This window comes from Streptomyces sp. NPDC007189 (assembly GCF_040703635.1).
Taxonomy (GTDB): Bacteria; Actinomycetota; Actinomycetes; order Streptomycetales; family Streptomycetaceae; genus Streptomyces.
Map to the genome: position 1 here is coordinate 115,129 of NZ_JBEYEY010000007.1, position 227,568 is coordinate 342,696.

201 protein-coding genes, 14 tRNA genes, 1 other RNA gene, 2 pseudogenes and 1 riboswitch (2 of these 219 cut by a window edge) are annotated in these 227,568 nt (G+C 70.6%); of the genes and pseudogenes, 102 read left to right on the forward strand and 116 right to left on the reverse strand.

Annotated features, from left to right (window positions below; all coding sequences use genetic code 11):
- On the reverse strand, positions 1-479 hold the 5' portion of the coding sequence (locus AB0950_RS16645) for a rhomboid family intramembrane serine protease (protein ID WP_360153183.1). Its footprint begins 418 nt before the window's first position; only the first 479 of its 897 coding nucleotides appear in the window; its start codon is at positions 477-479; its stop codon lies beyond the left edge, outside the window.
- Positions 480-594: 115 nt separating this feature from the next.
- Entirely contained in the window at positions 595-1,125 is a 531-nt protein-coding gene (locus tag AB0950_RS16650; protein WP_360571642.1) for a peptidylprolyl isomerase, read from the reverse strand.
- 280 nt (positions 1,126-1,405) lie between these two features.
- Here AB0950_RS16650 and AB0950_RS16655 point away from each other — a divergent pair, with 280 nt between their 5' ends.
- Entirely contained in the window at positions 1,406-2,131 is a 726-nt protein-coding gene (locus tag AB0950_RS16655; RefSeq protein ID WP_360153189.1) for a DUF5324 family protein, read from the forward strand.
- A gap of 136 nt (positions 2,132-2,267) precedes the next feature.
- Here AB0950_RS16655 and AB0950_RS16660 read toward each other — a convergent pair.
- Positions 2,268-2,340 (reverse strand) — tRNA-Ala (locus AB0950_RS16660).
- Between the two features lie 182 nt (positions 2,341-2,522).
- Here AB0950_RS16660 and AB0950_RS16665 point away from each other — a divergent pair.
- Positions 2,523-3,071 (forward strand): DNA-binding protein, encoded by a 549-nt coding sequence (locus tag AB0950_RS16665; protein ID WP_142218689.1) that lies wholly within the window; start codon positions 2,523-2,525, stop codon positions 3,069-3,071.
- Positions 3,072-3,305: 234 nt separating this feature from the next.
- On the forward strand, positions 3,306-4,805 hold the full coding sequence (locus tag AB0950_RS16670) for a serine/threonine-protein kinase (protein WP_360153192.1): 1,500 nt from the start codon (positions 3,306-3,308) through the stop codon (positions 4,803-4,805).
- Here the strand turns inward: AB0950_RS16670 and AB0950_RS16675 are convergent.
- Both AB0950_RS16675 and AB0950_RS16680 read right to left on the reverse strand, forming a co-directional pair.
- The gene (locus AB0950_RS16675; RefSeq protein WP_366778777.1) at positions 4,769-6,136 is read right to left on the reverse strand and encodes a hypothetical protein; all 1,368 of its coding nucleotides are present in this window, start codon (positions 6,134-6,136) and stop codon (positions 4,769-4,771) included. The genes AB0950_RS16670 and AB0950_RS16675 overlap by 37 nt on opposite strands.
- A gap of 215 nt (positions 6,137-6,351) precedes the next feature.
- Positions 6,352-6,480 (reverse strand): DLW-39 family protein, encoded by a 129-nt coding sequence (locus AB0950_RS16680; RefSeq protein ID WP_003999697.1) that lies wholly within the window; start codon positions 6,478-6,480, stop codon positions 6,352-6,354.
- 348 nt (positions 6,481-6,828) lie between these two features.
- On the opposite strand from AB0950_RS16680, the gene AB0950_RS16685 reads away from it, so the two are divergent.
- Both AB0950_RS16685 and AB0950_RS16690 read left to right on the forward strand, forming a co-directional pair.
- Entirely contained in the window at positions 6,829-7,173 is a 345-nt protein-coding gene (locus AB0950_RS16685; RefSeq protein WP_360153198.1) for a DUF6344 domain-containing protein, read from the forward strand.
- A gap of 280 nt (positions 7,174-7,453) precedes the next feature.
- Entirely contained in the window at positions 7,454-8,233 is a 780-nt protein-coding gene (locus AB0950_RS16690; RefSeq protein ID WP_360153201.1) for a glycosyltransferase family 2 protein, read from the forward strand.
- Positions 8,234-8,263: 30 nt separating this feature from the next.
- On the opposite strand, the gene AB0950_RS16695 is transcribed toward AB0950_RS16690, so the two are convergent.
- Positions 8,264-8,452, reverse strand: a complete 189-nt coding sequence (locus AB0950_RS16695) for a ferredoxin (protein ID WP_360153204.1) — start codon at positions 8,450-8,452, stop codon at positions 8,264-8,266.
- Positions 8,453-9,119: 667 nt separating this feature from the next.
- Here AB0950_RS16695 and AB0950_RS16700 point away from each other — a divergent pair.
- Positions 9,120-13,193 carry a WD40 repeat domain-containing protein gene (locus AB0950_RS16700; RefSeq protein ID WP_366778778.1) on the forward strand — a complete coding sequence of 1,358 codons (4,074 nt, stop codon included), beginning with the start codon at positions 9,120-9,122 and terminating at the stop codon, positions 13,191-13,193.
- Positions 13,194-13,416: 223 nt separating this feature from the next.
- Here the strand turns inward: AB0950_RS16700 and AB0950_RS16705 are convergent.
- From AB0950_RS16705 to dnaA, 9 genes are all read right to left on the reverse strand, one after another.
- A tRNA-Ile gene (locus AB0950_RS16705) sits at positions 13,417-13,493 on the reverse strand.
- Between the two features lie 112 nt (positions 13,494-13,605).
- Positions 13,606-14,340, reverse strand: coding sequence for a DUF3566 domain-containing protein (locus AB0950_RS16710; protein ID WP_360153210.1), 735 nt, complete (start codon positions 14,338-14,340; stop codon positions 13,606-13,608).
- Between the two features lie 18 nt (positions 14,341-14,358).
- On the reverse strand, positions 14,359-16,953 hold the full coding sequence (gene gyrA, locus AB0950_RS16715; protein ID WP_360153213.1) for a DNA gyrase subunit A: 2,595 nt from the start codon (positions 16,951-16,953) through the stop codon (positions 14,359-14,361).
- Positions 16,954-16,995: 42 nt separating this feature from the next.
- Entirely contained in the window at positions 16,996-19,095 is a 2,100-nt protein-coding gene (gyrB, locus tag AB0950_RS16720; RefSeq protein ID WP_360153216.1) for a DNA topoisomerase (ATP-hydrolyzing) subunit B, read from the reverse strand.
- Positions 19,096-19,469: 374 nt separating this feature from the next.
- On the reverse strand, positions 19,470-20,027 hold the full coding sequence (locus tag AB0950_RS16725; RefSeq protein WP_366778779.1) for a DciA family protein: 558 nt from the start codon (positions 20,025-20,027) through the stop codon (positions 19,470-19,472).
- Positions 20,024-21,145: a DNA replication/repair protein RecF gene (gene recF, locus AB0950_RS16730; RefSeq protein WP_366778780.1), complete on the reverse strand. Its 1,122-nt coding sequence runs from the start codon at positions 21,143-21,145 to the stop codon at positions 20,024-20,026. Before recF ends, AB0950_RS16725 begins: the two co-directional genes overlap by 4 nt.
- 77 nt (positions 21,146-21,222) lie before the next feature.
- On the reverse strand, positions 21,223-22,098 hold the full coding sequence (gnd, locus tag AB0950_RS16735; protein ID WP_360153225.1) for a phosphogluconate dehydrogenase (NAD(+)-dependent, decarboxylating): 876 nt from the start codon (positions 22,096-22,098) through the stop codon (positions 21,223-21,225).
- Between the two features lie 183 nt (positions 22,099-22,281).
- Positions 22,282-23,412, reverse strand: a complete 1,131-nt coding sequence (dnaN, locus tag AB0950_RS16740) for a DNA polymerase III subunit beta (RefSeq protein WP_360153228.1) — start codon at positions 23,410-23,412, stop codon at positions 22,282-22,284.
- 1,164 nt (positions 23,413-24,576) lie between these two features.
- The gene (gene dnaA, locus AB0950_RS16745; protein WP_366778781.1) at positions 24,577-26,538 is read right to left on the reverse strand and encodes a chromosomal replication initiator protein DnaA; all 1,962 of its coding nucleotides are present in this window, start codon (positions 26,536-26,538) and stop codon (positions 24,577-24,579) included.
- A gap of 396 nt (positions 26,539-26,934) precedes the next feature.
- On the opposite strand from dnaA, the gene rpmH reads away from it, so the two are divergent.
- From rpmH to AB0950_RS16790, 9 genes are all read left to right on the forward strand, one after another.
- Positions 26,935-27,072, forward strand: a complete 138-nt coding sequence (rpmH, locus tag AB0950_RS16750) for a 50S ribosomal protein L34 (protein ID WP_003956500.1) — start codon at positions 26,935-26,937, stop codon at positions 27,070-27,072.
- Positions 27,073-27,093: 21 nt separating this feature from the next.
- Positions 27,094-27,465: a ribonuclease P protein component gene (rnpA, locus tag AB0950_RS16755; protein WP_330338901.1), complete on the forward strand. Its 372-nt coding sequence runs from the start codon at positions 27,094-27,096 to the stop codon at positions 27,463-27,465.
- On the forward strand, positions 27,462-27,836 hold the full coding sequence (gene yidD, locus AB0950_RS16760; protein ID WP_360153236.1) for a membrane protein insertion efficiency factor YidD: 375 nt from the start codon (positions 27,462-27,464) through the stop codon (positions 27,834-27,836). Before rnpA ends, yidD begins: the two co-directional genes overlap by 4 nt.
- A gap of 3 nt (positions 27,837-27,839) precedes the next feature.
- On the forward strand, positions 27,840-29,126 hold the full coding sequence (gene yidC, locus AB0950_RS16765) for a membrane protein insertase YidC (protein ID WP_360153239.1): 1,287 nt from the start codon (positions 27,840-27,842) through the stop codon (positions 29,124-29,126).
- Between the two features lie 15 nt (positions 29,127-29,141).
- Positions 29,142-29,654, forward strand: a complete 513-nt coding sequence (locus AB0950_RS16770; RefSeq protein WP_360153242.1) for a R3H domain-containing nucleic acid-binding protein — start codon at positions 29,142-29,144, stop codon at positions 29,652-29,654.
- A gap of 116 nt (positions 29,655-29,770) precedes the next feature.
- Positions 29,771-30,487, forward strand: coding sequence for a 16S rRNA (guanine(527)-N(7))-methyltransferase RsmG (rsmG, locus tag AB0950_RS16775; RefSeq protein ID WP_360153245.1), 717 nt, complete (start codon positions 29,771-29,773; stop codon positions 30,485-30,487).
- Positions 30,488-30,853: 366 nt separating this feature from the next.
- Positions 30,854-31,927: a ParA family protein gene (locus tag AB0950_RS16780; protein ID WP_079071013.1), complete on the forward strand. Its 1,074-nt coding sequence runs from the start codon at positions 30,854-30,856 to the stop codon at positions 31,925-31,927.
- The gene (locus AB0950_RS16785) at positions 31,924-33,021 is read left to right on the forward strand and encodes a ParB/RepB/Spo0J family partition protein (protein WP_360153248.1); all 1,098 of its coding nucleotides are present in this window, start codon (positions 31,924-31,926) and stop codon (positions 33,019-33,021) included. The genes AB0950_RS16780 and AB0950_RS16785 overlap by 4 nt, the downstream gene beginning before the upstream one ends.
- 319 nt (positions 33,022-33,340) lie before the next feature.
- Positions 33,341-33,958, forward strand: coding sequence for a GNAT family N-acetyltransferase (locus AB0950_RS16790; RefSeq protein WP_361977709.1), 618 nt, complete (start codon positions 33,341-33,343; stop codon positions 33,956-33,958).
- 70 nt (positions 33,959-34,028) lie between these two features.
- Here AB0950_RS16790 and trxA read toward each other — a convergent pair whose 3' ends face one another.
- From trxA to AB0950_RS16825, 7 genes are all read right to left on the reverse strand, one after another.
- A complete protein-coding gene (trxA, locus tag AB0950_RS16795) occupies positions 34,029-34,358 on the reverse strand; it encodes a thioredoxin (protein ID WP_360153254.1) in 330 nt (109 codons plus the stop codon).
- 45 nt (positions 34,359-34,403) lie between these two features.
- Positions 34,404-35,375: a thioredoxin-disulfide reductase gene (gene trxB, locus AB0950_RS16800; RefSeq protein ID WP_360153257.1), complete on the reverse strand. Its 972-nt coding sequence runs from the start codon at positions 35,373-35,375 to the stop codon at positions 34,404-34,406.
- 158 nt (positions 35,376-35,533) lie between these two features.
- A complete protein-coding gene (locus AB0950_RS16805) occupies positions 35,534-36,421 on the reverse strand; it encodes a hypothetical protein (protein ID WP_366778782.1) in 888 nt (295 codons plus the stop codon).
- A complete protein-coding gene (gene sigM, locus AB0950_RS16810) occupies positions 36,418-37,143 on the reverse strand; it encodes an RNA polymerase sigma factor SigM (protein WP_360153263.1) in 726 nt (241 codons plus the stop codon). The genes AB0950_RS16805 and sigM overlap by 4 nt, the downstream gene beginning before the upstream one ends.
- A 26-nt stretch (positions 37,144-37,169) precedes the next feature.
- On the reverse strand, positions 37,170-38,894 hold the full coding sequence (locus AB0950_RS16815) for a protein kinase family protein (RefSeq protein WP_366778783.1): 1,725 nt from the start codon (positions 38,892-38,894) through the stop codon (positions 37,170-37,172).
- A 118-nt stretch (positions 38,895-39,012) separates the two neighbouring features.
- On the reverse strand, positions 39,013-41,367 hold the full coding sequence (murJ, locus tag AB0950_RS16820; protein ID WP_366778784.1) for a murein biosynthesis integral membrane protein MurJ: 2,355 nt from the start codon (positions 41,365-41,367) through the stop codon (positions 39,013-39,015).
- A 45-nt stretch (positions 41,368-41,412) separates the two neighbouring features.
- A complete protein-coding gene (locus tag AB0950_RS16825) occupies positions 41,413-43,794 on the reverse strand; it encodes a DUF6049 family protein (RefSeq protein ID WP_360153272.1) in 2,382 nt (793 codons plus the stop codon).
- 301 nt (positions 43,795-44,095) lie between these two features.
- On the opposite strand from AB0950_RS16825, the gene AB0950_RS16830 reads away from it, so the two are divergent.
- On the forward strand, positions 44,096-45,562 hold the full coding sequence (locus AB0950_RS16830; protein WP_366778785.1) for a CCA tRNA nucleotidyltransferase: 1,467 nt from the start codon (positions 44,096-44,098) through the stop codon (positions 45,560-45,562).
- A 114-nt stretch (positions 45,563-45,676) separates the two neighbouring features.
- Here AB0950_RS16830 and AB0950_RS16835 read toward each other — a convergent pair whose 3' ends face one another.
- From AB0950_RS16835 to AB0950_RS16845, 3 genes are all read right to left on the reverse strand, one after another.
- Positions 45,677-46,966 (reverse strand): MFS transporter, encoded by a 1,290-nt coding sequence (locus AB0950_RS16835; protein WP_366778786.1) that lies wholly within the window; start codon positions 46,964-46,966, stop codon positions 45,677-45,679.
- A 127-nt stretch (positions 46,967-47,093) separates the two neighbouring features.
- On the reverse strand, positions 47,094-48,176 hold the full coding sequence (locus AB0950_RS16840) for an inositol-3-phosphate synthase (protein ID WP_360153281.1): 1,083 nt from the start codon (positions 48,174-48,176) through the stop codon (positions 47,094-47,096).
- A gap of 43 nt (positions 48,177-48,219) precedes the next feature.
- Complete coding sequence (locus AB0950_RS16845) at positions 48,220-48,897, reverse strand: helix-turn-helix transcriptional regulator (protein WP_360153284.1); 678 nt, start codon at positions 48,895-48,897, stop codon at positions 48,220-48,222.
- A 396-nt stretch (positions 48,898-49,293) separates the two neighbouring features.
- On the opposite strand from AB0950_RS16845, the gene AB0950_RS16850 reads away from it, so the two are divergent.
- A complete protein-coding gene (locus AB0950_RS16850) occupies positions 49,294-52,008 on the forward strand; it encodes a transglycosylase domain-containing protein (RefSeq protein WP_366778787.1) in 2,715 nt (904 codons plus the stop codon).
- Positions 52,009-52,138: 130 nt separating this feature from the next.
- Positions 52,139-53,683 (forward strand): glycosyltransferase 87 family protein, encoded by a 1,545-nt coding sequence (locus AB0950_RS16855; protein WP_360153290.1) that lies wholly within the window; start codon positions 52,139-52,141, stop codon positions 53,681-53,683.
- 124 nt (positions 53,684-53,807) lie between these two features.
- Here AB0950_RS16855 and AB0950_RS16860 read toward each other — a convergent pair whose 3' ends face one another.
- The 3 genes from AB0950_RS16860 to AB0950_RS16870 form a co-directional block, all read right to left on the reverse strand.
- Positions 53,808-54,839, reverse strand: coding sequence for an alanine racemase (locus tag AB0950_RS16860; protein WP_360153293.1), 1,032 nt, complete (start codon positions 54,837-54,839; stop codon positions 53,808-53,810).
- Between the two features lie 81 nt (positions 54,840-54,920).
- Positions 54,921-56,042 carry a peptidoglycan bridge formation glycyltransferase FemX gene (femX, locus tag AB0950_RS16865; protein WP_360153296.1) on the reverse strand — a complete coding sequence of 374 codons (1,122 nt, stop codon included), beginning with the start codon at positions 56,040-56,042 and terminating at the stop codon, positions 54,921-54,923.
- Between the two features lie 178 nt (positions 56,043-56,220).
- Positions 56,221-56,535: a hypothetical protein gene (locus AB0950_RS16870; protein ID WP_360153740.1), complete on the reverse strand. Its 315-nt coding sequence runs from the start codon at positions 56,533-56,535 to the stop codon at positions 56,221-56,223.
- A gap of 273 nt (positions 56,536-56,808) precedes the next feature.
- On the opposite strand from AB0950_RS16870, the gene rpsF reads away from it, so the two are divergent.
- The 4 genes from rpsF to rplI all read left to right on the forward strand — a co-directional run bounded on the left by rpsF (position 56,809) and on the right by rplI (position 58,540).
- Entirely contained in the window at positions 56,809-57,099 is a 291-nt protein-coding gene (rpsF, locus tag AB0950_RS16875) for a 30S ribosomal protein S6 (RefSeq protein WP_351601015.1), read from the forward strand.
- Between the two features lie 77 nt (positions 57,100-57,176).
- Entirely contained in the window at positions 57,177-57,764 is a 588-nt protein-coding gene (locus AB0950_RS16880) for a single-stranded DNA-binding protein (protein ID WP_360153300.1), read from the forward strand.
- Positions 57,765-57,838: 74 nt separating this feature from the next.
- Positions 57,839-58,075, forward strand: coding sequence for a 30S ribosomal protein S18 (rpsR, locus tag AB0950_RS16885; RefSeq protein ID WP_003949403.1), 237 nt, complete (start codon positions 57,839-57,841; stop codon positions 58,073-58,075).
- Positions 58,076-58,093: 18 nt separating this feature from the next.
- Complete coding sequence (gene rplI, locus AB0950_RS16890; RefSeq protein WP_360153303.1) at positions 58,094-58,540, forward strand: 50S ribosomal protein L9; 447 nt, start codon at positions 58,094-58,096, stop codon at positions 58,538-58,540.
- A gap of 221 nt (positions 58,541-58,761) precedes the next feature.
- On the opposite strand, the gene AB0950_RS16895 is transcribed toward rplI, so the two are convergent.
- Positions 58,762-60,099 (reverse strand): MATE family efflux transporter, encoded by a 1,338-nt coding sequence (locus AB0950_RS16895; RefSeq protein ID WP_366778788.1) that lies wholly within the window; start codon positions 60,097-60,099, stop codon positions 58,762-58,764.
- A gap of 494 nt (positions 60,100-60,593) precedes the next feature.
- On the opposite strand from AB0950_RS16895, the gene dnaB reads away from it, so the two are divergent.
- Both dnaB and AB0950_RS16905 read left to right on the forward strand, forming a co-directional pair.
- On the forward strand, positions 60,594-62,072 hold the full coding sequence (dnaB, locus tag AB0950_RS16900) for a replicative DNA helicase (protein WP_360153309.1): 1,479 nt from the start codon (positions 60,594-60,596) through the stop codon (positions 62,070-62,072).
- Positions 62,073-62,152: 80 nt separating this feature from the next.
- A complete protein-coding gene (locus AB0950_RS16905) occupies positions 62,153-63,538 on the forward strand; it encodes a serine hydrolase domain-containing protein (RefSeq protein ID WP_360153312.1) in 1,386 nt (461 codons plus the stop codon).
- Positions 63,539-63,607: 69 nt separating this feature from the next.
- Here the strand turns inward: AB0950_RS16905 and AB0950_RS16910 are convergent, their stop codons facing one another.
- Together AB0950_RS16910 and AB0950_RS16915 are read right to left on the reverse strand one after the other, a co-directional pair.
- Complete coding sequence (locus AB0950_RS16910) at positions 63,608-64,060, reverse strand: GNAT family N-acetyltransferase (RefSeq protein ID WP_360153315.1); 453 nt, start codon at positions 64,058-64,060, stop codon at positions 63,608-63,610.
- A 9-nt stretch (positions 64,061-64,069) separates the two neighbouring features.
- The gene (locus AB0950_RS16915) at positions 64,070-64,528 is read right to left on the reverse strand and encodes a MarR family transcriptional regulator (RefSeq protein WP_360153318.1); all 459 of its coding nucleotides are present in this window, start codon (positions 64,526-64,528) and stop codon (positions 64,070-64,072) included.
- Between the two features lie 143 nt (positions 64,529-64,671).
- Between AB0950_RS16915 and AB0950_RS16920 the strand changes: the two genes are divergently transcribed.
- Positions 64,672-65,880 carry an MFS transporter gene (locus AB0950_RS16920; RefSeq protein ID WP_366778789.1) on the forward strand — a complete coding sequence of 403 codons (1,209 nt, stop codon included), beginning with the start codon at positions 64,672-64,674 and terminating at the stop codon, positions 65,878-65,880.
- 110 nt (positions 65,881-65,990) lie between these two features.
- Positions 65,991-66,410 carry a heme-binding protein gene (locus AB0950_RS16925; protein ID WP_360153324.1) on the forward strand — a complete coding sequence of 140 codons (420 nt, stop codon included), beginning with the start codon at positions 65,991-65,993 and terminating at the stop codon, positions 66,408-66,410.
- A gap of 72 nt (positions 66,411-66,482) precedes the next feature.
- Here AB0950_RS16925 and AB0950_RS16930 read toward each other — a convergent pair whose 3' ends face one another.
- From AB0950_RS16930 to AB0950_RS16955, 6 genes are all read right to left on the reverse strand, one after another.
- Positions 66,483-67,349 carry a GNAT family N-acetyltransferase gene (locus AB0950_RS16930; RefSeq protein WP_360153327.1) on the reverse strand — a complete coding sequence of 289 codons (867 nt, stop codon included), beginning with the start codon at positions 67,347-67,349 and terminating at the stop codon, positions 66,483-66,485.
- Positions 67,350-67,497: 148 nt separating this feature from the next.
- A complete protein-coding gene (locus AB0950_RS16935) occupies positions 67,498-67,980 on the reverse strand; it encodes an NUDIX hydrolase (protein ID WP_360153330.1) in 483 nt (160 codons plus the stop codon).
- A gap of 87 nt (positions 67,981-68,067) precedes the next feature.
- Positions 68,068-68,973 (reverse strand): LysR family transcriptional regulator, encoded by a 906-nt coding sequence (locus AB0950_RS16940; RefSeq protein WP_360153333.1) that lies wholly within the window; start codon positions 68,971-68,973, stop codon positions 68,068-68,070.
- Between the two features lie 217 nt (positions 68,974-69,190).
- Positions 69,191-70,339, reverse strand: coding sequence for a cystathionine gamma-lyase (locus AB0950_RS16945; RefSeq protein WP_360153336.1), 1,149 nt, complete (start codon positions 70,337-70,339; stop codon positions 69,191-69,193).
- Positions 70,336-70,827, reverse strand: coding sequence for a low molecular weight protein-tyrosine-phosphatase (locus tag AB0950_RS16950; protein ID WP_360153339.1), 492 nt, complete (start codon positions 70,825-70,827; stop codon positions 70,336-70,338). Before AB0950_RS16950 ends, AB0950_RS16945 begins: the two co-directional genes overlap by 4 nt.
- Positions 70,828-70,834: 7 nt before the next feature.
- Entirely contained in the window at positions 70,835-71,212 is a 378-nt protein-coding gene (locus tag AB0950_RS16955) for a phage holin family protein (RefSeq protein WP_360153342.1), read from the reverse strand.
- Between the two features lie 59 nt (positions 71,213-71,271).
- Between AB0950_RS16955 and AB0950_RS16960 the strand changes: the two genes are divergently transcribed.
- The 4 genes from AB0950_RS16960 to AB0950_RS16975 all read left to right on the forward strand — a co-directional run bounded on the left by AB0950_RS16960 (position 71,272) and on the right by AB0950_RS16975 (position 73,640).
- Positions 71,272-71,589, forward strand: coding sequence for a cupin domain-containing protein (locus tag AB0950_RS16960; protein WP_360153345.1), 318 nt, complete (start codon positions 71,272-71,274; stop codon positions 71,587-71,589).
- A 165-nt stretch (positions 71,590-71,754) separates the two neighbouring features.
- Positions 71,755-71,967, forward strand: coding sequence for a DUF5326 family protein (locus tag AB0950_RS16965; protein WP_360153348.1), 213 nt, complete (start codon positions 71,755-71,757; stop codon positions 71,965-71,967).
- A gap of 220 nt (positions 71,968-72,187) precedes the next feature.
- The gene (locus AB0950_RS16970; RefSeq protein ID WP_366778790.1) at positions 72,188-73,102 is read left to right on the forward strand and encodes an IclR family transcriptional regulator C-terminal domain-containing protein; all 915 of its coding nucleotides are present in this window, start codon (positions 72,188-72,190) and stop codon (positions 73,100-73,102) included.
- Positions 73,103-73,202: 100 nt separating this feature from the next.
- Positions 73,203-73,640, forward strand: a complete 438-nt coding sequence (locus AB0950_RS16975) for an SsgA family sporulation/cell division regulator (RefSeq protein ID WP_360153351.1) — start codon at positions 73,203-73,205, stop codon at positions 73,638-73,640.
- A 124-nt stretch (positions 73,641-73,764) separates the two neighbouring features.
- Here the strand turns inward: AB0950_RS16975 and AB0950_RS16980 are convergent, their stop codons facing one another.
- Entirely contained in the window at positions 73,765-75,330 is a 1,566-nt protein-coding gene (locus AB0950_RS16980) for a YibE/F family protein (protein ID WP_366778791.1), read from the reverse strand.
- A 72-nt stretch (positions 75,331-75,402) separates the two neighbouring features.
- A riboswitch (TPP riboswitch) is annotated at positions 75,403-75,580 on the forward strand.
- Here AB0950_RS16980 and thiC point away from each other — a divergent pair.
- Positions 75,573-77,357, forward strand: coding sequence for a phosphomethylpyrimidine synthase ThiC (thiC, locus tag AB0950_RS16985; protein WP_366778792.1), 1,785 nt, complete (start codon positions 75,573-75,575; stop codon positions 77,355-77,357). (Overlaps the previous riboswitch by 8 nt.)
- Positions 77,358-77,517: 160 nt before the next feature.
- On the opposite strand, the gene AB0950_RS16990 is transcribed toward thiC, so the two are convergent.
- From AB0950_RS16990 to AB0950_RS17000, 3 genes are all read right to left on the reverse strand, one after another.
- Positions 77,518-78,375 (reverse strand): hypothetical protein, encoded by an 858-nt coding sequence (locus AB0950_RS16990; RefSeq protein ID WP_360153363.1) that lies wholly within the window; start codon positions 78,373-78,375, stop codon positions 77,518-77,520.
- A gap of 181 nt (positions 78,376-78,556) precedes the next feature.
- Positions 78,557-79,639 (reverse strand): metallophosphoesterase, encoded by a 1,083-nt coding sequence (locus tag AB0950_RS16995; protein WP_360153366.1) that lies wholly within the window; start codon positions 79,637-79,639, stop codon positions 78,557-78,559.
- A 280-nt stretch (positions 79,640-79,919) separates the two neighbouring features.
- Entirely contained in the window at positions 79,920-81,032 is a 1,113-nt protein-coding gene (locus tag AB0950_RS17000; RefSeq protein WP_366778793.1) for a LacI family DNA-binding transcriptional regulator, read from the reverse strand.
- A gap of 431 nt (positions 81,033-81,463) precedes the next feature.
- Between AB0950_RS17000 and hisC the strand changes: the two genes are divergently transcribed.
- Positions 81,464-82,543, forward strand: a complete 1,080-nt coding sequence (gene hisC / locus AB0950_RS17005) for a histidinol-phosphate transaminase (protein WP_360153370.1) — start codon at positions 81,464-81,466, stop codon at positions 82,541-82,543.
- A gap of 13 nt (positions 82,544-82,556) precedes the next feature.
- Here the strand turns inward: hisC and AB0950_RS17010 are convergent, their stop codons facing one another.
- Positions 82,557-82,961 (reverse strand): cyclophilin-like fold protein, encoded by a 405-nt coding sequence (locus AB0950_RS17010; RefSeq protein WP_360153373.1) that lies wholly within the window; start codon positions 82,959-82,961, stop codon positions 82,557-82,559.
- A 208-nt stretch (positions 82,962-83,169) separates the two neighbouring features.
- Between AB0950_RS17010 and AB0950_RS17015 the strand changes: the two genes are divergently transcribed.
- From AB0950_RS17015 to cydD, 3 genes are read left to right on the forward strand one after another with little or no spacing between them, the layout of a single operon-like run.
- Positions 83,170-84,678: a cytochrome ubiquinol oxidase subunit I gene (locus AB0950_RS17015; RefSeq protein ID WP_360153376.1), complete on the forward strand. Its 1,509-nt coding sequence runs from the start codon at positions 83,170-83,172 to the stop codon at positions 84,676-84,678.
- A 16-nt stretch (positions 84,679-84,694) separates the two neighbouring features.
- Positions 84,695-85,714, forward strand: a complete 1,020-nt coding sequence (gene cydB / locus AB0950_RS17020; protein ID WP_366778794.1) for a cytochrome d ubiquinol oxidase subunit II — start codon at positions 84,695-84,697, stop codon at positions 85,712-85,714.
- Between the two features lie 59 nt (positions 85,715-85,773).
- On the forward strand, positions 85,774-89,304 hold the full coding sequence (gene cydD / locus AB0950_RS17025; RefSeq protein WP_366778795.1) for a thiol reductant ABC exporter subunit CydD: 3,531 nt from the start codon (positions 85,774-85,776) through the stop codon (positions 89,302-89,304).
- 130 nt (positions 89,305-89,434) lie between these two features.
- Here the strand turns inward: cydD and AB0950_RS17030 are convergent, their stop codons facing one another.
- The 6 genes from AB0950_RS17030 to AB0950_RS17055 all read right to left on the reverse strand — a co-directional run bounded on the left by AB0950_RS17030 (position 89,435) and on the right by AB0950_RS17055 (position 95,340).
- Positions 89,435-90,322: a Cof-type HAD-IIB family hydrolase gene (locus tag AB0950_RS17030; protein ID WP_360153386.1), complete on the reverse strand. Its 888-nt coding sequence runs from the start codon at positions 90,320-90,322 to the stop codon at positions 89,435-89,437.
- 108 nt (positions 90,323-90,430) lie between these two features.
- A complete protein-coding gene (locus AB0950_RS17035; RefSeq protein WP_360153389.1) occupies positions 90,431-91,333 on the reverse strand; it encodes an LLM class flavin-dependent oxidoreductase in 903 nt (300 codons plus the stop codon).
- Between the two features lie 42 nt (positions 91,334-91,375).
- Positions 91,376-91,846 carry a hypothetical protein gene (locus tag AB0950_RS17040; protein WP_360153392.1) on the reverse strand — a complete coding sequence of 157 codons (471 nt, stop codon included), beginning with the start codon at positions 91,844-91,846 and terminating at the stop codon, positions 91,376-91,378.
- 53 nt (positions 91,847-91,899) lie between these two features.
- The gene (locus tag AB0950_RS17045) at positions 91,900-92,496 is read right to left on the reverse strand and encodes an RNA 2'-phosphotransferase (RefSeq protein ID WP_360153395.1); all 597 of its coding nucleotides are present in this window, start codon (positions 92,494-92,496) and stop codon (positions 91,900-91,902) included.
- Between the two features lie 214 nt (positions 92,497-92,710).
- Positions 92,711-94,465, reverse strand: a complete 1,755-nt coding sequence (locus AB0950_RS17050) for an SDR family oxidoreductase (RefSeq protein ID WP_366778877.1) — start codon at positions 94,463-94,465, stop codon at positions 92,711-92,713.
- Positions 94,466-94,497: 32 nt separating this feature from the next.
- The gene (locus AB0950_RS17055) at positions 94,498-95,340 is read right to left on the reverse strand and encodes a M24 family metallopeptidase (protein ID WP_360153398.1); all 843 of its coding nucleotides are present in this window, start codon (positions 95,338-95,340) and stop codon (positions 94,498-94,500) included.
- A 268-nt stretch (positions 95,341-95,608) separates the two neighbouring features.
- Between AB0950_RS17055 and AB0950_RS17060 the strand changes: the two genes are divergently transcribed.
- The 5 genes from AB0950_RS17060 (at position 95,609) to AB0950_RS17080 (ending at position 99,440) form a co-directional block, all read left to right on the forward strand.
- Positions 95,609-96,574 (forward strand): ABC transporter ATP-binding protein, encoded by a 966-nt coding sequence (locus AB0950_RS17060; protein WP_366778878.1) that lies wholly within the window; start codon positions 95,609-95,611, stop codon positions 96,572-96,574.
- Positions 96,564-97,481: an ABC transporter permease gene (locus tag AB0950_RS17065; protein WP_366778796.1), complete on the forward strand. Its 918-nt coding sequence runs from the start codon at positions 96,564-96,566 to the stop codon at positions 97,479-97,481. Before AB0950_RS17060 ends, AB0950_RS17065 begins: the two co-directional genes overlap by 11 nt.
- Positions 97,478-98,389, forward strand: coding sequence for an ABC transporter ATP-binding protein (locus AB0950_RS17070; RefSeq protein WP_360153404.1), 912 nt, complete (start codon positions 97,478-97,480; stop codon positions 98,387-98,389). The genes AB0950_RS17065 and AB0950_RS17070 overlap by 4 nt, the downstream gene beginning before the upstream one ends.
- Before the next feature lie 10 nt (positions 98,390-98,399).
- Positions 98,400-99,119 (forward strand): ABC transporter permease, encoded by a 720-nt coding sequence (locus AB0950_RS17075; RefSeq protein ID WP_360153407.1) that lies wholly within the window; start codon positions 98,400-98,402, stop codon positions 99,117-99,119.
- Between the two features lie 78 nt (positions 99,120-99,197).
- Positions 99,198-99,440, forward strand: coding sequence for a hypothetical protein (locus AB0950_RS17080; RefSeq protein ID WP_366778797.1), 243 nt, complete (start codon positions 99,198-99,200; stop codon positions 99,438-99,440).
- Positions 99,441-99,808: 368 nt separating this feature from the next.
- Here the strand turns inward: AB0950_RS17080 and AB0950_RS17085 are convergent, their stop codons facing one another.
- From AB0950_RS17085 to AB0950_RS17125, 9 genes are all read right to left on the reverse strand, one after another.
- Positions 99,809-100,612, reverse strand: coding sequence for an HAD family hydrolase (locus AB0950_RS17085; RefSeq protein WP_360571593.1), 804 nt, complete (start codon positions 100,610-100,612; stop codon positions 99,809-99,811).
- Complete coding sequence (gene serS / locus AB0950_RS17090; RefSeq protein ID WP_366778798.1) at positions 100,609-101,886, reverse strand: serine--tRNA ligase; 1,278 nt, start codon at positions 101,884-101,886, stop codon at positions 100,609-100,611. The genes AB0950_RS17085 and serS overlap by 4 nt, the downstream gene beginning before the upstream one ends.
- A gap of 593 nt (positions 101,887-102,479) precedes the next feature.
- Entirely contained in the window at positions 102,480-103,415 is a 936-nt protein-coding gene (pheA, locus tag AB0950_RS17095) for a prephenate dehydratase (protein ID WP_366778799.1), read from the reverse strand.
- A gap of 115 nt (positions 103,416-103,530) precedes the next feature.
- Complete coding sequence (gene efeB / locus AB0950_RS17100; protein ID WP_360571589.1) at positions 103,531-104,805, reverse strand: iron uptake transporter deferrochelatase/peroxidase subunit; 1,275 nt, start codon at positions 104,803-104,805, stop codon at positions 103,531-103,533.
- A gap of 8 nt (positions 104,806-104,813) precedes the next feature.
- On the reverse strand, positions 104,814-106,757 hold the full coding sequence (locus tag AB0950_RS17105) for a copper resistance protein CopC (protein ID WP_366778800.1): 1,944 nt from the start codon (positions 106,755-106,757) through the stop codon (positions 104,814-104,816).
- 13 nt (positions 106,758-106,770) lie between these two features.
- The gene (locus AB0950_RS17110) at positions 106,771-107,220 is read right to left on the reverse strand and encodes a copper chaperone PCu(A)C (protein ID WP_360571585.1); all 450 of its coding nucleotides are present in this window, start codon (positions 107,218-107,220) and stop codon (positions 106,771-106,773) included.
- Between the two features lie 41 nt (positions 107,221-107,261).
- On the reverse strand, positions 107,262-107,915 hold the full coding sequence (locus AB0950_RS17115) for an SCO family protein (protein ID WP_366778801.1): 654 nt from the start codon (positions 107,913-107,915) through the stop codon (positions 107,262-107,264).
- 107 nt (positions 107,916-108,022) lie between these two features.
- Positions 108,023-108,784: a YcnI family protein gene (locus AB0950_RS17120; RefSeq protein WP_360153434.1), complete on the reverse strand. Its 762-nt coding sequence runs from the start codon at positions 108,782-108,784 to the stop codon at positions 108,023-108,025.
- 192 nt (positions 108,785-108,976) lie between these two features.
- Positions 108,977-109,846, reverse strand: coding sequence for a hypothetical protein (locus tag AB0950_RS17125; RefSeq protein WP_366778802.1), 870 nt, complete (start codon positions 109,844-109,846; stop codon positions 108,977-108,979).
- Between the two features lie 211 nt (positions 109,847-110,057).
- Here AB0950_RS17125 and AB0950_RS17130 point away from each other — a divergent pair, with 211 nt between their 5' ends.
- Positions 110,058-110,507: an ATP-binding protein gene (locus AB0950_RS17130; protein WP_360153440.1), complete on the forward strand. Its 450-nt coding sequence runs from the start codon at positions 110,058-110,060 to the stop codon at positions 110,505-110,507.
- Between the two features lie 27 nt (positions 110,508-110,534).
- On the opposite strand, the gene AB0950_RS17135 is transcribed toward AB0950_RS17130, so the two are convergent.
- The 3 genes from AB0950_RS17135 to AB0950_RS17145 form a co-directional block, all read right to left on the reverse strand.
- The gene (locus AB0950_RS17135) at positions 110,535-111,899 is read right to left on the reverse strand and encodes a PLP-dependent aminotransferase family protein (RefSeq protein ID WP_360571581.1); all 1,365 of its coding nucleotides are present in this window, start codon (positions 111,897-111,899) and stop codon (positions 110,535-110,537) included.
- Between the two features lie 110 nt (positions 111,900-112,009).
- The gene (locus AB0950_RS17140) at positions 112,010-113,494 is read right to left on the reverse strand and encodes an aminopeptidase P family protein (RefSeq protein ID WP_366778803.1); all 1,485 of its coding nucleotides are present in this window, start codon (positions 113,492-113,494) and stop codon (positions 112,010-112,012) included.
- A 140-nt stretch (positions 113,495-113,634) separates the two neighbouring features.
- Entirely contained in the window at positions 113,635-115,035 is a 1,401-nt protein-coding gene (locus tag AB0950_RS17145; RefSeq protein WP_360571577.1) for a PP2C family protein-serine/threonine phosphatase, read from the reverse strand.
- A gap of 611 nt (positions 115,036-115,646) precedes the next feature.
- On the opposite strand from AB0950_RS17145, the gene AB0950_RS17150 reads away from it, so the two are divergent.
- Together AB0950_RS17150 and AB0950_RS17155 are read left to right on the forward strand one after the other, a co-directional pair.
- Positions 115,647-116,333 (forward strand): bifunctional DNA primase/polymerase, encoded by a 687-nt coding sequence (locus tag AB0950_RS17150; protein ID WP_360153452.1) that lies wholly within the window; start codon positions 115,647-115,649, stop codon positions 116,331-116,333.
- Between the two features lie 330 nt (positions 116,334-116,663).
- The gene (locus AB0950_RS17155; RefSeq protein WP_366778804.1) at positions 116,664-117,368 is read left to right on the forward strand and encodes a hypothetical protein; all 705 of its coding nucleotides are present in this window, start codon (positions 116,664-116,666) and stop codon (positions 117,366-117,368) included.
- Positions 117,369-117,607: 239 nt separating this feature from the next.
- On the opposite strand, the gene AB0950_RS17160 is transcribed toward AB0950_RS17155, so the two are convergent.
- From AB0950_RS17160 to AB0950_RS17170, 3 genes are all read right to left on the reverse strand, one after another.
- Positions 117,608-118,573, reverse strand: coding sequence for a DUF5926 family protein (locus tag AB0950_RS17160; protein ID WP_360571575.1), 966 nt, complete (start codon positions 118,571-118,573; stop codon positions 117,608-117,610).
- A gap of 212 nt (positions 118,574-118,785) precedes the next feature.
- Complete coding sequence (locus AB0950_RS17165; RefSeq protein WP_360153461.1) at positions 118,786-119,436, reverse strand: ATP-binding protein; 651 nt, start codon at positions 119,434-119,436, stop codon at positions 118,786-118,788.
- A 181-nt stretch (positions 119,437-119,617) separates the two neighbouring features.
- Positions 119,618-120,448, reverse strand: a complete 831-nt coding sequence (locus tag AB0950_RS17170; RefSeq protein ID WP_360153464.1) for a glycerophosphodiester phosphodiesterase — start codon at positions 120,446-120,448, stop codon at positions 119,618-119,620.
- Positions 120,449-120,698: 250 nt separating this feature from the next.
- Here AB0950_RS17170 and AB0950_RS17175 point away from each other — a divergent pair, with 250 nt between their 5' ends.
- The 3 genes from AB0950_RS17175 to AB0950_RS17185 all read left to right on the forward strand — a co-directional run bounded on the left by AB0950_RS17175 (position 120,699) and on the right by AB0950_RS17185 (position 125,078).
- Positions 120,699-122,186 carry a trypsin-like peptidase domain-containing protein gene (locus AB0950_RS17175; RefSeq protein ID WP_360153467.1) on the forward strand — a complete coding sequence of 496 codons (1,488 nt, stop codon included), beginning with the start codon at positions 120,699-120,701 and terminating at the stop codon, positions 122,184-122,186.
- A gap of 144 nt (positions 122,187-122,330) precedes the next feature.
- Positions 122,331-124,820: a SpoIIE family protein phosphatase gene (locus AB0950_RS17180; RefSeq protein ID WP_366778805.1), complete on the forward strand. Its 2,490-nt coding sequence runs from the start codon at positions 122,331-122,333 to the stop codon at positions 124,818-124,820.
- 173 nt (positions 124,821-124,993) lie between these two features.
- Positions 124,994-125,078: transfer RNA gene (locus AB0950_RS17185), tRNA-Ser, on the forward strand.
- Between the two features lie 67 nt (positions 125,079-125,145).
- On the opposite strand, the gene AB0950_RS17190 is transcribed toward AB0950_RS17185, so the two are convergent.
- A complete protein-coding gene (locus AB0950_RS17190; RefSeq protein WP_360153473.1) occupies positions 125,146-126,018 on the reverse strand; it encodes a bifunctional DNA primase/polymerase in 873 nt (290 codons plus the stop codon).
- A 365-nt stretch (positions 126,019-126,383) separates the two neighbouring features.
- Between AB0950_RS17190 and AB0950_RS17195 the strand changes: the two genes are divergently transcribed.
- The 3 genes from AB0950_RS17195 to AB0950_RS17205 all read left to right on the forward strand — a co-directional run bounded on the left by AB0950_RS17195 (position 126,384) and on the right by AB0950_RS17205 (position 129,473).
- On the forward strand, positions 126,384-126,701 hold the full coding sequence (locus AB0950_RS17195; RefSeq protein ID WP_360153476.1) for a hypothetical protein: 318 nt from the start codon (positions 126,384-126,386) through the stop codon (positions 126,699-126,701).
- 376 nt (positions 126,702-127,077) lie between these two features.
- Complete coding sequence (locus tag AB0950_RS17200; protein ID WP_366778806.1) at positions 127,078-127,671, forward strand: SigE family RNA polymerase sigma factor; 594 nt, start codon at positions 127,078-127,080, stop codon at positions 127,669-127,671.
- Positions 127,672-127,796: 125 nt separating this feature from the next.
- Complete coding sequence (locus AB0950_RS17205) at positions 127,797-129,473, forward strand: long-chain fatty acid--CoA ligase (RefSeq protein WP_360153482.1); 1,677 nt, start codon at positions 127,797-127,799, stop codon at positions 129,471-129,473.
- Positions 129,474-129,734: 261 nt separating this feature from the next.
- On the opposite strand, the gene AB0950_RS17210 is transcribed toward AB0950_RS17205, so the two are convergent.
- Both AB0950_RS17210 and AB0950_RS17215 read right to left on the reverse strand, forming a co-directional pair.
- The gene (locus AB0950_RS17210; RefSeq protein WP_366778807.1) at positions 129,735-134,408 is read right to left on the reverse strand and encodes a PAS domain-containing protein; all 4,674 of its coding nucleotides are present in this window, start codon (positions 134,406-134,408) and stop codon (positions 129,735-129,737) included.
- Between the two features lie 226 nt (positions 134,409-134,634).
- Entirely contained in the window at positions 134,635-135,099 is a 465-nt protein-coding gene (locus AB0950_RS17215; protein ID WP_366778808.1) for an SSI family serine proteinase inhibitor, read from the reverse strand.
- A 286-nt stretch (positions 135,100-135,385) separates the two neighbouring features.
- On the opposite strand from AB0950_RS17215, the gene AB0950_RS17220 reads away from it, so the two are divergent.
- A tRNA-Ser gene (locus tag AB0950_RS17220) sits at positions 135,386-135,476 on the forward strand.
- Between the two features lie 201 nt (positions 135,477-135,677).
- Positions 135,678-135,750 (forward strand) — tRNA-Arg (locus AB0950_RS17225).
- 80 nt (positions 135,751-135,830) lie between these two features.
- Here AB0950_RS17225 and AB0950_RS17230 read toward each other — a convergent pair.
- From AB0950_RS17230 to AB0950_RS17285, 12 genes and pseudogenes are all read right to left on the reverse strand, one after another.
- Positions 135,831-137,114, reverse strand: a complete 1,284-nt coding sequence (locus AB0950_RS17230; RefSeq protein ID WP_366778809.1) for a site-specific integrase — start codon at positions 137,112-137,114, stop codon at positions 135,831-135,833.
- Entirely contained in the window at positions 137,114-137,317 is a 204-nt protein-coding gene (locus AB0950_RS17235) for a helix-turn-helix domain-containing protein (RefSeq protein WP_366778810.1), read from the reverse strand. The genes AB0950_RS17230 and AB0950_RS17235 overlap by 1 nt, the downstream gene beginning before the upstream one ends.
- 478 nt (positions 137,318-137,795) lie before the next feature.
- Positions 137,796-139,274, reverse strand: a complete 1,479-nt coding sequence (locus AB0950_RS17240; protein WP_366778811.1) for an ATP-binding protein — start codon at positions 139,272-139,274, stop codon at positions 137,796-137,798.
- A 2-nt stretch (positions 139,275-139,276) separates the two neighbouring features.
- Positions 139,277-140,116, reverse strand: coding sequence for a bifunctional DNA primase/polymerase (locus AB0950_RS17245; protein ID WP_366778812.1), 840 nt, complete (start codon positions 140,114-140,116; stop codon positions 139,277-139,279).
- 136 nt (positions 140,117-140,252) lie between these two features.
- On the reverse strand, positions 140,253-140,504 hold the full coding sequence (locus AB0950_RS17250) for a hypothetical protein (RefSeq protein WP_366778813.1): 252 nt from the start codon (positions 140,502-140,504) through the stop codon (positions 140,253-140,255).
- A 17-nt stretch (positions 140,505-140,521) separates the two neighbouring features.
- Entirely contained in the window at positions 140,522-140,989 is a 468-nt protein-coding gene (locus tag AB0950_RS17255; RefSeq protein ID WP_366778814.1) for a hypothetical protein, read from the reverse strand.
- Between the two features lie 206 nt (positions 140,990-141,195).
- Entirely contained in the window at positions 141,196-143,313 is a 2,118-nt protein-coding gene (locus tag AB0950_RS17260) for an ATP-binding protein (protein WP_366778815.1), read from the reverse strand.
- Between the two features lie 57 nt (positions 143,314-143,370).
- Complete coding sequence (locus AB0950_RS17265; protein WP_366778816.1) at positions 143,371-143,688, reverse strand: hypothetical protein; 318 nt, start codon at positions 143,686-143,688, stop codon at positions 143,371-143,373.
- A gap of 11 nt (positions 143,689-143,699) precedes the next feature.
- Positions 143,700-144,038 (reverse strand): RRQRL motif-containing zinc-binding protein, encoded by a 339-nt coding sequence (locus tag AB0950_RS17270; protein WP_366778817.1) that lies wholly within the window; start codon positions 144,036-144,038, stop codon positions 143,700-143,702.
- 479 nt (positions 144,039-144,517) lie between these two features.
- Positions 144,518-145,210 (reverse strand): annotated as a pseudogene (locus AB0950_RS17275) (protein spdB); the annotation flags it as partial.
- Positions 145,207-145,395: a hypothetical protein gene (locus AB0950_RS17280; protein WP_366778818.1), complete on the reverse strand. Its 189-nt coding sequence runs from the start codon at positions 145,393-145,395 to the stop codon at positions 145,207-145,209. The pseudogene AB0950_RS17275 and the gene AB0950_RS17280, both read right to left, overlap by 4 nt.
- Positions 145,392-145,661, reverse strand: coding sequence for a DUF6284 family protein (locus AB0950_RS17285; protein ID WP_366778819.1), 270 nt, complete (start codon positions 145,659-145,661; stop codon positions 145,392-145,394). The genes AB0950_RS17280 and AB0950_RS17285 overlap by 4 nt, the downstream gene beginning before the upstream one ends.
- 495 nt (positions 145,662-146,156) lie before the next feature.
- Here AB0950_RS17285 and AB0950_RS17290 point away from each other — a divergent pair, with 495 nt between their 5' ends.
- Together AB0950_RS17290 and AB0950_RS17295 are read left to right on the forward strand one after the other, a co-directional pair.
- Positions 146,157-146,915 (forward strand): GntR family transcriptional regulator, encoded by a 759-nt coding sequence (locus AB0950_RS17290; protein WP_366778820.1) that lies wholly within the window; start codon positions 146,157-146,159, stop codon positions 146,913-146,915.
- Positions 146,896-147,546: a GNAT family N-acetyltransferase gene (locus AB0950_RS17295; RefSeq protein WP_366778822.1), complete on the forward strand. Its 651-nt coding sequence runs from the start codon at positions 146,896-146,898 to the stop codon at positions 147,544-147,546. Before AB0950_RS17290 ends, AB0950_RS17295 begins: the two co-directional genes overlap by 20 nt.
- Before the next feature lie 289 nt (positions 147,547-147,835).
- Here the strand turns inward: AB0950_RS17295 and AB0950_RS17300 are convergent, their stop codons facing one another.
- Positions 147,836-148,327 carry a MarR family transcriptional regulator gene (locus AB0950_RS17300; protein ID WP_360153491.1) on the reverse strand — a complete coding sequence of 164 codons (492 nt, stop codon included), beginning with the start codon at positions 148,325-148,327 and terminating at the stop codon, positions 147,836-147,838.
- Positions 148,328-148,421: 94 nt separating this feature from the next.
- On the opposite strand from AB0950_RS17300, the gene AB0950_RS17305 reads away from it, so the two are divergent.
- From AB0950_RS17305 to AB0950_RS17330, 6 genes are all read left to right on the forward strand, one after another.
- Complete coding sequence (locus AB0950_RS17305; protein WP_360153494.1) at positions 148,422-148,796, forward strand: HGxxPAAW family protein; 375 nt, start codon at positions 148,422-148,424, stop codon at positions 148,794-148,796.
- Between the two features lie 133 nt (positions 148,797-148,929).
- The gene (locus AB0950_RS17310) at positions 148,930-149,805 is read left to right on the forward strand and encodes a DUF2797 domain-containing protein (RefSeq protein WP_366778823.1); all 876 of its coding nucleotides are present in this window, start codon (positions 148,930-148,932) and stop codon (positions 149,803-149,805) included.
- Positions 149,806-149,948: 143 nt separating this feature from the next.
- The gene (locus tag AB0950_RS17315) at positions 149,949-150,689 is read left to right on the forward strand and encodes a response regulator transcription factor (RefSeq protein WP_360153500.1); all 741 of its coding nucleotides are present in this window, start codon (positions 149,949-149,951) and stop codon (positions 150,687-150,689) included.
- Positions 150,686-152,350: a HAMP domain-containing sensor histidine kinase gene (locus tag AB0950_RS17320; protein ID WP_360153504.1), complete on the forward strand. Its 1,665-nt coding sequence runs from the start codon at positions 150,686-150,688 to the stop codon at positions 152,348-152,350. The genes AB0950_RS17315 and AB0950_RS17320 overlap by 4 nt, the downstream gene beginning before the upstream one ends.
- Before the next feature lie 14 nt (positions 152,351-152,364).
- A complete protein-coding gene (locus AB0950_RS17325) occupies positions 152,365-153,897 on the forward strand; it encodes a bifunctional glycosyltransferase family 2/GtrA family protein (RefSeq protein WP_366778824.1) in 1,533 nt (510 codons plus the stop codon).
- On the forward strand, positions 153,894-156,080 hold the full coding sequence (locus AB0950_RS17330; protein WP_366778825.1) for a glycosyltransferase family 39 protein: 2,187 nt from the start codon (positions 153,894-153,896) through the stop codon (positions 156,078-156,080). Before AB0950_RS17325 ends, AB0950_RS17330 begins: the two co-directional genes overlap by 4 nt.
- A gap of 56 nt (positions 156,081-156,136) precedes the next feature.
- On the opposite strand, the gene AB0950_RS17335 is transcribed toward AB0950_RS17330, so the two are convergent.
- The 4 genes from AB0950_RS17335 to AB0950_RS17350 all read right to left on the reverse strand — a co-directional run bounded on the left by AB0950_RS17335 (position 156,137) and on the right by AB0950_RS17350 (position 160,681).
- On the reverse strand, positions 156,137-156,610 hold the full coding sequence (locus AB0950_RS17335; RefSeq protein ID WP_360153513.1) for a PPOX class F420-dependent oxidoreductase: 474 nt from the start codon (positions 156,608-156,610) through the stop codon (positions 156,137-156,139).
- Between the two features lie 51 nt (positions 156,611-156,661).
- Entirely contained in the window at positions 156,662-157,483 is an 822-nt protein-coding gene (locus AB0950_RS17340) for a YceI family protein (RefSeq protein WP_360153516.1), read from the reverse strand.
- Between the two features lie 122 nt (positions 157,484-157,605).
- A complete protein-coding gene (locus tag AB0950_RS17345) occupies positions 157,606-160,161 on the reverse strand; it encodes an MFS transporter (RefSeq protein WP_360575645.1) in 2,556 nt (851 codons plus the stop codon).
- Positions 160,162-160,174: 13 nt separating this feature from the next.
- The gene (locus tag AB0950_RS17350; RefSeq protein ID WP_360153522.1) at positions 160,175-160,681 is read right to left on the reverse strand and encodes a MarR family transcriptional regulator; all 507 of its coding nucleotides are present in this window, start codon (positions 160,679-160,681) and stop codon (positions 160,175-160,177) included.
- Positions 160,682-160,884: 203 nt separating this feature from the next.
- Between AB0950_RS17350 and AB0950_RS17355 the strand changes: the two genes are divergently transcribed.
- Positions 160,885-161,082: a hypothetical protein gene (locus AB0950_RS17355; protein ID WP_360153525.1), complete on the forward strand. Its 198-nt coding sequence runs from the start codon at positions 160,885-160,887 to the stop codon at positions 161,080-161,082.
- 512 nt (positions 161,083-161,594) lie between these two features.
- Here the strand turns inward: AB0950_RS17355 and AB0950_RS17360 are convergent.
- From AB0950_RS17360 to AB0950_RS17395, 8 genes are all read right to left on the reverse strand, one after another.
- Positions 161,595-162,533, reverse strand: coding sequence for an RNA polymerase sigma factor SigF (locus AB0950_RS17360; RefSeq protein WP_360153528.1), 939 nt, complete (start codon positions 162,531-162,533; stop codon positions 161,595-161,597).
- Between the two features lie 354 nt (positions 162,534-162,887).
- The gene (locus AB0950_RS17365; protein WP_366778879.1) at positions 162,888-163,730 is read right to left on the reverse strand and encodes an RNA polymerase sigma factor SigF; all 843 of its coding nucleotides are present in this window, start codon (positions 163,728-163,730) and stop codon (positions 162,888-162,890) included.
- Positions 163,731-163,917: 187 nt separating this feature from the next.
- Positions 163,918-164,211 carry a Dabb family protein gene (locus AB0950_RS17370; RefSeq protein WP_360153531.1) on the reverse strand — a complete coding sequence of 98 codons (294 nt, stop codon included), beginning with the start codon at positions 164,209-164,211 and terminating at the stop codon, positions 163,918-163,920.
- 10 nt (positions 164,212-164,221) lie between these two features.
- Positions 164,222-164,401, reverse strand: coding sequence for a hypothetical protein (locus tag AB0950_RS17375; RefSeq protein ID WP_360153755.1), 180 nt, complete (start codon positions 164,399-164,401; stop codon positions 164,222-164,224).
- A gap of 166 nt (positions 164,402-164,567) precedes the next feature.
- Positions 164,568-164,652 (reverse strand) — tRNA-Ser (locus tag AB0950_RS17380).
- 68 nt (positions 164,653-164,720) lie between these two features.
- Positions 164,721-165,152: a tRNA adenosine(34) deaminase TadA gene (gene tadA / locus AB0950_RS17385; protein WP_360153758.1), complete on the reverse strand. Its 432-nt coding sequence runs from the start codon at positions 165,150-165,152 to the stop codon at positions 164,721-164,723.
- Positions 165,153-165,208: 56 nt separating this feature from the next.
- A complete protein-coding gene (locus tag AB0950_RS17390; RefSeq protein WP_360153761.1) occupies positions 165,209-165,748 on the reverse strand; it encodes a hypothetical protein in 540 nt (179 codons plus the stop codon).
- Positions 165,749-166,052: 304 nt separating this feature from the next.
- Entirely contained in the window at positions 166,053-166,295 is a 243-nt protein-coding gene (locus AB0950_RS17395) for a hypothetical protein (protein WP_360153534.1), read from the reverse strand.
- Between the two features lie 95 nt (positions 166,296-166,390).
- Here AB0950_RS17395 and upp point away from each other — a divergent pair, with 95 nt between their 5' ends.
- Positions 166,391-167,026: a uracil phosphoribosyltransferase gene (gene upp, locus AB0950_RS17400; RefSeq protein ID WP_360153537.1), complete on the forward strand. Its 636-nt coding sequence runs from the start codon at positions 166,391-166,393 to the stop codon at positions 167,024-167,026.
- Between the two features lie 134 nt (positions 167,027-167,160).
- Here upp and AB0950_RS17405 read toward each other — a convergent pair whose 3' ends face one another.
- The 4 genes from AB0950_RS17405 to AB0950_RS17420 form a co-directional block, all read right to left on the reverse strand.
- On the reverse strand, positions 167,161-167,793 hold the full coding sequence (locus tag AB0950_RS17405) for a LytR C-terminal domain-containing protein (protein ID WP_360153540.1): 633 nt from the start codon (positions 167,791-167,793) through the stop codon (positions 167,161-167,163).
- Positions 167,794-167,904: 111 nt separating this feature from the next.
- Positions 167,905-168,201, reverse strand: coding sequence for a type II toxin-antitoxin system VapB family antitoxin (locus tag AB0950_RS17410; protein ID WP_004943146.1), 297 nt, complete (start codon positions 168,199-168,201; stop codon positions 167,905-167,907).
- A 204-nt stretch (positions 168,202-168,405) separates the two neighbouring features.
- A complete protein-coding gene (locus tag AB0950_RS17415; protein WP_360153543.1) occupies positions 168,406-169,077 on the reverse strand; it encodes an HdeD family acid-resistance protein in 672 nt (223 codons plus the stop codon).
- A gap of 739 nt (positions 169,078-169,816) precedes the next feature.
- On the reverse strand, positions 169,817-170,419 hold the full coding sequence (locus AB0950_RS17420) for an HhH-GPD-type base excision DNA repair protein (RefSeq protein ID WP_366778826.1): 603 nt from the start codon (positions 170,417-170,419) through the stop codon (positions 169,817-169,819).
- 229 nt (positions 170,420-170,648) lie between these two features.
- On the opposite strand from AB0950_RS17420, the gene AB0950_RS17425 reads away from it, so the two are divergent.
- Both AB0950_RS17425 and AB0950_RS17430 read left to right on the forward strand, forming a co-directional pair.
- Complete coding sequence (locus tag AB0950_RS17425; protein ID WP_366778827.1) at positions 170,649-171,227, forward strand: GNAT family N-acetyltransferase; 579 nt, start codon at positions 170,649-170,651, stop codon at positions 171,225-171,227.
- 57 nt (positions 171,228-171,284) lie between these two features.
- A complete protein-coding gene (locus AB0950_RS17430; RefSeq protein WP_366778828.1) occupies positions 171,285-173,057 on the forward strand; it encodes a copper resistance protein CopC in 1,773 nt (590 codons plus the stop codon).
- Positions 173,058-173,386: 329 nt separating this feature from the next.
- Here the strand turns inward: AB0950_RS17430 and AB0950_RS17435 are convergent, their stop codons facing one another.
- Both AB0950_RS17435 and AB0950_RS17440 read right to left on the reverse strand, forming a co-directional pair.
- Positions 173,387-173,812 (reverse strand): PIN domain-containing protein, encoded by a 426-nt coding sequence (locus tag AB0950_RS17435; RefSeq protein ID WP_360153558.1) that lies wholly within the window; start codon positions 173,810-173,812, stop codon positions 173,387-173,389.
- Positions 173,809-174,087, reverse strand: a complete 279-nt coding sequence (locus tag AB0950_RS17440) for a CopG family transcriptional regulator (RefSeq protein WP_360153561.1) — start codon at positions 174,085-174,087, stop codon at positions 173,809-173,811. Before AB0950_RS17440 ends, AB0950_RS17435 begins: the two co-directional genes overlap by 4 nt.
- A gap of 234 nt (positions 174,088-174,321) precedes the next feature.
- Here AB0950_RS17440 and AB0950_RS17445 point away from each other — a divergent pair, with 234 nt between their 5' ends.
- From AB0950_RS17445 to AB0950_RS17460, 4 genes are all read left to right on the forward strand, one after another.
- Positions 174,322-174,831 (forward strand): hypothetical protein, encoded by a 510-nt coding sequence (locus AB0950_RS17445; protein WP_366778829.1) that lies wholly within the window; start codon positions 174,322-174,324, stop codon positions 174,829-174,831.
- Positions 174,809-175,036, forward strand: a complete 228-nt coding sequence (locus AB0950_RS17450; protein WP_366778831.1) for a hypothetical protein — start codon at positions 174,809-174,811, stop codon at positions 175,034-175,036. Before AB0950_RS17445 ends, AB0950_RS17450 begins: the two co-directional genes overlap by 23 nt.
- The gene (locus tag AB0950_RS17455) at positions 175,033-175,293 is read left to right on the forward strand and encodes a DNA-binding protein (protein ID WP_366778832.1); all 261 of its coding nucleotides are present in this window, start codon (positions 175,033-175,035) and stop codon (positions 175,291-175,293) included. The genes AB0950_RS17450 and AB0950_RS17455 overlap by 4 nt, the downstream gene beginning before the upstream one ends.
- Before the next feature lie 850 nt (positions 175,294-176,143).
- Positions 176,144-177,487 carry a hypothetical protein gene (locus tag AB0950_RS17460; protein WP_366778833.1) on the forward strand — a complete coding sequence of 448 codons (1,344 nt, stop codon included), beginning with the start codon at positions 176,144-176,146 and terminating at the stop codon, positions 177,485-177,487.
- Positions 177,488-177,535: 48 nt separating this feature from the next.
- On the opposite strand, the gene AB0950_RS17465 is transcribed toward AB0950_RS17460, so the two are convergent.
- Positions 177,536-178,153 carry a hypothetical protein gene (locus tag AB0950_RS17465; protein ID WP_366778834.1) on the reverse strand — a complete coding sequence of 206 codons (618 nt, stop codon included), beginning with the start codon at positions 178,151-178,153 and terminating at the stop codon, positions 177,536-177,538.
- A 393-nt stretch (positions 178,154-178,546) separates the two neighbouring features.
- Here AB0950_RS17465 and AB0950_RS17470 point away from each other — a divergent pair, with 393 nt between their 5' ends.
- Both AB0950_RS17470 and AB0950_RS17475 read left to right on the forward strand, forming a co-directional pair.
- Positions 178,547-179,008 (forward strand): GntR family transcriptional regulator, encoded by a 462-nt coding sequence (locus AB0950_RS17470; protein WP_366778835.1) that lies wholly within the window; start codon positions 178,547-178,549, stop codon positions 179,006-179,008.
- A 1-nt stretch (position 179,009) separates the two neighbouring features.
- Positions 179,010-179,576, forward strand: coding sequence for an HD domain-containing protein (locus AB0950_RS17475; protein WP_366778836.1), 567 nt, complete (start codon positions 179,010-179,012; stop codon positions 179,574-179,576).
- Here AB0950_RS17475 and AB0950_RS17480 read toward each other — a convergent pair.
- Complete coding sequence (locus AB0950_RS17480) at positions 179,564-180,037, reverse strand: NUDIX domain-containing protein (protein ID WP_366778838.1); 474 nt, start codon at positions 180,035-180,037, stop codon at positions 179,564-179,566. The two genes, AB0950_RS17475 and AB0950_RS17480, sit on opposite strands and share 13 nt — an antisense overlap.
- Positions 180,038-180,039: 2 nt before the next feature.
- Complete coding sequence (locus tag AB0950_RS17485; protein ID WP_366778839.1) at positions 180,040-180,798, reverse strand: helix-turn-helix transcriptional regulator; 759 nt, start codon at positions 180,796-180,798, stop codon at positions 180,040-180,042.
- Between the two features lie 503 nt (positions 180,799-181,301).
- Between AB0950_RS17485 and AB0950_RS17490 the strand changes: the two genes are divergently transcribed.
- From AB0950_RS17490 to AB0950_RS17560, 15 genes are all read left to right on the forward strand, one after another.
- Positions 181,302-181,718, forward strand: a complete 417-nt coding sequence (locus tag AB0950_RS17490) for an RNase adapter RapZ (RefSeq protein ID WP_366778840.1) — start codon at positions 181,302-181,304, stop codon at positions 181,716-181,718.
- A gap of 121 nt (positions 181,719-181,839) precedes the next feature.
- On the forward strand, positions 181,840-182,130 hold the full coding sequence (locus tag AB0950_RS17495; protein ID WP_366778880.1) for a hypothetical protein: 291 nt from the start codon (positions 181,840-181,842) through the stop codon (positions 182,128-182,130).
- A complete protein-coding gene (locus AB0950_RS17500) occupies positions 182,127-182,807 on the forward strand; it encodes a GGDEF domain-containing protein (protein WP_366778841.1) in 681 nt (226 codons plus the stop codon). The genes AB0950_RS17495 and AB0950_RS17500 overlap by 4 nt, the downstream gene beginning before the upstream one ends.
- Positions 182,804-183,655 (forward strand): protein spdB, encoded by an 852-nt coding sequence (locus AB0950_RS17505; RefSeq protein ID WP_366778842.1) that lies wholly within the window; start codon positions 182,804-182,806, stop codon positions 183,653-183,655. The genes AB0950_RS17500 and AB0950_RS17505 overlap by 4 nt, the downstream gene beginning before the upstream one ends.
- A complete protein-coding gene (locus AB0950_RS17510; RefSeq protein ID WP_366778881.1) occupies positions 183,655-184,002 on the forward strand; it encodes an RRQRL motif-containing zinc-binding protein in 348 nt (115 codons plus the stop codon). Before AB0950_RS17505 ends, AB0950_RS17510 begins: the two co-directional genes overlap by 1 nt.
- Complete coding sequence (locus AB0950_RS17515; RefSeq protein ID WP_366778843.1) at positions 183,986-184,363, forward strand: DUF6251 family protein; 378 nt, start codon at positions 183,986-183,988, stop codon at positions 184,361-184,363. Before AB0950_RS17510 ends, AB0950_RS17515 begins: the two co-directional genes overlap by 17 nt.
- A 79-nt stretch (positions 184,364-184,442) precedes the next feature.
- Positions 184,443-184,649 carry a DUF6257 family protein gene (locus tag AB0950_RS17520; RefSeq protein ID WP_366778844.1) on the forward strand — a complete coding sequence of 69 codons (207 nt, stop codon included), beginning with the start codon at positions 184,443-184,445 and terminating at the stop codon, positions 184,647-184,649.
- 89 nt (positions 184,650-184,738) lie between these two features.
- Positions 184,739-186,820, forward strand: coding sequence for a cell division protein FtsK (locus AB0950_RS17525; RefSeq protein ID WP_366778845.1), 2,082 nt, complete (start codon positions 184,739-184,741; stop codon positions 186,818-186,820).
- A 150-nt stretch (positions 186,821-186,970) separates the two neighbouring features.
- On the forward strand, positions 186,971-187,243 hold the full coding sequence (locus AB0950_RS17530) for a hypothetical protein (protein ID WP_365577580.1): 273 nt from the start codon (positions 186,971-186,973) through the stop codon (positions 187,241-187,243).
- On the forward strand, positions 187,234-187,422 hold the full coding sequence (locus tag AB0950_RS17535) for a hypothetical protein (protein WP_366778846.1): 189 nt from the start codon (positions 187,234-187,236) through the stop codon (positions 187,420-187,422). The genes AB0950_RS17530 and AB0950_RS17535 overlap by 10 nt, the downstream gene beginning before the upstream one ends.
- Positions 187,419-187,976, forward strand: a complete 558-nt coding sequence (locus AB0950_RS17540) for a hypothetical protein (RefSeq protein WP_366778848.1) — start codon at positions 187,419-187,421, stop codon at positions 187,974-187,976. Before AB0950_RS17535 ends, AB0950_RS17540 begins: the two co-directional genes overlap by 4 nt.
- 91 nt (positions 187,977-188,067) lie before the next feature.
- Positions 188,068-188,985: a bifunctional DNA primase/polymerase gene (locus AB0950_RS17545; RefSeq protein ID WP_366778849.1), complete on the forward strand. Its 918-nt coding sequence runs from the start codon at positions 188,068-188,070 to the stop codon at positions 188,983-188,985.
- Between the two features lie 2 nt (positions 188,986-188,987).
- The gene (locus AB0950_RS17550) at positions 188,988-190,463 is read left to right on the forward strand and encodes an ATP-binding protein (RefSeq protein WP_366778882.1); all 1,476 of its coding nucleotides are present in this window, start codon (positions 188,988-188,990) and stop codon (positions 190,461-190,463) included.
- Between the two features lie 501 nt (positions 190,464-190,964).
- On the forward strand, positions 190,965-191,192 hold the full coding sequence (locus AB0950_RS17555; RefSeq protein WP_366778850.1) for a helix-turn-helix domain-containing protein: 228 nt from the start codon (positions 190,965-190,967) through the stop codon (positions 191,190-191,192).
- A gap of 85 nt (positions 191,193-191,277) precedes the next feature.
- Positions 191,278-192,561: a site-specific integrase gene (locus AB0950_RS17560; RefSeq protein WP_366778851.1), complete on the forward strand. Its 1,284-nt coding sequence runs from the start codon at positions 191,278-191,280 to the stop codon at positions 192,559-192,561.
- A 62-nt stretch (positions 192,562-192,623) separates the two neighbouring features.
- On the opposite strand, the gene AB0950_RS17565 is transcribed toward AB0950_RS17560, so the two are convergent.
- Positions 192,624-192,711: transfer RNA gene (locus AB0950_RS17565), tRNA-Ser, on the reverse strand.
- 96 nt (positions 192,712-192,807) lie between these two features.
- On the opposite strand from AB0950_RS17565, the gene ffs reads away from it, so the two are divergent.
- The 6 genes from ffs (at position 192,808) to AB0950_RS17595 (ending at position 202,668) form a co-directional block, all read left to right on the forward strand.
- Positions 192,808-192,906: signal recognition particle sRNA small type (gene ffs, locus AB0950_RS17570), an RNA gene on the forward strand.
- A gap of 54 nt (positions 192,907-192,960) precedes the next feature.
- Positions 192,961-195,480 carry a DNA polymerase III subunit gamma and tau gene (locus AB0950_RS17575; protein WP_366778852.1) on the forward strand — a complete coding sequence of 840 codons (2,520 nt, stop codon included), beginning with the start codon at positions 192,961-192,963 and terminating at the stop codon, positions 195,478-195,480.
- A 153-nt stretch (positions 195,481-195,633) separates the two neighbouring features.
- The gene (gene purD, locus AB0950_RS17580; protein ID WP_366778853.1) at positions 195,634-196,911 is read left to right on the forward strand and encodes a phosphoribosylamine--glycine ligase; all 1,278 of its coding nucleotides are present in this window, start codon (positions 195,634-195,636) and stop codon (positions 196,909-196,911) included.
- 357 nt (positions 196,912-197,268) lie between these two features.
- Positions 197,269-199,398 (forward strand): hypothetical protein, encoded by a 2,130-nt coding sequence (locus tag AB0950_RS17585; protein ID WP_366778854.1) that lies wholly within the window; start codon positions 197,269-197,271, stop codon positions 199,396-199,398.
- Between the two features lie 260 nt (positions 199,399-199,658).
- Complete coding sequence (locus AB0950_RS17590; RefSeq protein WP_360153579.1) at positions 199,659-201,149, forward strand: N,N-dimethylformamidase beta subunit family domain-containing protein; 1,491 nt, start codon at positions 199,659-199,661, stop codon at positions 201,147-201,149.
- A 619-nt stretch (positions 201,150-201,768) separates the two neighbouring features.
- A complete protein-coding gene (locus AB0950_RS17595; protein WP_360153582.1) occupies positions 201,769-202,668 on the forward strand; it encodes a phosphoribosylaminoimidazolesuccinocarboxamide synthase in 900 nt (299 codons plus the stop codon).
- A 45-nt stretch (positions 202,669-202,713) separates the two neighbouring features.
- On the opposite strand, the gene AB0950_RS17600 is transcribed toward AB0950_RS17595, so the two are convergent.
- The 4 genes from AB0950_RS17600 to AB0950_RS17615 form a co-directional block, all read right to left on the reverse strand.
- Positions 202,714-202,786, reverse strand: a tRNA-Gly gene (locus AB0950_RS17600).
- A gap of 515 nt (positions 202,787-203,301) precedes the next feature.
- Positions 203,302-203,374 (reverse strand) — tRNA-Gly (locus AB0950_RS17605).
- Positions 203,375-203,456: 82 nt separating this feature from the next.
- Positions 203,457-203,528, reverse strand: a tRNA-Gly gene (locus AB0950_RS17610).
- Between the two features lie 187 nt (positions 203,529-203,715).
- The gene (locus tag AB0950_RS17615) at positions 203,716-204,033 is read right to left on the reverse strand and encodes an Lsr2 family protein (protein ID WP_031164632.1); all 318 of its coding nucleotides are present in this window, start codon (positions 204,031-204,033) and stop codon (positions 203,716-203,718) included.
- Between the two features lie 310 nt (positions 204,034-204,343).
- Between AB0950_RS17615 and purS the strand changes: the two genes are divergently transcribed.
- The 3 genes from purS to purL are packed head-to-tail and all read left to right on the forward strand — an operon-like array spanning position 204,344 to position 207,557.
- Positions 204,344-204,607: a phosphoribosylformylglycinamidine synthase subunit PurS gene (gene purS / locus AB0950_RS17620; protein ID WP_015659417.1), complete on the forward strand. Its 264-nt coding sequence runs from the start codon at positions 204,344-204,346 to the stop codon at positions 204,605-204,607.
- Entirely contained in the window at positions 204,604-205,284 is a 681-nt protein-coding gene (gene purQ, locus AB0950_RS17625; protein WP_360153587.1) for a phosphoribosylformylglycinamidine synthase subunit PurQ, read from the forward strand. Before purS ends, purQ begins: the two co-directional genes overlap by 4 nt.
- Entirely contained in the window at positions 205,281-207,557 is a 2,277-nt protein-coding gene (gene purL, locus AB0950_RS17630; RefSeq protein WP_366778855.1) for a phosphoribosylformylglycinamidine synthase subunit PurL, read from the forward strand. The genes purQ and purL overlap by 4 nt, the downstream gene beginning before the upstream one ends.
- Positions 207,558-207,635: 78 nt before the next feature.
- On the opposite strand, the gene AB0950_RS17635 is transcribed toward purL, so the two are convergent.
- Entirely contained in the window at positions 207,636-210,314 is a 2,679-nt protein-coding gene (locus tag AB0950_RS17635; protein ID WP_366778856.1) for a SpoIIE family protein phosphatase, read from the reverse strand.
- A 159-nt stretch (positions 210,315-210,473) separates the two neighbouring features.
- Here AB0950_RS17635 and AB0950_RS17640 point away from each other — a divergent pair, with 159 nt between their 5' ends.
- From AB0950_RS17640 to purM, 4 genes are all read left to right on the forward strand, one after another.
- Positions 210,474-211,271, forward strand: coding sequence for a sterol carrier family protein (locus tag AB0950_RS17640; protein WP_366778857.1), 798 nt, complete (start codon positions 210,474-210,476; stop codon positions 211,269-211,271).
- Positions 211,272-211,356: 85 nt separating this feature from the next.
- On the forward strand, positions 211,357-211,794 hold the full coding sequence (locus AB0950_RS17645) for an META domain-containing protein (protein ID WP_366778858.1): 438 nt from the start codon (positions 211,357-211,359) through the stop codon (positions 211,792-211,794).
- 191 nt (positions 211,795-211,985) lie between these two features.
- Entirely contained in the window at positions 211,986-213,515 is a 1,530-nt protein-coding gene (gene purF / locus AB0950_RS17650) for an amidophosphoribosyltransferase (protein ID WP_360153602.1), read from the forward strand.
- Positions 213,516-213,550: 35 nt separating this feature from the next.
- Entirely contained in the window at positions 213,551-214,618 is a 1,068-nt protein-coding gene (gene purM, locus AB0950_RS17655; protein ID WP_360153605.1) for a phosphoribosylformylglycinamidine cyclo-ligase, read from the forward strand.
- Positions 214,619-214,696: 78 nt separating this feature from the next.
- Here purM and AB0950_RS17660 read toward each other — a convergent pair whose 3' ends face one another.
- On the reverse strand, positions 214,697-214,957 hold the full coding sequence (locus AB0950_RS17660; protein WP_360153608.1) for a DUF3073 domain-containing protein: 261 nt from the start codon (positions 214,955-214,957) through the stop codon (positions 214,697-214,699).
- A gap of 290 nt (positions 214,958-215,247) precedes the next feature.
- Positions 215,248-216,354 carry a Glu/Leu/Phe/Val dehydrogenase dimerization domain-containing protein gene (locus AB0950_RS17665; protein WP_360153611.1) on the reverse strand — a complete coding sequence of 369 codons (1,107 nt, stop codon included), beginning with the start codon at positions 216,352-216,354 and terminating at the stop codon, positions 215,248-215,250.
- A gap of 200 nt (positions 216,355-216,554) precedes the next feature.
- On the opposite strand from AB0950_RS17665, the gene AB0950_RS17670 reads away from it, so the two are divergent.
- Both AB0950_RS17670 and bldC read left to right on the forward strand, forming a co-directional pair.
- The gene (locus tag AB0950_RS17670) at positions 216,555-217,397 is read left to right on the forward strand and encodes a hypothetical protein (protein ID WP_360153614.1); all 843 of its coding nucleotides are present in this window, start codon (positions 216,555-216,557) and stop codon (positions 217,395-217,397) included.
- Between the two features lie 539 nt (positions 217,398-217,936).
- Entirely contained in the window at positions 217,937-218,143 is a 207-nt protein-coding gene (gene bldC, locus AB0950_RS17675) for a developmental transcriptional regulator BldC (protein ID WP_003949541.1), read from the forward strand.
- 463 nt (positions 218,144-218,606) lie between these two features.
- On the opposite strand, the gene AB0950_RS17680 is transcribed toward bldC, so the two are convergent.
- The 3 genes from AB0950_RS17680 to hrpA form a co-directional block, all read right to left on the reverse strand.
- Complete coding sequence (locus tag AB0950_RS17680; protein WP_360153617.1) at positions 218,607-218,798, reverse strand: DUF6274 family protein; 192 nt, start codon at positions 218,796-218,798, stop codon at positions 218,607-218,609.
- Positions 218,799-219,265: 467 nt separating this feature from the next.
- Positions 219,266-219,340: transfer RNA gene (locus tag AB0950_RS17685), tRNA-Asp, on the reverse strand.
- Between the two features lie 97 nt (positions 219,341-219,437).
- Positions 219,438-223,394 (reverse strand): ATP-dependent RNA helicase HrpA, encoded by a 3,957-nt coding sequence (gene hrpA / locus AB0950_RS17690; protein ID WP_366778859.1) that lies wholly within the window; start codon positions 223,392-223,394, stop codon positions 219,438-219,440.
- Between the two features lie 90 nt (positions 223,395-223,484).
- On the opposite strand from hrpA, the gene AB0950_RS17695 reads away from it, so the two are divergent.
- Positions 223,485-224,504, forward strand: coding sequence for an ABC transporter permease (locus AB0950_RS17695; RefSeq protein ID WP_366778860.1), 1,020 nt, complete (start codon positions 223,485-223,487; stop codon positions 224,502-224,504).
- On the opposite strand, the gene AB0950_RS17700 is transcribed toward AB0950_RS17695, so the two are convergent.
- Positions 224,501-224,839 (reverse strand): hypothetical protein, encoded by a 339-nt coding sequence (locus AB0950_RS17700; protein WP_360153626.1) that lies wholly within the window; start codon positions 224,837-224,839, stop codon positions 224,501-224,503. The genes AB0950_RS17695 and AB0950_RS17700 overlap by 4 nt on opposite strands.
- A gap of 226 nt (positions 224,840-225,065) precedes the next feature.
- Between AB0950_RS17700 and AB0950_RS17705 the strand changes: the two are divergent.
- Positions 225,066-225,170: pseudogene (locus AB0950_RS17705) on the forward strand (calcium-binding protein); the annotation flags it as partial.
- 73 nt (positions 225,171-225,243) lie between these two features.
- Here the strand turns inward: AB0950_RS17705 and AB0950_RS17710 are convergent.
- The 4 genes from AB0950_RS17710 to AB0950_RS17725 all read right to left on the reverse strand — a co-directional run bounded on the left by AB0950_RS17710 (position 225,244) and on the right by AB0950_RS17725 (position 227,259).
- Positions 225,244-225,317: transfer RNA gene (locus AB0950_RS17710), tRNA-Phe, on the reverse strand.
- Between the two features lie 24 nt (positions 225,318-225,341).
- Positions 225,342-225,416 (reverse strand) — tRNA-Asp (locus tag AB0950_RS17715).
- A gap of 36 nt (positions 225,417-225,452) precedes the next feature.
- A tRNA-Glu gene (locus AB0950_RS17720) sits at positions 225,453-225,525 on the reverse strand.
- An 81-nt stretch (positions 225,526-225,606) separates the two neighbouring features.
- A complete protein-coding gene (locus tag AB0950_RS17725; protein ID WP_366778861.1) occupies positions 225,607-227,259 on the reverse strand; it encodes a metallophosphoesterase in 1,653 nt (550 codons plus the stop codon).
- Between the two features lie 114 nt (positions 227,260-227,373).
- On the opposite strand from AB0950_RS17725, the gene AB0950_RS17730 reads away from it, so the two are divergent.
- On the forward strand, positions 227,374-227,568 hold the 5' portion of the coding sequence (locus tag AB0950_RS17730) for a metallopeptidase family protein (RefSeq protein WP_360153629.1). 156 nt of this gene lie beyond the right edge of the window; 195 of the gene's 351 nt are visible here — the first part of the coding sequence; it begins with the start codon at positions 227,374-227,376; its stop codon lies off the right edge, out of view.

Genomic DNA, 227,568 nt, shown 5'->3' on the forward strand with positions numbered 1-227,568 from the left:
ATCCACCACAGGCTGAGCATGTTGAACAGGATGTGGGTGTAGTTGGTCGGCGAGTGCAGGAACATCGCGGTCAGCAGGCGGTAGTACTGCCCCTCCGCGACGCCTTGGACGGGACCGAACAGGGAGAACTGGGCCTGGCCGATCAGTTCGAACCGGTCGGTGAGGCTGCTGCCCGCGGCGAGCTGGGCGAGGAACACGGCGAGGTTGACGCCGATGAGGATCTTGGTGAGCAGTCGTGGGTCGGCGCTGACCGTGCCGCCGGCGATGGTGCGGGGCCGGGAGGCGGTGGGTGCGGGTCCGGTGCCGCTGCCGCCGCGTACGCAGGCGGGGCACTGGAAGCCGACGGAGGCGCTGACCATGCATTCGGGGCAGATGGGGCGTTCGCAGCGGGTGCAGCGCACGCCGGTCTCCCGGTCCGGGTGCCGGTAGCACACGGGCGCGTGGTGGGCTCCCTGCATGCCTGCTGCGGCCTGGTCCATCTGTTCCCCTTGCTCGACGTGGGACTGGGGTGCCCCTGGCAGTACCTCGCCCCGCTCATCCTTGGTACGGACGAGCGGGGCGTTTGGTTCCCTGGGGGTGCGAGGAGCGGTGGGCTCAGCCCTCGCGCTTCTCGACGACGACCTCGTTGATCACGACGTCGTTGACCGGGCGGTCGTTGCGGCCGGTGGGGACCCCGGCGATGGCGTCGACGACCTTCTGGCTGGCGGAGTCGGTGACCTCGCCGAAGATGGTGTGCTTGCGGTTCAGCCACGTCGTCGGGGAGACGGTGATGAAGAACTGCGAGCCGTTGGTGCCCGGGCCGGCGTTGGCCATGGCCAGCAGGTACGGCTTGTTGAAGGACAGGTCGGGGTGGAACTCGTCCTTGAACTTGTAGCCGGGGCCGCCGATGCCGGTGCCGAGCGGGTCGCCGCCCTGGATCATGAAGCCGCTGATGACACGGTGGAAGATCGTGCCGTTGTAGAGCGGCTTCTTGCTCTTCTCACCCGTGCCGGGGTGCGTCCACTCGCGCTCGCCCTGTGCCAGCTCGACGAAGTTCTTGACCGTCTCCGGCGCGTGGTTCGGGAAAAGCTGGACCACGATGTCGCCGTGGTTGGTCTTCAGGGTGGCGTAAAGCTGCTCGGCCACGATCTGCCTTCCGTTGTCTTCCTGTGACTCCCCGATCCTCGCACGGCGGGGCCCGTGCGTCGCCCGGCAGCCACGAGTTCCGCCCGGAAGGCAGCGCTCGGCGGCGATTCGTGGCAGTGTCGACGGCAGGATCGGGTTGCCCGGGAATTACCGGAATGGAGCCGAAGGGAGCGATCGGCACCCATATGCCCGCCCTCGCATGCCGTGCGGACCGTTGGCAGGCATGATCCGTAAAAGGGTGGAAAGTCGAACACCGTACGCCACCGAGGAGGAGGAACCCGTGACCCGCATCGACAGCGTGCGCGCCGCGACCGGCTCGGCGAAGGACAGCGTGCTGCACGCCGCGGAAGTGGTGGCGCCCTACGCCGACACGGCCAAGGAGCGTGCCGCGCTCTACGCGCAGGAGGCACGCGTACGGCTGGCGCCCGTGGTGTCGCAGGCCGCCGAACAGGCCCGCGTGCAGTACGACGCCCGGCTCGCCCCGCGTCTGGAACAGGCTCGTACGCATGTGCCGCCGAAGGTCGACCTGGCGGCGCAGGAGGCCGCCGTGCGTGCCCGTAAGGCCGCCCGGCAGGCGGCCGGGTATTCGCGCCAGGCCGCCGAGTACTCGCGGCCGAGGATCGAGCAGGCCGTGGCCGCCGCGGCCCCGGTCCGCGAGGAGGCTGCCGCGCGTGGCGCGGCGGCGCTGGCCGCGTTGCGCGGTCAGGTCTCGGCGGAGGAGATCCAGAAGCTGGCCCGCCGGAATGCGCGCCGGTCCAGGACGGGCCGGACCGTGAAGGCGCTGGCGCTGCTGACCCTGCTGGCCGGTGGGGCTTTCGCCGCCTGGAAGTGGTGGGACAAGCAGGCCAACCCGGACTGGCTGGTCGAGCCGCCCGCCGCGACGGAGGTACCGGAGTCGGGCGGCCGGCTGAGTTCGGTGGACGGCAGCGGCACCTCGGTCCTGGACCCCGAGGTCCAGGCGAAGCAGGCCGAGGAGGAAGCCTCGAAGCACGACGACGAGCAGTAGCCCGGCCGAGCCGGCTCGCGCGTGAAGAGGGCCGTGGATCAGGCGAGTTGACGCTCGCCTGATCCACGGCCCGTTTCACGTGAAACGGAGAAAGCCTCCCGATCTGCGTTTTCGCAGGTCGGGAGGCTTTTCTGAGTGGAGCCTAGGGGAGTCGAACCCCTGACATCCGCCATGCAAAGACGGCGCTCTACCAACTGAGCTAAGGCCCCGGGATGCAGCGTCCGGCCGGAAAAGCCGCGTTCCGGTGGGCGCCGCAGACCAGAGTACCGGGTCACCCCGGGTATCCCGCAAAAAGATTGGGGGTCCCCGTGAATGACCACGCTCCGTAAGATGCTCGACGTGGTTCGCTACAGCGAACCGCGGTTTTCAGGGGAAGCGATGGGGAGACGCAATGGACGCCGCACAGCAGGAAGCCACCGCGAGAGCGCGGGAGCTGCAGCGGAACTGGTACGGGGAGCCGCTGGGGGCGCTCTTCCGTAAGCTCATCGACGATCTCGGGCTCAATCAGGCCCGTCTCGCGGCGGTCCTGGGTCTGTCCGCCCCGATGCTCTCGCAGCTGATGAGCGGCCAGCGGGCGAAGATCGGCAATCCTGCCGTGGTGCAGCGCGTGCAGTTGCTGCAGGAGCTGGCGGCGCAGGTCGCGGACGGCAGTGTGAGCGCGGCCGAGGCGACCGAGCGCATGGACGAGATCAAGAAGTCTCAGGGGGGCTCCGTGCTCAACAACACCACCCAGACCACGAGCGGTTCCGGGGCGCCCACGGTCAAGCGGGTGGTCCGCGAGATCCAGTCGCTGCTGCGCTCGGTGGCCGCCGCGGGCGACATCATCGACGCCGCGGACAGCCTCGCTCCGACCCACCCCGAACTGGCGGAGTTCCTGCGCGTCTATGGCGCCGGCCGCACCTCCGACGCCGTCGCGCACTACCAGTCCCACCAGAACTAGGACCCGCGGCCCGGTCCACGGAGGGGGTACGGGGGCCGGAATCGCCTTCCGGTGGGGGCGTCCGGGCGCGGGGAGCGGTCCATGGGGGTGGACCCGTCCTCCAGCGGGGAGCAGGCCGTACCGCTCATCACGGGGGAGTCCAACGGGGGAGTTCAGGGGGGAAGCGAGGGGAAGCGGGGAAACAAAGGGGCGGGGGAACCGGCGCGGGTTCCGGGGGAGGAGCGATGGGCTGCCATGGGTGAGGTGTTCGCCGGCCGGTATGAACTGGCCGATCCGATCGGGCGCGGGGGCGTGGGCGCCGTATGGCGTGCCTGGGACCATCGCCGGCGGCGCTATGTGGCCGCGAAGGTGCTCCAGCAGCGCGACGCGCACTCGCTGCTGCGGTTCGTGCGGGAGCAGGCCCTGCGGATCGACCATCCCCATGTCCTGGCCCCGGCGAGCTGGGCCGCCGACGACGACAAGGTGCTCTTCACCATGGACCTGGTCGGCGGCGGCTCCCTGGTCCACTTGGTCGGCGACTACGGCCCGCTGCCGCCGGGGTTCGTGTGCACCCTGCTGGACCAGCTCCTTTCCGGTCTCGCGGCCGTGCACGCCGAGGGGGTCATCCACCGGGACATCAAGCCCGCCAACGTCCTCCTCGAGGCGACCGGGACCGGACGGCCCCGGCTGCGGCTGTCCGACTTCGGCATCGCCATGCGGCTCGGCGAACCCCGTCTGACGGAGACCAACCTCGTGGTGGGGACGCCCGGTTATCTGGCACCCGAGCAATTGCTCGGCGCCGAGCCGGACTTCCCGGCCGACCTGTTCGCCGTGGGTCTGGTCGCGCTCTATCTGCTCGAGGGCGCCAAGCCTGACGCCAAGGCGCTCGTGCAGTACTTCCTGGACAACGGGACTCCCGGGCCGCCCAAGGGAGTTCCGGAACCGCTGTGGCAGGTCGTCTCCACCTTGCTCCAGCCCGACCCGGCCGCGCGTTTCCGCACCGCCACGGGTGCGCGCAAGGCGCTGGGCTCCGCCGCGGAACTCCTGCCGGAGCCCGCGCCCGACGACGAGCTGATCGAGGTCTTCGACCAACTCGGCCCGCTGCCACCTGGGTTCGGGCCGCACGGTCCGCTCAAGAGGGCGCCGGGGCTGGCGACGGACCTGACGGAGGGCACGGACACGGGGTCCTCTTCGAGTGTGGGCGCCGGGGCGGATACGACGGATACGGGGCCGCTTCCGGGCGCGGGTACGACGGATACGGGGCCGTCTTCGGGTGCCGGCGCGGATACGCGTGCCGGTGCCGATCCGGACTCCGGTGTGGACACGGGTACCGGTTCCCTCTCCGACACCGGCAGTTTCCGTCTGCCGCCACCCCAGGAGTTCCCGCCCCCGCTCCAGGAACCCCCCACCTACGCGCAGGCATCCCCCGCCGCCGCCCAGCAGCCGTCGGCCTCCGGTTCGTATCCCCCTCAACTCCCGCCCCATCAGCCGTACATCACACCTCAGACCCACACCCCCCAAGCACTCCACGCTCCCTGGAGCGTCGTACCGTCCCCCCATCCGGCGACGGACTCTCCTGTCGATGCCTCCACCGCTTCCTACACAGCCCAGAACGTGCCCGCGCAAGGCCGCGGGGCGCGCCGCCGGGCCGCCCGAAGTCGGCGGCCCGGGCCGCCGGCCGGGGTCGCGATCCCGATGCTGTTGCTGGCGCTGGCCTGCTACGCCGTGGGTTTCTGGGCGTTGACCCGCGTCTGAGCGCGCCGTGCCGTCACCGTCCAGCCGGCGAGCACCAGCAGGAGCACGGTCCCGAGGCCGATCCCGCCGATCGCGATCAGCCACATCGCGGAGCCGCCTCCCGCGGTGCCGGTGAGGGCCACCTCGCGGTCCTGCCGCGCAGGGGTGAACACGTCGTCCGGTACGGGATGCCCGGCGTACTCCGGTCCCGCGTGCGCCCGCCCGGTCACCCGGACCCGCAACGTCACCGCGAACGGGCCGTGTCCGAACGTGCCGGTCATCCGCTCGCTGAGGTGCAGGACGAGGTAGTAGTCGCCGGCGAAGCGGACGGAGGTGACGCCGACGGGTACGGCGTAGCGGTTGGCGTACTCCACCGACGGGAGCGGGGCGAGTACGGCGGGCTTCTGTGTGCCGGTGTAGCCGAGGGCGGCGTCCTCGACGTAGCCGCGGACGGGGTTGTACACGGAGAGGTTGAGGGCGCCGCCGACATAGCCGTGACCTGCAGCGTTTCCCAGTTCGGCGGAAGCGTGCAGTTGCCGTCCCCAGTCGACCGGCACCTTGTAGAACCGGGTCTCGCCGGGCACGAGGGACGTCCGCCAGACCCCTTGGCCCAGGGTGCTCGCGGAGGCGAATCCGGCGCCGCCGGGGCGGTCGCGGGGCTCGCCGGTGAGCGGTTCGGGCGTGGCGGAGTCCCAGGCCTGCGGCGCGGAGGTGGCCTCGGCCCGTGCGGTACGCGGTTCCGTGGCGGGCGCGATCTCCAGGTCCCAGCGCTGTGCCGGGGCGAACGCGCCGGATCCCTGCGTGTCGAGGCGCTGGACGACCACGTAGTACGTCCCGGCGCCCTGGCACAGCGCATTGCCGGGCTCCCGCCGGCCGAGCGCGGTGAGCGGGCGGGGGCTGAGCCCGGCGCCGAAGCGGGCGTTGGCGTAGGAGCAGCGGGTGCCGTGGGCGTCCTGGACCGACACGGCGATGCCGTCCGTGGCGGAGACGGTGGCGTCCGCGGGGGGTACGGCGGTGACGGGGACGTAGGCCGTGTCGGTGGCCGCGAGTTCGAGGCGGTAGTAGAGCTTGCCGTTGCTCGCCAGGGAGCTGCGGTAGATGCGGCCCGCCTCCAGCCGGGATGCCGTGGCGGTACCCGGTGTGCCCGCGACGGCAGCGGCGCCGGGCGCGAAGGCGTACGGCTCCGGCGAGCTGTCCTCGGCGGCGGCCGCGGTTGCGTGCGCGGACGCCGTACCGGCCGGCAGGACGAGCAGCGCGCACAGCCCCGTCAGCAGGGCCGCCCGTACGGCGCCGGAGACCGCCCGGCGTCCGGGGCGCCACCACCAGGCCCTGCCCCGTCCTCGTTCCCGCACGTGCCGCCCTCCCCCTGTCGCCGCTCCACGGCCGGCGCGTTCGCCGCGCCACCGCCGTACCGGACCGCGCTCCATCCTGCCGCGTGCGCCCACGCGCCATCCGGGCAATGCCTGCGGCCGTCCGAATCGCCCTGCAACGCCCGACGGGTCTGCGCAACACAAAGCCCCGACCGCGAGGGGCGGTCGGGGCCTGCTTCAGATTCTGGAATCGGCACTCAGGAACCCGTGGGCACGGAGTCAGTCGCCTCCGTCCACAGATCCTGCTCGGCGCGATCCGCCTGGATCTGGCGGTACACGAGGAGCCCGCCGATGGCGGCCAGTGCGACCAGGAGCAGCTTCTTCACCGCGCGACCTCGTCTTTCCTTGACGTAGGGGACCTCTGGCGCCCGACTATACACACCGGCCGATATCGATCGGTGACCTGCGTCGGGACCCAACTGCCGCCTCCGGCAGCGCAATAGGCCAGGTCGGGCGCCGTTCCGATCGGACGGTGATCAGACCCCCACGGACGGTCACTTTGCTCCCTCTTCGCTCAGCTGAGCACGTTTTGAGGCCTTTCCGACCCTCTTGCCGCCATCCGGGTGGTGTTCATCGGAACATCGACGCACCACGAGCGTCGGTCCACCACTTCGCGGCGCACATACACATCATGAGCAAAGTACGCAAATCGCCCAACCCGAAAGTGAGGGGCCATGACCAAGAACAAGGTCATGAAGCTGTGGACCGCCATCGTCACCGCCTTCTTCGCACTGTGCACCGCCCTCGGAATCGTCACCGCCACGACCGCCACGACCGCGGCGGCCGCACCCAGCACCGAGGGCCCCCGCACCGGCACCGCGTTGAAGACCGTCCCGGCGATCCCGGCCCAACGCCACTGGTCCTGGTCCCGCACCACGGCCCTGCCCCCCACGATGAAGCAGCGCATCCGGGCCGAGGCCCACGGTAAGTCCCCCAGCTGCCGGCACCGTCCCCTCGCCGAGACCGAAGCGGAGAGCGTGATCACCGAAGAGTCCTCGACGGCCAGGCTCGACTGCTGACCTCCCACCCCACGCAGTACCGCAACGTCTCGACCACACGGCGACTTGCGTACGCAACAGTCGACACGGAAAGACCCCCGGCCGGGTTCGGCCGGGGGTCTCGCGCTGTTCCGGGCCGGGACGATGGACTGTTCCCGCCTCGAACAACGGCCTGTTCCCCGCCTGGGACGATGGCCGACGGAACCATGGCCCATGGAACCGCGGCCGACACACCGACGGCCGACACACCCACGGCGCGTCCCGCGCGTCCGACGCTCTCCGGAAAGGGGTGAGTGCTGCCGTGACCCGGCGCGTCACCGTTGTCACCGCTGTCCACGGCCCGTCCGCGCGTTTCCTGCCGGACGCCTACGCGTCCCTGTGCGAGCAGCGGCTTCCCGGTGGCTGGGACTGGGAGTGGCTGATCCAGCAGGACGGTACGACGGACGAGATCCGCCCGTACGTCCCGGATGACGCGCGCATCAGCTTCGGCCAGGGCCGGCCGGGCGGTCCAGGGGTCGCCCGCACGATCGCGCTGGCCCGCGCACAGGGCGCGTACGTGAAGGTCCTGGACGCCGACGACCGGCTCACGCCGGGCGCGCTGGCCCGCGACGTGGCCGTGCTGGAGGCGGACCGGACCGTCGGCTGGACCACGTCCCAGGCCCTCGACCTGCTGCCGGACGGCTCGACAGCCGGTTTCCCCGGCAACCCGGACGACGGCCCGCTGGAACGCGGTGCCGTGCTCGACCACTGGAAGCGGAACGACTTCCGGGCCCCCGTCCACCCGGCGACCCTGTGCGTCCGGCACGAGCTGCTCATGGCGCTCGGCGGTTGGATGGCGCTGCCGGCGTCCGAGGACACCGGGCTGCTGCTGGCGCTGGACGCGGTCAGCCGCGGCTGGTTCTCCACGGAGGTCGGCCTGCTCTACCGCAAGTGGGAGGGTCAGGTCACCGGCCAGGCGTCCCACGTCGACCCGGTCGAACGGGCGGCCCGCATGGCGGTCGCCGAGACCCGGGCCCGCGCCCTGGCCGGCTTCGGGTGGACCTACCCGACCGCTCCGGCCGATTCGCCGTCCACCGCGTGAGCCACGCGGTGCCGGCCTTCTCCCGCCGCCCTACTCCGTGAGCACGATGGCCTGTGAGGGGCACTTCTCGGCTGCCTCCCGGACCTCCGGATCGTCAGCGGACTCCTCCCGCCCGGGCCGTACGACGCCGTAACCGTCCTCGAACGCGAACACGCCCGGCACCCGGTGCGCGCACTCGGCGGAGCCGTAGCACAGGGAGCGGTCGACGGAGACCTTCATATGTCCTCCAGCCTCGCGGGCCTCTCGACGGTGGCTTCCTGGACGTCACTGCCCGGGGAGCCGCCCGCTGAACCGGACTGGGCTGTGCTGGGAGGCTGTTGGAAAGTGGCCGCGTACTCGACGCCGTGTGGGTGTTTCACGTGAAACACCCACACGGCGGGTGTTTCACGTGAAACGTCACCCGCCCATCCCGGCGCCCCCGCCTGCCGGGGTCCGGCAAGGCCCCTGCCCGCCCGGTGCCGGTCCCTCCCCTCGTGGGGACCGGTACCGGGCGGTGCGGGGGTGTCGATCCGTGCCGCGTCGGCTTGGCACGGACGTCAGAAGGGAGCCGCTTGGAGGCTCTCGGCTCACGGCTCAGGGAACGGCCCGGTCGCCGCTCCCTGCCTTCGGTCGCATCCGCTCAATCGGTGTCTGCGGGGTCCGCTCGCATGTCTCCGGTGAAGTTGGCCGAGATCCTTCGACGCTCGGGGCTGCCTCTCCGGGCGCAGGGCCGTGGCCTGTCCGGACGGTGTGTGAGGGGTCCGCTACCGGGTCCGGATCCTGCCATTTGAGGTCCGCCAGGAGGAGGGCACAACCTCCGCTCCACTGCTTAACCGCAGGTCAGACATATAAGGTGGGTTTTCCGGTCCGGACGTCCAGATGCGGCGGCAAGTAAAGGGGTGGGACCTTGAGTTCCGACTCAGGGGCACGCACAGCTTTCGCCGAGCGCCTCGCGCTGCTGTACAAGGAGGCCGGAAACCCTCCCCTGAAGAGCGTCGCCGAGGCGGTCGTACGGCTGCAGCGGATCGACGAGCGGGGGCGGCCCGTGCGGGTCTCCGCCCAGCGGATCAGCGACTGGCGCCGGGCCAAGAACGCACCGGCGCAGTTCACCGCGCTCGCGGCGGTGCTGCACATCCTGATTCCGGAGGCACGCCGGCTGCGGCCCGCGCCGGTCTCCCCGGGTCTGTACGACCTCGCGCACTGGCAGCGGCTGTGGGAGCGGGCGCTGGCCGACCCGGTCGGTGACCGGCCCGCACCGCCCGCCGAGGAGAACCGGCGGCCACCCGCCCAGGCCCCGCCCGCCGGAGGCGTCTGCCCCTACCGAGGACTCGCGCCCTACCGGCAGGAGGACGCCCGATGGTTCTTCGGCCGGGAGCGGAGCACGAGCGCGCTCGTCGCCCAGCTGCGCGCCGCCGAGCGGACCGGCGGCCTGGTGATGCTGGTGGGCGCCTCGGGCGCCGGAAAGTCCTCCCTGCTGAACGCCGGCCTGGTCCCCGCCCTCCGCGGCGGCGCGCTGCGCGGCGGACACGGCGCCTCGAACCCGAGCGCCACAGCGTCCCCGGCGTCCCCGGAGAGCGCCGCCGGCTGCGTCCTGCACCTCGTCCCCGGCCCGGACCCCCTCGCCGAGCTGGTCCGCCGTGTCCCCGATCTCGCCACGGTCGCCGCCGACGCGCGCCAGGCCGAGCACGAGGCCACGGAGGATCCGGCCGTCCCCGGCTCCGACTCCCCCAAGATCGCCCGTGCGGCGCGCGAGGCCGTGTCGGCGTGGGCGCGGCGGGAGGCGCCCGACGAGAGCCGGCCGGTCGTCGTCGTGGACCAGTTCGAGGAGGCCTTCACCCTCTGCGCGGACGAAGCCGACCGGCGCACGTTCATCCAGCTGCTGCACGCCGCCTGCACCCCGTCCGCCGACTCGGACGAGCCCGCGCCGGTGCTCGTCGTCCTGGGCATCCGCGCCGACTTCTACGAGCAGTGCCTCGGCTATCCGGAACTGGCCGACGCGCTGCAGCACCGGCACATGGTGCTCGGGCCGCTGACCGGCGCCGAACTGCGCGAGGCGGTCACCGGCCCGGCCAAGGCGGTCGGTCTGGAGCTGGAGCCGGGGCTCGCCGAACTGATCGTCCGCGAGGTGAGCGCCGACGGACCGCGCGGAGCACACGACGCCGGGGTGCTCCCGCTGCTCTCGCACGCCCTGCTGGCGACTTGGCAGCGCCGCAAGGGCGGGCGGCTGACCCTGGCCGGCTACCGCGCGGCCGGCGGGATCCAGGGGGCCGTCGCGGCGACCGCCGAGCGCGCCTGGTCAGGGCTGGACCCCGCGGCCCGTACCGCGGCCCGGCTGCTCCTGCTGCGGCTGGTCCGGCTGGGCGAGGACACCCAGGCCACCCGCCGGAGGGGTACCCGGCGCCAGCTGGCGGAGGAGTCCGCGGACCCGGGCAAGACCGAGGAGTCCCTGGAGGCCCTGGTGCGGGCCCGGCTGGTGACGCTGGACGCGGACACCGTGGAGATCACCCACGAGGCACTGCTGCACGCCTGGCCCCGGCTGCGGCACTGGATCGACGACGACCGGAGCGGACAGCTGCTGCGCCAGCGGCTGGAGGAGGACGGCCGGGCCTGGGAGGACTCCGGCCGGGACAGCGCGCTGCTCTACCGGGGCTCCCGGCTGGAGCATGCCCGCAGCTGGGCGCGGTCGGCCGGTGACCCGTATCTGACCCGCAGCGCGGTGGAGTTCCTGGCCGCGGCGGTACGGCTGCGCAAGCGCACCGTGTGGATCAGCCGGGCCGCGGTGGCCATGCTGGTGGTGCTGGCGCTGGTCGCGGGCGGTTCGGCGGTGATCGCCTGGCAGCAGCGGGACGACGCCGTGTTCGCCCAGGTGGTCGCCGAGGCCGACCGGGTCCAGCACACGGACCCGTCCCTGGCCGCCCAGCTCGACCTGGTCGCCCACCATCTGCGTCCGGACGACGAGGGGACGTACAGCAGGCTGATCTCGATCGTGAACGCGCCGCTGGCCACCCCCCTCACCGGCCACACCGGCGCCGTCTACCTGACCTCCTTCAGCCCCGACGGCAAAACGCTGGCCACGGCCAGCTACGACCGGACCGTGCGGCTGTGGAACGTGGCCGACCCGCGCCGCCCCGAACCGCTCGGCAAGCCGCTGACCGGCCACACCAGCTGGGTGAGCAGCGCCGTCTTCAGCCCGGACGGGCACACCCTCGCCAGCGCCGGCGACGACGGGATGATCCGGCTGTGGAACGTGACCGACCCCGCCCACCCCGTGCCGCTGGGCAAGCCGCTCACCGGCCATCAGGGCACGATCTACCTGCTCGCCTTCAGCCCGGACGGGCGGATGCTGGCGAGCGCCGGCGAGGACCGCACGGTGCGGCTGTGGAACGTGGCCGACCCGCGCCGCCCGCGCGAGGCCGGGGCCCTGCGCGGCCACACCGCCGCGGTGCGCAGCGTCGCGTTCAGCCCCGACGGCCGTACCGTCGCGGCGGGCGGTGACGACGACACGATCCTGCTGTGGAACGTGGCCGACCCGCACCACACCCGGCGGTACGGCACCGCGCTCCAGGGCCACACCGACCTCGTGCACTCGGTGGCGTTCAGCCCCGACGGGCGCACCCTCGCCTCCGGCAGCGCGGACGACACGATCCGGCTGTGGGACGTCACCGACCCCGCCCGCCCGTCCGCGCTCGGCTCACCGCTGGCCGGCCACACCGGCCCGATCTGGTCGGTGGCCTTCAGCCGGGACGGCGGCCGGCTGGCGGCCGCCAGCGCCGACAGCACGGCGAGCCTGTGGAACGTACGCGACCCCTCGTCCCCCTCGCAGGTCGGGGAGCCGCTCGCGGGCGCCAGCGGGGAGATGTACGCCCTGCAGTTCAGCCCGGACGGGCGGACCCTCGCCACCGGCAGCGGCGACGGCAAGGCGCGCCTGTGGTCGCTGCCGGCCTCGGACATCATCGGCCGCACCGGCGCGTTCCGGCCGGACGGACGGGTGCTGGCCACGGCGGCCCGGGACGGCAGGATCCGGCTGTGGAACGTGACGCGGCCCGGGCGGCCCGTGCAGCTGGGCGAGCCGTTCATGCAGGCGGACGGCGGCCACCGGGCGCCGGTGTTCTCCCCCGACGGCCGGATCCTCGCCGTCCTCACCAACAACCAGGCGGTGCACCTGTGGAACGTGAGCGATCCGTCCCACCCGGTCGCCGCCGGTCCGCCCATCCGCCTGCGGACCCGGTTCGCGGGACCGGACACGCTCGCCTTCAGCCCGGACGGCCGCACCCTGGCCACCGCCTACGACGACCGCACCGTTCAGCTGTGGAACATCGCCGACCCCGGGCACCCCGCCGTGCTCGGCAGGCCGCTCTTCGGGCACCGGGGTTTTCTCAACGCCATCGCCTTCAGCCCCGACGGGCACACCCTGGCCAGCGGCAGCGCGGACAGCACCATCCGTCTCTGGAACGTCACCGACCCCGCGCATCCGACCGGGATCGCCCAGCTCACCGAGCACACCGGTCCGGTCAACGCGATCGCCTTCAGCCCCGACGGGCAGGTTCTGGCCAGCGGCAGCGACGACGACACGGTCCGGCTGTGGAACGTCGCCCATCCCGCCTCCGCCACCGCGCTCGGCTCACCGCTCATCGGCCACACGGAGGCGGTCAAGACACTGACGTTCAGCTCGGACGGTCACGTTCTGGCCAGCGGCGGCAACGACAACACGGTCCGGCTGTGGAACGTCGCCCACCCCTCCTCGGCGAGCCCCATCGGGCAGTCGATGAGCCCCAACGCCAAGTCCGGCACGTTCCTGTCCTTCAGCCCCACGAGCCGCGTCCTCGGGGTCTCCAGCGGCACCGACACGGTGCGCGTGTGGAGCCTGGACGCCGACGCGGCGATCGCGCACATCTGCTCGGTCACCCGGGGCGTGATGACCCCGCAGAGGTGGCACGAGTACCTCCCGCGGCTCTCCTACGACCCCCCGTGCGGTCATTGACCGGCCAAGCTGACTTATTAACGACCGACTGGGCCCCACAAGGCCCCGGGGCTTGTTACCCTTGGCCACAGCCCGATCGCTGGTGCATCCCCCGTCGCCAGCGATCGGGCCCTTTTCGTACGGCATCCTCCATGATCGCCGGTGCGTACACTGCCTCCGTCGCTCGCTATCGAGCGCCAATGACAAAAGACCCCCGGCCCATCCGGACCGGGGGTCTTTTTGCTGGTGGGGCTAACAGGATTTGAACCTGTGGCCTCATCCTTATCAGGGATGCGCTCTAACCAACTGAGCTATAGCCCCGCCGCGCTCTGCGGTGTGTGTCCCGCGCGCTGACTCCTGAAGATTAGCGCACGACCACGGCAGTCCCAAAATCGGTTGTCGGGGGACCGTCACCGGCGTGCTGGGCAGCCGGTCACTCGTCCTCCGCCAGGGTCAGCTCGATGCCGCCCACGAAGCCCGCGGACAGGTTGTAGATGAACGCGCCGAGCGTCGCGAGCGCCGTGGCCAGGACGACGTCGATGACCGCGATGACCGACGTGAACATCAGGACGTGGGGGAGGGACAGGAACGCCTGGAGGTCGAAGCCGTTGCCCTCGTTCGAGCCGGTCGCCTCCGAGATGGTGCCGCCCACCGTCGAGAACACGCCCATCGCGTCCATGACCATCCACAGCAGCGCCGACGCGACGATCGTGCAGACGCCGAGCGCGATGGAGAGCAGGAAGCTCACCTTCATCACCGACCACGGGTCGGCCTTGGCCACCCGCAGCCGCGCCTTACGGGTGCGCGGCGCCGTACGCGCACCCGTACGCGGACGTCGTACCGCGCCGGCGGGCGGCTGGGCCGGATAGGCCTGCGGCGGGTGATAGGGGCCGGCGGGCTGCTCCGGGCCCCGCTCCTGGGGGAGCGGAGACGGCGACTGCGCCTCCCCGGCCACGGCCGGGCCTCGGGTGTCCGTCACAGTTCCCCCCTGGGATCCAGACGTGCCGGCGGAGTCCTGCCCGGACGCCTTGACCGGCTTCAGGTTGGTCGTGTGCGGGTCGGTCGCGCTCGCCGGACCCGCCCTGTGCGCGGCGGAGCCACGGCCGCCGCCGTCCGTCTCCGTACCCGAGGGGGTACCGGCCGATCCGGCGCCCGTGGCTCCGCTCACGATGACTCTCTCCTCGTGCTACTCGGCCGAGGGCGCCTCACCCTCGTCCGTGCCGCCGGCCTGAACACCTTCGGCGGTGTCGGCGGCCTCCTCGCCGTCGACCTCCTCCGCCTCGCGCCCCGCCTCGGCGTTACGTGCGATGCCGACCACGGCATCGCGCTTGCCCAGGTTGATCAGTTGGACGCCCATGGTGTCACGGCCCGTCTCCCTGATCTCATTGACTCGCGTACGAATCACGCCGCCGGAGAGCGTGATCGCGAGGATCTCGTCGGTCTCCTCGACGACCAGCGCTCCGACGAGGGAACCGCGGTCCTCCACGATCTTGGCGGCCTTGATGCCGAGGCCGCCACGGCCCTGGACGCGGTACTCGTCGACGGCGGTCCGCTTCGCGTACCCGCCGTCGGTGGCAGTGAACACGAACGTACCCGGCCGAACAACATTCATCGACAGAAGTTCATCGCCTTCGCGGAAACTCATGCCCTTCACGCCGGAGGTGGCGCGGCCCATCGGGCGCAGGGACTCGTCGGAGGCGGTGAACCGGATCGACTGCGCCTTCTTGCTGATCAGCAGCAGATCGTCGTCCGCCGAGACCAGCTCCGCGCCGATCAGCTCGTCGCCCGTGCCGTCCTCGCGCTCGCGCAGATTGATCGCGATCACGCCGCCGGAGCGGGGCGAATCGTAATCCTTCAGAGGCGTCTTCTTGACCAGACCGGACTTGGTCGCGAGGACCAGGTACGGCGCCGCGTCGTAGTCCCGGATGGCGAGGATCTCGGCGATCGCCTCGTCCGGCTGGAAGGCGAGCAGGTTCGCCACGTGCTGGCCGCGCGCGTCCCGGCCTGCCTCGGGCAGCTCGTACGCCTTCGCCCGGTACACCCGGCCCTTGTTGGTGAAGAACAGCAGCCAGTGGTGCGTGGTGGAGACGAAGAAGTGGTCGACGATGTCGTCTTCCTTCAGCTTCGTGCCCCGCACGCCCTTGCCGCCGCGCTTCTGCGCCCGGTAGTCGTCTGTCTTGGTCCGCTTGACATAGCCGCCGCGGGTGACCGTGACGACGATGTCCTCCTCGGCGATCAGGTCCTCGATGGACATGTCGCCCTCGTACGGGATCAGCTTGGTCTGGCGGTCGTCGCCGTACTTCTCGACGATCGCGGCCAGTTCCTCACTGACGATGCCGCGCTGGCGGACCGGGGAGGCGAGGATCTCGTTGTACTCGTTGATCTTCGCCTGGAGTTCGTCGTGCTCCTGGACGATCTTCTGCCGCTCCAGGGCCGCCAGGCGCCGCAGCTGCATCTCGAGGATCGCGTTGGCCTGGATCTCGTCGATCTCCAGCAGGTCCATCAGGCCGCTGCGCGCGACGTCGACGGTGTCACTGCGCCGGATCAGCGCGATGACCTCGTCGATGGCGTCCAGGGCCTTCAGCAGGCCGCGCAGGATGTGCGCGCGCTCCTCGGCCTTGCGCAGCCGGAAGCGGGTACGGCGGACGATGACCTCGATCTGGTGCGTCACCCAGTGCCGGATGAACGCGTCCAGGGACAGCGTGCGCGGCACGCCGTCGACCAGCGCCAGCATGTTGGCGCCGAAGTTGGTCTGCAGGTCGGTGTGCTTGTACAGGTTGTTCAGGACCACCTTGGCGACCGCGTCGCGCTTCAGCACGATCACCAGGCGCTGGCCCGTACGGGACGACGTCTCGTCGCGGACGTCGGCGATGCCGCCGATCTTGCCGTCCTTGACCAGGTCGGCAATCTTCTGCGCCAGGTTGTCCGGGTTGACCTGGTACGGCAGTTCGGTCACCACCAGGCACTGCCGGCCCTGGATCTCCTCGACCTCGACCACCGCGCGCATCGTGATGGAGCCGCGCCCGGTGCGGTACGCCTCCTCGATGCCCTTGCGGCCCACCACCAGGGCGCCGGTCGGGAAGTCCGGGCCCTTGATGCGCTCCATGAGCGCGTCCAGCAGCTCCTCGTGCGAGACCTCGGGGTTCTCCAGGTACCACTGGGCGCCGGCCGCGACCTCGCGCAGGTTGTGCGGCGGAATGTTGGTGGCCATGCCGACTGCGATACCGGCCGAGCCGTTGATCAGCAGGTTCGGGAAGCGGGCCGGCAGGACGGTCGGCTCCTGGGAACGGCCGTCGTAGTTGTCCGTGAAGTCGACGGTCTCCTCGTCGATGTCGCGGACCATCTCCATCGACAGCGGCGCCATCTTGCACTCGGTGTACCGCATGGCGGCCGCGGGGTCGTTGCCCGGGGAGCCGAAGTTGCCGTTGGAGTCGACCAGCGGCATCCGCATCGACCACGGCTGGGCGAGCCGCACCAGCGCGTCGTAGATCGAACTGTCGCCGTGCGGGTGGTAGTTGCCCATGACGTCGCCGACGACACGGGCGCACTTGTAGAAGCCGCGGTCGGGGCGGTAGCCGCCGTCGTACATCGCGTACAGCACGCGCCGGTGGACGGGCTTGAGGCCGTCCCGGACGTCGGGCAGCGCACGGGACACGATGACGGACATCGCGTAGTCCAGGTACGAGCGCTGCATCTCCGTCTCGAGCCCGACGGGCTCGACGCGCATGGCGAGTTCGCCGCCCTCGGTCTCAGGAGTCTCTGGGGTGTTCTCGTCGGCCATTGCTGGTGAAGATCCTTCCTGGTGCGGTCAGCTGAGACCGACTCAGATGTCGAGGAAACGGACGTCCTTGGCGTTGCGCTGGATGAACTGGCGGCGGGCCTCGACGTCCTCGCCCATGAGGACCGAGAACAGGTCGTCGGCCTGGGCGGCGTCGTCCAGGGTGACCTGGCCGAGGACCCGGTGCTCCTGGTCCATCGTGGTCACGCGCAGCTCCTCGGCGTTCATCTCGCCGAGGCCCTTGAAGCGCTGGATCGAGTCCTCGCGGACGCGCTTGCCGCGCTGGCGGCCCATCTCGATCAGTGCGTCGCGCTCACGGTCCGAGTAGGCGTACTCCACGTCGTCCCGGCCCCACTTGATCTTGTAGAGCGGGGGACGGGACAGGTACACGTGCCCGGCCTCGACCAGCGGCCGCATGAAGCGGAACAGGAAGGTCAGCAGCAGGGTGCTGATGTGCTGGCCGTCGACGTCGGCGTCCGCCATCAGGATGATCTTGTGATAGCGGAGCCTGGCGATGTCGAAGTCCTCGTGCACACCGGTGCCGAAGGCGGAGATCAGCGCCTGGATCTCCTGGTTCTGCAGGATCTTGTCGATCCTGGCCTTCTCCACGTTGAGGATCTTGCCGCGGATCGGGAGGATCGCCTGGTACTGCGGGTTCCGGCCGGACTTGGCCGAGCCGCCGGCGGAGTCGCCCTCGACGATGAAGATCTCGCACTTGGTGGGGTCGTTGGACTGGCAGTCGGCCAGCTTGCCCGGCAGCGACGCCGACTCCAGCAGGCCCTTGCGCCGGGTCAGGTCGCGGGCCTTGCGGGCCGCCACGCGCGCGGTGGCCGCCTGGATGCCCTTGCGGACGATGTCCGCGGCCTCGACCGGGTTGCGGTCCAGCCAGTCGTTGAGGTGTTCGTAGACCGCCTTCTGCACGAAGGTCTTGGCCTCCGTGTTGCCCAGCTTGGTCTTCGTCTGGCCCTCGAACTGCGGCTCGCTCAGCTTGACCGAGATGATCGCGGTCAGACCCTCGCGGATGTCGTCACCCGTGAGGTTGTCGTCCTTCTCGCGCAGCAGCTTCTTGTCGCGCGCGTACTTGTTGATCAGCGAGGTCAACGCGGCGCGGAAGCCCTCTTCGTGCGTACCGCCCTCGTGGGTGTGGATGATGTTCGCGAACGAGTACACGCCCTCGCTGTAGCCGCTGTTCCACTGCATCGCGACCTCGAGGGACAGGCTCTTGTCCCTGTCCTCCGCCTCCAGGTCGATGACGGTGGGGTGCACGACCTCTCCCTTGCGGGAGTTGAGGTACTTCACGAAGTCGACGATGCCGCCCTCGTAGTAGTACGTGACGGTCTTGACCTCGGCCTTCTCGTCCGCACCCGCCTCGTCGGCGCCGCTGGTGGCCTTCGCCGACTCGCGCTCGTCGGTGAGCCTGATCGTCAGGCCCTTGTTGAGGAACGCCATCTCCTGGAAACGCCGCGACAGCGTCTCGAAGGAGTACTCGGTGGTCTCGAAGATCTCCGGGTCGGCCCAGAAGGTGACCGACGTGCCGGTCTCCTCGGTCGCCTCGTGCTTGACCAGCGGGGCGGTCGGCACGCCCATCTTGTAGTCCTGCGTCCACCGGTGGCCGTCCGTCTTCACCTCGACGGCGACCTTCGTGGACAGCGCGTTCACGACGGACACACCCACACCGTGCAGACCGCCGGAGACGGCGTAACCGCCGCCTCCGAACTTGCCGCCCGCGTGCAGCACGGTCAGCACGACCTCCAGGGCCGGTTTGCCCTCGGAGGGCACGATGCCCACCGGGATGCCACGGCCGTTGTCGACGACCCGGACGCCGCCGTCGGCGAGGATCGTGACGTCGATCGTGTCCGCGTATCCGGCCAGCGCCTCGTCGACCGAGTTGTCGACAACCTCGTACACCAGGTGGTGCAGACCGCGCTCGCCCGTGGAACCGATGTACATGCCGGGCCGCTTGCGGACCGCGTCCAGCCCTTCGAGCACGGTGATGGCGCTGGCGTCGTACGACGTCGAGGCGGTGGCCTCGCTGTTGGCGGAGGCCTCGGTGATGGCCTCGGCGTTCACGCCGGCGTCGGTGGACGGGATGTTCTCGTTGGGGTTGCCGGAATCGGCCACGAAGCGCCCTTTCTGGCACAGCACGAGCCGGGCTCGTCGGCAGGTTGCCGGAGCGGCTGCGGCATGTTGCGGTGGTAAGCCTTGATCAGCGTTGCTCAGCTTTTCCCGGGCGGTCCCCACGTTGGGGCGGGATTGTCTTCCAGTCTACCGGTAGGTCTGACATCGATGGGGGTTTGCCGGTACCTGAGTCCCCATGTGCCGCCCTGAACCGGCCTCGATCGGGTCCCGATATACGGATGGGGGCTCCAAGGGGCTCACAGCGGCACTCAGCGCTTCGAGCCGTCAACCCTTGGCTACTGGGGGGTCAGATGGCGATCCGGCCGTGCCGCGGGGCATGTCCGCACGCGCGAGACGGCGCCGCGACGGCGGCACGGTCGCCCGCTACGACGTGATGTACGTCACCCGTATGTATCGCCGGGTCCGGAGCTTCCCGGAGCCCGCAGCGGGCCGTAGCGGCGGGCCGGACCGCCCGGATTCAGCACCTTGATCATCCGTACCGTGCCGGGCCCCAGGTCCTCGTTGAGCCGGGCGACCAGCGCGGGCGCGAGATGGCGCAGCTGGGTCGCCCAGGCCGTCGAGTCGCACTGCACGACCAGCACGCGCTCGTCCTCGTCGTACCGCTGCGGCACACAGTGCTTGGCCAGGTCCTCGCCGACGATCTGCGGCCAGCGGCCCATCACACCGCCCACCGCCGCGGGCGTCTCCCAGCCGCGCTCGGTCAGCAGCCGGTTGATCGCGGCGCCCAGCGCCATCGGGTCGCGGCCGTCCGCGCGCGCCCCGGAACGCAGCCCGCCACCGCGTCGGGCCTGCTTCTTCTGCCGCGCCGCGTCCCCACGCGCGCGTGCCTGCTCCTTCGCCGCGCGCAGCGCCACGCGCGCGAGGTCGACACCGGAGGGCTCCGCCGCCTTGCCGGAAGTGGCTCCGTCGGCCTTCGGGGTGGGGTCGTCGGTACTCATACGCGCTCCACCGTCCCCCCGGACACGGTGTACCGCGCCCCGGCCAGCAGCTGCGGTACGTCGTCGTCGACGGCGGCGGTGACCAGCACCTGCTCGCCGGGCGCGACCAGCTCGGCCAGCCGGTCCCGGCGCCGCGCGTCCAGCTCGGCGAACACGTCGTCCAGGACCAGCACCGGCTCGTTGCCCTCGGCCCGCAGCAGGTCGTAGGAGGCCAGGCGCAGGGCGAGCGCGTAGGACCAGGACTCGCCGTGCGAGGCGTACCCCTTGGCGGGCAGCTGACCGAGTTTGAGAACCAGGTCGTCGCGGTGCGGGCCCACCAGGGTGACCCCGCGCTCGATCTCCTGCTTGCGCGCCTGGGCCAGCGCCGCCATCAGCTGGGCGTAGAGATCCTCGCGCGCGTGGGCCTCACCGGGCGCGGACGACTTGTACTCCAGCGCCAGCGGGCCGCCGCCGGGGGCCAGTTGCTCGTACGCCTTGTCGGCCAGCGGCTGCAGCGCGGCGATCAGGTCCAGCCGCTGGGCGAGCAACTCGGCGCCCGCGTGCGCGAGATGCTGGTCCCACACGTCGAGCGTGGACAGGTCCATGGATCGCCCGCCGTGCCGGCGCGCGAGAGCCGCGGTCTTCAGCAGGGTGTTGCGCTGCTTGAGGACGCGCTCGTAGTCGGAGCGCACCCCGGCCATGCGCGGCGACCGGGCGGTGATCAACTCGTCGAGGAACCGCCGCCGTTCGCCCGGATCGCCCTTGACCAGGGCGAGGTCCTCGGGCGCGAACAGCACGGTCCGTACGATCCCCAGCACGTCCCTCGGCCTGACCTGCGAGGACCGGTTGATGCGGGCGCGATTGGCCCTGCCCGGGTTCAGCTCCAGCTCGACCAGCTGCTGCCGGTCGCCCTGCCGGACCTGCGCCCGGATGACGGCGCGCTCGGCGCCCATGCGGACGAGCGGGGCGTCCGACGCGACCCGGTGACTGCCGAGCGTGGCGAGGTATCCGACCGCTTCGACCAGGTTGGTCTTGCCCTGCCCGTTGGGGCCGACGAACGCGGTGACGCCCGGGTCGAGCGGGACCTCGGCCCGGGCGTACGAGCGGAAGTCTGCCAGCGAAAGATGCGTGACGTGCATGGTCGTTTCGCCGGCCTTCCTCGGAGTGCTTCCTCTGCGTTCTGTGGATCCCTAGGGATTGTGTGGATCCCTGTGGATCACTTCTTCGCCACGGCGTGGCCGCCGAACTGGTTGCGCAGCGCGGCGATCATCTTCATCTGCGGCGAGTCCTCCTGCCGGGAGGAGAACCGCGCGAACAGCGACGCGGTGATCGCCGGCAGCGGCACCGCGTTGTCGATCGCGGCCTCCACAGTCCAGCGTCCCTCACCGGAGTCCTGTGCATAACCGCGCAGGCCCTCCAGGTGCTCGTCGTCGTCCAGCGCGTTGACCGCGAGGTCGAGCAGCCAGGAGCGGATGACGGTGCCCTCCTGCCAGGAGCGGAAGACCTCGCGGACGTTCTCCACGGAGTCGACCTTCTCCAGTAGCTCCCAGCCCTCGGCGTAGGCCTGCATCATCGCGTACTCGATGCCGTTGTGGACCATCTTCGCGAAGTGGCCCGCGCCGACCTTGCCGGCGTGCACCGAACCGAAGTCGCCCTCCGGCTTCAGCGCGTCGAAAACCGGCTGCACCTTGGCGACGTTCTCCGCGTCACCGCCGTACATGAGCGCGTAGCCGTTCTCCAGGCCCCAGACGCCGCCGGAGACGCCGCAGTCGACGAAGCCTATGCCCTGCGCCGCCAGCTCCTCGGCGTGCTTCTCGTCGTCCGTCCAGCGGGAGTTGCCGCCGTCCACGACCACGTCGCCGGGCTCCAGCAGCTCAGCGAGCTGGTCGATGGTCGACTGGGTGGGCTCGCCGGCCGGGACCATCACCCAGACCACGCGCGGGCCGCTGAGCTTGCCCACAAGCTCTTCCAGGCTGTGGACATCCGCGAGATCCGCGTTGCGGTCGTATCCGATGACGGTGTGGCCCGCGCGGCGGATCCGCTCGCGCATGTTGCCGCCCATCTTGCCGAGGCCGACGAGACCGAGCTCCATCAGTTGTGTTCCTTAGGTCGCTGTGTGGCGTGTGAGGCACCTTCGTGCCGTGCCGAGCCTAATCGCGACCCTTCGTGCACAGCTGTGGGCATACGCGCTCACCTGCGGAAACCAACACCGGCCGGCACCGGCGCCGGGCATCCACAGCAGGAGCCCGGCACTGTGCACAGCTGTGGAAGACGGTCAGCCGCTCAGCCGCACCGGCATGATCAGGTACTTGTAGGCGTCGTCGGCCTCGGCGTCCACCGCCGGCCTGCCGCTGAGCAGCGCCGGCTTGGTGGACGTCGTGAACGACAGCTGGGCCACCGGGGAGTCGATCGCGCTCAGGCCGTCCAGCAGGAACGTCGGGTTGAAGGCGATGGAGATGTCGTCGCCGTCCAGCTGGGCGTCGACCCTTTCCACAGCCTGTGCGTCGTCGCTGGACCCGGCCTCGAGGATCAGCACGCCCTGCTCGAAGCTCAGCCGCACCGGGGTGTTCCGCTCGGCCACCAGCGCCACACGCTTGACGGCCTCCACGAAGGGCGCGGTCTCGATCACGGCGACGGAGTTGAACTCGGTCGGGAACAGCGTGCGGTACTTCGGCAGGTCGCCCTCGAGCAGCCGCGTGGTCGTACGCCGCCCGGCGCCCTCGAAACCGATCAGGCCCTCACCGGCGCCCGAGCCGGACAGCGCCAGGGTGACGCTGTCCCCGGCGCCGAGCGACTTGGCGGTGTCCAGCAGCGTCTTGGCCGGGACCAGGGCGACCGCGGAGGCGTCCGGGTTCTCCGGCTTCCACAGGAACTCGCGGACGGCGAAGCGGTAGCGGTCGGTGGAGGCCAGCGTGACCGTGTCGCCCTCGATCTCGATGCGCACGCCGGTGAGGACGGGCAGTGTGTCGTCACGGCCGGCGGCGATGGCCACCTGGGAGACGGCGGCCGCGAAGACCTCGCCGGGGACGGTGCCCGTGGCGTTCGGCATCTGCGGCAGCGCCGGGTACTCCTCCACAGGCAGGGTGTGCAGGGTGAACCGGGAGGACCCGCAGACCACGGTCGCCCGTACACCGTCTGTGGAAATCTCCACCGGGCGGTTGGGGAGGGCGCGGGAGATGTCCGCGAGCAGCCGGCCGGAGACGAGGACGGTGCCCTCCTCCTCGACCTCGGCTTCCACGGACACGCGTGCGGAGACCTCGTAGTCGAAGCTCGACAGGCTCAGCTGGCCGTCCTCGGCCTTGAGGAGGAGGCCGGCGAGGACAGGCGCCGGCGGACGGGCCGGGAGGCTGCGTGCCGCCCACGCCACTGCCTCCGCGAGTACGTCGCGTTCCACCCGGATCTTCACCGTAAGCCGCCTCCTGCTGTTGCTACTGAGTCCTCCGACTCGGTGTCACCGCCCACTGCGAAGGGAAGGACACCGGGGACCAGTCTGACGCACCGCACTGACAGTAGGTGCCCGTCGGGGTCAAGTCGCTCCAAGAGGCAGCCGGGCACGAGACGGCGAGTTGTGCACAGCCCCCGCTTCGAAACGAATGCCGAGCTATCTCTAGTCGGGAGTAGTAGTAGGGGCTGTGGATACCGTGGATAACCACGTTTGCCCAGCTCAGAGCCGAGATTTTATCCACGGGCCCTGTGGGTGGCGCCGGTGGACAACCGGGGGTGTCTGTGGAGAACGGAAAGTTCTGCACACACCGCCCACAGCCCGAGGGCAGTTCTCCCCAGCTGCGTCCCCAGGTTTACCCAGGTTTCCCACACCCCAATCCGGCACCTTGGTGTGACGGCTTTCACTCGACGCGGTGAGAGAGGGCGTCGCGTTGCCGAACAGTGGACAGCCATGTGGAGAAGCCGGGGATCACTGGGGACAACCGGCCCCGGCCTGTGGGCCGCCGGTGGAAAACCTCGTGCACAGCCTGTGGATCTCCGCTCTGTCCACAGTCTGTGGAGATCGCTCGTCCACGATTCCACAGGGGTCTGACCTGGGCGAATCCCCTGTGAACAGACTCCCTGTGGACGCCGCTCGGGACAACTCGGCAGTCCCCAGCGTGTGGACGGAAGAAAGTCACCGAATCTGTGGAGGGTGGCCGTAACCCGCCAGAAATTCGAACACCTGGCAACGCCCGACCAACACTCCCCAGCCGCCGTGCAGGCCCTCATGCCCGCGAATCTGCGGGCAGTCGTGCCGCCGGCGCGGTGCCCGCCCGGCGTCGGGGGCGCTCACGCAGCTCCGGCGGTCAGCCGCGGTGGTCCGACCGCCGTGCCCGTCGCGGCTGCGGGCAGTCGCGCCTCCCCCAGTGCTTCAAGAGCCTGGGGGCACCCCCAGGCGGCACGGGTGGCGCAGCGGCACCCCGTCGGCGCGGGCAGGCGAAACCCACTCCCCGGGTCAGCCGCAGGACCGGGCGCCACATGGACACCGCCGCCCCTTGGACAGCCGTACACGCCAAAGGGCGCCCCCGGGACATTCGTCCTGAAGGCGCCCTCACACGTCGGCGAGGCCGGCGGCAGCCGCCCGTCAGCCGTTCTTGATCCGGTTCGTCAGCTCGGTCACCTGGTTGTAGATCGACCGCCGCTCGGCCATCAGCGCGCGGATCTTGCGATCGGCGTGCATCACGGTCGTATGGTCGCGCCCGCCGAACTGCGCCCCGATCTTCGGCAGCGACAGATCGGTCAGCTCCCGGCACAGATACATGGCGATCTGCCGCGCCGTGACCAGCGCGCGCCCGCGCGAGGTGCCGCACAGGTCTTCCACCGTCAGCCCGAAGTAGTCGGCGGTGGCCGCCATGATCGCGGTGGCCGTGATCTCGGGTGCCGAGTCCTCGCCGCCGGGGATCAGGTCCTTCAGGACGATCTCGGTCAGCCCGAGGTCCACCGGCTGCCGGTTGAGGGAGGCGAACGCCGTCACCCGGATCAGCGCGCCCTCCAGCTCACGGATGTTCCGCGAGATCCGCGAGGCGATGAACTCCAGCACCTCCGGCGGGGCGTTGAGCTGCTCCTGCACCGCCTTCTTGCGCAGGATCGCGATGCGCGTCTCCAGCTCGGGCGGCTGGACGTCGGTGATCAGTCCCCACTCGAAACGGTTCCGCAGCCGGTCCTCCAGCGTGACCAGCTGCTTGGGCGGCCGGTCGGAGGACAGCACGATCTGCTTGTTGGCGTTGTGGAGGGTGTTGAAGGTGTGGAAGAACTCCTCCTGCGTCGACTCCTTGTCCGCGAGGAACTGGATGTCGTCGACGAGCAGGATGTCCATCTCGCGGTAGCGCTTGCGGAAGCTGTCGCCCTTGCCGTCGCGGATGGAGTTGATGAACTCGTTGGTGAACTCCTCCGAGCTGACGTACCGCACGCGCGTGCCCGGGTACAGGCTGCGCGCGTAGTGCCCGATGGCGTGCAGCAGGTGCGTCTTGCCGAGCCCCGACTCCCCGTAGATGAACAGGGGGTTGTACGCCTTCGCCGGCGCCTCGGCGACGGCCACCGCGGCCGCGTGCGCGAACCGGTTGGAGGCGCCGATGACGAACGTGTCGAACAGGTACTTCGGGTTCAGCCGTGCCGTCGGCTCACCGGGTCCGCTCGCCGGCGCGGGCTGTGCGGCCAGCGGGCCGGGTGCGCCGGTGGCGGGCAGGTCCGGGCGGCCGGGGCCCCCGCGGTGGGCCGGGCCACCGCCGGCCGGCTGCTCGGGCAGCTCACGGCGGACGGGGTCGCGCTGGTCGTACTCGGTGCGTGGCGGCTCGTACTCGGGGCGCGCGGAGTCATAGTCCCCGCGCCCCGAGTCGTAGTCGGCGCGCGGGGCTTCGTACTCACCGCGCTGCTGCTCGTACGACGGCCGGTCCATGCCCGGTGAGCGGTAGTCCGGGGACGGCGGACCGTAGCCGTCGGAGCGGGAGCCGTAGGCGTCCTGGGACGACGGCGACGCGTACGGGTCGCGTTCGGGGAAGCCGAGCCGCGGCTGCTGCCAGCCGTACTCGTCCTGCGTGGGCCGCGGCCAGGCGCCCGGCTCGCGGCGCTGGTACTCGGAGGGGTACGCGGGGCGCACGACGGGGAGCTGGTCGCGGGACTGCTGCTCGGCCGGCGACGGCTCGGCGGCGCGGTGGCGGCCGTACCCGTCGTAGGACCGCTCCTCGTAGGACGGGCCGGACGGCAGCTCCGGCTCTTCGTAGCGCGGCTTGGGCGGCTGCTGCACCGGCGCCGCGGGAGCCGGCGGCTCGCCCGCGGAGTCGTCCACGGTGATCGCGATCCGGATGGGACGGCCGCACTCGCGGCTCAGCGTCTCGCTGACGACCGGCGCGAGACGGCCCTCCAGTACGCCCTTCGCGAATTCGTTCGGTACGGCGAGCAGGGCGGTGTCCGCGACCAGCGCGAGCGGCTGGCAGCGCCGGATCCAGTGCTCGTCCTTCGCCTCGACCCCCTGTCCGCGGCCTTCTCCGAGGAGCTGTTCCAGTACTCGCGGCCACACTGCGGCAAGATCGGCGGGTACGTCAGCCACAGGGCACGCTCTCTCACAGGTCCCACGAACGTGTGATCGCGGGACGGGTCGGGGGGTACTTCGGGTGGTCGGTGGGTCAAACCCGCCGGGGCGGGGGACAAAAGAACGAATCGGAGTTCAGCCACGGTAGTCAGCGCGGCGGCTACGGTTCAAGTTGTTGTCCCCAGCCTGTGGATAGTGTCTCTCCGTGACCCCCGGTTTGACCGGATGGCGCAGCCCCGCGTACCGTAACCAGGTCGAGTTGTCGATGGCTGCTGCCGCCTGCCTCCGATGGGCACAGGTCACGTCAGGTGATCGGGAAGCGGTGCACTCGGGCGTGACGCGAGCTACTCGTGGGCGCACGGTGACAGCCAAGACGGCACCCCGCAACTACCGATTTCTTTCTGGAGCCCCCGAGTGAGCAAGCGCACCTTCCAGCCGAACAACCGTCGTCGCGCGAAGACCCACGGCTTCCGGCTGCGTATGCGCACCCGTGCCGGCCGCGCGATTCTCGCGTCCCGCCGCAGCAAGGGTCGCGCCCGTCTGTCCGCCTGATCCCGATCAGGTCATGACGTCGTGCTGCCCACCGAGAACCGGCTGAGGCGGCGCGAGGACTTCGCGACCGCGGTGCGACGAGGACGCCGGGCAGGCCGCCCGACTCTCGTCGTCCACCTTCGTAGCGGTGCCACGGACCCGCACGCGCCTGGGGAGAGCGCTCCCCCGACGCGTGCGGGTTTCGTCGTGAGCAAGGCCGTGGGTGGCGCGGTCGTGCGCAACAAAGTGAAGCGCAGACTGCGTCATCTGATGCGTGACCGAGTAGCCCTGTTTCCCCCCGGTAGCCTGGTAGTCGTACGAGCGCTGCCCGAGGCGGGCGGCGCGGACCACGCACAGCTGGCCCGAGACCTGGATGCCGCCCTACAGCGGCTGCTGGGAGGGGGCGCGCGATGAAGTACCCGCTGCTGGCTCTGATCAAGCTGTACCAGTGGACGATCAGTCCACTGCTGGGGCCGGTGTGCAAGTACTACCCGTCGTGCTCCCACTACGGCTACACGGCCATCGACCGGCACGGTGCCATCAAGGGAACGGCACTCACCGCCTGGCGCATCCTCCGGTGCAATCCGTGGTCGCTGGGTGGTGTGGACCACGTCCCGCCGCGCAAGCGTCCGCGGTGGCACGAAATGCTGCGCAACGCTTGGCGCGCACGCAAGGCGGGGCCCTCCGCCGCCGAACCGGCCACCGGAACGGAGTCCGGAAGCCCTGCTTCCGAGCTTCCTCCGAGGCCGGCCGCAGAGACCTCGTCCCATGCCCAAGGAGCATGATTAGTGGACACGATTGCCAGCCTCTTCAGCTTCATCACGACACCCGTTTCATGGGTCATCGTCCAGTTCCACAAGATGTATGGCGCGATCTTCGGCGCCGACACCGGGTGGGCCTGGGGCCTGTCCATCGTGTCCCTGGTGATCCTGATCCGCATCTGCCTGATCCCGCTCTTCGTGAAGCAGATCAAGTCGACGCGCGCGATGCAGACGCTCCAGCCGGAGATGAAGAAGATCCAGGAGCGCTACAAGAACGACCGGCAGCGCCAGTCCGAAGAGATGATGAAGCTGTACAAGGAGACGGGCACCAACCCGCTCTCCTCGTGCCTTCCCATCCTGGCGCAGTCCCCGTTCTTCTTCGCGCTGTACCACGTGCTCAACGGCATTGCGTCGGGCAAGACGATCGGCGTCATCAACGACTCGCTGCTGGCCAGCGCCCGTAAGGCGCACATTTTCGGCGCCCCGCTCGCCGCGAAGTTCAAGGACGGCTCTGCGACCGTCCACGCGCTGGGTGCCACGGTCACCGACGTGCGGGTCGTCACCGCGCTCATGATCGTCCTGATGTCGTTCTCGCAGTTCTACACGCAGCGCCAGCTCATGACGAAGAACGTCGACACCACGGTGAAGACCCCGTTCATGCAGCAGCAGAAGATGCTGATGTACGTCTTCCCGGTCATGTTCGCCGTGTTCGGCATCAACTTCCCGGTCGGTGTCCTCGTCTACTGGCTGACCACCAACGTGTGGACCATGGGCCAGCAGATGTACGTCATCCACAACAACCCGACCCCGGGTTCCAAGGCCCAGGCCGCCTACCTGGAACGTCTGACCAAGCACGTCACGCACCACGGCAAGATCCGTCGCCGTAGCGAGAAGACCATCGTGAAGGCGATCGTCGCCAAGGGCCGCGACCGCAACGAGTTCGAGCGCAAGTTCATCAACGCCCTGAACAAGGCCGGCCTCGCTGCCCAGACCGACGGCAGCGTGGTGCCGAGTACGGCACAGGCCGCGGCACAGACCGCGGACGGTGCGGAGGCCACCCCGGCCGCCGGTACCGGAGCGGAAGCCGCTGCTGCCCGGCGCCAGCAGCCCAAGCGCCAGTCCAAGTCCCAGCGTCAGTCCGGGGCCAAGCAGGCGGGCGGGTCCACCTCGCTGGAGAAGTCCGACGAGCCGCAGGACAGCAAGCCCGCCGCGCCCCAGCAGGCCTCCAAGCCCGGCTCCGGCACCCGCAGCAAGGCCCAGTCCGGCCAGCGCAAGGGTGGCCCGCAGCGGCCCAAGTCCCCGTCCAAGAAGTAAGAAGGAGCCCATCCCGTGACGGAAGGCACCACCTCCGCCGCTGCCGACGGTGCAGACGCCCTGACCCGCCTGGAGCAGGAGGGTGAGATCGCGGCGGACTACCTGGAGGGTCTGCTGGACATCGCCGACCTCGACGGCGACATCGACATGGACGTCGAGGCCGACCGCGCCTCCGTGTCGATCATCAGCGACACCGGCAGCCGTGACCTGCAGAAGCTGGTCGGCCGGGACGGCGAGGTGCTGGAGGCGCTGCAGGAGCTGACGCGCCTGGCGGTGCACCGGGAGACCGGCGACCGCAGCCGGCTGATGCTGGACATCGCGGGTTACCGGGCCAGGAAGCGGGCCGAGCTGTCCGAGATCGGCGCCAAGGCCGCCGCCGAGGCGAAGAACACGGGCGAGCCCGTCAAGCTCCAGCCGATGACCCCGTTCGAACGCAAGGTCGTGCACGACGCGGTCAAGGCCGCCGGACTGCGCAGCGAGTCCGAGGGCGAGGAGCCGCAGCGCTTCGTCGTCGTGCTGCCGGCCTGATCGGCCCCCAGTTTCACCGGCCCCGTCTGTTCAGCAGACGGGGCCGAACTTTGTCAGCCTGGTAGTTCTGGTGGTCGGTGCGCGAAGCGCCGGCGCTGTACGGAAGGACGGTCCCCGTGACGGAGGCAGCGGAGCTTCCCCCCGCGCCCGAGCAGGCGCGGGAAGTGTTTGGTGATCGCTTCGCCGATGCGGTCCGCTACGCGGAGCTGCTCGCCGAGGCGGGCGTGCAGCGCGGTCTGATCGGCCCGCGGGAAGTGCCCCGCCTGTGGGAGCGGCATCTGCTGAACTGCGCGGTGCTCTCCGAGGCCGTCCCTGAGGGAGTGACGGTCTGCGATGTCGGCTCCGGTGCCGGACTGCCGGGCATCCCGCTGGCCCTGGTCCGGGACGACCTGAACATCACCCTGCTGGAGCCGCTGCTGCGGCGCACCAACTTCCTCACCGAGGTCGTCGAGCTGCTCGGCCTGGACCATGTCACCGTGGTGCGGGGCCGTGCCGAGGAGGTCCTGGGCAAGCTGCCGCCGGTTCACGTGGTGACCGCCCGGGCCGTGGCTCCGCTGGACCGGCTGGCCGCCTGGGGCATTCCGCTGCTGCGTCCTTACGGCGAGATGCTGGCACTGAAGGGAGACACCGCAGAGGAGGAGCTGAAGGCCGCGGCCACGGCGCTGAGCAAGCTCGGTGCGGTGGAGACGTCCATCCTGCATGTGGGTGAGGGCATCGTGGACCCGATGTCCACGGTGGTGCGGGTCGAGGTCGGGGAGAGCCCGGGCGGTGTGCGGTTCGCGGCCAAGCGCGCCAAGGCCGCCCGGACGGGTCGGACCCGCCGTCGCCGTTGATCAAAAGCGGAGGCGTTTCCGACCCCTTCTGGCGAGGAGACGTACTCCACACAAGGTGGCAAACCTACGCAGGCCGGAGTGTCGCGAAGGTCAGGTCGCCGACCGCTGTGCATCGTGTTTCACGTGAAACGTCGCTCACTGCTGCACGGGATCATCAGTCGCGGCCGCGCTGCGGCCGAACCTCGCGACCGCAAGCCCCTCGGTTCCCTGGGAGAGGAGCCTGTCTCCCAGGAACCTTCGTCTCTCTCCCGGGGTGCCCCGCCTCTCCCTCGGGGCAATGCGTCCCTCTCCGGGGTCACGGAGTTGTCCACAGAGGTGGATTTCTCCACAGAACACCAGGCCTCACTGGTTCACGACCCCGAAGGCATGGGAGGCTCTGTTCATTGCGAGCCTGAAGTCGAGGAGAGTGAATCCTTGCGGTCCGACGCCAACATCGCGGGACCGATGACCGATCCGGTCCCCGGTCCCCGTACCGAGTCGATGGGGGCGGATGTTTCACGTGAAACACCGCCTCCGATGGACGACACTCCGATCGGTCGTGCGGCCCAACTGGCGGTAGAGGCTCTGGGCCGCGCCGGCGAAGGTCTGCCACGGCCTGAGCAGACCAGAGTCATCGTGGTCGCCAACCAGAAGGGCGGCGTGGGCAAGACGACGACCACCGTCAACCTTGCTGCTTCGCTGGCTCTGCATGGCGGCCGCGTCCTGGTGATCGACCTCGACCCACAGGGCAACGCGTCCACCGCCCTCGGGATCGACCACCACGCCGAAGTTCCTTCCATCTACGACGTGTTGGTGGAGAGCAAGCCTCTCGCCGAGGTCGTCCAGCCGGTCCCGGATGTGGAAGGCCTCTTCTGCGCCCCCGCCACCATCGATCTCGCCGGTGCGGAGATCGAGCTGGTCTCGCTGGTGGCCCGTGAGAGCCGGCTGCAGCGGGCCATCCAGGCCTACGAGCAGCCGTTGGACTACATCCTCATCGACTGCCCGCCCTCGCTCGGCCTGTTGACGGTCAATGCGCTGGTGGCCGGCCAGGAGGTCCTCATCCCGATCCAGTGCGAGTACTACGCACTCGAAGGCCTGGGCCAACTGCTGCGCAACGTCGACCTGGTGCGGGGGCACCTCAACCCCACGCTGCATGTGTCGACCATCCTGCTCACCATGTACGACGGCCGGACCCGGCTCGCCTCCCAGGTCGCGGAAGAGGTGCGCACCCACTTCGGCGACGAGGTACTGCGGACGAGCATTCCCCGCTCGGTCCGTATCTCCGAGGCGCCGAGCTACGGACAGACGGTGCTGACTTACGATCCTGGTTCGAGCGGTGCCCTCTCGTACCTTGAGGCGGCCCGAGAAATCGCGCTGAAGGGCATCGGAATCAGCTATGACGCCAGCCAGGCCCACATCGGCGCCCAGAATGATCCAAGCATGGTGGAGGGGATCCAGTGAGTGAGCGACGGAGGGGGTTGGGCCGTGGACTCGGCGCACTGATCCCGGCTGCCCCGACCGAGAAGAACCCGGCCCCGGCCGGGCTGGGAGGCGGAGCCGCCGCCTCTCCCGCGGCCGTCCCGGTGCTGACGACCGATCGCGGGGTGGCCGCAGCGAAGGTGGCCACCCTGCCGCCTGTTTCACAGGGAACCGAGGAGCCCCCGGCAAGCCCCGCCGCGGAGATGCCGGCTCCTCCGATGGGCGCGCACTTCGCCGAGATCCCTCTCGACGCCATCTCGCCCAACCCGCGCCAGCCCCGTGATGTCTTCGACGAGGACGCGCTCCAGGAGCTGGTCACCTCCATCAAGGAGGTCGGTCTCCTGCAGCCCGTCGTCGTACGGCAGCTGGGGCCCGCCCGCTATGAGCTGATCATGGGCGAGCGCAGGTGGCGGGCCTGCCGTGAGGCCGGTCTGGAAGCCATCCCGGCGATCGTCCGGGCCACGGAGGACGAGAAGCTCCTCCTGGACGCGCTGCTGGAGAACCTGCACCGCGCGCAGCTGAACCCGCTGGAAGAGGCGGCCGCCTACGACCAGCTGCTGAAGGACTTCAACTGCACGCACGACCAGCTGGCCGACCGGATCGGGCGCTCCCGGCCCCAGGTCTCCAACACACTGCGTCTGCTGAAGCTCTCGCCGGCCGTCCAGAAGCGGGTGGCCGCCGGTGTCCTCTCCGCCGGGCATGCCCGGGCGCTGCTGTCCATCGAGGACTCGGAGGAGCAGGACCGGCTGGCTCACCGCATCGTGGCCGAAGGGCTGTCGGTGCGAGCCGTCGAGGAGATCGTGACCCTTATGGGCTCGCGGCCCCAGAAGCCCCAGCGCCCGAAGGGACCGCGCGCCGGCTCCCGGCTCTCCCCGGCCCTGAACGAGCTGGCGACCCGGCTGTCGGACCGCTTCGAGACCCGGGTGAAGGTCGACCTCGGACAGAAGAAGGGCAAGATCACCGTTGAGTTCGCCTCGGTGGACGATCTCCGGCGGATCCTGAGCACCCTGGCTCCGGACGAGGGACCGGTGCTGCAGCAGGAGCTGCAGAGCGCGACCGAGGAACAGGACGACTGATCTCGCCCGCCCTCTCGGGCATGCAGCACGCGGGCCGTGTCCGGTGTGTACCGGAACACGGCCCGCTCTTTGCTTTGATGCAGTATCGAGCGAATCGCATCGTGGATACGATGCGAACGGGTATGGCGCATCCACCGGACAGCATCTGCACCTCTGAGTGGGGAGTCGGGGCCATGCGATCGATGAGCCGCACAGGACTGGTGAGCGCGGCCCTGGGCCTTGGCGCGGTCGGCGGATTCGTCGGCAGCCTGCTCAGGGAACGCAGTGCTCTGACAGCCGCTCGAGATGCGGCGGGCGAAGGAAGCGAGGAACAGCCTTCATGGGGCGTCGGCTCGTGCCGCTCACGCTGGACAACCTTCAGGACCTCCCCCACCGCTGTCGCTCGTGTGTCTTCTGGGAGCTCGACCCCGTCAGCGGAGAAGCGGCGGTAAAGGCGGGCACCTCGGCACTGGAGAAGGAGGCCTGGATCTCCGCCGTCCTGCTGGACTGGGGGTCGTGCGGCCGGGTGGTGTACGTCGACGACGTGCCGGTGGGATTCGTTCTGTATGCCCCTCCGGCCTATGTCCCACGCTCTACGGCGTTCCCCACAAGCCCTGTCTCACCGGACGCCGTGCAGCTGATGACGGCGTTCGTCATGCCCGGCTATCAGGGCCAGGGTCTGGGCCGGGTACTGGTCCAGGCGGTCGCCAAGGATCTGCTGCGCCGGGGCTTCAAGGCGATCGAGGCCTTCGGTGACGCCCGCTGGAAGGAGCCGGCCTGTCTGCTTCCGGCGGACCATCTGCTGGCCGTGGGCTTCAAGACCGTCCGGCAGCATCCCACGCATCCCCGGCTGCGACTGGAGCTGCGTTCGACGCTCTCCTGGAAGGAAGACGTGGAGATGGCGCTCGACCGGCTCCTCGGAGCGGTCCAGAAGGAACCGGCGCTCAGGCCGCTGTAGCGTCAGCGCGCCGGCGCAAGCGAATGGGCCAACCCCTGGGGGTTGGCCCATTCGTGTTTCACGTGAAACGTCACTCGGCGATGAAGTCGGCGAGGTCCCGCTCGATCGCCGCCTTCGGCTTGGCGCCGACGATGGTCTTGACGACCTCGCCACCCTGGTAGACGTTCAGGGTCGGGATGGACATGACGCCGTACTTGGCGGCCGTACCCGGGTTCTCGTCGATGTTCAGCTTGACGACCTCGATCTTGTCGCCGTGCTCCTTGGCGATCGCCTCGAGAGACGGGGCGATCTGGCGGCAAGGACCGCACCAGGCAGCCCAGAAGTCCACCAGGACGGGCTTGTCGCTCTTGAGAACCTCCTCGTCGAAGGAAGCGTCGGTCACGTTCTTCAGGTCGGCCACAGCGGGCTCCTCAACTTGATCGTGCGGTGGGGCGGGAAGGGAAGGTCAGACGGCGGCGGTCTTCTCGGGCTCAGCCTTGTCCTCGTCCGCGAGCGCGGCGAGGAACCGCTCAGCGTCCAGAGCGGCGGAGCAGCCGGTGCCCGCGGCGGTGATCGCCTGGCGGTACGTGTGGTCGACCACGTCACCGGCAGCGAAGACACCGGTCACATTGGTGCGGGTGGACGGGGCAGCCACCTTCAGGTAGCCCTCCTCGTCCAGGTCCAGCTGACCCTTGAAGAGCTCGGTGCGCGGGTCGTGGCCGATCGCGATGAACAGACCGGTCACCGGCAGCTCGGAGAGCTCGCCCGTCTTGACGTTGCGCAGCTTCAGACCGGACAGCTTCTGCTCGCCCTGGATCTCGGCGACCTCGCTGTCCCAGACGAACTTGATCTTCGGGTCGCCGAAGGCGCGCTCCTGCATCGCCTTGGAGGCACGCAGGGTGTCCCGGCGGTGGACGATCGTCACGGACTTGGCGAACCGCGAGAGGAAGGTGGCCTCCTCCATCGCGGTGTCACCGCCGCCGATCACGGCGATGTCCTGGTCCTTGAAGAAGAACCCGTCGCAGGTCGCGCACCAGGAGACACCGCGGCCGGAGAGGGCGTCCTCGTTCGGCAGGCCCAGCTTGCGGTGCTGGGAGCCGGTGGTGACGATGACGGCCTTCGCCTGGTGGACCGTGCCGGCGGTGTCCGTGACACTCTTGATCTCGCCGGTGAGGTCGACGGAGACGATGTCGTCCGGAACGAGCTCGGCGCCGAAGCGCTCGGCCTGCGCCCGCATGTTGTCCATCAGGTCGGGGCCCATGATGCCGTCGCGGAAGCCCGGGAAATTCTCGACCTCGGTGGTGTTCATCAGCGCGCCACCGGCGGTGACGGCGCCCTCGAACACCAGGGGCTTCAGCGACGCACGGGCGGTGTAGAGCGCCGCCGTGTAGCCTGCGGGCCCGGAGCCGATGATGATCACGTTACGGACGTCGCTCACGGCTTGATTCCTCGTCTCTGGTCTGCGTCAGTCGACCGGCGCGGGAGCCCCTTTCGGGACTCTCACCCCACCCAACGGATCCTACGGGGCGCGCATTCCCGCTGTGTCAGGGCACACGCATGCCGGGGGGAGTGACACTGACGCATCCTCCAACTGACTCAGGGCCGGGCGAAGGAGTGCTTCAGAAGCACGGTGCCGGCGGTGCCGGTCTGGCGGCCTATGCATGCCGCATCGACGACGTAGACGGTGACGCGTGTGCTGTCGTCGCGGTCCGGCAGAACGACGAGGTAAGCGCTCTTCCCGGCGTAGGTGCCGGTCTTGGCTGCCAGGGCCTGATCACCCCGCGGAATCGCCCGGCGGATGCAGTCGGGGACGGGGATTTCCGTCTGGAGCAGCGTATTGGCGCTCTCGGTGCCCTGCGGGGTGTTCTCGCCGCCGGTGAGCCCGGACCGCGGATGCTGGCTGTCGTAGCCTCGCTGCGGTGCCTTCTTCGTGGAGAGCAGATTGCGGACCTGGTTCTCAACGCTGGTGCCGGAGAGCGCACTCAGGGACGGGCTGGGCGTGCTGTGCGCCGTCGTGGTCGACGTACCGCCGGAGAGTGACTGGAACACCAGGGAGCCGGCTCCCAGGACGGCAGCGGTGAGTACCGTGCCCAGGACGACGGCCCTGCGGCGCCGGCCGCGCCCGCTCTTCTTCCGTCCCGGTCCGGTCGTAGCGTGCGGGCGTCCGGCGGGGCGGTCGGCCGGGGTCGATGTTTCACGTGAAACATGGTCGTCGGCGGTTTCCCGCGAGCCGCTGGGCAAGGCCTCGGCGGCGAGAGCGGCATCGATCCGAGCGGCCACGTCGGCGGGCATGGGCTCCGCATCCGGCGCGGACCCCAGCAGCCCCCGGATCTCCTCCAGGGAAGCCTGGACGTCCGCGCACAGCTCGCACGTCTCCAGATGGCGCTGTATGTCCACGCCGCGGTCCGGAGGAAGCAGGCCTTCGGTGAGGTCGGAAATCTCCGCGACGTCCGGGTGCCCGGCCGCGTCTGTCGTGGAAGTCACGCTCGCCCACCTCCGCCCTTCACTACGGCTGAATCGCTCGGTCCCGTGTCCTCCGGGCTCTCCCCGGGAGACCCCGTTGCCGGTGGGACGGATGTCCCCTGCACCCGGTTCCGTCCCGAGCCGGGTTCTTTTCCGCTTCCGGAACCCTCGGGCCGTAGATGAGTGAGCAAAGGCAGCAGCCGGGCTCTGCCCCGGGCGCAGCGGCTCTTCACCGTTCCCGTCGGCACATCGAGGATCCGGGCGGCTTCGGCCACGGGATACCCCTGCATGTCGACGAGGACCAGGGCGGCCCGCTGGTCGTGCGGGAGCGTGCCGAGAGCTTCCAGGAGCTGGCGGTGGACATCGTTGCGTTCGGCAGGTGCCGACGCCGACTCGTGCGGCTCCAGGAGCTGCTCCAGCCGCTCGGTGTCGTCGACCGGCGAGGTCTTCCGCGAGGCCACCTTGCGGGCACGGTCCAGGCAGGCGTTCACCGTGATCCGGTGCAGCCATGTCGTGACGGCCGACTGGCCCCGGAAGGTATGGGCAGCCCGGTACGCCGACACCAGGGCGTCCTGCACCGCGTCGGCGGCCTCCTCACGGTCCCCCAGCGTTCGCAGCGCGACCGCCCAGAGCCGGTCGCGATGCCGCCGCACGATCTCACCGAAGGCACCGGAGTCGCCTTCCACGTGGCGAGCGAGCAGCTCCTTGTCGCTCACTCCGTCGTATCCGGCGCCCTCCGCCATCTGCCCCCTCCGGTCCGGGTGAGACGTCAGCCCGTGAACTTCACTTCGCCGATGGCCTGCTTGTAGCCTGCGCCGGCGTACGCGCTCGGGTCCGAACCCGAGTACGGCACGGCCGTCAGCCACACGAGGACATACTGCGTCTTCACCGGCTTGCTGAGCTTGACCGTGGCGGTGGTGCCGGTGCTCGTGACCTTGCCGATCTGGTGCATCGACTCCAGGGAGGGCGGTGTCAGCGAGTCGGCCGAGTAGAGCTCGACCGTCGTGTGGTCGCCGGGGTAGCGCAGGCTGACGGTCGCGGTGCTGAGGGACTTCGCCGAGCCGAGGTCGTAGACGATGCCGACGCCCGGCTTGTAGGGGGCGATGGTCGGACCTTCGTTGAAAGTCTTCGTGCGCCAATACGTCGAAGGGTTCCCGTCGTACGTCTTGGCCACGTCACCGGGATGCTGAGGGTCCCCCTTGGCGACGAATTCCTGACTGCCCTTGATGCTTATCGGCGTCGGCTTGCGCTGTGCGGCGCCCTTGCCGCCGTCGTCGGTCTGCTGGCTCTTGTTGGTGTCGTCGGACTTGCCGCCCTGGTCCATCAGTGCGTCCGCCAACTGCCAGCTGCCCAGACCGAGAGCGGCGATGAGAAGGGCGGAGACCGCCCACTTCAGCGCCTTGCCGGTGCGGCTCTGCAGCGGGGGCGGCGGAGTGGTGATGGGCTGAGGGGTGGCGCCGGGGTGCGGCGCCGGACGGCCGTACGCGCCCTGCTGGTAGGTCGTGCGCTGGTACTCCGGCGGGGCCGTGAACGCCGGCTCCGGCGGGCGGATGCGCGGCATCTCGCCGATCGCCTTCACCAGCTCCTCCGGCGTGGTGCACGGAGCCTCATGGCGGGAGGCGGTGGCGCCGTCGTTGACGAGGGCACGCATGGCCAGTTCCGACAGGCCCCGGTGAACACCGGCCCGCACCTGGTCCGGTGCGATGAGGCCGACGTCCTTGGGCAGCCCGGACAGACCGTATGCATCGCTCTCGTACGGCCAGCGCTGGGTCAGCGCGGCGTAGAGCAGGGCGCCGATCGCCTCGGTGTCGGTGCGCTGCGGGGTGTCGGAGCTGATGCCGCGCAGCGCGGCGTTCACGGCGAGGCCCCGGATGCGCCACTGACCGGTGGAGGTGCGCAGGACGGCGTTGGGGTTGAGCCGGAGATGGGCGAGGCCCTCGCGGTGTGCGGCGGCCATGGCAGAGGCGATCTGACTGACCATCTGGTAGGCGTCGTGCGGCTCCAGCGGGCCTGCCGTGAGCAGCGTGGTCAGCTCGGTGGCGTCGGGCAGCCACTCGTGCACGACGTAGACGAGGTCGTTCTCCTCGACGGCGTCGAGGACCTGGACGAAACGGGGGTCGCCGAGCAGTGCGGAGGCACGGGCGGCGGCGAGCACGGAACGGGCCCGCGCGTGATCCGCGGGAAGGAGGTGGACGCCGACGGCACGACGGAGTTTCTCGTCGACCGCACGCCAACTGCTGAATCCGTCCAGACGGGTGACGCACTCCTCCAGCCGGTAGCGTCTGGCGAGCTTGTGACCGCTGTGCAGTTCAGGAGGTGAGGCCTTCCGTCCGGAACCCTCGGTCCCGCCGCTCCCCTGTGCCTGGTCGCTGTCCGTGTCCCGCTCCGGGTTCTTGGGCACCCCGTCGGCCGTGGACTGGTCCGCCTTGGCGGTCAGCGGCTGCTCGCCGCTGTTGTCTGCCACGTCGACGGCAGCCGTGCTCCGTTCCGCCACCGTCGTCCCTGCCTCCCCATCCGTTGCGCGCTGTCCGACGCCGAAACCAATTGTGCCCACAGTCCGCCGCTATGCACGACACACGGCGGCGGACGATGGTTGTGCGCCTACCCCCGCCTCAGCGGCCCAGACGCCCGCGGACCATGCCCACGAGCGAGTTCAGTTCCTCGATGCGCATCCGTCGGGCGGCGACGAAGAAGACGCCGAGAAGAACGGCACCGCCGGCGAGCAGCGCGGCGAAGGAGCCGATGACGCCCTGGCCGAGGCTGTGCCCGATGCCGTAGCAGGCCGCGCCGCTGAGCAGGGCCGCCGGCACCGAGGCGATGCACAGGCGCGCGTACGTCCGCATGACGCGGGTGCCGTCCAGGTCGCCGCCGAGCCGCTTGCGCAGCCGCCGCCAGGCGACGCCCACACCGATCGCGTAGGCGAGACCGTAGGCGGCTGCCATGCCGGCCACCGCCCAGCGGGCGGGGAGCAGGAAGTAGCACAGTGCCGAGGCGCCCGCGTTGACGGCGGCGACGATGACGGTGTTGTAGAAGGGCGTGCGGGTGTCTTCGTAGGCGTAGAAGGCGCGCAGGACGACGTACTGCACCGAGTACGGGATCAGGCCGAGGCCGAAGGCCATCAGCATGTAGCCCATGTTGGTGGCCTCGCCGGTGCCCGAGGAGCCGAAGATCAGCGTGCACATCGGGATGCCGAGCGAGAGGAAGCCGAAGGCGATCGGGACGATGGCGACGGCCGTGGTCCGCAGGCCCTGGGAGATGTCGTCACGGACCGCGCCGCCGTCGCCCTCGGCGGCCGAGCGCGAGATGCGCGGCAGCAGGGCAGCCATGAGGGACACCGTGATGATGGCCTGGGGCAGGCCCCAGATCAGCTGGGCGTTGGCGTAGGCGGCGAAACCGGTGCCGGCGGTGCCGGAGTCCTTGCCGGCCGCCGTGGACAGCTGGGTGACGATCATGGCGCCGGCCTGGTTCGCGAGCACGAACAGGACCGTCCACTTGGCGAGCATCGCGGCCTTGCCCAGGCCGTGGCCCCGCCAGTCGAACCGCAGCCGGATCCGGAAGCCGGTCTCCCGCAGATACGGGATCATCGCCAGGGCCTGGACGACCAGGCCGAGCAGCACACCGACGCCGAGCAGGCGCTGGCCCTCCGGCGGGATGTTCGTGACCGTCATGTGGGAGTGGGCGGCGGTGCCGTAGACCCAGATGAACATGCCCAGCGTCACGATGATGACGATGTTGTTCAGCACCGGGGTCCACATCATCGCGCCGAACTTCCCGCGCGCGTTGAGGATCTGACCCATCACCACATGGATGCCCATGAAGAAGATCGAGGGCAGGAAGTAGCGGGTGAAGGTGACGGCCACGTCGTTGGCCGCCGGGTTGGAGGCGACCGGGTTGGACAGCATGCGCACCAGCAGCGGCGCCGCGAACATCGCGAGACCGGTCAGCGCGGCCAGCGCCACCATCACCAGGCTCAGCAGCCGGTTGGCGAAGGCCTCGCCGCCGTCCTCGTCCTCCTTCATCGCCCGCACCAGCTGCGGCACGAAGACGGAGTTCAGACCGCCGCCGACCGTGAGGATGTAGATCATCGTCGGCAGCTGGTAGGCCACCTGGAAGGAGTCGCCGAGGAAGCCGAGGCCGAGCGCCGAGACGATCAGCGCGGAGCGGATGAAGCCGGTGAGGCGGGAGACCATCGTGCCCGCCGCCATCACGGCGCTGGACTTCAGCAGCCCGGCGGCCTTGCCGCCCTTCTTCGCGGGCGCGTCCGCGAGGGCCGCCGCCTCGGGCTGCGCGGCGCCGTGCGGAGCGGCGGGGTCCGGGGCCGCGGCCGGGGCGGGCACCGGCGGCTGAGCCGCGGTTCCCGGGGCGGCCGGGTAGGCGGCCTCGGCGTACGGGTTGCCCTGCTGAGGGCCCTGTCCGTGCGCCGGCGGGTACTGGCCTGCCGGGCCGTAACCGCCGCCCGGAGCGGCGGCCGGCCGCGCGTAGGCCGGCGGATCCATGGGTGCCTGCCCGCCGCTGTGCTGCTGGTCCTTGAAGAGGTGCGCGAACGCGTCAGGCTCGTGGTACCCCTCGCCGGAATGCGTGACCAGGTCGTCCACGCCCACGAACTGGTGGGTGCGTGGATCGTCGCCGTACGGCCCGTACGCGGCCGGACCCTCCGGCTCCTGCGCCGGCGTCTGCGCCCAGCCACGCGGGTCGGGCGCGTACGGCTGGTCGGCGGGGCGGCCGTACGGCTGCTGCTGGTAGCCGCCCGGAGCGGGCGGCGGATGCGCGGCGCGGTCGTACCGCGCCGCGCCGGCCGGGTCCTGAGCGGTGAGGTCCTGCGCCTGGTAGGGGTCCTGGTGGTAGGCGTTCTGGGGGTACATGTCCGCCGCGTGCTGCGGCGGTACCTGGCCGGGCTCCGGCGGCGTCTCGGGGTAGCCCGAGCCGGCCGCGCCCTGGCCGCGGTCACCGTCGTACGGCGCGTTCATGCTTACCCCACCTCATCGTCCCTGGCCCACTGGCCATGACCTCGCTCAACGGTCCACTCTCTCACCCGTCCCGGACGGGTCGGTGCGTTCCGGTGCGGTGTCCGGCGCAGGGTCACTCGGGTGCTCCGGGTCGTCTGCCCCGGAGGAGGAGACGGAATCGTCCGGCTCCTGGGGGAGACGGTCGGCGGGTGCGTCGGGGTTCCCGGACTCCTCGCCGGCCTGCTCCGCCGCGTCGGGGCCGTCCTTCTCCGGCTGGCCGGCCGACGCGCGCTTGCGCTGGGTGTACATACGGAAACCGGCGAGGACGAGGAGAAGCACACCACCGCCGATGACCAGCATCACCGTCGGCGTGATCTCGGTGACCTTCACGTCGAAGCTGACGGGGGCACCGTACTTCTGGCCGTCCTCGGTGTACAGCTGGGCGATCACGGTCGCCCGGCCGTTGGCGTTGGCCGAGGTGGTGAACTTCACGGACTGGCTGTGGCCGCCGGAGACCTCGACGCGCTGCTCGAAGTACGCCTTGCCGCCGATCTTCAGGCGAGTCGGCATGGTGGAGGTGAGCCGCAGCACCAGATGGCCGACCGGCTGGACGAGGTTGTTCTGGACGGTCACCGGGATGGTCGCGCTGCGGCCGGAGAGCTTGGTCTCCGACTTGTCGATGAGCTTCACCTGATCGGCCAGCTCGTCCAGCCACTGCTCCACGCCGTCCCGGTAGCTCTCGGCCTCGCCGCTCCTGCCGCGCCAGGACGTGGACATCTCACGGTTTATGGCCCGCCCGAACGGCGTGACGACGCGGGACTGGTCGGAGAGGATCACCTGGAAGCTGTCGAGTTTGTCCTGGGTGCGCGCGATCTGCTCGAAGGCGGAGCGGGGCAGTTCGTGTGAACGCAGCGAGGAGGGGTAGGCCGACGCCGGCGGGATGCGCGTGGTGGCGTTCGGGTCCGGCTTGTCCTTGGCCGCCGCGGAGAGGTCCTGGGACTGGGACCAGTTCCCGTCCTGGAGCGCCTTCAGCGCCGCGGCCATCGCCTGTGCCTGGCTCGCGGTGGGCATGCGCTGGGGGGCGACCACGATGCTGCGCTGCTTGTCCGTCTGCGCGTTCACCTCGAGGCTCTGCGCCAGGAACTCCTGCACGGCGAGCGTGGCCGAGTCCGCCTTCGTCAGGTCGCCCGCAAAGGCCGTGGACAGCCGGGCGTCGGCGACCACCGCCGTAGTGCCCGAGCCGACCGGGCGGGCCGCGGAGGGCGTGTACGGCAGTCCGGCGTTCTCCTGGAGGCTGTCGCTGCGGGCGATCACGCGGTCGGCTCCGGCAGAGGTCGCGACCTTCATGATCGCCGGGTCCACGGCGCCCTCCACCGGCCAGGCGAAGTCGGTGCTCGGTGTGATGTGGAGCACGGTCTTGACAGTGGTGGCAGCGACGTCGGTGGCGTCCTTGAGGTGGCTGAGCGAGCCGGTGACGCTGGTGCCGTTGTGCGCGAGGGACGCCAGGTCCGGGTCGGCGAAGGGGAGCGCGACGACCTCCTTGCCCGCCACCGCGTCCTGCAGGTGCGCCAGCCACTGCTTGGCGAGCGCCTGGTGATCCTTGGGGCCGGGTGTGGTGGTGCCGCCGGCGCCGGGCAGCCGGTAGTTGCCGGTCGCCATCGCGTCCACCGAGGCCAGCAGGTCCGGGTCGATCACCCAGGTGACGTCGAGGTCCTTGCCCAGTTCCACCATCTGGGCCAGCCGGCCGCCCGGGGCGAGTTCCTTGGCCAGGTCATCGTTGCGGAACACCGGTGTCTGGAGCTCACCGGCTCCCGTCTTGGCCGTCATGTGGACCGTGGAGATCAGCGGCCACAGGTACGTCGTCTTTGTCTTGGTGTCTGCCTCGGACGGCTGCCACGGCAGGAACGTCCGCTGGATGCCGAGCATCTGGTCCCAGGGCTGGGCCGCGGTCTGGCCGGAGAGGGAGACACCGAACGCGTAGACGCCGTCGTCGCCGAGGTCGAGCTTGGACACGGGGACGGAGATGCTGAAGTGCTCCGCGACACCCGGGGACAGCTTGGCGAACTTCTCCATGTACTTGCCGCCGACCTCGGAGCCGGTTCCGCCCTGCAGGTCGTCCGCGTGCTGCGCGAGGGAGTCGATCTCCGAGCGGGTGTCCAGCAGGGGGCCGACCCGCAGGTCCACGTGAGCACCGGTGACGGTCTGCTTGCCGTGGTTGGTCACCGTGCCCGACACGGTCAGCGTGTCGCCGTCCGTGGGCGCGCTGGGGGTCAGCGAGTCCAGGTCGACGGCCACCGTGCCCGAGGAGGCTGCCTGGGCGGGTGCCGCGGCGGGCAGCTGGAGCAGCCCGGCCAGCAAAGGCGCACCGGCGAGCAGCGCGCCGGCGCGTCGTAGCCACCGGCGGGCAGGTGAGGCAGGGGTGCCCTGGATGTCAGCCGCCTCGGCCACGCGTTCGCCCGTCCCTCGTCGTCGTCAGTGGTCGTCGGAATGTGCGTCCACGCATGGTAACGATGCGCGCTGAGGGGAAGTGCCGCGGTCTCCGTCACAAGATCGGAGAACAGCGGCGACCTGTCCTCTATATCCAGTATCGAGGGAAGAGCTTTCGTACGCCGTAAGAGCAGCGCTTGCGCGGGTATGGCGGCAGGTGTCCACCGCCCCTTTCACCGGGCCGTCCCGTGATCTTCACCCGGCCGCCCGTGGAGGAAATGAAGGCAGCTCCTGGCCGCCGGGGCACGTACCCTTTTCTGTTGTGCCGAACCCGAACGAAGACACTCCCTCTGCCCTGAGCCAGGCGCAGCAGCGCGCGGTCGCCGAGCTGCTGCGGGTGGCCCCCGTCGCCGACGATCTTGCCCGCCGATTCCAGGAGGCGGGGTTCTCCCTCGCCCTGGTCGGCGGATCGGTACGCGATGCGCTGCTCGGCCGGCTCGGCAACGATCTGGACTTCACGACCGACGCCCGCCCCGAGGACGTACTGAAGATCGTCCGGCCGTGGGCGGACGCGGTCTGGGAGGTCGGCATCGCCTTCGGCACCGTCGGCGCGCAGAAGAGCGCCCGCGTCGCAGACACCGACTGGACCTTCCAGATCGAGATCACCACGTACCGATCGGAGGCCTACGACCGCACCTCCCGCAAGCCCGAGGTGTCGTACGGCGACTCCATCGAGGAGGATCTGGTCCGCCGGGACTTCACGGTCAACGCCATGGCCGTGGCCCTGCCGGAGAAGGAGTTCATCGACCCGCACGGCGGCTTGGAGGACCTCGCGGCACGCGTGCTGCGGACGCCGGGCACGCCCGAGGAGTCGTTCTCGGACGACCCGTTGCGGATGATGCGGGCCGCCCGGTTCGCCGCCCAGCTGGACTTCACCGTCGCCCCCGAGGTCGTCACCGCGATGACGGAGATGGCCGGACGCATCGAGATCGTCTCGGCCGAGCGGGTCAGGGATGAGCTGAACAAGCTGATCCTCTCCGCGCACCCGCGCAAGGGGCTGAGCCTGCTCGTGGACACCGGGCTCGCCGACCACGTGCTGCCGGAGCTGCCGGCGCTGCGCCTGGAGCGGGACGAGCACCACCGGCACAAGGATGTCTACGACCACACGCTGATCGTCCTGGAACAGGCGATCGCCCTGGAGGAGAAGGGCCCCGACCTCACCCTGCGGCTGGCCGCGCTGCTGCACGACATCGGCAAGCCGCGCACCCGCCGCTTCGAGAAGGACGGCCGCGTCTCGTTCCACCACCACGAGGTGGTCGGCGCCAAGATGACCAAGAAGCGCATGACCGCCCTGAAGTACTCCAACGAGCTGGTCAAGGACGTTTCACGGCTGGTCGAACTCCACCTGCGCTTCCACGGCTACGGCACCGGAGAGTGGACGGACTCGGCGGTGCGCCGCTACGTCCGTGACGCGGGCCCGCTGCTGGACCGTCTGCACAAGCTGACCCGCTCGGACTGCACCACCCGCAACAAGCGCAAGGCAGCCGCGCTGTCCCGGGCCTACGACGGCCTGGAGGAGCGCATCGCCCAGCTCAAGGAGCAGGAGGAGCTGGACGCGATCCGCCCGGACCTCGACGGCAACCAGATCATGGAAATTCTGGGTGTCGGCCCCGGCCCGGTCGTCGGCAAGGCGTACCAACACATGCTGGAGCTGCGCCTGGAGAACGGCCCGATGGAGCATGACGCGGCGGTAGCGGCTCTGAAGGACTGGTGGGCCGAGCAGAGCTGATCTCTGCCGAGCCCGAGCCCGGGTCGGCGATGTTTCACGTGAAACATGTCGCAGGGCTGGGAGTGAGGAAGAGGCGGTGTTTCACGTGAAACATCGCCCCTCTTCGTCTGGGTGTCACCCACTCCGCGCCGGGCTGCCGTCTCGGCGCCGCTCGAAATGGGCCATGGCCACGGTCACTCCGCCGTAGATCACGGCGACCAGGATCACGAGAAGTGCCGAGCGGCCGTCCGGCGGCAGCATCAGGGCCGCGACTCCGGCCGCCCCGACGAAGGCCACATTGAAGAGCACGTCGTACACGGAGAAGATCCGGCCGCGGAAGCCGTCGTCGACGGAGGACTGGACGATCGTGTCCGTGGCGATCTTCGCCCCCTGCGTGGTCAGGCCCAGGACGAAGGCCGCAGCCAAGAGGGGGCCGGTCGCGAATGGGAGGCCGAGGGCGGGCTCCAGGACTGTGGCGGCACCGGAGCACACCACGATCCAGCGGCCGGGGCCGAGGTGTCCCGCCGCCCACGGTGTCACCGCGGCCGCCGCGAAGAATCCCGCCCCCGACAGCGCCAGCGCGAGGCCGAGCAGCCGGAGTCCGCCCTCGGGAGTCGCCGACAGGGCGTACCGGCACAGCATCAGCAGAAGGACGAGAAGCGCGCCGTAGCAGAAGCGCATCAGCGTCATCGCGGCCAGCGCCCATGCGGCTGCCCTGCGCCGGGGAGCGGCCAGATGGCGGACGGCCGCAATGAGTTCCCGTGCCGTCTCGGCGAGGGCGGTGGCCATGCGCGGCCGTGCCGGACGCCGGTCGGGGCCGAGCAGCGCGGGAGGCACGGCCAGGGAGGCCAGGGCGGCGCACAGATAGAGGAAGGCGCCGAGGAGGACCACAGCGGCGTCGGAGCCGGATGCCACGAGCCGTACGGCGAAGGCGAGGCCGCCCCCCGCGGTCGCAGCGAGTGTTCCGGCCGTCGGGCTCAGGGAGTTGGCGAGCACCAGGCGCTCGGTGTCCACCACGCGTGGCAGCGAGGCGGACAGCCCGGCCAGGACGAAGCGGTTGACGGCCGTGATGCACAGCGCCGAGGCGTAGAAGAGCCAGTCCGGGACATGGCTGACCATCAGCACCGCGGTGGCCGCGGCCAGCAGGGCGCGGAGCAGGTTGCCGTACACGAAGACCTGCCGGCGCCGCCAGCGGTCCAGCAGGACGCCCGCGAACGGGCCGACCAGCGAGTAGGGGAGCAGCAGGACTGCCATCGCCGAGGCGATGGCGGTGGCCGAGGTCTGTTTCTCCGGGGAGAAGACCACGTACGCGGCGAGCGCGACCTGATAGACGCCGTCGGCACCCTGTGACAGCAGGCGAATGGAGAGCAGACGCCGGAAGTACCGCAGGCGCAACAGGACGCGCAGGTCACGGACGACGGGCATGGGGCACAGCCTCACATATGCGGAAGGTCCCCGGGTCAGGGAACCCGGGGACCTTCACAGCCCTGGCAGGAGCGTTCTCGGGCGAGCGGGCGCCGTCAGGCACCCTGGCGCGCCGTGCCGGGTCGAACTATCGCTCGACCTCGCCGCGGATGAACTTCTCGACGTTCTCGCGGGCCTCGTCGTCGAAGTACTGGACCGGCGGGGACTTCATGAAGTAGCTCGACGCCGACAGGATCGGGCCGCCGATGCCGCGGTCCTTGGCGATCTTCGCGGCGCGCAGGGCGTCGATGATGACACCCGCGGAGTTCGGGGAGTCCCAGACCTCGAGCTTGTACTCCAGGTTCAGCGGGACGTCACCGAAGGCGCGGCCCTCGAGGCGGACGTAGGCCCACTTGCGGTCGTCCAGCCAGGCCACGTAGTCGGACGGGCCGATGTGCACGTTCTTCTCGCCGAGGTCCCGGTCGGGGATCTGGGAGGTGACGGCCTGCGTCTTGGAGATCTTCTTGGACTCCAGGCGCTCGCGCTCGAGCATGTTCTTGAAGTCCATGTTGCCGCCGACGTTCAGCTGCATCGTGCGGTCGAGGATGACACCGCGGTCCTCGAACAGCTTCGCCATGACGCGGTGCGTGATGGTCGCGCCGACCTGGGACTTGATGTCGTCACCGACGATCGGCACACCGGCCTCGGTGAACTTGTCCGCCCACTCCTTGGTGCCGGCGATGAAGACCGGGAGGGCGTTGACGAAGGCCACCTTGGCGTCGATGGCGCACTGGGCGTAGAACTTCGCCGCGTCCTCCGAGCCGACCGGCAGGTAGCAGACCAGGACGTCGACCTGCTTGTCCTTCAGGATCTGGACGACGTCGACCGGCTCCTCGGCGGACTCCTCGATGGTGGCGCGGTAGTACTTGCCGAGGCCGTCGAGGGTGTGGCCGCGCTGGACGGTGACACCGGTGTTGGGCACGTCGCAGATCTTGATGGTGTTGTTCTCGGAGGCGCCGATCGCGTCCGCGAGGTCGAGGCCGACCTTCTTGGCGTCGACGTCGAACGCGGCGACGAACTCGACGTCGCGCACGTGGTAGTCACCGAACTGCACGTGCATCAGGCCGGGGACCTTGGACGCCGGGTCGGCGTCCTTGTAGTACTCGACTCCCTGCACCAGCGACGCCGCGCAGTTGCCCACGCCGACGATGGCTACGCGAACCGAACCCATTCCGGTTGCTCCCTGTGTGTACGAGTGAGGCCCTGAGTGGGTCTCACGTGGCGGTGTCGTCGGGCGTATCCGTCCGGGGGGTTTCCCCGGGACGGGGCAGGCCGCCCGTCGATCCATTGGTGGTGTCCTGCTGAGCGGGCCCCCCGGATGCGGCACCCTTCAGGTCCCGTCCGGCCCGCTCGCTCTCGATGAGCTCGTTCAGCCAGCGCACTTCGCGCTCCACGGACTCCATCCCGTGGCGCTGGAGCTCGAGTGTGTAGTCGTCGAGGCGCTCCCGGGTGCGCGCCAGGGAGGCACGCATCTTCTCCAGACGCTCCTCCAGGCGGCTGCGCCGGCCCTCCAGCACGCGCATGCGCACATCGCGCGACGTCTGCCCGAAGAAGGCGAAGCGTGCGGCGAAGTGCTCGTCCTCGTACGCGTCGGGGCCGGTCTGCGCGAGCAGCTGCTCGAAGTGCTCCTTACCTTCTGCCGTCAATCGGTACACGATCTTCGCCCGGCGTCCGGCGAGCGGAGCGGCGTCCTCGTGGGTGCTGCCCGGTTCCTCGATCAACCAGCCGTTGGCGACCAGCGTCTTGAGGCAGGGGTACAGCGTGCCGTAGCTGAAGGCCCGGAACACACCCAGGGACGTGTTGAGTCGTTTGCGCAGCTCATAGCCGTGCATCGGGGACTCGCGGAGCAGGCCGAGCACGGCGAACTCGAGGATGCCGGAACGTCGGCTCATCGTCGCCTCCTCTCGGTCCCGCTGATCGCTCACGCGGGTCTCGCCGTGCCTCTCAGCGTCTTTATCTCGCGCTGATGTATCGACTCGATACATCACGACGATAGAACGGCCTTCCGCAGGCGACAAGAGGGGCGGCGGTGAACGGGATCACATCACCGCTTCACCTGAGGCAAGTTGCCTGTTTTGGGGTGAACTTCAAGGCTCGATGGGTTTTGGCGGTGCGTAGTCTGTGCGGCATGCACAGCACCGGGAACCAAGTGACACCTGGGGAGCGTCGTCGTCCCCGGTGCAGTACGGGTGAATGCAGAACCGACCACATCCGTACTTCGGGGGGACCGGAAACCAGCCGCCGTTCCAGGCGCGCACGGGTGCGCCTGCCCGAGGAGTAATCGTTCGATGAGCGAGCACCGTCGCAAACCGCCGCAGCCGCAGGGAGGCGGACGTGCCGCGGCCCGACGCGGCCAGCCCGGCTCGTCCTCCGGTCGCCGTGCGGCACCGCGAGGCGCCACCGGATCTCCAGCCGACTCCTATGGGTCCAGTTCCTATGGGTCGGGTCGCAGCGGACCGGAAAGTGAGGAGCGCCCCTACGGCGGCCGTGCCGAGGCCCGCCGGGCGGCGCAGAGAGGCAGCCGCCGCAGAGGCGCCGACAACGCGGGCCCGGGCGGCCGGCGCGGCGGCCCGGCCGGGCCCGGGCGCGGCAGAGGTCGGGCGGCGACGGCCCCTGGCAGGAAGCGGATCATCGACTACCCCAGGGCCGACCGGTACGGCTGGCGCCGCTGGGTGCCCTCCTGGAAGCTCGTCTCCGGGTTGTTCATCGGCTTCGTCGGAAGTCTGGTGGCGGTGGCGGGCATCGCGTACGCGATGGTGAACGTTCCCAACGAGGCCGCGGTCGCCAAGGCGCAGAACAACGTCTTCTACTGGTCCGACGGCTCGGTGATGGTCGCGACCGGCGGTGAGGTCAACCGCCAGAACATGAACTTCGCCAGCATCCCGAAGGACATGCGGTACGCCGTCATCTCGCAGGAGAACAAGACCTTCGAGACGGACAGCGGCATCGACCCGAAGGGCATCGCCCGTGCCGTCCTGAACATGGCCCGCGGCGGCCAGACACAGGGTGGCTCGACCATCACCCAGCAGTATGTAAAGAACGCGATGCTGAACGACCAGGCACAGACGTTGTCCAGGAAGTTCAAGGAGATCTTCGTCGCGATCAAGGTGGGCGCCCAGGTCCCCAAGGACCAGATCATGGAGGGCTACCTCAACACGACGTACTTCGGCCGCGGGGCCTACGGCCTCCAGGCCGCGTCCCGGGCCTACTTCAACAAGGACGCCACGAAGCTGGACGCGGGCGAGTGCGCCTTCCTGGCGGCGATGGTCAAGGGCGCCACGTACTACGACCCCGCGGGCGCGACCTCCCTCGATCCCACGGCGACCCCGGAGGCCAACAGCAGGCGGGCCCTGGCACAGATGCAGGACACACTCGACAAGATGGTCAAATACCACCATCTGAGCCCTGCGGAGCGCGCCAAGTACACGACTCTCCCCAAGATCCAGAACCCCCGGTCGAACGGCCAGCTGCAGGGTCAGATCGGCTATCTCGTCGACCTCGCCAAGGCGTACCTGGTCAACAACCCGGCGACGCACATCACTGCGGACGATCTGCAGAAGGGCGGCTACCAGATCTACACGACCTTCGACAAGAAGAAGGTCAACGAGCTGGAATCCGCCGTGAAGAAGGTCCAGAAGGCGAACATCAAACCGCAGCAGCGGCCCAAGACGGACACCCACGTCCAGTTCGGCGGGGCTTCCGTGGACCCGACCACGGGTGCCATCAAGGCCATCTACGGCGGTGAGGACGCGACCAAGCACTTCACCGACAACGCGGACTCGACCGGTGCCCAGGTGGGTTCGACATTCAAGCCGTTCGTCCTGGCGGCGGCCATGAAGTGGGGCGTGCGCAACCCGGACGGTCCGGAGTCACAGCCACAGGACGACCGCACGGTCGTCTCCCCCAAGAGCCTGTACAGCGGCAAGAACAAGCTCAAGATCAAGGAGTACAACGGGCAGGTCTGGACCGACAAGAACGGCAAGGAGTGGCTGCAGACCAACGACGGCGGTGAGTCCGTCGGAGACCCGCCGAACTACAAGATCGACCTCCGTGAGGCGATGCAGTACTCGGTCAACTCCGCCTACGTCCAGCTCGGTATGGACGTGGGGCTGGACAAGGTCAAGGAGACTGCCATGGACGCCGGCATTCTCGAGGGCAGCCTTGCCAGCTCCAACTACCCGTCCTTCTCGATCGGTACGTCGGACCCCAGCGCCATCCGCATGGCCTCCGCGTACGGCACGTTCGCGGCCAGCGGTCAGCAGCGTGACCCCTACTCCGTCGTGAAGGTGAGCGACAAGGACGGTGTGGTCTTCCAGCACCGGGACAAGTCCACCGAGGCTTTCACCCCCCAGGTCGCCGACAACGTGACCGACGTGCTCAAGACCGTGGTGGACAAGGGCACCGGCACCAAGGCGCAGCTCCCCGGTCGCGAGGTCGCCGGTAAGACGGGTACCACGGACGGCAACAAGTCCGCGTGGTTCGTCGGCTACACCCCTCAGCTGTCGACCGCGATCAGCATGTTCCGGCTGGACGACAACGCGAAGAACAAGAACCGGACGTTCCTGGAGATGTACGGAACGGGTGGCCAGGAGAAGATCCACGGTGCCTCGTTCCCGGCCGAGATCTGGCACGACTACATGGCCCAGGCACTGGCGAACGAGCCGGTCAAGGACTTCCCGACTCCGGAGCCCATCGGCAAGGTGCTCAACGCCGACCCGAGTCCGACACCGACTCCCTCGGCCAGCCAGAGCCGGACGACGAGCCCGTCGCCGTCCCCGTCGCCCAGCGTGTCGTCCACGGCTCCGTCCCCGTCGGCGAGCGACACCTGCCAGTGGAGCTGGACCAACAACTGCAACGGCAACGGCGGCGCCAACGGCGGTACGGACACGGGCGGCACCACAGGAGGCACCGATCCATCGCCGAGCGTCACGGACACGACCGGTACCGGAGGCAACACCCGGGGCAATGGCAACGGCGGCCTCTTCGGTGGTAAGACCGGTTAGCCGCCGCGCCTGACCGGTTGGCGAGCATTTCGACCGCCACGGGTGTTTCACGTGAAACATGGGCCGCCGCACCCCACCAGGTGCGGCGGTCCACGTCTTTTTCCCAGACAGGTACGGCAGGATGTGCCCCATGCCCAGTGCAGAGATGACGCCTGCGAGCAGGTACGAGCCCGAGCCCGTGCGGCCCGCTACGGCAGAACCGGTGCGTCCGACCAGTGAGGACGAGATCGCCCGGGCCGGCAGCGAGCTGATCGGTGGTCCTCTGGGGCGCCGTGCGCTGCTCGGGACCTCCTGGTGGACGCCCGTACGGGTGGTCGCGCTCGTGGCGATCGGCATGTTCGCCCTCGGCCTGGTCCAGAAGGCGCCCTGCTATCACAGCGCCTGGTTCTTCGGCGCGAGCAGCCAGTACACGAAGGCCTGCTACTCGGACATCCCGCACCTCTACCAGGGCCGCGGATTCGCCGACCATCTCGTGCCGTACTTCGACAAGCTGCCGGACGACATGTCCGGGGGTATGGGCTACCTCGAGTACCCGGTGCTGACGGGCCTGTTCATGGAGGTGGCGTCCTGGCTCACCCCGCACAGCGGCGGCATCCAGCACCAGGAACAGTGGTACTGGTTCGTCAACGCCGGGATGCTGATGGTGTGCGCGGCCGTCATCGCCGTCTGCGTGGCCCGCACCCACCACCGCCGCCCCTGGGACGGCCTGCTGGTCGCCCTGGCGCCCGCCTTCATGCTCACCGCGACCATTAACTGGGACCTGCTGGCGGTGGCCCTTACGGCCGCCGCGATGCTGATGTGGTCCCGGAGCCGTCCCGTCGCCTTCGGCGTCCTTCTGGGCCTCGCCACGGCCGCCAAGCTCTATCCCGTGTTCCTGCTGGGCCCGCTGCTCCTGCTGTGCTGGCGCGCCGGCAAATGGCGGGAGTACGCACAGGCCGTGGGCGGCGCGGTGATCGCCTGGTGCGTGGTGAACGTGCCGGTGATGCTGTTCGCGTTCCCGGGGTGGTCGAAGTTCTACACGTTCAGCCAGGAGCGGGGCGTCGACTTCGGCTCGTTCTGGCTGGTCTGGGCCCAGAACTCCAGCAACCCGCCGAGCACCGGCTTCGTGAACGCCGCCGCGATGGTGCTGGTGGTGCTGTCCTTCCTGGGCATCGCCGCGCTGGCCTTCACCGCCCCGCGCCGGCCGCGCTTCGCCCAGCTGGCCTTCCTGATCGTGGCGGCCTTCATCGTCACCAACAAGGTCTACTCGCCGCAGTACGTCCTGTGGCTGGTGCCGCTGGCGGTCCTCGCCCGGCCCAAGTGGCGTGACTTCCTGATCTGGCAGGCGTGCGAGGTGGCGTACTTCCTGGGCATCTGGATGTACCTCGCGTACACGACCAGCGGTGAGGCCCACAAGGGGCTGCCGACGCTCGGCTATCACTGGGCGATCGTGCTGCACCTGGTGGGCACGCTGTACCTGTGTGCCGTCGTCGTACGGGACATCCTCATGCCGGAGCGGGACGTGGTGCGCCGCTCGGGCGACGACGACCCCTCGGGCGGGGTGCTCGACGGCGCGGAGGACGTCTTCGTGCTCGGCGCCGCAGCCCATCCACCACGGCACGCCGCCCACTTCGAAGGCGTCCAGGTGGACTGGGGCAGGCCGGCGCAGCCCTCCACGGAGGACGGTTCGCTCTGAGCGAACGTACCGTCGGAAGGTCATGAAGAAGGCCGTACACGCGGGATGCGTGTACGGCCTTCTCGCTGCGGTGTACGGCGGCCTTTTCGCTGGTGCACGGCCTCCCGGCTGCGCCGGGCGGGGCTCAGCGGTCCACGAGCCGGTCGAACTGCGTGGTGGTGTGCCGCAGATGGGCCACCAGTTCGTCGCCGACCTTCGGTTCCGGGGCGTCCGAGGGGACGAACAGGATCGAGACCTGCATGTGCGGAGGCTCGGCGAACCAGCGCTGCTTGCCGCCCCAGACGAACGGAGAAAGGTTCCGGTTGACCGTGGCGAGCCCGGCCCGTGCGACGCCCTTGGCGCGCGGCATGACGCCGTGCAGGGCCTTCGGGGCCTCCAGGCCCACCCCGTGCGACGTACCGCCCGCCACGACCACCAGGTAGCCGTCGGAGGCCGCCTTCTGCTGCCGGTAGCCGAACCGGTCGCCCTTGGCCACGCGCGTGACGTCCAGGACGGCGCCGCGGTACTCGGTGGCGTCGTGGTCCCCCAGCCACAGCCGCGTGCCGATGCGGGCCCGGAACCGGGTCTGCGGGAACTGCTGCTGGAGCCGGGCGAGTTCGTCGGCCTTGAGGTGGCTGACGAACATCGTGTGCAGCGGCAGCCGGGCCGCGCGCAGCCGGTCCATCCAGCCGATGACCTCCTCGACGGCGTCGGATCCGTCGGTGCGGTCCAGCGGCAGGTGGATGGCGAAGCCCTCCAGCCGGACGTTCTCTATGGCCTGGTGCAGCTGGGGCAGGTCCTGCTCGCTGATGCCGTGGCGCTTCATCGAGGACATCACCTCGATGACGACACGCGCGCCGACGAGGCCGTACACGCCGTCGACGGACGACACCGAGCGCACCACCCGGTCGGGCAGCGGCACGGGCTCCTCGCCGCGCCGGTACGGCGTCAGCACCAGCAGGTCACCGCCGAAGAAGTCCTTGATGCGCGCGGCCTCGTAGGTGGTGCCGACGGCGAGCAGGTCCGCGCCCAGTCGCGTGGCCTCCTCCGCCAGCCGCTCGTGCCCGAAGCCGTAGCCGTTGCCCTTGCAGACCGGGACGAGACCCGGGAACTGCTCCTGCACGTGCTTGTGGTGCGCCCGCCAGCGCGCGGTGTCGACGTAGAGCGTGAGCGCCATGGCCGGACCGGAACCTTTCTCGTGGCTGCGGTGTATCAGAGGTGTGGAAGCTGTGACCCTATGGAACCAAACGCCCGGGGGTCAGCGACGTGACATGTAGATGTCGAGCGCCTTGTGGAGCAGCTTGTTCAGCGGGAAGTCCCACTCGCCGAGGTACTCGGCCGCCTGACCGCCGGTGCCGACCTTGAACTGGATCAGGCCGAACAGGTGGTCCGTCTCGTCCAGGGAGTCGGAGATGCCGCGCAGGTCGTAGACGGTGGCGCCGAGCGCGTAGGCGTCGCGCAGCATCCGCCACTGCATCGCGTTCGAGGGCCGCACCTCACGCCCGATGTTGTCGGAGGCGCCGTAGGAGTACCAGACGTGCCCGCCGACGATCAGCATGGTCGCCGCCGACAGGTTCACGCCGTTGTGGCGGGCGAAGTACAGGCGCATCCGGTTGGGGTCCTCGGTGTTGAGGGCCGTCCACATGCGCTGGAAGTACGACAGCGGGCGGGGCCGGAAGTGGTCGCGCACAGCGGTGATCTCGTACAGCCGCTGCCACTCGGGCAGGTCCTGGTAGCCGCCCTGGACGACCTCGACGCCGGCCTTCTCGGCCTTCTTGATGTTGCGCCGCCACAGCTGGTTGAAGTTCTTGTGGACCTCTTCCAGGGAGCGGCCCGCCAGCGGCACCTGGAAGACGTAGCGCGGCTGTACGTCGCCGAAGCCGGCGCCGCCGTCCTCGCCCTGCTGCCAGCCCATACGGCGCAGCTTGTCGGCCACCTCGAAGGCGCGCGGCTCGATGAAGTCGGCCTCCAGGTCGCGCAGGCGCTTGACGTCCTGGTCCTGGATGCCCCTCTTGATCGTGTCGGCGTTCCACCGCCGGATGATCACCGGCGGGCCCATCTTCACCGAGAAGGCGCCCTGCTGCTTCAGATGCGCCAGCATCGGCTGGATCCAGTCGTCCAGGTTCGGCGCGAACCAGTTGATGACCGGGCCTTCCGGCAGGTAGGCGAGATAGCGCTTGATCTTGGGCAGCTGACGGTAGAGGACCAGGCCGGCGCCGACCAGCTCGCCGGTGCGGTCGTCGAACCAGCCGAGGTTCTCCGAGCGCCACTCCGCCTTCACATCGGCCCAGGCCGGGACCTGCATGTGGCTCGCCGACGGCAGGCTCTGGATGTAGGCCAGATGTTGCTCGCGGCTGATGGTCCTCAGGGTCAGGCTCATGTCGGGGCGCTCCTCGGGCTGGTGTGTCCCCATGGGTTCAGGGGCTCCGGCTCTCGCGCCGAAGCCTACTGCGCCCCGCGAGCGCCCCGACTGGGCGTACGGGCCTTCACCCCGGCCGGATACGCGGCCGGGGCGGCCCGTGCGGTGGAAAAGGACGTCGGGCGGACGTCTCCGGCTGTCAGCCGCCGAGCCCGCCGAACAGCCCCCCGTGCGCCATGCTGATCAGGAAACCGACCCCCGCGGCGCCGAGACCCAGGATCAGAACGAAGCGCTCCCGGGTGGTCACGGAGATCCACTGTCCGTAGATGCCGACGCCGAGTCCCACCAGCCCCGTCCACGAGGACAGCAGGTGGAGGCCGTGGAAGAACGACGTGATGAAGGACAGGAACCCGAGGACGAAAGTCACCGCCATCAGGGTGTCCTGAAGCGGACGGCGCTTGCCGTCCGTGGCGAAGAGGGAACCGGCGACGTTGGGATGCAATGCCTGTGCCATGGGCACCTCCTGCGGAAGGCGGCGCATAGTAGCGCCGTACACACCCGACGTGTACAGGGTGACGGTCTTCACGGCCGGATTTCAACCGGAAGCGGGTGTGCGGGTAGTCTGTACCGTCTGCACCGGTGTCTGCCCACGCCTGCCCAGGTAACACTGCGGGATCCCCTCACGGGCCCCCGATTGTCAGTGGCGGCCGATACCGTTGCGTACGCATCACGACCCTCCTGCCACGGAACGACCGTGGCCGCTGAGTCCAAAGGAGGTGGGTTCCACATGCGTCACTACGAGGTGATGGTCATCCTCGACCCCGATCTCGAGGAGCGCGCTGTCTCCCCGCTGATCGAGAACTTCCTGTCCGTCGTCCGTGACGGCGGCGGCAAGGTTGAGAAGATCGACACCTGGGGCCGTCGTCGTCTCGCCTACGAGATCAAGAAGAAGCCCGAGGGCATCTACTCGGTCATCGACCTGCAGGCCGAGCCTGCGGTCGTCAAGGAGCTCGACCGCCAGATGAACCTGAACGAGTCGGTCCTCCGGACCAAGGTCCTCCGCCCCGAGATGCACTGAGCTTCCCGCTCAGCTGATCTCGGGATTCGAGTAGCAGCACCAAGCAGCCAGCAGCAAACCCGCCGAGAGGTTCCCCCATGGCAGGCGAGACCGTCATCACGGTCATCGGCAATCTTGTCGACGACCCCGAGCTGCGCTTCACCCCGTCCGGTGCGGCGGTCGCGAAGTTCCGTGTCGCGTCCACTCCCCGCACCTTCGACCGCCAGACGAACGAGTGGAAGGACGGCGAGAGCCTGTTCCTGACCTGCTCGGTCTGGCGTCAGGCGGCGGAGAACGTCGCCGAGTCGCTCCAGCGAGGCATGCGCGTCATCGTGCAGGGCCGGCTGAAGCAGCGGTCCTACGAGGACCGTGAGGGCGTCAAGCGCACGGTCTACGAGCTGGACGTCGAGGAAGTCGGCCCCAGCCTGCGCAACGCCACGGCCAAGGTCACCAAGACCGCCGGTGGCGCTCGCGGTGGCCAGGGCGGTTACGGCGGCGGTGGCGGCCAGGGTGGCGGTGGCTGGGGCGGAGGCCCCGGCGGCGGTCAGCAGGGCGGCGGCGCTCCGGCCGACGACCCCTGGGCGACCGGCGCTCCCGCCGGTGGCCAGCAGGGCGGCGGTGCCGGCGGCGGCTGGGGCGGAGGCTCCGGCGGCGGTGGCGGCTACTCGGACGAGCCCCCCTTCTAGGTCCTCGGACTTCCAGGTCCCCGGGCCAAGGACGGGCCGTACCCACACTTCTTGATCACACAGGAGAAACACCCATGGCGAAGCCGCCTGTGCGCAAGCCGAAGAAGAAGGTCTGCGCATTCTGCAAGGACAAGGTCACGTACGTGGACTACAAGGACACGAACATGCTGCGGAAGTTCATTTCCGACCGCGGCAAGATCCGTGCCCGCCGCGTGACCGGCAACTGCACGCAGCACCAGCGTGACGTCGCCACGGCCGTGAAGAACAGCCGTGAGATGGCGCTGCTGCCCTACACGTCCACCGCGCGATAAGGGAAGGGTGACCTACGCATGAAGATCATCCTCACCCACGAGGTGTCCGGCCTCGGTGCCGCCGGCGACGTCGTCGACGTCAAGGACGGTTACGCTCGCAACTACCTGATCCCGCGGAAGTTCGCTATCCGCTGGACCAAGGGTGGCGAGAAGGACGTCGAGCAGATCCGCCGCGCCCGCAAGATCCACGAGATCCAGACCATCGAGCAGGCCAACCAGGTGAAGGCCCAGCTCGAGGGCGTCAAGGTCCGCCTGGCCGTCCGCTCCGGCGAGTCCGGCCGTCTCTTCGGTTCCGTCACCCCGGCCGACATCGCGTCCGCGATCAAGGCTTCCGGTGGCCCCGAGGTCGACAAGCGCCGCATCGAGCTCGGCGCGCCGATCAAGACCCTGGGCGCCCACGAGACGTCCGTGCGTCTGCACCCCGAGGTTGCCGCCAAGGTCAACATCGAGGTCGTCGCGGCGTGACGCTGCGCTCGGCTTGAACGGCTGAGAAAGGGGGCCGTCCCTTGCGGGGCGGCCCCCTTTTCCGTGTCCGTGTGTCGGAGACCCTGCGCCCGAGGCGCGGGATGTTTCACGTGAAACCGGGGCGGGTCCCACACACCGAAACCCGGGCAGGATCCATCACGCCGGAACGGAGCCCGGGCCGTTACGTCGAAAGGGGAGCGGGGACCGTTACGCCGATCCGGTCACCGGGTCGCGCCGGTCACGATCCAGCGTCCCGACCGCGTGCGTAGCCACAGTGTCAGCAAGCGTGTGGTCATCATCAGGGTCATCGCGGCCCACAGCGCCGTGAGACCTCCGCCGAGGGCGGGGACGAGCAGGGCGGCCGGAGCGAACACGGCGAGGGTGACGACCATGGCCCTGGCCAGGTACGGCCCGTCACCGGCGCCCATCAGGACTCCGTCCAGCACGAAGACGATCCCGCAGACCGGCTGCGAGAGCGCCACCATCAGCAGTGCGGGCAGGGCGGTGTCCCTCACCACGGAGTCACTGGTGAACAGCGGCAGAAAGAGCGGCCGGGCCGCCACCACGAGAAGGCCGAGGACCACACCGGTGGCGATGCCCCACTGGACCATGCGACGGCAGGCCTCACGGGCCCCTCGGGCGTCGTTCGCTCCGAGGTAGCGGCCGATGATGGCCTGTCCTGCGATCGCAATCGCGTCGAGAGCGAAGGCCAGCAGGTTCCACAGGGACAGGGTGATCTGGTGGGCGGCGATGTCGGCGTCGCCAAGATGCGCCGCCACCGCCGTGGCGATCATCAGGATCGCCCGCAGCGACAGGGTGCGGACCAGGAGCGGAACGCCTGCCTGCGCCGACGCCCTGATGCCGGCGGTGTCGGGGCGGAGGGAAGCTCCGTGCCGACGGGCCCCGCGTACGACCACGGTGAGATAGACGGCCGCCATGCCGCACTGGGTGACGACCGTTCCCCAGGCCGAACCGGCGATGCCGAGCCCCGCGCCGTACACAAGTCCCGCATTGAGCGCGCCGTTGGCGACGAAGCCCGCGACGGCGACATAGAGCGGGGTCCTGGTGTTCTGCAGCCCGCGGAGGACTCCGGTGGCGGCGAGGACGATCAGCATGGCTGGGATGCCCAGCGAGGAGATGCGCAGATAGGTCGTGGCACAGGGAGCGGCGGTCGTCGAGGCGCCGAAGAGGTCCACGATGCCCGGCGCCAGGGGGAGGACGACGGCGATGACGACGATGCCGAGGAGCAGCGCCAGCCAGATGCCGTCCATGCCCTGGCGGATGGCGGCCTGCAGATCTCCGGCGCCGACGCGCCGGGCCACGGCCGCGGTGGTGGCGTAGGCCAGGAAGACGAAGACGCTCACCGCGGTGGTGAGCAGGGCCGAGGCGACACCGAGACCGGCGAGCTGGGCGGTCCCGAGATGGCCGACGATGGCACTGTCCGCCATGACGAAGAGGGGCTCCGCGACGAGCGCGCCGAAGGCCGGGACGGCCAGCGCCACGATCTCTCGATCGTGGCGCCGTCGGGTGGCCTCGGGTATCGCTGGAGCCTGTGTCATGAGCACTAATCTAATCGTCCACAGGTAAGCGATGCAACTGACGATCACCCCTTACTCTTTTGCTCGGGGTGTATCGATTCGGGCACCGTTCGAAGCAATCTCGGCCCGACTGGGGAAGTTTTTCTTCTGCACAGCCAGTGGACGGTAAAGGTGCAGGTCAATGCGGTGTTGTGGGTGTGGGCGAGGTCTTGTTCACAGGGCTGTCCACCGGGTCGTGCACAGGTTTCGGCGAGTTCTCCACAGCATCCGGGGCGTCGTCCACATGGCCTGTGGATAACCAGATTGGCTGACGGTGCCGACGGGCCTACCGTTGTCCGGCGCCCGCTCCTTCCCGCGGCCCGGAGAGCGTCCTTCGAAGGCACCCTTTCCACGGTCCTGGAATCCGCACAAAACCGACGCGTCGGAACCGGAGTTGGGCCTCTCAGTTGTCAGTGTCGTGCCGTACAAAAGAGGACACGGCGAGGTCCGCCGCGCGGACGGGAGGAGGTGGCTCGGTGAGCATTTCCGAGCCCTTGGACGATCCGTGGGCCGATGCCGGGCCCAGTGATCGCCTGCCGGCCTCCCGTCGACGCGGTGACGGCGGCCGGGGTCGTGACGAACAGCACGACCGGGGCCGGGAGAACGGCTCCTGGGAGGGCGGGGGCTCCTCGTTCGAGCGGGTGCCGCCGCAGGACCTGGACGCCGAGCAGTCGGTGCTGGGCGGCATGCTGCTGTCCAAGGACGCCATCGCCGACGTCGTCGAGATCCTCAAGGGCCACGACTTCTACAAGCCCGCGCACGAGACGATCTTCCAGGCGATCCTGGACGTCTACGCCAAGGGCGAGCCGGCCGACCCGATCACCATCGCCGCCGAGCTCACCAAGCGCGGTGAGATCAACAAGGTCGGCGGTGCCGCCTATCTGCACAGCCTCGTCCAGACCGTGCCGACGGCGGCCAACGCCGAGTACTACGCGGAGATCGTCCATGAGCGGGCGGTCCTGCGCCGCCTGGTCGAAGCCGGCACGCGCATCACACAGATGGGATACGCGGCCGACGGCGACGTGGACGAGATCGTCAACCGCGCCCAGGCCGAGATCTACGCCGTCACCGAGCAGCGCACCAGCGAGGACTATCTGCCGCTCGGCGACATCATGGAGGGCGCCCTCGACGAGATCGAGGCGATCGGCTCGCGCAGCGGTGAGATGACCGGTGTGCCGACCGGCTTCACCGACTTCGACTCGCTGACCAACGGCCTGCACCCCGGTCAGATGATCGTCATCGCCGCCCGGCCCGCCATGGGTAAGTCGACGCTCGCGCTGGACTTCGCGCGGGCCGCCTCGATCAAGCACAACCTGCCGAGTGTCATCTTCTCCCTGGAGATGGGCCGCAACGAGATCGCGATGCGTCTGCTGTCCGCCGAGGCCCGGGTCGCCCTGCACCACATGCGGTCCGGCACGATGACCGACGAGGACTGGACCCGGCTCGCCCGCCGCATGCCGGACGTCTCGGCCGCCCCGCTGTACATCGACGACTCGCCCAACCTGTCGATGATGGAGATCCGCGCCAAGTGCCGGCGCCTGAAGCAGCGCAACGACCTGAAGCTGGTCGTCATCGACTACCTCCAGCTGATGCAGTCCGGCGGTTCAAAGCGCGCCGAGAGCCGCCAGCAGGAGGTCTCGGACATGTCCCGTAACCTCAAGCTGCTCGCCAAGGAGCTGGAGATCCCGGTCATCGCGCTCTCCCAGCTCAACCGTGGCCCCGAGCAGCGCACCGACAAGAAGCCCATGGTCTCGGACCTGCGCGAGTCGGGCTCCATCGAGCAGGACGCCGACATGGTCATCCTGCTGCACCGCGAGGACGCATACGAGAAGGAGTCCCCGCGCGCGGGCGAGGCGGACCTGATCGTGGCCAAGCACCGCAACGGCCCCACGGCCACCATCACGGTCGCCTTCCAGGGCCACTACTCCCGATTCGTGGACATGGCCCAGACCTGATCCCGGCCCCGGCCGGAACACCACCTCCCTGCCGGGGAAATGGGCTCGACGTCCGCCGTCGCACCAGGTGGACTGGGCCCATGACGTCATCTCAGGAAGAGCTGCTCCCCGGGACGCGCCGCGCCCTGCTGCACCGGATCGCCGTCGCCCAGGCCGAGGGCCGGGCGCCCTCGCTGGTCGCCTCCGTGGTGCGGGGCGGCAGGGCCGTTTGGCACGGGGCACGGACCTCGGTGGACGGGCACGGGCCGGACGAGAACGTGCAGTACCGGATCGGGTCCATCACCAAGACCTTCACCGCCGTCCTGGTGATGCGGCTGCGCGACGAGGGACTGCTGGACCTGGGGGACCCGCTGGAGAAGCATCTGCCCGGCACCGGCGCGGGCGAGGCGACCATCGCCCAACTGCTCGCGCACACCGCCGGGTTGGCTGCGGAGTCGCCCGCACCCTGGTGGGAGCGGACTCCGGGCACCCTGCGCCCGGAGCTGGGCGATGTGCTCGGCGAACAGCCCCTCCTGCACCCCGTCGGCCGACGGCACCACTACTCCAACCCCGGCTACACGGTGCTCGGTGCTCTCGTGGAGCAGCTGCGGGGCGCCCCCTGGGAAGAGGTGCTGCGCAACGAGATCCTCGAGCCCCTCGGCCTGCACCGTACGAGCACGCAGCCGCAGGCCCCGCACGCCGGTGGCTGGGCCGTGCACCCGTGGGCGGACGCGATGCTGCCGGAGCCGCTGGAGGACCTGGGCAGGATGGCGCCGGCCGGCCAGCTGTGGTCGACCACGGGGGACCTGGCGCTGTTCGCCGCGTTTCTGGCCGCGGGTGACGACCGGGTTCTGAGCGCGGAGTCGGTACGGGAGATGCGCACGCCCGCCGCACCCGCCGAGGCGGCGGACGTACTGGACGGGGCCACGTACGGCCTAGGCCTGCAGGTCCAGCGGCGCGACGGCCGGCTGCTGGTGGGCCACTCCGGTTCCCTGCCGGGCTTCCTGGCGAACCTCACCCTCAGCGTGGAGGACGACGTGGCCGCGGTGGTGCTCGCCAACTGCACCAGCGGACCGCTGCTGGGCGCGGTGGGCGCCGACCTGGTACGGATCGTGGCCGAGGCGGAACCACGGATCCCGGAGCCCTGGCGGCCCCTGCGCGAGGTCGATCCGACGGTTCTGGAGCTGGCGGGGCAGTGGTACTGGGGTACCAGCGCCTTCGGCCTTCGGGTGACCGCCGACGGTCTTCTATCCCTGGCCCCGCTGACCGGCAGCGGCCGGCGCGCCCGCTTCCGTTCCAACGGTGACGGCACCTGGACCGGACTGGAGGGGTATTACGCCGGAGAGCTGCTGCGGCCGGTACGGCGCCAGGACGGATCCCTGAGCCATCTCGACCTCGGCTCATTCGTGTTCACACGGCAGCCGTACGACCCTGAAGCAGCCGTCCCCGGTGGAGTGGACCCGCAGGGCTGGCGGGGAATCCGCTAGGCATCCCTGGCGCAGGGGGTGTGTTTCACGTGAAACACACCCCCTTAGCCTTCGCGTTCGCCGGTGCCGTCAGAGCCGCAGCTTGAACCCCTCGTGGGAGGCGGTGAAGCCGAGCCGTTCGTAGAAACGGTGTGCGTCGGTGCGCGTCTTGTCGGACGTCAGCTGCACCATCCGGCAGTCGAGCTGGCGCGAGGTCTCGATCGCCCACTCGATCAGCTGACCGCCCAGCCCGCTGCCCCGCTCGTCCGCGTGGATGCGCACGGCTTCGATGAGGGCGCGGGTGGCACCCCGGTGCGAGAGTCCCGGAATGATCGTGAGCTGGAGGGTTCCGATCACACGGCCTTCGCGGACGGCGACGACGAGATGCTGGTTCGGATCGGCTTCCAGGCGTTGCAGCGCGGCCCGGTACGGAGTCATGTCGTCGGGGGACTCGCGCTCGGCCCCGAGCGGGTCGTCGGCGAGCATCGCGACGATCGCCGGCAGGTCGTCGACGGTCGCACGCCGTATTTCAAGATCTCCCATGGGCGCACCCTATGCCGGTACGCTCAGCGACTCCACGACCCGTACCAGGGGAGCCAGTTCGGGGTTCCGGGACGCCTCGTCCAGGGCCTCGCGGAGGGCGGCGTCATTGGTGGGCCGCGCCTCTTCGAGGAGCCGTAGGCCCGCCTCGGTGACATTGGTGTAGATGCCGCGCCGGTCGGTAGGGCACAGGTAGCGCTCCAGCAGGCCGCGGTCCTCCAGCCGGGTCACCAGGCGGGTGGTGGCGCTCTGGCTGAGAACGACCGCGTCGGCGACCTGCTTCATCTGGAGATGCCCGCCCTCGCCGTCGTGCTGGCGGCTCAGTACATCGAGCAGCGAGTACTCGCGCACGCTCAGGTCGTGCTTCGTCTGCAGGGCGCGCTCGATGTGCGCCTCGATTCTCCCGTGCAGCGCAGACAGGGCGCACCAGCCCTGTGCGAGGGCGGTGAGCGCGGGATCCGTCGCTGTCATTGGCGTTCTCCTCCGTCCCGGAGCGGCTGCATCAAGGGTAGAGCAGGTCCGCAATTGTCAGCGCTTGCATGTATACCGCGTCTGCAACTATTGTGAACGCACGAAAAGCGCACATGCAATCGTCTGGGAAGGTGTACCCCTCCATGCCTCTCGCGCTCCTGGCCCTCGCGATCGGGGCCTTCGGAATCGGAACGACCGAGTTCGTGATCATGGGCTTGCTGCCTCAGGTCGCGGGCGACTTCGGGATCTCCATCCCCACGGCGGGCCTGCTGGTGACCGGTTACGCGCTCGGTGTGGTCGTCGGCGCCCCGCTGATGACCGTGCTCGGCACCAAGGTCTCCCGCAAGCGCATGCTGATGCTGCTGATGGGACTTTTCATCGCCGGCAACCTGCTCTCCGCGGTGGCCCCCGCTTTCGCGATCATGCTGATCGGCCGCGTGATCGCCTCACTCGCACACGGCGCCTTCTTCGGCATCGGGTCGGTCGTCGCGGCCGAGCTGGTGGCACCCCACAAGAAGGCCGGCGCCATCGCCATGATGTTCACCGGTCTGACCGTCGCCAATGTCATCGGCGTCCCACTGGGCACGCTCATCGGCCAGCACGTCGGCTGGCGCGTCACCTTCGCGATCGTCGCCGCTCTCGGGGTCGTCGGCCTCGCCGGCATCGCCAAGCTGGTGCCCGAGATGCCGAGGCCCGAGGGAGCGCACCTGCGGCACGAGCTGGCCGCCTTCAAGAACGCCCAGGTCCTGCTCGCCATGGCGATGACCGTCCTCGGCTTCGGCGGCGTCTTTGCGGCCATCACCTACATCGCGCCGATGATGATCCACATCGCGGGCTTCGCCGACGGCTCGGTGACCTGGCTGCTGGTGCTGTTCGGCCTCGGCATGGTCGGCGGCAACCTCGTCGGCGGCCGGTTCGCCGACCGCGCCCTGATGCCGATGCTGTACGTATCCCTGGGCGCTCTGGCCCTTGTCCTCGCGCTCTTCACTCTCACCGCCCACAGCAAGATCGCGGCGGCCGTCACCATCGCACTGATCGGCGCCCTGGGCTTCGCGACCGTACCGCCGCTGCAGAAGCGCGTGCTCGACCAGGCGCACGGCGCCCCGACACTCGCGTCGGCCGTGAACATCGGCGCCTTCAACCTCGGCAATGCCCTGTCCGCCTGGCTCGGCGGCATCGTGATCGCGGCCGGCTTCGGCTACACGGCGCCCAACTGGGTCGGTGCCGCGCTCGCGGCGGCCGCCCTGGTCCTCGCCTTTGTGTCGGCGGCACTCGAGCGCCGCGACGGCGCCCGCAGCACCGTGATCGCCTCCGCCACGCCCACCGGGCAGCAGACGCCGGTCCACCACTGAGCCGTCGCAGCATCGAGCGCCTGACCACGCACATCTCACAGACCTCCGCGCCGGGGCTCATCCCCGGTACGGCCACCCCCCGCACAGGAACATCCGAGGAGCGAACCTCCATGAGCACCACCGCCGTCGCCCCGCTGTCCATCCAGGACGCCGAACTGCTCGTCGCCACGGCCCGCCGCACCGCCGAGGACGCCGGGGTCGTTGTCAGCGTCACCGTCCTGGACGCCGGCGGCCATCTGCTGGCCTTCCGCCGGGACGACCGGGCCGTGCTGATCTCCGGCGAGACGAGCACCCGCAAGGCGTACACGGCACTCCAGCTGAACACCCCCACCGCCGACCTGGTCGACGCGGTGCAGCCGGGTGGGCTGTTCCACACGCTGCCCACGGCCCTCGACCGGCCACTGCTGTTCATCGCGGGCGGAGTGCCCGTCCAGCGGGACGGCCGGCTGATCGGCGCGGTCGGGGTCGGTGGGGGTGCCCCGGAGCAGGACCACGCCTTCGCCGTCACGGCCGTCCAGGCGCTCGCCTGAGCCGCGAGCCCATGGACACGACGCCGGCCCCGCCGCACGACGCGGCGGGGCCGGCGCTCGCCGTGCGAGGACTCAGCCCGCGGCCACGGTCAGGGGCGCGAACCGGCGGGTCCAGTCCCCCGGGAGAGCCGTGATCCCGTACGTCATGACGGCGTTGAAGGCCACGGAGGCAAGTCCTCGCGCCTTCGCCCATGCCAGCAGCTCCTCATGGCGCACGTCGATGTCGGTGCGCAGCGGACGGTCCGTGCAGGCCGCCAGCGAGCCGATCAGTGCCTTGGCCGTCTCCGTGTCCCGGGCGACCAGCGGGCCGATGACATGGGTGTCCATGTTGGGCCATGCCGCCGTGTAACCGGTGATGCGGCCGTCCTGCTCGGCCACCCGCAACTGGTCCGCGAAGGCGGGCAGCCGGGTGATCAGGGGAGTGCGGTCCGCGCCGAAGACCTCCTCGTCGAGACGCAGGATCGCCGGGAGATCCTCGGCGGTGGCGGCGCGGGTGGGTACGCCGGACTCCGGGCCGCCCGGAGTGAAGCGGCCCACCAGCATCTCCGCCCGGCCCGTCACCTTGAAACCCAGCTCCTCGTACAGAGGACGGCCATTGGGTGTCGCATGCAGGGTGAGGGGAGTGGTCCCCATGGTTGCCACGACATGGCGCATCAAGCGGCGTCCGACGCCCTGGCGGGCATGGCGTTCCGCCACCAGGACCATGCCGACGGCACCGAGATCCGGGCGCTCCGACGGACCGTACTCCGTGACCACGCAAGCGGCCACGAGACCGCCCGAGGGATCGTCGATGCCGTATCCCTTCCCGGCGGTGAGGAGGAAACCCCACTTGTGTTCCTCGCGTGGCCACCCCCGGTTCTCGGACAAGTCGGCGCAGGCGGTGAGATCGCGAAGCGTCAGTCGGCGGATGGGCAGAGCAGCGAGGGAAGGAGTCGACACGCAGGTCAGGCTGTCTGACCGGCGGCCCGACGTCCAGCCGTTTCCGTACAGAGACACCGTCTTTTGGTCATGCCGTGGTCCTGTGCACAGCTCGTGGACAGCAGGCCCGCATCCAGCTCCCCGACGCCCTGCGGGCCATCTGAAGGCGCTAACCCAGGTCGGGAGCGTGCATGGCGCGTACCCCCTCGATGTTGCCGTCCAGATAGTGGCGCAGCGACAGCGGGACCAGGTGGACAGAGGCGATGCCGACGCGAGTGAAGGGCACGCGGACGATCTCGTACTCACCGGCGGGCTCGTCCACTTCGGGGCCGTGCCGCCGGGCCGGATCCATGGACTCCAGCCGGCAGACGAAGAAGTGCTGCACTTTCACACCGGTGGCGCCGCCGTCCTCACCGATGTGCTCGACGGTGTCCACGAAGCACGGAACCACATCGGTGATCTTGGCGCCGAGTTCTTCGGACACCTCCCGGTGCAGGGCGTCCACGACGGTCGGGTCCTCGGGTTCGACCCCGCCGCCGGGAGTGACCCAGTAGGGATCGATGCCGGGCTTGGTGCGCTTGATCAGGATCAGGTCGTCACCGTCGAGGAGAATGGCACGGGCGGTGCGCTTGACCACGGGTCGGACGGTCATGGGAGAAATGTGGCCCGGTTGGTTCCACGTGAAACATCGCAGTGAGTCACCAAGGGTTGCCGCGTGTGGAAGCCGTCTCGGTGGGCCTCAGCACCAGCCCGCGGCAGCCTGCTGAAGCCACTCGTGGGCCCGCGCTATATGAGGCATGGCGAGGGTGCCGGTGCGTACCACCAGGAAGTACGTGCGCAGCGGCGGCACCGGCGGATCGTGCAGCGTCGCCACCGTGCCGTCATGGAGGGCCACGGCGCACAGATAGCGGGGCAGCACCGCGAGCCCGGCGCCCGCGATCGTGCAGGCGAGCACCGCGCGTAGATCCGGAACGATGACCGTGCCCGAGGTCGCCGGACGGGAGTCGAAGACGGAGGCCCAGTAGCGCGAGACGAAGGGCAGCGACTCATGGACCTCGACGACGGGCAGATCCTCCAGCGCGGGCGCCCCCTTCAGACGCAGCGCCTCGGTGCCGATCCGCTCCACCCAGCGCGGAGCGGCGACCAGTACGTGTTCCTCGTCGCAGAGCGGAGTCGCGGTGAGCAGAGCGCCGCGCGGACGGGCCGTACTGATGGCCAGATCGTGATGTCCGGCGGCCAGTCCCTCCAGCGTCTCCTCTGCCGTGCCGAAGAAGGCGCGCAGAGCGAAGGGCTGGCCGTCGTCGCCGGTCAGCTCCGTCAGAGCGGGCAGGGCCCGTTCGGCGGTGAACTCGGGCGGGCCGGCGAGATGCAGGGTTCTGAGCGAGGACTCGTCGTCCAGGCCGCTCTCGGCTATCTCCACCAGGGCGTCGAGATGGGGTGCGGCCTTGTGCGCGAGTTCGTCGCCGATGGTCGTCGGCGTCACCCCGCGCGCCTGACGCAGGAAGAGCGGCTTGCCCAGCTGCCGTTCCAGCGTGCGGATCTGCGAGGTGACGGCCGGCTGGGAGAGGCCGAGCAGGGCGGCGGCGCGGGTGAAGGAGCCGGCCCGGTGCACAGTGACGAAGGTGCGCAGCAAGGCCAGGTCCATGGCGTGCCCTCCCCTATCCCTGCCCTCCTCCGGCCCCAGGCAGGCCCCAACTATAAATATGTCGATAGGTCCCTGTCGCTAGCGTGATTGGACACTGACTGACAGTCAACTAGCCTTGCTCGCACGGTTCTTCGCGCGCAGGAGCCGAAGACGGTCCGAGCCACGAGGGGGGAGGCTCGGACCGTCGTGCGCTGTCACCGGCCGGATGGGCCACCGCTCACTCGGCGGACTCGTCCAAGGCTCGCAACAGGTCGGCGATCAGGTCCTCGGGGTCCTCGGCGCCGACGGACATGCGGATGAAGCCCTCCGGGACCGCGTCCCCGCCCCAGCGGCGGCGCCGCTCGGCCGTGGACCGCACCCCGCCGAAGCTCGTCGCGTCCTCCACCAGACGCAGCGCCTGCAGAAAACGCTCGGCACGCGCGCGCGTGGGCAGCGTGAAGGAGACCACGCAGCCGTGGCGGCGCATCTGCTGCGACGCGATCTTGTGCGAGGGGTCGTCGGGCAGCCCGGGATAGCGCAGGCCGGACACCTCCGGCCGCTGCTTGAGGGCCTCGGCCACCGCGAGGGCGGTGGCGTTCTGCCGGTCGACGCGCAACTGGAGCGTGGCGATGGAGCGGTGCGCCAGCCAGGCCTCCATGGGCCCCGAGATCGCCCCGACGATCTTCCGCCACCGCCGTACGGCGGCCATGGCCTCGGCATCACGGCCGGCGACATAGCCCAGCAGCACATCACCGTGGCCGGTGAGCTGCTTGGTGCCACTGGCCACGGAGAAGTCGGCGCCCAGCTCCAGCGGGCGCTGCCCGAGCGGGGTGGCGAGCGTGTTGTCGACGGCCACCAGGGCGCCCTGTGCATGGGCCGCCGCCGCAAGCCGCCGGATGTCGCACACGTCGAGCCCCGGGTTCGACGGGGACTCGATCCACAGCAGCCGGGCGCCGTCGAGGACGTCGAGCTGGGCATCGCCCGCGGTGGGGGCGGTGCGCACCTCGACGCCGTACGCCTCCAGCTGGGCGCGCACCAGCGGCAGCACCTGATAGCCGTCGGAGGGCAGCACGACCGCGTCCCCGGCACGCAGTTGGGAGAACAGCACGGAGGAGATCGCCGCCATGCCCGAGGCGAAGACCAGCGTCTCGACGTCGTCCCGCCCGGGCGCCTCCAGCTCGCCGATGGCCCGTTCCAGGAGCGTCCAGGTCGGGTTCTCGTCCCGGCCGTACAGGTACGGTCCCGTCGCCTCGCCGGGCAGGTGGAAGTGCGCCGCGAACACCGGCCCGGGCAGGGTCGGCTCGTGCTTGACCGGTTCGGGCAGTCCGGCGCGCACCGCGCGCGTGCCGTCGCCGGTACGACCCTCGCCCGGGGTGCTTTCGCTCATGCCGCTCTTCCTTCCAGCTGCTCGCGTACGGCGGCGAGCAGTCCGGTGCTCGCCGCTTCCACCATCCCAAGACACTCCTCGAAGCCGTCCCGGTGTCCGTAGTACGGATCCGGCACCTCGAGGTCGTCACCGGCGGCGGGGTCGTAGGAGCGCAGCAGCCGGACCTTGCGCGCGTCCTCCTCGGTGCGCGCGAGGCGGCGCAGGGCCTTGAGATGACCGGTGTCGAGGGCGATCACGAGGTCGAGCCGGGAGAACCACGACGGCTGGAACTGCCGCGCGATGTGCTCGCAGGCGTAGCCGTGCTCCTGGAGGATCGACACGGTCCGCGGGTCGGCCGGCTCGCCCTCGTGCCAGCCGCCGGTGCCGGCGCTGTCGACCACCACCCGGTCCTCCAGTCCGGCCTCGGCCACGCGCGCGCGGAAGACGATCTCGGCCATCGGGGAGCGGCAGATGTTGCCGGTGCACACGAAACAGACGCGGTAGGCCATGGCTGCCTCAGTCCTCGTCGGGCAGGACGACGTGCAGCGCCCAGGAGACGACGGAGACGATCAGGCCGCCGATGACGGCCGTCCAGAAGCCCTGCACGTGGAAACTCAGGTCGAGCTTGCCGCACACCCAGGACGTCAGCAGCAGCATCAGCGCGTTGACGACCAGGGTGATCAGGCCCAGGGTCAGGATGAACAACGGGAAGGTGAGCACCTTCACGATCGGCTTGACCAGCCAGTTCACCAGCCCGAACACCAGAGCGACGACGATCAGCGTGCCGGCCTTCTTGGCGGTGCTGTCACCCGTGAGAGTGATCTTGTCCAGCAGCCACACGGCGACCGCCAGGGCGCCCGCGTTGGCGATCGTCTTGACTACGAAATTCTTCATGTGTCTGATCGTGGCAGACCCGATCGGAACCGAGCAGTGAGACGAGGGCGACAGCGGCGATGAAGGCATTCCGGCTGGACGAACTGGAGGCGGAGCGCGCCGCGAACGAGGGGGCCTACCTTCAGTTCCTGCGTGAGCGGAACATGTCCGTCGGCCTGTACGCCCTGAACGCGGGCGAGCACGACCCGCAGAAGCCGCACAACCAGGACGAGGTGTACGTCGTCGTCAGCGGCCGGGCATCGATCACCGTGGGACTGGAGACGACCGAGGTCGCGCGCGGCAGCGTGGTGTACGTGCCGGCCGGCGTCGCCCACAAGTTCCACCACATCAGCGAGGATCTGAGGGTTCTCGTGGTCTTCTCTCCGCCCGAGGCGTGAGCCCGGACCCCGGGATTCCCTAGGGGACGGGTCAGGGGAGGACAAGGGGCGCGAGGCCACCGCGGGACCCCTGCCGGCCCTAGCATCGAGTGCAGAACATCAAAGCCGTACGTGAAAGCAGGACGTACGGCACGCGGACATACGAGAAGGCAAAGGACGAGGGCGATGCGAGGGATCTTCGCGGGACTGCCGTGGTGGGTGAAGTGGGTCGCGGTGCCGGTCATCGCCCTGGTCGTGTTCGGCAGCCTGATAGTGACGGTGCTCGGCATCGTGATCGGCCTGCTGTTCAAGGCGCTGGTCTTCGTCGCCCTGGTCGGCGGACTCATCTACGTCGTACGGAAGTTCATGTCGAACTCCTCGTCGCGCAGCGACTGGTGACGGCACCGGGCACTGGTGATCGGCCACACACCACCACCGGTCCCGGCAAGCTGAACACCGGTTTCCCTCGGGCGAGGGAAGTTTCCGGCGAGGCAGTCCGGGTGCGGCGGCGGACGATTAGAGTCCGGAACCCCGCGGGGTCCGGCCCCGCGGGCGGCGCAGATCCCCTCCGTGCTCTCCCCCCGCACGGGCTGCCCCCTCGCGCTCCCGGGAGTGATCCTTGGCCACGGTCGACACCGCACCGGCAGAACCGCACGCACCCCCCACTCCGTCGCGTCCCCGCGCACCCCTCGCCCCGCGGGCGCCGTCCGTCGCGGTCCCCGAACAGCCCCACCCCCCGGGCGTCTCTGGGCCACCGCACCCCTCCGACGCCGCCGGCTCCCCGGCCACCGCGACACTGATCGGATCCGTCCAGCGCGCCATGCGCCTGCTGGAGACCGTCGCCGCACATACGTACGGCGCCCCCGCCAAACAACTCGCCCGCGAGACCGGCCTCGCCCTCCCGACGACGTACCACCTGCTGCGCACCTTGGTGCACGAGGGCTATCTGCGCCGCGAGAAGGGGCTGTTCTTCCTCGGCGAGGCGGCCGAGCGGCTGGGCAGCAGCGGGGCACAGCAGAAACGTCGCAGCGCGGTGGTGGACACACTTGCGCACTGGCGCGATTCCATCGGTGTGCCCGTGTACTACGCGATGTACCGGGACGGCGAGATCGACATCATGTGCGTCTCCGACTCCCCCGAGGCGCCGGCGGTCGAGGAGTGGGCCGACTTCCGTGAGACCGGCCATGCGCACGCCATCGGCAAGTGCCTGCTCTCCCAGCTGGACGAGGACGCCCGCCGCGATCACCTCGCCCGCTATCCCGTGACGTCCATCACGCCGTACACCGTGCGCGACAACGACGCCCTGTTGCGGCGGCTGGCCCGGATGCCCCGCATGGAGCCGGTGGTGGAGCGCCAGGAGTACGCGCTCGGGACGATCTGCGCGGCGGTCCCGATCACGGTCGGCACGACCGTGGCCACGATGGCGATGTCACTTCCCTCCCACCAGGCCGATCGGCTGTTGCCCGCGGCTCGTCGCCTGCAGACGGAGATCGGACGGCATCTGGGGACGCTCACGCTCTCTATCAGTATCTGAAAACTTACTCCTTGTGATCTGCTGTGTACGTTCAGCAAGATTTGACCACGGTCGGAGGGATCAAACCCGGCCAGTCGATGTCCATACGACGGGGTACACGATGCGCGAGTCCGTACAGGCAGAAGTCATGATGAGCTTTCTCGTCTCGGAGGAGCTCTCCTTCCGCATTCCGGTGGAGTTGCGCTACGAGACCTGTGATCCCTATGCCGTGCGCCTCACCTTCCATCTGCCCGGTGACGCTCCGGTGACCTGGGCCTTCGGGCGCGAGCTGCTGATCGACGGCGTCGGCAGGCCGTGCGGGGAGGGGGATGTGCACATCGCTCCGGCCGACGCCGAGGTGCTGGGCGAGGTGCTGATCCGGCTCCAGGTGGGTGGCGACCAGGCCCTGTTCCGCTCCTCGGCGCCGCCGCTCGTGGCCTTCCTGGACCGCACGGACAAGCTCGTGCCGCTCGGTCAGGAGGGGGCGCTGGCCGACTTCGACGCCCATCTGGAAGAGGCCCTGGACCGCATCCTGGCCGAGGAGCAGAGCGCCGGCTGAAGCGTTACGGCGGCGGAGGCAGAAAGTGCCCCGCCGTGCCGCGTGGGACGGTGCAGGAACGCTTCTTCGCGGCTGTGTTGCGGGCCAGGCCGACGACACGGCATCCGACGCTGAGTCAACCGCTTCACCGCTTCCGGCGTCGTCCCCGCCCGCCCCGCGCCGGGACGGGCGGGACCCCGGCCGGTGCCGGCGTGCTCGGGCCGGGGCGGTCGGCGGCGACCACCAGAGCGGCGAGCGCGGTGGTGACCGGGACCGAGGCGACCAGGCCGATGGAGCCCACCAGCGTGCGCACGATCTCCTCGGCCACCAGCTCGCTGTCGGCCACCGTCCCGACGCTGCTCTGTGCGATCGAGAACAGCAGCAGCAACGGCAGGGCGGCACCTGCGTAGGCGAGGACGAGGGTGTTGACCACGGACGCGATGTGGTCGCGGCCGATGCGGATGCCCGCACGGTACAGCCCGCGCCAGCCCATCGTGGGGTTGGCCTCGTGCAGCTCCCACACGGCCGACGTCTGGGTCACGGTGACGTCGTCCAGCACACCGAGCGAACCGATGATGACGCCGGCCAGCAGCAGACCGCTCATGTCGATCGACGGATACAGGCCGTGGATCAGGCCGGTGTTGTCGTCCGTGTTGCCGGTCAGCGCGGCCCAGCCGATGAACAGGGAGCCGAGCACGCCGATCAGCGACAGGGAGACCAGCGTGCCGAGCACCGCCACGGACGTCCGGGCCGACAGGCCGTGGCACATGTACAGGGCGATCAGCATGATGGCGCTCGCCCCGACCACCGCCACGAGCAGCGGGTTCGAGCCCTGGAGGATCGCGGGCAGGATGAACAGGGTCAGCACCAGGAAGCTCACGGCCAGCGCGACGAGCGCCATCACCCCGCGCAGCCTGCCGACGATCACGACGGCGAGGGCGAAGATCGCGGCGAGCAGCGTCATGGGGAACTGCCGGTTCACATCGGCCACCGAGTACTGCAGGTCTCTCGGTGCCGAGGGCTCATAGGCGACCACGACCTTCTCGCCCTGGTGCAGCTGCCGGGTCTGGTCCGGCTGGACGATCTCGGTGAACGTACGGCCCTTGTCCTTGCCGGTGTCGACCCGGACGGTCGCCTTCTTGCAGGTCCCGTTCGCCTGTTGCTGCGCCGAGGTGCCCTCGGCCGTGGAGGTGTCTCCGGTCGGGGTGTCACCGGAGGCGTTGACCGATCGGCAGCTCACCTCGACGACCCTGGTGACCGTGGCCTGTTGTGTCTCGCGGTCGAAGCCGACGCCGGTGCGTTTGTGCGGTGGGGCGCCCCCGGGCCAGAGCACCAGCAGGCCGACCGCGACCGCCGCGGTGAACGGGATCAGGATCGCGGCGATGACCTTGCGCAGGTGCTGGGAGACGGGGGCGGCGGGCCCATGGCTGTGACTGTGCCCGTGCCCGTGTCCCTGTCCTTGTCCCTGGCCATGCCCGCTTCCGTGCTCGTCACGGTGCGCGTGGCCCTGGCGATGACCGCGCCCATGGTCAGCGCTGAAGCTCCTGGTCTCGGCCGTACGGCCGTCGTACTCATGGCCGTCGTACTCATGGCCGCCGTACCCATGGCCGTCGGGCACGTGGCCGTCGGGCATGTGGTCCTCGTGCTGTCCCGGGCCGCCTCTGCGAGGCGGCCCGGGCGGCCGATACGGGTACTGCTCCATGCTGGTCACCGCCCGATCATTGCAAGAACGGCAGGGGGCCCACTGTTCATCGCGCCACACATGACGCTAGCGTGGAGGCACCTTTGCACACGCGGGAGCTCGGAGCACCGGGCTGAGAGGGCGCTGACCTCCGTACACGCGATGTTTCACGTGGAACATGCCATGTTCCTCAGGAAACACCGGCAGACGGAAACCGCTGCGTCGACCGCCGAACCTGTTACCGGGTAATGCCGGCGTAGGGAGTAGGTCTCATGACCAACAAGGACGCACGCACGCCTGCCTCCGTTCAGGACGAGACGTCCCAGGAGGCCCGGAAGTCCATCGGCTGGCACAAGGCGTATGTCGAGGGTTCGCGCCCCGACATGCACGTGCCGGTCCGTCAGGTGCACCTCACCAACGGGCAGTCGGTCACGCTGTACGACACGTCGGGCCCGTACACCGATCCACTCGTCGACACCGATGTCCGCAGGGGCCTGCCGCCGCTGCGCGAGAACTGGATCATCGCCCGCGGCGACACCGAGGAGTACGCGGGCCGTCCCGTCCGTCCCGAGGACGACGGGATCAAGCACACCTCGCCGCGCGGCGGGCTCCGCAACCTGGACGCCGTCTTCCCCGGACGGCCGCGCCAGCCGCGCCGGGGCCGGGGTGGCGAAGCGGTGACGCAGCTCGCCTACGCCCGCCGGGGTGAGATCACCCCGGAGATGGAGTTCGTGGCCATCCGGGAGAACGTCTCTCCCGAGGTGGTCCGCGAGGAGATCGCGGCAGGCCGGGCCGTACTGCCCGCCAACGTCAACCACCCCGAGATCGAGCCGATGATCATCGGCAAGCGGTTCCTGGTGAAGGTCAACGCCAACATCGGCAACTCCGCGGTGACTTCCTCCATCGAGGAGGAGGTGGAGAAGATGACCTGGGCGACCCGCTGGGGCGCCGACACGGTCATGGACCTGTCCACCGGCCGCAACATCCACACCACCCGCGAGTGGGTGCTGCGCAACTCCCCCGTCCCCATCGGCACGGTGCCGCTCTACCAGGCCCTGGAGAAGGTCGACGGCAAGGCCGAGGAACTGACCTGGGAGATCTACAAGGACACGGTCATCGAGCAGGCCGAGCAGGGTGTGGACTACATGACGGTCCACGCGGGCGTCCGGCTGCCGTTCGTGCCGCTGACCGCCAACCGCAAGACGGGCATCGTCTCGCGCGGTGGCTCGATCATGGCCGCCTGGTGCCTGGCGCATCACAAGGAATCGTTCCTGTACGAGAACTTCGAGGAACTCTGCGAGATCCTCGCCGCCTACGACGTCACCTACTCGCTGGGCGACGGCCTCAGGCCGGGTTCGATCGCGGACGCCAACGACGAGGCTCAGTTCGCGGAATTGCGAACTCTTGGGGAACTCAACCGGATCGCCAGGCGTTTCAACGTACAGACCATGATCGAGGGCCCGGGACACGTCCCGATGCACAAGATCAAGGAGAACATCGACCTTCAGCAGGAGATCTGCGATGAAGCTCCGTTCTATACGCTCGGCCCGCTGACCACGGACATCGCGCCGGCGTACGACCACATCACCTCCGGCATCGGCGCCGCGATGATCGCCTGGTGGGGCACGGCGATGCTCTGCTACGTCACGCCCAAGGAGCACCTGGGCCTGCCCAACCGCGACGACGTCAAGACCGGCGTCATCACGTACAAGATCGCCGCACACGCGGCCGATCTCGCCAAGGGGCACCCGGGCGCCCAGGAGTGGGACGACGCACTGTCCGACGCCCGCTTCGAGTTCCGGTGGGAGGACCAGTTCAATCTCGCCCTGGACCCGGACACGGCCCGCGAGTTCCACGACGAGACCCTGCCGGCCGAGCCCGCCAAGACGGCCCACTTCTGCTCCATGTGCGGCCCGAAGTTCTGCAGCATGAAGATCTCGCAGGACATCCGCCGCGAGCACGGCAGCAGCCAGACCGAGATCGAGGAGGGCATGGCGCAGAAGTCGAAGGAGTTCGCGGCGAGCGGGAACAGGGTGTATCTGCCGATCGCCGACTGACCGGGAGGAGCGAACTCGCCGCGCCGGAACGTCCGTTGAGGCGGCCGGTGCGGTCGAGGAGCTGCGGGGACGGCGGCTGACCGGGGTGGCGGCGCCACACCGGTTGCCGCTCGGCCCGCCGCCCGGTCGGGCCCCATGCCGTCCGGGTGCTGCTGCGGGATCACTCGGGCTGGTGCTCCGGGCCGCCGAAGTCCGGGCTCGTGTAGTCGGGGCTGCTGAAGCTCGGCCGGCCGGATGCGGTGCCGTCGTCGGGGCTGCTGAAGCCGGGGCGGTCGTATCCCAGGCGGGGCATACGGCCGCGCGGGGCGGGCGGGGTCGTGCGGTGCGTGACCGGTCCGGGCTCGGCGAGCGCCTCCGTCAGGAACGGCACGATGCCGCGGTCCAGCAGGGCCTGACGCCAGGCCTCTCTGGCGCGGTCCAGTTCCCGGTGCGCCGCGTCGAGCGCCCGGGCCTGGTCCGAGCTGCCGTTGCGCAGGGCGGTGAGGAGCAGTCCGACCGCGGCCACGAGGATCGCGGCCGCGGTCACCGCGCCGAACACCCAGCCGGCGGTGAGCATGGTCCCGGCGAAGGCCTGTCCGGGGCTCAGTGTCTTCAGGATGTAGCCGACGAGGAGGAAGATCGCCGCGGCGGTGCCGGAGAGGACGGGAGCCAGTACGGCGATGACCGCGACGGCGCCCGCGCCGGTGCTCTCGGCCGTCTCGCCGGGGGAGGTGACGAGCCCGGCCGTGGCCGAACTCTGGTCGGTGGCACTGGGGTCACCGGCGGCCGCGGGGGCCATCGCGGGCTGGCGAAGCTCCTGGCGGATCTTCACATAGTGCTCGTATTCGGCCGCCGCGGCGGCCGTTATCAGGGCGGTGGCGTTGAGCGCCATGGTGCGCAGTTGTTCGGGATTGAGTCGCTGTCCGACAGCGGCCAGTTCCGGCCGCTGTGGCGCGGAGCGCAGCGCCTCATCGAGGAGCCGCTCGAATTCCTGGCGGTCCTCGTTCTGCAGGTGCTGCGGAACGCTGTTCATGTGCATCCCCCGATGCTCCGTAGGGCTTGGGGCTCGCACGCCGGCGAGCCGTCGGGCAGAAACGGAGGGGAGCCTGCTACGGATAAGCCGATGGTAGAGCCGTGACGGCACACGGAGACAGGGGGTTGCCGGAAATTGCCCCACCGGCCTGTGGATACGCGGCCGGGGGCGCCGCTCGGCCGAACGGTCAGGTGGCCAGGGGAAGTTGCCGCACCAGCAGCTTTCCGGCCATGGTCACTCCGCCGTCCATCGCGATGGCGAGCCCGTCGGCGTAGACGTGCGGTCCCTCCACGACCGGGCCGGTGCTCTCCTCGCCGTCCTCGGAGCCGACCTCGCCGAGCAGGTAGGGAATCGGGCTGTGGCCGTGAACGATGCGGGTGCCGCCGTACGTATCGAGGAGGGAGCGCACGGCGTCGGCGCCGCCCTCGTCGCGGAAGGAGAACCGCTTGGTGAACTTGCGGAACAGATCCCAGCACTCGTCCGCGTCGTTGCGGGTGAGCGTCTCGCGGACGGTGTCGTTGACCGCCTCGATGGAGTCGCCGTAGTCGAGGTAGGCGGTGGTGTCCGAGTGCACCAGCAGATAGCCGTCGACCTCCTCGACGGCGTCGAGGCGGGCCATCCACTGCAGGTGGTGGTCCTGCAGGCGGTCCATGTCGGTCTTCTGGCCGCCGTTGAGCAGCCAGGCCGCCTGGAAGGTGGCGGTGCCCGCACCGGAGTTGACGGGGGTGTCGCCGAACCGCTTCGCGCCGAGCAGCAGCAGTTCGTGGTTGCCCATGAGTGCCTTGCAGTAGCCGCCGGCCGCCGCGGCCTCGGCGGACAGCCGCATCACGAGGTCGATGACGCCGATCCCGTCGGGTCCGCGGTCGGTGAAGTCGCCGAGGAACCACAGCCGGGCGGTGCCGGCGCACCACTGGCCGGAGGCGTCGATCAGCCCCTGCTCCTGGAGTGCGGCCACCAGTTCGTCGAGGTAGCCGTGGACGTCCCCGACGACGTACAGCGGGCCGGGACCCGTCGCGGGCTGCGGGGCCGGGGCGGCAGGGGCCGTCTCGGCGGTGGTGACCGGGTGGGTCTCCGCCCGGTTGATGACGGGCAGGTCGCGCTGGGTGGGCGTGTAGCCGTCGGGGTACGCCTCGTCGGCGGGCGGCGCGGTGTCGCCCGGGTGGGCGGTGCGGACGTACGGACCGGTCTCGTGGACGTACGCAGGTACCCGGAAGTCGCGCAGCGTCGTCGTCCGCTCCACTTCGGGTCCCTGACCGGCCCCCTGAGTCATCAGACCCCTCCACCATCGCGCCGCATCTGCACCCCTTCGGACTGCCTGGTCGCAGCGGTCCGCGGTGTCGTGGGCCCATCATAGGAATGCGCGTCGCGCCGTGTGATGACCCAGGGGTGGTGAATCGGAACAAGACTCCAGTTCACCGCGGCTTTCGCCCCGTTTGGGCAGATGTTCGGCCGGCTCGGCGCCGACCGGACACCCGGCCCGTGCGCCGCCGGCCCGCCGAGCCCCCGTGCACGGCCGGCGCGGGCACGGGGCGAGCGCCCCGCTTTCCGCGCTATCTGTCGTCCGGTGTCCGCGGCGGGCTGACCGTCGTGCGCGGCGGACGGCGCTGCGAGGAGGTGCGCACGATCAGCTCGGTCGGTATCACCTGCTCGACCGGCTGGTCCGACTCCACGCCCTCGATGGCGTCGATGAGGAGCTGGACCACCGCGGTGCCGATCCGGCGCGGTTTGAGGGAGAGCGTGGTGATGGGCGGCTCGGTGCTGGCGTACACCATGGACTCGCTGCAGCAGACGAGCAACAGGTCCTCGGGGACGCGCAGGCCGTAGCGGCGGGCGGCGGCCAGCAGGTCGGTGCCGTTGGGGTCGAACAGGCCGTAGACCGCGTCGGGCCGGTCGGGGCGGGCGAGCAGCCGGTCGGCGGCGACGGCGCCCGCGCACGGGTCGTGGGCCGGATAGGCCTCGTACACCGGGTCCTGGCCGACCCGCTCGCACCAGTGCAGGTAGGCGGTGGTGGACAGGTGGGTGTACGTGTCCGTCGTGGTGCCGGTGAGCAGGCCGATACGGCGGGCGCCGGCGTCGGCGAGGTGGTCGAGGATGCCGAGTACGCCGGCCTCGTGGTCGTTGTCGACCCAGGCGGTGACCGGCAGCGTGCCGGCCGGGCGGCCGTCGGAGACGACGGGCAGACCCTGCCGGACGAGTTCGGTCACCACCGGGTCGTGGTCGGAGGGGTCGATGACGACGGTGCCGTCGAGCGCGACGTTGGACCACACGTCGTGGCGGGAGGTCGCGGGCAGGATCACCAGGGCGTAGCCGCGGGCGAGCGCGGCCGAGGTGGCGGCGCGTGCCATCTCGGCGAAGTACGCGAACTCCGTGAAGGTGAAAGGTTCATCCCCGTACGTCGTCACGGTCAGGCCGATCAGACCCGACTTGCCGGTACGGAGGGTACGGGCGGCCGCCGAGGGGCGGTATCCCAGCCGGTCGGCGACCTCACGGACGTGGCGCCGGGTGGCATCCGGGAGCCGGCCCTTGCCGTTGAGGGCGTCGGAGACGGTCGTGATGGAGACTCCGGCGGCGGCGGCCACGTCCCTGATGCCCGCCCGGCCCGGCCGGCTGCCTCGACGTGAGGTTTCCGCGCGGCTCACCTGGTGCTTCCCTGCTGCTGTCATGGCGAGCCGATAGTAGGGCTCATGCGGTGGGGTAGTGCGGACGCATATGCACGCGTTGACAGGCACGTTTCTGCAAGGTCGTGAGGCGCTAACTACCTTAGAAACAAAGTCAGTTGAACGATCCTTCGGCAAGACGTGTCGTGGTGGCGCGTATGGACCTGCCAAGTGCCCGATGTCTCGAAGAGGTCTCAACTCACCTGCACGGGTGATGCGCGCTACGGCGCGAGCCACCGGCGCGTAGATATATGTACGGCGCGCCCCTGGAACGTACGCCTTCGTACAACGATGCCCCGGGATGGCGCCGGGGCCGGGTCCGGTTCGCGCATCGAAGGCCCGCGACCTGTACGCACCGGGGCCGAATCCTCATAAGGTGAGGAGTATTGGAAGCCGGCGGCGTCGACGGTCCGCCGGTGGTCGCGAGGAGGACTGCGGTGAGCGAGACGAGCCCCAAGCTGCGCGCCGAGCTGGAGGGTATCCCCACCTACAAGCCGGGCAAGCCGGCTGCGGCCGGGGGGCCGGTCGCCTACAAGCTGTCCTCCAACGAGAACCCCTATCCGCCGCTGCCCGGCGTCATGGAGACGGTGACCGCGGCGGCCTGCAACTTCAACCGCTACCCGGACATGGCGTGCACCGGGCTGATGGAGGAGCTGTCGGACCGCTTCGGCGTCCCGGTCTCCCACCTGGCCACCGGCACCGGCTCGGTAGGCGTCGCTCAGCAGCTCGTCCAGGCCACCAGCGGTCCCGGCGACGAGGTGATCTACGCCTGGCGGTCCTTCGAGGCGTACCCGATCATCACGCAGATCAGCGGCGCCCGGTCGGTGCAGGTGCCGCTCACGCCCGGCGATGTGCACGACCTGGACGCCATGGCGGACGCGATCACCGACCGGACGCGGCTGATCTTCGTCTGCAACCCCAACAACCCGACCGGCACGGTGGTGCGGCGGGCCGAGCTGGAGCGGTTCCTCGACCGGGTGCCCGGCGACGTCCTGGTGGTGCTGGACGAGGCCTACCGCGAGTTCATCCGCGACCCCGAGGTGCCCGACGGCGTCGAGCTCTACCGGAACCGGCCCAACGTCTGCGTCCTGCGTACGTTCTCCAAGGCCTACGGACTCGCCGGGCTGCGCGTCGGATTCGCGATCGCTCATGAGCCGGTCGCGGCGGCGCTGCGCAAGACGGCGGTGCCCTTCGGCGTCAGCCAGCTTGCCCAGGAAGCGGCGATTGCCTCGCTGCGGGCCGAGGACGAGCTGCTCGGCCGGGTCGGTTCGCTGGTGTGCGAGCGCACGCGCGTGGTCGACGCGCTGCGCGCCCAGGGCTGGACGGTGCCCGAGACGCAGGCGAACTTCGTGTGGCTGCGGCTGGGGGAGAGCACGCTCGCGTTCGCTCAGGCCTGTGAGCAGCACGGTGTGGTGGTCCGGCCGTTCCCGGGCGAGGGTGTGCGCGTGACGGTCGGCGAGACCGAGGCGAACGACATCTTTCTGAAGGTGACGGAGGCGTTCCGCAAGGAGCTGTAGCCCGGGGCGGGCTCTACTCGTCGATCAATTCCACCCGGATGGGGTCGCCGTCTCGTACGGTCGCCAGAGCGCGGGCGTCCCCGTCCAGGCTTCCGAGGACGTTGCACGGGCTCGCGAGGCGGCACTCTCCCCCAAACTCCGTTCGGGGGGACCCCCAGCCTCGCGAGATCGGCGTCGGCCCATAGGGGAGGGCGAGCGCGTCGCCGTCCGTCCAGAAGGCCACCGTGCCCGGCTCCACGACCTGCCGGGCGTCCGTTTCACGTGAAACAGCGACTCCTGTGTCGAAATAGACCTCCTCGCCCCACGTGCTGGCGCTGGAGGTGAGCGGCAGTGCCTTGACGAGGGCCTGTGTGGTCGGGCTGTTTGCGTCGAGGGTCGCGGTGATGTTGCCCGAGGGCCAGGAGATACGTATCTGCATGCCGCGCAATTCAACAAGATGTTGAAGTCGCTGCCAAGGCCCTGACGTCAAGGCGAAGGGGGGACCCCCCGTTCGTTGCCGAAAATCAGTGCGTCATAATAGCTTGTGAATGTGAACGCGTTCACAAGCGCGTCCCGATTGCCTCGTATGTGCGTGACAAACGGGGCAAACCGCCGCTGTACCACGGCGTAGTAAGGAGAGTGACGACGTGGACCTGGCTCTGGCGCCGGAGACACTGGCGCGCTGGCAGTTCGGCATCACCACCGTCTACCACTTCCTGTTCGTTCCGCTGACCATCTCCCTGGCCGCCCTCACGGCCGGGCTCCAGACGGCCTGGGTGCGCACGGAGAAGGAGAAGTACCTCAGGGCCACGAAGTTCTGGGGCAAGCTCTTCCTGATCAACATCGCGATGGGCGTGGTCACGGGCATCGTGCAGGAGTTCCAGTTCGGCATGAACTGGTCTGCCTACTCGCGGTTCGTCGGTGACATCTTCGGTGCGCCGCTCGCCTTCGAGGCGCTGATCGCGTTCTTCTTCGAGTCGACCTTCATCGGCCTGTGGATCTTCGGTTGGGACAAGCTGCCCAAGAAGATCCACCTGGCCTGCATCTGGATGGTCTCCCTCGGCACGATCCTGTCGGCCTACTTCATCCTCGCGGCCAACTCCTGGATGCAGCACCCGGTCGGCTACACGATCGACAAGGCGAAGAACCGGGCGGAACTGACCGACTTCTGGGCCGTGCTCACTCAGAACACCGCCCTCAGCCAGGCCTTCCACACCCTGTCCGCGGCCTTCCTGACCGGCGGCGCCTTCATGGTGGGCATCGCCGCTTACCACCTGGCTCGCAAGAAGCACATCCGCGAGATGAAGACCTCGCTGCGGCTGGGCCTGGTCACCGTGGTCATCGCCGGCCTGCTCACCGCGGTCAGCGGCGACACCCTCGGCAAGGTCATGTTCAAGCAGCAGCCGATGAAGATGGCGGCGGCCGAGGCGCTCTGGGACGGCCAGAAGCCGGCGCCCTTCTCGATCTTTGCCTACGGCGATGTGGAGAAGGGGCACAACACCGTCGCGGTCGAGATACCGGGCCTGCTGTCCTTCCTGGCCGACGACGACTTCACCTCGTACGTCCCCGGCATCAACGACGTCAACAAGGCCGAGCAGCAGAAGTTCGGCCCGGGTGACTACCGGCCCAACATCCCGGTCGCCTTCTGGGGCTTCCGCTGGATGATCGGCTTCGGCATGGCCTCCTTCGCCATCGGTCTGGCCGGACTGTGGCTGACCCGCAAGAGGTTCATGCTCCCGCAGCATCTGCGGGTCGGTGAGGACGAGGTGCCGCATCTCGTGCTGTTCAAGAACAAGGCGCTCAGCCCGAAGCTCACGCCCTGGTACTGGCGCATCGCGACCTGGACCCTGGCCTTCCCGCTGATCGCCAACTCCTGGGGCTGGATCTTCACCGAGACGGGCCGCCAGCCATGGGCCGTGTACGGCGTCCTGCGCACGCGCGACGCGGTCTCCCCCGGTGTCTCCCAGGGCGAGGTCCTCACCTCGTTGATCACCTTCACGGTGCTGTACGCGATCCTCGCCGTGGTCGAGGTCAAGCTGCTCGTGAAGTACATCAAGGCCGGCCCGCCCGAGCTGACCGAGGACGACCTCAACCCGCCCACGAAGATCGGCGGCGAGACCCGTGACGCCGACAAGCCGATGGCCTTCTCGTACTAGGCCGGGGGGAACAGTCATGCACCTTCACGACGTCTGGTTCATTCTGATCGCCGTCCTGTGGACCGGCTACTTCTTCCTGGAGGGATTCGACTTCGGGGTCGGCATCCTCACCAAGCTGCTGGCCCGCAACCGCGCGGAGCGGCGGGTGCTGATCAACACGATCGGGCCCGTCTGGGACGGCAACGAGGTCTGGCTCCTCACTGCGGGCGGCGCGACCTTCGCCGCGTTCCCCGAGTGGTACGCCACCCTCTTCTCCGGCTTCTACCTGCCGCTGCTGGTCATCCTGGTCTGCCTGATCGTCCGGGGCGTCGCGTTCGAGTACCGGGCGAAGCGACCCGAGGAGAACTGGCAGCGCAACTGGGAGACGGCGATCTTCTGGACCTCGCTGATCCCGGCGTTCCTGTGGGGCGTGGCCTTCGGGAACATCGTGCGGGGCGTGAAGATCGACCAGCACTTCGAGTACGTCGGCAGCGTCTGGGACCTGCTCAACCCGTACGCCCTGCTCGGCGGTGTGGTGACGCTCACGCTGTTCACCTTCCACGGAGCGGTCTTCACCGCGCTCAAGACCGTGGGGGACATCCGGGGGCGGGCACGCCAGCTGGCCCTGCGGGTCGGCCTCGTCACGGCTGTCGTGGCGCTCGGCTTCCTGCTGTGGACGCAGGCCGACCACGGTGACGGCAAGAGCCTGGTGGCCCTGGTCGTGGCGGTCGCCGCGCTGGTGGCCGCGCTGGTGGCCAACCAGTTCGGGCGTGAGGGATGGGCGTTCGCGCTGTCCGGCGTCACCATCGTGGCCGCCGTGGCGATGCTCTTCCTGTCGCTCTTCCCGAACGTCATGCCGTCCACGCTCAACGGGGACTGGAGCCTGACGGTCACCAATGCCTCGTCGAGCCCCTACACCCTGAAGATCATGACGTGGCTGGCGGCCATCGCCACGCCTCTCGTACTGCTCTATCAGGGCTGGACCTACTGGGTCTTCCGCAAGCGGATCGGTACGCAGCACATCGCCCCCGATGCTGCGGCCGGCACCGCACACTGAGTCCGCCGAGGGTGTGTTTCACGTGAAACACACCCTCTGGACCGAAGGGCACGTTTCACGTGAAACCGATCGATCCACGTCTGCTGAAGTACGCCCGCGCCGCCCGCCTCTTCCTGGTGGCGGTCGTCGGCCTCGGGGCCGTCGGTGCGGGGCTGGTGATCGCCCAGGCGATGCTCATCGCCGAGGTTGTCGTCGGAGCGTTCCAGCACGGGCAGTCCGTCGCCGAACTGCGCACGCCGCTGCTGCTGTTGGCGGCCGTGGCCGTGGGACGGTCGGTCGTCGCGTGGCTCACCGAACTCGCTGCCCACCGGGCGAGCGCGGCGGTGAAGTCCGAACTGCGGGGGCGGCTCCTGGACCGGGCGGCAGCGCTCGGTCCCGAGTGGCTGGCAGGGCAGCACACCGGCTCGCTGGTCACGCTGGCGACGCGTGGAGTCGACGCCCTCGACGACTACTTCTCGCGTTACCTGCCCCAGTTGGGGCTTGCGGTGGTCGTGCCGGTGGCGGTGCTGGCGCGGATCGTCACCGAGGACTGGGTGTCGGCGGCGATCATCGTCGGCACTCTGCCTCTCATCCCGCTGTTCATGATGCTGATCGGCTGGGCCACCCAGTCCCGGATGGACCGTCAGTGGCGACTGCTCTCCCGGTTGTCCGGGCACTTCCTGGACGTCGTCGCCGGACTGCCCACGCTGAAGGTGTTCGGCCGGGCCAAGGCGCAGGCCGAGTCCATCCGCCGGATCACTGGTGAGTACCGCCAGGCCACGATGCGGACCCTGCGGATCGCCTTTCTCTCCTCCTTCGCGCTGGAACTGCTCGCCACCCTGTCGGTCGCGCTGGTCGCCGTGACCATCGGTATGCGGCTGGTGCACGGTGACATGGATCTGTCCATCGGTCTGGTGATCCTGGTGCTGGCGCCCGAGGCGTACCTCCCGCTGCGGCAGGTCGGCGCCCAGTACCACGCGGCGGCAGAAGGCCTTGCCGCGGCGGAGGAGATCTTCACGGTGCTGCAGACGCCGGTCCCGGACTCCGGTACCGGTGTGGTGCCTTCGGGTGTGGTGGCCTTCGACGGGGTCACCGTTCGCTACCCCGGCCGTTCCGTGGACGCCGTGACGCGGGTGTCGTTCGCCGTCGAGCCCGGTGAGACGGTCGCCTTGGTCGGGCCGAGCGGGGCGGGCAAGTCGACGCTGCTGAACGTGCTGCTGGGCTTCGTCCGGCCGACGCAGGGCCGGGTGCGGGTCGGGGGAGCCGATCTCGCGGACCTCGATGTGGCGGAGTGGCGGTCGCGGATCGCCTGGGTGCCGCAGCGGCCGCATCTGTACGCAGGGACCGTCGCGGAGAACGTACGGCTGGCCCGGCCCGACGCGGACGACAGCGCCGTGCGGCAGGCGCTGCGGGACGCGGGGGCGCTGGAGTTCGTGGACGCGTTGCCCGGCGGCGCCGAGACGGTGCTCGGGGAGGACGGCGCCGGGTTGTCGGCGGGGCAGCGGCAGCGGCTGGCTCTTGCGCGGGCCTTTCTCGCCGATCGGCCGGTGCTGCTGCTGGATGAGCCGACGGCCGGGCTGGACGGCGAGACCGAGGCGGAGGTCGTGGCAGCGGTCCGACGGCTCGCGGTGGGCCGAACGGTGCTGCTGGTGGTGCACCGGCCGGCCCTGCTGGAGGTTGCGGACCGGGTGGTGCGGCTGGACGGCGCGGAGTTGTCGAGCGCCCGGAGCCGCAGTCACCCGGCCAGGGGGCTAACCACCACCCGACTCAGTGGGCCGGGAAGTGGCCCGTCGGTCTCGGGGCCCGGCGGGGTGGATGGTGGTCCCTCCGGCTCCGAACTCGGTGGGGCGCCGGCGCCTCGTCGGGCTGTGCTCGCGCGGGTTCGGCGGATTTCCGGGCCCTGGCGGGGGCGGATGCTGCTGGCCCTGCTGCTCGGCAGTCTCGCGTTGGGCAGTGCGGTCGGGTTGATGGCGACCTCGGGGTGGCTCATCTCGCGGGCCTCGCAGCAGCCTCCGGTGCTGTATCTGATGGTGGCGGTCACCGCGACGCGGGCCTTCGGCATCGGGCGGGCCGTGTTCCGGTACGCCGAGCGGCTGGTGTCCCACGACGCCGTGCTGCGGATGCTGGCCGACACCAGGGTCGCCGTGTACCGGCGGCTGGAGCGGCTCGCGCCCGCGGGACTGCGGACCGCCCGGCGCGGTGATCTGCTCACCCGGCTGGTCGCGGACGTCGACGATCTCCAGGACTACTGGCTGCGCTGGCTGCTGCCCGCGTCGGTCGCCGTCACCGTCTCCGCCGCCTCCGTCGGCTTCACGGCCTGGCTGCTGCCCGAGGCCGGCGCCGCCCTCGCGGCAGGCCTGGTGGCGGCCGGCGTAGGCGTCCCGCTCGTCACCGCGACCGCGGCCCGGCGGACCGAGCGACGGCTGGCCCCCGCCCGCGGCGCCCTCGCCACCCGGGTCACCGACCTGCTCACCGGCACCGCCGAGCTGACCGTCGCCGGAGCGCTCCCCGCCCGTACGGACGCGGCCCGGCGCGCCGACGGCACCCTCACCCGGATCGCCTCGCGCGCCGCCGCCGTCACCGCGCTCGGCGACGGGCTCACCGCACTGATCACCGGCCTGACCGTCACGGCCACCGCGCTGTTCGGCGCCCAGGCGGTGGCCACGGGCCGGCTGGGCGGCGTGGCGATGGCCGTCGTCGTTCTCACTCCCCTGGCCGCCTTCGAGGCCGTACTGGGGCTGCCGCTCGCCGTGCGGCACCGGCAGCGGGCCCGGCGCAGCGCGGAGCGGGTCTACGAGGTGCTCGACGCCCCCGAGCCCGTGCGGGGGCCCGAGCGGCCCCGGCAGGCGCCCGCCTCGCCGTTCCCGGTGGTCGTCAAGGGGCTGGCCGCACGGTACGAGGGCCAGCAGCGGGAAGCGCTGGCCGGGTTCGACCTCACGTTGCGGGAAGGGCGGCGGATCGCGGTCGTGGGGGCGTCCGGCTCCGGCAAGACGACTCTTGCCCAGGTGCTGCTGCGCTTCCTCGACCCGCAGCAGGGCTCGTACACGCTCGCCGGTGTGGACGCATGCGCGCTGGACGGGGACGACGTACGGCGGCTCGTCGGACTGTGCGCGCAGGACGCGCATCTCTTCGACAGCTCGGTGCGGGAGAACCTGCTGCTCGCCAGGAAGGACGCCACGGAGGCCGAACTGCGCCGGGCGCTGGACCGGGCCCGGCTGCTGGACTGGGTGGACGGGCTGCCCGAGGGCATGGACACGCTGGTCGGCGAGCACGGCGCGCGGCTGTCGGGCGGTCAGCGGCAGCGGCTGGCGCTGGCGCGCGCCCTGCTGGCCGACTTCCCCGTCCTGGTCCTGGACGAGCCCGCCGAGCATCTGGACCTGCCGACGGCCGACGCGCTGACCGCCGATCTGCTGGCCGCCACCGAGGGCCGTACGACGCTGCTGATCACCCACCGGCTGGCGGGGCTGGAGGCGGTGGACGAGGTGATCGTGCTCGACGCGGGCCGGGTGGTGCAGCGGGGCACGTACGCCGAGCTGCTCGCGGTGGACGGGCCGCTGCGGGCGCTGGCGCGGCGGGAGGCGGAGGCGGAGTCGCTGGTGGGCGCACGCTGACGGGCACCGGGCAGGTGGCGGCCCTGGACGTGGCCACCGGCTCCTGACAGCTCAGCCCAGCCGTCCACGCAGCCGCCATAGAGCGGCGGCCGGCTCCCCACCGCTCAGGCTGGCCGTAGGGGTCGGTGGCTCAGAACCGGTCCGTGAGCAGTTGCTCGATCACGACCGCGACGCCGTCCTCGTTGTTGGCGACCGTATGGCCCGACGCGGCGGCGAGGACGTCCGGGTGGGCGTTGCCCATGGCGTACGACTGGCCGGCCCAGGTCAGCATCTCGAGGTCGTTGGGCATGTCGCCGAAGGCCACGACCTCCTCGTGCGAGATGCCGCGCTCGGCACAGCACAGGGCGAGGGTGCTGGCCTTGGAGACGTCGGGCCCGCTCAGTTCCAGCAGGGCGCTGGGGCTGGAGCGGGTGACGTTGGCCCGGTCGCCGATCGCGGTCCGGGCCAGGGTGAGGAAGGCGTCCGGGTCGAGGTCGGGGTGGTAGGCGAGGATCTTGAGGACGGGTTGGTCGGCGTCGGGGCCGTCGGGCGCGAGGAGCCGCTCGGCGGGCAGGAGGTTGTCCGGTATCTCCATGTGCAGCTTGGGATAGTCCGGTTCCTGGTGGAAGCCGTACGTCTGCTCCACCGCGAACACTGTGCCAGGCGCCGCCTCGCGCAGCCGCCGTACGGCGTCCAGGGCGTTGTCGCGGGCCAGTTCGCGCACCTTGACGAAGCGGTGGGCGCCGGGGCCGCCGTGCAGGTCGACCACGGCGGCGCCGTTGCCGCAGATCGCCAGGCCGTGGCCGTGGACGTGGTCGCTGACGACTCCCATCCAGCGGGCCGGGCGGCCGGTGACGAAGAAGACCTCGATGCCCGCCTCTTCGGCGGCGGCCAGCGCGGCGACCGTGCGCGGCGAGACCGACTTGTCGTCGCGCAGCAGCGTGCCGTCGAGGTCGGTGGCGATCAGCCGCGGCCGTACGGCGGCGGACGGGGTCCCGGGCTGTCTGGTCGCTGAGGTCACCCGGCCATTCTCACGCATATGCCAGCACGCACGTGCGGAACTCCGCACAGATGAGACACAGATGACGCCCAACGCGCTCATCGGAAGCGGCGCGCCGAGTGTTCGGTGGCGGCATCGGGGAGCCGGTCAGTCCAGTTGGGCGACGGCCTCCAGGGCGATCTGCTCGAAGACCTTCTCGTCGGCGGCGAAGTCGGTGTCCGGGATGGGCCAGTGGATCGCGATCTCGGTGAAGCCCAGCTCACGGTGACGGCCAGCGAAGTCCACGAAGGCGTCCAGGGACTGAAGCGGCCGGGAGCGGTCCGGGGTGAAGCCCGTGAGCAGGATCTTCTCCAGGTCCGCCACGTCCCGCCCGGCGTCCGCGCAGGCCTCGGACAGTTTGGCGATCTGCCCGCGCAGGGCCTCGACGGACTGCTCCGGGGTGCCGCTCTCGTACAGCTTCGGGTCGCCCGTGGTCACCCACGCCTGGCCGTGCCGCGCGGCGAGCCTGAGGCCACGCGGGCCGGTGGCCGCCACTGCGAACGGCAGGCGGGGGCGCTGCACACAGCCCGGGATGTTCCGCGCCTCGTGCGCCGAGTAGAACCGGCCTTCGTGCGTCACCGTGTCCTCGCTCAGCAGGCGGTCCAGCAGCGGCACGAACTCGGCGAACCGGTCGGCGCGCTCGCGCGGGCTCCACGGCTCCTGGCCCAGCGCCGTCGCGTCGAAGCCGGTGCCGCCGGCGCCGATGCCGAGGGTAATCCGGCCGCCGGAGATGTCGTCGAGGGAGATCAGCTCCTTGGCGAGGGTCACCGGGTGCCGGAAGTTCGGCGAGGTCACCAGCGTGCCGAGGCGCAGCCGCTCGGTGGCGGCAGCGGCGGCGGTCAGCGTCGGTATCGCACCGAACCACGGGCCGTCGCGGAAGCTGCGCCAGGACAGGTGGTCGTAGGTGTACGCGGTGTGGAAGCCCAGCTGCTCGGCCCGCACCCAGGCCGATCGGCCGCCCTGGCTCCAGCGGCGGTACGGCAGGATCACGGTGCTCAGACGCAGACTCATGCGTCCGAGAGTAAGCGGAACCGCTGACAACGGGGCCGACGGTCACCGTACGCTGCGGCTCAGCCACGGAGTGAGCAGGGCCATCGGGACGTGCTCCTTGTGCGTGCGGTCGCCGGGCAGTGGCACGACCAGGCGGTAGCCGGGCGGGAAGCGGCGCGCCTTGACGTGGGCGAGGCCGTCGAAGACGGAGCGGAGGAAGGCGGGCACGTCGTCGCGCGGGATGTCGGGGCACTCGACGCCCTCGACGGTGATCAGCGCGTCGTCCTCCGGGTAGAGCCGCACGCTGACCCGGGGTGCGCCGCCGAACTCGACGTACGCCTCGTGCGGCAGGGAGCCGTCGGCGTCCGTGGTCACGCCGATGCCCGCGGCGCTGCGACGGGAGGTCTGGTCGGCGCCGATGTCGTGGGTGACCTCGATCTCGCGCGCGTAGTGGGCGGCGAGGGCCCGCAGCGCGGTGACCGCGGCCTCGGTGGTCGGCAGATGCTCGGGCGAGTGGTCCATGCCGCCGATCATGACGGGAGGGTGGCGCCCCGTGTCGGCGGGGGTGGGGCAGCGGAGCCGCTGGTTCAGCGGGGGCCGGGAAAGCGCAGGTAGCGCGGTGGTACCGACTTGGTCAGCCAGACGCCGTTGGCGCTGACGTGGAACACGTGGCCGTCGCGGTGCATGGCGCCGGCGTCGACGGTGAGCACCACGGGCCGCCCGCGGCGCGCGCCGACCCGGGTGGCGGTCTCCCGGTCGGCGGAGAGGTGGACGTCGTGCCGGTTCATGGGCCGCAGCCCGTCCGCCCGGATCGCGTCGAGGTTGCGGGCGACGGTCCCGTGGTACAGATACGGCGGCGGGGCCGCCGCGGGCAGGCCGAGGTCGACCTCGATGCTGTGGCCCTGGCTGGCGCGGATGCGGCTCCCCTCGATCGCGAAACGCTGTTTGTCGTTGCCGGCCACCACGTGGTCGAGTTCCTCGCGGGTGAAGGGGAAGCCGTGCGCGGCGGCCGCGGCGATCAGCGTGTCGATCTCCACCCAGCCGCCCGGATCGAGGGTGAGCCCGATGCGTTCCGGCTGGTGGCGCAGGTGTTTGGAGAGGTACTTCGACACCTTCACCGCGCGTCTGTCGTCGATGTGTCTGATGTGTCTTTCGTCTTGTCTTTCGTTTGGTCTTTCGTTCATGTTCCCAGCGTGCGGGAGAGACGCGGATCACGCAGGTCTTTTTCGCCGGGAGGTTTGATCCACAGCCAACTGCAGTTATCCACAGGCGCGTTGGCCGATCTGTGGACAACTGACATGCAGATCAAACGGATTGACCAACGTCCCTACACAGCACGGGTGATGAGGCGAGCTGATCCAACTCGCGAGACAGCACGCCATGATCACCGGCTCAGCCTCACAACTTCGGCTCCACGCGCGCCAGTCGCCGCAGTGCACCCGGCAGCAGCCGCGACAACAGATGCGCGCCCTTCGCCTCCGGAGTCACCGGTACCACCGCCCTGTTGTGGACCACGGCGTCCAGGATCGCCTCGGCCACCTTCTCCGGCGGGTAGTTGCGCAGGCCGTACAGGCGGGCCGAGTTCTTCTGGCGGCGGCGTTCCTCGGCCTCGTCAACTCCGGCGAAACGAGCCGTGGATGTGATGTTGGTGTTGACGATGCCGGGGCAGATCGCGCTCACCCCGATGCCCTGGTCGGCGAGTTCGGCGCGCAGGCACTCGGAGAGCATCAGTACCGCGGCCTTGGAGGTGCTGTAGGCGGGCAGGACGCGGGAAGGCTGAAAGGCCGCTGCCGAGGCGGTGTTGACGATGTGGCCGCCCTGGCCGCGCTCGGCCATGCGCGAGCCGAAGAGCCGGCAGCCGTGGATCACGCCCCAGAGATTGACGTCCAGAACCTTGCGCCAGTCATCGGCGGACGTGGCGAAGAAGGAGCCGGACAGCCCGATGCCCGCGTTGTTCACCAGCACGTCCAGCACGCCGTGTTCGCGGTGCACCTTCTCCGCGAGCTTCTCCATCGCCTGCTCGTCGGAGACGTCGGCCGTCTCCGCCCACGCCTCGGGCGCCCCGATCAGCCCGGACAACTCGGCGGTGCGGGCGGCGGATTCGGCGTCGCGGTCGACCGCCACCACGCGCGCGCCGGCTTCCGCGAACGCGAACGCCGTGGCCCGGCCGATGCCGCTGCCGGCCCCGGTGATCAGGACCAACTGGCCGCCGAACCGGTCGGCATGGCGGCCGGTGGCCCGCGGCTCGGCGCGTCCTGCGTCCACCGCCATGACGAAGTCCTCGATCCAGGAGGCGAGTTGGTCCGGGCGGCTGCGCGGGACCCAGTGCTTGGCCGGGAGCGTGCGGCGGGTCAGCCGGGGCACCCACTGTTCCAGGTCGTCGTACAGCCGCTCCGAGAGGAACGCGTCCCCCTGGGGCGTGATGAGCTGCACGGGCGCGTGCGCGTACGCGTCGGGGCGCGGATGGCGCAGCCGGGCGCGGACGTTGTCCCGGTACAGCCAGGCGCCGTGCGCCGCGTCGGAGGGGAGGGAGGCGGTCGGATAGGCGCCGCCGGGGACCTTCTCCATGCGCTGAAGGACCTTCGGCCAGATCCGGCCGAGCGGGCCGCGCCAGGCCAGTTCCGGCAGGGCCGGGGTGTGCAGCAGGTACACGTACCAGGACTTGGCGCCCTGCCCGAGGAGCTGGCCCACCCGGCGGGGCGTCGGACGCTTCACGCGCGCGTTGATCCAATGACCGAAGTGGTCGAGGGACGGCCCGGAGATCGAGGTGAAGGAGGCGATACGGCCCTTGGTGCGGGCCACCGTGACGAACTCCCAGGACTGCACCGAGCCCCAGTCGTGGCCGACCAGGTGGACCGGGCGGTCCGGGCTGACCGCGTCGGCCACGGCCAGGAAGTCGTCGGTGAGCTTGGGCAGGGTGAACCCGCCGCGCAGCGGTTTGGGCGCCGTCGAGCGGCCGTGGCCCCGGACGTCGTACAGGACCACGTGGAAGCGGTCGGCGAGGCGGACGGCGACCTCGGACCAGACCTCCTTGCTGTCCGGGTAGCCGTGCACCAGCATCACCGTGGGCTGCTGCGGATCGCCCAGCTCGGCCACGCACAGCTCGACCCCGCCGGTCGCCACCCGGCGCTCCCGCGCACCCTTCAGCGCCAGGTCAGCCGTCACTCCTCGCGAAACGCCCGCCGTCACTTCTCCTCCGCCCAGCGCCGCACGTGCGGCAGATCGTCGTCCAGCCAGAAAGCGCTCTGCTCGGGGTCCTTGGAGTCGGTGACCACGAGGATCTCCTCGAACTTCGCACCCGTACCCCGGAAGCCGAGATGCGGTTCGACCGCCCACAGGCCCGGCTGCGGCGGATGGTCGGAGAAGCGGTACGGCGACCACAGCGGCGACCATCCCTCGCGGTGGCCGTGCAGCGCGTCGGCGGCCAGGCCCTTCAGGGACTGCGTGCCGAACCCGAAGAGATGGGGAGACCAACGGCGTTGCTTCACTCTGTCCACCTTGTGGGCGATCACCCCGAAGGGGTACGCGCGATGCCGGTTGGCGTAGCCCTGGCGGACCATGAGCCGGTCCACGTCCTCGTAGATCTCGCGCAGCGGGCGCCGCTCGCGCACCTCGCGCAGGATCAGCTCGCGGTGGGCCTCCAGGTCGGCCAGCAGCCGGTCCTGCACCGGGTTGCCGCCGAGCGCGCCCGAGTAGCCGATGTCCGCCGTGTACCCCTCGTACACCGGCGCCATGTCCAGGATGAACGGCATCCCGGGCTCCAGGACCCGGTCGGTGGGGAAGAACTGCAGGGGGACGCGGAAGTTCACGAACGCCGTGCGGTCGCCGAACCAGGCGAAGGGCAGGTGGAACCAGTCCCGCACGCCGCGCTCGCGCAGCCACGCGCGCTGCATCCGCGCCGCCTCGCGCTCGGTCACGCCCGGCTCCAGTCGCGCCGCGACCGCCTCCGCGCATTCGTAGGCGAGGCGCTGCACCCGCCTGAACCCCCGCAACTCCACGGGGAGTCCGCTGCTCACTGCCGTCGTCATGCCGCCCCGTCCCGTCGTGGCGCCGACTCGTCCCGCCGGCCCGCCGACTCGTCTGTGGACCGCCGTACTCGTCCGTAACTTGACCCTGGTGAATGTGGCAGTTGTTAGAGGCGGCGTCAATAGCGGGGTGGCGGGCTGTGGAAAACCGTCGGTGACCCCCTGGGCGGGGGCATCCCTTAGGGCCCCGTACTACTTGGGGCTGACGCGAAGACGGCTCTGAGGTCTGACGACCGGCGTGGTCCGGATCACTACCGTCGTAGGCGTGACTGTGATCGCGACCGAAAGCCTGAGCAAGCGGTTCCCCCGGGTGACCGCGCTCGACCGGCTGTCCGTGGACATCGGGCCCGGTGTGACCGGACTCGTCGGAGCCAACGGCGCCGGCAAGTCCACCCTGATCAAGATCCTGCTGGGTCTGTCCCCCGCCACGGAGGGCCGCGCCGAGGTGCTCGGCCTCGACGTCGCCTCCAAGGGCGGCGCCATCCGCGAGCGCGTGGGGTACATGCCGGAGCACGACTGCCTGCCGCCCGACGTCTCGGCCACCGAGTTCGTCGTCCACATGGCGCGCATGTCCGGCCTGCCGCCCACCGCCGCCCGCGAGCGGACCGCGGACACCCTGCGCCACGTCGGGCTGTACGAGGAGCGCTACCGCCCCATCGGCGGCTACTCGACCGGCATGAAGCAGCGGGTCAAGCTCGCGCAGGCGCTGGTGCACGACCCGAAGCTGGTGTTCCTGGACGAGCCGACCAACGGCCTCGACCCGGTCGGCCGGGACGAGATGCTCGGCCTGATCCGCCGCATCCACACCGAGTTCGGCATCTCGGTCCTGGTCACCTCCCACCTCCTCGGCGAGCTGGAGCGCACCTGCGACCACGTCGTCGTCATCGACGGCGGCAAGCTGCTGCGTTCCAGCTCCACCACCGACTTCACCCAGACCACGACCACCCTGGCGATCGAGGTCACCGACAGCGACGCCCACCCCGACGGCACCCGCGCGGTCCGCGACGCGCTCCACGCGCGCGGGGTGGACACCGAGACCGAGGGCCACGGCCTGCCCGGCGCCGGACACATCCTGCTGCTGAGCGCCCAGGGCGAGGAGACGTACGACCTGGTCCGGGACGTCGTCGCCGACCTCGGCCTCGGCCTGGTGCGCATGGAACAGCGCCGGCACCACATCTCCGAGGTGTTCACCAGCAGCGACGAGGACCGGAAGGAGGCCGTCGGACATGGCGGTTGAGCAGCCCTTGCGGACACCGGCCACACCGGCCGGCGACCAGACCCGCATCCACGACATCGGCTACCGCGGCTACGACGGCCCCCGCCTCGGCCGCGCCTACGCCCGCCGCTCCCTGTACGCGCAGTCCCTGCGCGGCGCCTACGGCCTCGGCCGCTCGGCCAAGACCAAGGTGCTGCCCATGCTGCTGTTCGCGGTGATGTGCGTGCCCGCAGCCATCATGGTGGCCGTCGCCGTCTTCACCAAGGCGCACGAACTGCCGGTGGCCTACACCCGCTACGCGATCATGCTGCAGGCCGTGATCAGCCTCTACGTCGCCTCCCAGGCGCCCCAGGCCGTCTCACGCGACCTGCGCTTCAAGACCGTACCGCTGTACTTCTCGCGGCCCATCGAGACCGCCGACTACGTCCGCGCCAAGTTCGCCGCGCTGGCCTCGGCGATCTTCATCCTGACCGCGGCCCCCCTGCTCGTGATGTACCTGGGCGCGCTGCTGTCCAAGCTGGGCTTCGCCCACCAGACGAAGGAATTCGCCGAGGGACTTGTCTCCGTGGCCCTGCTCTCCCTGCTCTTCGCCGGCATCGGCCTGGTCATCGCGGCCGTCACCCCGCGCCGGGGCTTCGGCATCGCCGCCGTGATCGCCGTGATGATCATCTCCTACGGCGCGGTCAGCACGCTGCAGGCCATCGCCCATGTGCAGGACCACTCCTCCGCCATCCCCTGGATCGGCCTGTTCTCGCCCATCACGCTCATCGACGGCGTCCAGTCGGCGTTCCTCGGCGCGACCGCCCGCAACCCCGGCGCGGTGAACCCGTCGACCGGGCAGGGCGTGGTCTACGTCCTCGTCGTGCTCGCCCTGATCGCCGGCAGCTACGGCCTGCTGATGCGCCGCTACAAGAAGGTGGGACTGTGACGACCCTCAGCATCGACCACGTCTCCCGCTGGTTCGGCAACGTGGTCGCCGTCAACGACATCACCATGACCATCGGCCCCGGCGTCACCGGCCTGCTCGGACCCAACGGCGCCGGAAAGTCCACCCTGATCAACATGATGGGCGGCTTCCTCGCCCCCTCCACCGGCACGGTCACCCTCGACGGCCGGCCGGTGTGGCGCAACGAGCAGATCTACCGGCACATCGGCATCGTCCCCGAGCGCGAGGCGATGTACGACTTCCTCACCGGCCGCGAGTTCGTCGTCGCCAACGCCGAGATGCACGGCCTCGGCGCCAAGGCGGCGCAAAAGGCGCTCGCCACGGTCGAGATGGAGTACGCCCAGGACCGGAAGATCTCCACGTACTCCAAGGGCATGCGGCAGCGCGTGAAGATGGCGAGCGCGCTGGTCCACGACCCCTCGCTGCTCCTGCTGGACGAGCCGTTCAACGGCATGGACCCGCGCCAGCGCATGCAACTGATGGACCTGCTGCGGAAGATGGGCGACGAGGGCCGCACCGTGCTGTTCTCCTCGCACATCCTCGAAGAGGTCGAACAACTCGCCCGGCACATCGAGGTCGTCGTCGCGGGCCGGCACGCAGCCAGCGGCGACTTCCGGAAGATCCGCCGGCTGATGACCGACCGACCGCACCGCTACCTGGTCCGCTCCAGCGACGACCGGGCCCTCGCGGCCGCGCTGATCGCCGACCCCTCGACGGCCGGCATCGAGGTCGACACGACCGAGGGCGCGCTGCGCGTCCAGGCCGTCGACTTCGGCCGCTTCACCGCCCTGCTGCCCCAGGTCGCCCGGGACCACGGCATCCGGCTGCTCACGGTCTCGCCGTCGGACGAGTCCCTGGAGTCCGTCTTCTCGTATCTCGTCGCGGCGTAGGAGGCCGAAGATGTACGACCCCACCGTCGCCCGGCTCACCTACCGGGCCCTGCTCGGCCGTCGCCGGGCCCTCATCCTCGGCGCGCTGCCGCTGCTGCTGATCGTGATCTCCGTGGCCGTGCGCGGCCTGACCGGAGCCGACGACCAGACCGCCTCCGACGTCCTCGGCGGCTTCGCGATCGCCACCATGGTGCCGATCATCGGCGTCATCGCGGGCACCGGCGCGATCGGCCCGGAGATCGACGACGGCTCCGTCGTCTACCTGCTGTCCAAACCGCTGAAGCGGCCCGCGATCATCTTCACCAAGCTGATCGTCGCCATCGCCGTGACCATGGTCTTCTCGGCGGTGCCGACCCTGATCGCCGGCCTGATCCTCAACGGCAACGGCCAGCAGGTCGCCGTCGCCTACACGATCGCCGCGCTGGTCTCCTCCATCGCCTACTCGGCGCTGTTCCTGCTGCTCGGCACGGTCTCCCGGCACGCGGTGGTCTTCGGACTGGTGTACGCGCTGGTCTGGGAGGCGCTGTTCGGCTCGCTGGTGCCCGGCGCGCGCACACTCAGCGTCCAGCAGTGGTCGCTGGCCGTCGCCCACAAGGTCGCCGGCGGTGACCTGGTGACCTCGGACGTGGGCCTGCCGACGGCCACCGTGCTGCTGGTGGTGGTGACCGTGCTGGCCACCTGGTACGCCGGGCAGAAGCTGCGGACGCTGAAGCTGGCGGGCGAGGAGTAGGCGCGCGGCGCCTTGACCGGGGCTTCACCTCGTCCCCGGCACACTGGGAGCACCGGATGCATGACTGGGAGGCCGGTGATGGCAGAGGAGACGCCGGAAAACGACGAGCGCGGGCGGTCCGAGGACGAGGCCTGGGACGGGCTGGTCCTGGACGAGGAGTTCGTGCGGGCCGCCGGCTCGTCCGAGCCGTCCGCCCGGGCCCGGATGCTCGCCGCCCGCTGGCGGGCCGAGGAGCCGGAGCCGCAGCCGTGGCGCTCCGACGAGCCGCCGGCGGGCTGGTTCTTCAGCAAGGCGCGGCGCCGCAGGTGGCGCCGCCGGTAATTCGGTGGCGCCCGACTCGGTGGCGGGGCAGAGTGGTTGTGCCCCATCCGCCGGGATCGTCCCGGCGCCGTGTTCTGGGAGTGGAGGTGGGCGATGTCCATGCACGGCAGTACGCCCAGCTCCCGGCAGGGCGGCCCGAGGCCGGCTCCGGTGTAGTTACCCCACCGTCGAGCCCCGAGGGGCAGCCCGGGGCGGCCGCTTCGAGCACGTGAGCGCTGCGCTTGCGTGGGCCGCCTTCCCTGTGGCCCTCTCTTGCGAGAGGGCACCCGCGCTGGGGTGGCCGGATGCGTTGCGCAACCCGGCGCCGACAGGGTGAGGCTGCGCCCACCCGTGCCGCCCCAGCAGCAGGACTGCCCGCAGCTGCGGAGCTACGCCAGCAACCTTTCCAGCACCACCGCGATGCCGTCCTCCTCGTTCGAGGACGTCACCTCGTCGGCCACCCCCTTCAGCTCCTCGTGGGCGTCTGCCATGGCCACGCCATAGGCCGCCCACGTGAACATCGGGATGTCGTTCGGCATGTCGCCGAAGGCGATCGTGTCCGCGGCCTTCAGGCCGAGACGGCGGGCGGCGAGAGAGAGCCCCGTGGCCTTGGACAGGCCCAGCGGGAGGAGTTCCACGATGCCCTCGCCGGCCATGGCGACCGTGACGAAACCCCCGGCCGCCTGCCGGGCGGCCTCCGCCAGTTCGTCGTCGCCCAGCGACGGATGCTGTATGTAGAGCTTGTTCAGCGGAGCCGCCCAGAGGTCGGAGGCATCCGTGAACGGCGTCGCCGGAAGGTGGCCGGTCACCGCGTACCCGGGGCCCACCAGCACCTCGCCGTCGAGGCCGTCCCGGCTGGCCGCGAGATACAGCGGGCCCACCTCCGCCTCGATCTTGGCCAGCGCCACGCCCGCCAGCTGCCGGTCCAGGGTGACGGACGTCAGCAGGCGGTGCGCCCCGGCGTCGTAGACCTGCGCGCCCTGGGCGCAGACGGCGAGGCCGTCGTAACCGAGGTCGTCCAGGATGGGCCGGGTCCAGGGCGCCGCGCGCCCGGTGACGACGATGTGGGCCGCGCCCGCCGCGGTGGCCGCGGCGAGCGCGTCACGGGTGCGCTGCGAGACCGACCCGTCGGAGCGCAGGAGCGTGCCGTCGAGGTCGGTGGCGATGAGCCGGTACGGGAATCCGGCGCTCACTTGGCGACCGGCTCCAGGACCTCGCGGCCGCCCAGGTACGGGCGCAGCACCTCGGGGACCCGGACGGAGCCGTCGGCCTGCTGGTGGTTCTCCAGGATCGCCACGATGGTGCGCGGTACGGCGCACAGCGTGCCGTTCAGCGTCGCGAGCGGCTTGACCTGCTTGCCGTCACGGACGCGGATGGACAGCCGGCGGGACTGGAACTCGGTGCAGTCCGAGGTCGAGGTCAGCTCGCGGTACTTGCCCTGGGTCGGGATCCACGCCTCGCAGTCGAACTTGCGGGCCGCGGAGGCGCCGAGGTCGGCCGAGGCGACGTCGATGACGCGGAACGGCAGCTCCAGCGAGGCCAGCCACTGCTTCTCCCACTCCAGCAGCCGCTGGTGCTCGGCCTGGGAGTCCTCGGGGGAGACGTACGAGAACATCTCGACCTTGTCGAACTGGTGCACGCGGAAGATGCCCCGGGTGTCCTTGCCGTGCGAGCCGGCCTCGCGGCGGAAGCAGGGCGAGAAGCCCGCGTACCGCAGCGGCAGCTTGTCGGCGTCGAGGATCTCGTCCATGTGGTAGGCCGCGAGCGGGACCTCGGAGGTGCCGACCAGGTACAGGTCGTCCTTGTCGAGGTGGTAGACGTCCTGGGCCGCCTGGCCGAGGAAGCCGGTGCCCGCCATGGACTGGGGGCGCACCAGGGCCGGGGTGAGCATCGGGGTGAAGCCCGCGGCCGTCGCCTGGGCCAGCGCCGCGTTCACCAGGGCCAGCTCCAGCAGGGCGCCGACGCCGGTGAGGAAGTAGAAGCGGGAGCCGGAGACCTTGGCGCCGCGCTCGACGTCGATCGCGCCGAGCAGCTGGCCCAGCTCCAGGTGGTCCCTGGGCTCGAAGCCCTCGGCGCCGAAGTCGCGGATCGTGCCGTGCGTCTCCAGCGTGACGAAATCCTCCTCGCCGCCGACGGGCACGTCGGGGTGGACGAGGTTGCCGAGCTGGAGCAGCAGCTCCTGGGTCTCGGCGTCGGCCGCGTCGCGCTCGGCGTCGGCGGCCTTGACGTCGGCGGCGAGCTGGCTCGCCCGCTTCAGCAGCTCGGCCTTCTCGTCGCCGGTGGCCTTGGGGATGAGCTTGCCGAGCTGCTTCTGCTCGGCGCGCAGCTCGTCGAAGCGGACGCCGGAGGACCTGCGCCGCTCGTCGGCAGACAGGAGAGCGTCGACGAGCGCGACGTCCTCTCCACGGGCGCGCTGGGAAGCGCGCACACGGTCGGGGTCCTCACGGAGCAGACGAAGGTCAATCACGAGGCCAAGGCTACCGGTGCGGGCTCGCCGCTCACGAATCCCTATTCCATGGAGTTCCGTGGAGTTCGGATTCGAGGGTGTTCGCCGGTGTTTGTCGCTTACGTTCCGTTATGTGTGAATTGCCGAACGTGTCACGGCGCGTCAAGGAAAAATGTCTCACTCCCCGGGACGGCTCACGGTCCGCCCGCCGCCTTGACCGGATTCCCTTGTGGAGCACGAGACTTCACCCAGCCGGCTGTCCACAGGAATCCACACCCTCCGGGAAGTTATCCACAGGCTGTGTGGAAGATCTGTGGACTACGGAATTGATCACTCCGGAAGTTGTCGCAGAACCGAGGAATTCCCCGTTCAAACAGGGGCGACACCCACCTTCGGGTGGAAAAAGGTCGCTCCAAAAGATGAACCAAAGGAAACGGGTGGACGAAGGGTGATCTGCCGGGCGGTGGCCGCAACAGGGACTTCCAGGGCGATTTGTCGACTGGATCGCACGTCGTTGTCGACTTGTCCCCAGGTCGAGAAGCGGACCTGTGGATAACTCCTGTGGATAACGAAGATATACAGGTCGTACTGGCCGGAGGCAGTCTACGACCGCTTCAGAACCGGCCGTCCTGGCAGCGCGCCACCCAGTCCGCGGCCGCCATGAACTCCTCGTCCGACGTCCCCTGCCGGGTGGCCGGGGCCTCGGCCGGGGTGATGTCCGCGCGCGGATAGGAACCGAGGTAACGCACCTGGAGGCAGATCCGCTTCAGCCCCATCAGCGCCTCCGCCATCCGCCGGTCGGAGATGTGGCCCTCGGCGTCGATGCAGAAGCAGTAGTTGCCGATGCCCGCACCGGTCGGCCGGGACTGCAGCAGCATGAGGTTGATCCCGCGGGAGGCGAACTCGCCGAGCAGGTCGCGCAGTCCACCGGGGTGGTCGTCGCGCTGCCACAGCACCACCGAGGTCTTGTCGGCGCCGCTCGGCGCGGCGGGCCGGGCCGGGCGGCCGACCAGCACGAACCGCGTCTGCGCGGTCTCCGGGAAGTCGTGGATCCCGGTCTCCAGGGCCTGAAGGCCGTAGCGGGCGGCGGCGAACTCGCCGGCGAACGCGGCGTCGTAGCGGCCCTCCTGCACCAGGCGGGCGGCGTCCGCGTTCGAGGCGGCCGACTCCCAGTCGGCGTCGGGGAGATGCGCGCGCAGCCAGTTCCGCACCTGGGACTGGGCCGCCGGGTGGGCGGAGACGGTCTTGATGTCCGACAGCTTCGTGCCGGGCCGGACCAGCAGCGCGAAGGTGATCGACAGCAGCACCTCGCGGTAGATCATCAGCGGTTCGCCCGCGACCAGCTCGTCCAGGGTGGTGGTGATGCCGCCCTCGACGGAGTTCTCGATCGGGACGAACGCCGCCTCGGCCTCGCCGGCACGCACCGCGTCCAGGGCGGACTGCACCGACACATAGGGGACGAGCTCCCGGGTGGCCGCCTCGGGGAGCGTCCGCAGGGCCACCTCGGTGAAGGTGCCCTCGGGGCCGAGATACGCATAGCTCGCTGGCATGTCCTCACCCTAATGGCCGTGGCCGAGCCCGTCGTCCGCGTCTCACGAAAGCCACTCGACCGGGTGGTTTGAACACGGGAAACCGGCAAAGCGCGTCACCCGGTCGCGCCCCAGATCAGCCCTCCAGCAGCCGCTGCCCCACGTACTCGCCCTTCGCCGCCCCGCCCGGCACGGCGAACAGCCCGCTCGCCTCGTGCCGGATGAACGGCGACAGCGCGTCACCCCGGTCGAGCTTGCGCTGCACCGGTACGAAGCCGCGCAGCGGGTCCGCCTGCCAGCAGATGAAGAGCAGGCCGGCGTCGGGGGCGCCGTCGGCGTCGAAGCCGTCGTGGTAGGAGAAGGGGCGCCGCAGCATGGCCGCGCCCCCGTTCTTGTCGGGCCGGGTGATGCGTGAGTGGGCGTTGAGGGGGACGACGTAGTCGCCCTTGGCGTCGGTCTTCTCCAGGTCCATCGGGGTCGTCTCGTCACCGCCGGACAGCGGCGCCCCGTTGGACTTCCGGCGCCCGATGACCGCCTCCTGGGCCGGCACCGACAGCTTCTCCCAGTCGTCCAGGAGCATGCGGATACGGCGTACGACGGCGTAGGAGCCGTTCGCCATCCAGGCGGGCTCGCCGGATGCGGGGACGAAGATCCGCTGGTCGAAGTCGGCGTCGGTCGGCTTCGGATTGCGGGTGCCGTCGAGCTGGCCCATGAGATTGCGGGCGGTCATCGGGTGCGCGGTGGCGCCCGGGGTGCGGTTGAAGCCGTTCATCTGCCAGCGGACGCGGGCCGCGGAGCCGGCGTCCTTCTGGATCGCGCGCAGGGCGTGGAAGGCGACCAGGCCGTCGTTGGCGCCGATCTGCACCCACAGGTCGCCGTCGCTGCGCGCCTTGTCGAGGTGGTCGGAGGAGAAGTCCGGCAGCGGGTCCAGCGCGGCCGGCCGCTGCTTCTCCAGTCCCGTCCTGCCGAAGAAGGAGTACCCGAAGCCGAAGGTGATCGTCAGCGAGGACGGCCCGGCGTCGCGGGCCACGTCGGTGTCGTCGTGCGGCGCCGGCTCGCCCGCCATCAGGCGCTCGGCCGTCGTCGACCAGCGGCGCAGCAGGGCCGCGGCCTGCTTGCGGCCGGCGCCCGCCACCAGGTCGAAGGCGACGAGATGACCGCACGCCTGCAGGCCCTCGGTGATGCCGGGCTGATGTTTCCCGTGAAACATCGCCCGGTCGGACCCCACGGACGTCAGCGGGGTGGCCGACGCGGGCGCGGCGGCGTAGCCCACGGCCCCGCCGGCGGCGCCGAGCACGAGCCCGGTGGCACCGGCGGTGCCGAGCAGCGCGCGGCGGGACAGGCCGCTGGACGGGGAGGCCTGAGACAGCTCGGCGGACGTACGGGCCTCGGGGATGGACTGGTCGGGCATGGTGTCGTTCAGCCGATCTGCGCGTTCTTGGAGACGGTCACCTGGTCGATGTCGGAGGTCCGCACGGTCACGGCGACCTTCCAGTCGCCGGCCATGGGGATCTGCACGCCGCTCGCCGACCAGTGACCGGTCGTGATGTGCTCGGGGGTCACGGGAAGCGGGCCGATCTTCTTCGTCTCCAGGGTGAAGGCGACCTTCACCTCGGGGATGTCGAAGGCCTGGCCGCCCGGTCGCTGGACGTACACGTGCATCTCGTTGCCGCCCACGCGCGCGGGGTCGAGGTCGACGCTGACGACGCCCTTGCCGTTGGCGCCGCCGGTGTCGAAGGGCATGTCGAGGGTCAGCGCGCCGTTCGAGGGCGCCGTGGCCGAGCCGGCGGAGGACGCGGAGGCGGCCTTGGCGTCGAGTTCGGTGCGGCCGGGCTCGGTCTGGGTGAGCCAGGTGGTGACGGCGAGCAGCACGACCGCGACGCCCGCCTCGGCGAGCACCGAGCGGCGCAGCCCGAAGCGGTTCCGGTCACCGTCGCGCAGCCGCTTCTGCCGGGCGGCGGCCATCGCGGCCTGCTGCCGGGCCAGCTGCGCGGCGCGCCGGGAGTCGCCGGAGCCGGTATCCTCGCCGGCCGCCTTCGCCGCGCCTGCCTTGGCCGCGCCTGCCTTGGCCGCGCCTGCTTCGGTCACGCTGACGCGCTCCTTTTCGGACCGTGCTGCGTCCATACCGGTGCCGTCCGTGAGCCGGGCCGTCCAGCGGCGCGATACGGAGGCGAAGCCGACCAGCAGCGCCACAAGCCCGATCTTGACCAGCAGCAGCTGTCCGTACCGGGTGTCGGTGAACGCCGACCAGGAGCCCAGCTGGCGCCAGGACTGGTAGGTGCCGGTCGCGACGAGCGCGACGACGGAGCCGAAGGCGATCCGGGAGAAGCGGCGGACCGCGTCGGCCTCCACCGGTGTCTCGGCGGGCGCCCGGTACAGGGCGACGAGCAGGGCGGTGAGCCCGCCCAGCCAGGCGGCGACGGCCAGCAGGTGGACGACGTCGACGGGCATGGCAATGGCCGGCTGCAGCCCGACCGAGGCGTGCTCGGCCATGGCCCAGCTGGTGGCGAGCCCGGCCGCGACGACGACACCGCCGATGGCGAGCCCGAAGGTCAGGTCCCGCTTCTCCTGGCCCTCCTCCCGCTTCGTGTACGCGCCGAAGAGGACGGCGATGAACAGCGCGGCGGCGGCGAGCAGCAGCAGCCGGGAGACCAGAGCCGCGCCGGTCTTGGTCTGCAGCACCTGGCCGAGCAGGCCGAGGTCGAAGACGTCGGCGACCTTCCCGGAGGTGGTGTAGGAGCCGCGCAGGAGCAGCAGCCACAGGGTGGCCGCGGTGAGCGTGAGCCAGCCGCCGACGACCAGCCGCTGCAGCGGCCGTACGCCCGCGCCGCGCTGCCAGCAGGCGAGCACGAAGGCCGCGCCGCCGACGAGCATGATGAAGCCGGCGTACGACGCGTACCGCCCGAAGGCGTAGAGCCCGCCGACGGCTCCGCCGCCCGCGACCGGCCCGGTGGCGGAGACCACGGTCTGCGAGGGCGCGCCGATGGAGAAGGTGTAGGCGCCGGAGACGGGGTGGCTGTCGGCCGAGACGACCTGGTAGGTGACCGTGTAGGTGCCCTTGCCCAGGCCGCCCTTGAGCTTCACGGCGTACGTCGTCCCGCTCAGGTTGGCCGGGCCGCCGGTCTGGACCGGCTTGCCCCGGGGGTCGAGGACGCGCAGGGAGTCGTCGTTCATCGCCACCTTCTCCGAGAAGGTGAGGGCCACCTGGCTGGGCGCCTGCTTGACCACCACCCCCTGCGCGGGGTCGCTGCCGGTCAGCGCCGCGTGTGCGGAGGCCGGTCCGGCGCCCCCGAGCAGCGCGCCGGTGACGGCGAGAAGCAGCAGCACCCAGGTCCGCAGGCGGGGGGTGGTGGTCCGCGTCACAGTGGTCCCTCCCTCAGTGGCCGGTCGACGGGTTGTACGTGGCGGACTTCACCGGCATCTCGACGGTGAGGGGCCCGGACTTGGCGAAGGTGAGCTTCACGGTGACCGTCTGGCCCTGCTTCGGCCGGCGCCTCAGCTTCTCGAACATCAGATGGTTGCCGCCGCTTTTGAACACGAGTTGACCGTGCGCGGGTATGGCGAAGGAGCTCTTCTCCTCCATGGCGCCGCCCATCGTGCTGTGCATGGTGACCTGGCCGGCGTCGGCGCTGGTCACCCCGGTCAGCTCGTCCGCACCGCCGCCCTTGTTGGTGATCGTCAGAAAGCCGGCGGCCATGTCCGCGGCGACGGGCTGCGGCATGTACGGCCCGCTCACCGACAGGTCGGCCTTCGCGCCGGAGCCGGACCCCGAGCCGGAGCAGCCCGCGAGGGCCAGCGCGCCGGCGAGTGCGGCGGCCGCGGTCACGAGGGCCGGGCGGAGCCTCGCAGGCCGCCGGTCGGGTCGCCTCACGGGTTCGCCCCCTTGACCAGCTTCGGCAGGTCCTTGGTGTAGTCGTCGACCGTGGCGTCCTCGCCGTACAGGACGTAACCGCCGTTCGTCTTCGGGGAGAAGGCGATGACCTGGGTGCCGTGGACGGAGACGAGCTTGCCGTTCTTGTCCTTGGTCGTCGGCTCCACGGAGATGCCGACGGACCGGGCGCCGGCCTGGATGGTGGCGAAGTCGCCGGTCAGGCCGATGAACTGCGGGTCGATGCCCTTGAGCCACTTGCCCAGCTCGGCGGGGGTGTCGCGGCCGGGGTCGGTGGTGACGAACACGACCCTGAGGTCGTTCTGCTCGGCCTTGGGCAGCGACTTCTTCGCCACGGCGATGTTGCTCATCGTCGTCGGGCAGATGTCGGGGCAGTGGGTGTAGCCGAAATACAGCAGGGTCGGGCGGCCCTGGGTCTCCTTGCGGAGGTCGTACTTCTCGCCGTGCGTGTCGGTGAGGACGAGGTCCGGCTTGGCGAAGGGCTGGTCGAGGACGGTGGCGGCCTTGCCCGAGCCGGACTCCACCGAGACCGCGGAGACCGGCGACTTGCCGTCGTTCCCGCTGCCGCAGGCGGACAGGGTCAGGGTGGCGGCGGCGAGCAGCGCGGCCGCGGCGAACGTCTTCTTGCGCATAGAAAAATGTCCCAGATGTGAGTACTCCGGCGCGCACCGGGGGTCGTACGACGGCCAGGACAGCGTCGCACGCGCCGTACGGCCCCCGGGCGCGGTCCGGAAACGGCTCAGACGGTCCGGCGGCGGCCGGCGAGGACGCCGTAGGCGACGCCCGCGACGCCGACGACGATGCCGGCCACGGCGAGCACGCGCGCGGTGGTGTCGGTGTCGTGGGAGTCGGTGGCGGCGGCCGTGTTCTCGGTCTTGTCGGAGGTGTCCTGGGCGGCCGCCGTGCCGTGGTGGTCGTCGGCCGCGGCGGACAGCTGCAGCACCGGCGCCGGGTTCTCCGGCTCGTCCTGGCCGGCCTGCGGCACCTCGATCCAGCGCACGACCTCCTTGTTGGAGTACGTCTGGATCGCCTTGAAGACCAGCTGGTCGGCGTTCTCGGGCAGCGCGCCGACGGAGAGCGGGAACTTCTGGAAGTAGCCGGGCCGGATGCCCTTGCCGTCGGAGGCGGTCCAGGTGACCTTGGTGACGGCCTGGTCGATCTTCTCGCCGTGCAGGGTCAGCGGCTTGTCCAGCTTGGCCTTGGTGACCTTCACGTCCCAGCCGGCGACGGGCTCGGGCATGACCGAGGCGAGCGGGTGGTCGGCCGGGAAGGCGACCTCGACCTTGGTGGTCGAGGCGGTGTCGCGCTCGTTGGGGACCTTGAAGTCGACGACGGCGTAGCCACCCTTGGCCGCGGCGCCCTCCGGCTGCACGGTGACGTGCGCGAAGGCGGGGACGGACAGCGCCAGTACGGCCGTGCCCGCGACGGCGCCGGCGGCGGCGACACGGGACAGGGCGCGCCGGGAGACGGCGCGGCGGGGGGCGATACGAGAAACCTGCATGGCAGGAGCACTCCACTCTGAGAGTTCCGCGAGTTCGCGAGTTCTGCGAGTTCGCGAGTTCCGGTGACGAGAGGTACGCGTGCGTGGCCGTGCCGTTCGGCGGGTGCACGCACGCGCGCGTGCCGCGCGACGGCGGCAGCCCTCCCTGCCGGCTCGGTGTGCCGGATCGGTGGAGTGGCGGCGCGCGTCGCGTCAGGCGGCGAGACGGAAGCCGGCGGCGGGCGGGCCGCGCCGGATCACCGTGTGCTGGAGTGCCGTGGTGTGCGGGTCGGGCGCCGCGTCCCGGGCGGTACGACGGCCGCGCGGGAGGGGCGCGGAGGCGGGCAGCAGCCCGGCGCACAGGGCGCACGCCAGCGCGAGCGCCGCGCGCAGGGATCGTACGAGCGCTCCCTCCGCGACTCCGTGCGCCGACAGCTCGATCAGCCGCAGCAGCGCCAGGTCGCCGCGGCGCAGCAGCCAGCCCGCGGCGAAGGCCGCGAGCACGTGGCCGAGCAGCATCGGCAGCGAGGGCAGCAGCGCGCTGGAGGAGCCGGTGGCGTCGGAGGCGTGGTGCATGGCGCCCATGGCGGCCGCGGGCCGGCCCGAGCGGTCGATGAGACGGGCGGCGAGCAGCAGATGGAAGGCGTGCCCGGGGGTGAGGGCCGACGGGTGGGCCCCGCACAGGAGCCGCGCGGCCTGCTCGACCAGCGCGGTGTCACTCAGCGCGGAGCCGCGGGCGCCCGCCGCCCCCGTCGCCGTGCCGCTCGTCAGGGCACTCGCCGGGCCGCCGGATGCCATGGCCGTCCCGTGCTGGCCCAGCCCGAACAGCGTGTGCAGCGCGGTCTGGCCGAGTGCGAGGAGCGCGGCGATGCCCGGCAGCGAGCGGGTCCGCCCGGCGAGCGGCACCACGAGCAGCAAACACCCCACGAAGCCCGCGCCCAGCGTCCACAGCGGCACGCTCGCGCAGGAGGCGAGGGTGTGCCCGCACGCGGCCAGCACGACGCAGACCGCGGCGAACACCGCGGCCCGCAGGATCCTCAGCCCGGCTCCGGGAGGCGCCGTGCGCGGGTCGGGGGCAGTCATGGCGGCCTCATCATCGCACCGGGCCGGAGGACGTCGTGCGGCAGGGCGCGGTTACGCGGCGTTCGGCGGGGTGGGGGAACGTCCCCTCATACACCGATTCCTCCCTCGGCGCATCGGCCATATGGGCGGAGTCACGTCGACGGTGTGCTTACGTCCGCCTACGGGCGGCAATACGTATCGGTATGTCGAGCCGCGGCCAGGAGGCTGGAGCATGAGCATCTGGTGGTCACTCCATCTGCGCCGCGAGGCCGCGAGCGTGCCGCTCGCCCGGCGCCTGCTGATCGGCACCATGGAGACGGCGGGGGTCGACCCCGAGATCTCCTACGACCTGTCCGTCGCCCTCACCGAGGCCTGCGCGAACGCCGTCGAGCACGGCGGGGGCACGGCGTACGGCGGCTCCTCGGAGGCGTACCGGGTGACGGCGTACCTCGACGGAGAGAAGTGCCGGATCGAAGTGACCGACTCCGGGCCGGGGTTCCCGCGCACCCAGGAGATCCGGCCCGCCCGCCCCGACGCCGAGCACGGCCGCGGGCTCTGTCTCATCAGGGAACTCGCCGATCACGTGCACATCGGCGCCAAGCCCGGCCGGGGCGGCACCGTGGTCAGCTTCGACAAGATCCTCAAGTGGACCAAGGACCCCTCACTGCTGACGGCCTCCTGAGGCGGCTTCGTCACCCCAGCACATTCGTCACGCCAGCACCTTCGCCAGCACCTCCAGCGCCTCCGGATACACCCGCTCCCGCGGAGTGCCGTAGCCGACGACCAGGCCCTGCGGGCGGTTCTCGGCGGGGCCGTGCCAGTGGGTGCCCAGGGCGCCGAGGGCGAGCCCTTCCGCCTCCGCCCGTGCCAGCACCTCCGCCTCGTCGGACACGTCGATCAGCGCGTGCAGCCCCGCCGCGATCCCGTGCACGCTCCGGCCCGCGCCCAGCCGGTCCAGCAGCTGGTCCCGGCGGCGCCGGTAGCGCAGCCGGCACGCGCGCACATGCCGGTCGTAGGCATGGCTGTCGATCAGTTCGGCGAGCGCCAGCTGGCCGATGGTCTCGGTGTGGTGGTCGCTGTGCAGCTTGGCGTCGGCGACCGCGTCGACCAGGTGGGCCGGCAGCACCATCCAGCCGAGGCGGAGCGCGGGGCCGAGGGTCTTGGAGGCGGTGCCCAGATAGACCACCTGGCCCGGTGCCATGCCCTGGAGCGCGCCGACCGGCTGTCGGTCGTAGCGGAACTCCCCGTCGTAGTCGTCCTCGACGATCAGCCCGCCACGTGCGCGTGCCCAGTCGCCGAGCGCCCGCCGCCGCTCCGGGTGCAGGGTCACCCCGGTCGGGTACTGGTGCGCCGGGGTGACCACCACGGCCGCGGCCTCGCCCAGCTCCTCGGGGCGCACCCCGCGCGCGTCCACCGGCACCGGCAGGACCGTTCCGCCGTTGCGCCGCACGACCTCCCGGTGGAACGGCAGCCCGGGGTCCTCCATGGCGACGGCGGCGCCGTCCAGCACGCGCGTGAGCAGGGCGAGGCCCTGGACGTACCCGGAGGTGACGACGATCCGCTCCGGGGGCGCCAGGACCCCACGGGCCCGGCCCAGGTAGCCCGACAGGGCCGTGCGCAGTTCGATGCGACCGCGCGGGTCGCCGTAGTCGTACGCCAGCGAGGGCGCCGTCGCGATGGCCCGGCGCAGCGCGCGCAGCCAGGCCGCCGCCGGGAACGCGCCGACGTCCGGGCTGCCCGGGCGCAGATCGAAACGCGGGGCACGCGTGCGTGCGTGGACCTGCGGGGTGCCGGCGTCCGGCGAGGGCGGCAGCGGGGCGACCCGGGTGCCCGATCCCTGACGGGCCGTCAGATACCCTTCCGCCACCAGCTGGTCGTACGCCGCCTTCGTCGTGCCCCGGGAGAGACCGAGGTCGGCGGCGAGCCGCCGGGTGGCGGGCAGCCGGGTCCCGGGCGCGAGCCGGCCGTCCCGGATGGCGTCCCTGAGGGCCCGCTCCAGCCCGCTGCGGCGGCCGTCCGCCGCGTCTGGTTCGAGGTGCAGGTCCACGCCCACACCGGTCCAGAAGTCGTCCACGAACACCCTCCCCCTAGGTACGTGAATCCTTCGGTGCGTGCATTCCTCACGCTGTCGGCACACGCCGATGGCCGGGCACGGTCCCGGGTGCCCGGCCATCAGTGTCCGACTCAGCCCTTCAGCGCCGCCATCCAGGCCTCGACCTCGTCGGAGCGGCGCGGCAGACCGGCCGAAAGGTTTCGGTTGCCGTCCTCGGTGACGAGGATGTCGTCCTCGATCCGGACGCCGATGCCGCGGTACTCCTCCGGCACGGTCAGGTCGTCGGCCTGGAAGTACAGGCCCGGCTCGACGGTGAGCACCATGCCCGGCTCCAGCGTGCCGTCCACGTACGTCTCGGTGCGCGCGGCGGCGCAGTCGTGGACGTCCATGCCGAGCATGTGGCCGGTGCCGTGCAGGGTCCAGCGGCGCTGCAGGCCCAGCTCCAGGACGCGCTCCACCGGGCCCTCGACCAGGCCCCACTCGACGAGCTTCTCGGCCAGCACACGCTGGGCGGCGTCGTGGAAGTCGCGGTACTTGGCGCCCGGCTTCACGGCCGCGATACCGGCCTCCTGGGCCTCGTACACGGCGTCGTAGATCTTCTTCTGGACCTCGCTGTACGTGCCGCTGACCGGCAGCGTGCGCGTGACGTCGGCGGTGTACAGGGTGTGGGTCTCCACGCCCGCGTCCAGCAGGAGCAGGTCGCCGGAGCGGACCGGGCCGTCGTTGCGGACCCAGTGCAGGGTGCAGGCGTGCGGGCCGGCCGCGCAGATGGAGCCGTAGCCGACGTCGTTGCCCTCCACGCGCGCGCGGAGGAAGAACGTGCCCTCGATGTAGCGCTCACTCGTCGCCTCGGCCTTGTCGAGGACCTTCACGACGTCCTCGAAGCCGCGGACCGTGGAGTCGACGGCCTTCTGCAGCTCGCCGATCTCGAACGCGTCCTTGACCAGCCGCATCTCGGAGAGGAAGACGCGCAGTTCCTCGTCGCGCTCGGCGGTGACCTTGTCGGTCAGCGCGGCCTCGATGCCGGCGTCGTAGCCGCGCACCACCCGGACCGGGCCGGTGGCCTCGCGCAGCTTGTCCGCCAGCTCCCGCACATCGGCGGCCCTGATGGCGTACAGCACCTCGGACTCGGCGAGGGAGTGGCGGCGGCCGACCCACAGCTCGCCCTGGCCGGAGAGCCAGAACTCGCCGTTCTCGCGGTCGGAGCGGGGCAGGAGGTAGATCGTCTCCTCGTGGCCGTCGTCCTTGGGCTCCAGGACCAGGACGCCGTCCTCGGTCTGGTTGCCGGTGAGGTACGCGTACTCGACGGAGGAGCGGAAGGGGTACTCGGTATCGTTCGAGCGGGTCTTCAGGTTGCCCGCGGGAATGACCAGACGCTCGCCGGGGAAGCGGGCGGAGAGCGCGGCGCGGCGGCGGGCGGTCTCGGCGGCCTGCGGGATCGGCTCCAGGTCACGCAGCTCCGTGTCGGCCCAGCCGGACTTCATGTTCTCGGCCAGCTCGTCGGAGACGCCCGGGTACAAGCCGTTCTTGCGCTGCTTGACGGTCTCCTCGGCCTCGGTCTCCGGGCCCTCCGCGGTAGCGGAGTCGGGCACAGCCGGGTTGAGCTCGTCGGACACGTGATCCTCCTCGATACGCCATCTGATCTCCCCCGGGCCCGCGACGCTCCTGCTTGTGGCCGAGCGGGGACCTCCATCATCGTACGGTCGTACCGGGGCGGCCGGACGCCCTGCTGCGCCCCCTGACGCAGGCCGGGCGCTCAGTCGAAGCGGGCCGCCAGCAGCACCACGTCCTCCTCGCTGTCGGCCGCGTCCAGCCCGTCCGGCAGGACCGTGCGCAGGACGTGGTCGGCGACGGCGGCGGGATCCCGGCGCAGCGGGCGCGGGACGCTCGCGGCGGCCGTGTGCAGCCGGGCGAACGCGCGGTCCATGGCCTCGCCGGTACGGTGCAGCAGCCCGTCGGTGTAGAGCAGCACCGTCTCCCCTGCCTCGGCCTGGACCTCCACGCTGGGCGCCTCCCAGCAGGCGAGCATGCCGAGCGGCGCGGAGACGGAGGTCTCGGCGAACTCGGTGCGCCGCTCGCCGATCAGCAGCGGCGGACTGTGCCCGGCGCCGGCCAGCGTGACCTTGCGCAGGGCCGGCTCGCAGTAGGCGAACAGCGCGGTGGCCGAGCGGGCGGGCTCGGTCAGCCGCAGCAGCAGCTCCAGGTCGGACAGGACGGCGACCGGGTCCTCGCCCTCCATCACGGCGTACGCCCGCAGGGAGGCGCGCAGCCGGCCCATCGCGGCCACGGCGCTCGGGCCCGAGCCGGTGACCGAGCCCACGGAGAGGCCGAGCGCGGCGTCCGGCAGCGGCAGCGCGTCGTACCAGTCGCCGCCGCCGCGCGGCCCGGTGCGGTGCCGGGCGGCGAGCTGGACGCCGGGCACGCGGGGCAGCCGGGTGGGCAGCAGCTCCTCGGTGATGGTCGCCACGCACGCGCGCGTGCGCTCCACCTCCACCAGCCGGGCGAGGTGCTCGGTGGCGTGCCGGACGTACAGGCCGGCGAGGTGGCGCTGCCGCTCGTTGGGCTCGGCCGGCTCGTCGTACAGCCAGACGGCGGAGCCCAGGCGGCCCGCGGCGTCGCTGGTGAGAGGCAGGGCGTAGCTGGCGGCGTAGCCGAGGCGGGCGGCCACCTCCCGGTGCCGGGGGTCGAGGCCGTCCTCGGCGCGCAGATCGGGGTGGAGGACCTCGCAGGCCGCGCCGGTGTCGTACGGCAGCGCACGGCGCGGGACGGTCTCGATGTGGCCGAGATCGGCGCGGCCCAGGCCCAGGCCGAGGGTGGTGCGGGGGCCGAGTCCGTCGCCGGGCTCCAGGACGACGAGGCCGCGGCGGGCGCCGACCAGGGCGGATCCGGCGCGCAGCAGCTCGTGGAGGGCCGGGTCCAGGGCGTTCGTGCGGGACAGGCGCTCGGTGAGTTCGTGGAGGGTGGTGAGGTCGGAGACCCAGCCGGCCAGCCGGTCCTGCAGGAGGGCGCCGGGGGCGGGGGTGTTCGGGGCCGGGACGAGCGAGGGGTCGGGGGAGGGACCGGGGCCGGCGGCGGGGGACATGGGCGCGACAGTGTGTGCGGGCGTGGGAACCGCTGGATCGATTCCAGCCACTTTCGGAGGGTGCGGGGCGTTCATGGCGTCCGGCCTTCAGACCGGTGCGTATTGCTGAAAAGCATCGCAAACCCCCATGTCATTCTGCGCCGCTAGCAGTGTCTCCACATGTACACGCACTCGTGAGGGGATGTCCAGCATTGTCCTGCGGGGATTCCTGGTGTCCGTGAGCCGGACGAGGTTTCTCCTCGAACCCCTTGCCTTACTGCCAAGTTGGCTGAAAACTGCACCAGGTATCGGTCCATTGCGGTCGACTGGCCTTGCTCCACGGAGCGTCACAGCGGTCGTGATGGGTACGTACTCGGAGAAGGCCAGGGGTGGTTGGGGGCCACCCGGAACCTGGCGACGGACCCGGGCGTCATAGCCACCGACGGCCGAGCCCCATCCTCCCTGGCGGAGGCGGAGAGAACCACGCGCGACGGCAAAACGCCATACTTCGCCACCCCCGCGCCGCAACCGTGCTTGCAATAGACGCCCACGGAGGCGGACGCGGCCCATGCTCGACCCTTTGGGGTTTCCCCCTGTCGTGCGCAGGGGTGTGATGCGCCAACAGGTACGCACAGTGAAGTGATCGACACATGATGTGATGTGGACCACGGTGTTGCCAGCGGTGCAACGGAAAGGAACGAGCGCTCATGCGCGAGATCCTCGGAAGGCGACGCAGGCTCCTGTCCAGGCGGAACGACGGGAAGCCCGGACGGAACGACGGGAAGGCCGAGCTGATCGGCGCGGCCCTCACCTTCGCGACCGAGTGGCAGTGGCCCGTGCTCCCGGGCGTGGCCCCGGACCCGCAGGGCCGGGCACGGTGCGGCTGCCCCGACCCCGAGTGCACGGTGCCCGGTGCGCACCCCTTCGATCCCGGCCTCCTCGCGGCCACGACGGACGCCCGCATGGTGCGCTGGTGGTGGACCAACCGGCCGAGCGCGCCGATCATCCTGGCCACCGGGGGCAAGGCGCCCTGCGCGGTCAGCCTGCCGGCGCTCGCCGCCTCCCGCGCGCTCGCCCTGCTCGCCCGGCGCGGCATGCGCCTCGGCCCGGTGATCGCCTCCCCGGCCCGCTGGGCCGTGCTCGTACGGCCCTACTCCATGGAGCAGTTGGGCGAACTGCTCTACGCCAAGGACTTCGTCCCCGGCTCCCTGCGCTTCCACGGTGAGGGCGGCTACCTCGCCCTGCCCCCCTCCGAGACCGGACAGGGCGCCGTCCGCTGGGAGCGGGCCCCGCTGCCCGGCTCGGCCGCGCCCTGGGTGCCCGACGTGGAGGCCGTGGTGGACGCCGTGGTCGACGCCCTCACTCGTACGGGTGTGAGCGCGCCCGAGTTGTAGGGGTGTCGGCGCGGGCGGGGCGGGCCGGCCCCGCCCGCTCGTTATCTTCCGCACATGCTGCGAATGTCTGGGGGACGCGGGGGACACGGCCGTCGGAAGTCCGGGAGCCCTTCTGGGAGGTACGGCCACGGGTTCCCCCGGTGGACTTCCCCGGGGAGCGGGTGCGGGGGACCCGAGGAGCCTCTCCGCGGTCGCGGCCATCGGGCCCCCGGCCGGCACGGTCGCCGGGCGCCGCGGCACGCGGCGCGCGCCACAGGGCTGCGGGCCACAGGGCTGCGGGCGGCGGCGGTGCCGCCGTCGGCGCCATGGTCGTCGGTGTGGTGGTCGGCGTTGTCGCGCGGGCGGGATCCCCGGAAGCTGCGGCTGATCGCGCTCGCGGCCGCCGTGACGGCCGCGGTGGTGCTGCCGCTGGCCGTGGCCTCCGCGGGCCCGGTGGGCAAGGCGGCCCGGCAGGCGATGGACGGCAAGACGGGAGACGGGGCGGGGGACGCCGTACGGGCGTCGGGGCGGTCCGGCGTTTCCGGAAGCGACGGCGGCACCGGTTCCGACCGTGACACCGGGTCCGGGAGCGCCGCCGGATCGGAGGGCGCCGTCGACTCCCGGGGTGCCGGGGACGCCCAGGCGCCCTCGCACGGCCGCGGCTCCGGGCCGCTCGGGACCGGAGTGGACACCGCCGCGCGCTGCGGCCCCCAGCTCACCTCACCCGACGGCATCGAGGCGCAGACCTGTGTGCTGACCCGTGGCGCCGACACCTGGGCCCGCACCTACTACCGCAACTCCACCGGCGAGTCGCTGGACTCCTCGCTCAGCCTCATGGGGCCGGGCGACGACAGCGTGCAGACGCGCTGTGTCACGAGCGCCGACGACGAGCCCGCCACCTGCGAGACACCGCGCGAGCGCAGCCGGGGCGGCATGGACGGCTACACGGCCGTCACCGAGTTCTCCGCGCACGGCAAGGACGGCGCGCTGCTGCTGCGCTCGGGCAGCAACGCGGCCGACGAAGACGGCAACTCCGGTGCAACACAAGTGAGTTGACGTTCGGCGACGCGCCGTACACCGGGCGCGGACATGGAAAGACCCGGTTGCTGGCGACGGGGGATGCACCAGCAACCGGGCTACTGGAACGGTAACAAGAGATCGGCGGTTCGCAAATTCCGCGTCGGTCATTCGGCCACCGATTTCCCTGTCACCAAGGGGAGTTGTGACGGGATTCACCCGTTGCGGCGCCGCGCGCGCCTCGCCGGCCGTTCAGCCGCCGGGCGCGCGCCGCGGCGTCAGCTGAGCGTGACCTGCCGGTTGGTGAGTCCGCCGCGGGCCTTGCGCTCGTCGACCGTGAGCGGCTCGGTGACGGCCAGGGCGGCGGCGAGGCGCTCGGCGAACTCGGTGGCCGGCTTCTCCACGTCGTCCGCCGTGACCCCGCTCGGCAGGTCCCAGACCGGCACGATGACGCCGTGCGCACGGAAGGAGCCCACCAGCCGGGTGCCCTCGCCCAGGTGGGAACGGCCCGCCGCGTGCAGCCGGGCGAGAGCGTCCAGAAGCTGCTCCTCCGGATGCGGCATCACCCAGCGCAGGTGGTTCTTCTCCGGGGTCTCGCACCAGTACGCGGCGTCCACGCCCGTCAGCCTCGCCGTCGGGATGGCGGCGGCGTTGGCCCGCTCCAGGGAGGCGGTCACCTCGGGCGTGGCGTTCTCCGCGTCCGGCACCCAGAACTCGAAGCCGCTGTGCACGACCGGCTCGAGCGGCGCGGAGAGGTCGAGCACATCCTGCAGCCGCGGACCGTCGGCCGGGGCGCGGCGGCCCTGCACGGGGGTGCCGGGCGCGGCCTTCAGGGCGCGCTGGAGGGTGTCGGCGAGGTCGCGGCTGAGGTCGCCGGACGCCGTGTCGTTCTGCAGGCCGAGCAGGACCGAGCCGTCGTCGCGGCGCAGCGCGGGCCAGGCCATCGGCAGCACGGTGGCGAGCGTGACCGAGGGGACGTCCGCGGGCAGGCCGTCCTTCAAGGTCAGCTCGGCCGTGGCGGCCGGCACCAGCTCGCGCAGCGCCACCCAGTCGCACTCACCGGGCAGGCCCTCGAACGGGCGATGCACCAGCTCGGTGACCGCGTGCGCCGCGGCCCGGCCGTGGCACGCCTTGTAGCGCCGGCCACTGCCGCAGGGGCAGGGCTCGCGGGCGCCGACCACCGGGATCTCCGCATCGCTGAGCTGCGGCCGCTCGGCCTTCGTCTGGGGTCGCTTCTTGGCCATCGTGGGGTCTCCCGGTTACGGCTTTTCCTGTACGGGCGGGAGCCTAGCCGTTCAGGCCTTGACCGTCGGGAACCTGTGGACAACGCACGCCCGCTCGACTCCGTCGGTGTGAACCTGTGGAAAATTCCGCCCCCGTTCGGCCCGCATCCGGCCCCCGCCCGGTCACCGCCGTACCCCTCGGCCTGTGGCCGGTCCGGTCACCGCCGTGTCCCTCAGCCCGCGGGCCGGTCCAGTTCCTCGAAGGCGTCCGCGAAGTCGAGGCCGGACATGTCCGGGAGCGCGGGGGAGGTGACGCGGGCGGGGAAACCGTTCCGCCGGCACCGCGCGTCGGGATCGTGGACGTCCTCGTGGACGACGACCCAGACCGTCACCTCGCCGTGCACGTCGTCGCGGACGCCCCAGTCGTCGGCGAGCGCGGTGATGATGTTCAGCCCCCGGCCGCCGTGCGCGGTCACCGACGGCGTGGCCGGCGCCGGGCGGGTGGGGCCGCCGCCGTCCGTCACCTCGACGACGAGCCGGCCGCGCGCGTCGATCCGCCACGCGGCGCGCACGTCGCCGTCGCCGGCCATCGCGTCGCCCAGGGGCCGCCCGTGCTTGCAGGCGTTGCTCAGCAGCTCGGAAAGGATGAGTACGGCGTCGTCGACGACCGATTCGGACACGCCCCCGCTGCGCAACTGCGAACGCATCCGGCGCCTCGCCATCCCCACGCCCGCAGGGCCATGGGGAACGGCCATGCTCGACGACGTGGGCACCTCCTGTGCCACCACCAACGCCACCCCCGAGACCTCCTTTGCCCCACGCCACGGTGTGGATGCCCCATTGGCCTGTACCGGAAACCGGCCAATCCCCTTCCGGTGACGCATTCGACACGGTCCTGTACGGAGCGAACGCGCCGGAGCACTCCCTGTGACGGAGGCCTTTCCTCTGGTCGTCGTATGGCTGGATTTCAGTGGTGTGGCCGAAGTGGAGGATTCAGCAGCCGCACAGCCGGGTCAAGGGCTGCGCACGGCTTCTTTACCGCCCTCTTGAGATCACACGGCCGGGTCACAGGCGCCCCAGCTGTCCCAGTACCGCGCGCGGGCGGTTGGTGATGATGGCGTCGATGCCGAGCCGGACGCACAGATCGACGTCCTCGGGGTTGTTCACGGTCCACACGTGCACCTGGTGACCGGCGCTTTTCAGCCGTTCCACATAGGCGGGGTGGTTGCGCAGGATGCGGATCGAGGGCCCCGCGATCCGGACCCCCGCGGGCAGCCGGCCGTCGCGCAGCCGCGGGGTGAGGAACTGCACGAGATAGACCGTCGGCAGCGTCGGCGCCGCGGCCCGCACGCGGTGCAGCGAACGTGCGGAGAAGCTCATGATCCGCACCTGGGACTCGGCGGCGGAGGCCGGGGCGTCCAGCCCGAACCGCTTCAGCAGCGTCAGCAGCCGCTCCTCGACCTGGCCGGCCCAGCGCGTGGGGTGCTTGGTCTCGATGGCCAGCTCGACGCGCCGTCCGGCGTCCGCGACCAGCTCGAGCAGCCGCTCCAGGGTGAGGACGGAGGTGTCCGCCGGGTCCTCCGGCCGGGTCACCCAGTCCGGCTCCTCGTCGCGTCCGCGCCAGCTGTCGCGCGTCTTCCAGGAGCCGAAGTCCAGGGCGGCGAGATCGGCCAGCTCCAGGGCGGAGACGGCGCCGCGGCCGTTGGAGGTACGGTTCACCCGCCGGTCGTGGACGCAGACCAGATGGCCGTCGGCGGTCAGCCGTACGTCGCACTCGAGGGCGTCGGCGCCGTCCTCGATGGCCTTCTTGTAGGCGGCCAGGGTGTGCTCGGGCGCGTCTTCGGAGGCGCCCCGGTGAGCGACCACCTGGATGGAGCGCAGTGATGCGTGGGTCACCGCGTCATGGTGCCACCGTCCGGGGGCGCGTGGGGCGGCTCGGGCGCGCCGAGTGGCCGTATATGTAACTTTTGCGGAAAAAGCCCCATGTAAAGAATAGCCATGGACCCACAGCAACCGCTTATGGTGCTCTGACGGCCCGTGGGAAAAGCTGACTGCATACAAATGGAACAGTGAAGGCCGACCGCTGCACCATGCACAGCTGCCGAGCGTGACCGAGAACAACAGCCGTGGACCGAGGAGAAGAGCTGTGAGCACCGAGAACGAGGGCAACGAGGTACCCAAGGCCCCGTCCGCACCTCCCGTGCCGGTGGACTCTCCCGCCGCCTCTTCGCAGAGCCCGACCGCCGGGGGAACCGAGCCGACGGCGCCTCTCCCGCCCGTACCGCACGACGCTCCGACCGCCACCGGGCCCCACCCGGGCGGCCCCGCCCCGCACGCGCCCGGCTCGGCCCCTGACGGCTCCTGGCCGCCCCCGCCGCCCGCCAACCCGCCGTACGGCGAGGGCCAGGCCTACGGCGCCGGTCCGGCCGGCGCTCCCGGTGGGTTCGGCGCGGACGGTGCGGGCGGCGCCGGCGGCTGGGGAGCGTCGTACCAGCAGCCCGCGCCCAAGCCGCGCAGCGGGCGCGGCGGTCTGGTCGCCGCGGTCCTGGTGGCCGCGCTGGTCGCGGGCGGCCTGGGCGGCGGCCTCGGCTACACCCTGGCCAAGGACAACGACAACAACGGCTCCACCACCGTCTCCGCCTCCGACAGCGGCGCCACCCAGGTCAAGCGCGCGCCCGGCACGGTCGCGCACGTGGCCGCCAACGCGCTGCCCAGCACGGTCACCATCGAGGCCGAGGGCACCAACGGCGACGGCGGCACCGGCACGGGCTTCGTCTTCGACACCCAGGGCCACATCATCACCAACAACCACGTCGTCGCCGACGCCCTCGACGGCGGCAAGCTGACGGCCACGTTCCCCAACGGCCGCAAGTACGACGCCCAGGTCGTCGGCCACGCCCAGGGCTACGACGTCGCGGTCATCAAGCTGAAGAACCCGCCCTCCGACCTCAAGCCCCTGGCGCTCGGCGACTCCGACAAGGTGGCCGTCGGCGACGAGACGATCGCCATCGGCGCCCCCTTCGGCCTGTCCAACACGGTGACGACCGGCATCATCAGCGCCAAGAACCGCCCGGTGGCCTCCAGTGACGGCAGCGCCACCAGCAAGGCGTCCTACATGAGCGCCCTGCAGACCGACGCCTCGATCAACCCGGGCAACTCCGGCGGCCCGCTGCTGGACGCCTCCGGCGCGGTCATCGGCATCAACTCCGCGATCCAGTCGACCAGCAGCGGCGGCTTCGGCTCCGGCCAGTCCGGCTCGATCGGCCTGGGCTTCGCCATCCCGATCAACCAGGCCAAGTACGTCGCCCAGGAACTGATCAAGACCGGTAAGCCGGTGTACGCCAAGATCGGCGCCTCCGTCTCGCTGGAGGACTCCAGCGACGGCGCGAAGATCACCGACCAGGGCGCGGCGGGGTCCTCCGCGGTCGAGACGGGCGGCCCGGCCGACAAGGCGGGCCTCAAGCCCGGTGACGTCATCACCAAGCTGGACGACATGGTGATCGACAGCGGCCCCACCCTGATCGGCGCGATCTGGACCCACAAGCCCGGCGACAAGGTCACGCTCACCTACAAGCGCGGCGGCCAGGAGCACACCACCCAACTGACCCTGGGCTCCCGCGTCGGCGACAACTGACACGCCGGGCACGCGCGCGTACGGGCGCCTCCCACCCGGGCCCTGAGGCCCGGCACCGGGGGCCCCACGCCTGCTGAGCAGCGGCCTCGCCGCCTCGTGCCTATCGTTGAGCATGAGACTGCCCAACGGATGGACGGAGGTCCGGTGAGCGGACGCACCGACCTGTTCGACGTGGAGCAGGTGTCCGGGGGCCGCGTGGTGCTGCTCCTCGACGGTGGCGGACGCGTGGTGATGTGCCAGGGACGACTCCGCACGGTGACCGACCGCCCGGCTGAGGACGTGTGCGGCAGGCACGTAAGTGAACTGCGGATCGACTTCGACGGCTGGGACACGGTTTCCGCCCCGCTTCCGCCGCGGGACCGCAGCGGCTGGGCGGACGTGCGGCACCAGGACGGGTCGACGGTGCGGGTGTGGTGGGAGGCGCACCGTACACAGGGGACGGACGGAAGAGGCTGTCTCATCGAGATCGTTCCGGCCCTGGTGGCGGTGCGCCGCGAAGAGAACACCGCACTGGTACGGGCGCTGTTCCAACAGACGAAGGTCGGCCTCGCGATCCATGACCTCGATCTGTCCACGACGCGGCTGAACCTCACACCCGAGTCTCTCGGCCCGCCGTCGGCCGTAGGGACGGCAGTCGATCCGCTGGGGCAGGGCATCGAGGAGGTCGTGCTGCCGGAGGACGCCGCCGCGGTGAACGACCAGCTGCGACGCGTGGCGGACACCGGTGAGCCGTTGGTGGACTGGGTGCATCGGGCCCGGCGTCGCGACGCGCCCGAGCTTGAACGGGCGGTGTCGCTGTCGGCCTTTCGGCTCGAGGACGCCGGCACCCACCCGATCGGGGTGGCGGTGATCATCACCGACGTGACGGACCAGTACGTGGCCCGGCAGCGGATGGGTCTGCTCCAATCGGTGGCGGAGCGCGTCGGTGGCAATCTGGACATGCGCCGTATCGCGGAGGAACTGGCGGACTGTCTGGTGAGCCAGGGGTTCGCGGACTTGGCCGCCGTGGATCTGATGGAGGCCGTCCTGCTGGGAGGGGAGCCCAGCGACTTCCGGACGGATGTCCCTCTGCGGCGCGTCGCCGTCTCGGCCCATGACGGGCAGTGGCCGGCCGAGGTGTACGCCCGTGACGCGACCTTCCAGCTACGACAGCGCGAGAGCGACAATCTGAACCTCGGACGCCCCCTTGTCGAGGCGGAGCTGAGCCGGCTCCGGGAGCTGCTGGCCGACGACCCCGCCCATGCGCGACTGCTGTTGCCGGACACGGCGGCGTCCTTCCTCGTCGTCCCGTTGACCGCACGGGGACATGCACTGGGCGCCGTGCCCCTGTGGCGGACCCGTCGGCAGCCTCCGTACGGGCAGGCCGACGCCGAACTCGCCCGGGTGATCGGCGACCGAGTCGCTCTGAGCCTGGACAACGCACGCCGCTACACCCGTGAGCAGCGCACCGTCGAAGCCCTTCAGCGCAGTCTGCTGCCGCCGCCGGCCAGCGAGACCAGCGCGGTGCAGACGGCCGGGCGGTACGTGCCGGCCGCCACGACGGCGGGCATGGGCGGAACCTGGTTCGACGTGATTCCGTTGTCCTCGGCCCGGGTGGCGATGGTCGTCGGGGAGGTCGCCGGACACGGGTTGGGGGCGTCGGCGACGATGGGCCGTCTGCGCACGGCTGTGCAGACGCTCGCAGACCTGGAACTCCCGCCCCGCGAGCTGTTGACCCATCTGGATGATCTGGCGGTCAGGCTCAGCGAGGCGGAGGCGGAGGCGGAGGCGGAGGCGGGAGAGGAAGGCGCCGAATCGCCGGTCCGACTTGTACGGCCGGTGGTGCCCACCGGCCCGCTGACGACCGGAGCCACCTGCCTGTACTGCGTGTACGACGCCGTCGAGGGCCGGTGTGAGATGGCCAGCGCCGGACACCCTGTCCCGCTGCTGGTCCTGCCGGGCGGGGAGGCGCGGGATCTCGGGTTGAAGCCCGGACCGGCACTGGGCGTAGGGAGGAACCCGTTCGAGTCGGTCACCGTCGAGCTGCCGCTGGGCAGCCTGCTCGCCTTCTTCACCGGCTCCCTCCTCGCCGGTGACGAGGAGGGACTGCGTCGGCACCGGTTCGCCAGGACGCTGCGGACGGCCGTCGAGCAGCAGGACACGGCTGCGGACGCAGCCCGCCGGGTGGTCGATGAACTTCTGCCTGTCCCTCCGGACGAGGACGTGTCCTTCCTCGTCGCCCGCACCCGCCGTCTTGCCTCGGACAGGGTCGCCTCCTTCACCTTCCCCGCCGATCCCGCGGTCGTCGCCCAAACGCGGAAGTTCGTGGACGGCCGGCTTCAGGCATGGAACCTGGACCAGCTGGCGTTCAGTGTCGAACTGATCGTCAGCGAGCTCGTCACCAACGCCATCCGCTACGGAGGCGATGGGCCGTTTCGGCTGCGCCTCATCCTGGACACCGTGCTGACGTGCGAAGTGTCCGACACCAATGAGACACAGCCGCGCCTGCGCCGGGCGCGGCTGACGGACGAGGGCGGCCGGGGACTGTTCCTCGTCGCCCAGCTCTCCCACCGCTGGGGAAGTCGCTACACGCAGCACGGTAAGACGCTGTGGACCGAACAACTCCTGACCGACGCTTTGGAGCTCGACTCCTGACAGTTCAGCCGCCCGCCGAGTCCGGCGAGCGACGGCAGGTAGCGGAGGAGCCCGCCGGCCAAGGAGTCCACGGCGCCGGCCGGACCGAGCGGACGCCGTGTGGGCCAGGAGCCCCGCAAGAGGCCGGAGGCCGGTAGGCTGTAGCCGCTCCGCCCCAGGTGGGACGGGGCCGAGGTGGGTTGCCCGAGCGGCCTAAGGGAACGGTCTTGAAAACCGTCGTGGCGCAAGCCACCGTGGGTTCAAATCCCACACCCACCGCGGATGTTGTGAAGGGGCGCCTCCCCAGGGGGCGCCCCTTCCGGGTGTTCGGACGGTCCTCACGCCGTTACGGGCGGTGCCCCGTCATGCGTGCCGCTGAGGCGATCGTCGCGCGGGCCTCGCGTTCGGTGAGGCCGGTGTCGAGGGCGGCCTCGGTGAGGGGGTCGGCGAGGGCGGGGCCGATGCCGTTCTCGTAGGCGCGGCAGGCCGCCCAGAAGAGGCGGGTGTTGCGCTGGCCCTCGTGCGCCGAGAGCACGAACTGGACCAGGCCGCGGCCGTGGTCGCCGGGGGCGGGCGGGGCCGGGTGCGCGGGCCGGGGCGGGGGCGCGAGCAGGTGCAGCAGGGACGGCGGGCAGGCGGCGGGGGTCAGGTGCGCGGTGCCGGGCGCGGTCGTGTACACGCCGTGGTCGGTGCGGGAGCCCGGGCCCACGAGGTAGCCGCCGGCGCCGCGGATGTCGATGCCGGGGGCGAGCCGGCCGGCGGAGTTCGGTACGACGACGTCCGGCGGGCCGGTGAGCCACAGGTGCCGCCCGCCGCTCGGGGTGCGGACGACGACCGTCTCCGGAATGGTGAACAGATGCCGCAGGGCGAGTTCGCGCAGCGCGGTCGAGGAGTTCGTGCCGGACTTGGTGTCCAGGTCGACGCCGATCAGGTGGTACGGCGGCAGCCCGCAGGCGATGCCGTAGCCGGTGGCCCAGGGCGCGGCGGCGAACAGCTCGCGGATGCGGACCGGGTCGGTGGAGGCGTCGTACACGCCGTGTCCGAAGCGGCCGCACTCGCCGTGGCAGCGCGCTCCGGCCGGGTCGGGGTCGTCGCGGTGGGGGGAGCGCAGGGCCGGGAGCTTCGTCCGGGACAGGGGGATGACGGCCAGGCCGCGTTCGGCGGCTGACAGCGCGTGTGCGAGGGCCAGCGTCGTGGCCTGCCGGTCGGTGGTGGCCATGGATCCATGGTCGTACGTACGTTCGAAAAAGGGAAGGGGGGTGGGTGTGGCGCGCCGGGCGCGGGGGACATGGGCGGACATGTGGCGGAACGATTCATCCCTTGTGCCGCTTGAGGGGGAGAGGTGACGGGTTAGTTCCTTCTGGGAGTGAAGAGACGAAAGATGGTGATAGGGGTTTATCGACTTGTCATCACGCTTGCGTGCGAATCGCGCCTTCCGGGGTGGTTCGCCGGGGATTCGGTGGGCAACCCTGATCTCGCGACGTCGTCCACGACAGTCAGAGCGGTCGGCCAACTGCCCTGGCACAAGCGCTAGTTCACGTACTCCCGGCCCTCGGGTCCGAGTGCTTGGTTCTGGAGGAACACATGGCAAGCATCCGTACCGCCCGCGTTCTCGCCGCTGTCGCCGCGCTCCCGCTCGCAGCCGCCCTCCTCGGTGGCGTGGCGGCCGCCGACAACGGCGCCGTCGCGGACAACGGATCGAGCGCCAACACCGGTGTGGCGGGGATCATCGGCAGCGGAGTCGGCCACGACAACAACGGCAACTCGTCCACCACGCAGCAGAACGCGGTCGGCAACGGCGCCTCGAACCAGAGCAACACCGCCCAGGTCAACGGCTCTGCCTGGACGGCGATCCAGCAGGGCAACGAGAACGTGGCCATCCACTTCACCCACCTGTGGTGACCTGAGGGCGAGGCCCTCCCGGTGAGGGTCCTCGTGGGGTGTGCTTCGGGGTCGTAACACGTCTGCGCGGCGGTGCTTCGGTACCGCCGCGCAGACGTTTTCCGGTGCCGGGCGGGGAGGTTGTGGCGCCGTCGGGGGTCGAGCTCGGCGCCGGCGGGGCAGGTGGCGGGCAGTCAGACGGCCTCCTCCCGACCGTCGACCACTGAGCCGGCGGGGTCGTCCGCCCTGGGGAGTCAGGGTCGAACCCGTAGGAGGCGTCATCCCGCCGTCCACCTTCAGGAGGTGCGGCCAGCCCCACCCCTACAACCTGAGGGGGACTCCGCTTCGGGACCTGCGGCCGATCCGCCGGAGGGTGCGCCGCTCCTAGCGTGGAGCCATGACCACACCCGTCTGCACCAGCGCCTCGGCCGCCGCAGCACCAAGGCGGCAGGCCCTCCCCCACCCCCGGCGGCCGCCGAGCGGTCAGGCACCCACGTACCCGACGTTCGCGTCGTACGTGCGGGCCCGTCAGCCGGTCCTGCTGCGCACCGCGCGCTCGCTCACCGCGAACCTGAGCGACGCCGAGGACCTGCTGCAGACCGCGCTGGCGAAGACGTACGTGGCCTGGGAGCGGATCGAGGACCAGCGGGCGCTGGACGGCTACGTGCGCCGCGCGCTGCTGAACACCCGTACCTCGCAGTGGCGCAAGCGCAGGGTGGACGAGTTCAGCTGCGACGAACTGCCCGAGCCCGAGCCCGTGCGGGGCGACGACGACCCGGCCGAACGGCAGGCGCTGCACGACGCCATGTGGCGCGCGATCATGAAACTGCCCGCGCGGCAGCGGGCGATGGTCGTCCTGCGCTACTACGAGGACCTCAGCGAGGCCCAGACCGCCGAGGTGCTCGGGGTGTCGGTGGGCACGGTGAAGTCGGCGGTGTCGCGTGCGCTCGGCAAGCTGCGCGAGGATCCCGAACTGGGTCTGGTCCGCTGACCCCGGTTTTCCGCCGACGCCGGTTTTCCGTCGACCTGATTTTCCTCCCGAGTGACACACCCCCTAGTGACATACCGCGCGGTATGTGCGCAGAATCAGCGCACACCTCTACCACCGCGTAGGCAATGCCGCCCCGGGAGGACTCCGTGCTGAGCACCATGCAGGACGTACCGCTGCTGATCTCGAGGATCCTGACCCACGGGTCCACGGTCCACGGATCCTCGCGGGTGACCACCTGGACCGGCGAGGCCGGGCCGCACCGGCGCACCTTCGCCGAGGCCGGCGCCCGCGCCGCCCAGCTGGCGCACGCGCTGCGGGACGAGCTGGGCGTGACCGGCGACGACCGGGTGGCCACCCTGATGTGGAACAACGCCGAGCACGTCGAGGCCTACTTCGCGATCCCCTCCATGGGCGCGGTGCTGCACACGCTCAATCTCCGGCTGCCCGCCGAGCAGCTCGCGTGGATCGTCAACCACGCGGCCGACAAGGTCGTCATCGTCAACGGCTCCCTGATCCCGCTGTTCGCCCCGCTGCTGCCCAAGCTGCCGACGGTCGAGCACATCGTCGTCTCCGGCCCCGGCGACCGCACCCCGCTGCAGGGCGCGCACGCCCGGATCCACGAGTACGAGGAGCTGATCGCGGACCGGCCCACCGCCTACGACTGGCCCGAGCTGGACGAACGCCAGGCCGCCGCCATGTGCTACACCTCCGGCACGACGGGCGACCCCAAGGGCGTGGTGTACAGCCACCGTTCGATCTACCTGCACTCCATGCAGCTCAACATGGCGCAGTCGATGGGCCTGACCGACCAGGACACCTCGCTGGTCGTCGTCCCCCAGTTCCACGTCAACGCCTGGGGCCTGCCGCACGCCGCCTTCCTGACCGGCATCAACATGCTGATGCCGGACCGCTTCCTGCAGCCCGCGCCGCTCGCCGAGATGATCGGGCAGGAGAGGCCGACCCACGCGGCGGCCGTCCCGACCATCTGGCAGGGCCTGCTCGCCGAGCTGCACGACCGGCCCCGCGACGTCTCCTCCCTCGCCCAGGTCACCATCGGCGGCGCCGCGTGTCCGCCCTCCCTCATGGAGGCCTTCGACAAGCTCGGCATGCGCGTCTGCCACGCCTGGGGCATGACGGAGACCTCACCGCTGGGCACGGTGGCCCGGCCGCCGGCCCATGTGGTCGGCACGGAGGAGGAGTTCGCCTACCGCCTCACCCAGGGCCGCTTCCCGGCCGGCGTGGAGGCCCGCCTCACCGGCCCGGACGGCGAACGCCTCCCCTGGGACGGCGAGTCGGCGGGCGAGCTGGAGGTGCGCGGTCCGTGGATCGCGGGCGCCTACTACAACGGTCCCGGCGCCGAACCCCTGCGCCCCGCCGACAAGTTCAGCGAGGACGGCTGGCTGAAGACCGGTGACGTCGGCACCATCTCCTCCGACGGCTTCCTCACCCTCACCGACCGCGCCAAGGACGTCATCAAGTCCGGCGGCGAGTGGATCTCCTCCGTCGAGCTGGAGAACGCGCTGATGTCCCACCCGGACGTCGCCGAGGCCGCGGTGGTCGCCGTACCCGACGAGAAGTGGGGCGAGCGCCCGCTGGCCACGGTCGTCCTGCGCGAGGGGGCCACCGCCGACTTCGAGGCCCTGCGCGCCTTCCTCGCCGAGGAGGGGAAGATCGCCAGGTGGCAGCTGCCCGAGCGGTGGACGATCGTCGAGTCGGTGCCGAAGACGAGCGTGGGCAAGTTCGACAAGAAGGTACTGCGCAGGCAGTACGCGGACGGGCGCCTGGACGTCACCCGGCTGTGAGACGACGGGCCGTTGACCGGGTGGGCGTGCCTGCCGCCCGGTCAGGGGCCTGTCGTGGCGCTTGGGCGTCGGCTTCGGTGCTTGCGGCTCGGTTCGGCCCGGCTGTGAGGAGACCGGGCGCCGGCGGCGGTGCCTGCCGCCCGGTCAGGGGCCTGTCGCGGCGCTTGGCGCGTCGGCCGTCGGTGCTCGCCGTCCGGTTCGCCCGGCTGTGACACCCCCGCGGCGTGCCGAGGGTCGTACGAGGCCCGGCCGGCGCGTGCGCTAGTTGGTGCCGATCCGCGCCAGCAGGTCCACGATCCGGCTCTGCACCTCCGTGCTGGTGGAGCGTTCCGCGAGGAACAGGACCGTCTCGCCCGAGGCCAGCCGCGGCAGGTCCGCCTGGTCGACCGCGGCGGTGTAGACGACCAGCGGGGTCCGGTTGAGCTGCCCGTTGGCCCGCAGCCAGTCGATGATCCCGGTGTGGCCGGCCTGCCGCCGCTGCACCTGCATCAGGTCCATCACCACCAGGTTCGGCCGGAACTGCCCCGCCAGCGTCACCGCGTCGCCGTCGCTCGCGGCCCGCGCCACCTGCATCCCGCGCCGCTCCAGCGTCGCGGTCAGCGCCAGCGCGATCTCCGCGTGCTCCTCGATGAGCAGCACCCGCGGCGGATGCTGCTCGCTGTCACGCGGCGCCAGCGCCTTCAGCAGTACGGCGGGATCGGCGCCGTACGCCGCCTCGCGCGTCGCCTGCCCGAGCCCCGCCGTCACCAGCACCGGCACCTCGGCGGCCACGGCGGCCTGGCGCAGCGACTGCAGCGCGGTCCGCGTGATGGGCCCCGTCAGCGGGTCCACGAACAGCGCGGCCGGGAACGCCGCGATCTGCGCGTCGACCTCCTCACGCGAGTGCACGATCACCGGCCGGTAGCCGCGGTCGCTCAGCGCCTGCTGGGTCGTCGCGTCCGGCGCGGGCCACACCAGCAGCCGGCGCGGGTTGTCCAGCGGCTCCGGCGGCAGCTCGTCGTCGAGCGGCTGCGGACGCGGGGTGTCCGCGACCTCCACGGCACCGCCGGGGCCGTCCAGCGGCTCCGGCCCCTCGGCGGCGTCGGCGTCCGGCGCGCCGATGGCGTACGACCGTCCGGCACCCTCGGTGCCCGGGGCGAGCCGGGGCTGCCCGGCCAGGGACGGAGTAGGGGCGGGCGCCTGTCCGGCCAGGGACGGATGCGCGGGCGCCTGCTCGCCCGGCGACGGATGCGCGGGTGCCTGTCCGGCCGGCGGATGGGGCCGGGCCGTCTGCCCGGGCTGCTGCTCCGCGTGCTGCGCCGGGTCGGGGCGCGTGCCCAGCTTGCGCCGACGGCCGGAACCACCCGGCGCGTGCGGCGGCGGGGTCGCCGTCGGCTGCTGCACCTGTGCGGCCTGCCGGGAGAACGGCACACCCTGCCCGAGCGTGCGGACGCTGATCGCCCGCCCCTGCGTCGAGTTCGGGTCGAGCGCCGCACCGGCGGCCGGCAACGGCTGCGCGGCCCGCGGGGTACCGGCGGCGGGCGTACCGGGCGTCTGGGCGGGGGCCGGGGTTGCTCCGGCGCCGGTCGGCGGCATGGGGGTGCCCGCGCCGGGGGTGTCGTCGGTGCCGGGCCACTGCTGGGGCGCACCGGGCGTCTGGACGGGGGTCGGCACCGGTCCGGCACCGGCCTCCGCGGGCAGCGGCTGGGCGCCCGGCGTACCGCCGGGCGGCGTCGCGGGGGCGGGCTGCTGGGCCGGCACGGCCTGACCGGCAGCGGCCGGAGTCGCCGGAGCCACCGGATTGGCCGGTACGGGTCGGCCGGCGGTGCCGTGCGCGGGCGTGGCGGGGTGCGGTACGGCCGGCTGCTGACCGGACGCGGGCGCGCCGGGCATTGCCTGGGCCGCGGGACCGTTCTGGACGGGGATGCCCTGTCCGGCCGTACCCTGCGCCGGAACGCCGTGAACCGGCGTGCCCTGACCGGGAGTCGGCGGCCCGGCCGGATGCGTCCCGGCCTGCCCCGGAGCCACCGGAACGCCCTGAGGCGGAGTCACCTGACCCGGAACACCCTGGGCCGGCATGCCCTGCGCGGGCCCGGCCTGCGCGGCGGTGGCCTGTCCTGGGGCGAGCTGCCCCGGAGCGGCCTGGGTGCCCGGGGCGGGAGCGGCCGCAGGCATCGGCGCGGAGGCCGGTTGAGCGGTGCCGGGCGCGGTGCCCTGCGGCGGTGCCACCGGTTGAGCGGCTTGCGCCGCCTGGGCCACGGCACGGCGGCGCCGGCCGGTCGGCGCGCTGGTCGGATGCGGCTGCGGCGGAGTGTGGTCCGCGGCCTGGTCGAGGGGTACGGCGTCGTGGCGGCCCGCGTCACCGGGTACGCCCCCGACGGCCAGCGGCGGCTGAGCGGGCACCTGCACCTGCCCGGGCCCCTGCCCCACGAACCGCGGCTGCCCCTCGACGACGCCCGGAACGGCACCGGCAGGCACGCCGCCACCCGGCATGCCCCCAGGCGGAACCGTGCCCACCCCGTTCGCCGCGTCCGGGGACTGGGGTGAGCGGTCGGCCTCGGCCGGCGGGAGGGCGAAGACCGTACGAGGACCGCCCGCCTCCTGGGCCGCGGCCCGTTCCGCCGCGGCGGCCAGCGCACGCCGGCGCCGCCCGGTCGGCTGCGTACCCTCGGCCGGATCGGCCTGCGCATCCGGCGTCTGCTCGCCGCCCGCCGTCGGCAGCGCGGGCGGCAGGGCGGCCTGCGCCGCGCCGGAGTCGGGCCGGGCGGGCAGGCCCGCGGGCACGCCCCGCGGGGGAACGGCCGCGCCGAGCCCCGTATTCGAGGCGGCGGCCCCGGCGGCATGCTCGGCCGCGGTCACCACCGCGCCCTCGCTCACCCCCGCGCCGTCACCGGTGCCGATCTCTGCGGGCCGGCCCCGGCGCCGCCCGGTACCGCCGGACGCGGTCTCCGCGCTCTCGGCCGGGACCGCGCCGGTGTCCTCGGCGGGCGCCGCGGCACGCCTGCGGCGGCGTCCGGTCGGCGCGGGCGCCCCGGCCTGGGCCGCGCCGGAAACCTCACTCTCCAGGAAGGCGTCGGTGGAGGCCCGCCGGGCCCGCCGCCGCCCGCCACCGGATGCCTGCTCGCCATCCGCAGCCGGGGCCACCTCACCGGCACCGGCAACCTGCCCGGCCGACGCCGGTACGGCCTCCAGCTGCCCGGCCGGCACAGGGCCGCCCGCGTCCGGTGCGCCCTGCAGGGCCGGAAGCTCCCTCGCGGGCGCCGCCTGCGCGCCGACCGCCGCGTCGACCGTCCCGGCGCCACCGCCGAGCGGCACCTCCAGCACATAGGCGCTGCCGCTCATGCCCGGCACCTCGTGCGTCTGCAGCACGCCGCCGTGGGCCCGTACGATCCCGCGCACGATCGGCTCGTGCACCGCGTCCCCGCCGGCGTACGGCCCGCGCACCTCGATCCGCGCGACCTCGCCGCGCTGCGCGGCCGCGACGACGACGGTGTTGTCCAGATAACCGCCCGCGGACACGGGCGAGTTGCCGGTCGCGTCGACACCGGCGACGTCCGCCACCAGGTGCGCCAGCGCCGTGGCGAGCCGCTGCGGGTCGACCTCGGCCTCGATGGGCGGCGCGTGCACGGCGAACTGCACCCGCCCCGGACCGATCAGCTCGACGGCCCCCTCCACACCGGCGGCGACGACGGCGTCCAGCATCACCTTCGTACGCGTGATGTCCTCGACGCCCGCGTCCAGCCGCTGGTAGCCGAGAACGTTGTCGATGAGGGTGGTGATCCTGGAGTACCCGGCGCTCAGGTGGTGCAGCACCTGGTTGGCCTCGGGCCACAGCTGCCCGGCGTCGTCGGCGGCCAGGGCCGCCAGCTCGCGCCGCAGCTCCTCCAGGGGCCCGCGCAGCGAGTGCCCGAGCAGCGTCAGCAGCTGCTCGTGCCGGCCGGCGAGGGCCTCGTACCGGTCCTTCTCCCGCTCGGCGAGCGAGGCGTACCGCTCCTCGCCGGCCGCCAGCTCCTCCGTGTGCTTCTCGCGCAGCTCCTCGAGCTCGGTGACGTGCTGCTGGCGCAGCGCGGTCAGGTCGGAGGCGTGCTCCTCGGAGAGCCGCTCGAGCTCCTCCGCGTGCGCCTTCTCCAGCGCGGCCTTCTCCTCGGCGAGGGTGTCGAGGGGGCGCCGGTCGGTGAAGGTCATCACGGCGCCGACGAGCTGGTCCCCGTCGCGCACCGGCGCGGTGGTCAGGTCGACGGAGACCTTCTCGTCCCCCTTGGACCACAGCACCTGCCCGCGCACCCGGTGCTTGCGCCCGGAGCGCAGGGTGTCGGCGAGCGGCGACTCCTCGTACGGGAAGGGGGAGCCGTCGGCCCGCGAGTGCAGCACCAGCGCGTGCAGCTCCTTGCCGCCCAGCTCACCGGCCCGGTACCCCAGAATCTGGGCGGCGGCCGGATTGACGAGGACGATCCGCCCGTCGGTGTCGGTACCGACGACACCCTCCGACGCGGCCCGCAGGATCATCTCGGTCTGCCGCTGGGAGCGCGCCAGCTCGGCCTCGGTGTCGACGGTCCCGGACAGGTCCCGCACGACGAGCATGAGCAGCTCGTCAGCGGTGTATCCGTAACCGTCGTACGCCTGCTGCCCGTTCTCCAGATTCGCGCTCGTGACCTCGACCGGGAACTCGCTCCCGTCGGTCCGCCGCGCGACCATCCGCGTGGGCTTGGTGCGCCCCCGCGGATCCATGTGATCGGGCCGCCGCATCGATCCGGGGATGAGCCGCGAGTCGAACTCGGGCAGCAGATCGAGCAACCCGCGTCCGACGAGCGCGGTGCCGGGCGCCTCGAAGGCCTCCAGCGCGATGGTGTTCGCGTTGACGACGGTTCCGTTGGCGTTGACCAGGACCAACGCGTCCGGCAGAGCGTCGAGTATGGCTGCGAGGCGAGCAGCGCCTCGGGATGGCCTGCTGCTCACGAGACGCCTTCCTCCCTGTTACCGCACCTTGCCGACCGCTCGGGCCATCTTGCCAACCGGCCCGCGACGTGTCACGCGAGGGAGTCTAAGCGCACACGTTGCGCTCGCGACGCCGGATGAGAGCGAGGTCCCACGACGAAGTGACACCGAACCGGCCACCACCCGCCGGCCACACCCCGCGACTCCCTGAGACTTTCGCGGGACCTTTACGGCACCGGTGTTTCCGTCAGGAAAAGCTCACGGGCCCTGGCCCTGCTCCATCCCCCTGCTCCTCTCTGTCCACCGCGCCGACCCCCGGCAGCAGGGGCACCATCCGGTCCCAGCGTCCGGTCTCGCATCCGTTGCTGCGGTCGTACGCGGCGTCGACCCTGCGTCCGGCCCACGTGCCGGTCACATGGGCGGTGGCCGGGCCGCCGTAGAGCATGGTGCAGGTGGTGCCGGGAGCGACGGGGGCGAACAGGTCCCGCCCCCAGTTCGTCTGCGCGTCGAGCACCCGGCACGCCTCCACCGCGTCCGGGTGGGTTCCGCCGGCCGGGTGACAGAACAGCTCGTACGTCCCGTCCCGCCCGGCCCCGGCATGCCGCACGACCACGGTGAGGTGATCACCGGCCCGGTCCTCGGGCCGCACGGGCGGCGGCATGCCGGGTACGGCGACGGCGGGTACGGCGGCGAGGCCGGCCAGGCCCGACACGGCGGCGAGGACAGGCGCCCAGCGGCCGCGCACGCGACCCCGCCGAGGGACCACCCGCCCAGGACCCCGCCACGCGCCGGCCCACCCAGGACCCCACTCACGAAGAAAGACCATGCCGTACCCAACGCGCGGGTCCCCCGGACGTTGCGCCCGCGCCTCGCCGGGCAGGAAGGCCTTTGCCCTGCGGCCCGACTGCCTAGTACCGTGGGGGGCGATTGGTGACAGGCCGCTCGGCTGTGTCATCATCTGCACGCACCACTCGCGCGCTCGCGTGAGCGGTTGTGCTGGAGGCGTCGCCTAGTCCGGTCTATGGCGCCGCACTGCTAATGCGGTTTGGGCCTTAAAGCCCATCGAGGGTTCAAATCCCTCCGCCTCCGCACCGATCCCGAAGCCCCGGTCCCCAGGACCGGGGCTTCGGCGTTCCACCCGTCCTCGCCCCCGACCCGCCTGCGGACGTTTCCGCAGGTCACAAGGGGTGTGCGAATCGGATTTCACATGGCGGCGGCAGTCATGTAATGTTCTTCCTGTCGCCGGGACGGGCCGAAAGGACCGGGACGGAGACAACAACGAAAGAACAAGCACTCGTAGCTTAACGGATAGAGCATCTGACTACGGATCAGAAGGTTGCAGGTTCGAATCCTGCCGAGTGCGCACAGGTCAAAGGCCCCTCGGGATCATCCCGAGGGGCCTTTGACATCATCCGCTGACATCAACGCGGCCCGAAGAGCCGATCACTCCTCGGCGTCCGGTTCCTGCTCGCCGTCTGATTCTTCCGCTGGCTCCTCCAGCCCGAGGGCGTCGTCCATCCGGTCGGCGGCGGCCTTGAGCGTCGTGCTCATGACGTGCGCGTAGGTGTCCAGTGTCATCGTGATCGTGCTGTGCCCGAGCGTTTCCATGATCGTGCGAGCGTCCACGCCCTGAGCGAGCAGAAGCGACGCGCACGTGTGCCGAAGGTCGTGCACTCGCACCCGCCGTACGCCGGCGTCCCGGCAAAGGATGGTGAGCATCCGATTCAGGCTGCGGGGGTCGGTGACGCGACCGGTCGCCGTGGTGAAGATCAGCCCGTCCGGCTGCCCCGGCGCCGGCTGCCACTTCTTCCCGGCGACCTTGCGTTCCCGCTCCTGCTGGGTCCGGTGCTGCACGAGTGCCCGCACGCAGTGCTTCGGCAGGGACACCGTACGAACGGAACGCATGGTCTTGGGGCTTCCGAAGATCAACTCACGCCGGATGCGCTGGACGTTCCGGCGGACGCGAAGCTGTCCGTTCGCGAGGTCGACGTCCGCCCACGTGAGGGCGAGCGCTTCGCCCCGGCGCAGGCCCGTCGACACGAGCAGCAGCCACAGGGCGTAGAGGCGGTGGGAGCGAGCGGTCTTGAGCATGAGGCGAGCCTCTGCGGCGTCCAGTGGACGCACCTCCTTGCGGGTGACGGTGGGGGTCTCCACGATCCGGGCGACGTTCCGCGCGATCAGTTCCTCTCGGATCGCCTGTTGAAGCGACGACCGAAGGACTGCATGGATGTACTGGACGGTCCTGGCGGACGGCCGGCGCTCGCAGCAGCGGCCCACGGCGCAGCACGAGCGCTTGCCCTCCGGGCGCTCCGCGTCCGCGCCCCGCAGGCAGCACAGGCAGGAGTCCTTGAACTCCGCGAGGAAGCGGCGCACGTCCGCAGGGGACAACCGGTTCAGCCGCTTCTTGCCGAGGGCGGGCCGGATGTACAGGCGGGTCAGACCCTCGTAGCTGTTCAGCGTGGACGGCTTGAGCCGCTGCGGCGCGATGGTGGCGAGCCAGTAGGTGAGGTAGTCGCCGAACGCCATGGTGGACTCTGCGGCCGGGATGCCCTGACGGGTCTTCTCCTGCAACTGCGTCAGCTTGTCGCCAACCTCCAGGCGGGTCTTGCCGTAGACGAACTTCCGGGTGCGGGTGCCATCAGGGCGGTAGACGTAGGCGGCAGCCTGGTAACGGCCGTCCGCCCGCTTGGTGATCGTTCCTTCGCCGTTGGCGCGACGCTTGGCCATTACGCGGCTTCCTCCAGGCGGTCGTTCATGTACTGACGGACGGCGGCTACGGGGATGCGCCGGCTTCGCCCTTCCGTGTAGGAGGGGAGTCGGCGGGAGCGGATGAGGTCGTAGACCTTGCTGCGGCTCAAGCGCAGGTGGGTCATGACTTCCGGGACGGTCCATGCGGTCGGTACTTCGTCGTCGCGGACGATGGAGAGCACGCGCTACCTCCGGTTTGGGGGTGGGGCCTGCGAGCGGGGACCCCTCGGGGTCCCGCGTCTGTCCGAGGTGCGAATTTCTGCGTCACTGCGTCAACTGCGTCGCGCGGTGCTCTGACCTGCACGTTTGAGTGACGCGAGGCGGGTGAAGTGCGTCATCGGGTGACGCAGGCATTCGTCACCGGGTGACGCGGGTGACGCGGGTGACGCGGGGTGACGCAGCCGCCACCCGTCTGCGTCACCGCTATTGCGGCTGGTCACGGGGCGTTTGCCGGACTTGGGTGACGCAGGTGACGCAGCGTCTCTCTACTTCGGACAAGAGAAGGTGGTGTCTGTTGTGGTGCGGTGCGGCTCAGAACGAAAGAAGGAGCCGCGTTGCGGCACGCCTATTGGGCGGCGGCGTTGCCGCCGAACGGCAAGAAGAGCACGCCGGGCCGGGTGCTCTTCTTGCTTGTGCCGACGCGTCCGGCGGTGCTGCTGGTCAGAACGCCGGTTGCTGCTCATGCGAGGGCGGCGTGGCTGGAGGCCGGGTCATTTCGATGTACCGGGCCTCTCGCGTGCGACCCCAGTCGATCAGGACGCCCCGGGCGGCGAGGGTGGGCTGGAGACGCTTGAGCCGGTCGGAGAGCACCTTCCCGGTCGTCGGCCACCCTTTAGGTAGAGGACGGCACTCCTCGCCGCTGTAGAGGCCGGACAGGCAGTGCAGCCACTCGGAAGAGGTCATCCGCTGCTCTACCCCCGGCTCCAGGCCGGCGGCATGCTTGAGCACGGTCTGCGCCAACAGGTCGCCCTCGATCACGTCGTCGTTGAGGTCGTCCAGACTGGCCCGGTAGGCGGTCAGCGACCCGAACCCGGTGGCGGCGTCGAGCTGGGCGCACAGGTGGGCGAAGTCGGCCATGCGTAGATCGGTCGGGATGTCCGCCTGTGCTGCGCGGACCTTGACCGCGAGGTCGAGCAGCGACCCGAGGATGACCGGCAGCGCCTCTGCGTACTCGGCCCACAGTTCCGCTTCCGTGCGCCGGGCCTTGGGCCTCTCCAGCCGCAGGGGCAGAAGCCGCTCGGCGAGGTCCGGCCGGATCACCCCCACATCGATGCCGGTCAGCAGCAGGGGTCGCCGGTAGCCGATGCGGAAGACGTCCCCATCGGTGAACAGGGCGCGCTTGACGTCCTCGGCTCCGGTGACGATGCGGCACATCGCGTCCGACAGGTCCGGCGTCATGTGGGAGAGGTTGTCCAGGGCGGTGACCCACCCGGCCGCCACCGTCGTGGTCAGGTTCTCTTCGTCCTTCGGGGCGCGACGCAGGTCCCCGCTCATGCCCTCGATGACCCGCACGAGCATCCGTCCGCCGGTGGACTTGCCCGCGCCCTGCGGCCCGGTGAGGAACGGCGCGGGCACGGGCACGGACGGCTCAAGGCAGCCGAGCAGCCAGGCGATAGCCAGGCACTCGGTCTCCGCGTTGGCGAAGTTGCACAGCCTCAGCAGGGCATCGATCCCCTTGCCGTTGGTGTCCTTGGCCGGCAGGGGCAACTCCCCGGTGAGCTGGGTGCGCCGCCAGCACACCTCACGCGGGTCCGGAACGGCGATGTCCCAACCGGTGGGGTGGATACGCACGGACTGCCCGTCGTCGCGGCCCAGGTCCAGCCACGTCGCCCCGTCGAATCCGGGAGCCACGCGGATGTGGACGGGCTGCACGTCCTCGCTCAGCGCGAGCGCTTCGATCAAGTCCAACGCCTCCTTGAGTGCGGTGCCGTTGAATACGCCGATGCCGTCCCTGAAAAGGCCGACCATGAGTTCCTGACGGTGGCTGCCCGTGGTGCCCTGGGAGCGGATCGGACGGGCCACGGGGTGGCCGTTCCGCTGCGCGTACACGGTGCCGTCGGCGGTGCGGAAGTAGCGGAAGTGCGCTTGGGCGTAGTCGGTGATGATCTCGCGGGCCGGGGTCTTGTCGTCCTCGGACATGCTCAGAGTCCCAACCTGGTGCGGGCGTTGGTCCATGCGTCGGTGCAGTGCCGGGGCGATTCGCCCTTGGCCTGAGCGGCGGCGAACAGCCGGGTGACGTGGGCGTCGGTGAGGCAGCCGCACCGGCCGTGCGTGGACAGCACCGCGAGGAAGGTCCGGTAGACGGTGGCGTGCACCTGGCTGCGGGCCTCGGTGATGCGCTGCTCCGCCATGGCGATGCCGCGTTCGAGGTAAGCGGGGGTGCGGTGGCGGCATACTGCGCCGTCGGCCGCTGTGGGCACGGCGAGGGCGTACGGCCCGGGCTGGACCGTGGACGACTTCTGTGCCGTCAGCGCGCGGACGGCGTCCGGCAGCGGGGCCATGGTGCCGGCGCCCGGCCCGCGCCACCGTACGTAGGCCATCGCGGACTTGATGTCGACGCCGTCACGGACGGCGTTCACGGATCGCGTGGTGCCCTCGTAGATCCAGTGTTCCCCGCGAGCGGTGGACACGGTCCGGGTGCTGGGCAGCGACTGTCGAGCCCACTCGATGGCCGCCGCGTCGTCCAGGTCGACCACGGTCAGACCGGCCCCGCCGGGGTGGTAGGCGACCGCCACGGCCTGCCGCCACGCCGTGGCCCACGACGGCGAGGTGAGTACGCGAGCGTCGGTGGTGGCGGCGGCCCATCCGTGGCAGGGGGCCGGGCACAGGCACGGTCCGGCCGCCTTCATGTTGGGCCGGTCCCCGCATGCGCTGTCCCTGCACGCGGGGCAGTTGCCGAACGGCACCTTCCCCTTGCGTAGGGGAAGCACGGGCAGCCCGTTGGCCGACAGCCGCAGAGCGGTGCGCAGGTGGTCGTTCATGCTGCCAGGCGCAGGGCCGGGCACTCGCCGGATGGTGGTGGGTTGGGTCATGCTGGGTGTCTCCAGTTTGTGAGCGGGCTGGATGACAAGGGCGGCCCCGTTCTTTGGCGAGATGCGGGGGCCGCCCTTGGCGTAGCTAGAAGGGCGGTTCGTCGCTGTAGTTGGCGGGCAGCTTGGGGCGCGGGAGCGGCAGGAGCAGCCGGCGCCGGTGCTCGTTCCAGCAGATGCACGGCTCCCAGTCGGAGCCTGCGTACTCGCCGTACTCGTCGCCGTAGGGGTGCTCGATCCACCCCTCGCCGAGGCAGATCCGGCATGCGGGTTCCGGGGTGTCGGTCAGGTAGAGGCCGGGGCGTGGCCAGTCGGTGCGCAGGATCCTCAGTCGGGCCATGAGCGGGTGTCCTCCTGTCAGCCGTGGAAGTGGTTGCGCTTGAACACCGCCCGGCGGATGTTCACCGTGGTCCCGGCCTTGTGGTGGCCCTTGGCCGTGAGCACTTGGACGGCGATGAACCCGCCGAACAGGACGGCGGCCAGGGTGATGAGCTGGGTGATCAGTGCGGTCAGGGCGGCGATGAAGGTGGTGAGCATCAGCAGTCCGCCGCACGCGGCGAGGAACCCGACGCCTCCGAAGGCGACGTTCACCGCCGCGCGGGAGACGGCCGGCTTGGCCGCGACCGGTTCGGGCTGGGCGGGGCTGACGGCGTAGCCGGTGACGACACGGCCGTCGGGCAGGACCACGCTCGCCACTGTCGGGACTGCGCTCGGCTGCATCGGCACGAGTGGCACGGGCACCGCCGTGGCGGGGTTGATCGGGGCCGGGTGGTGGACCTCGGCGGTCCGCTGTGCGGGCACGCAAGGGGTGTTCTCGGGGTACATGCGGAATCCCTTCCGTTGCGCGGTCAGGGAGGTGGAGCCACCCCCTTGCGGGGCGGCTGTAGAGGGGGGTTGGGGGGTCTGAGCTGGGAGCCTCCCTGACTCCCTGGACGATCATTTGTGCTGGTCAGGGCCAGGGAGGCGGGTCAGGGAGGGGGTTAGGGAGTTCTCCCTGTCTCCCTGACCCGGCGAGGGTCGCCTCCCTGCCGTCAGGAGGCGGAAGCGGAACCGGTCTCATCGCGGTTGGCGAGGGCGCGGGCGAGGCGATCGCGGGCGACGACCATGCGGCCGTCGGACTTGTACGGTTCGGCTCCGGTGCCCTCCAGCACCCGGCGCAGGTCGGCGAACGTCCACTTGCCGTAGGCGTCCGGGTTCAGTGCGCTGAGCCGCTTGAGTACGTCCTGCGTGACCAGCCGCTGCGTTTCACCGAACACCGAGAACATGTCGGCGAGAGGGTCATGCTCCTCGCCGTCGCGTTCGATGGCGTGCAGTGTGGTGACGCCCGCGCGGAGCCGCCTGGCTCGCTCGGCGATCTCGGCGGCGGCGTCGTCATCGATGTAGTGCGTGCGCACCGTGATGGACGACTGGCCGGCCGGGATGGCGATGCCGTCGGAGGCGACGACCACCGTGCCCTTGTCCAGGCCCTGACGCAGCAGGTGCGGGGCAGCGCCGCCGTTGACGGCCTTGTCCCCAAGGGCCATGCGGGACTGCTGCTCGGTGCCCAGGGCGAGCGCGGCGCGGGTGTGGGCGCCCTCGCGGACCAGCTTGGGAAGGTTCTGGTCGGTGGGGTCCTGCGTGCCCTGCCACAGCAGCACGTTGACCGCACGGCCCTGGTTGTGGATCTTCCTGGCGGCGGTGAAGTAGCGGGAGGTGGCCTTGGAGCCGCCGTAGGGTCGCTTCTCCTCGTCCACGGCCGGGCACATGAACGCCACCTGTGCCTCGTCCACGATGATGATCAGGGGCGGGAAGTCGGTGCCGGGCGGTGCCTGGAGACGGCGGTTCATCTCCTCCACGCCGTTTTCCACCATCTCGGTGACCTGGATGACGTGGTCATCGGTCGGGCCCATGATGAGCACGGAGGCGATGCCCTCGAACATCCGCCAGTCCTTCAAGCCCTTGAGGTCACCGATCCAGAACTCCACCGACCTGTCCAGCGCCAGCCACAGGGCGAGCGCGCGCAGCGCGGCGGTCTTGCCCTGGTTGGACAGACCCGTGATGAGCAGGTGCCGCTGATACAGGCTCAAGGCGGCGGCATCCCCGCGCAGGTCCTGCCCCCACGGGGCTTTGCCCTTGGCGTAGTCGGCGGTCAGCGTCTCGTCGGTGACCAGCGGGGAGGGGCCGATCGGCTCGTCCAGCGCCCCGGAGTCGGCCACCCACAGCCGCACCGTGCGGGCCGCCTGTGGGATGGTGATGAACACCTCGTGCTCGTGCCGGGAGAGGTTCTCGGCGAGCTTGCGCCGCTTCCCCTGCACCTCGTTCGTGGACACGCCGGAGGGCAAGGTGACGTCGACTTCGACGCCGCATCCGGCGATCACGATCGGGGACAGCATGGATGCGCCGGCGTCGCCCATCTCCTGAATGGCCTTGCGCAGCGCGGGGATGCCGAGGTCGCGCAGGGCCTTGACGACGATGGACGGGGTGATCGGCTCACCCTCACCGTTGCGGATGCGTTCGGGCAGCGCCCACTGCGGGGCGGCCTGCTGGTGAGCGCCGACCGACCACAGGGCGAGCAACGCGAGGAACGGGCCGATCGTGATCGCCGGTCCCCACACCACCCGCACGATGGTGATCATCAGGTTGATGAACCGGATCACGGCCATCAGCGGCGTGACAACCTCGGTCGGGTCCTTGGTGGCTACGGCCATCGCGATGCCGAGCAGGACCAGGCCGCCGATGCCCATGCCGGCGCTTACGGCCGCGCCCTTGGCGGCGTCCAGCGGGGAGTGCAGCAGGTCCATGCGGCGGCGGTGGCGGGCCTCGCGGAAGCGCTGCCCGCGCTCCTCCCACTCGGCAGCCGCCTCGAAATCGCCCGCGGCTTCGGCGGTGCGCATGTAGCGCTCGTATCGGGCGGCGGTCCGGCCGTCCCACGCCCGCCGCGCCACGATCCTGGCGCCGCCGACCACGTAGAGGGTCTGCCGGGCCAGCGCACGGGCGGTCGTGCGGGTCGTCTCGTGGGTGACAGCCGTGCGGACGGCGCGACCGGAGCGCACCCACAGCGGCACGGGCTTGGGCGGTGCCGGGTCGGGGACCACCCTCAGCGCGGTCACGGTCGCGGGCTCCGAGGGCGGTTCAGGGTTCTTGTGCAGGTGAACGACGTTCTCACTCATGACGAAAACGACTCCTGACACCCCTCACAGGGGCGGAATGAAGGGATGGGGCGGGGGTCAGAACCACCCGGAGGACTTCTTGGCGGCCTTGGCCTTGGCGGCGTCGCGCACGATCCGCGCGCGCTCGACCTGCATGGCGGTGATCTCCGCGAGCAGTCGCGTCTCCGCGCTCTGCCACGCGGTCTCGATCCGCTGCTCCGCGCGGCCGGCGCTGCGGCCCCGCACGATCCGGTAGGAGCCGCCGGCGAGGGCTCCGAGGACGGCGCGGCGTTCGCGGCCGTCCAGTGGCCACATCTCCCGGTTGCGGACCGCTTCGAGCTTGCGTTCGGTCTGCCGGATCTCCCGGTCCAGGCGGCGGGTGTCGGGCTTGCCCATGTCAGGCACTCCTAAAGATCGTGGGAGGGTTCAGGGAAGGCGCAGGGAACGCACCGGCCGAGAGAGGGCGGGATGACGTAGCCCGCATCCCGCCGGCAGTCGGGGCAGATGCGGCGCGCGCGGTTGGCCTTGGCCAGTGCCGCCCACTTCGCCGGCGTCATCGGCCGTACCGGTTTGGCCAGGTCGACGCGGTAGAGGTAGGCGATGAGTGGGCCGCGCCGGCGGCGGGGGCGTTCGAGTTGGGCTGCCACCGGTTGACCGCCGGGGCGCAGGCCGCGCGCGCGGAGTTGGCGGTAGGTGGCGTATCCGTCCGGGGCCAGGCGCCACCGGAACACCGGCAGCGCCCCCATCACGCGGCCCGCTCAGCCAGCAGCGTGTCCCGCAGTACGCGGGCACGGGCCGGGGAGACGTGCAGTTCCCGGCGGATCCGCTCCCCGGTGAGGTGGGACTGCGGCCAGTCGGCCGTCAGGGTCCGCGCCTCGTCCAGGAGCTGTTCCGGGGTGCGCTTCACGCGCGGGGTCTTCGCCGACTCCGGCACGCGGAACGTGGCCCGGACCGCCGGGCGGGTCGACTCAGCCGCCACCGATCGCTTCGATCGAGTCGCCTCTGCCGAGGTCGATCCGGTGGAGGCAAGTAGGGCCGGAACGGGCTTGAGCGGAAGGCTCGACTTGCCCGCATCAGCGGGGACCGGATCGGGGACCGGCAGCCGGGTCAGCGTCACCGCGAGCGGGGTCGATTCCGGCACGTCAGCCGTAGACCGAATCCTCTCGGTCTGCGTCGATTCCTCCGCATTCGCGGAGGTGCCGTCGACCGGGTCGATCGAGGCGGCCGACAGCGCCGATACCGGCTCGATCGGACCCCACACCGGCAGCTCCCAGCAGGGCACGGCACCCGGTGAGGGACGGCCCGCGACACTGGCTAGCGCCCGGCCGGTGTCCTCACTCGCCTGTGCCCTCTCCAGCTTGGACCACGCCCCCGAGAGGGTCTTGGCGGTCTTGGCCTGGACGCGGGCGACGCGGGCACCGGCACCGGTGACCGCAGTCAACCTCGTCTCCTCGGTGACGGCTTCCGCCCTCAGCCGGGCACGGTCGACGGCCGCCCTGTCCCTGGCCTCCTGCTGAATACCCCGGATGGACTCCAGGGCGGCCGGGGTGAGCGCGGTGCGCTCCCACAGCCCATGCACCAGCCACAGCGCCTTCGCCGCGATGGGCAGCCAGGCCACGGCCAGCCACGCCGGGGCGGAGCCGTCGCCGGTCAGCAGCGCGTGGGCCACCAGGACGCCGGCCGCGATGAGACCGAAGCACCAGCCGACCCCGGTCACGACGTTGGAGTGGTCGCCCTGCGCGGCGAGACGGCGCTCGTAGGCGAGGGTGGCCAGCCAACCGCCGTCGATCCCCAGACCGACGACCAGGGCGACCAGCCACGGCACCGTCTGACCGAGCCACATCACGACCACGGCCAGGGTGAGCACCATGGACACCGCCGTCATCGCCACGGCGGGCAGCGCGGTCTTCGCCTTCATGCCGCACCTCCGTTCCGGCGGCCGTGGACGGCCCATCCGATGACCTGTGCGGCGAACCCGGTTGCGGCGATGCCCATCAGCGACCGCTCACCGGTCACCAGGGCGGCGATCGAGCCGGTCAGGGCGATGACGACGCCCACCAGGACCAGGGCGAGCGTCCATCCCTTCGGCGGCGGGGTGGTCATGCGGCACCTCCCGGCAGGCTCACCGTGGCGGTGCGGTTGGCCAGTGCCGCCCGCTCCGCCAGGACGCGCGCCAGGGCGCGGCGAAGTCGGCGGGCGTCCAGCTCGGTGGGGGTGCGGTCCAGGGTGATGATCTGCGCGTCGAGCAGGTCGACGTCCGCGAGGATCGCGGGCATTTCCTGCTCGATCGCGTCCAGCTCCGCGCTGGTCGGCTCCATCCAGTCGGCGAACGCGGTAACAGCGTCCTGAACAGTGACGATGTGCTCCATTGGGTCGTGTTCCTTCCAGTCAGGAACGGCCCGAACAGCGGCCCCGGTGTTCGCGCACCGGGGCCGCGCGCCGTTGAAGTCGGAATCTCCGGCTCCCCTCAGCGCTGCTCGTACGAGACGAGCAGCGGAGGCAACCGGCCGCAGCAAGGCTGCGGACGCTGGACGTGCAAAACGCGTACGGGCGTCGCCCGTGCGCTATCCGTCCTCTTTCTGCAGGGGAGGGACGGCCTCCCAAAGCACGCTTTTGAGTTCTCAAGCAACGAACAGACGCTCCCGGCGAGCGCGGTAACCCCTGCTCAGAGCGGCTCCCGTTGTCGCGGGACCCACCGGGCGCTGCATGTACGGCGGAACCGTACGTGACACCCCGTCCGCCTTGTCTGGAGGAGTGCCGCTGGGCAAGAGATTGCACGAGTCGCGCTTGGAGAGTCAAGCCCCCTGGTCTAACTTGTACGGAGGAGTCGGAGTAGAGGGGTTGCCTTGGCAGTGCGACGCGGCATGACGAAGGCGCAGGAGATCGCCTATGACCTGCGCGAACAGATTCAGTCCGGCAGGCTGGCACCGGGCGCGGCCCTGCCCAGCGAATCCAAGATGATGAGTCAGTACGGCTACAGCCGCGAGACCATCCGCGCCGGCGTACGTCTCCTGATCGAGGAAGGCTTGGTCGTCACCGGACAGGGACAGGGCAAGTACGTCCGGGAGGACTACCCCCCCGTCGTGTGGAACTGGACGACGCTGGAGAGCCGGAGCCGTCACGCCAACGCGGTGGAAGGGCGAACGGCCGGCGACCAGTGGGCGAGCGCAATCGCAGAGAACGGCAACGCTCCCCGCCAAGAGATCTCGGTGTCCATCGTCGTACCTCCGCCCCATGTCCGAAAGCGTCTCGGGCTCCCCGCAGACGGATTGGCCGTGGCGCGCAAGCGTGTCCGGTACATAGACAACCGGCCCTACGCGCTCGCCGACTCGTACTTCCCCCAGGAACTCGTGGTCGGCACACCCCTGATGGAGCCACGAGACGTCTCCGCGCCCGGCGGCATCCTCGCCTCTGTGGGGCTCGTGCAAGCCAAGTACGTAGACGAAATCTCAGTCCGTATGCCAACCCATCAGGAAGCGGAGCAACTTGGCCTTCCCGCAGCTACTCCAGTCGCAGAGCACACCCGAACGGGCTATGACGCGGACGGCCGCGCCCTCCGCTGCATGGTCACCATCCTCCCCGGAGACAGGCACAAGATCCTCTATGAAGTCAGCACGGACTGAGTACCTCCGCCCCGCAGCGGCGGGGGACGTACCCGCTCTCTTGGCTCTACGAGCAGAGGCCGAGGAGTGGCTACGCACCAAAGGCACCGACCAGTGGAGCGACCCCGAGACGGGTGAACGGGCCATCTCAAAGTGGCGCGCGAGCATAGACGAGGGACGCGCGTGGGTCGTTATTGGCGAGCGTGGTGAAGTGCTCGCCACCGTCAGCCGTGGCCCCGTCGACCGGGACTTCTGGACCGACGCGGACCGCCCCGAGTCGGCGCTGTACCTCTACAAGCTGATCGTTGCCCGTGAGGCATCCGGCCGGCAGCTCGGAACGCGGATCATCGACTGGATGTCCCGGCTTGCCGCCCTGGAAGGGCGAGACTGGGTGCGAATCGACACGTGGCGCACGAACACTGGGTTGCACGCCTACTACGAACGATTGGGCTTCCAGCACGTACGCACCGAATCGCCGGCGCACCGTCGATCAGGGTGGCTTGCTCAGCGCCGGGCGGGTGAGTTGGCTATGCCGGACAATCTCTTGCCCGTTGGCCACAGGGATTCTGCAGCAGTCCTAGAGGTGCCGCACCAGCGCGCGGACGCAGGGGCTAAGGACGACTTGACCAGCGGAAACGGGACGGCGCCCTGACATCAACCTCTGACATCAACAGCCGCGTACACCGACGCACAACGACGGAGCATCGCCGAGGCACAAGCGCAGATTGACGGTGCTTCACGGCTGCTCGGCAGCCCGCAGATTCAGGGTGAACGCGCCTACGGATCAGAAGGTTGCAGGTTCGAATCCTGCCGAGTGCGCACAGACCAGAGGCCCCGGAGAGATCCGGGGCCTCTGGTGTTTCTGGTGCTCCCGGTCTTTCGGTGGGTGGTGTCAGCAGCAGAGGTGGCGTCGTCGAACTGCATGCCGGGATCTTCTCAGCTCAGCACTCCTCGTCGGGGTCGTTCCGGTTCAGCTTCTCCAGGTACTCGTGGGCCAGTGCCGTCGCCCTCGTGAACCAGTCGGTGATGACCGACAGCTCCTCGGGGGTGTAGTCGGAGAACAGCGCCGTCAGCCGTTTGTAGTGGCCCGCGTACACCGCCTCCACGCGCGTGACGGCGTCCGGTACGGCGGCCACCCGGACCCTGCGGCGGTCCGTGGGGTCGGGGCGGCGGGTGACGTAACCGGCGCGTTCGAGGCGGTTGAGGATGCCGGTCACCGCGCCGGTGGTCACGTGGGCCCGGGCGGCGAGGTCCCCTGCCGTCAGCAGGTCGTCGCCGGCCTCCCGGACGAAGGCGAAACACGTCAGGTCGGTGACGTTCAGACCCAGCCGCCGGGCCAGCTCCTGCTGTCCGATCAGGTGGGCGGCGATGAGGTGGTCCATCGCCGACAGCGCCTGGGCCGGAGTGGCGGGCGGTCGCGGCGTGCCGTGCATCTTTCGGGATCCCTTAGTTCGTGAGATATTCGGTCGAGAAGACTTCTTAGTGTGTGAGGGAATCTGCCCTCCCCGGGGGACTGGAGACGGCTGTATGAGTCTGTACGACGAGGGTCACACGATCGCCGGCTGGACCGGCTTCGGCATCGCGACGGCGGGAAGCGCTGTGGTCGGGGCGGGGGTGTGCACGGCCTCCCTGCCGGTGGCCGTCGGAGGGATGGCCGTGCTCGCCCTGAGCGTCCTGGTGACGTGGGTCCTCCATCTGGCCGGCTGGGGCAAGCCGCCCGGGGTGCGGCCGCGGGGGCGCTGGGGAATGCGGGTCCGGGACGCACAGGCCCGGGAGGGCCATCCCGGCTGCGTCAGCTGCCGGCTGGCGGGGCGGGGACGGGGGCGTCGGGCCGTGGTTTCGGCGGGTGCGGTGGAGACGCCGACGGCTGCCGAATCGATGCCTCTTTCTCCTGTCGAGTGAATGCGCCACTAGGAACGGAGGTTGGGGGGCGACGTGCCTGGCTTCCCGGTGGACGTGAGGGACTTCGCCGGCAGAGCCGAGCCGGTGCCGTGCGCATCCTCGCTGTCAGACCCCGCCCTTACCCTCACACGTGATGGGACAGGTGTGGAAGTGCTCGGGGCTCCGTTGGCCGGTGGGCGGGCCCGTGTTGGTGTGGGGCGGGGGGCGGTGCAGTGGGCTGCCCTGGGGGAAGCGGGTCGGCTTCGCCGTGCCGGAAGGGGGCGTGCGGACGTGTGTGGGGGCGCGGGGGCATGAGTGCCCGGTGCGGGCCGTCGTGCCGGGGCGGAGTACGGGGGCCCGGTGCGAGGAGTGCGCGCGGCTGGACCGGGCGCACTCCGTGGCCGCCGACACGCTCGCCGACGACCCGCGGCCGTACCGGGTGTATCTGGCGTGGTTCGGGCCCGGGATGGTGAAGGTCGGGATCACCGCGGCCGAGCGGGGCTCCGCGCGGCTGCTGGAGCAGGGCGCCGTCTGTTTCAGCTGGCTGGGCACCGGCCCGCTGATGGCCGCCCGGCGCACCGAGGAGCTGCTGCGGGCCGCGCTCCAGGTGCCGGACCGGATTCCGTACGCCGAGAAGCGGGCCGTGCGGTCGGCGTTGCCGCGGGCGGAGGCGGAGCGCGCGGCGGAGGTGCGGGAGCTGCACGCGCGGGCCGTGGCGCTCCGCGGGTGGCCGGAGTCGCTGGCCCCCGCGCCCTGCGAAGTCGTCGATCACTTCGGGGTGTTCGGGCTCGCTGGTCCGCCGTCCGCCCTCGGGGAAGTGGTGGAACTCGTGCCCGGCGGTGGGGTGAGCGGCGAGCTGGTCGCGGCCGCGGGGCCCGATCTTCATCTGGCGGTCGGCGGCCGCGGGGTGGTCGTGCTCGACACGCGCCTGATGAGCGGGTGGGAGCTGGTGCCGTCGGCCGACTCCGGTACCGGTGGACTCGCCTTTCCGGTACGGGAGTTCGACCGCCCGCAGGAGGGGCTGTTCTGAGGCGGAGGCGCAGGCTCTGATCCACCGCTTCCGGCGTCAGTAGGTGCTTCTCAGGTGCTGCCTGAGCGTCGCCTGTGTGTTTCTCAGGCAATTCACAGATCGGGGAAAGCCTCTTCTCAGAGGGCGCCGACAAGGTGTGCACCATGACCACGACCTCGCCCCAGGGGCGCACCGAACTGCTGAGGCCGGACGGGAGCCCCGTCCGAGTGCTTGTGGTGGACGACGAGTTGTCGATCACCGAACTGCTGAGCATGGCTCTTCGCTACGAGGGCTGGCAGATCAGGAGTGCGGGGGATGGGCACGGCGCCATCCAGACCGCCCGTGAGTTCCGGCCCGACGCCGTCGTGCTCGACATGATGCTGCCCGACATGGACGGGCTGACCGTCCTCGGTCGGCTGCGGCGGGAACTGCCCGATGTGCCCGTCCTCTTCCTCACCGCCAAGGACGCCGTCGAGGACCGTATCGCCGGGCTGACCGCGGGCGGCGACGACTACGTCACCAAGCCGTTCAGCCTCGAGGAGGTCGTGGCGCGGCTGCGCGGGCTCATCCGCAGGTCCGGCGCGGCCGACCGGCGGTCGGACTCCGTGCTCGTCGTCGGCGACCTCACCCTGGACGAGGACAGCCACGAGGTGTCGCGGGGCGGCCAGTCCATCCACCTCACGGCCACCGAGTTCGAGCTGCTGCGCTTCCTCATGCGCAATCCGCGGCGCGTGCTCAGCAAGGCGCAGATCCTGGACCGGGTGTGGTCGTACGACTTCGGCGGGCAGGCCAACGTCGTCGAGCTGTACATCTCGTACCTGCGGCGGAAGATAGACGCCGGGCGCGAGCCGATGATCCACACCCGGCGCGGGGCCGGTTACCTGATCAAGCCCGCCGCGTCATGAGCGGACGACGGCGGCCGGGTCCGCAGCAACGGCAGAAGCTGCAGCGGCGACGACCGGGACAGCCGCGCACCCTGCGGACCCGGCTCGTCGTCGCGTCGGTGGTGCTGATCGCCGTCGTGTGCGCGGTGATCGGCACGGTGACGACGGTGGCGCTGCGCTCGCATCTGTACGGGCAGCTGGACGAGAAGGTCGGCGACATCGCCATGCGTGCGGCGGGCGGCCGTCTGCACCCCGGTGTCACCGTCCCCGGGCTTCCCACTGCCCCGGGGTCCGGGGACAAGGCCACCGCCACGCCCAGCCAGAAGATCGCGCGCGTCCTCACCAACGGCCCGACCCAGCCCAGCACCGTCGCGGCCTATCTGCAGAACGGCCGGATCGCCAGCGCGGCCAAGGCGGTGCAGCTGAACGACAGCAACGGCGGCTTCCGGAAGATGGGCACCGTCAGCCTCACCGCCGCGCAGCAGCGGGCGCTGGCAGCCGTGCCGAAGGACCGGCGCGCGCACACCGTCGACCTTCCCGACCTCGGGAGTTACCGCGTCCAGTACGCGGTGAGCCCGGACGGCAGCGACACCTACTACGTCGCCCTGCCCACCAAGGACGTCGACGACAACATCGACACCCTCATCGTCGTCGAGGTCTGCGTCACCGCCGCCGGCCTCATCGCCGCCACCCTCGCCGGATTCGTCATCGTCGGCGTGGCCACCCGCCCCCTCCGCAAGGTCGCCGCCACCGCCACCCGGGTCTCCGAACTCCCCCTCCACACCGGCGAGGTCAACCTCAGTGAGCGGGTGCCGGAGTCCGAGTGCGATCCGCACACCGAGGTCGGGCAGGTCGGCGCCGCGCTGAACCGGATGCTCGACCACGTGCACGGCGCCCTGCACGCCCGGCAGCAGAGCGAGATGCGGGTACGGCAGTTCGTGGCCGACGCCAGCCATGAGCTGAGGACCCCGCTGGCCTCCATACGCGGGTACGCGGAACTCACCAGACGCGGGCGCGAACAGGTCGGCCCCGACACCCGGCACGCCCTGGGCCGCATCGAGTCCGAGGCCGGCCGTATGACCCTCCTGGTCGAGGATCTCCTTCTCCTCGCCCGGCTCGACGCCGGACGGCCGCTGCAGTTCGAGCAGACCGACCTCGTCCCGCTCGTCGTGGACACGGTCAGCGACTCCCGCGCGGCCGGCATGGACCACAACTGGCGGCTCGACCTGCCCGACGAACCCGCGCTCGTGTCCGCCGACGCGGCACGCATCCAGCAGGTGCTGGTCAACCTGCTCGGCAACGCCCGCAAGCACACGCCGCCGGGTACGACCGTCATCGCGCGCGTGCAGCGGCGCGGGGCGTGGATGTGCGTGGACGTCGAGGACAACGGGCAGGGGATTCCACCGGAGCTGCTGCCGCACGTCTTCGAGCGGTTCGCGCGCGGCGACTCGGCGCGGTCCCGGGCCACCGGGTCGACGGGCCTCGGGCTCGCCATCGTGCAGGCCGTCGCCGCCGCGCACGGCGGCGCGGTGACCGTCGACAGCATTCCGGGCCGGACGGTGTTCACCGTGTATCTGCCCGCGCTCACCCCGGCCGTTCCCCGCCCGGCGCCCGAAACGAACTGGCAATCGCACTCACAGGCGCAGCACAGTGCCACCACATGGGTGCGACAGGGGACGTGAGTTGAGTCGGTTCCATGCGAACCGACTCTTCTCCCGGCACCCTGCCGGCGCGGGAGCACCTCCCGGCCGGAGACGCCGGTACGCCTGTCCTGGACGTAGTGATCCCCGTCTACAACGAGGAGAAGGACCTCCGGCCGTGCGTCCGCAGACTGCACGAGCACCTCACGCGCACCTTCCCGTACGCCTTCCGCATCACCATCGCGGACAACGCGTCCACGGACACCACCCCGCAGGTGGCGGCGCGGCTGGAGGCGGAGATTCCCGAGGTGGTCAACTTCCGCCTGGAGCAGAAGGGGCGGGGCCGGGCCCTGCGGACCGTGTGGTCCGCCTCCGAGGCGCCGATCCTCGCCTACATGGACGTCGACCTGTCCACCGACCTCAACGCCCTGCTGCCGCTGGTGGCGCCGCTGATCTCCGGCCACTCGGACCTCGCGATCGGCTCCCGGCTCGCCCGCAGCTCGCGGGTCGTGCGCGGACCCAAGCGGGAGTTCATCAGCCGGGCCTACAACCTGATCCTGCGCGGCTCGCTCCAGGCCCGCTTCTCCGACGCGCAGTGCGGCTTCAAGGCGATCCGGCGCGACGTGGCGCAGGTGCTGCTGCCGCTGGTGGAGGACACCGGCTGGTTCTTCGACACCGAGATGCTGGTCCTCGCCGAGCGCGCGGGGCTCAGGATCCACGAGGTGCCGGTCGACTGGGTCGACGACCCGGACTCCACCGTGCACATCGTGAAGACCGCGACCGACGACCTCAAGGGCGTCTGGCGGGTCGGCAAGGCGCTGGCCACCGGTTCGCTCCCGCTGGACCGGCTCGCCCGGCCCTTCGGCGACGATCCGCGCGACCGCGAACTGGCCAACGTGCCCAAGGGACTTGCCCGCCAGCTCGTCGGGTTCTGCGTCGTGGGCGGCCTGTCCACCCTGTTCTATCTCCTGCTCTACAGCGTCTTCCGGCAGTTCTTCGGCGCCCAGATCGCCAACGCGCTCGCGCTGCTGGTCTCGGCGATCGCCAACACGGCCGCCAACCGCCGGCTCACCTTCGGGGTGCGCGGCCGGGGCGGCGCCGTACGGCACCAGGCGCAGGGCCTGGTCGTCTTCGGCATCGGACTGGCCCTGACCAGCGGTTCTCTCGCCGCCCTGAACGCGGCCGGCGGCCACCCGGCGCACTCCACCGAGCTGGCGGTGCTCATCGCCGCCAACCTCGCCGCGACCGTGCTGCGCTTCCTGCTCTTCCGCGCCTGGGTCTTCCCGGACCGCGGCGAGCCCGGCACCGGCTCCACGGCCGCCGCCACCCACCCCGTCTCCTCACCGACCTACGACACGAGCACGACCCCGCCGCACGGCACGACCCCGACGCACCCGCCGTACGGCACGACGACCGTGCCGTACGCCCCGCTGCCCCAGCGGCCGACGCCGTACCCGCAGCCGTACGGGCAGCCGCCCCAGACCACCCAGGTCCGCGCCGGTGATGCCGCGGACGGCCGCTGGAGGGACGCCACCATGCGACTGCAGCCGGTGCGCCCTCACGACACCGATCCGGGGGACTCCCGATGACCACGCACCAGGAAGACAGCCGTACGACCGTCTGGGGACCGCCGCCGACCGCCCCGCCGCGGGCGCCGGAGGCCGGTGAGCCCAAGCAGCCGGCCGCCCGCAGACTGTGGCGTGGCCGGCCCGAGGACCCGCGCTGGGCGCGTCCCGCCTTCCTCGGCCTGCTCGCCGCCACCCTGCTCCTCTACCTCTGCAACCTCGGCGCCTCCGGCTACGCCAACTCCTTCTACTCGGCGGCCGTGCAGGCCGGCAGCAGGTCGTGGAAGGCGTTCTTCTTCGGCTCGCTGGACGCGGGCAACGCCATCACCGTCGACAAGCCGTCGGCCTTCCTGTGGCCGATGGAGCTGTCGGTCCGGATCTTCGGGCTGAACTCCTGGGCGATCCTCACCCCCGAGGTGCTGATGGGCGTCGGCGCGGTGGCGGTCGTGTACGCGGCCGTACGCCGCCGGTTCAGCCCCGCCGCCGGTCTGATCGCCGGCGCGGTGCTCGCGCTCACCCCGGTCTCCGCGCTGATGTTCCGGTTCAACAACCCGGACGCGATGCTGGCCCTGCTGATGGCGCTGGCCTGCTACTTCGTCGTACGGGCCGTGGAGGACGGGCGGACCAGGTGGCTGGTGTGGGCGGGCACCGCGATCGGCTTCGCCTTTCTCGCCAAGACCCTCCAGGCCTTCCTGATCCTTCCGCCGCTGGCGATCGTGTACGCGGTCTGCGGTCCGGTGCGGCTGCGCAAGCGACTGGGCCAACTGGCCCTCGCCACTCTGGCGTTGGTCGTCTCCGGCGGCTGGTGGGTGGCGATCGTCGAGCTGTGGCCGGCCTCCTCCCGCCCCTACATCGGCGGCTCGCAGAACAACAGCTTCCTGGAGCTGACCTTCGGCTACAACGGCCTCGGGCGCATCAACGGCGACGAGACCGGCAGCGTCGGCGGCGGGGGCGGCGCGGGCGGCTCCGGCCGCTGGGGCGCCACCGGCTGGGACCGGATGTTCAACTCCGAGATCGGCAGCCAGATCTCCTGGCTGCTCCCGGCCGCGCTGATCCTGCTGGTCGCGGGCCTGTGGGCGACGCGGAAGCTGCGCCGCGCGTCCGTCACGCGCGCCTCGTTCCTCGTCTGGGGCGGCTCGCTGGTGATGACGATGGCGGTCTTCAGCTACATGGCGGGCATCTTCCACCAGTACTACACGGTGGCCCTCGCGCCCTACCTCGCGGCTGTCGTCGGCATGGGCGCCGGCCTGCTGTGGGACAGGCGGCGGGAGCTGTGGGCGTCGATCACCCTGGCCGCCTCCGTGGTCGCGGCGGCCGCCTGGGGCTACGCCCTGCTCAACCGCACGTCCGGCTACCTGCCCTGGCTGAAGTGGCTGGTGCTGATCGGGGGTCTGGCGGCCGCGCTGGGGCTGGTCTTCGCCGGCCGGCTCTCCCGCCGGCTGGCCCTCGGGGCGGCGGCGGTGGGCCTGGTGGCCGCGCTCGCCGGTCCCACGGCGTACACCCTCAGCACGGTGGACTCCGCGCACACCGGCTCCATTCCCACGGCGGGTCCGGCGGGCGCGAGCGTGATGGGCTTCGGCGGCCGGGGTCCCGGTGGCACCGGCGGCATGCGCGGCGGCTTCGGCGGCGGGGGCATGCCGGGCCGGCAGGGGCAGAACGGCCAGGGACAGCAGGGGCAGCAGAACGGCAACGGCTTCCCGGGCGGCGGCACCTTCCCGGGCGGGGGCATGCCGGGCCAGAACCAGCAGAACGGCAACGGGAACACGCAGGGCCAGGGCAGGAATGGCGGCGGTTTCCCCGGCCGGATGGGCGACGGCGGCGGTATGGGCGGCGCCGGCGGCCTGCTGAACGGCGCGAACGTCTCCGCCGAGGCCAAGAAGCTGCTGGAGCAGGACGCCTCGGAGTACACCTGGGTGGCCGCGTCCATCGGTTCGCAGAACGCGGCCAGCTACCAGCTCACCACCGGTGACCCGGTGATGGCGATCGGCGGCTTCAACGGCACCGACCCGTCCCCGACACTGGCCCAGTTCAAGAAGTACGTGGCCGAAGGCAAGATCCACTACTTCATCGCCGGCGGACGCATGGGCGGCATGGGCGGCAGTAGCAGTGGCACCGCCTCGCAGATCAGCTCGTGGGTGCAGAGCACCTTCAAGAAGGTCACGGTCGGTTCGGCCACCTTCTACGACCTCACGCGCAAGGCGAGCTAGCGGGGTGACCGGCGGGGCCGCGCGGAGGCGGAACACCTCCTCGCGGCCCCGTCCGGCTACTCCCCGTCGGACACCAGCCGCGCCGGGAAGCCTCCCGTCGCCAGCGGCCCCCACCGCTCCGGCGTCACCCGGATGATGGACTTGCCCTGCTTGACCATGGCCTGCCGGTACTCGTCCCAGTCGGGATGCTCACCGGCGATGTTCCGGTAGTACTCCACGAGCGGCTCCACCGAGTCCGGCGTGTCGACGACCTCGGCCGTGCCGTCGATCTGCACCCAGGGGCCGTTCCACTCGTCGCTCAGCACGACCAGGCTGACCCGCGGGTCGCGCTTGGCGTTGCGGGTCTTGGCCCGCTCCGGGTAGGTGGAGACGACGATCCGTCCGGAGTCGTCGACGCCGCAGGTCAGCGGGGACGCCTGCGGCCCGCCGTCGGCGCGGCGGGTGATCAGCAGGGCGCGGTGCCGGGGCCGCACGAAGTCCAGCAGCTCGTCCAGCGATACACGGGTGTTGGTAGCGATGTTCGGTGCCATGGTCAGGCAGCCTAGGGGCAGAACCGGCCTTCGTGGCTGACCCTGCTGTGCCTACGCCTGCGGCAGCGAGTCGCCCTGCACCGCCTGGATGTCCAGCTCCACCTTCAGCGTCGTGCCGATCGCGGCGATGCCGGCCTGCAGGACCTGGTTGTAGTTCATGGCGAAGTCCTCGCGGTGCAGCTCGGCCGTCGCGCGGAACGCGGCGCGCGTGCCGCCCCACGGGTCGGCGCCGGTGCCGAGGTAGGCGAGGTCGAGGTCCACCGGCCGTACGACGCCGTGCATGGACAGCTCGCCGTGCACCGTCCAGCGGTCGGAGCCGGCGGCGGTCAGACCCGTGGACCGGTACGTGATCTCCGGGTGCTGCTCGACGTCCAGGAAGTCCCCGGACTTCAGGTGCGTGTCGCGCATGCCGTTGCCCGTGTCGATGGACGCCGCCTTGATCACCGCCTCCACGCGGGACTTGGTGACGTCGTCCGGCGCGATCTCGATGGTGCCGCCGAAGTCGGTGAACCGGCCGTGCACGCTGGAGATCCCCAGGTGCTGGGCGACCGCGGCGACGGAGGAGTGCACCGGGTCGATGGTCCAGGGGCCGGGCGGCGGCAGTTCGCTGCCGCCCTGCCGGGCCAGCGTGACCGTGCCGATCTCGGCCCGGCCGCTCGCGGTGACGATCGCCGAGGAGGCCACGGGCGCGTAGCCGACGGCCGTCACGATCACCGTGTACGCCCCCGGCGCCAGCTCGGTGGTGTCCCGTACGGCTCCCTCGGCGTCCGCCTCGGCGCGCAGCACCTGCGTGCCGGTCATGTCGGTCACCGTGACGACCGCGTGCGACACGGCCCACCCGTCCCGCGTACGGATCTTCGCGGTCAGTCCCATCCCGTTTTCTCCCTGCAAGCCTGTGAAGGCCCTCGAAGCCTTGCAAATTGGTCTTAACACACCGGCCCGTGGCGCGCGCCGGAAACCGGCAGGTCACGTGCGCGCCACGGGCCGCGGCGGAACTACTCGCCCGGGTGGGCGAGTTCGATGTCGTGGTCGTCGACACCGCTGCCGGCGACGGTCAGGGCCGTCGCCACCGGCGGGTAACCCGTCGCGATGACGGTGTACTCGCCGCTGTCCAGGTCGGTGAAGGCGTACGCCCCGTCGGCTCCGGTGGTGGCGGTGCCGACCACGTTGCCCGCCTGGTCGACGAGCGTCACCCGGGCGTCGGCCAGCGGACCGTGCGGGGCCCGGACGACGCCCTGGAGGCGGGCGCCGGCGTCCAGGTCGATCTCGATCCGGGTGAGCCCGGTGGCGCCGATCTCGACCGGCAGGGCGCGCGGCCGGAAGCCGCTCGCGTTGACCGCCAGGGTCACCGTGCCCGGCACCAGGTCGGTGAGGGCGAAGTCGCCCTGCGCGCCGGTGGCGGCGGTGGCCAGCAGGTCACCGCGGACGTCGGTGACGATCACCATGGCGTCCTTGACCGGCAGCGCGCTCCCGGCGGCCCGGACCACACCGGTCAGCCCGCTGGTGCCGCTGAGCAGGATGTCGTACGACAGCGGCTCCTCGCCCACCACGACGGTGGAGGCCTGCGGCTGGTAGCCGTCGGCGGAGGCGATCAGGACGTACGACCCGGCGCCCGGGGCGTCGACGGCGTAGGAGCCGTCGGCCTGGGCGACCGCGCGGCCCAGCTGGCGGCCGGAGAGCGAGATCAGGGTGACCGCGGCCTGCGGGACCGGGGCGCTCTCGGCGCCGCGGACGAAGCCGTGCACCGGGGTGCCGCCGCCGCTGCCGGGCTCGGCGAGCGTGGCGACGGCGGTCGCCGCCGGCTGGGCGGCCGTGGCCATGGCCGGTGCCTCGGCGCCGGTGTCCGACACGACGGGGGCGGCCCAGCTGGGCGCCTGCTTCTGCACGGGTTCCTGCACGGTGTTCTCCACAACGTTCTCGACGAGGGCGGCGGCTTCCGCGACCGCCCCGGCCTTCTCCTGCGCGGCCTGGGCCAGCGCGCCGGTCGTGCGCAGCGGGACCTCCTTGATGAACAGCACCGTGAGGAACGCGATCAGCGCGAACGGGGCCGCATAGAGGAAGACGTCCGCGATGCCGTGGCCGTAGGCGGCCTCCAGCCAGCTGCGCACCGGCTTCGGCAGGGCGTTCATGTCGGGCAGCTCGCCGCCGCCCATCGCCTTGGCCGCGGCCAGCCGCGCCTTCGGGCTCAGGTCGAGGATGCTGTCCTTGGCGTAGTGGGTGATCCGCTCGCTCATCACCGAGCCGAGGACGCCGACGCCGACCGCACCGCCGAGGGAGCGGAAGAAGCTCACCGTGGAGGAGGCGGCGCCCAGGTCCTTCGGGGCGACCTGGTTCTGCGTGGACAGCACCAGGTTCTGCATCATCATGCCGACGCCGATGCCCAGCAGCGCCATGTAGATCGACAGCTCCCAGTAGGGGGTGTCGTAGCGCATCAGGCCGAGCAGGGCGAGGCCCGCCGTCAGCGAGACGCCGCCGGCGACCAGCCAGCCCTTCCAGCGTCCGGTGCTGGTGATGAACCGGCCGGAGACCATGGAGGCGACGAACAGGCCGCCGATCATCGGGATGGTCATGACGCCGGACATCGTCGGGGTCTTGTCGCGGGCCAGCTGGAAGTACTGCGAGAAGAAGACGGTGCCCGAGTACATGCCGACACCGACGAACAGCGAGGCGAGCGAGGCCAGCGAGATGGTGCGGTTGCGGAACAGGCGCAGCGGGATGATCGGCTCGGAGGCCCGGGTCTCGGTGAACACGAACAGCAGCGCCAGCACGATCGTGCCGCCCACCATCGTGTACGTCTGCCAGGACAGCCAGTCGTACTTGTCGTTGGCGAAGGTCACCCAGACCAGCAGCAGCGAGGCCGCCGCGGTGATGAAGAACGCGCCGGTCCAGTCGACCTTGACCTTCCGCTTGGCGACCGGCAGGTGCAGCGTCTTCTGCAGCACGAACAGCGCGATCAGCGCGAAGGGGATGCCGACGAACAGGCAGTAGCGCCAGCCGAGCCAGTCGGTGTCGGTGATGACACCGCCGAGCAGCGGGCCGCCGACGGTGGCGACGGCGAAGGTGGCGCCGGTGTAGCCGGAGTACCGGCCGCGCTCCCGCGGGGAGATCATCGCGGCCATGATGACCTGCACCAGGGCGGACAGACCGCCGGCGCCGAGGCCCTGGATGACACGCGCGCCGATCAGCATCGCCGGGTTCTGCGCGAGACCGGCGACGACCGAGCCGGCGACGTAGATGATCAGGGATATCTGGACGAGCGCCTTCTTGCTGAGCAGGTCGGCGAGCTTGCCCCACAGCGGCACGGAGGCCGTCATGGCGAGCAGCGCCGCCGTGACGACCCAGGTGTAGGCGGACTGGCCGCCGCCGAGGTCCTTGATGATCGTCGGCAGTGCGTTGGTGACGATCGTCGAGGACAGGATGGCGGCGAACAGGCCCAGGAGCAGGCCGGACAGCGCCTCCATGATCTGCCGGTGTGTCATGGGGGCGTGCTCCGCGGAGCCTCCCCCGTGCTTGGCGTGAGCCCGCACACCGGCTGGTGTGGTCGTTGCCATGGGCTTCCTTTTCTTACGTGCTTGCGGGTGTACGGGTGGTCTCTTCGAACACGGGAGCGGCCGCGGCGGCCGGGAGCCGGAACGCGGTGGACCGGCAGTCGCCGAAGGACTCGCGCAGCCGGGACATCAGCCGGATCAGCTGGGCCACGTCCTCGTCGCTCCAGTCGGCGAGCCGCTCGGCCAGCAGATGCGTGGTCCGCCGGGACAGCTCCTCCAACTGCTCCAGACCCGAGGGGGTCAGGCGCAGGATGCGCGAGCGCTTGTCCGCGGGGTCCGGGTGCCGCTCGATCCAGCCGCGCGCGGCGACGTGCGCGACATGCCGGCTGGTGACCGACATGTCCACGGCGAGCAGCTCGGCGAGCTTGCTCATGCGCATGTCTCCGTGGCGGCCGAGCAGAGTCAGCACGGCGGCCGAGCCGGCCGGGCAGTCGGGGGGCAGGATCCGCCCCATGTCCCGTTTCACGGCTCCGACGGCACTGAGCTGACGCGCCAGCTCTTCGAACTGCGCCTGCTCGGCCATCACACCTCCCGATTCGTTGCTTAGGGCAACCATAATCCGATTGGTTGCTGCAGGCAAATAAAGGAGGGTGCGGCGGCGCAAAAACTTGGCAAAGGCAAGTATTGCTCACGTAAATACCCAGGTGGGTGCGGGTGAGGTGCCCCTGTCTGTCCGGGTGGCCCCGCACTTGGGTCGGTCACCTGGATTCGCTAGTGTCTCGGGCCATGGCTAACACCCAGGGCCCCCAGGGCAATTACGACCCCGCCGGCAACACCCAGATGTTCCGCGCGTTCGTCGAAGAGGCTCCCCAGGGCCGGCAGCAGCAGGCGGCCACCTCCTCCGGCCCCCGCATCGGCGTGATCATCGGCGTCATCGTGGCCATCGCGGTGGTGGCCGGCGTCGCCTGGCTGGCGCTGAAGTAGGACGCATCGCCGGGTGGTCCCGGCGACGGGGCCGGCGGTGCGGGTGAGCGGTGACCGGTGCGCTTCCCGGCCGGGGTGAAGAGGGTGTGTCGGTGCGGGAGTTGACGCTGTTTCCGATCCCTCGGTCGGGGTGACGGCGGCCGCACCGCGCTCTCCTGTGCCGACCGCGGCGTAACCGCGGCCCGGCTCGCCGTCCCCGGCCCAGGCGCGGAGGACCCCGGGCCGGACCGCGCTCTCCTGTGCCCCACCGCGACGTAATCGCCGCCCGGCCCGACGTCGTCGGCCACATGCCGAGGATTCCGTCCAGCACGACGAGGGCCGCCGGCGCTGCCGTGACGGCGCCTCGGCGGTCACCTACGACTCCGCCGTGAACGCCACCGGCCACGGCGGAGCCGCAGCCGCTGGGGCGGCACGGCGCGGCGCGCTCGGCAGAGTGCCATGTCCTGTCGTCGAACTCCCGCCTGCCGCGAGGCCCGCCCTCCGGGCGGACGGCGGGAGCTCGACGGCAGGACCTAGTCGGAGATCAGGCCCTCGCGCAGCTGTGCCAGCGTGCGGGTCAGCAGTCGGGAGACGTGCATCTGGGAGATGCCGACCTCCTCGCCGATCTGGGACTGGGTCATGTTGGCGAAGAAGCGCAGCATGATGATCCGGCGCTCCCGGGGCGGCAGCTTGGCCAGCAGCGGCTTGAGCGACTCGCGGTACTCCACGCCCTCCAGCGCCGCGTCCTCGTAGCCGAGCCGGTCGGCCAGGGAGCCCTCGCCGCCGTCGTCCTCGGGGGCCGGGGAGTCGAGGGAGGAGGCGGTGTAGGCGTTGCCGACCGCGAGGCCGTCGACCACGTCCTCCTCGGAGACGCCGAGCACGGCGGCCAGCTCGGTGACCGTCGGGGAGCGGTCCAGCTTCTGCGACAGCTCGTCGCTGGCCTTGGTGAGGGCCAGACGCAGCTCCTGCAGGCGGCGCGGGACGCGCACCGACCAGGACGTGTCGCGGAAGAAGCGCTTGATCTCGCCGACCACGGTCGGCATCGCGAACGTCGGGAACTCCACGCCCCGTTCGCAGTCGAAGCGGTCGATCGCCTTGATCAGGCCGATGGTGCCGACCTGGACGATGTCCTCCATCGGCTCGTTGCGGGAGCGGAAGCGCGCGGCCGCGTAGCGGACCAGCGGCAGGTTGAGCTCGATCAGGGTGTCCCGGACGTAGGCCCGTTCGGGGCTGTTCTCGTCGAGTGCGGCGAGCCGCAGGAACAGGGAGCGGGACAGGGTCCGGGTGTCGATGTCCCCGGAGGCCGGCGGGGCCGGGAGGTCGGCGGCCGCCGGGGCGGGCGGGGCCGGCACGGCGTCGAGGGCGGTGACGCCCTCGATGCCGTCGAGGACGTCGAGCGCGTCGAGCTCCTTGGGCGCTGCCTCGCTCTTCGCGGGCGTCAGCACCTTCGAGCTGCCCTGGTCTGCGGACATGCCACCCCCTTTGGGTCGCGGGACGGTCGGGGCGGCGCTGTCTTTCGGACAACGCAGCCTTCACCTGAATACCGGCGCGGAAGGCCCGGCAAACGCGTCTCCCGCAGAATGTCACATGTCGGCAACACGCTGTAGCGACATGTCGACATGCGAGAGGCGAATAGGCCCTGGAAAGAGGGGGTCTGACGCTTTGTCGGGTTCGAACTGTCGGCATCTGTGCTGGTGAGCGATTCGCTCGCGGCGGTGAGCGCTCGATCGGGTTTGCGATGCAGGGGGTGATCCGGGATGTGCTTCCGTGCGCCTGCTGTGCTCCGCCCCGATTCCTTCTTTGGGGCCTATGCGTCCTGTGCAGTTCTATGCGTCGATGCGATTCGCCGAGCGCAGCCGCTGAAAGCTGCGGGCGAGGAGGCGCGAGACATGCATCTGGGACACGCCGAGTTCCGCGCTGATCTGCGACTGGGTGAGATTGCTGTAGTAGCGCAGCAGAAGGATGCGCTGTTCGCGTTCGGGCAGTTGGACGAGCAGATGCCGGACCAGGTCGCGGTGTTCCACGCCGTCCAGGGCCGGGTCCTCGTAGCCGATGCGGTCCAGCAGGCCGGGCAGCCCGTCGCCCTCCTGCGCGGCCTCCAGCGAGGTGGCGTGATACGACCGCCCCGCCTCGATGCAGCTGAGCACCTCCTCCTCGCTGATCCTGAGCCGGTCGGCGATCTCGGCGGTGGAGGGGGAGCGGCCATGGAGGGTGGTGAGGTCCTCGGTGGCGCTGTTCACCTGGACCCACAGCTCGTGCAGCCGGCGCGGTACGTGCACGGTGCGGACGTTGTCCCGGAAGTACCGCTTGATCTCGCCGACGACGGTCGGCATCGCGAAGGTCGGGAACTGCACGCCCCGGTCCGGGTCGAACCGGTCGATGGCGTTGATCAGGCCGATGGTGCCGACCTGGACCACGTCCTCCATGGGCTCGTTGCGGGAGCGGAAGCGGGCGGCGGCGTAGCGCACGAGCGGGAGGTTCGCCTCGATCAGCGCTCCCCGCACCCGGTCGTGCTCCGACGTGCCCGGAGTGAGCTCCTTCAGCTCGGCGAAGAGCACCTGGGTGAGGGCGCGGGTGTCGGCCCCCCGCCGCTTCTCGGGGGGCACGGGGGCCGGGGCAGGAGCGGGGGCCTCCTCCTGGGGCGGCGCAGTACTGGCCGACACGGTCAACGCCACCTCTTCATCACTCAATCATCGGTCAAAAGCGGTCATAGCATCACAAGACATGTGCACGGTGCGCAAGCACCTCATCACGCCGTGTTGTGTTCAAACTTCGACAAGTTGGGGCCGCACGAGGGGGCTCCGGACACACGAAAGCCCCCCGCCTTTCCGGCGGAGGGCTCCGGGTGTGTCGGGCTCAGAACTCGTAGTCGGCGATCACCCACGTGGCGAACTCGCGCCACATCGCGACGCCCGCCTGATGGGCGGGGTGCTCCAGATAGCGCTTGAGGGCGCCGGCGTCCTCGACGGCCGAGTTGATCGCGAAGTCGTAGGCGATCGGCCGGTCGCTGATGTTCCAGCCGCACTCCCAGAAGCGCAGCTCCTCGATCTGCCCGCCCAGGGCCCGGAAGGCCTCCACTCCCGCCACGACCCGCGGATCGTCGCGCTCGACGCCCTCGTTGAGCCTGAAGAGGACCAGGTGGCGGATCATGGGGCGTACCTCAGTTCTTTCCTCCGTGGGCGACCCAGGTCATGAACTGGCCGATGGCCTTGGCCGCGTCCGATATGCCCTCGAAGCCTATCTGGACGTAGTCCGCCGCCTTGGCCGGGTCCGTGATGATCACGTACAGCGCGAAGACCACGAGCACGTATACGGCGATCTTCTTGGCGTTCACCGCCACCGCGGCCTCCCCTGTCCGTGCGCCCCTGCTGCCGGCGGCGAGTGTAACCTTCACGCCCGTTTCCCAGGCCAACGGTCCGCCGCCGGGAGCCATTTGCCCCGGGGTGTGCGCGAGTGTCCCGTACGACGAGAAAGGGCCCCGTCTTTCGACGGGGCCCTTCTTCGAGCGGTAGCGGAGGGATTTGAACCCTCGGTGACTTGCGCCACACTCGCTTTCGAGGCGAGCTCCTTCGGCCGCTCGGACACGCTACCGAGGGAGACCTTACAGCAAGGTGGGGCGTGCCCTGAAATCGGATTCCGGAGCCCTGCGACCGGTCCTGTCAGCGGTCCCGGAAGAAGTCCGTGAGGACCTGGGCGCACTCCGCCGCGAGCACTCCCTCGACGACCTCCGGACGGTGATTGAGCCGGCGGTCGCGGATCACGTCCCACAGCGAGCCCGCCGCGCCCGCCTTGTCGTCCCGGGCGCCGTAGACGACCCGGTCGAGGCGGGACTGGACGATCGCGCCCGCGCACATCGTGCACGGCTCCAGGGTGACCACGAGCGTGCAGCCGGTCAGCCGCCACTCGCCGAGCAGGGCGGCCGCCCGCCGGATCGCGAGGACCTCCGCGTGGGCCGTGGGATCGCCCGTGGCCTCGCGCTCGTTGTGCCCGGCGGCGAGCACCGTCGCACCGTCCGCGGACAGCACGACGGCGCCGACGGGGACGTCCCCGCCCTGGACGGCCCGTTCGGCCTCGGCCAGGGCGAGCCGCATCGCGGGCCGCCAGCGGTCGCGCACCGGATCCGGCACGGCGGCCGGGGTGCCGGCGGTCAGCGGACGGTCTCCAGCACCTCCGAGGCGCCCAGGGCCTCGGCGATCGTGCCGAGCGCGTCGTCGGCGTCCAGCGAGCGCAGCTCCTTCTCGCTGATGCCGAGGTCGTCGAGGATCTGGCTGTCGCCGACGGGGCTGTGCGGCACCGCGTCGGCGGCGGCGGCCGGCTCCTCGGCGTCCTCGTCGGACTCGGACTCGCCGTCCTCCGTGCCGTCGAGGTCCAGGGAGTCCAGGTCCGGGCCGTCGTCGGCGCCCGGCTCCCGGCCGAGCAGCTCGTCGGTGAGCAGCAGCTCGCCGTACGCGCTGCGCTGGGCGGCGGCCGCGTCCGAGACGTAGATACGAGGGTCGTCCTCGCCGTCCACGCGGACGACGCCGAACCAGGCGTCCTCCTGCTCGATCAGCACGAGCACCGTGTCCTCGTCGGGAGAGGCTTCCCGGGCCAGGTCGGCCAGATCCGACAGGGTCTCCACATCGTCGAGCTCTGTGTCGCTCGCTTCCCACCCGTCTTCGGTGCGCGCGAGCAGTGCGGCGAAGTACACCGTGACTCTCCCACTGGTCATAGGCGTGCCGGTTGGGGGTCCCCCCGGCGGAGGTACTTGGGCGGAGAGAGCCTGGGCTCCGAGCCCCACCCACTCGGAATCGTGGCAGAAACAAGGCGTTCAGGGGACGTCTTCGGCGCCCTGTGTCTTGCAGCCACCTGCGGATCGTACGCGGCTTTTCCGGGCGCACACGCACGCCCGACTCGCAAAAGCCCAGTGCGGGCGCGGATCTTCCTTGTCCCAGAACTTCCTTACCGGTTCTTGCACAAGAGGATTCCCAAGCGTGTTCCTCCCCGCATTCGGTCTACCAGCGGAACGTCCGCATGCGCATCGCGTGGCGCAGCCGGGCGGCCTTGGCGCGCCGCGGCTGGACCCGGGCGCGCAGCTCACGGGCCTCGGCGAGGTCGCGCAGGAACTGGGCGCGGCGGCGCCGGCGCTCGGCGTCCGTCCCCGGTACGGCGGCGCCGCGTGTCGCGGGCTCGCCGGCGTCCCGGGTCTCCTGGACGTCCCCCGGCGCGTCGTCAGGAAGGTCAGGCAGGTCAGGCACGTCTCACCACCCCAGTCCGTCCCTCCCACTTTCCCTCGTACGGCCGCTTCGACGCCAGGGCCGGCGGGGTTTCGTTCGCAGGTACCGTTAGGGGCATGCGTCTCCATGTCGTCGACCACCCCTTGGTCGCCCACAAGCTCACCACGCTGCGCGACCAGCGCACCGACTCCGCGACCTTCCGCCGGCTGGCCGACGAGCTGGTCACCCTGCTCGCCTACGAGGCCACGCGGGACGTGCGCACCGAGGCCGTCGACATCCGGACGCCGGTCGCGCAGACCACGGGCGTCAAGCTCGCCCGCCCCCGCCCGCTGGTCGTGCCGATCCTGCGGGCCGGCCTCGGCATGCTGGACGGCATGATGCGGCTGCTGCCGACCGCCGAGGTGGGCTTCCTCGGCATGATCCGCAACGAGGAGACGCTGCAGGCCTCCACGTACGCCACGCGCATGCCGGAGGACCTGTCGGGCCGCCAGGTGTACGTCCTGGACCCGATGCTGGCCACGGGCGGCACGCTGGTCGCGGCGATCCAGGAGCTGATCAAGCGGGGCGCCGACGACGTCACCGCGGTCGTCCTGCTCGCCGCTCCCGAGGGCGTCGCGGTGATGGAAAGGGACCTCGCGGGCACGCCGGTGACGGTCGTCACGGCCGCCGTGGACGACCACCTCAACGAGCTCGGCTACATCGTGCCGGGGCTGGGCGACGCGGGGGACCGGCTTTACGGGGCGGCGGAGTAGGTTTTCGGGCTGACGGGGGGCCGGTGAGCGCCCTTCGCGGGTGCGGGTGCGGGGCGGGTGCGTCTGTGTTGCCCGTTCCCGCGCGGCCCGGAATGCAGCCGCACATCGGCTCGCGGCCCCCTACGAGCCGCTGATCAGCAGTTCTTCTTCGCGGTGGCCGCCGGCTTCGGGGCGGTCAGGGCCGTCAGCGCCTGCTGCGCCGCCGCCTGCTGGGCCAGGCCCTTGAAGCCGTCGCCGATGACCAGGTCGAGGTCGGTCCCCTTGCGGCCGTCCGTGCGCTGCTCGGCGCCGGCCAGCTGGGTGCCGAGCACCGGCAGCGAGGAGTTCCGGGCCGAGGCGGGGCCGAGCAGGATCCCGGCGCTCTTGACCTTCTTGTCGAACTGCGTGCTCGCGTTCCCCACGTCGCCGATCCTGAAGCCGCGCTTCTTGAGCGCGTCCGCGGTGTCCTTGGCCAGCCCGGTGCGGTCGGTGGCGTTGTAGACGTTCACGGTGATCTCGGCGGGCTTGGGCAGGGATTTCACCTGTGCGGCCGTATCGGTCCCGGGCTGGCAGCGGGTCTTCGAGCCGGCCGCCGCGTTCTTCTTGCCGCCGCCGGTGAAGACGTCGATGAGCTGCAGGGTGCCCCAGCCGATCAGGCCGAGCGCGCACACGGACGCCACCACGGCGGCCACCAGCCGGGCGCGGCGGCGCGGCGGGCGCATCCGAGGGTATTTGTCCCCCGTGATCCGGTACTGACCGCCCATGCCGGGGGGTGTGAGCATGCTCATGAGCGCAGCGTAGTGCGCCCGAGCGGCGCTGCCTATTAGATGATCAGTCGATGCCGCTCAGCGAACCCGAAAGGGTCAAGGGCCATGGGCGGGTGGCCGTGTCGCGCCGGGTCAGTCGAGTTCGAGCACGCGCGCGTGCAGCACCTGGCGCTGCTGGAGGGCGGCGCGGACCGCGCGGTGCAGGCCGTCCTCCAGGTAGAGGTCGCCCTGCCACTTGACGACGTGGGCGAAGAGATCGCCGTAGAACGTCGAGTCCTCCGCCAGCAGGGTCTCCAGGTCGAGCTGCTGCTTGGTGGTCACGAGCTGATCGAGGCGGACCGGGCGCGGCGCGACGTCCGCCCACTGCCGGGTGCTTTCCCGGCCGTGGTCGGGGTACGGCCGGCCGTTTCCGATGCGCTTGAAGATCACACGGAAAGCCTACCGGTCAAGACCTTCCGGGCGCAGCCATGGCGGCGGAGTGCGGCGCTTGAAAAGATGGAGCAAAACGCGCAAACGGGTTACTACCGGGAGCTGCTGGGCCCGATGCCGGGGGCTGGGACGAGGCGCTGACTCGATGCACGGGGAGTGTTGTGCACAGGCTGTGGACCGCGAGTCGGCGTTTCGGCCCGGTGGTCACACCGTGCGCGGTACGGCCTTGGCGCGGCCGCGGATGCCGAACGCGGTGACGATCTCCCCGATCCCCACGACGACCAGCCAGATGCCGGCGACGAGGGTGAGCACGGCGACCGAGTGGAACGGCGAGTCGATGAGCACGATCCCGGCGATGAAGGTGATGACGCCGAGGAAGATCTGCCAGCCCCGGCCCGGCATCCGGGAGTCGTGCAGGGCGGCCAGGGTCTGGGTGATGCCGCGGATCAGCCAGCCGATGCCGATCCACAGGGCGAGCAGCAGGATCGACTGCATCGGCCCGCGGAAGCAGAACAGGCCGAGCAGGATCGACAGGGCGCCGCTGATGAACGCGAGCACGCGCAGCGAGGTCGTCATGTGCGTGCCGAAGGCGGAGGCCAGCTGGAAGATGCCGCTGACGATGAGATAGACGCCGAAGAGGACGCCGGCGGCGAAGAGGGAGGGGCCGGGCCAGACGAGGATCAGGACGCCGAGGATCAGCGAGGCGATCCCGGTGACCAGGACCACCTGCCAGGCGGCCCGGGACAGGGCGTGCAGGGGCCCCTCGAACGGCGGCTCTGGCTCCCGGCGCTCGCTGGTCGGCGGTGTGGTGGCGTGGACGTTCCGGTCGTCGTACTCACGGCCCCAGTTCGGACCGCTGTTCGGTGCCTCGGTCATGCTCCATGCTGTGACCGGCGGGAGCGACCCTGCTATCGGGGGCGGGCCGATCGGGTGAACACCCACCACCGGGCCCGCGCGAGGCTTCGCCGACACGGCGGCTCTGCTGCTCGCGGGAGGCTTTGCCGGTGCTGGCGCGGTTCTGCTCGCGGGGGGCTTTGCCGGTGCTGGCGCGGTTCTGCTCGCGGCGGGCGGCCGTCTTGTCGGCCGTGCTGCTGGCGGGAGGCTTTGTCGATCGGCGGTCCTGCTCGCGGGAGGCTTTGCCGGTCCTGGCGGCGGTCCTGCTCGCGGAAGTTCTTTGCAGCCGTGGGCGTCGCTCTCCCCGCGAGAGGCATTCGCTGCATCGGCCGTCGCCCTCCCCGCAAGGGTCATCGCCGCTTCGGCCGTCGCCCTCCCCACAAGGGTCATTCGCTGCATCGGCCGTCGCCCGACCCGGCTGAGGTCTGCGTCGCTCTGGCTTGGCTCGACTCGGCTGAGGTCTGCGTCGCTCTGGCTTCGCTCTACCCGGCCGAGTCCTTCGTCGTTCTGGCTTGGCTCGACTCGGCTGAGGTCTGCGTCGCTCTGGCTTCGCTCTACCCGGCCGAGTCCTTCGTCGTTCTGGCTTGGCTCGACCGGGCTGAGGTCTTCGCTGTTCTGGCTCGGCCCCACCCGGCTGAGGTCTTCATCGCTCTGGCTTCGCTCTACCTGGCCGCGGTCTTCGCCGCCTGGACTCGCTCTGCCCTTCGCAAAACTTCGCCGCCTAACCGCCGGAGGCCTTCGCTGCCTTGGCCGCCGCCTTCATCTCCTGCTTGTGCGCCCTGACCTTGGTCAGTGACTCCGGCCCGGTGATGTCGGCCACCGACCGGAAGGAGCCGCGCTCGCCGTACGCCCCCGCCGCCTCCCGCCAGCCCTTGGGGGTGACGCCGAGCTGCTTGCCGAGCAGGGCGAGGAAGATCTGGGCCTTCTGCTTGCCGAACCCGGGCAGGTCCTCGAGCCGCTTCAGCAACTCGGAGCCGCTGCGCACGTCCCGCCAGACCGCCTCCGCGTCCCCGTCGTAGTGCTCCACGAGGTACTGGCACAGCTGCTGGATGCGCTTGGCCATCGAGCCCGGGTAACGGTGCACGGCCGGCTTCTCGGCGAGCAGCGCGGCGAAGGCCTCCGGGTCCATCGCGGCGATGTCGTGCGCGTCGAGGTCTCCGGAGGGTCCAGCGCCGAGCCGGTCGGCGATGGTCCGCGGGCCCTTGAACGCCCACTCCATCGGTACCTGCTGGTCGAGCAGCATCCCGGTGAGCGCGGCCAGCGGGGACCGTCCGAGCAGCGCGTCGGCCTCCGGTTCCTGGGCGAGATGCAGGGTGACGTCCATGCGCCGATGATCCCGCGCGCGAGGCGGCGGCGCGCGTCGGGCCGCTCTCGCGTACGATCCCTTCACAGAAGAGTTAGGGAAGGCTTACCTAATAAGCAATCGGAGGGGCTTCCGGGTGACCATCGAGACGTACCGAACTGGCCCCCGTCAGCACCGACTGGAGCCTCCTCACCCCCGAGCCCGACTCCGACTCCGACTCCGACACCGGCACCGACACCGGGGGGACCCGATGACCGCCCCGCACGAACAGCACGTCGACGGGTTCGGCACCGTCCGCATCCGCCCCCTCGACCCGGCGTCCGACGCGGACGTCGTCCACGCCTGGGTGAGCGAGGAACGCGCCGTCTTCTGGGGCATGAACGGCCTCACCCGGACTCAGGTCGCCGAGATCTACGCCCACATGGCCGGCCTCGACACCCACCACGCCCACCTCGTCACCAAGGACGGCGTACCGGCGGCCCTGTTCCAGACGTACGAGCCGGCCGCCGACCGGGTCGGCGAGTGCGACGACGTCCTCCCCGGCGACCTCGGCGTCCACGTCCTCCTCGCCCCGCCCGGCCCCGACGGCCCGCGCCCCGGGTGGAGTTCGGCCCTGCTGACGGTGCTGACGACGTACGCGCTGCGAGTCCAGGGCCGGCGCAGGCTCGTGGCCGACCCGGACGTACGCAACACCAGGGCGATCGCCCGCTTCGAACGCCAGGGCTTCGTACGCGGCCCGCAGGTCGTCCTGCCCGAGGTGGACCTCCCGGACGTGTACCTGCCGGAGAAACACGCTCAACTGGCCTTCCTGGAGCGGACGGCACTCTGAGCACTCCGGCCGATCTCTGCGTACTCATACGGGGCACGCGGTGAAGGAGGCGACGACGTGCGGCTGCGCGACCGGCACCGGCGATGGGCACGACGGCTCACCCTGCTCTGTACGGGCCTCTTGCTCCTCCTGATCGGTACGGCGGCCCCCGCGTCCGCGCACGCGGCCCTGCGGACGACCGACCCCGCCGACGGAACCGTCCTGCGCACGGCCCCCCGGCACGTCACCCTGACCTTCACCGAGTCGGTCGGCCTGCTCACCGACTCCCTCCGCGTCTACGACCCCGCCAACCACCGTCTGCGCACGGGCCCCGCCGAGCACGCCGGCGGCTCGGACACGGCCCGCGTCTCCCTGCCCGCCCGGCTCGACACCGGCACGTACACGGTGGCCTGGCGGGTGGTGTCGGCGGACAGCCACCCGGTGTCCGGCGCGTTCACCTTCTCGGTCGGCAAGCGCACGGCGACCACCGCGAGCCCGGTCCCCGACCGCACCGAGAACCCCACGACCGCGGCCCTGTACAACATCGCCCGCTACCTCGCCTACCTCGCCGTGGCCGTCCTCCTCGGCACGGCGGCGTTCGTGGGGTACTGCCGCCCGCCGACGGCGGCCCCGCTGCGCACCCCCGTGCTGGCCGCCGCCTGGACCCTGCTCGGCACGACGACCGCGCTGTACCTCCTGCGCGCCCCGTACGAGGAGGGCACCCCGCCCGCGTTCACCCTCGGCTCGCTCACCCACACGGCCACCACCCGCCCCGGCGTCCTCCTGCTCGCCCGCCTGGCGCTGCTGATCCTGGCCGGGACCGTCGTCGCGCTCCTGCGGGGCCGCCGCAGAAGGCTCCCGCGCCGTACGACGCTCGCCGTGGCCGCCGCCGTATCCGTCCCGCTCGCCCTGACCTGGACGGCGGCCGACCACGCCGCGGCGGGCGTCCAGGTCCCGGTGGCCATCGCCTCCGCCACCCTCCATCTGCTGGCCATGGCGGCCTGGCTGGGCGGTCTCGCGGCCGTCCTGCGCACCCTGCGGCGCACCTCCCTCACCACCCTGGCCCGCTTCTCGCGTCTGGCCTTCGCCTCGGTGACGGTCCTGGTCGTGACCGGCGTCTACCAGTCCTGGCGGGGCCTCGGTTCCTGGCAGGCGCTCAGCGGCACGACGTACGGCCGCACCCTGCTGGCCAAGCTGGCGGCGGTCACCGCGCTCCTGCTGGCGGCGGCCTGCTCCCGGGCCTGGACGACCCGCGAAGCCCGCGAGCCCCGAGCCGCCGCAGCCCGCGTCCCCGAACCGGCGACGGGCCCCCCGCTCCCCCCGGAACCCCCCGCCCCGCCCCCGCCGCCGCCCTTGAACATCCTGCGCCGCTCGGTGCTGGCGGAGGCGGCCGTCGCGGCGGTGGTCCTGGCCCTGACGACCCTCCTGACCAGCACGGCCCCCGGCAGGGTCGCCGAGGAGACCGCGGCGGCTTCAACCCCGGCGGCCGGAACCTCGGCGGCCGGCATCCCGACGGCGTCCGTCACCACGATCCCCTTCGACGCCGGCGCCGGCGGCCACGGCAAGGTCCAGATCACCCTGGACCCGGGCCGGGTCGGCCGCACCTCCGTCCAGGCGGTGGTCTACGGCCCCGACGGCGGCCTGTCCACGGTCCCCGAACTCCGCGTCACCCTCACCCTCCCCGCCCAGCGGATCGGCCCCCTCGACACCAAGGTCACCGACCGAGGCGGCTACTGGGGCGCCGACTCCTTCGACCTCCCCCTCCCGGGCACCTGGACACTGAAGGCCACGGTCCGGCTGACGGAACTGGACCAGGTGACGGTGTCGGCACCGGTACGGGTGACGCGGTAGGCGGGGCGGGCGGGGGCCAGGTACCTCCATGTGACCGGAGTCATGTGGGGCCGCCCGGAGCGAGTCGGTCGAGAGGCCGACTGAGACGGAAAGCGGGACGGACGAACGCCAGAGGGCCGGGCCACTTTCGTGACCCGGCCCTCTGAACCGGCGGAGGATACGAGATTCGAACTCGTGAGGGGTTGCCCCCAACACGCTTTCCAAATGTTCGTCCGGGGGTTCGGTGGCGATCGACGGCGTCCTGACCTGCGGCGGAGTGGGGCAATGGGAGGGTGGTGGACGGTGCTGGACGGGGATGAATGGACCAGAACTGAGACCAGGGCGCCGGGTCATACCTGCTTGACGACGATGGTGTCCGGAAGGAGCTTCTCCAGGTCGTCTACGTCCGAGGTGAAGACGGTGACCTGCCCCTTCTGCTGGCGTGCGATGACAGCGAGCACGGCATCGATGGCGTACTTGTGACCGTGCAGCTTGGCGTCGGCCAGGAGACGGCGGGCCTGGCGTGCTTCGTCCTTGCCGATGTCGGCGACCTTGAGCCGGGAGAGCACCCAGTCCCAGCGCTGCTCGGTGGTTCTGCCGTCGAACGCCTCGATCAGCGTCATGGGAGACGTCACCACCTCGGCCTCACCCCCGGCCGCGAGGTCGAGCCAGGCGATCATTTTGCGGTCGCCGCGCACGGCTAGGGACAGGGCCTCACAGTCGAGTACGAAGACGCGCAGTGGCCGCTGCCTGTGCTCACCGGCGCGCTTCTTCACGCGGCCTCTCCGGCATCGTGTCCTCCGGCCGTGCGGCGGCGCTCGTGCTCGGCGTCGAGATCGTCCAGTTCCGCGAGGGCTGTCGCACGCTCGTCATCGGTGACCGGCCCGTGTTCCTCCTGCAACCAGTCGACCAGCTCCAGCAGCCGGTCCCGATCGCGCTTGAATCGCAGTGCTTCGGCTACATACGCCGAAAGTCCCCTCTCCGCCGCGTCGGCGCGGATCTCGTCGAGGAGATCTTCAGGGATCGTCACCGTGACTTTTCTCGTCGCCATACAAGAGACCATACTCCTGGTGTAAGTTCCCTTACCAGAGGCTTGAACCAGTGGTGCTCAGGATGCGAATGGTTGATCCCGGAGCCTTCCCTGACGTTGATCGCTGGGCTACATCGCTTCACTCGGTCACCCCGTGTCGTTCACTCTCACCAGCGCATGCAGCAACTGGTGCGGATAGTCGCCCTTCGACGCGGTGAGCCTCCTGCCGTTGGCGGAACCACAAGAGGAGGGGCCGTGTCCCTGCTGCCTTCGGCAGACGTCTTCAGGTCGATCGAGCTAAAGGTGTCGCAGTTGCTCGGCGGACAGTTGGTGTGTCCACATGCGCCCGGAGAGCGGTGTTCGGTGGCTGAGCACCTCACGCTCTCGGAGGCGAAGGACGCGGCGGCGCGAGATGCCACCGACGTCGCTCTTCGGGACGCGCTGTGGCGATGCGTAGGCCGCGATGCCCGTAGCGACCTGCCGAGCTTGGCTCAGCGTAGCCAGTTGCTCGCGCTGTATTTCGTCGTCCCCTACCTCCGGAAGTCGGCCGGGAGAGTGTCGAGGAGGCTCTGCGTCGATGTCGCCGAGGTGAGGTCGGCCATGGTGTTCGGTGCGTTGTACGGTCTGGCGCTGGCCACCGACGGCGACGATGTCCGTGACGAGATTGTCCGAGCGGCCAATGCGGCCGGCTGGGCGGTGGAACGGGCTGATCCGGCCGAGCGCACCACGGATCCGCACAGCCTTGTCGATCGCGCGAGCCGATGACGGCTACTCGCCCATCCGCAACGAGTCGGACATCCAGGTGGTCGACGAGATGGATCGTTTGTTGTGGGGGCGCATCAGCGGCGAACGCATGGGCGCTACCTTGCACCGCCTCGGGCTCTTGGGCGAGTTCCTCGCCTCGGGTTCGGAGCAGGTGCCCGAGGGCGAGTCCGACGAACTCGACGGACCGCAGAAGGAAGCCGAGTGACCCCAAGAGCGAGGCGACTGTCGCAGTGGCTGGCCGAGCCATTGCCCCTGCGCAAGGTGGCAGATCTCCTCGGGGTCGACCCATCGAAAGCATCCGGGCTGGTGAGGGGGAACCGCTTTCCATGTCATGTCACGAAGTTGAAGGGAAAATACGTGGCCCTTCCCGCCGATGTGATGGCAGCCCTGGGGATCGATGATCCGATCGTGCGGACGGGCGACCTGCTGGCCGGTGCTGAGTTCGCGAGACGATGGGACTGAGGGCAGGTCGCTGGAGGCTGAGTGCAAGGTCAGAGGGCCGGGCCGCGTGAACGGCTCGGCCCCTTGCGGCGGCGTGAGACATAGAGCGGGCACGGCTGATTCGGACAGTGGTTCTGCGCCGACAGCAGCGGTCGCATGGAAGTGGCACCCTCCAGCGGCACGGCAGGCGTGGTCCAACAGGAACGTCTTGCCTGGTCGGCGGTGTCCGGCGATCAACCCGAGTGGGCCAAGTGTCACCTGAGGCTGATCTTGGCGTCGGCATTCAGCGAGCGGGTCGGCGAACGAACGCTTGGATGGCGCCCCACTGTCGGTGCCGGAGTCGAGTCACCAGGCTGTGCAAAATGCGGCATGTCGGAAATAAATGAGACTGCAACTGAGGCCGACTACGTCGAGGACCCCGGCCGCCGAAGCGGTCCGGGGTCCTCGTTTCGCCTGTTCAGGCGGCTGCGGAGGATACGAGATTCGAACTCGTGAGGGGTTGCCCCCAACACGCTTTCCAACTGTCCGCGCGGCCGTCCGGAGGCGTTCAGGAGGGTTCACCGCGCAGGTCAGGAGGGGTGCGCGTACGGCGGTGAACGGTGGCGGCCGCCGGCGCACTGGACAAAGAGCAGGACAACGAGTCTGTGAGAGGCGAGGTTTAGCTCAGTCATCCAGGTGCGGTCGTCGGCCGGCCAGAACTGGGCTTCTACCGACGCTGCAGCTATCGGTGGCGCTCTTGCGACCATTCGCCTGCCGTGGGCTGATGAGCTCCGGCATAGTCGTGAGCCTGGTGCTTCAGGGAGCTGACAAGCCAGGGGGATAGATGACGGACAGCACGCCAGACCGCCCAACGTTGAGGCGGATGCAACAAGTGGCATCAACGCTGCTGCAGGGCAAGGTCATCCCGTGGATTAAGCAGCATGTAGAAGCAGCTAAGAACCTCCCCCAGGCACGAGGCGAGCTGCTTGCCAGCAGAGCTGACGCCGCCGCGGACAAGGTCTTCCGTATCGAAAAATTGAGCGTCGCTGAAAAAGCGCAAGTACGCAGACATGTGCGAGCCGCTTACTGGTCCGTTAATGCCAATGCGAGCTGGAAAGAGACAATCGAGATGTTCCTGGCGGAACATCTTCTAGCATCTGTTTTGATGCTTTTCATCCTCGCGGCGCTTTCGTTTCCAATCGACTCGCTTTGGCCCAATCTGGATCGTAGTTCCAGCGCGACCCGCATTGCGTTGATGGTATCGCTTGGGTTGTCAATATTTCTTTATAGCAAGGCGCGCAACTTCCTCGCGCGAATGCATGCATGGATGGGTGCCGCGTTTCGGCTAGCATCGGCTGTGTTCGTACTAACTTTGACCGTAGCGACGGACCTGCGCGGGAGGATGCTTGCGAAGCTGAACGATTTCGGTGTGTACGAATTCAAGTGGCGCTTCATCTCTATGCAGAACGTGGACGTCGCGTCGGTCGCAAGCTTCGCCTCAATTACGTTTACGGCACTGTTTGCCCTGACGTTCATTGTGAACTGTCTCAATTTTTTTATCCCAAGAAGGATGGGGCCGATGGAAGGGAGCGATGTGGTTGCTTGCTCTCACTTGCTTATCGCTCTGTGTGACCTAGTCCTGCTGTCGGACAGGGCAGTTCGTGCGCAAGGTGAGGCCGCTGACCAAGCACAAGGGGACGGGCTGCGACCGTACATGGCTAGCAGCGTCCGGACAGCCATGGTTAGACAGCTTGAATTAATTGCCCGGCTTTCCGAAGGGTCCTGGCGGCGGGCATTGAAGACTCGCGACCGTGCTGCTGACGTTGCGCTTAACGGCATTGCCGAGGGTATTGCTTCTGCGGCGCGTCGCTGGAAAACGGTTGCGTCTACCGCAGGCCCTACAGCCATATTGGACCTGCAAGAGGCATTCACTCAGGCGTTGTTGGATGCGGTCGCAGGGAACTGGTCGGCGTTGGCAGTCGAGGTATCGCCTTCGGAACGTTTGGGGAGGAAGGCTATCCGCCTCTTGCGGCGATTCCTCGCCATCGCCTTTTTCGCGTGTGTTGCGATGCTAGTGGCAACCAAACCTGCTGGCTGGATGGTTAACCATAACCCTGTGTTTGACTCTATCGCCCTTCTGTCGGCGGGTCTAATTGCTCTATCGATTGATCCGAGTATAGGTGAACTGACTGGGAATGCCGCTAAATTCGTCGGCAGTTTCGAGGGTAAGAAGTGATGTCACTCATTGGCGAAAGAGTGGAGAGTCTCCTGTCCGGGGTCTAGCCTAGTTAATCTTTGAAAGCGTGGCATTTGCCAGCTCGGTCTTGCAGGTGGCCAGGTTGCTCATGTCGTTGAGGCGAAACGTTATTAGATATCGTTCCGTCTTGGCGTTATTGGCGGTAATGGCTATCTCGATCCGATACTCACCCCCCTCGTGTTTGCCCATCCATAGAGGGGACTGGTCGGACAGTACCCTGTCGTAATTGCTGTACGGATACAGGCAAAGGAAGACGCCGTTGGTGCCGTCATTGAGGTGGACGACCTGAATGATATCCACCAGGCGGGCTGCGTTGGTCGGGATAGTCAGTGAATTGGCTTCGACATCTCCCCATTTGAGTTCACGAGTCGGCGGCAAGCGTCCTGCGACGGGTAGTACCACTTTGCTGACGAGGACCATCGTTCCCTTGGCGGCCAGGCGTCCTTCATTGGCGATCGGAAACCGTAGCCAGCACTGGAATATGTCGGGACCGCTGCCCTTTCCGTTGAAATATGGTAGAGAGGTCCACATTGGGCCATGGTCGTCGGTCTTTAGCGCCTTTAGGTTAGGCTTTTTCCACCAACCCTTGATGAAGGGGCCGCCGACGGCCACAACGACCGCCCCAACAGTACCGAAGGCGATCATTATTTCCCACGGGTCAGTCCCAGAAGAGTGCATAAGCATCTCCGGTATGGTTCACCCGGCTCGCCCACCCGACACAAAACGATCATACGACCGCAGCTGGCGAGCTGCATCTTGAGAAGGTCGATGACGGGCCTCTACTTGCATGGGTACCTGCGCCGGTGCCCCATGGTCGTCCGGGGGCGTCCGTAAGGGCTCACGGAGGCGGTCAGGGGGTGTGCGTATGGCAGTGAACGATGGCGGCCGTTGGCGCAGTGGACAAAGACCAGAGCAACGAACGTTGCTGAACTGGCCCGGTCAGCGTGCCGGTGTGCGGACTCGAACGCACCTATCCGCCGCCGTCGCCGGACGTGCGACTCTTGAGGGCGACGACGGGTGAGCAGAGAGGGAGAACGAGTGTCGCAGCAGGCCAGTCCTCGGGGAACCTTCCTGAAGATCGCCGATGCCGTGAAGGCACGAGTCGAGGCGGACCCAGACATGACGGAGCTTCCGTCTGCTGCTGACCTCATGAGCGAGTACAAGATCTCGCGCGGGGTCGCTCTCCGCGCGTTCGCAGCTCTCCACAAGGACGGTGTCGCGGAACCGGTGCCGGGTGGCCGGTGGCGTGTCGTACGGGCAGGCAAGCGGACTGACCGGCGACCGCTGGAAGAGCGCATCGCGGACGTCATCGCGGATGAGCGACTGGAAGTCGGGGCAGCGTTCCCCAGCGCGTCAGTTCTGGCCGACCGGTTCGGGGTCTCGCGCCCGACCGTGACCAAAGCTCTCGACAAGTTGGAGGCCGCCGGCGTGCTCGCGAGTGGAGGACAGGGCAGGGTGCGGACGGTCCGCGCCGTGCCGATTCGAGAGGAGCGTTCCTAGCTTGTCAGAGCTGACAGAGTGGGCCTATCCCCTGGCTGAGTCCCTGCTTGCGGAGCCGCTACCGCGCCGCTGGAAGCACTCGCTCGGGGTCGCGGAGAGGGCGCGCACCATCGCGCCCATCCTCGGACAGGATGCGGAGCTACTGGAAGCCGCTGCCGTCTTGCATGACATCGGCTACTCGCCAGACCTCGCCAAGACCGGATTTCACCCGCTCGATGGCGCGCGCTACCTCCGCGACATCGCCCGCGCGAACGAACGGGTCGTGAACCTCGTTGCCCACCATTCCTGTGCATGGATGGAGGCTGAGGCCCGGGGACTCCGTGCAGAGCTGGAGGGCGAGTTCCCCCGCGAGAGCGCGCACCTGAATGACGCGCTCTGCTATTGCGACATGAACACGACGCCGGACGGCGTACCGACGAACCCTGTGGACCGGGTCAACGAGATCGCTGGCCGCTACGGGCCGGACAGTCTGATCGGTACGTTCATCCGCCGCGCCGAGTCAGAGATCTGCGCAAGTACGGCGCGCGTCCTCGAACGGGTCGCCGTCGCCAAGCGTCAGCCGATGTAGGGGGTTGCCCGCGTCCGGTCCATGGCGTGCTCGATACGGAGCCGCATCGTGGGGTGGACGTCGAGTTTCGGCAGGTTCGTTGGGTCCACCCAACGGACCTGTGTCGTCTCATTGCTCGTACGAAGGTCACCGCCGACCGGACGGGCACGGAAGCAGATGCTGAACTGTTGGCGGACCTCGCCATCGTCGTACTGCATCACGTGTCCGGGGTCGGTGTAGATCCCGGACATGTCGACGACTTCGGCCTTGATGCCCGTCTCTTCCCAGACCTCGCGCACCACGGTGTCACTGATGGACTCGCCCACGTCGTGCCCGCCGCCGGGCAGCGCCCAGCGCCCGTTGTCGGACCGCTGAATCATGAGCACCTGGCCCGCATCGTTCTGAACGAACGCCACGACGGAAGGCACGACCGAGTTGGCCGGCGGTGCGTCGGGGTCGTGCAGGTAGTCAATGCGTCCCATGGTCAGGCTCCCGTGATGTCGCTGTCCGAAACCTGGCGAGCGCCTCCCCAGGTCTGTTCGATGCTATTCGCGTACGTGTCGAACAGCCCGCCGCCCGGCATGCGACGCAGGTGGAAGACGGGGGCCATGTAGGCGCCGATGCCGTAGACGTGGGGGTTGACGAGCATCTCGTCATCGGACCGATAGATGGAGTTGTAGAGCGTCGTGGCGTGCAGTCGGAAGCTGATCTCCGGGTGGCTCTTGAAGAGCGGTCGGTAGTTCACCAACGCGTTCCGAATCTTGCCGTCCATGATCCGGTGCCCCTCGTCTATGCCGCGCTGCCGAACGGCCTCGCAGTCCGGGTCCCCGAGCAGGATGCGCACCTGAGTGGTCCCCTCAACCTTCTTCTTCAGAAGGTCGATGAACAGGGGATCCTCGGACAGGAAGAGCCCGGAGTAGACGAGAACGTCAAGGTTCCTCTCCGCTCGTGCGTACATCTCGCGCCACACGTTCGGCGGCACGGTGTGGCGATGCGGATAGACGGCCACAATCTCCGCCTTCGTGAGGTCCGTTGCACTCTCCAGGGTGCGGCCGTCGTCCCACAATGTCGTGACGTCGACCCTGAGCGCTGCGGCCGTGGCGTACTGGTGTCGGCGGTACGGCACCTTCCCCTGCGTGATCCAACGTTCGACCGTCTTCGGGCTGACCTTGATCTCCTCGGCAAGGCCCTGAACGGTCATGCCCTGAGCCAACAGGGCCGAGCGCAGACGCTCGTTGGACATCCATCCCCCCGAGGGACATCTAGGGAGCTCTTGAAGGCAGTAGGGCGCTCTTGACGGTAGCCAGAACTCCCTGAGCTGTCCACGTATGGGGTGACCAACTCCCCTGAGCTGCAGCGATTCTGATTGTGCGCCAAGAAGTCCCGGCGCAAAGCCAAAGAGGTTCCGTCGCTGCACTTGACGGTCCCCTATGCAGTACCTGTAAAACAGGTACTGCAACGCCCGGAGGAAAGCCCGAAGGGGTGAGTACGAAGGCAGCGTTCGTTCCTTGAGAACTCAACAGCGTGCTCTGAGATCGACGGGGCTTGACCCCGTCCCCGTGACGGCCGGGTGACGCCCGTCGGCCCCGGTATCCAGCCGTGAGGGTGCGGAATCGACTTCCGCCCGGGGCGCCTGGCCGGCCGCGTCCTGCGGCACTGGCCCGCATCTCCCTGGGTGGCGGCACTCCCGGACAAGGACAGCCCGCCACTCATGGACTCCGTCCCGACCTACCAAGGAGTTCCGTCATGGCCCAGCACAGGGTTCCTGTCGTGCCCCGCCGCACGGTCCCCGTCGAGATCGTCTCGTTCGGCTACCTGCATGGTGAGGCGCCGTCCGCGCACCTGACCGTCGACTTGCGTCATCACTTCCGCGATCCGCACGTCTTGCCGGAACTGCGGTACATGACGGCCGACGACGCGCCCGTCCGGGAGGCGGTGCTGGGCACCCCGGGTGTCGCGGCGCTGGTGCTGGCGGCGGAGGCCGCCGTGGCCGCGTTCGCGGCCGGTCCGTCGGCGACGGGCCTGACCGTCGCCGTGGGGTGTGCCGGCGGTCGGCATCGTGCGGCGACGGTCGCCCGTGCCCTCGCCGAACTGCTGAGCGACGCCGGTCACAAGGTGATGGTCCGGCATCGCGACATGGACAAGCCCGTCGTACAGCGCTGACGGCAGCTCGCCCCGCCGGTCCCGTACCGGTTGTACCCGCGGGGCGGTCGCACTCCCGGACAAGGACAGCTGACCGTCCCGCGCCCTTCCCGACGTACCTGAATGGAGATCCACCATGCGCATGCGCACTTTCGTCGCCGGCCAGGAGGCGCACGGCGACTTGGAGTTCGCGGAACTGGCGCTCGGCATCGACCTCGACCTGTTCCGGGGCCCGCTGGACCTGGAGGCGGACGACGAGCGCGCCGCCCGTGAGGACGCGGTCCGTGACATCCTCGCCGATCTGCGGCGTGAGGCCGAGAACGGCGACGAGATCGCCGGTTGGGACGCCGCGTACGCCGATGCGCTCACCCACACGGTGCCGTTCCTGCGCGCTGCCCGCGACCACCGGGCGGGGACGGGGGAAGCGGCATGAGTGAGCTGATGTCCGCCGCCGCTGCCGGTCTGCCGTTACTGGTCGGTTGGTCCGTTCACGCGCTGCGGCTGAGTCGTCGGATCGAGGCCGCTCGCCGCGACCCGCTGTCTGGGCTGTGGACCCGGGCGCCGTTCGAGCGGCGCGCGGTCCGTCTGCTCGCCCGGCACCCGGAAACGGCGGTGGTGCTGGTCGACCTGGACGGCTTCAAGGCTCTCAACGACACCTTCGGGCATGCCGCCGGTGACGCCGCGATCCGAGCCACCGCCGCCAGCCTCACAGAAGCGCTCACCGAGCGGCGCAGTGCGGTCGTGGCCCGGCTCGGTGGAGATGAGTTCGCCGCCGTTGTGCCGCTGTCAGAGCCGTTCACGCTGCCGTGGCTGCTGAAGGGGTTGCACGGCGCGATCACCGCCCCGTTTCGCCACGCGGGCCGCGATCTCACCGTCGGTGCCTCCATCGGCGCCTGCCTGTCCAGTGACCTCATCCCCGACGGCCGCCGGGCGGGTGTGGAGACGCTGCCGGTGCTGCTGCGGTTGGCGGATGAGGCCATGTACGCGGCCAAGCGCGCTGGCGGGGGCTGGAACTACCCCGGCGCCAGCGAGGAGCGCTGCACGACGACCGCTGGGCGGCGCACCGGACGCCCCGGCACCCACACCCCGCACCGCAGGGAGGCAGCGTGAAGACCAAGACCGTACTGCCCGCCGTCGCGATGACGGCGGTGTCCATGGTGCTCACTCTGGCTGTGGTCGTGATGTGGCTGGGCACCGCGGTGCCGTGGCCGATCGCGCTGGTCGTCGGTCTCGGTATCGACGGCGGATGGCTGGCCACCCTCGCCTACGAACGCCGCCTTGCCGCTCAGGGCGACCGCAGCAACCCGGTGACGGCTGTTGGCTGGTGTTTCGGCCTGGTCGCGGCCGGTGTCCTGGTAGCCCACGCGCTTACCGCCGCCGACTCCGCCGCGTGGCTGGCCGTCGCCTGGCTGCCCATCGCGGCGAAGATGCTGTGGCTGGTGCACGGGCTGTGGGAGCGCACCGCACTCACTCCGTTGGCCCTGGACGCGATCCGGGGTATCCAGCAGGAGGCACGCGACGAAGCCGCCGTGGCCCGCGCTCGGCTGCGTGCCGAGGCCACGACCGAGGAGACACGGCTTGTGGCCGTGACGGGGGCCGGGGCCCGCGTCGCACGCGTCACGGCCAAGACTGCCAAGACATTGTCGAGGGCGTGGGAGACGCTGGAGACCGCTCGGGCTGGTGAGGAGACCGGCAGGGCACTGACCAGCGTGACGAGCCGCGTCACACCCAGTGTCACGCCCCGTTGGGAACTGCCCGTGTGGGGTCCCGTTGAGCCGGTTGGTCCGGCGCTGGAGGGGCCCGCGCTCACCGACGCGGAGCTTGACGTGCTGGTGGACGCGATCCGTCAAAGCGAGGTCCCGGCCCTGTCGTACCGGGAGATGGCCACCCGATTCCGGGCGGCCGGCCATTCCGCCTCCGAGGTGCGCCTGCGGGCCGCGTGGAAGCGCGTCGCCTGATGGGGACGCTGCCGGTGTTCCGGTGGCGCCTCGCCCCGGACGGATACGCCACCTACCGCCAACTCCGCGCCTGCGGCCTGCGCCCCGGCGGACAGCCGGTGGCGGCCCAGCTCGAACGTCCCCGACGCCGGCGCGGACCGCTGATCGCCTACCTGTACCGCGTTGACCTGGCCAAGCCGGTGCGGCCCATGACCCGGGCCAAGTGGGCGGCACTGGACAAGGCGAACGCTGCCCGCCGCTGCTGCCCGCAGTGCCGCCGGGACGCCGGCTACGTCATCCCCGCCTCGCTCGGCATGTGCGTGCCGTGCGCGTATCCCGAAGGAAGTTGCGATGGAATCGCTGCCTGACGTGCCCCGGGTCGTGCAACTCCCGGACGGCACCTACGCCTACACCGACCACCTGCCCGCCCCGCCGCAGCACTACAGCGGCCCGCAGATCATCCACCAGCACGTGCACCAGGCCCCGCCCGACCGCACCGTCCAGCGCATCGCGCTCGGCTCCGGCGTCGGTGCCGGCGCGGTCGCGGCCGGCGTCTACTTCGGCCCGCTGCTCGTCGGCGTGCTCACCGCCATGGCCGCCAACCTCGCACTGATCGCCTTCATCGCGGCCGTGTGCGCGTGGGGTGTCGTCACCGTCGTCCGCTCGGTGGGCGGCACCGACGGCAAGCGCGCCGCACGCAGCGTCCGCCGCGCCCGCGGCCGTCGCTGACGGCTGCCTGCGGCTCCGGGACGCACGTGCCCGGTGCCGTGGGGAGCCGGACAGTCCGGCCCGGATCGGAGATGCAGCCGTGAGCAGCAACCAGCCCCGCCTCACCACCGGTGAGAAGGCCCAGCTCGCCTGGTACGTCGCCCGGATGGCTAAGCGCGGACTCGCCGACGACCGCCAGTACGGCGGACGGGTCGACCAGAGCGACCTGCAGCGCAAGTTCGACCGCGTCCTCGACCAGGCCCGCAAGCGCGAGGAGCGCGCCAAGAACAGCAAGAACGGCAAGTAGCAACGCCCCGGGGGCGGCTGTCCCGGCCAAGGAAACAGCGCCGCCCCCGGGCCACCCACCACCCGTTTGAGCAGCAGGGAGACCCCAGCATGACGGACAGCACCATGGGCCCGCACCTGCGCCCCGTGCCCGACACCGGCCCCGACGACGATGCCCCGGCGGCCCCCGTCCCGGTGGACAACCCGGCGCTGCCGGACCCGAAGGTGACCATCGAGAAGCGCAAGCCGGTCCTCGCCGGATGGCTCACCAACCGGCGTGACTTCCTCGCCACCGCCCGCCACGCCGGCGCGAACGTCGGCTACGCCGCCCTGTTCCACGGGGTGCGGATCCCGGTGTATGCCGGACGCCTCGCCCTGATGTCGCCGAGGGGCGCGTGCCGGTTCATCGCGGCGACGAACCGGTGGGTGTGGGACCGCGAGGCCGCGCCCCTGCGGGAGTTCGCGGTACGCACCGAGGACGTCGAGGAGTACCTGCGCCTGGCCCGGCTGCGCGCCGGCCGGATCCGGCTGCGCGGCCTGGTCACCCTTGTTGCGGCCGTGTTCGGTCTCGGGTTCGCCCTGTACCTGTACGTCCTGGCCCCCGCCTACCTGTACGCGTTCGCCGGCGGCGGGGTGCTGCTGCTCGGTCTGGGCGGACAGCAGCCGGACGCGCCGGTCGTGGGTCCGGCGGTGCTGAAGACCGAGGTGCAGAAGCTCACCGGCTCCATCGTCCTGCGCGGCCTGGACTCGATCGGGAACGCGAAGATCACGGCCGCTATCAAGAAGGGCGGTGACATGAACGGGCTACGGTTCGTCTCGGAGATCGTCCGGGACGGGCCCGGGTACCGCGCCGACCTGGATCTTCCCTACGGCATCACGCCCGAGGACATCATGGAGGCCCGCAAGCCGCTCGCCTCGGGCCTGCGCCGCAAGGTCGGCTGCGTGTGGCCGTCCCCCGACCCCGACCAGCACGAAGGCCGGCTCATTCTGTGGGTCGGCGACCGGCCCATGAACGAGACGACGAAACCGGCCTGGCCGCTGCTGAAGGACGGCAGCGTGGACCTGTTCAAGCCGGTCGTGTTCGGCAACGACCAGCGCATGCGGTGGGTCGAGGTCACCCTGATGTTCGTCTCCATCGTCATTGCCTCGGTGCCCCGCATGGGCAAGACCTTCCTCATGCGGCTGCTGCTGCTCATCGCCGCCCTCGACCCCCGGGCCGAGATCCACGCGTTCGACTTCAAGGGCACGGGCGACTTCGGCGCCCTGGAACCGATCTGCCACCGCTACCGCGCCGGCGACGACGAGGACGACATCGAATACGTCGTGCAGTCCCTGCGCGAGCTGCGCGAGGAACTGCGCCGCCGGGCGAAGGTCATCAAGTCCCTGCCCCGCACGCGCTGCCCGGAGTCCAAGGTCACCCCGGACCTGGCCAACGACAAGAGCCTCAGGCTGCATCCGATCGTGGTGGCGGCGGATGAGTGTCAGGTGCCGTTCGAGCACGACAAGTACGGCGCGGAGATCGAGGAGATCTGCACCGACATCACCAAGCGCGGGCCCGCCCTGGGCATCGTGGGCATCTTCGGCACCCAGCGCCCCGATGCGAAGTCTCTGCCGCCGGGCATCAGCAACAACGCCATGCTGCGGTTTTGCCTGAAGGTCATGGGCCACACCGCCAACGACATGGTCCTGGGCACCGGCGCCTACAAGGCGGGAATCCGCGCCACCATGTTCTCCCGCTCCGACCGGGGCATCTGCTGGATGGCCGGCGAGGGCGACGACGCCCGCATCGTCGCATCTGCGTTCGTGGACGCGGTCGGCGCCGAACGCGTCGTCGTCCGCGCCCGCAAGATGCGCGAGGAGTACGGCAACATCACCGGCCACGCCATCGGCAAGGGCCCGGAGACCAGCGGGACCGGCTCCGACATCCTCGCCGACGTCCTCGACGTCATCGCCGCCGACGAGAAGGCCGTGTGGTGCGAGCGCATCGCCGTCCGCCTCACCGCCGCCCACCCCGACACCTACGCCGGCTGGCAGGGCGAGAACGTCACCGCCGCCCTCAAGCCCTGGGGCATCAAGCCGGGGCAGGTGTGGGGCACCACCGACGACGGCGAGGGCGCCAACCGGCGCGGCATCAAGCGCGCCGACATCACCGCCGCGATTACGCGCCGTAATGCCGATCGGGCCGCCGCCTGACCCGAGCAGGGGTGCTAGACCTAGCAGCCGCCACCGCTAGGTCTAGCACCCCCACTAGCACCCCATAGGGCTTCTGATCAGCTAACTAGCGTCTAGCGGCCCACCTGCGGAAACACCCCGAAACCGCCCTGAGAAGGGATGTGAGCCGTCGTGGCTCTCGCTAGCCTCGCCGTCCTGCTCATACTCGCCGGTTACGCAGCGTTGTGCGCCATCCAGCCGTTCGCCCCATGCCGGAAGTGCTCCGGCATGGGCGTCCGGCTCACCGGCCGCAGCAAGGTCAAGCTCTGCCGCCGCTGCCGTGGGCAGCGCTACCGGCTCCGCCTCGGCCGCCGCCTGCTCAACACCGGCCGCGACATCCACCGCGCCGGCACCCGACGCCCCCACCGCCACGACCCCGACGAGGAGTTCACCCCATGGCCGTGACCGTCTCGCTCGTAGCTCTGTTCGGACTGGTCCTGTTCTTCCTGCTGCGCCAGCACAGCCTCAGCGCCGGCGCGGCGTTCGTCGCCGTGATGTTCGGGTTCTTCCTCGCCTCCACCGGCGCGGCCGGACCCATCAACAACCTCACCACCGCCGTCGTCCACGCCATCCCCAACCCGTGAGGAAGACCAGCGTGTTCGAGATCCGCATCATCTGCGACCCCGCCGACACCAACCGCGTCACGACCGCCCTCAAGACCGCGTTCGCCGCCGGCGCGGCACGCATGTACCCGACCCGCGACGGCAAGCGCGCCCGGCTGTACGTCACGGCCGACCACCGCCCCGACCCGGAACCCTTCCTCGCCCCGGAAGCGGCATACGCGCTCGCGCCCAGCATCGTCAGCGAGATCGGCTGGACCGCCCGCACCCTCGCCACGACCGAGTGCTTCACCGAGCTGGACCGGGACTACTACCTGCGCAAGGCCGCACTGCTCGATCGCATCGCACTGCTGGACGAACCCGACCTGTTCAACGACGGAGACGCCCGGGAAACCGCCCTCGCGGCGGCCGTGATGCTGCTCGATACCGACCGGCCGCACCTCGCCCTGCACCTCGCCGAACAGGCCGAGCAGGACCCGCGCGGCTACGTCCGCCAGCAGTACGCCCAACGGGCCGGATGCGTCTGCGACGACGCGGACGAGGTCGACTGCCTCGCGCACCCGGACCCCGACCAGTAGCAATGCCCGAGGGCGGCGGCACTCCCGGACAAGGACAGCCCACCGCCCTCGGTCTCCCTATCCCGACGAAGCAGAACAGGAGACCTACAGCATGACCCAACCCTCCGACATTCGGCGAGTGCCCGGCTCACCGCCGCTCGTCGCCCTGTGCGCTGGCTATGGCGGACTGGAAGCTGACCACCTGCGCACCGCCCTCAACCTGGCCGCCTCGCAGATCCCCGTGTTGCCTCTGCGGGTGGGCAAGGTCCCGTTCGGCAACTGCCGCCGCTGCCAGGACAACGCGTGCGGCGGCCGGCCGAACATGAAGAACCCCGGACCGTGTAACTGCCCCGGGCCCTGCCACGCGTGGGCCGCTGCGACCACCGACCCCGACGTCATCAGCTCCGGGCCCTGGCGCCTCGCGTGGATGCAAGCCGAGGCGGTCGCCTACCACCCGGGCGGGGCCGGCCTGACGGTCGTCGACCTGGACAACGCCAACGCGATCGCGTGGGCCCGCGCGAACCTGCCCACCACGCAGATCGTGCCCACCACCCGGGGCGAGCACTGGCTCTACCTCGGCCGGATGCAGTCCGCGAACGCCGTCCGCCCCGGCGTGGACATCAAGTCCACGATGGCCTACGCCCGCTGGCTCGGATTCGGCACCGGGACCATGGCCTACCTGCCGGATGCCGTGCGCTCGCTGGTCGTGAGCAAGCCGTGTCCGGTCCGGGCCGCGTCTCAGGCCACCATGGTGCCCGCGCCGGCCGGAGGCGGTGAGTGCCGCCACCGCACGCCCGCCTACCTGGAGCGCGGCATCGCCATGGCCGAGCAGCGCATCACCGAAGCCCGCGAGGCGGTGCACGCCACCGTCTACCGGACGTTCCTCGCTGTGCTGTCCACGCACGGCCGGTGCGGCTGCCTCACAGACACGCACGTCGCGCGCTTGTTCACCGCCGCGCAGGCCAAGGGCGAATCGCCCCGGCACTGCACCGACGCGTGGACCAACGCCCGTACCAGGTTGGGACTGTGACCATGTCCGACGACGAAAAGACCCCAGCCCGCGAGGTCATCGCCGCCTACGCGCAGGCGCACTTTCGGTACTTCCGCACCGCCGACGGGACCGTGTACGCGCAACGCAACGGCCACCCCGTGGCCCGCCCGATCCGCTCCCAGGGCACGACGGGCAGCCACCGCCAGGAACTCATGGTCGGCCTGTTCAAGGACGGAGTCGGCGTGTTCAACGGCACCGCGCTCAAAGAGGCGCTGGACCTCATCGAGGCCCTGGCGATGAGCGAGGACGTGCAGTCCGTGTACATCCGCGTCGCTCCCGGATTCGACGGGGCGACGTGGCTGGACCTGGGCCGCGACGACGGGCAGTCCGTCCGCATCCACCCCACCGGATGGGATATTGCCATCCCCGACCCGCGCGAGGTGTGCTGGAGGCGCACCCAGCTCACCGGGGAACTGCCCCTGCCGGCCAAGGACACCAACGGCAAGGGCATCGATCTGCTGCTCCGGCTGTGCAACTTCGCCAATGCCGAGACTGAATGCCTGGTCATCGCCTGGTTGATCGGCTGCCTCGGGCCGTCCGTTCCCGTTCCTGCGCCGTTCCTCACCGGGCCGCAGGGCGCGGGCAAGTCGACCGGTGGGCGGATGCTCGTGCGGATCATCGAGGGCATGAGCGGTGACCTGCGTCGGGCGCCGAAGGATGAGGAGAATCTGGTCGCGGCGGTGGCGGCCGGCTGGGTCACCGCTCTGGACAACCTCTCCCACATGACGCCGGACCTGTCCGACGCCATGTGCTGCATCGTGACCGGCATCGAGAACGTCAAGCGCGCCCTGTTCACCGACGGGGACGTGTTCCGCGTCGGCTACCGTCGCCCCCTGCTCCTGACCGGCATCGACGTTGGCGTCATCCGGCCTGACCTGGCGGAACGGCTCCTGCCGCTGCGCTTGGAGCGGCCCCGCGTCCGGCGCACCGAGGCGGAACTGTGGGCGGAGTACGCGGAGGTTCTGCCTATCGTTCTCGGCTCGCTCCTGGACCTCACGGTCAAGGTCCGTGCGGTTGAGGCGGAGACTCCCACCGACCTGCGGATGGCGGACTTCGCCCGCCTGTGCGCGCAGCTCGATGCAGCAACCGGCCTCGGAGCACTCACCGCGTACCGGGCCAGTCTGGACGACCTGAACGACGACGTGATCGAGGGTGACCTTCTCGCGCAGACCGTCCTGCGGCATGCCGACACCATCGAGCCGGGTTCGGCGCAGCGTATGACGTCCACCGAGTGGCTGCACTGCCTCAGTCGCCTCTACAGCGGCGAGGAACTGCGTGCCCTGCCCAAGGGTTGGCCGACCACCGGAAAGGTTCTCTCCGACCGGCTCAAGCGCCTCCAGCCGACGCTTGCCGCTCGCGGGGTTCTCATCGACACGGGCCGCACCAGCGAGGGCCGCTACCTCGAAATGACCCGCCTGGCCACCCCGCCACCGCACGAGCAGGGGCGGATGGTCTGACCCCGCGCTCGCGGCGCCGGACAGGCAGTAAGGGGCCGCTTCGCGGCACGTCCTTTGGGCGGCGTTCCGCCGAACAGCAAGAGGAGCACGCATCGCGGCTGGTGCTCTTCTTGCTTCCTCCGGCGGCACCGCCGCCGCCCAAGGTCGCGCCGCGCAGCGGCTCCTTCTTCACGCTCTAAGGCGCCACCGAACTACAACAGACACCCCCTCTTTTGTCCTAAGAGGGAAGACGCTGCGTCATCTGCGTCATGCAGACCGAAAAACGGCACCTGACCTGCGACAACAGGCATGACGCAGACGGCGGCCCCTGCGTCATCCTGCGTCATCTGCGTCATGCGATGACGCAGCCCATGACACGCCGATGACGCACCCCAAACCACTGCGTCACACAAAACCACAGGTCAGAAGCCTGAATGACGCTGATGACGCAATGACGCAGAAATCTGCACCTCGGACAGACGTGGACACCCACCCGACCCCGATCAGCACGAGAGGTGAGTCTTGACCGAGCACGACAGCCCCGCGACGCCTACGGACGACGACCCGACGCTGGTTCTCCTCAAGGTCGAAGAGGCCGCACGACGGCTCCGCATCGGCCGGACCACGTGCTACGCGCTCATCCGCTCCGGAGAGCTGGAGTCCATCGACATCGGCCGTCTCCGCCGCGTCCCCGCCGACGCCCCGGCCGCGTACCTCGCCCGCCGACGCGCGGCCCGACGAGCAGCTTGACCACACCCGGGGCGGCGGCACTCCCGGACAGGACAGCCCGCCTCCCCGGTCCCCATCCCGACACCCAAGAAACAGGAGCCTGCCTGTGGCAGAGAAGAAGAAGGGCACCCGTCGCGCCAACGGCGAATCGGCCATCTACCTCGGGGCGGACGGTCGTTGGCACGCACGCGTGCCGATGGGCTACAAGGACAACGGCGAGCCCTACCGTCGGCACCTGACGCGCAAGACGCGCGATGACCTGGTTGAGGAAGTCAAAAAGCTGGAGAAGCAGCGCGACGGGGGTTCGGCCCAACAGCCGGGCAAGGCGTGGACGGTCGAGAAGTGGCTTCAGCACTGGGTTGAGAACATCGCCAAGCCGACCGTCAGCGAGAACACCTACGACGGGTACGAGGTAGCCGTTCGCGTTCACCTCGTGCCTGGTGTCGGCAAGCACCGCCTTGACCGCTTGCAGCCTGAGCACCTGGAAAGCCTGTACCGCCGCATGCAGGCGAACGGGGAGCGCAAGGCCGGTACGGCTCACCAGGCCCACCGCACCGCCCGAACCGCGCTGGGGGAGGCGGTACGGCGCGGCTACGCGGCGAAGAACGCCGCCGCGCTGGCGAAGCCGCCCCGGATGGAAGAGGACGAATCAGAGGTAGAGCCCTACTCCGTGGAAGAGGTTCAGTGCCTGCTGCTCGAAGCCAACAAGCGCCGGAACAGCGCCCGTTGGATGCTGGCACTGGCGCTCGGACTGCGGCAGGGCGAAACGCTCGGGCTGCGTTGGTCTGACGTCGACCTGCGCAACGAGTACCTGAAGCTACGCCGGAACCGTCTACGCCCCCGGTACGAGCACGGGTGCCCGGAAGCCTCACCGTGCGGCCGGAAGGCGGGGTACTGCCCGGCCAAGGTGCAAGTTCGGCGCGAGACCAAGAACACCAAGTCGCGCGCGGGCCGGCGCGCCGTACCCCTGCCGGGCCCGCTGGTCGCCATGCTCCGCGCCCATGCCGAGACGCAGGAGCGCGAGCGCAAGACGGCTGGCGATCTGTGGACCGAGTCGGAGTACGTGTTCACCAAGCCGCTGGGTGGCCCGCTGAGCCCGAACACGGACTATCACGACTGGAAGCGGCTCCTGGAAGACGCGGGGGTCCGGAACGCACGGCTGCATGACGCACGTCACACGGCCGCGACCGTGCTCATGCTGCTCGGGGTCCCGGACCGCGTCATCGATCAGATCATGGGGTGGGAGCCGGGCACCTCCGCGAGCATGCGGGCGCGGTACCTGCATGTGCCAGACGCCATGCTCAAGGACGTGGCCCGGAAGATCGCCGAAGCCATCTGGGGACCCCCGGAAACACCTGCTGTGGACAAAAACCAGGACAACGACGGCTGAGGACAACGTCGAAGGGCCCCCTGTTTCCAGGGGGCCCTTCGACATCGTGCCCGGTGAGGCACTGGCGGAGGATACGAGATTCGAACTCGTGAGGGGTTGCCCCCAACACGCTTTCCAAGCGTGCGCCCTAGGCCTCTAGGCGAATCCTCCGCCGGAAACATTACATGACCGAGGGGAGTGCTTGCGAACCCGTTCCCGCAGGCCCCCGTCGATTGCGGTGCGCGGGCCGCGATCGGGTACTCTGGGCGCAGCCCCTCACGCGGCGCTATCTGACTGAACTCCCCCAGGGCCGGAAGGCAGCAAGGGTAGGTTGGCTCTGGCGGGTGCGTGGGGGGCGCTCGCGTTCCCGGGGCCCGCGGCCGGGACCGGTTGTCAGTGGCCGCCTATAACCTCGTATGCGTGTCGTCTCTCGCGCTGTACCGCCGCTATCGCCCGGAGACCTTTGCCGAGGTCATCGGGCAGGAGCATGTCACCGACCCGCTGCAGCAGGCGCTGCGGAACAACCGGGTCAATCACGCGTACCTGTTCAGCGGTCCGCGCGGCTGCGGCAAGACGACCAGCGCACGGATCCTCGCCCGCTGCCTGAACTGTGAGAAGGGTCCCACCCCGACCCCGTGCGGCGAGTGCCAGTCCTGCCAGGACCTCGCGCGCAACGGGCCCGGCTCGATCGACGTCATCGAGATCGACGCGGCCTCTCACGGTGGTGTGGACGACGCCCGTGAGCTGCGTGAGAAGGCGTTCTTCGGCCCTGCGAGCAGCCGGTACAAGATCTACATCATCGACGAGGCCCACATGGTCACGTCGGCCGGTTTCAACGCGCTGCTGAAGGTCGTCGAGGAGCCGCCGGAGCATCTGAAGTTCATCTTCGCGACCACCGAGCCCGAGAAGGTCATCGGCACCATCAGGTCGCGGACCCACCACTACCCCTTCCGGCTCGTCCCGCCGGGCACCCTGCGGGACTACCTCGCCGAGGTGTGCCAGAAGGAGGACATCCCGGTCGAGGACGGCGTCCTGCCGCTGGTCGTGCGCGCGGGCGCCGGGTCCGTGCGTGACTCCATGTCCGTCATGGACCAGCTCCTCGCCGGCGCCGGTGCGGAGGGTGTGACGTATGCCATGGCCACCTCCCTCCTCGGCTACACCGACGGCTCCCTCCTCGACTCCGTCGTCGAGGCCTTCGCCACCGGTGACGGCGCCGCCGCCTTCGAGGTCGTCGACCGTGTCATCGAGGGCGGCAACGACCCGCGCCGCTTCGTCGCCGACCTGCTCGAGCGGCTTCGCGACCTGGTGATCCTCGCCGCCGTGCCGGACGCCGTGGAGAAGGGGCTGCTGGACGCACCGGCCGATGTCCTGGAGCGCATGCAGGCCCAGGCCTCCACGTTCGGCGCCGCCGAGCTGAGCCGCGCCGCCGACCTCGTGAACGCCGGTCTGACGGAGATGCGCGGCGCCACCTCGCCCCGCCTCCAGCTGGAACTGATCTGCGCCCGCGTGCTGCTCCCCGCCGCCTACGGCGACGAGCGCTCGGTGATGGCCCGCCTCGACCGCCTCGAACGCGGCGTCCACTTCTCGTCCGGCACCGGCACGCCCGCCATGGGCTACGCCCCCGGCCCGGACGCCCACGGCGGCGCCCCCGTGCCCTCCGTACCCCCCGGCACCGGCCCGGCAGCGGCCCGCGCGGCAGTACGAGCGGCCGGCGGGCCGGCCGGCGGGCCGGGGGGCGGGCCCGGAGGCGCGGGCCCTGGCGTCGGTGGTTCTGGGGCGGGTGGTCCGGGTGCCGGTGGTCCTGGTGCTGGCGGTCCGGGTGCGGGTGGTTTCGGTTCCGGTGGTCCCGGGGCGGGTGGTCCTGGTACCGGTGGTCCTGGCGCGGGTGGTCCTGGCGTGGGCGGTCCTGGTGCCGGTGGTCCTGGCGTGGGTGGTCCGGGGGCCGGGCGTCCTGGCGCCGGTGGTCCTGGTGCGGGAGATCCGGGTGCCGGTGGTCCGGCTCCGGCCGCTCCCGCGCCCACGGGTCCCACGGCGCCTGTACCGGCTCCGGCCCAGGCTCCGGCGGCGGCTGCCCCGTCCAACCCCGCGGCTCCCGCTCCCGCTCCGACTCCCGCCTCCGGCGGTCAGGCACCGGCGCCTGCGGCGACCGGCGGTGCTCCCGCTCCGGGCGCGTGGCCGACGCCTGCGGCCGCCGGAAGCGGCCGGCGCCCTGGTGGCTGGCCCACGGCCGCGGCACCGGCGGGCGGCGCACCCCAGGGCCAGGCACCGGACCGCAGCCAGGCAGCCCCGCAGCAGCCCTCGGCGCCCAGTGCCGGCCCGGCATCCCCGGCTGCGCCCGCCGCCGCCCCCGCCGGTAGCCTCGACCCCCGCATGCTCTGGCCGAACATCCTGGAGGCCGTCAAGAACCGCCGCCGCTTCACCTGGATCCTGCTCAGCCAGAACGCCCAGGTGGCCGGATTCGACGGCACCACCCTCCAGCTCGGCTTCGTGAACGCCGGTGCGCGTGACAACTTCGCCGGCAGCGGCAGCGAGGACGTGCTGCGGGCGGCGCTGGCGGAGCAGTTCAACGTGCAGTGGAAGATCGAGGCGATCGTCGACCCGTCCGGCGGCGGTTCCGCACCTCCGTCCACCGGAGGCTCGGGCTTCGGCGGGGGAGGCGGCTACGGCGGCGCGCCCGCCGGCACCGGTGGCTACGGCGCCCCGGCCGCACCCCGCCAAGCCGCTCCCCAGCCGGCACCGCAGGCGCCGGCGCCCCCGCAGCCCGGCCCCACGAGCGCCCCGCCGGCACCGGCCCCCGCGCCCGAGCCCCCGCCGGTCGCCCCCGAGGACGACATCCCCGAGGACGACGACCCCGACCTGAACGAGTCGGCCCTCTCCGGCCACGAACTGATCGTCCGCGAGCTGGGGGCGACGGTGGTGGAGGAGTTCTCGAACGAGTAGGCGGAGCCTCACCCCGCCCCACCCCGAACGGCACCCTTCCAGCCGTCCGAGTCGGGCGGGTGGGCAGAGGCAGGGGGACACCGGGCCGCCTTGGAGGAAAGCCCAACAAACCCGGCCCCCAACCTTCGGCAACCTTGCCATTAGGCTGACCCCGTGAAGGTCCTTGTCATCGGCGGCGGCGCCCGCGAACACGCCCTGTGCCGCTCCCTGTCCCTCGACCCCGACGTCACCGCGCTGCACTGCGCCCCCGGCAACGCCGGCATCGCCGAGGTGGCCGAGCTGCACCCCGTCGACGCGCTCGACGGCAACGCGGTCGCCGAGCTGGCCGCAGGCCTCGGCGCCGACCTGGTCGTCGTCGGCCCGGAGGCCCCGCTGGTCGCCGGCGTGGCCGACGCCGTACGTGCGGCGGGCATCCCGGTGTTCGGCCCCTCGAAGGAGGCCGCGCAGCTGGAGGGCTCCAAGGCCTTCGCCAAGGACGTCATGGCGGCGGCCGGGGTGCCGACCGCCCGCTCGTACGTCTGCACCACCGCCGAGGAGGTCGCCGAGGCCCTCGACGCCTTCGGCGCCCCCTACGTCGTCAAGGACGACGGTCTCGCCGCCGGCAAGGGCGTCGTCGTCACCGACGACCTCGACGCCGCCACGGCGCATGCCGCCGCCTGCGACCGGGTCGTCATCGAGGAGTTCCTCGACGGCCCCGAGGTGTCCCTCTTCGCGGTCACCGACGGCGAGACGGTCGTACCGCTCCAGCCCGCCCAGGACTTCAAGCGCGCCCTGGACGGCGACCAGGGCCCGAACACCGGCGGCATGGGCGCGTACTCCCCCCTGCCCTGGGCCGACCCGAAGCTGGTCGACGAGGTGCTCCAGACGGTCCTGCAGCCGACCGTCGACGAACTGCACCGCCGCGGCACCCCCTTCTCCGGTCTGCTCTACGCGGGCCTGGCCATCACCAGCCGCGGCGTCCGGGTGATCGAGTTCAACGCCCGCTTCGGCGACCCGGAGACCCAGGTCGTGCTGGCCCGGCTGAAGACCCCGCTGGCCGGCCTGCTGATGGCCGCCGCCACCGGCCATCTCGCCGACCTGGAGCCGCTGCGCTGGCGCGAGGACGCGGCCGTCACGGTCGTCGTCGCCTCGCACAACTACCCCGCCACCCCCCGCACCGGCGACCCGATCACCGGCCTGGACGAGGTGGCCGCCGAGGACGCCCCGCACGCGTACGTGCTGCACGCCGGCACCAAGCGGGACGGCGACCGCGTCGTCAGCGCGGGCGGGCGCGTGCTGTCCGTCACCGCCACCGGCGCGGACCTGACCGAGGCCCGCGAGCGGGCGTACCGGGCGGTGGGCCGGATCCGTCTGGACGGCTCCCAGCACCGCACCGACATCGCCGCGAAGGCGGCCCAGGCCGCCCAGGCGGACCAGGCGCCCACGACCTGATCCGCGCGCCGCGGTCAGGCGCCCAGCCGCCCGACCCGTGCGTGCCGCGATCAGGCGCCTACCCGCCTGACCTGCGCTTGCCGCGCCGGTTCGCCGCGCGACAGCCGTACCCAGGCCCCGGATCCCCGATCCGGGGCCTGATCTTTGCTGTCTGTCACGCACCTCTGACCAAAGCCATTCCATCGAGTGAGCGGTCGCCCATACGGATGACGGGGGCCGGGGCCCCAACTAGGGTGCCGCGCAAGCTTTCCGGCACTTGGCCCACCGGCATTGCGATGTCAGTGGCGGGTGCCACAGTGGGGGAGTGAGCATCACCAGGAGAGCACGGCATCGGCAGCGAGGGGGTGAGGGCCGGACGTGACCGGAATCGGTGCGGAGATGGGCGCGCAGGCCGCGCGTTCCAGGGCCCTGGCCGTCCTGCGGGTCCGGGGCCGGGCGCTGGCCGTGGCCGTGCTGCCCGCCGCCGTCGCGGTGATCCTGCTGGCGGGCGGTGCCACCGGCCACTTCGTCGGCCGGGGCTGGGACACGGCCCGTCTGGTCGTGGGCGTGCTCGCCGTGCTGGTGCTGCTGGCCGCCGCCGGTGTCGCCCTGGTCGTGGCCCGGGCCCACCCCGCCGTCAGCCCGACCGTGCCGATCCGGGAGGAGTCCGCCCCGGACCTGTACCGGATGGTGCGCGACCTGGCCGACCGGCTGGACGTGCCGGCGCCCTCGGCCATAGCGCTCACCCCGGACTGCGACAGCTGGCTGGAGGACCGTACGCACTCGGCCCACGGCCCGCCCGCGCGCCCCGCGTCCGGCGAGGACGAGACGGCGGGTCCGGGCCGCCGCCGGGCCCCGGCCGCCCCCGTGCTGGTCATCGGCTCCCCGTTCCTGTGGTGGATGCGGGTGGGCGAGCTGCGCGCGGTTCTCGCCCCGGTCATCGCCGGTACGGGCCCGTCGGCGCACCCCGACATAGCGGCTGCCCGGCGCTTCGTGCGCGGTCTGGACGCGGCGGTCGCGGTCGCCGCGGCACCGGGCCGCTGCCCGCTGACCCGCGGCCTCTGCGCGGCCCTCGGCTGGGTGGCCCGGCTGCTGCTGCGCGGCTGCCGGGAGCACGCGACGCAGATGGAGCGCGGGGTCGCCGCGGCGGCGGCCGAGCGCGCCCAGGCCGTCGACTACGGTCTGCGGATCGTCGCCCAGGAGCAGGTCGGCCTCGCCTACGCCGGCTGGGACCGGCTGCTGACCCGTGTGGCGCTGCCCGCCTGGCGGATGGGCCGCTGGCCGTCAGGGCTGGACGCGGGCGTGGTGGCGGCGCTCACCGAGCTGTCCCGGCGCGACCGCCTGGCCGAGGGCTTCACCTCCCGGCTCGGCGAGCGTCCCGCGTGCGACCTGCTGGAGGAACCGGGCGCGGTGGACGAGGCCGCGTCCCTGCTGGCCGCGCGCCTCTTCCACGGCGGCCCGGCGGAGCCCGGCCCGGACTGGGCGCCGGTGGACTGGCAGACGTATCCGGAGGAGGTCGTGGACCGCACGTGGCGCGCGAACGCGGCCCGCCTGCACCGCGTCCTGGACTCCCTCGGCGTCCGCCCCTCCCTCGACCCCACGACCCCCGACCCCGGCGGCCCCACCCTGGCCCGCGTCCTGGACCACCTCACCGAGCCGGGCAAACACACGCCGATACCGAAGCCCTCGGCCCCGGCCCCGCCCGCCTCCCACGCGAGCCCACCACAGTCCCCCGCGCAGAACGCCTCCCACGCCGAATCGCCGCAGTCACCCGGCGAACCCGAGTCGAGCACCTCCGCCTACGCGGATCTCCCGCAGGCACCTGGGGAACCCCAGCCGGACGCCGCCCACGGGGAACCCGCGCAGTCACCCGGCGAAGCCGAACCGGACGCCGCCCACGCGGAACCCCCGGAGTCACCCGGCGAACCCGAGGCGGATGCCTCCCGCAGCGAACCCCCGGAGTCACTCGGCGAAGCCGAACCGGACGCCGCTTACGCGGAACCCTCGCAGTCACCCGGCGAACCGCAGCCGGACGCCGCCGACGCCGAACCCCTTGAGGCACCCCCCGAAGCCGAACCGGACCCGGCGGCCGGCGAACCCACCGGAACCGAGCGCAGCGCCACCCTCGCCGCCGGGCTGACCGCCGAGCTGGCCCGGGAGGAGGCCCGCACGCCCGGAAGCGGTGCGGCTGCCACCGGCCAGAGCACCGAGCACGCCTTGTGGGACGACGGCGGACTGCCGCTCTTCCCGCTGCAACCCCCGCGCACCGCACGCGAGTTGCTCACCGAGCACGTCACCGCGATGGTGTGCTGCGCGGCCGTCGACACCGCCGGCGCGCTCCCCGCGCTGGACTGGCTGGACGGCCCCTCCCTGCTGGTCGGCGGCGAGCGGGCCGCCGACCTCACGCCCAAGGTGCTCAGCCTGATCGAGGAGGGAGATCCGGGCCCGCTGCGCGACTGGCTGGCCGCGTCCGGAATACGCCCGGAGAAGCCCGTACGGCTCGTCTGAGGCACCCTGAGCCACCCTGAGGTCCCCCGCTGGCACCCGGCGGCAGCCGAACCCGGCAAAGGGGATCCCCGGCTTCCACTTCAGGTCAATTCGCAACGACTAGTGACCGAGCCCGTGCGTTATGTGATGTGCTGGGAGCGACCACGCACTTGGCAAGAGCGAGCGACATACGACAGCACGTCCGAGCAGTGTGCGCACCACCGAGCACGGCGACCACCACCGAGACAGGACCACACGGGGGACGAGGGAGGGGAGCGATCATGGCCTCGGACCACATCCGCCGCTGGGAGTCCGGAGCACTCGCGCACGCCGTCACGGACCCCTTCGGCCAGGGCCCGGTGCCCTGGCTGCGCGGCAGCGAGACCTACTTCGACGACACCGGCCACGTCGTGCCCTGGTACGTCGACCCGAGCCCGCAGCCGCTCACCGGCGTCGTCCCCGACCGTCCCGCACCGCGCGTACCCGGCCCCCGCTCGGCCGACGACGTGCACCGCCAGATCAAGGGCTTCACCTCCACCGGCGCGGTCGCGCCCGGCGAGGCGATCGACTTCCACATCACGGTCGACCCGCCGCAGGAGTTCAGCGTCGACATCTACCGGATCGGCCACTACGGCGGCGACGGCGCCGCGAAGATCACCACCAGCCCGCGGCTGTCCGGCATCGTCCAGCCCCCGCCGCTGGCCGCCGACCGCACGGTCTCCTGCCACCACTGGTGGCTGTCCTGGCGCCTCCAGGTGCCCCCGCACTGGCGCATCGGCGCCTATGTGGCCGTCCTGACCACCACCGACGGCTACCGCTCCCACGTGCCGTTCACGATCCGCGACGACCACCCCGCCGACCTGCTCCTGCTGCTGCCGGACATCACCTGGCAGGCGTACAACCTGTACCCGGAGGACGGCCGTACGGGCGCCAGCCTGTACCACGCCTGGGACGAGAAGGGCCGCCTGCTCGGCGAGGCCGACGCGGCGACGACGGTCTCCTTCGACCGGCCGTACGCGGGCGCGGGCCTGCCGTTGCACGTCGGGCACGCCTACGACTTCATCCGCTGGGCCGAGCGCTACGGCTACGACCTCGCCTACGCCGAGGCACGCGATCTGCACGCCGGCCGCGTCGATCCCGGCCGCTACCGGGGCCTGGTCTTCCCTGGGCACGACGAGTACTGGTCGGTGCCGATGCGCCGGGCCGTGGAGGAGGCCCGCGACCGGGGCACCTCGCTGGTCTTCCTCTCCGCCAACACCATGTACTGGCAGGTGGAGCTGGGGCCGTCCCCGTCCGGCGTCCCGGACCGGCTGCTGACCTGCCGCAAGCGCAAGGGGCCCGGAAAGCCGGTGCTGTGGCGCGAGGTCGACCGGCCCGAGCAGCAGCTGATCGGCATCCAGTACGCGGGCCGGGTGCCCGAGCCGCATCCGCTGATCGTCCGCAACGCCGACCACTGGCTGTGGGAGGCGACCGGCGCGCGCGAGGGCGACGAGATCCCCGGGCTGGTCGCGGGAGAGGCCGACCGGTACTTCCCGCGCACCCCGCTGCCCGCGCACGAGGAGCGCATCCTGCTCGCCCACTCCCCCTACACCGACAGCGACGGCGTCCTGCGCCACCAGGAGACCTCCCTCTACCGCGCCCTTTCCGGCGCCTGGGTCTTCGCCGCCGGCACCTTCGCCTGGTCCCCGGCCCTGGACCGCCCCGGCCATGTGGACCCCCGCATCCAGCGGGCCACGGCGAACCTCCTGGACCGCATCTGCAAACGCGACTGACGACCGGGCCCGTCCACCGGGCCCGACCCCGGGCCTGACCACTGGGCCCGACCCCCTGGCCTGACCACTGGGCCCGACCACCGGGCCCGACCCCGGGTCCGATCCCCGGGCCCGGCGACCCCGACAGACCACCGGGCCCGTCCACCGGGCCCGTCCACCGGGTCCGACCACCGGGTCCGACCCCCTGGCCCGGCCACCCCGACAGATCACCGCAGCCGACCACTGCGCACCGACCACCGCGACCGGCCACTGCGCACCGATCACCCCAACCGACCACCTGGCCCGGCCACCCCAACCGACCACCGCGACCGGCCACTGCGCACCGACCACCCCAACCGACCACCTGGCCCGGCCACCCCAACCGACCACCTGGCCCGGCCACCCCGACAGACCACCCCGACAGACCACCGCGGCCGACCACTGCGCACCGACCACCCCGACAGACCACCGCGGCCGACCACTGCGCACCGACCACCCCGACAGACCACCGCGGCCGACCACCGCGGCCGACCACCGCGCACCGACCCCCCCGACCGCCCCTCCCGAGACCCCCTGGCCGGAACCCATCGCCCCCATAAGGGAGAATCGAGGCACTTGGACAGAACCACGGGGAGGAACCGTGTCCGGATTCGTAGAAAAGCCCGAGCCGATTCAGGTTCCGGGCCTGGTGCACCTGCACACCGGAAAGGTGCGCGAGCTGTACCAGAACGAGGCGGGCGACCTCGTGATGGTCGCCAGCGACCGCATGTCCGCGTACGACTGGGTGCTGCCCACGGAGATCCCCGACAAGGGCCGTGTCCTCACCCAGCTCTCCCTGTGGTGGTTCGACCAGCTGCGCGACCTGGCCCCCCACCACGTGATCAGCACCGAGCTGCCCGAGGGCGCGCCCGCGGACTGGGCGGGCCGCACGCTGGTCTGCAAGTCGCTGCGGATGGTCCCGGTCGAGTGCGTGGCCCGCGGCTACCTCACCGGCTCCGGCCTGCTGGAGTACAACGAGTCCCGTACGGTGTGCGGCCTCGCCCTCCCCGAAGGCCTCGTCGACGGCTCGGAACTTCCCGCCCCGATCTTCACCCCGGCCACCAAGGCCGAGGTCGGCGAGCACGACGAGAACGTCTCCTACGAGGAGGTGGCCCGGCAGGTCGGCGCCGACACCGCCGCGCAGCTGCGCCAGATGACCCTCGCCGTGTACTCCCGCGCCCGCGACATCGCCCGGGACCGGGGGATCATCCTGGCGGACACCAAGTTCGAGTTCGGCTTCGACGGCGACACGCTCGTTCTCGCCGACGAGGTGCTCACCCCGGACTCCTCCCGCTTCTGGCCGGCCGACCAGTGGCAGCCGGGCCGCGCCCAGCCGTCGTACGACAAGCAGTTCGTCCGGGACTGGCTCACCTCTGCCGAGTCCGGCTGGGACCGCCGCAGCGAGCAGCCCCCGCCGCCGCTGCCGCCGCAGGTCGTGGAGGCGACCCGGCAGAAGTACATCGAGGCGTACGAGCGGCTCACGGGCATGACCTGGAGCTAGGGCAACGAAAAGACCCCGGTCCAGTGGACCGGGGTCTTTCTCCCGAGCGGACGACGAGGCTCGAACTCGCGACCTCAACCTTGGCAAGGTTGCGCTCTACCAACTGAGCTACGTCCGCCTTGCGCCGTGGCGCGAGAGCAACTATACCCAACCTCGCACCCCGCGAGACACACCGCCGCACCACGGTTCCGCGCGCCGGATCCTGCGCCGGCCGGGGAGAGTGCGTCTGGAGGCGCCCGGCGACGAGGCCCGCCCGGTCGACGCCTGCTCGGCGATCTCCGCGACGGATCTCACCGCAGCACCGACGTCCCCGTCGAGGCGGTCCCGGCACCCCCACGCGCCGACGCCCAACTCCTGGCCGGCACAAGGGTCTCCGGCGCATACGGCGCAGGCGGTCCCGTGAGCCCCCGGGCGCGCCGACCGGCATCAGGACGAACCCGTGCACGCCTCCGCGAGCGCCCGCACCGGCCGGCCGGACAGCTCACCTCCGATGACGCCCGCACACCCGGGACCGGGACGGTTCCGCCCCCGAGGATGTGGCGACCTTCACACCGCAGCACACGCCAGCACACCGCGCACATGAACGCGCAGATGAAAAAGACCCCGGTCCAGTGGACCGGGGTCTCATTCCCGAGCGGACGACGAGGCTCGAACTCGCGACCTCAACCTTGGCAAGGTTGCGCTCTACCAACTGAGCTACGTCCGCACTGCTCCCGACCGGCTCCCACCGATCGGTGCGAGCACCAGCCTACCTGATCCACAGGAGTGGTCGTGACGACCGGTGCCGGAGCGGGTGACAGGAATCGCACACTGCGCCTTCCCCCTGGAAGGGGGATGTTCTACTACTGAACTACACCCGCACGGTCCTCGGGGTTTCGCCTTTTCGGCCTCGCCCCTCGGCGTGCCCCAGACATTAGCTGATCAACAGGGGGGTCGCGCAAGTCGGCTCCCCCTGCTGCCCGGTATGCCCAAGTGCGCGGCCCTCAGGGCCCGCTGACGGACCCTGAGGACTGCCCCTTCGCGGGCTTCGCCACCCCTGGGCGGGGTTCACTGCGCGGCGCTGAACGCCTCGTAGACCTTCTTGGGGATGCGTCCGCGGGCCGGGACGTCCATCTTGTTGGCCTGGGCCCAGGCGCGGACGGCCGCCGGGTCGGGCGCCACCTCCGTCTGCTTGTACGCCTTGCCGGACCGCGACCGCTTGCGGCCGGCCTCGACGTAGGGCGCGAGCGCCTTGCGCAGTTTCTTGGCGTTGGTTTCGTTCAGGTCGATCTCGTACGACTTGCCGTCGAGTCCGAAGGCGATCGTTTCCGCCGCTTCCGAGCCGTCGATGTCGTCAAAGAGCGTGACCACGACCTTTTGCGCCACGAATATCGGTCCCTTCGTGCGGCACGTCGATACAGCTCAACGGCGATGACGTGCCGAGTATCGGCTATTGCCAATTCATTTGTACAGTGCCCGGCAATGCAAAGTGAAGCCCGACTAAATCCGTCCGCGTGTCCGAAGACAATAGGTGAACGGGGCGGACTGTGGAACTTTCCCAGAACTTTTCGCGGGCGCACGGCTCCGACACCCGATCGTGATGCGCCTCACGTAGTTTCCTACAACTCTACTCGCGTAGAAATTTTGTGCGGGTAGTCTGAAGGAACCTGCTCAGCACCACACACCGGGAGTGCCAGTGGCACGCGTCGTAGTCGACGTCATGCTCAAGCCGGAGATCCTCGACCCCCAGGGCCAGGCGGTCCAGCGTGCGCTGCCGCGCCTGGGTTTCGAAGGGATCTCGGACGTCCGTCAGGGAAAGCGTTTCGAACTGGAAGTTGACGGGCCGGTCGACGAGGCCGCGCTCGCCCGCATCCACGATCTTGCGGAATCCTTCCTCGCGAACACCGTGATCGAGGACTTCACCGTCAAGGTCGAAGAAGTGGCGGAGGCGGCGAAGTGACCGCTCGTATTGGCGTCGTCACTTTCCCGGGCAGCCTCGACGATCAGGATGCCCAGCGCGCGATCCGTCTCGCGGGCGCCGAACCGGTCGCCCTGTGGCACAAGGACAAGGACCTCAAGCAGGTCGACGCCGTGGTCCTGCCCGGCGGTTTCTCCTACGGCGACTATCTGCGCGCCGGTGCCATCTCCCGGTTCTCGCCGGTGATGGAGACGGTCATCGAGCAGGCGAAGGCCGGACTTCCGGTCCTCGGCATCTGCAACGGCTTCCAGATCCTCACCGAGGCCCACCTCCTCCCGGGCGGAATGCTCGGCAACGACCACCTCCACTTCATCTGCCGCGACCAGAAGCTGCGGGTGGAGAACGCGGAGACCGCCTGGACCGCCGACTACCGCGCGGGCCAGGAGATCCACATCCCGCTGAAGAACATGGACGGCCGGTACGTCGCCGACGAGTACACCCTCGACAAGCTGGAGGCGGAGGGCCGCGTGGTCTTCCGGTACCTCGACTTCAACCCGAACGGCTCGCTCCGCGACATCGCCGGCATCACCAACGAGGCCGGGAACGTCGTCGGCCTGATGCCGCACCCGGAGCACGCCGTGGAGCCGCTGGTCGGTACGGGCCGTACCGACGGGCTGCCGTTCTTCACCTCGATCCTCAAGAAGCTGGTCAACGCATGAGCCGGACGCCTCTGGACACGGTCGAGCACGCGGCCGCGACCCCCGACGTCGAGCTGCCCTGGGCCGAACTCGGCCTGAAGAAGGACGAGTACGAGCGGGTGGTGGAGATCCTCGGCCGCCGCCCGACCGGCGCCGAACTCGCCATGTACTCGGTGATGTGGTCCGAGCACTGCTCGTACAAGTCCTCCAAGGTCCATCTGCGCCAGTTCGGCGAGAAGGCCCCGCAGAGCGACGCGCTGCTCGTCGGCATCGGCGAGAACGCGGGCGTGGTGGACGTCGGCCAGGGTTACGCCGTGACCTTCAAGGTCGAGTCGCACAACCACCCGTCGTACGTCGAGCCCTACCAGGGCGCGGCCACGGGTGTCGGCGGCATCGTCCGCGACATCATCGCGATGGGCGCCCGGCCGGTCGCGGTCGTGGACCCGCTGCGGTTCGGCGCCGCCGACCACCCCGACACCAAGCGCGTCCTGCCCGGCGTCGTCGCCGGCATCGGCGGCTACGGCAACTGCCTGGGGCTGCCCAACATCGGCGGCGAGGTCGTCTTCGACGCCTGCTACCAGGGAAACCCGCTGGTCAACGCCGGTGCCATCGGTGTGATGCGGCACGAGGACATCCACCTCGCCAAGGCCTCCGGCGCAGGCAACAAGGTCATCCTGTACGGCGCCCGGACCGGCGGCGACGGCATCGGCGGCGCCTCGATCCTCGCCTCCGAGACCTTCGACGACGCCAAGCCGTCCAAGCGTCCCGCCGTCCAGGTCGGCGACCCCTTCCAGGAGAAGCTGCTCATCGAGTGCACCCTGGAGGCCTTCAAGGAGAAGCTGGTCGTCGGCATCCAGGACCTGGGCGCGGCCGGTCTGTCCTGCGCGACCAGCGAGCTGGCGTCCAACGGCTCCGGCGGCATGCGCGTGACCCTGGACGACGTACCCCTGCGTGACTCGACCCTGTCTCCCGAGGAAATCCTCATGAGCGAGTCGCAGGAACGCATGTGCGCGGTCGTGGAGCCGGAGAAGGTCGAGCGCTTCCTGCAGATCTGCGAGAAGTGGGACGTCATCGCCACCGTCATCGGTGAGGTGACCGACGGCGACCGGCTGGAGATCTTCTGGCACGGCGAGAAGATCGTGGACGTCGACCCCCGCACGGTCGCCCACGAGGGCCCGACCTACGAGCGGCCGTACGCCCGCCCGGACTGGCAGGACGCCCTCCAGGCCGACGACGCGAACAAGCTGCCCCGGCCCGAGACCGGCGAGGAGCTGAAGGACCAGGTCCTGAAGCTGGTCGCCTCCCCGAACCAGGCCTCCAAGAGGTGGATCACCCAGCAGTACGACCACCTCGTGCAGGGCAACACCGTCCTCGCCCAGCCGGAGGACTCCGGCATGATCCGCGTGGACGAGAAGACCGGCCTCGGCGTCGCCATCGCCACGGACGGCAACGGCCGCTACGCCAAGCTCGACCCGTACACGGGCGCGCAGCTGGCGCTGGCCGAGGCGTACCGGAACGTGGCGACGACGGGCGCGAAGCCGCTCGCGGTCTCGGACTGCCTGAACTTCGGCTCGCCCGAGGACCCGGCCGTGATGTGGCAGTTCGCCGAGGCCGTGCGCGGTCTGGCGGACGCCTGTCAGCAGCTGGGCACTCCGGTGACCGGCGGCAACGTCTCGCTCTACAACCAGACGGGCGAGGCGGCGATCCACCCCACCCCGGTGGTCGCGGTCCTGGGCGTGATCGACGACGTCGCGCGCCGCACGCCGGTCGCCTTCCAGGAGGAGGGCCAGCTGATCTACCTCCTCGGCGACACGCGTGAGGAGTTCGGCGGCTCGGCCTGGTCCCAGGTGGTCCACGACCACCTCGGCGGCCTGCCCCCGAAGGTCGACCTGGAGCGGGAGCGGCTGCTGGCCGAGATCCTGATCTCCGCCTCCCGCGACGGCATGATCGACTCTGCGCACGACCTGTCCGACGGCGGTCTGGTCCAGGCCGTGGTGGAGTCCGCGCTGCTCGGCGGCAAGGGCGCCCGTCTGGTCGTACCGGACGGCCTGGACGCCTTCACCTTCCTGTTCTCCGAGTCGGCCGGCCGCGCGATCGTCGCGGTGCCGCGCTCGGAGGAGGTCCGCTTCAACGACATGTGCGGTGCGCGGGGCCTGCCGGCCACCCGGATCGGTGTCGTGGACGGCACTGCGTCCGATTCACATGCAGTGGTGGAGGTCCAGGGCGCGTTCACCCTCACGCTGCAGGAGCTGCGGAAGGCCCACGAGGAGACCCTCCCGGCGCTGCTGGCCTGACCCGCCCGCGTCGACGGCGGCCTGCACCACCCTGTGCGGGTGGCGCGGGCCGCCGTCACGTTCGGGACGCGTCCGGGTTCACAGGTCGCCGAACTGCTCCAGGAGGACGTCGACCGGTGTCTGGGCCGCGGTGGGCGCCGCGCCGTCGTGGAGGGTCCGTTCCGCCCAGATGACCTTGCCGCGGGGGGTGTACCGCGTCCCCCATCGCTGGGCGAACTGCGCGACGAGGAACAGGCCCCGCCCGCCCTCGTCCATGGTCGCCGCCCGGCGCAGGCGCGGGGAGGTGCTGCTGGCGTCCGAGACCTCGCACATCAGGCAGTGCCCGCGCAGCAGCCGCACGGTGACCGGTGGGGCGCCGTACCGGATCGCGTTCGTGACCAGCTCGCTGACGATCAGTTCCGTGGTGTACACGTCCTCCTCCAGCCCCCACTGCTCCAGCTTCTCCCGGCACCGGGCCCGCACCGAGGGCACCACCGCCGGGTCGGACGGCACCTCCCACTCGGCGAGCCGGGAGCGCGCGACCAGCCGGGTGCGTGCCACCAGGAGCGCGACGTCGTCGCGGCGGTGCGTGGGTTTCAGCGCGTCGATCACCGCCTGGCACGTCTCGTCCGGAGTGCGTCCCGTGGCCGTGGCCAGCGCCTGGCGCAGTGCGTCCAGCCCGGCGTCGAGGTCGCGGGTACGGTCCTCCAGCAGGCCGTTGGTGTACAGCACCAGCTGTGCGCCTTCCGGCAGGTGCAGCTCGGCGGTCTCGAAGGGGTAGCCGCCCAGACCGAGCGGGGCCGAGACCGGCACCTCGGGGCAGAGCACCGTCCCGTCCGGAGCGACCACCACCGGGACGGGGTGCCCCGCACGGGCCATCGTGCAGGTCCCCGTCACCGAGTCGTAGATCGCGTACAGACAGGTCGCCCCCGTCACTCCCTCTCCCTCGCGGCCGTCGCCGGGGGAGTCCTCGTTGTCCATGCGGACGACCAGGTCGTCCAGGTTCCCGAGCACCTCGTCCACCGGGAGGTCCAGCGAGGAGAAGTTGTGCACCGCGGTGCGCAGCCGCCCCATCGTGGCCGCCGCGTGCAGTCCGTGACCGACGACGTCGCCCATCGCCAGCGCCACCCGTGCGCCCGGCAGCGGGATGACGTCGAACCAGTCGCCGCCCACCCCCGCCTCGGCCGGCAGGTACCGCCAGGCCACCTCCAGCGCGTCCTGCTCCGGCTGCCCGCGCGGCAGCAGGCTGTGCTGCAGGGTCACGGCCGTCGCGTGCTCCCGGGTGAACCTCCGGGCGTTGTCGATGGCCACCGCCGCGCGTGCCGTCAGCTCCTCCGCGAAGGACAGATCCTCCGGCTCGAACGCCGGGGACCCGCGGGTGCGGTAGAAGTTCGCCACGCCCAGGGTGACGTTCCGCGCCCGCAGCGGCACGGTCACCAGGGAGAGCATCCCCAGCTCCAGGGCCGCGCGCGTGCGCTCGGGAGCGTTCTGCCGCCAGCCGTGCGCCCGCCACAGGTCCGGCTCCAGCACGCCCGTGCCCTGCTGCAGCGCCAGCATCTGCGGAGTGCCGGACGAGAGCGCGATGACGTCGTCCAGCGGGTACACCGGCATCGCCTCCTGCGCACCGCCGATCGCCGTGCGCCGCAGACAGCGCCAGCCCTCCGCCGTCGGTTCCCATCCGTGCAGCACCGGTTCGAGGAGATCCACCGTGACGAGGTCGGCGAACCGGGGCACCGCCGCGTCGGCCAGCTCCTGGGCCGTACGCCGCACGTCCAGCGTCGTGCCGACCCGCATCCCGGCCTCGTACAGCAGCCGCAGCCGCTCCCGCGCCACCTCGGCCCGGCCCGAGACCGCCGCCAGCTCCGTGGTGTCGCGCAGGGTGACGACGCTGCCGCCCCGGCGGTCGCCCGGGAACGTGGGCCGTTTGTTCACCGCCAGCAGCCGGTCCCGCACGGGACACACCTCGTCGGTGACCTCGTCCGGCGAGGTGAGCAGGTCCGTGAGCGCTTCCGGCAGGCCCAGTTCCCGCGCCGCGGTGCCCGGTGCTCCCTCCGGCAGGCCCAGCAGGCGCCGCGCCTCGTCGTTGGCGAGGACGAGCCGCCCGCCGGCGTCGGTGATCAGCACTCCTTCGCGTACGGCGTGCAGGACCGCGTCGTGGTGCGCGTACATCCCCGCGAGCTCTGCCGGGGCCAGGCCGCCCGTCTGCCGCAGCAAGCGCCGGGCCACCAGCGTCGTTCCCGTCCCGGCCAGCACCAGCGCGGCCACGCCGGCGCCGAGGGCCATCAGCAGCTGCGGCAGCCACAGGCGCGCCACGTTCTTGACCGTGAGGCCCGCGGAGACCAGTCCGACGACCGTGCCGTGCGCGTCGGTGACCGGCACCACCGCCTGCACGGCCGTGCCCTTGCCGGCCGGCAGGGGCGGCCCGCCGGCCTGTTCCACGACGGTGTGGCCGTGCAGCGCCGGTGCGATGGTGCCGACGAACTTCTTCCCGATCTCCCAGGGATAGGGGTAGGTGTAGCGGATGCCCTGGGTGTTCATGACGACGACGAAGTCCACGCCCGCCCGCTTGCGTGCCGCCTCGGCCCGCGGCTGCAGCGCCGCCGTGGGGTGCCTGCTGCGCAGTGCCGGGGCCGTGCCGGGGGCGTTCGCGAACGACTCGGCCGCGACCACCGACGCCCGGCGGCCCTGCCGCACGGCGTCGTTCGCCGCCTGCGTCACCAGCCCCGCCACCGCGGCGGAGACAAGGAGCAGCACGATCAGGACCTGGAGAAGGAACACCTGCCCGGCCGAGCTGCGAGGGTTGATCAGGCGAGGGAGCTGACGAGAGCGCCCGAAAGGCACCTCCACGTACCCTTCATAACACTTTCGGCACCGTCCGGCTGGCTGTGGTCGAAAAGGGCCTGAGGGACCGCGCCGTCGAGGCATAGGCTCACCCCCATGCCACCGGCCACCAAGCGCGCCCGCAGCTACGACCCCGACAGGACCCGAGCAGCCGTCTTCGCCCAGTTCCTGAACGTGCGAGAGGCCGTACGGCGTCTCGGCCCCGAGCAGCTCGCCCGGACCACCCGGCTCGGCGAGTGGACCGTACGCGATCTCGTCGCGCACATCGGCATGGCGCTCACCGCGATCCGCCGGGCCCTCGATCTGCCCGAGCCGCCGAAGGCGGACGCCGTGCTGCTCGACTGGCCCTTCGCCACCTCGGCCAACTCCGCCGCCATCGACGAGTTCACCCGGCACCTCGCCGCAGAGCACCCCGACCTCGACGCCTACCTCGCGGACGTCGAGCAGACCCTGCGCGCCCTCCTCGACGAGCACCCCGGCACCCGGATCCTCCGGACGAGTGCCGGTTCCATGTCCCTGGACGACTACCTGGTCACCCGGACCGTCGAGCTGGTCGTCCACACCGACGACCTGAACGCCGCCGTGCCGGGCCTCGAGGCGCCGTACGACCGCCAGGCCCTGGCCGCCGCCACCCGGCTGCTCGCCGACGCGCTCGCCGTGAAGGCGCCCGGCGGTTCCACCGAGGTGCGGGTGCCGCCGTACGCGGTGGTGCAGTGTGTCGAGGGTCCCCGGCACACCAGGGGAACCCCGCCGAACGTCGTGGAGACCGACCCGCTGACCTGGATCCGGCTCGCCACCGGCCGCCTGAGCTGGAAGGACGCCCTGGAGGAGGCCAAGGTGAGCGCGAGCGGGGAGCGCGCGGACATCGGGGGGCTGCTGCCGCTCATGGCGTGAGCGGAACCAGCTGAGCGGAACCAGCTGAGCGGAACCGCCGGGACCGGTCGGCCGTCGAATCACCATGAACCGGTACAAGCAACGCATGATCCTCGCACCGGCGGCCACCGTGCTCGCCGCGCTCACGGTGGCGTGCGGCAACGGGAAGGCGGACACTGGTGCGGTGACCGTCCAGCAGCCCGTGACCGGCATCGACTGGCGGGTCGACAGCCTCACCGTCGGCGGTACGACCCGGCACGCGCCCGCCTCCGCACGCCTGCGCATCGACGCGGACGGCAAGGCGGCCGGCAACCTCGGCTGCAACCAGTTCAGCGCCCGGGCCACCGTCCACGGCGACCGCATCACCTTCGGTGACCTGCGCACCACCAGGATGGCCTGCGGCCCGGAGCGGATGGACTTCGAACGCGCCCTCGCGCGCGCCCTCACCACCGGCACGCTCATAGCCAAGGCGGACCCCGGGAAACTCACGCTCACGGACGGCGACGGCGACCGCGTCCACCTCAGTGGCAACGCGCCCGGATGATGTGCGACACCTCACGTGGGCACCCGGCGTCCGGGCCGCCCGGCGCCGCCCCCGTCTCCGCCGCCTGCGCGTAGCGCGCTTCGCTGACCAGCGCGAACGCGGAAACCCACAAGGTGATCGGCGGGAGCGGGCCGTCGCGCGCACGGATCCCCAATTCGGACCAGTGGTCGACCTCGCCTACACTCGGTGGCGTGCCACGTGGTGACGGTCGACTCAATCACGATCTGCTTCCCGGCGAGAAGGGCCCCCAGGACGCTTGCGGCGTCTTCGGTGTCTGGGCTCCGGGTGAAGAGGTCGCAAAGCTCACGTACTTCGGGCTCTACGCCCTCCAGCACCGGGGTCAGGAATCCGCGGGAATCGCGGTCAGCAACGGCTCCCAGATCCTCGTCTTCAAGGACATGGGCCTGGTCTCCCAGGTCTTCGACGAGACCTCGCTCGGCTCGCTCCAGGGTCACATCGCGGTCGGACACGCCCGCTACTCGACCACCGGGGCCTCCGTGTGGGAGAACGCCCAGCCGACGTTCCGCGCCACCGCGCACGGCTCGATCGCGCTCGGCCACAACGGCAACCTGGTCAACACGGCGCAGCTCGCCGAGATGGTCGCCGACCTGCCGAACGACAACAACAGCCGCTCCACCCGGGTCGCGGCCACCAACGACACCGACCTGCTGACGGCGCTCCTCGCCGCCCAGGTCGACGAGGACGGCAAGCCGCTGACCGTCGAGGAGGCGGCGCACCAGGTCCTCCCGCAGGTCAGGGGCGCCTTCTCCCTCGTCTTCATGGACGAGCACACCCTCTACGCCGCCCGTGACCCGCAGGGCATCCGCCCGCTGGTGCTCGGCCGGCTGGAGCGCGGCTGGGTGGTCGCCTCCGAGACCGCCGCGCTGGACATCTGCGGCGCCAGCTTCGTCCGCGAGATCGAGCCGGGCGAGTTCGTCGCCATTGACGAGAACGGCCTGCGCAGCTCCCGATTCGCAGAAGCGAAGCCCAAGGGCTGTGTCTTCGAGTACGTGTACCTGGCCCGCCCGGACACCGACATCGCCGGCCGGAACGTGTACCTCTCCCGCGTGGAGATGGGCCGCCGGCTCGCCAAGGAGGCTCCGGTCGAGGCCGACCTGGTCATAGCGACCCCGGAGTCGGGCACCCCGGCCGCCATCGGCTACGCGGAGGCCTCCGGCATCCCCTTCGGCGCCGGCCTGGTGAAGAACGCCTACGTCGGCCGGACCTTCATCCAGCCCTCGCAGACCATCCGCCAGCTCGGCATCCGCCTGAAGCTGAACCCGCTGAAGGAAGTCATCAAGGGCAAGCGCCTGGTCGTCGTCGACGACTCGATCGTGCGCGGCAACACCCAGCGGGCCCTGGTCCGCATGCTGCGCGAGGCCGGCGCCGCCGAGGTCCACATCCGGATCTCCTCGCCGCCCGTGAAGTGGCCCTGCTTCTTCGGCATCGACTTCGCCACGCGCGCGGAACTGATCGCCAACGGCATGACCATCGAGGAGATCGGCACCTCGCTCGGCGCCGACTCGCTCGCCTACATCTCCATCGACGGCATGATCGAGGCGACCACCATCGCCAAGCCGAACCTGTGCCGCGCCTGCTTCGACGGCGAGTACCCGATGGAGCTGCCGGACCCGGAGCTGCTCGGCAAGCAGCTGCTGGAGACCGAGCTGGCGGCCGGTCCCGCCGCCACGGCCGCGGCCGACGCGATCCGTCGCCCGTAACACCCCTGCAGTACGACACGAAAGCTCTCACAGTCATGTCTGAGACAACTGGTGCCAGCTACGCAGCGGCGGGCGTCGACATCGAGGCGGGCGACCGCGCGGTCGAGCTCATGAAGGAGTGGGTGAAGAAGACCCAGCGCCCCGAGGTCCTCGGCGGCCTCGGCGGCTTCGCCGGACTCTTCGACGCCTCCGCGCTCAAGCGCTACGAGCGCCCGCTGCTCGCCTCCGCCACCGACGGCGTCGGCACGAAGGTCGACATCGCGCGCCGCATGGGCGTCTACGACACCATCGGCCACGACCTGGTCGCCATGGTCATGGACGACATCGTGGTGTGCGGCGCCGAGCCGCTGTTCATGACCGACTACATCTGCGTCGGCAAGGTCCACCCCGAGCGCGTCGCGGCCATCGTCAAGGGCATCGCGGAGGGCTGTGTGCTCGCCGGGTGCGCCCTGGTGGGCGGCGAGACGGCCGAACACCCCGGTCTGCTGGGCGAGGACGACTTCGACGTCGCCGGGGCCGGTACGGGCGTCGTGGAGGCCGACCGGCTGCTCGGCGCGGACCGCATCCGCACGGGTGACGCGGTGATCGCCATGGCGTCCTCCGGGCTTCACTCCAACGGGTACTCCCTGGTCCGCCACGTCCTGCTGAACACGGCGGGCCTGGCCCTGGAGTCCGAGGTCGCCGAACTCGGCCGCACCCTCGGCGAGGAGCTGCTGGAGCCCACGAAGATCTACTCGCTGGACTGCCTGGCGCTGACCCGCACCACCGATGTGCACGCGTTCAGCCACATCACCGGCGGCGGGCTCGCGGCCAACCTGGCCCGCGTGATCCCCGACGCGCTGCACGCCGTCGTCGACCGCTCCACCTGGACCCCGGGCGCGATCTTCGATCTGGTCGGCGAGACCGGGAACGTCGAGCGCCTGGAGCTGGAGAAGACCCTGAACATGGGCGTCGGCATGATGGCGATCGTCCCCGCGGAGTCCGCCGACGTCGCCCTCGCGACCCTGGCCGACCGCGGAGTCGACGCCTGGGTGGCCGGCGAGATCACCGACCGGGGCGCGAAGGAGACCGGCGCGGAGCTGGTCGGGGACTACGCCGCCTGATCCCGCGGCCGGCGACCGTGCCGACAGCACAGAAACCGGTCGGTGGCAGAGCCACCGACCGGACTGGTCAATGCAAGGTCAAGCGCCGCGACGGTGCTGGTGAGGACTCTCGTCCTCATCCTCGTCGTCGTCCTCGTAGAGGTCGGCGTACCGACGGTACAGGTCGTCGTCGTCATGCTCATCGGCGTCCTCGAAGTGGTCGCCGTTCGGCGACTGGTTCGACGGTGACGTCGATGCGCCCAGCTCCTCGGCCAGGCGTGAGAGGTCCGTCCCACCGCTGTTGTACTTCAGCTGGCGGGCGACCTTCGTCTGCTTGGCCTTGGCCCGGCCGCGCCCCATGGCTCGACCCCCTCAACGACGGGGCTCGACGGCCCCAGAGTCTGACACGCGTTCATGATCTGGAACGGACTCTCCATGGAGAGGCCGGTCCGTAGGGCTTCCACGGTACCTGAGCCCGCGCCCATACGGTACGTCGCCCGCAGCACGCGCGTGTGCACAGGACCGTCGAGGCGCCCTGTCCTCGCTGGTCAGTGGCGATTTTAACCACTTATCGGGGAACGACCCGCCGGTGGAAGTGAGAGTTCTCTCCAAGTTCCCGCCGACGGGTACCGCTCACCTGTGCGACCGGATCACTGCGCAGCGTGCCCGGAGCGCGCCTCGGCCATCCGCTGCTCGGCGATCCGGTCGGCCGCGGCGGCCGGCGGAATCCCGTCTTCCTTCGCACGAGCGAAGATTGCGAGCGTGGTGTCGAAGATCTTCGCTGCCTTCGCCTTGCACCGGTCGAAGTCGAACCCGTGCAGCTCGTCGGCGACCTGGATGACCCCGCCCGCGTTCACCACGTAGTCCGGCGCGTAGAGGATCCCCCGGTCGGCGATGTCCTTCTCCACGCCGGGGTGCGCGAGCTGGTTGTTGGCCGCGCCGCACACCACCCTGGCGGTGAGCACCGGGACCGAGTCGTCGTTCAGGGCGCCGCCGAGCGCACAGGGGGCGTAGATGTCGAGCCCCTCGACCCGGATCAGGTCCTCGGTGCCGGCGACCGCCGTCACGCCCGCGGGGTACTGCTCGAGGATCCGCTGGACGGCGTCCTCGCGCACGTCGGTGATCACGACCTCGGCGCCCTCGTCGCGCAGGTGCTTCACCAGGTGGTGGCCGACCTTGCCGACACCGGCGATGCCGACCTTGCGGCCGCGCAGCGAGGGGTCGCCCCACAGGTGCTGGGCGGAGGCGCGCATGCCCTGGTAGACGCCGAAGGCGGTGAGCACGGAGGAGTCGCCGGCGCCGCCGTTCTCGGGAGAGCGGCCGGTGGTCCAGCGGCACTCGCGGGCCACGACGTCCATGTCGGCGACGTAGGTGCCGACGTCGCAGGCGGTGACGTAGCGCCCGCCGAGGGAGGCGACCATGCGGCCGTAGGCGAGGAGCAGCTCCTCGGTCTTGTCGCGCTCCGGGTCGCCGATGATCACGGCCTTCCCGCCGCCGTGGTCGAGGCCGGCCATGGCGTTCTTGTAGGACATGCCGCGCGCGAGGTTGAGGGCGTCGGCGACCGCCTCGGCCTCGGTCGCGTACGGGTAGAAGCGCGTGCCGCCGAGGGCCGGGCCCAGGGCGGTGGAGTGGATGGCGATCACGGCCTTCAGGCCGGTGGCGCGGTCCTGGCAGAGCACGACCTGCTCGTGGCCGCCCTGGTCCGAGTGGAACAGGGTGTGCAGGACATCGGCAGGTGCGCCAATTACGTCGGTCACTGTGGTGACTCCTGTGTAAAGAGCGGCGTGGTGGGGTGGAACCCCGTACGGGTGGCGGGGTGCCTGGCATGAGCGTAGAGCCTTGGCGCGACCACCATCCGTGCAGTGTTCAGGATCACTCTCCCGTGCCGCTTGCGCACGCATGACCGTGGGACGATTTGCAGTGGTTTCGAGCCGGGCCCGATGGGGAGGGAGCAGGCGTGCCGAAGGTGTCCTCCGTGGTCGTCCCCTATGCCGCGTACCTGCGCGTGTACGAGCCGCTGGGCGCCTTCCCCGAGCCGGAGCGCGACCACTGGGCGCGCTACGCCCGCCGCCCCGACCGCCCCTCCTACCAGGACGAACTGCGCCGCTCCCTCGCCGACTTGCTGCCCATCCCGCCGGTCGCGGTGCCGGTGCACGAGAGCAGCGACGCTTTCGTGGCGGAGGTCGACGGCGTGGTCTGCGTGTGCCCCTGGCGGACCCGGCTGCGCGGCTGGCAGGCGCTCGGTGAGCTGGCCGAGGAGCTGCCGGCGCCGGTCCTGGACGCGGTGCTGCCCCCGGTCGTACGGCGCCAGGCCGCCCAGGACTACGAGCGCTGGCTGGCCCGCAACCCCGACGCCCGCCCGTGGATCCGCACGGCGACCTGGCAGGTGCCGCTGAACTGGTTCGTGCTGGTCTCCGACGAGGAGCGGCAGTACGAGAAGGGCACCGCCGACGTGCCGCCGCTGCTGCGCTACCGCACGCCCATGGTGCAGGCCCGGCGCCGGGTGGCGCGGGCGCTGCGCACGCTGCGGGACACCGTGGAGGAAGGGCCGCTGATCGACGGTCTCGTGGACGTCGGGCGCTGGCTGGAGGAGTTCCATCCGCGCTCGCTGGTGGAGCTGGACTACGGCGGCCTGGTCCACGTGCTGCCGGCCGGTGAGCTGGAGGGCGACCACTCGGCGGCGGACGTGGCCGAGGGCATCGGCGCGCTGCGCCGGGGCGACGGGGCAGCGGCCGGGGAGGCCTATGCGCGGCTCGTGGAGCGGTGGCGCGCGGTGCGGGACCGGCGCTCGGCGAACTGAGGTTCCACAATCGCCGCGAGAGTGACGTAGGTCACGGCTCGAACGGCGTCGAACAGCGTACGGTCTAGGCCACTTGACCCGCTCACGGGACGATGGTCCCGATCTGGACTTTTGTCTCAAGGGTGATGGACAGCACTTACAAGAGCCTTGCCCTAAGTGCCGCCCCTCATGCCAAAATAGGACAAGGAGTCCGGGGAGGGCTCCGTTCGCCCAACTGTGCTCCAATGTGGGCGGATTCTCAGCATTGCACGCTTTGGGGGGTCTTGTGACTCCTGATCGTCCTGTGACTGATCGTCACAGTGGCGTGACTGTCCGCTATGGCATGGTCCATCGGCTTCCGTCGCTGATGAACACCTGGGAGGGCAATTCCATCGGTTTGGCCGACGCGGCTGGACAGATGGTGTAGTTGTAGTGCCGAGGACAAGCCGTTCGTCCTATAACCGACTCGACTCGCGTCCGCCATTTCGGGCAACGCGGGTCAAGGTGCAGAATTTAGAGGAAAGAACCGAGAAGGTTCGGTTCTCCCGAGGAGGCCGCTCATGACCGCTCGCACCCCTGATGCCGAGCCGCTGCTGACCCCCGCTGAGGTCGCCACGATGTTCCGCGTCGACCCCAAGACGGTCACGCGGTGGGCGAAGGCCGGCAAGCTCACGTCCATCCGTACGCTCGGTGGGCACCGCCGCTACCGCGAGGCCGAGGTCCGCGCACTGCTCGCGGGCATCCCGCAGCAGCGCAGCGAGGCCTGAACAACCGCATAACCGGGCAACACGGCTGGTCCCCCAACCCGCCGAGCTCCCGAAACCCTAGCTACAAGCGACGCGGGACCTGCCCCAACAGGGCCCTCGCCCAAAGCCGAAGAGAACGTTGTAGGCAGCGACACAGGGTGCGTCGTCGATCGCGCTGGACTCCGCCGGGTCCAGCGCGATCTTTTTTGTGCGCTGGTCGGGGGGCGGGTGCCGTACTTGTGCGCGGCCTTGTCGGAGTCTGGGCAGGGGTGTCGGAACGGCTGTGCGGGAGCCGTGAGAGCGGTGCAATTGCACATATTAAATTGACCCGTTGTAGGACGGGGGTAAGTACCGCCCTTTCAGAAACTCATGCGGTGACTCCCGTCACATGGCTCGACTGTTGTTGCCGACGGCATGAGTGCGCTAAAGGAGCGGTGCCGTGCCAGCGTCCCACGCCCGCAAGGCTGTTGGGGCCCGTACGGGATCACGCGGTGCGGGGGCGTTCGTCCTCGGCTTCCTCGCCGCTCGCCTCGGGGGCCCGCGAGCCGGCGTCCATCGCCAGCCGCAGGAGGTGATGACAGATGGGACAGTGGCGGGTGAGATGCCGGTAGGACGACGCGGCCGACAGATGCGCCCTGAGCAGCGCCCGCGTCTCGTGCCTGACCGATGCCGCCATACCCCACCTCCGCGGACCGCACAGGGGAACGGGCCCTGTCTTCTGGGTACCGACGGAATGTGACCCCGTCAAGGTGGCGAGCGCCCACGGCGGGGGCGAAGGAAGGGCGGCTGTGCGGGGACTCCACCGCCCCGGAGCGCCGTGGCAGGGCGACGAGGGCTGGTGGGGCGCTACATGCACCCTTGACGGGTGCGGGCCTCCCTCTCTGCGGTCCTGACGGGTTTTGCTGTGCTTGATTGCGGCTCCGCCGCGGGCGCGGCCTCCGCCTTGGCGGGGCGGTGAGGGGTATACGACTGAGGCCCGCATCCCTTGCGGGGTGCGGGCGTCGGTCTCTCTGCGGTCCTGACGGGTTTTGCTGTGCTTGATTGCGGCTCTGCCGCGGGCGCGGCCTCCGCCTTGGCGGGGCGGTGAGGGGTATACGACTGAGGCCCGCATCCCTTGCGGGGTGCGGGCCTCTCTCATCTCTGCGGTCCTGACGGGATTTGAACCCGCGGCCTCCACCTTGACAGGGTGGCGAGCACTCCAAACTGCTCCACAGGACCAGGTTTCGCGGCGCTTTGGTTGGTGCACTGCGCTGCGAGAAGAGACTGTACAGGAGGTGAGGCCGCCTGGTCGAACTCACTCGCTGTGCGTGTGCGGTTACGGCGCGGCCGCGTCGATCGCCTTCACGATCCGCTTGTCGGAGACGGGGTACGCGGTGCCGAGGGCATGGGCGAAGTAACTGACCCTCAGCTCCTCGATCATCCAGCGGATGTCCAGGACCTGCTGCGGCACCGGACGGCCCTGGGGGAGCTGCTCCAGGAGCCAGGCGTACTCGTCCTGCATCTCGTGGACCTTCTCCATGCGCGTGGTGTCCCGCTGGACGTTCGTCGGCATCTGCTGCAGGCGCCGGTCCGCGGCCACCAGGTAGCGCATCAGGTCGGGCAGCCGCCGTATGCCGGCCCACGTGACGAACCCCGGCTTCACCAGGGCGTCCAGCTGCTTGCGGACGTCCGTCAGGTTCGCCAGCAGCGCCGGGCTCTTCACGGCCTTCAGACGGCGCTCACAGGCCTGCCAGGCGGCCAGCACCTGCTGCACCTGGGCGACCGTACGGACCGTCGTGTCGACGATCTCCGCGCGCACCCTGTCGTACAGCTTGCGGTACGACTCCTCGTCCCACGCCGGACCCCCGAAGTCCGCGATCAGCTTGTCGGCCGCCGCCATCGCGCAGTCGTCGAAGAGGGCCTGGATCGAGCCGTGCGGGTTGGCGGAGAGCGCCAGCTTCTGGGCGTTCGTCAGCTTCTCGGACGCGAACTTCGCCGGGTTCACCGGGATGTTGCGCAGGACCAGCCGCCGGGTGCCCTTCCACATGGCCTCGGCCTGCTCGGCCTCCGTGTCGAAGAGGCGGACCGAGACCGTGTCGCCGTCGTCGACCAGGGCGGGGTAGGCCTTGACCGGCTGGCCGGCGCGGCGGGTCTCGAAGACGCGGGTGAGCGTGCCGATCGTCCAGTCGGTCAGGCCCGTGCGCTCCAGGGACTCGCCGCCCTCGCGTTCGGCGGTTGCCGCCGCTGCCTGGGAGAGGGCCTTGCGGGCCTTCGGCTTCAGGCGCAGCTTCAGCGCCTCCAGGTCCTTGTCCTCGGCCAGCTTCCGGCGCCGCTCGTCGACGATCCGGAAGGTGATCTTCAGATGGTCGGGGACCTTGGACCAGTCGAAGTCGTCGGCCTCGAACGGCACGCCGACCATCCGCTTCAGCTCGCGGGCCATCGTCACCGTCAGCGGCTCCTGGAGGGGCACCGCCTCCTCCAGGAACGCCTTCGCGTAGTTCGGCGCGGGGACGTAGTTACGGCGGATCGGCTTGGGGAGGGAGCGGATCAGCTCCGTCACGACCTCCTCGCGCAGGCCCGGGATCTGCCAGTCGAAGCCCTCGTCCGTGACCTGGTTGAGGACCTGGAGCGGGATGTGGACGGTCACGCCGTCGGCGTCCGCACCCGGCTCGAACTGGTAGGTCACCCTGAACTTCAGGTCGCCCTGCCGCCAGGTGTCCGGGTAGTCGGCCTTGGTGACCGCCTCCGCCGACTCCCGGATGAGCATCTCCCGCTCGAAGTCCAGGAAGTCCGGCTGCTCGTGCCGCTTGCGCTTCCACCAGGAGTCGAAGTGCGCGCCGGACACGACGTGTTCGGGCACCCGCTGGTCGTAGAAGTCGAACATCGTCTCGTCGTCGACCACGATGTCCCGGCGCCGCGCCCGGTGCTCCAGCTCCTCGACCTCGCTGAGGAGCCTGCGGTTGTCGGCGAAGAACTTGTGGTGCGTACGCCAGTCGCCCTCGACCAGGGCGTTGCGGATGAACAGCTCGCGGCTGACCTCGGCGTCGATCCGGCCGTAGTTCACCTTGCGCTGGGCGACGATCGGCACGCCGTACAGCGTGACCTTCTCGTACGCCATCACGGCCGCCTGGTCCTTCTCCCAGTGCGGCTCGCTGTACGTCCGCTTCAGCAGATGCCCGGCGAGCGGCTCGACCCACTCCGGCTCGATCTTCGCGTTGACCCGCGCCCAGAGCCGGGAGGTCTCCACCAGCTCGGCCGACATCACGAACTTCGGCTGCTTCTTGAACAGCGCCGAACCCGGGAAGATCGCGAACTTGGCGTTGCGGGCGCCCAGGTACTCGTTCTTGTTGCCGTCGCGCACGTCCTTCATCCCGATGTGGGACAGGAGGCCGGCGAGCAGCGAGACGTGGATGCGGTCGGCGGGGGCGTCAGTACCCGCCGAAGGCTCCTCGAGGTGCATGCCCATCTGCTTGGCGACCGTGCGCAGCTGGGTGTAGATGTCCTGCCATTCGCGAATGCGCAGGAAGTTCAGGTACTCCTGCTTGCACATCCGGCGGAACGAGCTGGAGCCCCGCTCCTTCTGCTGTTCGCGGATGTACCGCCACAGGTTGAGGTAGGCGAGGAAGTCGCTGGTCTCGTCCTTGAAGCGGGCGTGCTGCTGGTCGGCCTGGGTCTGCTTGTCGGCCGGGCGCTCGCGCGGGTCCTGGATGGACAGGGCCGCCGCGATGACCATGACCTCGCGGACGCAGCCGTTCTTGTCGGCCTCCAGGACCATCCGGGCCAGACGCGGGTCGACGGGCAGCTGGGCCAGCTTGCGGCCGGTCTCGGTGAGGCGCTTGCGCGGGTCCTTCTGCGCCGGGTCCAGCGCGCCCAGCTCCTGCAGGAGCTGCACGCCGTCGCGGATGTTGCGGTGGTCCGGCGGGTCGATGAAGGGGAACTTCTCGATCTCGCCGAGGCCGGCCGCGGTCATCTGCAGGATGACGGAGGCCAGGTTCGTCCGCAGGATCTCGGCGTCGGTGAACTCCGGGCGGGCGAGGAAGTCCTCCTCGGAGTACAGCCGGATGCAGACGCCGTCGCTGGTACGGCCGCAGCGGCCCTTGCGCTGGTTGGCGCTGGCCTGCGAGATCGGCTCGATGGGCAGCCGCTGGACCTTGGTGCGGTGGCTGTAGCGGCTGATCCGGGCGAAGCCGGGGTCGATGACGTACTTGATGCCGGGCACCGTGAGGGACGTCTCGGCGACGTTCGTGGCCAGCACGATCCTGCGCCCGGTGTGCGGCTGGAACACCCGGTGCTGCTCGGCGTGCGAGAGCCGGGCGTAGAGGGGCAGCACCTCGGTGAATCTGTACTTCTTCTTCTCCAGGGCGTCCGCGGTGTCGCGGATCTCGCGCTCACCGGAGAGGAAGACGAGGATGTCGCCGGGGCCTTCGGCCTGGAGTTCCTCGACGGCGTCGCAGATCGCGGTGATCTGGTCGCGGTCGGCGTCCTCGGAGTCCTCCTCCAGCAGCGGCCGGTAGCGCACCTCCACCGGGTAGGTCCGGCCGCTGACCTCGATGATCGGGGCGTCGCCGAAGTGCCGGGAGAAACGCTCGGGGTCGATGGTCGCCGAGGTGATGACGATCTTCAGGTCCGGCCGCTTCGGCAGCAGCTGGGCCAGGTAGCCGAGCAGGAAGTCGATGTTGAGGGATCGCTCGTGGGCCTCGTCGATGATGATCGTGTCGTAGGCGCGCAGCTCGCGGTCGGTCTGGATCTCGGCGAGCAGGATGCCGTCCGTCATCAGCTTGACGAAGGTGGCGTCCGGGTTCACCTGGTCGGTGAAGCGCACCTTCCAGCCGACGGCCTCGCCGAGGGGCGTCTTCAGCTCCTCCGCCACGCGTTCGGCGACGGTGCGGGCGGCGATGCGCCGGGGCTGGGTGTGCCCGATCATGCCGCGCACGCCGCGGCCCAGCTCCAGACAGATCTTCGGGATCTGCGTGGTCTTGCCGGAGCCGGTCTCACCGGCGACGATGACGACCTGGTGATCGCGGATGGCGGCCGCGATGTCGTCCTTCTTCTGGCTGACCGGCAGCTGCTCCGGGTAGCCGACGGCGGGCACGCGGGAGCGCCGCTCGGCCATGCGGGCCTCGGCCTTGTCGACCTCCGCCTCGATCTCGGCGAGGACGGCGGCGCGGGCCTCCGGCTTACGGATCTTGCGCGCGCCCTCGAGCCGCCGGCCGAGCCGGTGCGCGTCGCGCAGCGTCAGCTCGGTCAGGCGGGGGGCGAGGGTGCCGAGAGCGGGGGCTGGATGCGTAGACATACGCCGTCCAGGATCTCACCCCGGCCGAAAAACACGCGAACCATTTGACTCGGAGCGCCAGCCGCCTGCCGAGCTGCCAAAGTATCCGTTATGTCCGATTCGCGCTGGACGGCCTTCAAACGGTCCCCCTTTCTCCCCGCGACGGTCCTCCTCCTGATCATCGCCGCCGCGGCGGGCCTCTTCGCGGGCTCGTACACCTACGCCATGGCCAACCCGACCCCGCACAGCATCCCCGCGGCGGTGACCGGCGCCTACGACGCGCCGACGGCCCGGCGCTTCATCGGGGGCATGGAGCAGGCCCTGGGCGCCTCCCTGAAGCTGCACCCGTACGGCAGCAGGCGGGACGCCGTCCTCGCGGTGGACCAGCAGAAGGTGTTCGCGGTCGTCGAGGCACCCGCCGGCGGCCGGTCGATCGTCCTGGACGTGTCGGGCGCGTCCGGCGCGACGGTCGCGCAGGTGCTCGCGGAGGCCGGGGCGAAGGTGGGCAGGGCCACCGGCACCACCGTGCTGGTCCACGACCTCAAGCCACTGCAGCGGGGTGATCCGAGAGGGCTCGCGATCTTCTACATCTCGCTCGCCGCAGGGATCGTCGGTTTCGTCGGCGCCATCCAGCTCAGCGTGCACGCCCGCGAGCTGAACCCCCTGGAGCGCATCGCCTACATCGTCGCCTACGCCCTGCTCGGCGGGTTCACGATCGCGGCGGTGGTCGACTGGTGGCTGGGGGCGCTGAAGCTGCCGTTCGCGGAGTCGTGGGCGATCCTCGCCCTGACCATGGTCACCTCGGGCATGGTGTTCACGATGTTCAACGCCCTGGTCGGGCGGTGGGCCATGCTGCCGACCTGGGGGCTGATGGTGCTGCTCGGCAACCCGTCCTCCGGCGGTGCGGTCTCCTGGCCGCTGCTGCCGTCCGCGCTCGGCACCATCGGCCGCTGGCTGCCGCCCGGCGCCTCGGTGAACGCCCAGCACACCGCGGTGTACTTCCGCGGCCACCAGCATGCCTTTCCCTTCCTGGTGCTGGCCGGCTGGGCGGTCGTCTCCTGCGCGGTGTTCCTGATCGGGCGGCACCGCCACCCCGGCGGCCGCCCGACGGACCCGCCGACGCCTTCCTAGGAACCGGCGCGCTGAGCCGGCGCCGTGGTGGGAGCCGGGTCGGTGTGCTGAGCAGGTGTCGCGGAGGGGACCGGGTCGGCGTGGCGAGAGGCCGTCGCGTCCCTGAGGCCGATCGACTTCGCCGTGTTGGCGACGGCCTTGATGCCCAGGTAGGCGGTCGTCATGCTGCTCACGGCGGTGAACGCGGCGGTCAGGACGCCGACGATCACCGACTTGTCCCCGTCGAGCCGCCACACACCGACGATCGCGACACCGGCGATGGCGAGATTGCTGACGATGACCGCGAGCAGCCCGTACCGCGCTCGCGTCTTCTCCACCTCGGTGTCGTCCGCCACGGATCCCCCCACAGACCACTACGACCATGCCCCGTACGACGAAGGCCCCGTGCACTGAACCGCGTCCTGGCGGGGCGTCGCCCGATCATAGGGGGCGGGCAGGGGCGAGGCCATCCCACCCATGCGCAGACTCGCCATCGGTGCCGCTTCGTCCGGCGCGCTGGCACTCATCGCCCTCACCGTTCCGGTCGCTCACGCCGGACAACCGGTCAAGCTTCAGTTCCGGACCACGGTCACCGCGTCCACCGACGGCTACTGGCGCTCCTACTTCACGGGCACGAGCACCACGCCCGCCGCCAAGGCCACGGGCGACTTCGTCGACGTGAGGTAAAGAGGGGGCGACACGAAAGAGCCCCTCTCCTGTGAAGGTAGGAGAGGGGCTCGGGCCCTGGTGAGGGCGGTTGTGGCTGGGGCCGGGGTCGAACCGGCGACCTTCCGCTTTTCAGGCGGACGCTCGTACCAACTGAGCTACCCAGCCACGGTGTTTCACGTGAAACACCAGCGGTCCTGACGGGATTTGAACCCGCGGCCTCCACCTTGACAGGGTGGCGAGCACTCCAAACTGCTCCACAGGACCAAGCGTGCATGCAACAGTGTCGCACACGGTATTGCGTGCCCCCAACGGGATTCGAACCCGTGCTACCGCCTTGAAAGGGCGGCGTCCTAGGCCGCTAGACGATGAGGGCTATCGGCCCGCCTGGGCGCTTCGTCAGCGCGTCGGGGACGTGAGAAGCATATGGGATGGCGGGGAGTATCGCCAAAACGGTTTACGGCGAGGGGGCCGACGAGCTGGGGGAGGAGGGGGACGGGGTGCGCGGGGAGGGAGCGGTCCTGGGCCGGTTCTCGTCCGCCAGATGGCGGCTGACCTCGGCTGTCGTCTCTCCGAGCCCGCCCAGTTTGATCGCGTCCCAGGCCTGCAGGCGGTGGCTGTCGCGGTCGAAGTAGAGGATCGAGGCCTCGACGGGAGCGGGGTACTGGTGCTCCACCGCCCGCAGTCCGCTGCCGCCCGTGGAGCCCTCCATGCGCAGCCGGGTGCCGTACCGGAGCATCTCGTCCCCCTCGTGGTGGAGATGGCCGCACAGCACCAGCGGCACCTCGCCGTCCGTCTCGCGGGCCGCGGACGGCTCGTGGGCGATCGCGACGTCGACCGGGGTGCCGGCCGCCCGCTGGTCGCGCAGGGCGCTGGCCAGCCGGTCGCCCGCCAGCTGCTCGGCCGCGTTCCCGCCGGGCGCCACCGAGCGGTCCGGGGTGAACTGCGGGTCGCCGATGCCCGCGAAACGCAGGCCGGCGACCGTCTCCGCCCGGCCGTCGTCCAGGACGTGCACGTTCTTCATCCGCTCCAGATAGCCCTGGGTGGTCCGGGAGTCGTGGTTGCCCCGCACCCACACGTACGGCACGCCCAGGCCCCGGATCGGGTCCAGGAAGCCGTTCTCCGCCGCCGTACCGTGATCCATCGTGTCGCCGGAGTCGACGATCACGTTCACCTTGTACTGCTCCACCAGCGAGGCGATGATCTTCCAGCTCGCCGGGTTGAGGTGGATGTCGGAGACGTGCAGGACCCGGATGGTGGAGGGGTCCGGCTGGTAGGCCGGGAGCGTGGAGGTGACGTCGTAGAGCTTCGTCACGTTCGTCACCAGGCGGGCCAGCTCCTTCTGGTAGACGTCGAAGTCGCTGACGATGCTGCGCGCGTTGCCGACCACCGCCGGCGCCGAGCTGAGCAGCCCGGAGAACCTCGGCTCCAGCACCGACTTCGGGTTCCAGGTGGCGTACGCGCTCGCCCCCGACGCGGCCAGCAGGGCCAGCGCCAGGCCGCCGGCGGCCAGGGCGGGGCGGGGCCTGCGGTAGACGGCGAGGCCGAGGGCGGTGGCTCCGACGACCACCGCGACACAGGAGCGCACCGCCAGGTCCAGCGTGCCGTGCTCGACGTCCTGGGCGACCTCGTCCTGGAGGCCGGAGATCCGCTCGGGGTGGTCGACCAGGGCCTGGGAGCGGAGCGGGTCGAGCTGGTCCACGTTCACGTCCAGGCGGACGGGGGCCACATGGGTGTCCAGGCTCAGGGCGCCCAGCGGGGAGACGTTGATCTTCGTGCCCCCGGTCAGGGACGGGCGCAGCGCCATCGTCGTGTTCATGGGGCCGACCGGGGCCCGTACGTTCCCGACGATCAGCAGCCCCAGCCAGGCGCCGGCCAGCACGACCACCGTCAGCCCGAGGGCGCGGAGCCACGGGTGGGGGCGCGCGGCGAGCTCCAAGGCGGGGAGCGGGCGGGTGCGGCGGGTGCGGCGGAAGGTGGGGAGCAGGCGGCTCGTGGTGTGGCGCGGGGGGTTCGCCGCCGGGTGCGGGCGGCGGTCGGTCGTACGGCGCGCGCGGTCGGTCGTGCGGTGCGGGCGGGGCGTCGTGGGGTGGCGCAGACGGGTCGTCATCCTGCGGAACACTGCGACGGGGACGCGGACCATTGGTGCCGTATGCCCGGGTGCGGGGGCGGATATGCGGTGCGCACCGGTCTCATACGGCACCTCGTGCCGGACAATGACCATGTGCTGGAGATGACGCGCGAGGAGTTCGAGGAACTGGTCGCCGAGGCGCTCGACCGGATCCCGCCGGAGCTGATGCGGCTCATGGACAACGTGGCGGTGTTCGTGGAGGACGAACCGCCCGCCGACGATCCCGAGCTGCTCGGACTGTACGAGGGCACCCCCCTGACCGACCGGGGCGAGTGGTACGCGGGCGTG

Excerpts from the sequence above, each read along its gene's own strand:
- AB0950_RS16665 (WP_142218689.1), top strand. The coding sequence starts at position 2,523 with ATGGACGCCGCACAGCAGGAAGCCACCGCGAGAGCGCGGGAGCTGCAG.
- AB0950_RS16670 (WP_360153192.1), top strand. The coding sequence starts at position 3,306 with ATGGGTGAGGTGTTCGCCGGCCGGTATGAACTGGCCGATCCGATCGGG.
- AB0950_RS16685 (WP_360153198.1), top strand. The coding sequence starts at position 6,829 with ATGACCAAGAACAAGGTCATGAAGCTGTGGACCGCCATCGTCACCGCC.
- AB0950_RS16695 (WP_360153204.1), bottom strand. The coding sequence starts at position 8,452 with ATGAAGGTCTCCGTCGACCGCTCCCTGTGCTACGGCTCCGCCGAGTGC.
- gyrA (WP_360153213.1), bottom strand. The coding sequence starts at position 16,953 with ATGGCCGACGAGAACACCCCAGAGACTCCTGAGACCGAGGGCGGCGAA.
- AB0950_RS16725 (WP_366778779.1), bottom strand. The coding sequence starts at position 20,027 with ATGAGTACCGACGACCCCACCCCGAAGGCCGACGGAGCCACTTCCGGC.
- recF (WP_366778780.1), bottom strand. The coding sequence starts at position 21,145 with ATGCACGTCACGCATCTTTCGCTGGCAGACTTCCGCTCGTACGCCCGG.
- gnd (WP_360153225.1), bottom strand. The coding sequence starts at position 22,098 with ATGGAGCTCGGTCTCGTCGGCCTCGGCAAGATGGGCGGCAACATGCGC.
- yidD (WP_360153236.1), top strand. The coding sequence starts at position 27,462 with ATGAAGTACCCGCTGCTGGCTCTGATCAAGCTGTACCAGTGGACGATC.
- AB0950_RS16780 (WP_079071013.1), top strand. The coding sequence starts at position 30,854 with ATGGGAGGCTCTGTTCATTGCGAGCCTGAAGTCGAGGAGAGTGAATCC.
- AB0950_RS16790 (WP_361977709.1), top strand. The coding sequence starts at position 33,341 with ATGGGGCGTCGGCTCGTGCCGCTCACGCTGGACAACCTTCAGGACCTC.
- sigM (WP_360153263.1), bottom strand. The coding sequence starts at position 37,143 with ATGGCGGAGGGCGCCGGATACGACGGAGTGAGCGACAAGGAGCTGCTC.
- murJ (WP_366778784.1), bottom strand. The coding sequence starts at position 41,367 with ATGAACGCGCCGTACGACGGTGACCGCGGCCAGGGCGCGGCCGGCTCG.
- AB0950_RS16835 (WP_366778786.1), bottom strand. The coding sequence starts at position 46,966 with ATGCCCGTCGTCCGTGACCTGCGCGTCCTGTTGCGCCTGCGGTACTTC.
- AB0950_RS16840 (WP_360153281.1), bottom strand. The coding sequence starts at position 48,176 with ATGGGTTCGGTTCGCGTAGCCATCGTCGGCGTGGGCAACTGCGCGGCG.
- AB0950_RS16845 (WP_360153284.1), bottom strand. The coding sequence starts at position 48,897 with ATGAGCCGACGTTCCGGCATCCTCGAGTTCGCCGTGCTCGGCCTGCTC.
- AB0950_RS16850 (WP_366778787.1), top strand. The coding sequence starts at position 49,294 with ATGAGCGAGCACCGTCGCAAACCGCCGCAGCCGCAGGGAGGCGGACGT.
- AB0950_RS16855 (WP_360153290.1), top strand. The coding sequence starts at position 52,139 with ATGCCCAGTGCAGAGATGACGCCTGCGAGCAGGTACGAGCCCGAGCCC.
- AB0950_RS16860 (WP_360153293.1), bottom strand. The coding sequence starts at position 54,839 with ATGGCGCTCACGCTCTACGTCGACACCGCGCGCTGGCGGGCGCACCAC.
- femX (WP_360153296.1), bottom strand. The coding sequence starts at position 56,042 with ATGAGCCTGACCCTGAGGACCATCAGCCGCGAGCAACATCTGGCCTAC.
- AB0950_RS16870 (WP_360153740.1), bottom strand. The coding sequence starts at position 56,535 with ATGGCACAGGCATTGCATCCCAACGTCGCCGGTTCCCTCTTCGCCACG.
- rpsF (WP_351601015.1), top strand. The coding sequence starts at position 56,809 with ATGCGTCACTACGAGGTGATGGTCATCCTCGACCCCGATCTCGAGGAG.
- AB0950_RS16880 (WP_360153300.1), top strand. The coding sequence starts at position 57,177 with ATGGCAGGCGAGACCGTCATCACGGTCATCGGCAATCTTGTCGACGAC.
- rpsR (WP_003949403.1), top strand. The coding sequence starts at position 57,839 with ATGGCGAAGCCGCCTGTGCGCAAGCCGAAGAAGAAGGTCTGCGCATTC.
- rplI (WP_360153303.1), top strand. The coding sequence starts at position 58,094 with ATGAAGATCATCCTCACCCACGAGGTGTCCGGCCTCGGTGCCGCCGGC.
- AB0950_RS16895 (WP_366778788.1), bottom strand. The coding sequence starts at position 60,099 with ATGACACAGGCTCCAGCGATACCCGAGGCCACCCGACGGCGCCACGAT.
- AB0950_RS16905 (WP_360153312.1), top strand. The coding sequence starts at position 62,153 with ATGACGTCATCTCAGGAAGAGCTGCTCCCCGGGACGCGCCGCGCCCTG.
- AB0950_RS16910 (WP_360153315.1), bottom strand. The coding sequence starts at position 64,060 with ATGGGAGATCTTGAAATACGGCGTGCGACCGTCGACGACCTGCCGGCG.
- AB0950_RS16915 (WP_360153318.1), bottom strand. The coding sequence starts at position 64,528 with ATGACAGCGACGGATCCCGCGCTCACCGCCCTCGCACAGGGCTGGTGC.
- AB0950_RS16920 (WP_366778789.1), top strand. The coding sequence starts at position 64,672 with ATGCCTCTCGCGCTCCTGGCCCTCGCGATCGGGGCCTTCGGAATCGGA.
- AB0950_RS16925 (WP_360153324.1), top strand. The coding sequence starts at position 65,991 with ATGAGCACCACCGCCGTCGCCCCGCTGTCCATCCAGGACGCCGAACTG.
- AB0950_RS16935 (WP_360153330.1), bottom strand. The coding sequence starts at position 67,980 with ATGACCGTCCGACCCGTGGTCAAGCGCACCGCCCGTGCCATTCTCCTC.
- AB0950_RS16940 (WP_360153333.1), bottom strand. The coding sequence starts at position 68,973 with ATGGACCTGGCCTTGCTGCGCACCTTCGTCACTGTGCACCGGGCCGGC.
- AB0950_RS16945 (WP_360153336.1), bottom strand. The coding sequence starts at position 70,339 with ATGAGCGAAAGCACCCCGGGCGAGGGTCGTACCGGCGACGGCACGCGC.
- AB0950_RS16950 (WP_360153339.1), bottom strand. The coding sequence starts at position 70,827 with ATGGCCTACCGCGTCTGTTTCGTGTGCACCGGCAACATCTGCCGCTCC.
- AB0950_RS16955 (WP_360153342.1), bottom strand. The coding sequence starts at position 71,212 with ATGAAGAATTTCGTAGTCAAGACGATCGCCAACGCGGGCGCCCTGGCG.
- AB0950_RS16960 (WP_360153345.1), top strand. The coding sequence starts at position 71,272 with ATGAAGGCATTCCGGCTGGACGAACTGGAGGCGGAGCGCGCCGCGAAC.
- AB0950_RS16965 (WP_360153348.1), top strand. The coding sequence starts at position 71,755 with ATGCGAGGGATCTTCGCGGGACTGCCGTGGTGGGTGAAGTGGGTCGCG.
- AB0950_RS16975 (WP_360153351.1), top strand. The coding sequence starts at position 73,203 with ATGCGCGAGTCCGTACAGGCAGAAGTCATGATGAGCTTTCTCGTCTCG.
- thiC (WP_366778792.1), top strand. The coding sequence starts at position 75,573 with ATGACCAACAAGGACGCACGCACGCCTGCCTCCGTTCAGGACGAGACG.
- AB0950_RS16990 (WP_360153363.1), bottom strand. The coding sequence starts at position 78,375 with ATGCACATGAACAGCGTTCCGCAGCACCTGCAGAACGAGGACCGCCAG.
- AB0950_RS16995 (WP_360153366.1), bottom strand. The coding sequence starts at position 79,639 with ATGACTCAGGGGGCCGGTCAGGGACCCGAAGTGGAGCGGACGACGACG.
- AB0950_RS17000 (WP_366778793.1), bottom strand. The coding sequence starts at position 81,032 with ATGACAGCAGCAGGGAAGCACCAGGTGAGCCGCGCGGAAACCTCACGT.
- AB0950_RS17010 (WP_360153373.1), bottom strand. The coding sequence starts at position 82,961 with ATGCAGATACGTATCTCCTGGCCCTCGGGCAACATCACCGCGACCCTC.
- cydB (WP_366778794.1), top strand. The coding sequence starts at position 84,695 with ATGCACCTTCACGACGTCTGGTTCATTCTGATCGCCGTCCTGTGGACC.
- AB0950_RS17030 (WP_360153386.1), bottom strand. The coding sequence starts at position 90,322 with ATGCGTGAGAATGGCCGGGTGACCTCAGCGACCAGACAGCCCGGGACC.
- AB0950_RS17035 (WP_360153389.1), bottom strand. The coding sequence starts at position 91,333 with ATGAGTCTGCGTCTGAGCACCGTGATCCTGCCGTACCGCCGCTGGAGC.
- AB0950_RS17040 (WP_360153392.1), bottom strand. The coding sequence starts at position 91,846 with ATGATCGGCGGCATGGACCACTCGCCCGAGCATCTGCCGACCACCGAG.
- AB0950_RS17045 (WP_360153395.1), bottom strand. The coding sequence starts at position 92,496 with ATGAACGAAAGACCAAACGAAAGACAAGACGAAAGACACATCAGACAC.
- AB0950_RS17055 (WP_360153398.1), bottom strand. The coding sequence starts at position 95,340 with ATGACGACGGCAGTGAGCAGCGGACTCCCCGTGGAGTTGCGGGGGTTC.
- AB0950_RS17065 (WP_366778796.1), top strand. The coding sequence starts at position 96,564 with ATGGCGGTTGAGCAGCCCTTGCGGACACCGGCCACACCGGCCGGCGAC.
- AB0950_RS17075 (WP_360153407.1), top strand. The coding sequence starts at position 98,400 with ATGTACGACCCCACCGTCGCCCGGCTCACCTACCGGGCCCTGCTCGGC.
- AB0950_RS17080 (WP_366778797.1), top strand. The coding sequence starts at position 99,198 with ATGGCAGAGGAGACGCCGGAAAACGACGAGCGCGGGCGGTCCGAGGAC.
- pheA (WP_366778799.1), bottom strand. The coding sequence starts at position 103,415 with ATGCCAGCGAGCTATGCGTATCTCGGCCCCGAGGGCACCTTCACCGAG.
- efeB (WP_360571589.1), bottom strand. The coding sequence starts at position 104,805 with ATGCCCGACCAGTCCATCCCCGAGGCCCGTACGTCCGCCGAGCTGTCT.
- AB0950_RS17115 (WP_366778801.1), bottom strand. The coding sequence starts at position 107,915 with ATGCGCAAGAAGACGTTCGCCGCGGCCGCGCTGCTCGCCGCCGCCACC.
- AB0950_RS17120 (WP_360153434.1), bottom strand. The coding sequence starts at position 108,784 with ATGCAGGTTTCTCGTATCGCCCCCCGCCGCGCCGTCTCCCGGCGCGCC.
- AB0950_RS17125 (WP_366778802.1), bottom strand. The coding sequence starts at position 109,846 with ATGACTGCCCCCGACCCGCGCACGGCGCCTCCCGGAGCCGGGCTGAGG.
- AB0950_RS17130 (WP_360153440.1), top strand. The coding sequence starts at position 110,058 with ATGAGCATCTGGTGGTCACTCCATCTGCGCCGCGAGGCCGCGAGCGTG.
- AB0950_RS17145 (WP_360571577.1), bottom strand. The coding sequence starts at position 115,035 with ATGAACGCCCCGCACCCTCCGAAAGTGGCTGGAATCGATCCAGCGGTT.
- AB0950_RS17150 (WP_360153452.1), top strand. The coding sequence starts at position 115,647 with ATGCGCGAGATCCTCGGAAGGCGACGCAGGCTCCTGTCCAGGCGGAAC.
- AB0950_RS17160 (WP_360571575.1), bottom strand. The coding sequence starts at position 118,573 with ATGGCCAAGAAGCGACCCCAGACGAAGGCCGAGCGGCCGCAGCTCAGC.
- AB0950_RS17165 (WP_360153461.1), bottom strand. The coding sequence starts at position 119,436 with ATGCGTCACCGGAAGGGGATTGGCCGGTTTCCGGTACAGGCCAATGGG.
- AB0950_RS17190 (WP_360153473.1), bottom strand. The coding sequence starts at position 126,018 with ATGGCCACCACCGACCGGCAGGCCACGACGCTGGCCCTCGCACACGCG.
- AB0950_RS17195 (WP_360153476.1), top strand. The coding sequence starts at position 126,384 with ATGGCAAGCATCCGTACCGCCCGCGTTCTCGCCGCTGTCGCCGCGCTC.
- AB0950_RS17200 (WP_366778806.1), top strand. The coding sequence starts at position 127,078 with ATGACCACACCCGTCTGCACCAGCGCCTCGGCCGCCGCAGCACCAAGG.
- AB0950_RS17205 (WP_360153482.1), top strand. The coding sequence starts at position 127,797 with ATGCCGCCCCGGGAGGACTCCGTGCTGAGCACCATGCAGGACGTACCG.
- AB0950_RS17230 (WP_366778809.1), bottom strand. The coding sequence starts at position 137,114 with ATGGCCAAGCGTCGCGCCAACGGCGAAGGAACGATCACCAAGCGGGCG.
- AB0950_RS17240 (WP_366778811.1), bottom strand. The coding sequence starts at position 139,274 with ATGTCCGAGGACGACAAGACCCCGGCCCGCGAGATCATCACCGACTAC.
- AB0950_RS17245 (WP_366778812.1), bottom strand. The coding sequence starts at position 140,116 with ATGAACGACCACCTGCGCACCGCTCTGCGGCTGTCGGCCAACGGGCTG.
- AB0950_RS17250 (WP_366778813.1), bottom strand. The coding sequence starts at position 140,504 with ATGGCCCGACTGAGGATCCTGCGCACCGACTGGCCACGCCCCGGCCTC.
- AB0950_RS17255 (WP_366778814.1), bottom strand. The coding sequence starts at position 140,989 with ATGTACCCCGAGAACACCCCTTGCGTGCCCGCACAGCGGACCGCCGAG.
- AB0950_RS17260 (WP_366778815.1), bottom strand. The coding sequence starts at position 143,313 with ATGAGTGAGAACGTCGTTCACCTGCACAAGAACCCTGAACCGCCCTCG.
- AB0950_RS17265 (WP_366778816.1), bottom strand. The coding sequence starts at position 143,688 with ATGGGCAAGCCCGACACCCGCCGCCTGGACCGGGAGATCCGGCAGACC.
- AB0950_RS17270 (WP_366778817.1), bottom strand. The coding sequence starts at position 144,038 with ATGGGGGCGCTGCCGGTGTTCCGGTGGCGCCTGGCCCCGGACGGATAC.
- AB0950_RS17280 (WP_366778818.1), bottom strand. The coding sequence starts at position 145,395 with ATGACCACCCCGCCGCCGAAGGGATGGACGCTCGCCCTGGTCCTGGTG.
- AB0950_RS17285 (WP_366778819.1), bottom strand. The coding sequence starts at position 145,661 with ATGGAGCACATCGTCACTGTTCAGGACGCTGTTACCGCGTTCGCCGAC.
- AB0950_RS17290 (WP_366778820.1), top strand. The coding sequence starts at position 146,157 with ATGACGAAGGCGCAGGAGATCGCCTATGACCTGCGCGAACAGATTCAG.
- AB0950_RS17295 (WP_366778822.1), top strand. The coding sequence starts at position 146,896 with ATGAAGTCAGCACGGACTGAGTACCTCCGCCCCGCAGCGGCGGGGGAC.
- AB0950_RS17300 (WP_360153491.1), bottom strand. The coding sequence starts at position 148,327 with ATGCACGGCACGCCGCGACCGCCCGCCACTCCGGCCCAGGCGCTGTCG.
- AB0950_RS17305 (WP_360153494.1), top strand. The coding sequence starts at position 148,422 with ATGAGTCTGTACGACGAGGGTCACACGATCGCCGGCTGGACCGGCTTC.
- AB0950_RS17310 (WP_366778823.1), top strand. The coding sequence starts at position 148,930 with ATGGGACAGGTGTGGAAGTGCTCGGGGCTCCGTTGGCCGGTGGGCGGG.
- AB0950_RS17315 (WP_360153500.1), top strand. The coding sequence starts at position 149,949 with ATGACCACGACCTCGCCCCAGGGGCGCACCGAACTGCTGAGGCCGGAC.
- AB0950_RS17320 (WP_360153504.1), top strand. The coding sequence starts at position 150,686 with ATGAGCGGACGACGGCGGCCGGGTCCGCAGCAACGGCAGAAGCTGCAG.
- AB0950_RS17325 (WP_366778824.1), top strand. The coding sequence starts at position 152,365 with ATGCGAACCGACTCTTCTCCCGGCACCCTGCCGGCGCGGGAGCACCTC.
- AB0950_RS17330 (WP_366778825.1), top strand. The coding sequence starts at position 153,894 with ATGACCACGCACCAGGAAGACAGCCGTACGACCGTCTGGGGACCGCCG.
- AB0950_RS17335 (WP_360153513.1), bottom strand. The coding sequence starts at position 156,610 with ATGGCACCGAACATCGCTACCAACACCCGTGTATCGCTGGACGAGCTG.
- AB0950_RS17340 (WP_360153516.1), bottom strand. The coding sequence starts at position 157,483 with ATGGGACTGACCGCGAAGATCCGTACGCGGGACGGGTGGGCCGTGTCG.
- AB0950_RS17345 (WP_360575645.1), bottom strand. The coding sequence starts at position 160,161 with ATGGCAACGACCACACCAGCCGGTGTGCGGGCTCACGCCAAGCACGGG.
- AB0950_RS17350 (WP_360153522.1), bottom strand. The coding sequence starts at position 160,681 with ATGGCCGAGCAGGCGCAGTTCGAAGAGCTGGCGCGTCAGCTCAGTGCC.
- AB0950_RS17355 (WP_360153525.1), top strand. The coding sequence starts at position 160,885 with ATGGCTAACACCCAGGGCCCCCAGGGCAATTACGACCCCGCCGGCAAC.
- AB0950_RS17360 (WP_360153528.1), bottom strand. The coding sequence starts at position 162,533 with ATGTCCGCAGACCAGGGCAGCTCGAAGGTGCTGACGCCCGCGAAGAGC.
- AB0950_RS17370 (WP_360153531.1), bottom strand. The coding sequence starts at position 164,211 with ATGATCCGCCACCTGGTCCTCTTCAGGCTCAACGAGGGCGTCGAGCGC.
- tadA (WP_360153758.1), bottom strand. The coding sequence starts at position 165,152 with ATGCGGCTCGCCCTGGCCGAGGCCGAACGGGCCGTCCAGGGCGGGGAC.
- upp (WP_360153537.1), top strand. The coding sequence starts at position 166,391 with ATGCGTCTCCATGTCGTCGACCACCCCTTGGTCGCCCACAAGCTCACC.
- AB0950_RS17405 (WP_360153540.1), bottom strand. The coding sequence starts at position 167,793 with ATGAGCATGCTCACACCCCCCGGCATGGGCGGTCAGTACCGGATCACG.
- AB0950_RS17415 (WP_360153543.1), bottom strand. The coding sequence starts at position 169,077 with ATGACCGAGGCACCGAACAGCGGTCCGAACTGGGGCCGTGAGTACGAC.
- AB0950_RS17420 (WP_366778826.1), bottom strand. The coding sequence starts at position 170,419 with ATGGACGTCACCCTGCATCTCGCCCAGGAACCGGAGGCCGACGCGCTG.
- AB0950_RS17425 (WP_366778827.1), top strand. The coding sequence starts at position 170,649 with ATGACCGCCCCGCACGAACAGCACGTCGACGGGTTCGGCACCGTCCGC.
- AB0950_RS17440 (WP_360153561.1), bottom strand. The coding sequence starts at position 174,087 with ATGGCGACGAGAAAAGTCACGGTGACGATCCCTGAAGATCTCCTCGAC.
- AB0950_RS17465 (WP_366778834.1), bottom strand. The coding sequence starts at position 178,153 with ATGATCGCCTTCGGTACTGTTGGGGCGGTCGTTGTGGCCGTCGGCGGC.
- AB0950_RS17480 (WP_366778838.1), bottom strand. The coding sequence starts at position 180,037 with ATGGGACGCATTGACTACCTGCACGACCCCGACGCACCGCCGGCCAAC.
- AB0950_RS17485 (WP_366778839.1), bottom strand. The coding sequence starts at position 180,798 with ATGTCCAACGAGCGTCTGCGCTCGGCCCTGTTGGCTCAGGGCATGACC.
- AB0950_RS17490 (WP_366778840.1), top strand. The coding sequence starts at position 181,302 with ATGGCCCAGCACAGGGTTCCTGTCGTGCCCCGCCGCACGGTCCCCGTC.
- AB0950_RS17495 (WP_366778880.1), top strand. The coding sequence starts at position 181,840 with ATGCGCACTTTCGTCGCCGGCCAGGAGGCGCACGGCGACTTGGAGTTC.
- AB0950_RS17500 (WP_366778841.1), top strand. The coding sequence starts at position 182,127 with ATGAGTGAGCTGATGTCCGCCGCCGCTGCCGGTCTGCCGTTACTGGTC.
- AB0950_RS17510 (WP_366778881.1), top strand. The coding sequence starts at position 183,655 with ATGGGGACGCTGCCGGTGTTCCGGTGGCGCCTCGCCCCGGACGGATAC.
- AB0950_RS17515 (WP_366778843.1), top strand. The coding sequence starts at position 183,986 with ATGGAATCGCTGCCTGACGTGCCCCGGGTCGTGCAACTCCCGGACGGC.
- AB0950_RS17525 (WP_366778845.1), top strand. The coding sequence starts at position 184,739 with ATGACGGACAGCACCATGGGCCCGCACCTGCGCCCCGTGCCCGACACC.
- AB0950_RS17535 (WP_366778846.1), top strand. The coding sequence starts at position 187,234 with ATGGCCGTGACCGTCTCGCTCGTAGCTCTGTTCGGACTGGTCCTGTTC.
- AB0950_RS17545 (WP_366778849.1), top strand. The coding sequence starts at position 188,068 with ATGACCCAACCCTCCGACATTCGGCGAGTGCCCGGCTCACCGCCGCTC.
- AB0950_RS17550 (WP_366778882.1), top strand. The coding sequence starts at position 188,988 with ATGTCCGACGACGAAAAGACCCCAGCCCGCGAGGTCATCGCCGCCTAC.
- AB0950_RS17590 (WP_360153579.1), top strand. The coding sequence starts at position 199,659 with ATGGCCTCGGACCACATCCGCCGCTGGGAGTCCGGAGCACTCGCGCAC.
- purL (WP_366778855.1), top strand. The coding sequence starts at position 205,281 with ATGAGCCGGACGCCTCTGGACACGGTCGAGCACGCGGCCGCGACCCCC.
- AB0950_RS17640 (WP_366778857.1), top strand. The coding sequence starts at position 210,474 with ATGCCACCGGCCACCAAGCGCGCCCGCAGCTACGACCCCGACAGGACC.
- AB0950_RS17645 (WP_366778858.1), top strand. The coding sequence starts at position 211,357 with ATGATCCTCGCACCGGCGGCCACCGTGCTCGCCGCGCTCACGGTGGCG.
- purM (WP_360153605.1), top strand. The coding sequence starts at position 213,551 with ATGTCTGAGACAACTGGTGCCAGCTACGCAGCGGCGGGCGTCGACATC.
- AB0950_RS17660 (WP_360153608.1), bottom strand. The coding sequence starts at position 214,957 with ATGGGGCGCGGCCGGGCCAAGGCCAAGCAGACGAAGGTCGCCCGCCAG.
- bldC (WP_003949541.1), top strand. The coding sequence starts at position 217,937 with ATGACCGCTCGCACCCCTGATGCCGAGCCGCTGCTGACCCCCGCTGAG.
- AB0950_RS17680 (WP_360153617.1), bottom strand. The coding sequence starts at position 218,798 with ATGGCGGCATCGGTCAGGCACGAGACGCGGGCGCTGCTCAGGGCGCAT.
- hrpA (WP_366778859.1), bottom strand. The coding sequence starts at position 223,394 with ATGTCTACGCATCCAGCCCCCGCTCTCGGCACCCTCGCCCCCCGCCTG.
- AB0950_RS17695 (WP_366778860.1), top strand. The coding sequence starts at position 223,485 with ATGTCCGATTCGCGCTGGACGGCCTTCAAACGGTCCCCCTTTCTCCCC.
- AB0950_RS17725 (WP_366778861.1), bottom strand. The coding sequence starts at position 227,259 with ATGACGACCCGTCTGCGCCACCCCACGACGCCCCGCCCGCACCGCACG.